Annotated in this window: 200 protein-coding genes and 1 tRNA gene (1 of these 201 running past the window's edge); 87 read left to right on the forward strand and 114 right to left on the reverse strand. The window is 52.8% G+C overall.

Annotated elements, in window-relative coordinates; all coding sequences use genetic code 11:
* The 6 genes from DFR47_RS04905 to DFR47_RS04930 form a co-directional block, all read left to right on the forward strand.
* Nucleotides 1-610, forward strand: the 3' portion of a protein-coding gene (locus tag DFR47_RS04905) for an ABC transporter permease (RefSeq protein WP_113943307.1). The gene continues 338 nt to the left of window position 1, outside the view; 610 of the gene's 948 nt are visible here — the last part of the coding sequence; the start codon falls outside the window, past its left edge; it ends in the stop codon at nucleotides 608-610.
* Nucleotides 607-1,467, forward strand: coding sequence for a nickel transporter permease (gene nikC / locus DFR47_RS04910; protein ID WP_113943308.1), 861 nt, complete (start codon nucleotides 607-609; stop codon nucleotides 1,465-1,467). Before DFR47_RS04905 ends, nikC begins: the two co-directional genes overlap by 4 nt.
* 19 nt (nucleotides 1,468-1,486) lie before the next feature.
* A complete protein-coding gene (locus DFR47_RS04915) occupies nucleotides 1,487-3,289 on the forward strand; it encodes a gamma-glutamyltransferase family protein (RefSeq protein ID WP_113943309.1) in 1,803 nt (600 codons plus the stop codon).
* 17 nt (nucleotides 3,290-3,306) lie between these two features.
* On the forward strand, nucleotides 3,307-4,161 hold the full coding sequence (locus DFR47_RS04920; RefSeq protein WP_162930278.1) for a sulfite exporter TauE/SafE family protein: 855 nt from the start codon (nucleotides 3,307-3,309) through the stop codon (nucleotides 4,159-4,161).
* Nucleotides 4,162-4,176: 15 nt separating this feature from the next.
* Nucleotides 4,177-6,018 (forward strand): ABC transporter ATP-binding protein, encoded by a 1,842-nt coding sequence (locus DFR47_RS04925; protein ID WP_113943311.1) that lies wholly within the window; start codon nucleotides 4,177-4,179, stop codon nucleotides 6,016-6,018.
* Between the two features lie 129 nt (nucleotides 6,019-6,147).
* Complete coding sequence (locus tag DFR47_RS04930) at nucleotides 6,148-6,954, forward strand: arginase family protein (protein WP_113943312.1); 807 nt, start codon at nucleotides 6,148-6,150, stop codon at nucleotides 6,952-6,954.
* Between the two features lie 55 nt (nucleotides 6,955-7,009).
* Here the strand turns inward: DFR47_RS04930 and DFR47_RS04935 are convergent, their stop codons facing one another.
* The 10 genes from DFR47_RS04935 to DFR47_RS04980 all read right to left on the reverse strand — a co-directional run bounded on the left by DFR47_RS04935 (nucleotide 7,010) and on the right by DFR47_RS04980 (nucleotide 17,354).
* Nucleotides 7,010-8,287, reverse strand: a complete 1,278-nt coding sequence (locus tag DFR47_RS04935; protein ID WP_113943313.1) for an acyl-CoA thioesterase/bile acid-CoA:amino acid N-acyltransferase family protein — start codon at nucleotides 8,285-8,287, stop codon at nucleotides 7,010-7,012.
* Nucleotides 8,288-8,298: 11 nt separating this feature from the next.
* Entirely contained in the window at nucleotides 8,299-9,867 is a 1,569-nt protein-coding gene (locus tag DFR47_RS04940) for an ABC transporter substrate-binding protein (protein WP_113943314.1), read from the reverse strand.
* A complete protein-coding gene (locus DFR47_RS04945) occupies nucleotides 9,864-10,910 on the reverse strand; it encodes an ABC transporter ATP-binding protein (RefSeq protein ID WP_113943315.1) in 1,047 nt (348 codons plus the stop codon). Before DFR47_RS04945 ends, DFR47_RS04940 begins: the two co-directional genes overlap by 4 nt.
* A complete protein-coding gene (locus DFR47_RS04950) occupies nucleotides 10,907-11,899 on the reverse strand; it encodes an ABC transporter ATP-binding protein (RefSeq protein ID WP_113943316.1) in 993 nt (330 codons plus the stop codon). The genes DFR47_RS04945 and DFR47_RS04950 overlap by 4 nt, the downstream gene beginning before the upstream one ends.
* Nucleotides 11,896-12,795 carry an ABC transporter permease gene (locus tag DFR47_RS04955; protein ID WP_210207263.1) on the reverse strand — a complete coding sequence of 300 codons (900 nt, stop codon included), beginning with the start codon at nucleotides 12,793-12,795 and terminating at the stop codon, nucleotides 11,896-11,898. Before DFR47_RS04955 ends, DFR47_RS04950 begins: the two co-directional genes overlap by 4 nt.
* Entirely contained in the window at nucleotides 12,792-13,772 is a 981-nt protein-coding gene (locus tag DFR47_RS04960) for an ABC transporter permease (protein WP_113943317.1), read from the reverse strand. Before DFR47_RS04960 ends, DFR47_RS04955 begins: the two co-directional genes overlap by 4 nt.
* Entirely contained in the window at nucleotides 13,769-15,226 is a 1,458-nt protein-coding gene (locus tag DFR47_RS04965; RefSeq protein WP_113943318.1) for an NAD(P)-binding domain-containing protein, read from the reverse strand. Before DFR47_RS04965 ends, DFR47_RS04960 begins: the two co-directional genes overlap by 4 nt.
* A gap of 2 nt (nucleotides 15,227-15,228) precedes the next feature.
* Entirely contained in the window at nucleotides 15,229-16,215 is a 987-nt protein-coding gene (locus DFR47_RS04970; protein ID WP_113943319.1) for a LysR family transcriptional regulator, read from the reverse strand.
* 63 nt (nucleotides 16,216-16,278) lie between these two features.
* The gene (locus tag DFR47_RS04975; protein ID WP_113943320.1) at nucleotides 16,279-16,851 is read right to left on the reverse strand and encodes a peroxidase-related enzyme; all 573 of its coding nucleotides are present in this window, start codon (nucleotides 16,849-16,851) and stop codon (nucleotides 16,279-16,281) included.
* Nucleotides 16,851-17,354, reverse strand: coding sequence for a hypothetical protein (locus DFR47_RS04980; RefSeq protein WP_147245495.1), 504 nt, complete (start codon nucleotides 17,352-17,354; stop codon nucleotides 16,851-16,853). Before DFR47_RS04980 ends, DFR47_RS04975 begins: the two co-directional genes overlap by 1 nt.
* A 415-nt stretch (nucleotides 17,355-17,769) precedes the next feature.
* Here DFR47_RS04980 and DFR47_RS04985 point away from each other — a divergent pair, with 415 nt between their 5' ends.
* The 11 genes from DFR47_RS04985 to DFR47_RS05035 all read left to right on the forward strand — a co-directional run bounded on the left by DFR47_RS04985 (nucleotide 17,770) and on the right by DFR47_RS05035 (nucleotide 30,145).
* Nucleotides 17,770-18,873 carry a PLP-dependent cysteine synthase family protein gene (locus DFR47_RS04985; protein ID WP_113943322.1) on the forward strand — a complete coding sequence of 368 codons (1,104 nt, stop codon included), beginning with the start codon at nucleotides 17,770-17,772 and terminating at the stop codon, nucleotides 18,871-18,873.
* Nucleotides 18,874-19,343: 470 nt separating this feature from the next.
* Complete coding sequence (locus DFR47_RS04990) at nucleotides 19,344-20,393, forward strand: LacI family DNA-binding transcriptional regulator (RefSeq protein WP_113943916.1); 1,050 nt, start codon at nucleotides 19,344-19,346, stop codon at nucleotides 20,391-20,393.
* Between the two features lie 5 nt (nucleotides 20,394-20,398).
* On the forward strand, nucleotides 20,399-21,415 hold the full coding sequence (locus DFR47_RS04995) for an ABC transporter substrate-binding protein (protein WP_113943917.1): 1,017 nt from the start codon (nucleotides 20,399-20,401) through the stop codon (nucleotides 21,413-21,415).
* Between the two features lie 110 nt (nucleotides 21,416-21,525).
* On the forward strand, nucleotides 21,526-22,353 hold the full coding sequence (locus DFR47_RS05000; protein ID WP_022709509.1) for an ABC transporter permease: 828 nt from the start codon (nucleotides 21,526-21,528) through the stop codon (nucleotides 22,351-22,353).
* Entirely contained in the window at nucleotides 22,350-23,147 is a 798-nt protein-coding gene (locus DFR47_RS05005; protein WP_113943323.1) for an ABC transporter permease, read from the forward strand. The genes DFR47_RS05000 and DFR47_RS05005 overlap by 4 nt, the downstream gene beginning before the upstream one ends.
* Nucleotides 23,140-24,162, forward strand: a complete 1,023-nt coding sequence (locus DFR47_RS05010; RefSeq protein ID WP_113943324.1) for an ABC transporter ATP-binding protein — start codon at nucleotides 23,140-23,142, stop codon at nucleotides 24,160-24,162. The genes DFR47_RS05005 and DFR47_RS05010 overlap by 8 nt, the downstream gene beginning before the upstream one ends.
* An 8-nt stretch (nucleotides 24,163-24,170) precedes the next feature.
* Entirely contained in the window at nucleotides 24,171-25,097 is a 927-nt protein-coding gene (locus tag DFR47_RS05015) for a nucleoside hydrolase (RefSeq protein WP_113943325.1), read from the forward strand.
* Nucleotides 25,094-26,875 carry an adenine deaminase gene (locus tag DFR47_RS05020; RefSeq protein ID WP_113943326.1) on the forward strand — a complete coding sequence of 594 codons (1,782 nt, stop codon included), beginning with the start codon at nucleotides 25,094-25,096 and terminating at the stop codon, nucleotides 26,873-26,875. The genes DFR47_RS05015 and DFR47_RS05020 overlap by 4 nt, the downstream gene beginning before the upstream one ends.
* A 5-nt stretch (nucleotides 26,876-26,880) precedes the next feature.
* A complete protein-coding gene (locus DFR47_RS05025) occupies nucleotides 26,881-28,062 on the forward strand; it encodes an amidohydrolase (protein ID WP_113943327.1) in 1,182 nt (393 codons plus the stop codon).
* Nucleotides 28,049-28,732: a phosphoribosyltransferase gene (locus DFR47_RS05030; protein WP_113943918.1), complete on the forward strand. Its 684-nt coding sequence runs from the start codon at nucleotides 28,049-28,051 to the stop codon at nucleotides 28,730-28,732. The genes DFR47_RS05025 and DFR47_RS05030 overlap by 14 nt, the downstream gene beginning before the upstream one ends.
* Before the next feature lie 84 nt (nucleotides 28,733-28,816).
* Entirely contained in the window at nucleotides 28,817-30,145 is a 1,329-nt protein-coding gene (locus DFR47_RS05035) for a hypothetical protein (protein ID WP_113943328.1), read from the forward strand.
* Nucleotides 30,146-30,177: 32 nt separating this feature from the next.
* Here DFR47_RS05035 and DFR47_RS05040 read toward each other — a convergent pair whose 3' ends face one another.
* Entirely contained in the window at nucleotides 30,178-30,798 is a 621-nt protein-coding gene (locus DFR47_RS05040; RefSeq protein ID WP_113943329.1) for a TetR family transcriptional regulator C-terminal domain-containing protein, read from the reverse strand.
* Nucleotides 30,799-31,242: 444 nt separating this feature from the next.
* Between DFR47_RS05040 and DFR47_RS05045 the strand changes: the two genes are divergently transcribed.
* The 5 genes from DFR47_RS05045 (at nucleotide 31,243) to DFR47_RS05065 (ending at nucleotide 36,655) form a co-directional block, all read left to right on the forward strand.
* Nucleotides 31,243-32,016, forward strand: coding sequence for an ABC transporter ATP-binding protein (locus DFR47_RS05045; RefSeq protein ID WP_113943330.1), 774 nt, complete (start codon nucleotides 31,243-31,245; stop codon nucleotides 32,014-32,016).
* A 38-nt stretch (nucleotides 32,017-32,054) separates the two neighbouring features.
* Complete coding sequence (locus DFR47_RS05050) at nucleotides 32,055-32,849, forward strand: transporter substrate-binding domain-containing protein (RefSeq protein WP_113943331.1); 795 nt, start codon at nucleotides 32,055-32,057, stop codon at nucleotides 32,847-32,849.
* 89 nt (nucleotides 32,850-32,938) lie between these two features.
* Nucleotides 32,939-33,670: an ABC transporter permease gene (locus DFR47_RS05055; protein WP_113943332.1), complete on the forward strand. Its 732-nt coding sequence runs from the start codon at nucleotides 32,939-32,941 to the stop codon at nucleotides 33,668-33,670.
* 1 nt (nucleotide 33,671) lies between these two features.
* Entirely contained in the window at nucleotides 33,672-34,484 is an 813-nt protein-coding gene (locus DFR47_RS05060) for an ABC transporter permease subunit (protein WP_113943333.1), read from the forward strand.
* 116 nt (nucleotides 34,485-34,600) lie between these two features.
* Nucleotides 34,601-36,655 carry an oxidoreductase gene (locus tag DFR47_RS05065; protein WP_281011580.1) on the forward strand — a complete coding sequence of 685 codons (2,055 nt, stop codon included), beginning with the start codon at nucleotides 34,601-34,603 and terminating at the stop codon, nucleotides 36,653-36,655.
* Between the two features lie 142 nt (nucleotides 36,656-36,797).
* Here DFR47_RS05065 and DFR47_RS05070 read toward each other — a convergent pair whose 3' ends face one another.
* Entirely contained in the window at nucleotides 36,798-37,586 is a 789-nt protein-coding gene (locus tag DFR47_RS05070) for an IclR family transcriptional regulator (protein ID WP_245416460.1), read from the reverse strand.
* Between the two features lie 109 nt (nucleotides 37,587-37,695).
* Between DFR47_RS05070 and DFR47_RS05075 the strand changes: the two genes are divergently transcribed.
* A complete protein-coding gene (locus DFR47_RS05075) occupies nucleotides 37,696-39,153 on the forward strand; it encodes an NAD-dependent succinate-semialdehyde dehydrogenase (protein ID WP_113943920.1) in 1,458 nt (485 codons plus the stop codon).
* 206 nt (nucleotides 39,154-39,359) lie between these two features.
* Here the strand turns inward: DFR47_RS05075 and DFR47_RS05080 are convergent, their stop codons facing one another.
* The 6 genes from DFR47_RS05080 to DFR47_RS05105 all read right to left on the reverse strand — a co-directional run bounded on the left by DFR47_RS05080 (nucleotide 39,360) and on the right by DFR47_RS05105 (nucleotide 44,896).
* Nucleotides 39,360-40,724, reverse strand: coding sequence for an aminotransferase family protein (locus tag DFR47_RS05080; RefSeq protein WP_113943921.1), 1,365 nt, complete (start codon nucleotides 40,722-40,724; stop codon nucleotides 39,360-39,362).
* Nucleotides 40,725-40,764: 40 nt separating this feature from the next.
* Nucleotides 40,765-41,511 (reverse strand): amino acid ABC transporter ATP-binding protein, encoded by a 747-nt coding sequence (locus DFR47_RS05085; RefSeq protein WP_113943335.1) that lies wholly within the window; start codon nucleotides 41,509-41,511, stop codon nucleotides 40,765-40,767.
* 35 nt (nucleotides 41,512-41,546) lie between these two features.
* A complete protein-coding gene (locus DFR47_RS05090) occupies nucleotides 41,547-42,206 on the reverse strand; it encodes an amino acid ABC transporter permease (protein ID WP_113943336.1) in 660 nt (219 codons plus the stop codon).
* A 12-nt stretch (nucleotides 42,207-42,218) separates the two neighbouring features.
* Nucleotides 42,219-42,866 carry an amino acid ABC transporter permease gene (locus DFR47_RS05095; protein ID WP_113943922.1) on the reverse strand — a complete coding sequence of 216 codons (648 nt, stop codon included), beginning with the start codon at nucleotides 42,864-42,866 and terminating at the stop codon, nucleotides 42,219-42,221.
* A gap of 179 nt (nucleotides 42,867-43,045) precedes the next feature.
* A complete protein-coding gene (locus tag DFR47_RS05100; protein ID WP_113943337.1) occupies nucleotides 43,046-43,834 on the reverse strand; it encodes a transporter substrate-binding domain-containing protein in 789 nt (262 codons plus the stop codon).
* A 294-nt stretch (nucleotides 43,835-44,128) separates the two neighbouring features.
* Nucleotides 44,129-44,896, reverse strand: coding sequence for a lysine/arginine/ornithine ABC transporter substrate-binding protein (locus DFR47_RS05105; RefSeq protein WP_113943338.1), 768 nt, complete (start codon nucleotides 44,894-44,896; stop codon nucleotides 44,129-44,131).
* 447 nt (nucleotides 44,897-45,343) lie between these two features.
* On the opposite strand from DFR47_RS05105, the gene DFR47_RS05110 reads away from it, so the two are divergent.
* Nucleotides 45,344-46,651 carry an aspartate aminotransferase family protein gene (locus DFR47_RS05110; protein WP_113943339.1) on the forward strand — a complete coding sequence of 436 codons (1,308 nt, stop codon included), beginning with the start codon at nucleotides 45,344-45,346 and terminating at the stop codon, nucleotides 46,649-46,651.
* A gap of 53 nt (nucleotides 46,652-46,704) precedes the next feature.
* The gene (locus tag DFR47_RS05115; protein ID WP_113943340.1) at nucleotides 46,705-47,391 is read left to right on the forward strand and encodes a GntR family transcriptional regulator; all 687 of its coding nucleotides are present in this window, start codon (nucleotides 46,705-46,707) and stop codon (nucleotides 47,389-47,391) included.
* Here the strand turns inward: DFR47_RS05115 and DFR47_RS05120 are convergent, their stop codons facing one another.
* From DFR47_RS05120 to DFR47_RS05140, 5 genes are read right to left on the reverse strand one after another with little or no spacing between them, the layout of a single operon-like run.
* Nucleotides 47,392-47,889: a GNAT family N-acetyltransferase gene (locus DFR47_RS05120; protein ID WP_113943341.1), complete on the reverse strand. Its 498-nt coding sequence runs from the start codon at nucleotides 47,887-47,889 to the stop codon at nucleotides 47,392-47,394.
* 24 nt (nucleotides 47,890-47,913) lie between these two features.
* Nucleotides 47,914-49,092: a thiolase family protein gene (locus tag DFR47_RS05125; RefSeq protein ID WP_113943342.1), complete on the reverse strand. Its 1,179-nt coding sequence runs from the start codon at nucleotides 49,090-49,092 to the stop codon at nucleotides 47,914-47,916.
* Between the two features lie 6 nt (nucleotides 49,093-49,098).
* A complete protein-coding gene (locus DFR47_RS05130; protein ID WP_374788330.1) occupies nucleotides 49,099-50,388 on the reverse strand; it encodes an ArgE/DapE family deacylase in 1,290 nt (429 codons plus the stop codon).
* A gap of 8 nt (nucleotides 50,389-50,396) precedes the next feature.
* Nucleotides 50,397-51,056 carry a 3-oxoacid CoA-transferase subunit B gene (locus DFR47_RS05135; RefSeq protein ID WP_237120788.1) on the reverse strand — a complete coding sequence of 220 codons (660 nt, stop codon included), beginning with the start codon at nucleotides 51,054-51,056 and terminating at the stop codon, nucleotides 50,397-50,399.
* On the reverse strand, nucleotides 51,037-51,729 hold the full coding sequence (locus DFR47_RS05140; protein ID WP_170137447.1) for a CoA transferase subunit A: 693 nt from the start codon (nucleotides 51,727-51,729) through the stop codon (nucleotides 51,037-51,039). Before DFR47_RS05140 ends, DFR47_RS05135 begins: the two co-directional genes overlap by 20 nt.
* Before the next feature lie 148 nt (nucleotides 51,730-51,877).
* On the opposite strand from DFR47_RS05140, the gene DFR47_RS05145 reads away from it, so the two are divergent.
* The 11 genes from DFR47_RS05145 to DFR47_RS05195 all read left to right on the forward strand — a co-directional run bounded on the left by DFR47_RS05145 (nucleotide 51,878) and on the right by DFR47_RS05195 (nucleotide 63,937).
* Nucleotides 51,878-52,834 carry a LysR family transcriptional regulator gene (locus tag DFR47_RS05145; RefSeq protein ID WP_245416461.1) on the forward strand — a complete coding sequence of 319 codons (957 nt, stop codon included), beginning with the start codon at nucleotides 51,878-51,880 and terminating at the stop codon, nucleotides 52,832-52,834.
* Nucleotides 52,835-52,968: 134 nt separating this feature from the next.
* Nucleotides 52,969-53,042 (forward strand) — tRNA-Cys (locus DFR47_RS05150).
* Between the two features lie 67 nt (nucleotides 53,043-53,109).
* The gene (locus DFR47_RS05155; protein WP_113943344.1) at nucleotides 53,110-53,787 is read left to right on the forward strand and encodes an MOSC domain-containing protein; all 678 of its coding nucleotides are present in this window, start codon (nucleotides 53,110-53,112) and stop codon (nucleotides 53,785-53,787) included.
* Between the two features lie 59 nt (nucleotides 53,788-53,846).
* Nucleotides 53,847-55,283: a MocR-like pyridoxine biosynthesis transcription factor PdxR gene (pdxR, locus tag DFR47_RS05160; protein WP_113943345.1), complete on the forward strand. Its 1,437-nt coding sequence runs from the start codon at nucleotides 53,847-53,849 to the stop codon at nucleotides 55,281-55,283.
* 182 nt (nucleotides 55,284-55,465) lie between these two features.
* Nucleotides 55,466-56,359, forward strand: coding sequence for a MurR/RpiR family transcriptional regulator (locus DFR47_RS05165; protein ID WP_113943346.1), 894 nt, complete (start codon nucleotides 55,466-55,468; stop codon nucleotides 56,357-56,359).
* Nucleotides 56,340-58,217 (forward strand): dipeptide ABC transporter ATP-binding protein, encoded by a 1,878-nt coding sequence (locus DFR47_RS05170; protein ID WP_113943347.1) that lies wholly within the window; start codon nucleotides 56,340-56,342, stop codon nucleotides 58,215-58,217. Before DFR47_RS05165 ends, DFR47_RS05170 begins: the two co-directional genes overlap by 20 nt.
* 19 nt (nucleotides 58,218-58,236) lie before the next feature.
* Nucleotides 58,237-59,766: a glutathione ABC transporter substrate-binding protein gene (locus DFR47_RS05175; protein ID WP_113943348.1), complete on the forward strand. Its 1,530-nt coding sequence runs from the start codon at nucleotides 58,237-58,239 to the stop codon at nucleotides 59,764-59,766.
* 64 nt (nucleotides 59,767-59,830) lie between these two features.
* Nucleotides 59,831-60,751, forward strand: coding sequence for a glutathione ABC transporter permease GsiC (gene gsiC / locus DFR47_RS05180; protein ID WP_113943349.1), 921 nt, complete (start codon nucleotides 59,831-59,833; stop codon nucleotides 60,749-60,751).
* A complete protein-coding gene (locus DFR47_RS05185) occupies nucleotides 60,748-61,632 on the forward strand; it encodes an ABC transporter permease subunit (protein WP_113943350.1) in 885 nt (294 codons plus the stop codon). The genes gsiC and DFR47_RS05185 overlap by 4 nt, the downstream gene beginning before the upstream one ends.
* A gap of 65 nt (nucleotides 61,633-61,697) precedes the next feature.
* A complete protein-coding gene (locus DFR47_RS05190; RefSeq protein WP_113943351.1) occupies nucleotides 61,698-62,639 on the forward strand; it encodes an isoaspartyl peptidase/L-asparaginase family protein in 942 nt (313 codons plus the stop codon).
* Between the two features lie 218 nt (nucleotides 62,640-62,857).
* The gene (locus tag DFR47_RS05195; protein WP_170137448.1) at nucleotides 62,858-63,937 is read left to right on the forward strand and encodes an SbmA/BacA-like family transporter; all 1,080 of its coding nucleotides are present in this window, start codon (nucleotides 62,858-62,860) and stop codon (nucleotides 63,935-63,937) included.
* Between the two features lie 91 nt (nucleotides 63,938-64,028).
* Here DFR47_RS05195 and DFR47_RS05200 read toward each other — a convergent pair whose 3' ends face one another.
* The 4 genes from DFR47_RS05200 to DFR47_RS05220 form a co-directional block, all read right to left on the reverse strand.
* On the reverse strand, nucleotides 64,029-67,775 hold the full coding sequence (locus DFR47_RS05200; RefSeq protein ID WP_113943353.1) for a TonB-dependent receptor: 3,747 nt from the start codon (nucleotides 67,773-67,775) through the stop codon (nucleotides 64,029-64,031).
* Nucleotides 67,776-67,779: 4 nt separating this feature from the next.
* Nucleotides 67,780-75,927, reverse strand: coding sequence for a DUF7507 domain-containing protein (locus DFR47_RS05205; RefSeq protein WP_113943354.1), 8,148 nt, complete (start codon nucleotides 75,925-75,927; stop codon nucleotides 67,780-67,782).
* A 703-nt stretch (nucleotides 75,928-76,630) separates the two neighbouring features.
* Nucleotides 76,631-77,863: a peptidase T gene (gene pepT / locus DFR47_RS05215; RefSeq protein ID WP_113943356.1), complete on the reverse strand. Its 1,233-nt coding sequence runs from the start codon at nucleotides 77,861-77,863 to the stop codon at nucleotides 76,631-76,633.
* 113 nt (nucleotides 77,864-77,976) lie between these two features.
* Nucleotides 77,977-79,575, reverse strand: coding sequence for an ABC transporter substrate-binding protein (locus DFR47_RS05220; RefSeq protein WP_113943357.1), 1,599 nt, complete (start codon nucleotides 79,573-79,575; stop codon nucleotides 77,977-77,979).
* A gap of 181 nt (nucleotides 79,576-79,756) precedes the next feature.
* Here DFR47_RS05220 and DFR47_RS05225 point away from each other — a divergent pair, with 181 nt between their 5' ends.
* The 14 genes from DFR47_RS05225 to DFR47_RS05290 all read left to right on the forward strand — a co-directional run bounded on the left by DFR47_RS05225 (nucleotide 79,757) and on the right by DFR47_RS05290 (nucleotide 94,278).
* The gene (locus tag DFR47_RS05225; protein ID WP_113943358.1) at nucleotides 79,757-80,668 is read left to right on the forward strand and encodes a LysR family transcriptional regulator; all 912 of its coding nucleotides are present in this window, start codon (nucleotides 79,757-79,759) and stop codon (nucleotides 80,666-80,668) included.
* 100 nt (nucleotides 80,669-80,768) lie between these two features.
* Nucleotides 80,769-81,440 (forward strand): DsbA family oxidoreductase, encoded by a 672-nt coding sequence (locus tag DFR47_RS05230; protein ID WP_113943359.1) that lies wholly within the window; start codon nucleotides 80,769-80,771, stop codon nucleotides 81,438-81,440.
* 45 nt (nucleotides 81,441-81,485) lie between these two features.
* Nucleotides 81,486-82,517 carry a cyclase family protein gene (locus DFR47_RS05235; RefSeq protein WP_113943360.1) on the forward strand — a complete coding sequence of 344 codons (1,032 nt, stop codon included), beginning with the start codon at nucleotides 81,486-81,488 and terminating at the stop codon, nucleotides 82,515-82,517.
* Nucleotides 82,518-82,664: 147 nt separating this feature from the next.
* Complete coding sequence (locus tag DFR47_RS05240) at nucleotides 82,665-83,258, forward strand: DUF922 domain-containing Zn-dependent protease (protein WP_113943361.1); 594 nt, start codon at nucleotides 82,665-82,667, stop codon at nucleotides 83,256-83,258.
* A 451-nt stretch (nucleotides 83,259-83,709) separates the two neighbouring features.
* Complete coding sequence (locus DFR47_RS05245; RefSeq protein ID WP_113943362.1) at nucleotides 83,710-83,961, forward strand: hypothetical protein; 252 nt, start codon at nucleotides 83,710-83,712, stop codon at nucleotides 83,959-83,961.
* A 63-nt stretch (nucleotides 83,962-84,024) separates the two neighbouring features.
* Complete coding sequence (locus tag DFR47_RS05250) at nucleotides 84,025-84,747, forward strand: ABC transporter permease (RefSeq protein WP_113943363.1); 723 nt, start codon at nucleotides 84,025-84,027, stop codon at nucleotides 84,745-84,747.
* Nucleotides 84,744-85,499 (forward strand): ABC transporter permease, encoded by a 756-nt coding sequence (locus DFR47_RS05255; protein WP_113943364.1) that lies wholly within the window; start codon nucleotides 84,744-84,746, stop codon nucleotides 85,497-85,499. The genes DFR47_RS05250 and DFR47_RS05255 overlap by 4 nt, the downstream gene beginning before the upstream one ends.
* Nucleotides 85,496-86,290 carry an ABC transporter ATP-binding protein gene (locus DFR47_RS05260; protein ID WP_113943365.1) on the forward strand — a complete coding sequence of 265 codons (795 nt, stop codon included), beginning with the start codon at nucleotides 85,496-85,498 and terminating at the stop codon, nucleotides 86,288-86,290. The genes DFR47_RS05255 and DFR47_RS05260 overlap by 4 nt, the downstream gene beginning before the upstream one ends.
* Before the next feature lie 136 nt (nucleotides 86,291-86,426).
* Nucleotides 86,427-87,290: a transporter substrate-binding domain-containing protein gene (locus DFR47_RS05265; protein WP_113943366.1), complete on the forward strand. Its 864-nt coding sequence runs from the start codon at nucleotides 86,427-86,429 to the stop codon at nucleotides 87,288-87,290.
* 178 nt (nucleotides 87,291-87,468) lie between these two features.
* Nucleotides 87,469-89,775, forward strand: a complete 2,307-nt coding sequence (locus DFR47_RS05270) for a TonB-dependent hemoglobin/transferrin/lactoferrin family receptor (protein ID WP_113943367.1) — start codon at nucleotides 87,469-87,471, stop codon at nucleotides 89,773-89,775.
* Nucleotides 89,776-89,794: 19 nt separating this feature from the next.
* Complete coding sequence (locus DFR47_RS05275; protein WP_113943368.1) at nucleotides 89,795-91,516, forward strand: ABC transporter ATP-binding protein/permease; 1,722 nt, start codon at nucleotides 89,795-89,797, stop codon at nucleotides 91,514-91,516.
* A gap of 24 nt (nucleotides 91,517-91,540) precedes the next feature.
* Nucleotides 91,541-92,257: a hypothetical protein gene (locus DFR47_RS05280; RefSeq protein ID WP_113943369.1), complete on the forward strand. Its 717-nt coding sequence runs from the start codon at nucleotides 91,541-91,543 to the stop codon at nucleotides 92,255-92,257.
* A complete protein-coding gene (locus DFR47_RS05285; RefSeq protein ID WP_113943370.1) occupies nucleotides 92,254-93,111 on the forward strand; it encodes a ChaN family lipoprotein in 858 nt (285 codons plus the stop codon). The genes DFR47_RS05280 and DFR47_RS05285 overlap by 4 nt, the downstream gene beginning before the upstream one ends.
* Before the next feature lie 273 nt (nucleotides 93,112-93,384).
* Nucleotides 93,385-94,278 carry a DMT family transporter gene (locus DFR47_RS05290; RefSeq protein ID WP_113943371.1) on the forward strand — a complete coding sequence of 298 codons (894 nt, stop codon included), beginning with the start codon at nucleotides 93,385-93,387 and terminating at the stop codon, nucleotides 94,276-94,278.
* Between the two features lie 9 nt (nucleotides 94,279-94,287).
* On the opposite strand, the gene msuE is transcribed toward DFR47_RS05290, so the two are convergent.
* From msuE to DFR47_RS05305, 3 genes are read right to left on the reverse strand one after another with little or no spacing between them, the layout of a single operon-like run.
* Nucleotides 94,288-94,848 (reverse strand): FMN reductase, encoded by a 561-nt coding sequence (msuE, locus tag DFR47_RS05295; protein WP_113943372.1) that lies wholly within the window; start codon nucleotides 94,846-94,848, stop codon nucleotides 94,288-94,290.
* A complete protein-coding gene (locus DFR47_RS05300; protein WP_113943925.1) occupies nucleotides 94,845-95,519 on the reverse strand; it encodes a glutathione S-transferase family protein in 675 nt (224 codons plus the stop codon). Before DFR47_RS05300 ends, msuE begins: the two co-directional genes overlap by 4 nt.
* Nucleotide 95,520: 1 nt before the next feature.
* Nucleotides 95,521-95,907 (reverse strand): ArsR/SmtB family transcription factor, encoded by a 387-nt coding sequence (locus DFR47_RS05305; RefSeq protein ID WP_113943373.1) that lies wholly within the window; start codon nucleotides 95,905-95,907, stop codon nucleotides 95,521-95,523.
* A gap of 255 nt (nucleotides 95,908-96,162) precedes the next feature.
* Here DFR47_RS05305 and DFR47_RS05310 point away from each other — a divergent pair, with 255 nt between their 5' ends.
* From DFR47_RS05310 to DFR47_RS05325, 4 genes are read left to right on the forward strand one after another with little or no spacing between them, the layout of a single operon-like run.
* Complete coding sequence (locus DFR47_RS05310) at nucleotides 96,163-96,999, forward strand: ABC transporter substrate-binding protein (protein WP_113943374.1); 837 nt, start codon at nucleotides 96,163-96,165, stop codon at nucleotides 96,997-96,999.
* A gap of 39 nt (nucleotides 97,000-97,038) precedes the next feature.
* Nucleotides 97,039-98,169 (forward strand): LLM class flavin-dependent oxidoreductase, encoded by a 1,131-nt coding sequence (locus DFR47_RS05315; protein WP_113943375.1) that lies wholly within the window; start codon nucleotides 97,039-97,041, stop codon nucleotides 98,167-98,169.
* 2 nt (nucleotides 98,170-98,171) lie between these two features.
* On the forward strand, nucleotides 98,172-100,001 hold the full coding sequence (locus DFR47_RS05320) for a TRAP transporter large permease (protein ID WP_113943376.1): 1,830 nt from the start codon (nucleotides 98,172-98,174) through the stop codon (nucleotides 99,999-100,001).
* A gap of 26 nt (nucleotides 100,002-100,027) precedes the next feature.
* Entirely contained in the window at nucleotides 100,028-101,026 is a 999-nt protein-coding gene (locus DFR47_RS05325) for a TRAP transporter substrate-binding protein (protein ID WP_113943377.1), read from the forward strand.
* Between the two features lie 49 nt (nucleotides 101,027-101,075).
* On the opposite strand, the gene DFR47_RS05330 is transcribed toward DFR47_RS05325, so the two are convergent.
* Nucleotides 101,076-102,266, reverse strand: a complete 1,191-nt coding sequence (locus DFR47_RS05330) for a M24 family metallopeptidase (RefSeq protein WP_113943378.1) — start codon at nucleotides 102,264-102,266, stop codon at nucleotides 101,076-101,078.
* Nucleotides 102,267-102,440: 174 nt separating this feature from the next.
* On the opposite strand from DFR47_RS05330, the gene DFR47_RS05335 reads away from it, so the two are divergent.
* Together DFR47_RS05335 and DFR47_RS05340 are read left to right on the forward strand one after the other, a co-directional pair.
* Nucleotides 102,441-103,103 carry a flavin reductase family protein gene (locus tag DFR47_RS05335; protein WP_113943379.1) on the forward strand — a complete coding sequence of 221 codons (663 nt, stop codon included), beginning with the start codon at nucleotides 102,441-102,443 and terminating at the stop codon, nucleotides 103,101-103,103.
* Nucleotides 103,104-103,137: 34 nt separating this feature from the next.
* Nucleotides 103,138-103,836 carry an aspartate/glutamate racemase family protein gene (locus DFR47_RS05340; RefSeq protein ID WP_113943380.1) on the forward strand — a complete coding sequence of 233 codons (699 nt, stop codon included), beginning with the start codon at nucleotides 103,138-103,140 and terminating at the stop codon, nucleotides 103,834-103,836.
* A 163-nt stretch (nucleotides 103,837-103,999) separates the two neighbouring features.
* Here DFR47_RS05340 and DFR47_RS05345 read toward each other — a convergent pair whose 3' ends face one another.
* The 16 genes from DFR47_RS05345 to DFR47_RS05420 form a co-directional block, all read right to left on the reverse strand.
* Nucleotides 104,000-104,983 carry an ABC transporter ATP-binding protein gene (locus DFR47_RS05345; protein WP_113943381.1) on the reverse strand — a complete coding sequence of 328 codons (984 nt, stop codon included), beginning with the start codon at nucleotides 104,981-104,983 and terminating at the stop codon, nucleotides 104,000-104,002.
* The gene (locus tag DFR47_RS05350) at nucleotides 104,983-105,975 is read right to left on the reverse strand and encodes an ABC transporter ATP-binding protein (protein WP_113943382.1); all 993 of its coding nucleotides are present in this window, start codon (nucleotides 105,973-105,975) and stop codon (nucleotides 104,983-104,985) included. Before DFR47_RS05350 ends, DFR47_RS05345 begins: the two co-directional genes overlap by 1 nt.
* Before the next feature lies 1 nt (nucleotide 105,976).
* Nucleotides 105,977-107,491, reverse strand: a complete 1,515-nt coding sequence (locus DFR47_RS05355) for an amidohydrolase family protein (protein WP_113943383.1) — start codon at nucleotides 107,489-107,491, stop codon at nucleotides 105,977-105,979.
* Nucleotides 107,488-108,681, reverse strand: a complete 1,194-nt coding sequence (locus tag DFR47_RS05360) for an amidohydrolase family protein (RefSeq protein WP_113943384.1) — start codon at nucleotides 108,679-108,681, stop codon at nucleotides 107,488-107,490. Before DFR47_RS05360 ends, DFR47_RS05355 begins: the two co-directional genes overlap by 4 nt.
* A 5-nt stretch (nucleotides 108,682-108,686) precedes the next feature.
* On the reverse strand, nucleotides 108,687-109,634 hold the full coding sequence (locus DFR47_RS05365; RefSeq protein ID WP_113943385.1) for an ABC transporter permease: 948 nt from the start codon (nucleotides 109,632-109,634) through the stop codon (nucleotides 108,687-108,689).
* 10 nt (nucleotides 109,635-109,644) lie between these two features.
* On the reverse strand, nucleotides 109,645-110,616 hold the full coding sequence (locus DFR47_RS05370) for an ABC transporter permease (protein WP_113943386.1): 972 nt from the start codon (nucleotides 110,614-110,616) through the stop codon (nucleotides 109,645-109,647).
* A 115-nt stretch (nucleotides 110,617-110,731) separates the two neighbouring features.
* On the reverse strand, nucleotides 110,732-112,303 hold the full coding sequence (locus DFR47_RS05375; RefSeq protein ID WP_113943387.1) for an ABC transporter substrate-binding protein: 1,572 nt from the start codon (nucleotides 112,301-112,303) through the stop codon (nucleotides 110,732-110,734).
* Between the two features lie 238 nt (nucleotides 112,304-112,541).
* Nucleotides 112,542-114,119, reverse strand: a complete 1,578-nt coding sequence (locus DFR47_RS05380; RefSeq protein ID WP_113943388.1) for an ABC transporter substrate-binding protein — start codon at nucleotides 114,117-114,119, stop codon at nucleotides 112,542-112,544.
* Between the two features lie 187 nt (nucleotides 114,120-114,306).
* Nucleotides 114,307-114,993, reverse strand: coding sequence for a GntR family transcriptional regulator (locus DFR47_RS05385; protein WP_113943389.1), 687 nt, complete (start codon nucleotides 114,991-114,993; stop codon nucleotides 114,307-114,309).
* A 316-nt stretch (nucleotides 114,994-115,309) separates the two neighbouring features.
* Nucleotides 115,310-116,344 carry an ABC transporter substrate-binding protein gene (locus tag DFR47_RS05390; RefSeq protein WP_113943926.1) on the reverse strand — a complete coding sequence of 345 codons (1,035 nt, stop codon included), beginning with the start codon at nucleotides 116,342-116,344 and terminating at the stop codon, nucleotides 115,310-115,312.
* A 66-nt stretch (nucleotides 116,345-116,410) separates the two neighbouring features.
* Nucleotides 116,411-117,538 (reverse strand): NAD(P)/FAD-dependent oxidoreductase, encoded by a 1,128-nt coding sequence (locus DFR47_RS05395; protein WP_113943390.1) that lies wholly within the window; start codon nucleotides 117,536-117,538, stop codon nucleotides 116,411-116,413.
* Entirely contained in the window at nucleotides 117,535-118,956 is a 1,422-nt protein-coding gene (locus DFR47_RS05400) for an FAD/NAD(P)-dependent oxidoreductase (RefSeq protein WP_113943391.1), read from the reverse strand. Before DFR47_RS05400 ends, DFR47_RS05395 begins: the two co-directional genes overlap by 4 nt.
* A 2-nt stretch (nucleotides 118,957-118,958) precedes the next feature.
* Nucleotides 118,959-119,285, reverse strand: a complete 327-nt coding sequence (locus DFR47_RS05405) for a (2Fe-2S)-binding protein (RefSeq protein WP_245416462.1) — start codon at nucleotides 119,283-119,285, stop codon at nucleotides 118,959-118,961.
* A 5-nt stretch (nucleotides 119,286-119,290) separates the two neighbouring features.
* Nucleotides 119,291-120,085 (reverse strand): ABC transporter permease, encoded by a 795-nt coding sequence (locus DFR47_RS05410; protein WP_113943392.1) that lies wholly within the window; start codon nucleotides 120,083-120,085, stop codon nucleotides 119,291-119,293.
* A gap of 4 nt (nucleotides 120,086-120,089) precedes the next feature.
* On the reverse strand, nucleotides 120,090-120,971 hold the full coding sequence (locus tag DFR47_RS05415) for an ABC transporter permease (RefSeq protein WP_113943393.1): 882 nt from the start codon (nucleotides 120,969-120,971) through the stop codon (nucleotides 120,090-120,092).
* A 2-nt stretch (nucleotides 120,972-120,973) separates the two neighbouring features.
* Complete coding sequence (locus DFR47_RS05420; protein WP_113943394.1) at nucleotides 120,974-122,023, reverse strand: ABC transporter ATP-binding protein; 1,050 nt, start codon at nucleotides 122,021-122,023, stop codon at nucleotides 120,974-120,976.
* 273 nt (nucleotides 122,024-122,296) lie between these two features.
* On the opposite strand from DFR47_RS05420, the gene DFR47_RS05425 reads away from it, so the two are divergent.
* Entirely contained in the window at nucleotides 122,297-123,112 is an 816-nt protein-coding gene (locus DFR47_RS05425) for an IclR family transcriptional regulator (RefSeq protein ID WP_113943395.1), read from the forward strand.
* Between the two features lie 7 nt (nucleotides 123,113-123,119).
* Here the strand turns inward: DFR47_RS05425 and DFR47_RS05430 are convergent, their stop codons facing one another.
* Complete coding sequence (locus DFR47_RS05430) at nucleotides 123,120-124,031, reverse strand: LysR substrate-binding domain-containing protein (protein WP_113943396.1); 912 nt, start codon at nucleotides 124,029-124,031, stop codon at nucleotides 123,120-123,122.
* 241 nt (nucleotides 124,032-124,272) lie between these two features.
* On the opposite strand from DFR47_RS05430, the gene DFR47_RS05435 reads away from it, so the two are divergent.
* From DFR47_RS05435 to DFR47_RS05445, 3 genes are all read left to right on the forward strand, one after another.
* Entirely contained in the window at nucleotides 124,273-125,067 is a 795-nt protein-coding gene (locus DFR47_RS05435; RefSeq protein ID WP_113943397.1) for a transporter substrate-binding domain-containing protein, read from the forward strand.
* A gap of 133 nt (nucleotides 125,068-125,200) precedes the next feature.
* Entirely contained in the window at nucleotides 125,201-126,712 is a 1,512-nt protein-coding gene (locus DFR47_RS05440) for a M81 family metallopeptidase (RefSeq protein WP_170137449.1), read from the forward strand.
* A gap of 147 nt (nucleotides 126,713-126,859) precedes the next feature.
* A complete protein-coding gene (locus tag DFR47_RS05445; protein ID WP_113943399.1) occupies nucleotides 126,860-128,623 on the forward strand; it encodes a LysR family transcriptional regulator in 1,764 nt (587 codons plus the stop codon).
* Here the strand turns inward: DFR47_RS05445 and DFR47_RS05450 are convergent.
* The 8 genes from DFR47_RS05450 to bioB form a co-directional block, all read right to left on the reverse strand.
* Nucleotides 128,608-129,696: an acyl-CoA dehydrogenase family protein gene (locus DFR47_RS05450; protein WP_113943400.1), complete on the reverse strand. Its 1,089-nt coding sequence runs from the start codon at nucleotides 129,694-129,696 to the stop codon at nucleotides 128,608-128,610. The genes DFR47_RS05445 and DFR47_RS05450 overlap by 16 nt on opposite strands.
* A gap of 11 nt (nucleotides 129,697-129,707) precedes the next feature.
* Nucleotides 129,708-130,883 carry an acyl-CoA dehydrogenase family protein gene (locus tag DFR47_RS05455; RefSeq protein WP_113943401.1) on the reverse strand — a complete coding sequence of 392 codons (1,176 nt, stop codon included), beginning with the start codon at nucleotides 130,881-130,883 and terminating at the stop codon, nucleotides 129,708-129,710.
* A gap of 32 nt (nucleotides 130,884-130,915) precedes the next feature.
* The gene (locus DFR47_RS05460; RefSeq protein WP_210207265.1) at nucleotides 130,916-132,109 is read right to left on the reverse strand and encodes a CaiB/BaiF CoA transferase family protein; all 1,194 of its coding nucleotides are present in this window, start codon (nucleotides 132,107-132,109) and stop codon (nucleotides 130,916-130,918) included.
* A 91-nt stretch (nucleotides 132,110-132,200) separates the two neighbouring features.
* Nucleotides 132,201-133,151 (reverse strand): beta-ketoacyl-ACP synthase III, encoded by a 951-nt coding sequence (locus tag DFR47_RS05465; RefSeq protein WP_113943402.1) that lies wholly within the window; start codon nucleotides 133,149-133,151, stop codon nucleotides 132,201-132,203.
* The gene (locus DFR47_RS05470; protein ID WP_113943403.1) at nucleotides 133,148-134,422 is read right to left on the reverse strand and encodes an adenosylmethionine--8-amino-7-oxononanoate transaminase; all 1,275 of its coding nucleotides are present in this window, start codon (nucleotides 134,420-134,422) and stop codon (nucleotides 133,148-133,150) included. Before DFR47_RS05470 ends, DFR47_RS05465 begins: the two co-directional genes overlap by 4 nt.
* Nucleotides 134,419-135,054 carry a dethiobiotin synthase gene (gene bioD / locus DFR47_RS05475; RefSeq protein ID WP_113943404.1) on the reverse strand — a complete coding sequence of 212 codons (636 nt, stop codon included), beginning with the start codon at nucleotides 135,052-135,054 and terminating at the stop codon, nucleotides 134,419-134,421. Before bioD ends, DFR47_RS05470 begins: the two co-directional genes overlap by 4 nt.
* Nucleotides 135,047-136,162 carry an 8-amino-7-oxononanoate synthase gene (locus DFR47_RS05480; protein ID WP_113943405.1) on the reverse strand — a complete coding sequence of 372 codons (1,116 nt, stop codon included), beginning with the start codon at nucleotides 136,160-136,162 and terminating at the stop codon, nucleotides 135,047-135,049. The genes bioD and DFR47_RS05480 overlap by 8 nt, the downstream gene beginning before the upstream one ends.
* Nucleotides 136,156-137,160, reverse strand: a complete 1,005-nt coding sequence (gene bioB, locus DFR47_RS05485; protein WP_113943406.1) for a biotin synthase BioB — start codon at nucleotides 137,158-137,160, stop codon at nucleotides 136,156-136,158. Before bioB ends, DFR47_RS05480 begins: the two co-directional genes overlap by 7 nt.
* Before the next feature lie 273 nt (nucleotides 137,161-137,433).
* Between bioB and DFR47_RS05490 the strand changes: the two genes are divergently transcribed.
* Nucleotides 137,434-138,219 (forward strand): hypothetical protein, encoded by a 786-nt coding sequence (locus tag DFR47_RS05490; RefSeq protein WP_113943407.1) that lies wholly within the window; start codon nucleotides 137,434-137,436, stop codon nucleotides 138,217-138,219.
* A 20-nt stretch (nucleotides 138,220-138,239) separates the two neighbouring features.
* Nucleotides 138,240-139,898, forward strand: coding sequence for an alpha/beta hydrolase (locus DFR47_RS05495; protein WP_113943408.1), 1,659 nt, complete (start codon nucleotides 138,240-138,242; stop codon nucleotides 139,896-139,898).
* Between the two features lie 95 nt (nucleotides 139,899-139,993).
* On the opposite strand, the gene lpdA is transcribed toward DFR47_RS05495, so the two are convergent.
* From lpdA to DFR47_RS05585, 18 genes are all read right to left on the reverse strand, one after another.
* The gene (gene lpdA / locus DFR47_RS05500) at nucleotides 139,994-141,391 is read right to left on the reverse strand and encodes a dihydrolipoyl dehydrogenase (RefSeq protein ID WP_113943409.1); all 1,398 of its coding nucleotides are present in this window, start codon (nucleotides 141,389-141,391) and stop codon (nucleotides 139,994-139,996) included.
* Nucleotide 141,392: 1 nt separating this feature from the next.
* Nucleotides 141,393-142,646, reverse strand: a complete 1,254-nt coding sequence (locus tag DFR47_RS05505) for a dihydrolipoamide acetyltransferase family protein (protein WP_113943410.1) — start codon at nucleotides 142,644-142,646, stop codon at nucleotides 141,393-141,395.
* Nucleotides 142,647-143,660, reverse strand: a complete 1,014-nt coding sequence (locus tag DFR47_RS05510; RefSeq protein ID WP_113943411.1) for an alpha-ketoacid dehydrogenase subunit beta — start codon at nucleotides 143,658-143,660, stop codon at nucleotides 142,647-142,649. It abuts the gene before it with no gap.
* A 2-nt stretch (nucleotides 143,661-143,662) separates the two neighbouring features.
* Complete coding sequence (locus DFR47_RS05515) at nucleotides 143,663-144,892, reverse strand: thiamine pyrophosphate-dependent enzyme (protein WP_113943412.1); 1,230 nt, start codon at nucleotides 144,890-144,892, stop codon at nucleotides 143,663-143,665.
* A gap of 102 nt (nucleotides 144,893-144,994) precedes the next feature.
* Entirely contained in the window at nucleotides 144,995-146,380 is a 1,386-nt protein-coding gene (locus tag DFR47_RS05520) for an amidase (RefSeq protein ID WP_113943929.1), read from the reverse strand.
* Between the two features lie 88 nt (nucleotides 146,381-146,468).
* A complete protein-coding gene (locus DFR47_RS05525; protein ID WP_113943413.1) occupies nucleotides 146,469-147,293 on the reverse strand; it encodes an ATP-binding cassette domain-containing protein in 825 nt (274 codons plus the stop codon).
* Nucleotides 147,290-148,306 (reverse strand): ABC transporter ATP-binding protein, encoded by a 1,017-nt coding sequence (locus tag DFR47_RS05530; protein WP_113943414.1) that lies wholly within the window; start codon nucleotides 148,304-148,306, stop codon nucleotides 147,290-147,292. The genes DFR47_RS05525 and DFR47_RS05530 overlap by 4 nt, the downstream gene beginning before the upstream one ends.
* Nucleotides 148,303-149,163 (reverse strand): ABC transporter permease, encoded by an 861-nt coding sequence (locus DFR47_RS05535; RefSeq protein ID WP_374788343.1) that lies wholly within the window; start codon nucleotides 149,161-149,163, stop codon nucleotides 148,303-148,305. The genes DFR47_RS05530 and DFR47_RS05535 overlap by 4 nt, the downstream gene beginning before the upstream one ends.
* A 2-nt stretch (nucleotides 149,164-149,165) precedes the next feature.
* The gene (locus DFR47_RS05540) at nucleotides 149,166-150,119 is read right to left on the reverse strand and encodes an ABC transporter permease (protein ID WP_113943416.1); all 954 of its coding nucleotides are present in this window, start codon (nucleotides 150,117-150,119) and stop codon (nucleotides 149,166-149,168) included.
* A 39-nt stretch (nucleotides 150,120-150,158) separates the two neighbouring features.
* Nucleotides 150,159-151,625, reverse strand: a complete 1,467-nt coding sequence (locus DFR47_RS05545; protein WP_113943930.1) for an ABC transporter substrate-binding protein — start codon at nucleotides 151,623-151,625, stop codon at nucleotides 150,159-150,161.
* Between the two features lie 247 nt (nucleotides 151,626-151,872).
* Complete coding sequence (locus tag DFR47_RS05550; RefSeq protein ID WP_113943931.1) at nucleotides 151,873-152,625, reverse strand: glucose 1-dehydrogenase; 753 nt, start codon at nucleotides 152,623-152,625, stop codon at nucleotides 151,873-151,875.
* 32 nt (nucleotides 152,626-152,657) lie between these two features.
* Nucleotides 152,658-154,121, reverse strand: coding sequence for an aldehyde dehydrogenase family protein (locus tag DFR47_RS05555; RefSeq protein WP_113943417.1), 1,464 nt, complete (start codon nucleotides 154,119-154,121; stop codon nucleotides 152,658-152,660).
* 1 nt (nucleotide 154,122) lies between these two features.
* Nucleotides 154,123-154,812, reverse strand: coding sequence for a GntR family transcriptional regulator (locus DFR47_RS05560; RefSeq protein ID WP_113943418.1), 690 nt, complete (start codon nucleotides 154,810-154,812; stop codon nucleotides 154,123-154,125).
* Nucleotides 154,813-154,993: 181 nt separating this feature from the next.
* Nucleotides 154,994-155,767 (reverse strand): enoyl-CoA hydratase, encoded by a 774-nt coding sequence (locus DFR47_RS05565; RefSeq protein WP_113943419.1) that lies wholly within the window; start codon nucleotides 155,765-155,767, stop codon nucleotides 154,994-154,996.
* 2 nt (nucleotides 155,768-155,769) lie between these two features.
* Nucleotides 155,770-156,663, reverse strand: a complete 894-nt coding sequence (gene mmsB, locus DFR47_RS05570) for a 3-hydroxyisobutyrate dehydrogenase (RefSeq protein ID WP_113943420.1) — start codon at nucleotides 156,661-156,663, stop codon at nucleotides 155,770-155,772.
* Nucleotides 156,660-157,808 carry an isobutyryl-CoA dehydrogenase gene (locus DFR47_RS05575; RefSeq protein WP_113943421.1) on the reverse strand — a complete coding sequence of 383 codons (1,149 nt, stop codon included), beginning with the start codon at nucleotides 157,806-157,808 and terminating at the stop codon, nucleotides 156,660-156,662. The genes mmsB and DFR47_RS05575 overlap by 4 nt, the downstream gene beginning before the upstream one ends.
* Nucleotides 157,798-159,573: an AMP-binding protein gene (locus DFR47_RS05580; RefSeq protein ID WP_113943422.1), complete on the reverse strand. Its 1,776-nt coding sequence runs from the start codon at nucleotides 159,571-159,573 to the stop codon at nucleotides 157,798-157,800. Before DFR47_RS05580 ends, DFR47_RS05575 begins: the two co-directional genes overlap by 11 nt.
* A gap of 60 nt (nucleotides 159,574-159,633) precedes the next feature.
* Nucleotides 159,634-160,824 carry an acetyl-CoA C-acyltransferase gene (locus DFR47_RS05585; protein ID WP_113943423.1) on the reverse strand — a complete coding sequence of 397 codons (1,191 nt, stop codon included), beginning with the start codon at nucleotides 160,822-160,824 and terminating at the stop codon, nucleotides 159,634-159,636.
* Between the two features lie 133 nt (nucleotides 160,825-160,957).
* On the opposite strand from DFR47_RS05585, the gene DFR47_RS05590 reads away from it, so the two are divergent.
* On the forward strand, nucleotides 160,958-161,944 hold the full coding sequence (locus DFR47_RS05590) for an AraC family transcriptional regulator (RefSeq protein ID WP_113943424.1): 987 nt from the start codon (nucleotides 160,958-160,960) through the stop codon (nucleotides 161,942-161,944).
* A 1-nt stretch (nucleotide 161,945) separates the two neighbouring features.
* Here DFR47_RS05590 and DFR47_RS05595 read toward each other — a convergent pair whose 3' ends face one another.
* From DFR47_RS05595 to DFR47_RS05625, 7 genes are all read right to left on the reverse strand, one after another.
* Nucleotides 161,946-162,713, reverse strand: coding sequence for a phosphatase PAP2 family protein (locus tag DFR47_RS05595; RefSeq protein WP_113943425.1), 768 nt, complete (start codon nucleotides 162,711-162,713; stop codon nucleotides 161,946-161,948).
* Between the two features lie 66 nt (nucleotides 162,714-162,779).
* Nucleotides 162,780-163,769 carry a DUF535 family protein gene (locus DFR47_RS05600; RefSeq protein ID WP_113943426.1) on the reverse strand — a complete coding sequence of 330 codons (990 nt, stop codon included), beginning with the start codon at nucleotides 163,767-163,769 and terminating at the stop codon, nucleotides 162,780-162,782.
* A gap of 210 nt (nucleotides 163,770-163,979) precedes the next feature.
* Nucleotides 163,980-165,164 carry an ATP-binding protein gene (locus DFR47_RS05605; protein WP_113943427.1) on the reverse strand — a complete coding sequence of 395 codons (1,185 nt, stop codon included), beginning with the start codon at nucleotides 165,162-165,164 and terminating at the stop codon, nucleotides 163,980-163,982.
* Nucleotides 165,161-165,859: a response regulator transcription factor gene (locus DFR47_RS05610; protein ID WP_113943428.1), complete on the reverse strand. Its 699-nt coding sequence runs from the start codon at nucleotides 165,857-165,859 to the stop codon at nucleotides 165,161-165,163. The genes DFR47_RS05605 and DFR47_RS05610 overlap by 4 nt, the downstream gene beginning before the upstream one ends.
* 318 nt (nucleotides 165,860-166,177) lie before the next feature.
* Entirely contained in the window at nucleotides 166,178-166,993 is an 816-nt protein-coding gene (locus DFR47_RS05615) for a hypothetical protein (RefSeq protein ID WP_113943429.1), read from the reverse strand.
* 166 nt (nucleotides 166,994-167,159) lie between these two features.
* Entirely contained in the window at nucleotides 167,160-168,077 is a 918-nt protein-coding gene (locus tag DFR47_RS05620) for a hypothetical protein (RefSeq protein WP_113943430.1), read from the reverse strand.
* 80 nt (nucleotides 168,078-168,157) lie between these two features.
* Complete coding sequence (locus tag DFR47_RS05625) at nucleotides 168,158-168,976, reverse strand: sugar phosphate isomerase/epimerase family protein (RefSeq protein WP_113943932.1); 819 nt, start codon at nucleotides 168,974-168,976, stop codon at nucleotides 168,158-168,160.
* Nucleotides 168,977-169,362: 386 nt separating this feature from the next.
* Between DFR47_RS05625 and DFR47_RS05635 the strand changes: the two genes are divergently transcribed.
* The 8 genes from DFR47_RS05635 to DFR47_RS05670 all read left to right on the forward strand — a co-directional run bounded on the left by DFR47_RS05635 (nucleotide 169,363) and on the right by DFR47_RS05670 (nucleotide 178,349).
* Nucleotides 169,363-170,997: an ABC transporter substrate-binding protein gene (locus DFR47_RS05635; RefSeq protein WP_113943933.1), complete on the forward strand. Its 1,635-nt coding sequence runs from the start codon at nucleotides 169,363-169,365 to the stop codon at nucleotides 170,995-170,997.
* Nucleotides 170,998-171,095: 98 nt separating this feature from the next.
* The gene (locus DFR47_RS05640; RefSeq protein ID WP_113943934.1) at nucleotides 171,096-172,130 is read left to right on the forward strand and encodes an ABC transporter ATP-binding protein; all 1,035 of its coding nucleotides are present in this window, start codon (nucleotides 171,096-171,098) and stop codon (nucleotides 172,128-172,130) included.
* Nucleotides 172,127-173,146 (forward strand): ABC transporter ATP-binding protein, encoded by a 1,020-nt coding sequence (locus DFR47_RS05645; RefSeq protein WP_113943432.1) that lies wholly within the window; start codon nucleotides 172,127-172,129, stop codon nucleotides 173,144-173,146. The genes DFR47_RS05640 and DFR47_RS05645 overlap by 4 nt, the downstream gene beginning before the upstream one ends.
* Before the next feature lie 12 nt (nucleotides 173,147-173,158).
* Nucleotides 173,159-174,088, forward strand: a complete 930-nt coding sequence (locus tag DFR47_RS05650) for an ABC transporter permease (protein WP_113943433.1) — start codon at nucleotides 173,159-173,161, stop codon at nucleotides 174,086-174,088.
* Nucleotides 174,089-174,100: 12 nt separating this feature from the next.
* Entirely contained in the window at nucleotides 174,101-174,976 is an 876-nt protein-coding gene (locus DFR47_RS05655) for an ABC transporter permease (protein ID WP_113943434.1), read from the forward strand.
* 14 nt (nucleotides 174,977-174,990) lie between these two features.
* A complete protein-coding gene (locus DFR47_RS05660) occupies nucleotides 174,991-175,707 on the forward strand; it encodes a glycerophosphodiester phosphodiesterase family protein (RefSeq protein WP_113943435.1) in 717 nt (238 codons plus the stop codon).
* A gap of 159 nt (nucleotides 175,708-175,866) precedes the next feature.
* Complete coding sequence (locus DFR47_RS05665) at nucleotides 175,867-176,691, forward strand: bifunctional allantoicase/(S)-ureidoglycine aminohydrolase (RefSeq protein ID WP_113943436.1); 825 nt, start codon at nucleotides 175,867-175,869, stop codon at nucleotides 176,689-176,691.
* A 260-nt stretch (nucleotides 176,692-176,951) separates the two neighbouring features.
* On the forward strand, nucleotides 176,952-178,349 hold the full coding sequence (locus DFR47_RS05670) for an alanine/glycine:cation symporter family protein (protein ID WP_113943437.1): 1,398 nt from the start codon (nucleotides 176,952-176,954) through the stop codon (nucleotides 178,347-178,349).
* A gap of 114 nt (nucleotides 178,350-178,463) precedes the next feature.
* Here DFR47_RS05670 and DFR47_RS05675 read toward each other — a convergent pair whose 3' ends face one another.
* From DFR47_RS05675 to DFR47_RS05705, 7 genes are all read right to left on the reverse strand, one after another.
* A complete protein-coding gene (locus DFR47_RS05675; protein ID WP_113943438.1) occupies nucleotides 178,464-179,543 on the reverse strand; it encodes an ABC transporter ATP-binding protein in 1,080 nt (359 codons plus the stop codon).
* The gene (locus DFR47_RS05680) at nucleotides 179,540-180,520 is read right to left on the reverse strand and encodes an ABC transporter ATP-binding protein (RefSeq protein WP_113943439.1); all 981 of its coding nucleotides are present in this window, start codon (nucleotides 180,518-180,520) and stop codon (nucleotides 179,540-179,542) included. The genes DFR47_RS05675 and DFR47_RS05680 overlap by 4 nt, the downstream gene beginning before the upstream one ends.
* Before the next feature lie 88 nt (nucleotides 180,521-180,608).
* Nucleotides 180,609-182,045 (reverse strand): amidohydrolase family protein, encoded by a 1,437-nt coding sequence (locus DFR47_RS05685; protein WP_113943440.1) that lies wholly within the window; start codon nucleotides 182,043-182,045, stop codon nucleotides 180,609-180,611.
* Nucleotides 182,046-182,121: 76 nt separating this feature from the next.
* Complete coding sequence (locus DFR47_RS05690) at nucleotides 182,122-183,714, reverse strand: ABC transporter substrate-binding protein (protein WP_113943441.1); 1,593 nt, start codon at nucleotides 183,712-183,714, stop codon at nucleotides 182,122-182,124.
* A 58-nt stretch (nucleotides 183,715-183,772) separates the two neighbouring features.
* Nucleotides 183,773-184,675: an ABC transporter permease gene (locus DFR47_RS05695; RefSeq protein WP_210207266.1), complete on the reverse strand. Its 903-nt coding sequence runs from the start codon at nucleotides 184,673-184,675 to the stop codon at nucleotides 183,773-183,775.
* Complete coding sequence (locus tag DFR47_RS05700; RefSeq protein ID WP_113943443.1) at nucleotides 184,672-185,613, reverse strand: ABC transporter permease; 942 nt, start codon at nucleotides 185,611-185,613, stop codon at nucleotides 184,672-184,674. Before DFR47_RS05700 ends, DFR47_RS05695 begins: the two co-directional genes overlap by 4 nt.
* Nucleotides 185,614-185,668: 55 nt before the next feature.
* On the reverse strand, nucleotides 185,669-187,294 hold the full coding sequence (locus DFR47_RS05705; protein ID WP_113943444.1) for an amidohydrolase: 1,626 nt from the start codon (nucleotides 187,292-187,294) through the stop codon (nucleotides 185,669-185,671).
* A 963-nt stretch (nucleotides 187,295-188,257) separates the two neighbouring features.
* Here DFR47_RS05705 and ccoN point away from each other — a divergent pair.
* From ccoN to ccoS, 8 genes are all read left to right on the forward strand, one after another.
* The gene (ccoN, locus tag DFR47_RS05710) at nucleotides 188,258-189,898 is read left to right on the forward strand and encodes a cytochrome-c oxidase, cbb3-type subunit I (RefSeq protein WP_113943445.1); all 1,641 of its coding nucleotides are present in this window, start codon (nucleotides 188,258-188,260) and stop codon (nucleotides 189,896-189,898) included.
* Nucleotides 189,899-189,912: 14 nt separating this feature from the next.
* Entirely contained in the window at nucleotides 189,913-190,644 is a 732-nt protein-coding gene (gene ccoO / locus DFR47_RS05715) for a cytochrome-c oxidase, cbb3-type subunit II (RefSeq protein WP_113943446.1), read from the forward strand.
* Between the two features lie 11 nt (nucleotides 190,645-190,655).
* Entirely contained in the window at nucleotides 190,656-190,814 is a 159-nt protein-coding gene (locus DFR47_RS05720) for a cbb3-type cytochrome c oxidase subunit 3 (RefSeq protein ID WP_113943447.1), read from the forward strand.
* Entirely contained in the window at nucleotides 190,807-191,670 is an 864-nt protein-coding gene (gene ccoP / locus DFR47_RS05725) for a cytochrome-c oxidase, cbb3-type subunit III (RefSeq protein ID WP_113943448.1), read from the forward strand. The genes DFR47_RS05720 and ccoP overlap by 8 nt, the downstream gene beginning before the upstream one ends.
* 307 nt (nucleotides 191,671-191,977) lie before the next feature.
* Nucleotides 191,978-193,534, forward strand: coding sequence for a cytochrome c oxidase accessory protein CcoG (ccoG, locus tag DFR47_RS05730; RefSeq protein ID WP_113943449.1), 1,557 nt, complete (start codon nucleotides 191,978-191,980; stop codon nucleotides 193,532-193,534).
* A gap of 121 nt (nucleotides 193,535-193,655) precedes the next feature.
* Complete coding sequence (locus DFR47_RS05735; RefSeq protein WP_113943450.1) at nucleotides 193,656-194,204, forward strand: FixH family protein; 549 nt, start codon at nucleotides 193,656-193,658, stop codon at nucleotides 194,202-194,204.
* The gene (locus DFR47_RS05740; RefSeq protein ID WP_113943451.1) at nucleotides 194,201-196,447 is read left to right on the forward strand and encodes a cation-translocating P-type ATPase; all 2,247 of its coding nucleotides are present in this window, start codon (nucleotides 194,201-194,203) and stop codon (nucleotides 196,445-196,447) included. Before DFR47_RS05735 ends, DFR47_RS05740 begins: the two co-directional genes overlap by 4 nt.
* A 4-nt stretch (nucleotides 196,448-196,451) precedes the next feature.
* Nucleotides 196,452-196,619, forward strand: coding sequence for a cbb3-type cytochrome oxidase assembly protein CcoS (ccoS, locus tag DFR47_RS05745; RefSeq protein WP_113943452.1), 168 nt, complete (start codon nucleotides 196,452-196,454; stop codon nucleotides 196,617-196,619).
* Nucleotides 196,620-196,678: 59 nt separating this feature from the next.
* Here the strand turns inward: ccoS and phnN are convergent, their stop codons facing one another.
* The 14 genes from phnN to phnG all read right to left on the reverse strand — a co-directional run bounded on the left by phnN (nucleotide 196,679) and on the right by phnG (nucleotide 208,558).
* Entirely contained in the window at nucleotides 196,679-197,230 is a 552-nt protein-coding gene (phnN, locus tag DFR47_RS05750; protein ID WP_245416463.1) for a phosphonate metabolism protein/1,5-bisphosphokinase (PRPP-forming) PhnN, read from the reverse strand.
* Between the two features lie 30 nt (nucleotides 197,231-197,260).
* On the reverse strand, nucleotides 197,261-198,415 hold the full coding sequence (locus DFR47_RS05755) for an alpha-D-ribose 1-methylphosphonate 5-triphosphate diphosphatase (protein ID WP_113943454.1): 1,155 nt from the start codon (nucleotides 198,413-198,415) through the stop codon (nucleotides 197,261-197,263).
* 114 nt (nucleotides 198,416-198,529) lie between these two features.
* Nucleotides 198,530-199,885 carry a phosphonate ABC transporter, permease protein PhnE gene (gene phnE, locus DFR47_RS05760; RefSeq protein WP_113943455.1) on the reverse strand — a complete coding sequence of 452 codons (1,356 nt, stop codon included), beginning with the start codon at nucleotides 199,883-199,885 and terminating at the stop codon, nucleotides 198,530-198,532.
* Nucleotides 199,886-199,888: 3 nt separating this feature from the next.
* Nucleotides 199,889-200,854, reverse strand: coding sequence for a phosphonate ABC transporter, permease protein PhnE (gene phnE, locus DFR47_RS05765; protein ID WP_113943456.1), 966 nt, complete (start codon nucleotides 200,852-200,854; stop codon nucleotides 199,889-199,891).
* Nucleotides 200,855-200,923: 69 nt separating this feature from the next.
* Nucleotides 200,924-201,841, reverse strand: coding sequence for a phosphonate ABC transporter substrate-binding protein (gene phnD / locus DFR47_RS05770; protein WP_113943457.1), 918 nt, complete (start codon nucleotides 201,839-201,841; stop codon nucleotides 200,924-200,926).
* A 46-nt stretch (nucleotides 201,842-201,887) separates the two neighbouring features.
* Nucleotides 201,888-202,736 carry a phosphonate ABC transporter ATP-binding protein gene (gene phnC / locus DFR47_RS05775; protein ID WP_113943458.1) on the reverse strand — a complete coding sequence of 283 codons (849 nt, stop codon included), beginning with the start codon at nucleotides 202,734-202,736 and terminating at the stop codon, nucleotides 201,888-201,890.
* A gap of 163 nt (nucleotides 202,737-202,899) precedes the next feature.
* Entirely contained in the window at nucleotides 202,900-203,514 is a 615-nt protein-coding gene (locus tag DFR47_RS05780) for an LbetaH domain-containing protein (protein ID WP_113943459.1), read from the reverse strand.
* The gene (gene phnL, locus DFR47_RS05785; protein ID WP_113943460.1) at nucleotides 203,511-204,230 is read right to left on the reverse strand and encodes a phosphonate C-P lyase system protein PhnL; all 720 of its coding nucleotides are present in this window, start codon (nucleotides 204,228-204,230) and stop codon (nucleotides 203,511-203,513) included. Before phnL ends, DFR47_RS05780 begins: the two co-directional genes overlap by 4 nt.
* Nucleotides 204,231-204,232: 2 nt before the next feature.
* Nucleotides 204,233-205,021 (reverse strand): phosphonate C-P lyase system protein PhnK, encoded by a 789-nt coding sequence (phnK, locus tag DFR47_RS05790; protein ID WP_022710285.1) that lies wholly within the window; start codon nucleotides 205,019-205,021, stop codon nucleotides 204,233-204,235.
* Nucleotides 205,018-205,926: an alpha-D-ribose 1-methylphosphonate 5-phosphate C-P-lyase PhnJ gene (locus tag DFR47_RS05795; RefSeq protein ID WP_113943461.1), complete on the reverse strand. Its 909-nt coding sequence runs from the start codon at nucleotides 205,924-205,926 to the stop codon at nucleotides 205,018-205,020. Before DFR47_RS05795 ends, phnK begins: the two co-directional genes overlap by 4 nt.
* A 3-nt stretch (nucleotides 205,927-205,929) precedes the next feature.
* On the reverse strand, nucleotides 205,930-206,343 hold the full coding sequence (fosX, locus tag DFR47_RS05800) for a FosX/FosE/FosI family fosfomycin resistance hydrolase (RefSeq protein WP_113943462.1): 414 nt from the start codon (nucleotides 206,341-206,343) through the stop codon (nucleotides 205,930-205,932).
* On the reverse strand, nucleotides 206,340-207,455 hold the full coding sequence (locus DFR47_RS05805) for a carbon-phosphorus lyase complex subunit (protein WP_113943463.1): 1,116 nt from the start codon (nucleotides 207,453-207,455) through the stop codon (nucleotides 206,340-206,342). The genes fosX and DFR47_RS05805 overlap by 4 nt, the downstream gene beginning before the upstream one ends.
* Before the next feature lie 3 nt (nucleotides 207,456-207,458).
* Nucleotides 207,459-208,070 (reverse strand): phosphonate C-P lyase system protein PhnH, encoded by a 612-nt coding sequence (phnH, locus tag DFR47_RS05810; RefSeq protein ID WP_113943464.1) that lies wholly within the window; start codon nucleotides 208,068-208,070, stop codon nucleotides 207,459-207,461.
* A complete protein-coding gene (gene phnG / locus DFR47_RS05815) occupies nucleotides 208,070-208,558 on the reverse strand; it encodes a phosphonate C-P lyase system protein PhnG (protein WP_113943465.1) in 489 nt (162 codons plus the stop codon). The genes phnH and phnG overlap by 1 nt, the downstream gene beginning before the upstream one ends.
* 111 nt (nucleotides 208,559-208,669) lie before the next feature.
* Between phnG and phnF the strand changes: the two genes are divergently transcribed.
* Nucleotides 208,670-209,428: a phosphonate metabolism transcriptional regulator PhnF gene (gene phnF / locus DFR47_RS05820; protein WP_113943466.1), complete on the forward strand. Its 759-nt coding sequence runs from the start codon at nucleotides 208,670-208,672 to the stop codon at nucleotides 209,426-209,428.
* Here the strand turns inward: phnF and DFR47_RS05825 are convergent.
* Nucleotides 209,425-210,645 (reverse strand): multidrug effflux MFS transporter, encoded by a 1,221-nt coding sequence (locus tag DFR47_RS05825; RefSeq protein WP_113943467.1) that lies wholly within the window; start codon nucleotides 210,643-210,645, stop codon nucleotides 209,425-209,427. The two genes, phnF and DFR47_RS05825, sit on opposite strands and share 4 nt — an antisense overlap.
* A 107-nt stretch (nucleotides 210,646-210,752) precedes the next feature.
* Between DFR47_RS05825 and DFR47_RS05830 the strand changes: the two genes are divergently transcribed.
* The gene (locus DFR47_RS05830) at nucleotides 210,753-211,652 is read left to right on the forward strand and encodes a LysR family transcriptional regulator (RefSeq protein WP_113943468.1); all 900 of its coding nucleotides are present in this window, start codon (nucleotides 210,753-210,755) and stop codon (nucleotides 211,650-211,652) included.
* Here the strand turns inward: DFR47_RS05830 and DFR47_RS05835 are convergent.
* From DFR47_RS05835 to ppaT, 6 genes are read right to left on the reverse strand one after another with little or no spacing between them, the layout of a single operon-like run.
* Complete coding sequence (locus DFR47_RS05835) at nucleotides 211,627-212,400, reverse strand: ABC transporter ATP-binding protein (RefSeq protein ID WP_113943469.1); 774 nt, start codon at nucleotides 212,398-212,400, stop codon at nucleotides 211,627-211,629. The two genes, DFR47_RS05830 and DFR47_RS05835, sit on opposite strands and share 26 nt — an antisense overlap.
* Nucleotides 212,397-213,191, reverse strand: a complete 795-nt coding sequence (locus tag DFR47_RS05840; protein ID WP_113943470.1) for an ABC transporter ATP-binding protein — start codon at nucleotides 213,189-213,191, stop codon at nucleotides 212,397-212,399. Before DFR47_RS05840 ends, DFR47_RS05835 begins: the two co-directional genes overlap by 4 nt.
* The gene (locus DFR47_RS05845; RefSeq protein WP_113943471.1) at nucleotides 213,184-214,014 is read right to left on the reverse strand and encodes an ABC transporter permease; all 831 of its coding nucleotides are present in this window, start codon (nucleotides 214,012-214,014) and stop codon (nucleotides 213,184-213,186) included. The genes DFR47_RS05840 and DFR47_RS05845 overlap by 8 nt, the downstream gene beginning before the upstream one ends.
* Complete coding sequence (locus tag DFR47_RS05850; RefSeq protein WP_113943472.1) at nucleotides 214,011-214,988, reverse strand: ABC transporter permease; 978 nt, start codon at nucleotides 214,986-214,988, stop codon at nucleotides 214,011-214,013. The genes DFR47_RS05845 and DFR47_RS05850 overlap by 4 nt, the downstream gene beginning before the upstream one ends.
* Nucleotides 214,989-216,638: an ABC transporter substrate-binding protein gene (locus DFR47_RS05855; RefSeq protein WP_113943473.1), complete on the reverse strand. Its 1,650-nt coding sequence runs from the start codon at nucleotides 216,636-216,638 to the stop codon at nucleotides 214,989-214,991. It abuts the gene before it with no gap.
* 24 nt (nucleotides 216,639-216,662) lie between these two features.
* The gene (ppaT, locus tag DFR47_RS05860) at nucleotides 216,663-217,772 is read right to left on the reverse strand and encodes a pyridoxamine--pyruvate transaminase (protein ID WP_245416464.1); all 1,110 of its coding nucleotides are present in this window, start codon (nucleotides 217,770-217,772) and stop codon (nucleotides 216,663-216,665) included.
* Nucleotides 217,773-218,044: 272 nt separating this feature from the next.
* On the opposite strand from ppaT, the gene DFR47_RS05865 reads away from it, so the two are divergent.
* The 4 genes from DFR47_RS05865 (at nucleotide 218,045) to DFR47_RS05880 (ending at nucleotide 223,876) form a co-directional block, all read left to right on the forward strand.
* On the forward strand, nucleotides 218,045-218,593 hold the full coding sequence (locus tag DFR47_RS05865; RefSeq protein ID WP_147245498.1) for an RNA polymerase sigma factor: 549 nt from the start codon (nucleotides 218,045-218,047) through the stop codon (nucleotides 218,591-218,593).
* Nucleotides 218,594-218,692: 99 nt separating this feature from the next.
* Entirely contained in the window at nucleotides 218,693-219,664 is a 972-nt protein-coding gene (locus DFR47_RS05870) for a FecR family protein (RefSeq protein ID WP_113943475.1), read from the forward strand.
* A gap of 114 nt (nucleotides 219,665-219,778) precedes the next feature.
* On the forward strand, nucleotides 219,779-222,571 hold the full coding sequence (locus DFR47_RS05875) for a TonB-dependent receptor (protein WP_170137450.1): 2,793 nt from the start codon (nucleotides 219,779-219,781) through the stop codon (nucleotides 222,569-222,571).
* A gap of 324 nt (nucleotides 222,572-222,895) precedes the next feature.
* The gene (locus DFR47_RS05880; RefSeq protein WP_113943936.1) at nucleotides 222,896-223,876 is read left to right on the forward strand and encodes a purine-nucleoside phosphorylase; all 981 of its coding nucleotides are present in this window, start codon (nucleotides 222,896-222,898) and stop codon (nucleotides 223,874-223,876) included.
* 60 nt (nucleotides 223,877-223,936) lie between these two features.
* Here DFR47_RS05880 and aptA read toward each other — a convergent pair whose 3' ends face one another.
* Nucleotides 223,937-225,268: an omega-aminotransferase AptA gene (aptA, locus tag DFR47_RS05885; protein WP_113943477.1), complete on the reverse strand. Its 1,332-nt coding sequence runs from the start codon at nucleotides 225,266-225,268 to the stop codon at nucleotides 223,937-223,939.
* 193 nt (nucleotides 225,269-225,461) lie between these two features.
* Here aptA and DFR47_RS05890 point away from each other — a divergent pair, with 193 nt between their 5' ends.
* Together DFR47_RS05890 and DFR47_RS05895 are read left to right on the forward strand one after the other, a co-directional pair.
* On the forward strand, nucleotides 225,462-226,016 hold the full coding sequence (locus DFR47_RS05890) for a cupin domain-containing protein (RefSeq protein ID WP_113943478.1): 555 nt from the start codon (nucleotides 225,462-225,464) through the stop codon (nucleotides 226,014-226,016).
* Nucleotides 226,017-226,154: 138 nt separating this feature from the next.
* Nucleotides 226,155-226,520: a winged helix-turn-helix domain-containing protein gene (locus tag DFR47_RS05895; RefSeq protein ID WP_113943479.1), complete on the forward strand. Its 366-nt coding sequence runs from the start codon at nucleotides 226,155-226,157 to the stop codon at nucleotides 226,518-226,520.
* Here DFR47_RS05895 and DFR47_RS05900 read toward each other — a convergent pair whose 3' ends face one another.
* From DFR47_RS05900 to DFR47_RS05915, 4 genes are all read right to left on the reverse strand, one after another.
* The gene (locus DFR47_RS05900; RefSeq protein WP_113943480.1) at nucleotides 226,521-226,943 is read right to left on the reverse strand and encodes a DoxX family protein; all 423 of its coding nucleotides are present in this window, start codon (nucleotides 226,941-226,943) and stop codon (nucleotides 226,521-226,523) included.
* Between the two features lie 117 nt (nucleotides 226,944-227,060).
* Complete coding sequence (locus DFR47_RS05905; protein WP_113943481.1) at nucleotides 227,061-227,693, reverse strand: TetR/AcrR family transcriptional regulator; 633 nt, start codon at nucleotides 227,691-227,693, stop codon at nucleotides 227,061-227,063.
* Nucleotides 227,690-228,601, reverse strand: coding sequence for a DMT family transporter (locus DFR47_RS05910; protein WP_113943482.1), 912 nt, complete (start codon nucleotides 228,599-228,601; stop codon nucleotides 227,690-227,692). Before DFR47_RS05910 ends, DFR47_RS05905 begins: the two co-directional genes overlap by 4 nt.
* 190 nt (nucleotides 228,602-228,791) lie before the next feature.
* The gene (locus DFR47_RS05915) at nucleotides 228,792-230,531 is read right to left on the reverse strand and encodes an ABC transporter ATP-binding protein (protein WP_113943937.1); all 1,740 of its coding nucleotides are present in this window, start codon (nucleotides 230,529-230,531) and stop codon (nucleotides 228,792-228,794) included.
* Between the last annotated feature and the right edge of the window lie 155 nt (nucleotides 230,532-230,686).

Below are 230,686 nucleotides of genomic sequence, written 5' to 3' on the forward strand. Positions count from 1 at the left end.
GGTGCCGGCAGGGATCATATCTGCCGTGCGCAAAGGCACACTGACCGATTATTCGATCAATGTTGCCGCACTCTCCGGCCTGTCTATTCCGAATTTCTGGCTTGGTATTCTGCTTATTCTGGTGGTGTCCGTTCAATGGCAGTTACTGCCATCATCCGGCTACACATCCCCGCTTGAAGATCTGGGACAGAATATCCGCACCATGATTATGCCGGCCTTTGTGCTGGGTACCGGTCTTGCCGGTGTGCTGATGCGCCATACCCGTTCTGCGATGCTTGGCGTACTGCGCTCCGACTATGTACGCACGGCGCGCGCCAAAGGCCTCAATGAAAAGACGGTTATCCTGCGCCACGCGCTGCGTAACGCCCTCGTTCCGATCATCACACTGACCACTTTGCTGTTTGGTGAATTGCTCGCCGGTGCGGTTCTGACAGAACAGATTTTCACCATTCCGGGCTTTGGCAAGCTGATCGTTGATGCGGTTTTCACCCGTGACTATGCCGTTGTGCAGGGCGTGGTGTTGTGTACAGCGGTTGGCTTCATCCTGATGAATCTCCTCGCCGACATTCTCTATATTATCGTCAATCCGAGACTGAGGGATGCAACATGAGTGCGCTCGCAATTCCGGCTAAAAAACAACCCAACCGCACATTACAAAAGTTCCTCTCGAACAGAGCCGCTGTTCTGGGCGCCATTCTGGTTGGCTTCTTTGCCCTTCTCGCTATTCTGGCGCCGCTCATTGCCGGTTATGATCCGTTGCAGACCAGCTTTACAGCGATCCGCAAACCGCCTTCAGCTCTGCATTGGTTGGGCACAGATGAGTTGGGACGCGACCTGTTCTCCCGCATGGCCTATGGTGCACGCACATCGCTGATGGCGGGTGTTGTCTCCGTCTTCATCGCCATGCTGGTCGGTGTGCCTTTCGGTATTATCGCAGGTTATTTCGGTGGCTGGGCAGATAGCATTATCTCCCGTCTGATTGACGCCATGCTTGCAATTCCGTTTCTGATTATGGCAATTGCACTGGCGGCTTTTCTCGGCGCCAGCCTCACCAATGCGATGATCGCCATCGGCTTGTCTGCCGCACCGGTCTTTGCCCGCCTGACCCGTGGTCAGGTACTCTCCATCCGTAATGAAGAATATATCGAGGCTGCTCAGGTTCTGGGTCTGCGTCATCCGCGCATTATCCTGCGCTATATTCTGCCAAATGCCATGTCACCGATTATCGTTCAGGCTACACTGACCATTGCAGCGGCAATTATTGCCGAAGCCAGTCTGTCCTTTCTCGGTCTTGGCCAGCAGCCGCCGAACCCGTCATGGGGTTCCATGCTGAACACAGCGAAAAACTTCATCTCACAAGCGCCATGGATGTCCGTATGGCCGGGAGCCGCAATCTTCCTCGTGGTTCTGGGTTTCAATCTGCTTGGCGATGGTCTGCGCGACGCTATTGATCCGCGCGAATATTAATAATTTTGAGGAAATTCCGATGAGTATGTTTACAACCCGCCCTGAAATTCTCGGCACTTTCGGTGTCATTACTTCCACCCACTGGCTGGCCTCTTCTGCCGGTATGGCGCTGCTTGAGCGCGGCGGCAATGCCTTTGACGCGGCTGTCGCGGCAGGCTTTGTGCTGCAGATTGTCGAGCCGCATCTGGTCGGCCCTGCCGGTGAAGTGCCGATTATTTTTCACTCCGCCAAAACCGGCAAAACCGAAGTGGTTTGCGGTCAGGGCGTAACTCCGGATGCAGCAACAATCGAGCGCTATCGTCAGGAAGGGCTGGATATGGTTCCGGGTTCGGGCCTGCTCGCAACCGTGGTTCCGGGCGCGTTTGATGCATGGATGCTGATGCTGCGCGATCAGGGCAGCATGAGTTTGCGTGATGCACTCGAACCGGCAATCTATTATGCCCGCACCGGCCATCCGATGCTGCCGCGCGTTGCCAATACCATCCGCGATCAGGCTGAGTTCTTTAAAAAAGAATGGCCGACATCCTACGCCACATGGGCGCGCAACGGCAACCTGCCGCAGGCGCATGAATTGTTCGTCAATGAAGCGCTGGCTAATACTTATCAGCGTCTGGTAGATGAAGCTGAAGCCAAAGGCGGCAGCCGTGAAGACATTATCGACCATGCACGTGACGGCTTCTACCGTGGTTTTGTAGCACAAGCGATTGAGGATTTCTGCCGGAACACAGAAGCAATGGATACCAGCGGCAAACGCCATAAAGGTATTCTGACAGCTGATGACATGGCGCGCTGGAGTGCCACTTACGAAGAACCGCTCACCTATGATTATCACGGCTGGACAGTTTCCAAGACCGGCCCGTGGGGTCAGGGTCCTGCGTTCCTGCAAACCCTCGCCTTACTGAAAAATACTGATATTGCGGCGATGGGGCCGGATAGTGCGGAATTTGTCCACACCACTATTGAAGCCATGAAACTGGCCTATGCAGATCGTGAAATCTATTATGGCGATCCGAATTTTGTTGAGGTGCCGATGGAGCATCTGCTGTCGGAAGAGTATAATGCACAGCGTCGCGACATGATCGGCACCACAGCCTCCCATGAGCTGCGTCCGGGACTTGTTGCCGGTTATGAATCCCAGCATGCCCGTGGTGTCGCCCAGTTCCGTTATGCTGACACCAACGCAGATCTGGCACCGGGTGCCGGTGAGCCGACCATGGCGCACCTGCGTACAGAAAAGCGTGGCGATACCGTGCATGTCGATGTGATCGACCGTTGGGGCAATATGGTTTCTGCCACGCCTTCCGGCGGTTGGTTGCAGTCCTCTCCGGTTATTCCGGAACTCGGCTTCCAGCTCAATACCCGTGCACAGATGTTCTGGCTTGAACCTGATCTGCCAACCAGCCTCGCACCGCGCAAACGTCCGCGCACCACACTTACCCCGTCACTCGCCAGCTATCAGGGCAAGCCGCGTCTTGTGTTTGGTACGCCGGGCGGTGACCAGCAGGACCAGTGGCAGCTGTTACTCTTCCTGCGTCGTGTCCATCATGGCCTGAACCTGCAGGAAGGCATTGATCTACCGCTGTTCCACACCATGCATTTCCCGTCATCATTCTATCCGCGTGAAGCGATTCCGGGTCGCCTTGTGATTGAAAAAACCATCGGCGAAACTGTCATCAATGAGCTGAAAACACGCGGCCATGATGTCGAAATCGTTGATGCATGGACAGTCGGTCGTCTGACCGCAGCAGAGCGCGAAGATAACGGATTGCTACGTGCAGCCGCAACGCCGCGTCTGATGCAAGCCTATGCGATCGGTCGCTAACTCGGGGAAGCTTCACAGTGATAATGGGTATTGAAATACAGCAGCTGCTTTGGCTTGCTCTGGCGATGCTGGCAGCCGGTGGGATCACCGGCCTGCTCGCAGGCCTGTTTGGCGTCGGCGGCGGCACCGTCGCGGTTCCGGTGCTCTATGAGCTGTTCCGGATTATGGGCGTTCCTTATGATGTGCTGATGCCGCTGAGCATCGGCACCTCTCTCGCGATCATCATTCCGACCTCGATCCGCTCTTATAATGCACACCGCGCCCGCGGCATGGTTGATACCAGCCTGTTGAAACTCTGGGCGGTGCCGGTGGTTCTCGGTGTTGTGGCAGGTAGTGTTATTGCACGCTTTGCACCGGCAGAAGTGTTCAAGTTCATCTTCATTCTGGTGGCCGGTGTTTCCGCAATTCGCCTGTTGTTTGGTAAAGACAGCTGGAAAATTGCCGATCAGTTGCCGGGCAAAATGGTCATCCGTTTCATTGGTCTGGTTATTGGCGTCCTGTCATCGCTGATGGGTATCGGCGGCGGACAGCTTTCCAACCTGTTCATGACCTTCTACAACCGGCCGATCCATCAGGCTGTTGCCACCTCATCGGGCTTGGGCATCCTGATCTCTGTACCGGGTGCGCTGGGCTATATTTATGCAGGCTGGCCGCGTGCCGCCGAGTTTCCGGAAATCGCTGCCCTCCAGCCACCGCTGGCGCTCGGCTATGTTTCGCTGCTCGGTTTTCTGCTGGTTATTCCGACCAGTATTTTCGCCGCCCCGATCGGTGTGAAACTGGCGCACAGCCTGTCCAAGCGCAAGCTTGAAGTCTCTTTCGGTATCTTCCTGCTACTGATTTGTCTGCGTTTTCTGGTCAGTGTCTTTTATTGATAGAAAGGTTTAAACATGCAAGAAACTCTTCTGTCCGTAAAAGATCTCAAGGTTTCCTTCCGCACCGGCAATCAGTGGTCGCCGGTTGTTCATGGCATTTCTTTTGACATCAAAGCTGGTGAAACCGTAGCTATTGTCGGGGAATCCGGTTCCGGCAAGAGTGTTACTGCGCTCTCGCTGATGCGTTTGCTGCCGCCGCTCAACAGCAAAATTGAAGGCAATGCAGTCTTCAACGGCGCATCGCTTACGCAGATTGACGACAGCGCCATGCGTCATATCCGTGGCAATGAAATCGCTATGATTTTTCAGGAGCCGATGACCTCGCTCAATCCGAGCCTGACCATTGGTTTCCAGCTTGCGGAAGTGCTGATGACCCATCGCGGCATGTCCCGCGAGAAAGCCGAGGCCGAAGCGGTTCATCTGATGGAGCGTGTGCGGATTCCGTCTGCCGCAACACGTGTCAAAGATTATCCGCACCGGCTGTCCGGCGGGATGCGTCAGCGCGTGATGATTGCCATGGCGCTGGCCTGCAAACCAAAACTGCTGATCGCCGATGAACCGACCACGGCACTGGATGTGACCATTCAGGCGCAGATTCTTGATCTCATCAAAGAACTGCAAAAAGAAGAAGGCATGGCTGTACTCTTCATCACCCATGATATGGGTGTGGTGGCAGAAATCGCCGACCGTACCATCGTGATGCTGCACGGTAATATTGTTGAAACCGGTGACACAGCCGACATCTTTGCGGCACCGGAACATCCATATACCCGCGCTTTGTTGTCTGCGGTGCCGAAACTCGGCTCCATGAAAGAGGAAAGCGCTCCGCTGAAATTCCCTGAGATTGACCGCACAACCGGTTTTCCGGTCGAAGCTACAGAAGAAGATCATTCTTCTGCCAAACAGGAAACCAGTGCAGCAAAACCAAGAACCGTTCTCGAAGTTCGCAATCTGCGTAAATATTTCGATCTGCCAAAGAGCCTGTTCAGGCAGCCGGCAGGACGGGTTCATGCCGTTGAGAATGTCTCGTTCTCGATTAAAGCAGGTGAAACCCTGTCGCTCGTCGGAGAATCCGGTTGTGGTAAATCCACCACCGGCCGCTCGATCATTCGGCTGAATGAACCGACATCCGGTGAGATTCTGCTCAATGGCGAGAATATTCTTGGCATCAGCCAGACGCAGTTTCGCGACAAACGCCGTCAGATGCAGCTGATCTTTCAGGATCCTTTTGCCAGCCTCAACCCGCGTATGAAAATCGGTGACGCTGTTGCCGAGCCGATGATCGTGCATGGTTTGGCCAGTGCTTCACAGGCACGGGAAAGAGCCAGAGAATTGCTGAATCAGGTCGGGCTTAATCCGGCGATGTATGACCGCTATCCGCATGAATTCTCCGGCGGGCAGCGTCAGCGTATCTGTATTGCACGCACACTGGCACTTGATCCGCAGATCATTATTGCTGACGAGGCAGTGTCTGCGCTCGACGTTTCCATCAAGGCACAGGTTGTCAACCTGATGCTGGAACTGCAGGACAAGCTGGATCTGGCCTTCCTCTTCATCTCCCATGATATGGCTGTTGTGGAGCGGATCAGCCATCGCGTGGCAGTGATGTATCTGGGTGAAATTGTCGAAATCGGCGCACGGGAAAGCATTTTCAGCAACCCGCAGCACCCTTATACCAAGCGCCTGCTGTCAGCAGTGCCCGTGCCTGATCCTGCAACACGTGGCTCCAAGCCGAAGCTCAAAGTCAGTGAGTTGAAAAGCCCTGTCCGCGCAATGGATTATCAGCCACCTGTCCGTCAAATGCTGGAAGTGGGCGCTGATCACTTTGTCCAGCAATGGGGAGACGAGTGGCGTTAATCCGCCTATAAACAAGCAACCGGCGCTCAAGCCGGTTGCTCTTAAAACACTCTGCAATAATAAATATTTATCCCGCTTCAAAAAACAGCTATCGGTCAAATCAAACAAGCATTGAAGGCGGGAGTTGTTATGGCCTATAATATTATTCTTTCACAGGGTCGCATTGCCGATCGCACAGAAGGTGCAATTCCGGGCGCGGCATTGACAGCAAAACTGGTAGAGAAACTCATCTCTGCCCCTGTGACAACAATCGGCACACCTTCCCCTGTTGTTACTGATGACTGGTCTGTCAGCCTGCCACAGGCGCGTGACACATTAAACGGCATCAGCGACGCTCTGGACGCCACGCTCAAAAACAGTCAGATACCGGTGCTCGTTGCCAATACCTGTTCTGCCAGTCTGGCAAGTCTGCCGGTTGTTGCGCGTGAACGTCCGGACAATGTTCTGCTCTGGATTGATGCGCACGGTGATTTCAATACGCCAGAGACCACCGGCTCCGGCTATCTCGGCGGCATGGTCGTTGCTGCCGCCAGCGGCTTATGGGACAGCGGTCATGGTGCCGGTTTGCGCCCTGAACAAGTTATCATCATCGGCGGCCGCGATATTGATGAAGAAGAAGCTGCAATGCTAGCAAAAGCCGGTGTCCGGATTATTGCCCCTGCGCAAACCACCCCTGAAACAGTTTTGCAGGCCATCGGCAATGCACCAATCTGGGTTCATGTGGATTGGGATGTGATGGAACCTGATTTCATTCCGGCAGCATATAAAGTGGCAGATGGTCTGATGCCGCAGCAGCTGCGTGATGTGTTCGCCGCGCTGCCGAAGGACAAGATTGCCGGTATCGAACTGGCCGAATTTGAAGCAGGCGATGATGCCGCTGCAAACAATGCAACACTTGCGGTTCTCGAAGAGATTATCACACCGCTGTTTAAGTAAAAAATAAAGGCGCAGTGTTATCCGACACTGCGCCTTTTCTTTTTTAATCGGCGTTTTAAGCCGTTGCTTGGCTCAAAAACTGCAACACAGCCTGCCATGATGCGGCATTGGCCTCAGCATTCACATCAGCTTCGCCGCCCATTGTCGTGAGATTGCCATTGACCGGATGTGCATGAACAATCTGTGTGGCCGGTACATATGGAAACAGGATGGAATGTCCCGCTTGCGGATGATTATACCATTCCACCGGAAAAGCATGATTGGCGGCCAGCAGGCTCGACTGCACCAGCAGTGAATAATAATCCGACGGCCATGCACCATCATCACCGCCGGAGATCAGCATTACCGGCCCGGCAATTTTTTCCACCGGAATACGCGCTTTGCGCATGGCTTCAGGATCAGCGAGTGCGGTGCGCATCGCAGCGCTGTTGCGGCGTGGCTGCGGCCCGTCATCATAAGGTTTCCAGCTCGCAAAGCGGTTATTGTCCCAGATATGGGTGAGCGGCTTGCCCTGATACAGCCAACAAGGCCCGTCACGACCCAAGGCAGGATCGGCAGCCGCCTGCCCGCCATGCACAAATGCACTCGGCACATAGCCGATCACCGCAGAGACTTTCTGCGGATAGGTAGCGCCCAATAACAGCACCAGCTCGCCGCCGCGTGACTGACCGCTGACCGCCACGAAATCATCTTTCGGCTTCACCGCATCGCGCAGCCAGTCCAGCCCTTTTTCAAAATATTCCAGCGGTGTGTTGGAAATATATTTTCGCAGACCTTCCGCACCGAAATAACCTAGTGCCAGCGCATGATAACCACGGGACGCATAGAGCGCCGCGCGCGGTTCATTCACACCACCGCCAGAACCATTCATGATCATCACTGCTGGTCGTGCTTCACTGCCTGCCGCGCGATAAAGCGTCCCGACAAGACCGTTCACCCGCACTTCCTCACGGGTCACGCCTTCTGCCATCAGAGTTTGCACCAGCAATGCATCACTGCTGTCATCATCAGAGCTTGCTGTAATTGTTGTTTCAAGCACCTGTGACAAATCCTGATGGAACAGCGGCAACATGCCCTGCCCGCCATGATTTTGCGACCAGATCAGCCCCATAGCTGAAATGCCCTGATAGGTACCAGACACAGGTGCATCACGGGTCAGATCAACCGCACCTTGTGCATCGGCCTCAAAAACCGCCTCACTCGTCCAGTCATGACCGGCACGGTTTGTCACGGTTTTAACCGTGACTTTGGCCTGTGGCTTAGCGCCGGATATCGTAATCCGGCGCTCCACATCAATCAGTGCTACGGCTGGTTCAACAGAGATTTGCAACATCGGCCAGTTCCTCAGTCAGCTTTGATTTTGCTGACCTGCATCGCAACGGTACGGTCACTGTTCCATGGCACAACTTTCAGATCATCGCGCGATGCCCAGATGTTTTTATAGTGGAACAGCGGCATAATACCGACATCACCCATTACGGTTTTCACCGCACCACGGATAATCTCTTCACGCTTGGCATTGTCGAATTCTGACGTTGCCTCAGCCAGAGCCTTGTCAAGATCGGCACTGCTGTAGTGACCCCAGTTGGATGCACCAACGCCTTTTTCCTTATTCGGCGTTGCCAGAATAGAGGTCATGGCATAGGTGCCTTCGCCGGTACCATTACCCCAGCCGATCATGGTCATGGCATATTCGTTTTTATTGGCGCTGCCGGAATAGACCGAAAAGGGTACGACTTCCACCTGAGTTTCCACGCCGATACGTGTCCAGAACTGAGCCAGAGCCTGCGCGGTTTCAGGGCCTTGCAGATAACGGTCGCTTGGCGCATGGATCGTCATTTTGAAACCATCCGGATAGCCTGCTTCTGTCAGCAGTTCCTTGGCTTTTTTGGCATCGAACGGAATATCTTTCGTATCCGTGTCATAACCGAATGTGCCTTCAGGCATCCACTGGTTCGCCACTGTTGCGCCGCCCTGCATAATGCGGCTCACCAGTGCTTCACGGTTGATCGCCAGTGTCAGCGCTTCACGCACTTTCTGGTTCAGCAACGGATTTTCCTTCAGCGGATTTCCGGCTTTGTCAGTCAGATATTTGGACGGCTGCGCGCTAAAGCTTGGCTGCATAATCAGCGCACGCAGCCCCGGATAGGCATAAACTTTAACGCCTTCCGACTTTTCCAGCTTGGAAATATCGGCAACCGATACTTTGTCGATCACATCCACATCTTTGGCCAGCAAGGCAGCAGTACGCGCTGCCGGATTGGCAATATATCGATAGGTAACCGTATCCCATTCAGGCTTATCGCCGGTATAGGTTTCGTTGCGCTTCATCAGCACGCGGTCACCCGGTGTATAGCCGACATAGCTATAGGCACCATTAGTAACCATGGCTTTGCCGCTGTTGTAATCTTCCGTGGTTGATTTCTCACCGACATGCTTGCTGACAATATAAAGGCTGGAAAGGCTGACCGGCAGCAGCGGATCAGGCACAGTGGTTTTGACCAGCAGATGATGGTCATCTTTGATCTCTACCTTATCAACCGTGCGGATAAAACCTTTGACGCTGGCAACACTGCCTGGCACATCACGGGCACGGTCATAGGAGAAAGCCACATCCGCAGCAGTTACCGGCTGACCATCTGACCAAACGGCATTGTCAAAAAGGGTAAATTCCCATGTCAGCGGGTCAATATTGCGCCATGTCTTGGCAACACCCGGCTGCATATTAATGGCGTCTTTGCCGGTCAGGCCGCTCCAGAAATGCTGGGCGACGGAATGGTCACCGGCATGGTTGTTCAGTTGCGGATCAATGGAAGACAACGGATCCGCAAAACCGATACGCAGTTCTTCTGCCATGGCACTGGCAGAAAACAGGCTGGTGGTCATAACAAGGGCAGCAAGTAAATTTTTCATGCGGTTAACTCCAATGGGGCGGCTTTATCAATGAATGAAGGGTTATCGTTGAGATGGCAGGCGCTTAAATGCTGCTCACCAACCTGCTTCAATGCAGGGCGTTCAAGGCGGCATTTGTCGAAAGCAAGCGGACAGCGCGGATGAAAATGACAGCCCTTCGGCGGATTAATCGGGCTTGGAATTTCCCCTTTAATCGCTGAATAGGCTTTGCCGCGCTGCGAGAGATCCGGCACTTCGGATAGCAGCATTTTCGTATAAGGATGGTTCGGGCGGGCAAAGAATTCCTTCGCCGGTGCATCCTCCACCACTCTGCCCAGATACATGATCAAGACGCGGTCGCAGACATGGCGCACCGCCCGCAGATCATGGCTGATAAACAAATAGGTCAGATCAAGCTCTTCACGCAGATCCATAAACAGGTTGAGGATTTGCGCCTGAATAGAAACGTCCAGTGCCGCAATGGATTCATCACAGACCAGAAAACGCGGATTAAGCGCCAGAGCACGGGCAATACTGATGCGCTGCCGCTGACCGCCCGAAAACTGGTGCGGAAAACGGGTGCGGATTGCCGGATCAAGCCCGACACGGCGCAGCTGCGCACTGACATACTCATCCAAGCCTGCGCGGTTTGTCAGGCCATGGATCAGCGGAGCCTCGCCCACAGCCTTATCAATACGCTTGCGCGGATTGAGACTGGCTTGCGGATCCTGAAAGATCATCTGCACATCAAGATGTGTTTTATTCTCGCGCGACGGTGCTTTATCATAGACCTTAACATCGCCGCTGCTTGGTGCCATCAAACCGGCTGCAATACGACCGAGCGTGGACTTGCCGGAGCCGGATTCTCCGACCAGACCGACAAATTCACCGGCGCGGATGGTCAGGTTCACACCATCCAGCGCATGCACAACAGGGCGCGGGCGTGACAGCCCCATACGCTCAGTTAAGGCAGAACCACCGCCACCAAAGCGCTTTTCAATATTCTGCATTTGCAGAACAATTGGTTGCTGCTCTGCGGAAATATCATGATTTTTACTGGTCATGGCCGCAGCTCCTGCATATTGCTATTCAGCGTAACCGGATGGAAGCAGCGATAGCGATGATCCTCTGTTCCGGTAAATTCCGGCTGCACCTGACAGGCATCTGTTGCCGAGCCGCAACGAGCGGCAAAAGCACAGCCTTTCGGCGGATGGAACATATTCGGTGCCAGCCCCGGAATTTGCTGCAAGCGAGTGCCCGGTTCCGCATTGCCGGGCAGGCTGCCGATCAATCCTGCGGTATATGGATGGCGTGGCTGATCAAGCACAGCACCGACATGACCGGTTTCGACAATACGTCCGGCATACATCACCGATAATGTGTCGGCGATACCGGCCACCACTGACAGGTCATGGGTAATCCAGATCAGCGCCATATTGGTGGCTTTGACCAGCCCCTGCACTTCCGCCAGAATTTGCGACTGGATCGACACATCCAAAGCCGTGGTCGGCTCATCAGCGATAATCAGATCCGGCTTATTGAGCATGGCGATTGCCAATGCCACGCGCTGACGCATACCGCCCGACAATTGATGCGGATAGGCATCCAGACGGCTTTCAGGACTTGGCACACCGGTTGCACCCAGCACATCACGGGCACGCTGACGGGCATCGGCATAGGAGATTTTCTCATGCGCCTGCAGTGCTTCAATCATCTGCTCGGAGATACGCAGCACCGGATTGAGCGTCATCATCGGGTCCTGAAACACCATTGCAATACGGTTGCCCTGCAAATGGCGCAGCTGTTTCTTGGACAGTTTGGTAATATCCTGTCCTTTGAACAGCACCTCACCGGACACAATCCGACCCGGCTGATCGATCAGCCCCAAAATCGAAAAACCTGTCACCGACTTACCGGAGCCGGATTCACCAACCAACCCCATAGTCTGCCCCGCACGCAATGTGAAAGACACATCCTCAACCGCATGAAGCACACCGGAATCGGTATAAAACCTCGTGCAGAGATTACGGACATCCAGCAGCAATTCACTCATGATAAAGCCCTCGGATTAAACACATCACGCAGGCGGTCGGCCACGAGGTTGATAGCCACGATCGAAATCAGCAAAGCCAGACCCGGAAAGAAACTGATCCAGTAATCACCCGACAGCATATACTGGAAACCATTGGACACTAGCAGGCCAAGCGAAGGCTCTGTCACCGGCACGCCAAGGCCGAGAAAGCTCAGCGTGGCTTCCAGCGTGATCGCACGGGCGATCTGCAATGTACCGATGACGATCAGCGGTGGCATGCAATTCGGCAGAATATGGCCAAGCAGAATTCTGAGCGGCGACAGGCCAAGCCCGCGGGCAGATTCCACATAGTCACGACGGCTTTCCACCAGCGCCTGACCTCGGGCAGTACGGGCATAATAGGCCCATTCCAGCAGCACCAGAGTGATCACCACATTGCCGACACCGCGGCCGAAGAAAGCCAGCATCAAGAGTGCCACAAGAATAGACGGCAGCGACATCACCAGATCGACCAGACGCATCAGCAGTGCATCGGTTTTGCCGCCTGCATAGGCCGCAACCAGCCCGAGCACGATGCCGATTACACCGGCAATGGTGGCTGAACCAATGCCGACAACCAAACTGGTACGCAGGCCGTAGAGAATAGCCGAGAACAGATCACGCCCCTGCCCGTCAGTCCCGAGCAGATAGGTGTAACCGTCCGTCATATTGGTTTCACCCGGTGCAAGACGTGCATCCATCACGTCAATCGCCATCATGTCATAAGGGTTTTGCGGTGCGATCAGCGGTGCGAAAATAGCGGCAGCGGCAATCAGCACACACAAAGCCAACCCGAAAACAGCAAGCGGCGAGCGCAGGAACATGCGGATATTTTCCGCGACTGGTGAGCGCGGTGGTTTGGTGAGAGACATGGTCATGCAGCCGCCTCCGTTCTGACGCGCGGATCAAGCACACGATACAGAATATCCACGATAAGATTGATCGTCACAAACAGCGTCACAACCACCATCAGATAGGCAACAACCACAGGGCGGTCGAGCGCATTGATACTGTCGAGGATAAGCTTACCGGCACCCGGCCATGAGAAAATACTCTCGGTTACCACTGCGAAAGCGACAGTCGAACCGAATTCGATACCAAGCACAGTGACCAGCGGGATCATGACATTGCGCAGGATATGACGGCGCACAACACGCAAAGGCGACAGGCCTTTGGCACGGGCAAAGCGCACATAATCCAGCGATTTCACTTCACGCACACCGGCATTGGTAAGGCGCACAACCAGCGAGACTTTAAACATCGCCAGATTGATTGCAGGCAGCAACATATGACGCAGACCATCAAGGGTCAGGAATGACCATTCCACACCGAAGAGACGTACGGTTGTGCCGCGCCCGCTGGCAGGCAACAGCCCGAGTGACACGCTGAAAGTCATAATCAGCAGCAGGCCAACCCAAAATGTCGGCAGGGAAAAGCCCAGAATACTGCCGGTGGTGATCAGCTTGGCAAACGGATTTTCCGGTTTAAGCCCAGCAAAAAGGCCGAGCGGAATGCCGATAAATACCGCAAAAATCATCGCCAATACGGCCAGTTCCAGCGTTGCCGGCAGGCGTTGCAGGATCAGCGTCACCGCAGGCGTATTATAGACAAAGCTATTGCCCAGATCGCCCTGTAAAGCACTTTTCAAAAACAACCAATATTGCTGCCAGACCGGCAGATCGAGGCCGAGGCGTTCAATCAGCTCTGCGCGGTCGACCTGCGTTGCATCGGGTGCCAGCAGAATATCTGCCGGATTGCCAATCATATGCAGGCCGAGAAACACGATGACCGACATAATCAGCAGAACGACCGCCGCCTGAGCTAATCGTTTGATGAGCCAGACAGTGAAATTCATACCAGCGCCTCAAGATCAGTCTGGTCATAATTATTCGCTTCAACCCATTCATCACCGAAAACTTCCGGCTCTGAATAGCTCTTGGCATTGGCAAAATGCTGGTCGATATCTTCATGATACAGCGTAGCAGCAATGCCCGTTGACAGACGGGCTGCGCCTTCACTGATCGACGGAATATCACCGGATACACCGCCATGAGACATCATGGCCGGATAGCAGAAACAATGAATACGGGACAGACCCTCTGCCTCCACGCCCGCTTTTGGCAGGAATTCAAAAGATGGTCCGAGATCCGGTGCCTCAGTCAATGAGCGATCCTCATTGCCGGTCAGCGGTGCCAGACGTTCTTCCCATGTGCGGGCTTTGCTGGCGATTTCCGACAGGAAGGCTTTCTGGCGCCAGTCAATCTGAAAACCGGTGGAAGCGATCAGGAAGTCGAATTGTCTGCGCCCCTGTGGCGTGGTGATCTCGATCTTGTCACCCTTCACAACGATGCTCTCAAGGGAAGCGCCCAGCTGAAAGAATGCATTGTTATGGCGGCTGACGCGCAGCACACTGGCACGCGGCGGCGGCACCTGTTCCGCACCGATATAGCTGTAAATTGCCAGTTTGGTGCGGCCGTCGAGATTTTGCATACCATAGACCGAGCCCGGATTACCCATGCCCTTACCGCGGTTAATCCGCGGAATATCCTTGCGGCGGATCAGCAGATCAACACGCGCCGCCCCCGCTTCCAGAGCCGTTGCCGCACTATCCATCGCCGATGCACCGGCACCGATGACGGCAACCCATTTACCCTTCAGCACGCTATAATCATTTTCATCTGACGAATGTGCCCAGAACTGCTTTGGCAGAGTGCGGATAATCTCCGGCACATAAGGCCCGCCGAGACCATCGCGTCCGGTTGCCAGTACCACGTGACGGGCACGGACAGTCTGGCTGCCTTGCGGGGTTTCCAGCTCCAGCACGGTGTGATCAGCTTCCGGCTTGATCAGTGTAATGCGATGATCATTGCGCAACTCAATATTGAGAACATCGCGATACCAACGCAGATAATCCATCCATTGCAGGCGCGGAATTTTATCGAGCGCATCCCAATCGGCCTCACCGAATTGTGCGGTGAACCATGCACGGAATGTCAGCGACGGAATGCCAATCGCCGGCCCTGTCAGGCTCTTTGGCGAGCGCAGGGTTTCCATGCGCGCTGTTGTTGCCCAAGGGCCTTCAAAACCATGAGGGCGCGCATCAAAAATGACCGTGCGGATACCAAGATGTTTCAACGATGCCGCAGCCGACAGGCCTGCCATGCCGCCACCGATAATGGCCACATCCAGCAGTGTTTCGCCACCGATCTGTTTCAGCGGCACCCATTCTTTGGCCGGTAATGTCAGATAATCCAGATCACGGGCAACGAGGCTGTTGAGTTCTTCAAGCGATGAGGGAAATTTTGTCATGGTCAGTCCTCCAGCAATGCAAGCTGGGTAATCAGCGATTGATGTTCATCAGGCGTGTGAAGTTTGAAACCCGGCACCAATAGATGGGCGGCCTGTTCCAGAGCGGTGATCAGTTCTGCTGCTGTCTCGCTTAGCTGCGTGGCATTGTGACTGATCACACCGAAACTATAAGGAATATCCAGCGCCAGCGGCAAAGTAACGATGCCGTCCAGCGGCGTACCGGCAGAGGTAACCGGCTCAACCACACCGACGGTTCCCGCAGGACCACCCGCACCGGCACGGATCAGCGCCAGTGCATTCATGGTTGAGTTGGTGCGGATAAGCCCGCCGGTCTCAATATGATTGTTTTTCAAGGTCTGGCGGATGCGGGCAGGCAGGCCGCGACGATTGGACATTTCCACCAAGGTGCGGCTTTTGATTGCCGAGAGCGGAATTGGCCCCTGCTCTTTCGCCAGCGGATCATCAGCCCGCACAGCCAGAACGCAGGGCGCACTGCCGAACCAGTGGGTTGTCTGATCGCGATGCTGCAATGGCAGACTGGTCGCGCCGATATCCGCATCGTTCGAGAGAACTGAACTGCGTACCCGTTCCGGCGTATCCGTCTGAATAGCAATACGCCTTGCACCCTCCGCTCCAACGGAATGGCTGAGCGATGCCCATGCATGCGGCACAAGACCAAAAGCCAGCGCCGAGATACAGGCAATGCGCACTGGCCGCGTCCTGAGATTGGCCACTTCCTGCGCGCGCTCCCAAACCTCAGCGACACCGGCCAATGCCCGCTCTACATCATCACGCAGCAACATGCCCTGCTGGGTCAGCGCCAGACGCTGCCCGACACGGACAAAAAGCTTCTGGCCGAGATCGCGTTCCAGATCCTGAATAATCCGGCTGACGGAAGGCTGGGACAATTGCAGCCGTTTGGCAGCGGCAGTGACGCTGCCTAAAGTTGCAACTTCCAGATAGGCTTCCAGCGCCTTTAAATTGCGCATAGTTTCTCCCTGCCAGCCTGTTCAGGCAGCATTAGTGGTCAGGCTCTACGGTGGTGAATTCAGTTATTTGACAGGATCGCCCAGCACATGCATCAGGCGGTTTGCCCAGCCGAACATGGCAGTAGACAGCACCAGATCAACTGCCTCTTCCTTGTTCAGCCCCTGCTCCTGCAACCGGCGAGCATCTTCTGCATTTGTCTGCGGCGGAAACTGCGACAGCTTCAGTGCAAAATCAAAAATCGCCTGATTTTTAGGATCCAATTTCGCCTTCTCGCCATCAAGGAACAGCTTGTCGGTTACGCTCTCATCACGGCTGAGCTGCGCATGACGCTGCGCATGCACGGCTGCACAATAGATGCAGCGATTGACCACCGATGCGCCCAATGCACCAAGCTCACGCTCTGCACGCCCCAGACCACCCTTGCCATACATCACTGTATTGAACAGCGGGGAGCGTACATTCAGGCTTTCCGGATCATGCGCCAGTACCAGCACATAATCGGATACTTTGGTGTTGGATGGTGTCACTTTCAGTGCATCCAGCTGTTCCGGTGTAGCTTCCGCCAGCACGACCGGCTTCACACGCGGACGCCATTCAGGAACAGTTTTTGTGAATTTGTGAATGATCTCGCTCATCAGTTCTGCCCCCCGTCAGCTTCAGCCAAAGATGCGAGGCCGGACGCCACGCGGATTTGATAGGCAAGAAAAGCATTCAGTTCGCACAGGCGCACAATATCAGCATCGGCAACGCCGGCCTGCTGCAAAACCGCGATATCATCTGCACTGACATCTTTGGTGTTGTTGGCAACCTTATCCATGAAAGCCACGACTTTTTGCTGCACAGCATCGGCAGGTACAAAGTTGTTCTGCGCAAGATCAGCATAGTCTGAACCGGCAGCAGCCTGACCATAAAGCGCGCCGAGGTAAGGATTATCATTTACTGCCGCGATACGGGCAGCAAAAGCTGCACGCAATGCATGCGGCCACGCGCCGGCATCCGCAGGCTTCAGCACCGCATCCTGCGCCTGACGTGTCATGACAAACACGTCCTGACGGGCAGCGAGCGCCTCAAAAGGCGGCACATCTTCAACATTACCGGCGAGCCAAAGACTCACGGCTTCCAAAGCAGATTGTTTCATTACGTTCCCCAGACATTGCTTCAGCACAAGCATTTCAATCAGGTAACAGACAGATCACACTGTCCGGCGAGATATAGTTACTTTACGGATGAAGTATTGCCGTTTATTCATTTTTCAAATAACCTGTCACCGTCAGTTAAGGCTGTCAACCACCAAAATGGAAAACAGCTCATTTCATAAATTCCTCGAGGCACATATGCGGCTGGGGGAAACTGCACTGCTTTGCGGGTTTTCACTTTGCGCAAGATAAACAGTGCTTTAGTTTTACAGAGTTTACCCCAGCGTGGAGCAGGACGAAGGGTAAAACAATCCAAATCCGGTGTCAGGAATAAAAAATTTTTTTAAAAGCACACAAGAATGTGCAAAAATATACGGCAGTCAATTCAGTTGGTCTGTTTCAGACAGAGGGGAATATATGAGTCAGATTATTCAGTGCGGCCATACCGAAGAATGTCATATGGATTGGCGCCACCGCGCTATTGCAACCATTGAAGCGGATTTCAACCGCTCTGCTGATACGCATCTTATCCGCGTTGATCTGCCGAAATTCAACGGCATTACACTCTATCTTAAAGATGAATCCAGCCACCCGACCGGCAGCCTGAAACACCGTCTTGCCCGCTCGCTGTTTCTCTTCGCCATTTGTAACGGCAAGGTCGGCCCGCGCACGACAATCGTAGAGGCCTCCAGCGGTTCAACCGCGGTTTCCGAAGCCTATTTCGCTCGTATGCTCAACTTACCGTTTGTAGCAGTGATGCCACGCACCACATCGCCGGAGAAGATTGCAGCGATTGAATTTTACGGCGGACGTCCGCATCTCGTTGATGATCCGAAGAGCGTTTATGATGCCGCCCGTCAGGTGGCAGAAGATACCGGCGGCTATTATATGGACCAGTTCACCTATGCGGAACGCGCAACGGACTGGCGTGGCAACAACAATATTGCCGACTCCATTTTCAGCCAGATGCAGCGCGAAGAACATCCGAACCCGCGCTGGATTGTGACCGGTGCAGGCACCGGCGGCACCTCCGCAACACTCGGGCGCTATATCCGCTACCGTGCGCTGGACACCCGTCTTTGTGTAGCCGATCCGTCCGGTTCTATCTTCCATCAGCACTTCATGGATCGTTCTGTTACGGAAATTCCTTGCTGCACTTCGATGATCGAAGGCATTGGCCGCCCGCGCGTTGAGCCGTCTTTCATACCGGAAGTCGTGGATTGCATGGTCGCCGTGCCTGATGCAGCCAGCCTCGCTGCACAGCGCGTCATCGGTGAAATTCTTGGCCGCACCTGCGGCGGCTCTACCGGCACCAATATCTGGGCCTGTGCACATCTGATTTCCGATATGATCCGCCGAGGAGAAACCGGTTCAGTTGTGACCCTGCTCTGCGACCACGGCGATCGTTATCGTTCCACTTATCTCAATGACAGCTGGATTAAAGACAACGGTTTTGACATTGAACCGTACCTGCAAAAACTGCGCGCCTTCTTCCATCAGGGACAGCTGATGCCGGAGTAATTCAGCCAGAGCATTCTCACTGCCGTCAAGTTGAACTAACTTGACGGCAGTGAGAATGCGACCACTAAGGCCTAACATGAGCGCAAACCGCTCGAAACAGCCGCAGACTCACAGCACCACATTTCTGTGCGTTTGCTTTTTTTCCGGAGCGGGCGGCGTTTAATCACCCCCGAACACCTGCTCCGGACTTTTTAATCATCCGGTTTCATTGTTTTTTCCGCACGACGTTTTCCCCGTCAAAAGCACGCCATTCTTCGGTTCCACCACTTATCTGCCAGCAAAATTACCAGTCAAAACAAATTGCTGGCCACATCGCTCATATAGACCTCCCGCACTATTCCGCAAAAATCAGCGACAAGTCCTGATTGCATAAACTGTGTCTGAATCATGACAAGGTGATTATCCTGATTGACTCTCCGGCCGAGAATCCGTATCGGGAGTTGATTAATCGTTTAATCAAGATGGTTTCGATGTCCGACACCTTGCAACCTAAACAGACACCTAATCTGAGCGATGTCGCTAAAGCCCTAGGTGTGTCGGTTGCAACCGTGTCTAATGCCCTGTCCGGAAAAGGACGGGTTTCTGCCAGTCTCATTTCCCGCGTTAAAGAACAAGCCGCCCGCATGGGCTATGTCCCGAGCCATACAGGGCGGGCTTTGCGTACAGGGCGTAACAGCGTACTGGGTCTGGTTTTGCCGGATATTGCCAATCCCCTGTTTCCGCAAATCGCACAGGCGATTGAAGCAGCGGCAGCGGCAGCCGGATATGGTATTCTGATTGCGGATTCCCGCGGAAATGTCAGTCTTCAGACTGAGGCGATTAATCGTCTGATTGAATATGGTGTCGATGGTCTGGTGATCGTACCGCGCCTTGGCACCCGCATTGCGGATCTGGATATTCCTGTCGCGGTGATCGATAGCCCTTCAACGCCCGGCAATACGGTTGCGGCGGATCACTGGCAGGGCGGCGAACTGGTTGGCCAGCATCTGGTGTCCGGCGGACATCGTAAAGTGCTGCTGATCGGCAAAAATCCGGCCTCTATCGTACAGAATGACCGCTTGGGCGGTATTCGCGCAGGATTAGGCAAACAAACAGAAATTGATGTTCTGTGGATCGAACATCACGAGGCTGAATTCGGCAAAGGCGCCCATCTCGGCCTGAATGAGAAAATTGCATCCGGCACCACGGCCATTGCCGCCGTGTCTGATGTGCATGCCCTGCGTGCGATGACCGAGCTTTATCACAGCGGTTACCGTGTGCCGGATGATGTCAGTGTTATTGGTTTTGATGACCTGTTCTGGGCGTCAGGTATTACGCCTGCTCTTTCCACCGTGCGCATGGATTTGCCGCGTATCGGTGAAATTGCCATTGCCTCACTGGTGCAAGCTATTGAAGGCAAAAGTGAAAGCCGCAAAGGACCTGTGCCGACATTCGGCACATCCCGTGTACCAATGACGCTGATTGCCCGCCAAACATGCCGTTCTATTCTATCCTCATCCACTTCCGCAAAAGGACTTTAAAAGTGCTGAAGAAACTCATCGCCGCATCCACACTGGCGCTTCTGACCACAGCGTCTTATGCCGCTGACAAGACCCTGACCATTTCGGTTTACGCTTTTGCGCAGGATGATTTCAAAGAAATCCTCTACAAGCCTTTTGAAGAAAAATGCGGCTGTAAACTGGTTGTTGAAACCGGCAACAGCGTAGAGCGTCTTGCTAAAATGGAAGCCAATAAAGCCAATCCGGTTGTGGATATGGCTGTTGTATCCATGGCAGATGCGCTGCAGGCATCGCGTGCCGGTCTGATCGAAAAAATCGACACATCCAAGCTTTCCAACTTCGACAAGCTCTACGACATTGCCAAAGACCCGAACAAAGACGGCATGAGCGTTGGCTACACATTCTACGCAACCTCGATCGTCTACCGCACCGACAAGATGAAAATCGAATCCTGGGCAGACCTTCTGAAGCCTGAATATGCACCGCATATTGCTTTCCCGAATGTGACCACCAATCAGGGCCCGACAGCGCTTTACATGCTGGAAAAATCCCTCGGCCATAATGAAGCGGATCTGAAAAACGCGATTGCTGCGGTTGGTGAAAAGTCCGATGACATCGTGACTTTCTACGTCAAATCCTCGCAGCTCGTGCAGCTGATGCAGCAGGAAGAAATCTGGGCAGCACCAATCGGCCGTTTCTCCTGGGCGCCTTTCACCAAGCTTGACCTGCCGCTCGGCTGGGCAACACCGAAAGAAGGCCAGACCGGCGGCATGAATGTGATGGTCGTTGCCAAGGATTCCAAGAACCGTGATCTGGCTCTGGAATTCATGGACTTCTGGCTCTCTACAGAAATTCAGACCAAAATTGCTGAAAAGCTGGTCGACAGCCCTGCCAATAAGGAAGTTAAGGTTTCTGACGAAGTTGCCAATAACATTACCTATGGCGAAGAAACCGCTAAAAGCCTTCAGCTCATTCCGTCCGATGTCGTTCTCGACAACCGTGACACATGGCTAAAAGAATGGAACGCCAAAATCGGTCAGTAATCCGGCCACAATAACAACAGCTGCCCGTAACATCTTCAGTTCGCGGGCAGCTTTCTTTTTTGATCTATGCCCCCATCTCCGGTCAGGCCACCTGTCTTATAGGAAAGCTTATGTTCAACAACCGCACCGAAGCCATGTGGCTGGCCTTGCCGGCAGCGCTTTTCGCGGCACTTGTCTTCCTCGTCCCTGTTATTCTTCTGCTGTCTGAAGGTTTCAGATCGACAGAAGGATGGACAATTGCCCCATGGATTGATTTTTTCTCCGAGCCGATGAACCGCACCGTGTTCTGGCGTACCCTGCGGCTGGGACTGGAAGTAACCGTTGTCGCCGCGATTATCGGCTATGCCACCGCATGGGCGATTGTCGGTCTGCCTGCCAATTCCAAAGGCCGGATGATCGGTCTGATCATGCTGCCGATGATGATCTCACCTGTTGCCCGTACCTATGCGTGGATCGTTATTCTCGGCCGCACCGGTATTATCAATCAGGCCTTGCAGGCTGTGGGTTTAAGCGATGCGCCACTGCGTATTCTGTTCACTGAAACCGCGATCTTCATCGGTCTGCTGCAGCTGTTTCTGCCACTGATGGTGATCTCGCTGATCAGTGCGCTGGAAAACCTGCCGAAAGATGTGGTGCCTGCAGCCCGCGTGCTCGGTGCCAGCTGGTTTACCGTTTTCTGGAAAATCATTCTGCCGCTGACCAAAGAAGGTCTGGTTGTGGGTGGTACTCTGGTTTTCACCGGTTCGCTCACCGCCTATATCACACCGGCCATTCTCGGTGGCTCCAAGGTTTTGATGCTGGAAACACTGCTCTATCAGCATGTAACCGTATCCAATAATTTTGCTGCGGCCAGCGTTATCGCACTCATTCTCGTCGTGATGAGTTTCGCCGCTAATATTCTTCTGAAGCGTATTGCGACAGTGAAGGGCAAAAAATGAACTCGAATTTGCTTTCACGGCTGATTAATCCGGCCAATCTGGTTCTCTGGCTTGTCATTGTCTTTCTGATCGGCCCGTTCCTCATCATCGTTGCCGCTTCTTTCTCGGCCGGTGATACACTGGCGTTCCCGCCACAGGGCTTCTCGCTGAAATGGGTCTATAAGGTCTTTACTATCGAGAGCTTCCAGCAGAGCTTCATCACCTCCATGGCTCTGGCGGTCGGCGGCACTCTGGTGGCTTTGGCACTCGGTGTACCGGCAGCCTATGCGATGGCACGCTATGACATGCCGTTTTCTGAAACTGTGCGCACGATCGTATCCTCACCGATCATTGTGCCGGGTATTATCGTCGGTCTGGCACTGCTGCGTTATTTCGTGGTGCCGGTTGGTATGTCCATCACGCTGGCGCTGTTTTTGGCGCATACGGCACTGGTACTGCCTTACGCAGTGCGCGTGGTGTCTGCCAGCCTCAACAATCTGCGCTCTGATATGGAAGAAGCGGCTGTGCTGCTCGGCTGCTCACGTGCCGGTGCGTTCTTCCGCGTGGTGATGCCGAATATCAAAGGCGGTATTCTTTCCGCTTTCATTCTCGGTTTTGTCACCAGTTTCAATCAGGTACCGGTGTCGCTGTTCCTCTCAGGTCCCGGTGTGCGCACCCTGCCAATCGATATGCTGGGCTATATGGAAATTGTTTTTGACCCTTCCATCGCCGCCCTCTCCTCTCTGCTTGCTTTTCTGTCCATGGGCATTGTCCTTCTCGCAGAACGTTTCCTAGGATTCTCCCGCTATGTCTGATCAAGCCTTTCTTACTCTCGACCAGCTGACACTGCGTTACGGCAACACCACAGCCGTGGATAAGCTCAATCTCACAATCAACAAAGGTGAGTTGCTGGCGCTGCTCGGCCCTTCGGGCTGCGGTAAAACCACAACCATGCGTGCGATTGCAGGCCTGATGGACGTGGCAGGCGGTACTATCCGTCTTGACGACAAAGACATTACCCGCGTTGCCGCCAATAAGCGCGAAATCGGGCTGGTGTTTCAGTCCTATGCGCTGTTCCCGCATCTGACCGTGTTCGACAATGTTGCCTTTGGTCTCAAGCTCAAAGGCATCAAGGGTGATGAACTTCGTCAAAAAGTTGAAAGCGGCCTGAAATCTGTTGGTCTGGCCAAATTCGCTGACCGTAAGCCGCCGGAATTATCCGGTGGTCAACAGCAGCGTGTTGCCCTTGCCCGCTCGATGGTGATGGAACCGAAGGTGCTGCTGCTGGATGAGCCGCTGTCCAATCTGGATGCGCGTCTGCGCCTCGACATGCGTACTGAATTGCAACGCGTACAGCAGGAAACCGGCGTCACCATGGTCTTCGTGACCCATGATCAGGCAGAAGCGCTGGCGCTGGCCGACCGTATCGTGGTGATGCGTGCCGGTGCGATTGAACAGATCGGCACACCGGAAGAAATCTATAATCATCCGGCATCGCGCTTTGTGGCGGATTTTGTCGGCTTCGAGAATGTCTATGCGATCCGCGACGGCAAGCTCTATTCCGAAACTGCTGAAGTCCCACTCAATGCAGTGCTGCCGAAAGCTGCCGGTCTGGCGTTCCGCCCGAAGATCGTCACGCTTGGTACCGGCCCGCTCAAAGGTATTGTGCGCGGCGCCGCATTTGCCGGCAACACTCGTGAATATGTGCTGGAAACACCATTCGGCTCTGTCAAAGCGGATGTTGATGCCACATTGCCTGCCTATGCACTGGGCGATGAGGTTGCCTTTGATCTGCCAATTGATCAGGCGGCAATTCTGGAACGGGAGTAAATTGCAGCATGGGTGTCTGGATTGATACGGATATGGGCTTTGATGATATCGCCGCCATTCTGGTGGTGAAACATCTGGGTCTTGAAATCGACGGTGTGTCTCTGGTTTTCGGAAATACGGAACTTGGTCAGGTCTGCCGCAATGCGGCGGGCGCGACACAGGTTTTCGGCTGGAATTTTCCGATCTATCGCGGGCGGCACAAACCGGTTCTGGCGGAGATTGAAACTGCCGCCGGAATTCTCGGCGAAACCGGCATTCCGACACTCGGCCTGAACCTACCTGTCTGTGAAGATAATACACAGGGCTGTGCCTTCACCGCCCTGTGCAACTGGCTGGAAAATACCTGCGGTACCAAGCGCGTTCTTGCACTTGGCCCCCTCACCAATATTGCCGCGCTGGCACTGGCACGCCCCGATCTGGCAGCACAGATTGACGAGTTGGTCTGGATGGGCGGCGGCGTTGGCAAAGGCAATCACACGGCCTCGGCCGAGTTTAATGCTCTGGCCGATCCGGAAGCGCTGGCGATTGTGCTTGCCCATGAACTGCCGTTGAAAATGGTGGAACTCGATTTCTGCCGTAAAATTCTCGCTACGCCGGATGATGTGCATCCGATCCGTGCAGCCGGTGGTGCCAATGCCGCTTTGATTGCCGATATGACCGGCGGCTTCATCAATATTGCGATCTCGCGTGGCCGCACAGCCATGGCGCTCTATGATCCGGCGGCCGCTGTGGCTTTTGCCCGTCCTGATCTGGTGCGTTTTGACAGGGCGTTCATTGGTGCGGAACTTTGCGGCTCGATGACACGCGGCCGCACCGTGGTGGAAACACGCTCCAGCCATGCCACCTTCAACGCCGCCTATGCAGCTGACGGCGATGCGGAGGCTATTCTCGGCATTATTCTCGATACCCTCAGAACAGAAGCAGCCAAATCATGACACGTGCAGAACCCTTTGATCTGAGTTCTCCTGAACTGCGTCTTAGAGCAGCAGCTGCGGCACGCGGTGCGGAAGCTTTTGACTGCCTGATCATCAACGGTACTATCATTGATATGGTGACCGGCGAACATCGCCGTGCCGATATCGGCATCACCGGCGCTTTGATTGCCTCCGTTCATGCACCGGACAGCCGTAAGGATGCGATAAAAATCATTAATGCCAAAGGCGGTTATATCACGCCGGGCCTGATCGATACGCATATGCATATTGAAAGCTCGATGATCACCCCTGCCACCTACGCCAATGCTGTAGTCCCGCGTGGTGTGACAACCATTGTCTGGGATCCGCATGAATTCGGCAATGTGCATGGCGTAGTCGGTGTCGACTGGGCAATTGCAGCAACCCGTGATCTGCCACTGCGTACCATTATGCTGGCACCTTCCTGTGTGCCTTCCGCACCGGGGCTGGAACTGGCCGGTGCAGATTTTGATGCTGATGTACTGAATAACCTGCTGGCGCGGCCTGAAATCGGCGGTATTGCCGAGGTCATGACCATGCGCAATGTCATTGACGGCGAACCGCGCATGAGTGCCATTGTCCATGCGGGACTTGCAGCGGGCAAGCCAGTTTGCGGCCATGCACGCAGCCTCACCGGCCCTGATCTCGCGGCCTTTATGGCTGCGGGTGTGACCTCCGATCATGAACTGATTTCCGGCCAAGATCTGATGGAAAAACTGCGTGCCGGTCTGACTATTGAGATGCGCGGCTCCCACGATCATCTGTTGCCGGAATTTGTGCAGGAACTGAACCGCCTCAGCCATCTGCCGCAGACGGTCACACTCTGCACAGATGATGTGTTCCCTGATGATCTGCTCAATGCCGGTGGACTTGATGATGTGGTGCGCCGCTTGGTGCGCTACGGCATGAAACCGGAATGGGCATTGCAGGCAGCAACACTCAATGCATCACGCCGCTTTGGTCGTGATGACCTCGGCCTGATTGCAGCAGGCCGCCGTGCGGATATTGTGATCTTCGACAATCTGTCCGACTTCACTGCACAGACCGTGCTAACCAACGGTACCGTGGCAGCTGAAAACGGCACTCTCGCACACTCCCTCGCCAGCACCAGTGCCGGTGATTTCCTGCAGTCCATGAAGATCGGTGCTTTAAGCGCCGATGATTTCCGTATTCGCAGCGATGCCAAGCGCGTTGTGGTGGCAACCATTGACCGCCCGCGCTTTACCCAATGGGGACAAGCGGAGACAGAAGTCACCAAAGGCTTTGTAGTGCCGCCGCAAGGTGCAACCATGATTGCCGTTGCCCATCGCCATGGTCGTGCAGAGGCGAAACCGCGCGTTGGCTTTCTGCGCGAATGGGGCAGCTGGCGCGGTGCTTTCGCCACCACAGTTTCCCATGACAGCCATAATCTCACAGTCTTTGGTGGCAATGAAGACGATATGGCACTCGCAGCCAATGCGGTGACCGCTGCCGGTGGCGGCATGGCTGTTGCACTCAATGGTAAAGTCACCGCTCTGCTGCCATTGCCGGTCTCCGGTCTGGTGTCTGAGGCATCACTGGCCGATGTCGCCGCACAGTTTGCAGCTTTGCGCACAGCTATGGATGATGTGGTCGACTGGCAGCCGCCTTATCTCATTTTCAAAGCCTGTTTTGGTGCAACACTGGCCTGCAATGCCGGCCCGCACCAGACTGATCAGGGCATTGCCGATGTTAAAACCGGACAAGTGCTGGCCTCCCCTATTTTGCAAGTGACAGAGTAATACCCATGACTGATCCTATCCTCGACGATATTGCTTTTCTGACCGAGCTGCGCCGCGATCTGCATGCGCATCCTGAACTCGGTTTTGAAGAAGAGCGCACCTCGGATATTGTTGCCAAATTTCTGGAAGAGGCAGGTATCACCATTCATCGCGGTCTCGGCGGTACAGGTGTGGTTGGTACTTTGCAGATCGGTAACGGTACCCGTACCATTGGTCTGCGCGCAGATATGGATGCGCTGGCAATGCCGGAAATGGCGGATCGTCCTTATAAGTCAAAATTCGCCGGTAAAATGCATGCCTGCGGTCATGACGGCCACACCACACTTCTGCTCGGTGCAGCCCGTGCGCTGGCCAAAAGCCGTAACTTCTCCGGCACTGTGCATTTCATCTTCCAGCCTGCAGAAGAAGGTCGCGGTGGCGCCAAGCGCATGGTTGAAGAAGGACTGTTCAACCTGTTTCCGTGCGATGCGGTTTATGGCCTGCATAATATGCCGGGTCTTGATCCTGATGAAATCGCCGTGGTTGAAGGCCCGCAGCTCGCCTCTTCCGACAGCTGGCGCGTCACCTTCCGCGGCACCGGCACCCATGGTGCCAAGCCGCATCTCGGTAAAGATCCGGTCACGGCAGCCGCAACTTTCATCGCCTCATTGCAGACAATTATCGGCCGCGTGGTCGATCCGTTGCAACCGGCTGTCGTCAGCGCCTGCTCCTTGCAGGCCGGTGATCCGAAGGCGCTCAATGTTATTCCGGATGTCGTGGAAATCGGCGGCACCGCCCGTGCTTATACCCCGCATGTTCGTGACCAGCTTGAACAGGAAATTGGCCGCCTCGCACAGGGCACTGCGATGATGTATGGCATTGCTGCCGAGTATGAATTTATTCGTCGCATCCCGCCGGTCGTCAACAATGCCGATGCCACAGCCCGTGCATTGCGTGCCGCACAGGATGTGTTTGGCAGCAAAGTGCGCACCAGCTTCCCGCCTTCCACTGCGGGCGATGATTTTGCCTTCTTCGCCGGTGAAGCACCTGGTTGTTATGTCTGGCTCGGTAACGGCCCCGCTGTCGACGGTGCCCTGCACCACAATACGGCCTATGACTTCAATGACGATGCCATTGAACACGGCGTGCGTTTCTGGACACGTCTTGTGGAACAGGAATTGTCGGGAGAGCATGATGCAACCGCATGAATTCTGGCAAAAACTCTATGCGCCTGAAACCTTTGATATTCAGGGCGTGCATGAAACTTTCTTTCCGGCCACGCTGGATGACGGCCGGCAGCTGCAACTGCCGATCCGCCCGCTCTCGGATAAACAACATGCGCTGGCATCCCTGATCGTCAATCAGGCTGCCTTTGATGTGGTTGATGCCTTGTCCGATGATCTGGCCGCTAAGCTCAAAGCCTTTGAACCGGATGTGATTGTCGGCCTGCCAACACTGGGTCTGACCCTTGCCAGTGAAGTGGCGCGCAAACTCGGCCACAGCCGCTATGTGCCTTTGGGGACTTCGCGCAAATTCTGGTATGAGGAAGAACTGTCGGTTCCGCTGTCCTCCATCACCACACCGGATCAGATCAAACGGCTCTATATCGACCCGCGTATGCTACCGCTGCTCGACGGCCGCCGCATTGCTCTGGTGGATGATGTGATCTCCAGCGGCACGTCGATTGTGGCAGCGCTCAATCTGCTGAACTCCCGTGCACTCAAGCCGGTCGTAATCGGTGCGGCAATGCTGCAAACCCAGCGCTGGCGTGCACCGCTTGAGCAACTCGGCGCAGAATTTGCCGAGATGACACGCGGTTGCTTCACCACACCGATGCTGAAGCATGGTGAAAACGGCGGCTGGACAATCGCCGGATAATTTATCAAAAACCGGAGCATCCTCTTTGTCAGATGCTTCGGTTTTGTATAAGCAGAAAGCTCTCTTTGTCAGGGCATGTCTGCGATGAAACAATTCTGCTTCCCCTCTGTTTTCAATATTACGCTGTCTCTCGGCTTGTTGATGAGCCTGCCGCAACAGTCCGCAGCCGGAGAAATCATTCAGCAACTCACGCCTGAAACCGGCATCTCAGCACATATTGAAAAAAGCAGTGAGGGCTATGTGCTCATGCAGCCGGATGGCTCTAAACTGAGCATTCTGACAGCTGATTTTATGACAATGCCGGATGTCGACATCAGCCTGAAAACCGAAGACTATGATTATAACGGCTATCCGGATTTAGCGCTTGGTGTGCGCGAGGCCGGTAGCCTTGATATTGGTTCAGCGGTGTTTCTCTATGATCCCAAGGAGAAAATTTACAGCCCGCTGATTATTGAAGACGCACTCTCGGGTAAACTCAATTGCGGCGAGCTATGGAATATTGAGCGGCTGCCGGAGCGCAAGGCGATCAAAAGCAGTTGCAGCCTCGACGGCCATTATAGCCGCACCGACATATTGATGTTCGACGCGCATAAAAACCTGTGGCTGGAAGAACAATCCCGACCTGAAGAAGATATGTCCGGCTGGCCTTATCTGATCAAGCCGATGCGTATGGTGCGCTATGATCCGCAGGGCAATATCCTGCTTGAAACACCGCTGCCGGGTTTTGAGATGGAAGAGATGTGGGAGGTTCCGGTCAACCGGCTCGCGCTCTACAACCAACCGGATACGAAAAATGCAGCACAGCAGTTTCTGAAGCACGGTGATCAAGTCAGAAAACTGGCTTTTGCCGGTAATGACTGGATGAAAATTGCACTGCCTGCCACAGGTGCACAACAAGAATATTGGGTCTCGCTGAAAGAGGCCTATGATCTGCGAACATGGCTAGTCGAAAACAACGCCAAATCCCAGCCAGTGCAGCTCAGCCTCTTTGATTATAGTCAGGCTGAGACCGACCCTGATTACTACAAGCATCTTTTCACGCTGGTATTGCGCAATAATGGTTTGGAGAATATTCAGCTGAATTACAGTGAAGTGCATTTGCTGTTTACAGCAACGGACGGCAAACAGACCCTGCACAAGCTCTATGATATTTACAACACGACACTCGAACCGGACGAAAAGCACATGCTCGATGATAATCCGGTTGAGCAGCGTTCAGGCAATTATGTGATCTATCATGAGACTGCCGGTGATGAGACCTATCTGCCGTTTTTCCCGAAAGGGCTGGCGGAAGGCAGATATAAAATCCGCTCTGTACTGACCAGCAACTCGCTTACAGCACCGGTCTTCAGTGCCGATGAAATCGAAATGGACTATCCGCCTAAGCTGCCCGCCAGTCTGATTGCGCCCTGATCACGCAAGCAGAGCAATCATCAGGCCAAAACTCAAGTAAGCTTTACATTCATCAATGTTTCAAATGAATTAATGCCGAGATCGATCATCTGCTCAACGGTTTTACCACTTTCATCCAGACAGGCTTCAATCCACAAACCGTCAAGCACTGCATTGGCAACAATAGCCATTTTCTCGACCTCTTCAGTCGAGGGATTACGGCCTTCCGCAGCGAAGACTTCAGCAATCAGAGCTTCTGTGGCGCGGCGAAAGCTGAGATATTCCTCACTACGCAGAGATGCAATTACCGGATTAACCCCGATCTGGCTGATAAATGTCGCCCAGAGTGAAATCATCCGGTATTCCGAAGCCTGCCCGCCCAGAGCCACGCGTACAAACCGGTTGAGACGCTGATGCGGCGTTCCTTCTTTCGAAGCCAGAACTTCTAATGCCGCCTCGGTAATCAGTTCCATCGTTCTGCGATAGGCAGCAACAATCAGATTCGCTTTATTCTCAAAGTGATGCCGGATCAGACCGTTACTCACCCCTGCTTTGGCAGCCACGGCACGAACCGTCGTCGACTGAATGCCCAGCTCAGCAATACATTCCAGCGTTGCCTCAATCAGCTCCTGCCGGCGGTCTCCCTCCGGTGCATGCCTGTATAAACCCGACATTGTCTCCTGATACTCCTTGCTTGCTGCATCCGCTGCATAGGTGTGACAAAACACGACACTTTACCAGCTATTTTTCACAAATTATGCACTTGCATAGTACTATGCAAATGTATAGCCTCAAAAAATAAACAAAGATCGCCCTCCGCAAAAAAACACAACAAGACGGTGGCGACGGGGAACAATGAGGAACTTCTGACTAGAGCGCCGTGTGCCAGACTTGGCACACAAAGGTCGCTCTAACACTTTAAAATTAGAGCATAATTTTCCTTAAACTGATCCAGATTTAAGGAATTATGCTCTAGCCAATCACTCTGCCGATAATCAGCGATTACACCTCATAAGACCGGCCTTTTGTGCCGTTTTCATACGCTTTGCCTGACAGCAAGTGCGTAAATGCTGATTTTTACTCATCGAAGACCTCATAAAGACAAGGACGGACGGGAGATGTCCCAGACACAAAGCGCCATATCCATCAGCAATCTGCATAAGAAATACGGCGCGTTGGAAGTGCTGAAAGGTGTGTCGCTGGAAGCGCAAACCGGTGATGTGGTTGCCATTATCGGCGGCAGCGGCTCGGGAAAATCCACGTTGCTGCGCTGTATCAACATGCTGGAAATCCCGACCTCAGGCGATATCGCCATTCATGGCGAAACCATCAAAATGCGTCATAGCGCACAGGGACAGGTTCCGGCCAATCGTAAGCAGGTGCAGCGTATTCGTTCCCGTCTTGGCATGGTGTTTCAGAGTTTCAATCTCTGGCAGCATATGACTGTGCTGGAAAATGTGATCGAAGCGCCTGTGCATGTCCTTGGCATAGCCAAAGATCAGGCGATTGCAGAGGCCGAAACCATCCTGCGCCGTGTCGGTCTTTATGAAAAACGCCATACTTATCCGGGCTTTATGTCCGGCGGACAGCAGCAGCGTGCAGCCATTGCCCGCGCCGTGGCTATTCAGCCGCTCGCCATGCTGTTTGACGAGCCAACTTCAGCGTTGGATCCGGAGCTGGTAGGCGAAGTACTGGCCGTAATCACTGATCTCGCCCGCGAAAACCGCACCATGATCCTTGTCACCCACGAGATGAAATTTGCCCGCAAAGTTGCGTCCAAAGTGGTGTTTGTCCATGGCGGACTGATTGAAGAACAAGGCACACCGGAAGAGGTGTTTGGCAACCCGAAATCGGAACGGCTGCAGAAGTTCATCAGCACCGTTGATGCCTGAATACAAAGATAATTGCATAACAATAAAAGAGGGAACCAATGAAAAGCTTTAGCAAAAAAATCACCACCGCCGTTTTCGCCGGTCTGGCCATCACACTGGCCGCATCTCTGCCTTCGCAGGCACAGACGCTGAAAGTGGCCGTCGGTGCCGAACCTTATCCGCCAATGTATTATCCGGATGCGTCCGGCCAGTGGCATGGTTTTGAGGTCGATCTGGCAGGTCTGCTGTGCAAAACCGCCAATCTTGAATGCGAAACCACACCAATCGCATGGGACGGTATTATTCCGGCACTGACCAGCGGCAAGATTGATATGATTATGGGTTCCATGTCGATCACTGCGGAACGCCAGAAAAAGATCGACTTCTCCGACAAATATTACAGTATCCCGCCAATGATCATCGGCACCAAAGATATCAAGTTTGAGCCGAATGCCGAGGGTTTGGCTGACAAAACTGTCGGCGTACAGGTTTCGACCATTCATCAGAGCTATGTTGAAAAGCATTTTGTGCCTAAAGGTGCAACTTTGAAAGAATATCAGACACAGGACGAAGCCAATAATGATCTGGCGGCCGGTCGTCTGGATGCGGTTATGGCCGATGCAGGCGCAATGGCGGACTTCCTCAAAACAGATATCGGTCAGTCCTGCTGCGATGCAAAAGGCAACCCTGCGCCGGATATTGAAATTCTGGGACCAGGTGTCGGTATCGGCCTGCGCAAAGGTGATGACGCCCTGCGCGAAAAGATGAATACCGCGATCAAAACCATTCGTGAAAACGGCGAATATGAAGCCCTCGCCAAGAAATATTTCACCTACGACGTCTTCGGCGACTGAGATTGAAAACCGGAGCGGCTGCATTGCGCAACAGCCCTGCGCCGCTCCGGTCACAGTCCCAGAGTGAACTATTTCTAAAGGTCTGAAACATGGATATCACCGTCCCTTCGCTGATCAATTGGTATCTGCTTGCCTATTCACCACCCGGCTGGGGCGGTGTATTGCTGGCAGGGCTTGCCAATACATTGCAGATCGCTGTCGGCGGTTATGCTCTGGGTTTGTTTCTCGGCATTTTCGGTGCGATGGGAAAGCTCTATGGCGGACCGGTGCTCCGTGATCTTCTGGAGGTCTACACAACAGTTATCCGTGGTGTCCCCGAGCTGGTTCTCATCCTGATCCTCTATTATGCAGGCACGGAATTTCTCAACACTATGCTGGCGACCATGGGCTATGGCTCCGTTGATATCAGCGGACTTGTGGCAGGCATCATCGTCATCGGACTGGTACAAGGTGCCTATTCAACGGAAGTCATCCGCGGGGCTATCCAGTCTATCGCGCCGGGACAGATTGAAGCCGCACGCTCCTTCGGTATGCCACCGCTGAAAATTCTGCGCCGTATCACTTTGCCGGCCATGCTGCCTTTTGCCATTCCCGGCCTGTCCAATCTCTGGCTGATTGCAACCAAAGACACAGCCCTGCTCGCAGTTGTCGGCTTTACGGAACTGACACTGGCAACCAGACAGGCGGCTGGTGCAACCAAAGCCTATATGCTGTTTTTCCTGACTGCCGGTGCGCTCTATCTCGCCATTACCTTGCTCTCGACCATCGTTATTCGCCTCATCGAAAAACGTGCCCGTCGTGGCCTGCCGGAGGCTGTGTGACATGGAAAACAGTTTAACAGCCCCGTCCTTGTCCGGCACCGCAGCGGATAGCTGGTTCAAACCGCACCGCATCATCCTGCTATTGATTTTTGCTGCCATGATCATTGCAGCTTTGGTCTTTGGCGAATGGGACTGGGTGCCGCGCTATCTGCCGCGTCTCGCATCCGGTGTCGGTGTCACGCTGGCTATGCTGTTCAGCAGTGTCATTATCGGTTTCATGCTGGCTCTTCCGCTTGGCATTGTACAAGTGACCGGCCCGTGGTGGTTGAAAGCCCCTGCCGCAACCTTCTGCACAATCTTTCGCGGTACGCCGCTGCTGCTGCAATTATGGCTGCTCTATTATGGTCTGGGTTCGCTGTTTCCGATGATACCGGGCATCCGCTCATCCTTTCTCTGGCCATATCTGCGTGAAGCATGGCCTTATGGCGTCTTCGCACTGACTGTCTCTTTCGCGGCCTATGAAGGCGAAGTGATGCGCGGCGCCTTTGCCGGTGTACCATCGGGTGAGCTGCAGGCCGCCCGTGCCTTCGGCATGGGGCGCTTGAAAATGTTCCGCCGTATCTGGTTCCCGCGCGCTTTCTACCGCGCGTTGCCGACCCTGACCGGTGAAACTGTACTGCATCTCAAAGCCACGCCACTGGTTGCGACCATCACGGTGATTGATGTCTACGGCGTGATTACCAAAGTGCGGCAGGAGACGTTGCTGACCTATGAGCCGTTGCTCCTGCTGGCAAGCGTTTATCTGCTTCTGACTTTCATACTGGTTGCCGGACTGCGTTTCCTTGAAAGGCGCATTCCTGTGAAAGGTGTGTGACCCGCCAACCAGATCATTTTCACCTGACTGCCCCGCTAACTCATGAATTGCACTCCATACCGGCGAAGCTCCCCAAAGCTGCGCACAGCCGGACTATGCCTGAACCATGGATAAATATAATGCGTGATCCCCGTTACGATATTCTCTTTGAGCCGGTCAAAATCGGCCCTGTCACTACCCCGAACCGCTTTTATCAGGTGCCGCATTGCAGCGGCATGGGGCATCGTTACCCCGATGCTGACATCCACATGCGCGCCATGAAAGCAGAAGGCGGCTGGGGTGTGGTCTCGACACAGGAAACGGAAATTCATCCATCCTCCGATATTTCGCCATCCAATCAGGGGCGTATCTGGGATGATAAAGACATTCCGCGCTTGCAGGTTCTGACCGAGAAAATCCAGTCACATGGCAGCTTAGCTGCAATTCAGCTGGCGCATAATGGTATTCACACTGCCAACCGCCTGAGCCGTATTGCCCCTTATGCACCGTCGGATGCGATGGTTGACGTGGAAGATCCGGTGCAGGCACGCGGCATGGACAAAGCGGATATTGCCGAATTTCGCAAATGGCACCGTGATGCAGCACTGCGCGCCAAACGCGCGGGGTTCAATATTATCTATGTCTATGCCGGTCATGATATGACCCTGCTGCAGCACTTCATGCTGCAACGCTATAATACCCGCACCGATGAATATGGCGGCAGTTTTGAAAACCGCCTGCGGCTGTTCCGTGAAGTGCTGGCCGATACGCGTGATGCCGTGGGGGATACCTGTGCGATTGCCATTCGCTTTGCCGTAGAGGAATTTCTCGGCAAAGACGGTTTGCAGCATGACGGCGAAGGGCGTGACGTAGTTGCAGCACTCGCCGATGAACCGGATCTGTGGGACGTCAATCTCTCCAACTGGTCGAATGACAGCCAGACGGCACGTTTCTCGCAAGAAGGCTTTCAGGAAGATTTCGTATCCTTCGTTAAACCGCTAACCACCAAACCAGTTGTCGGCGTGGGGCGCTATACCTCGCCGGATGCCATGGTGCGTGTGGTGAAGAAAGGTATCTTCGACCTGATCGGTGCAGCACGCCCGTCAATTGCCGATCCTTTTCTGCCGCAAAAAATCAAAGAAGGCCGTATTGACGATATTCGTGAATGCATCGGCTGCAATATCTGTACCGCGAGCGACAATATCGTTGCGCCGCTACGCTGCACTCAGAACCCGACCACCGGTGAAGAATGGCGTAAGGGCTGGCATCCAGAGAAAATGCCTGCCTTTGATAACGCACCTTCTGTGCTGGTTGTCGGCGGCGGCCCTGCCGGTCTGGAAGCATCACGCGGGCTTGCCAAGCGTGGCGCAGACGTGATGCTTGCCGAAGCAGGACAGGAATGGGGTGGTCGCATTGCCCGCGAATGTCGTCTGCCGGGACTGGCTACCTATGGTCGTGTCCGCGACTGGCGTGTGGGGCAGTTGCAGCAAATGCCGAATGCCCAGATGTATCTGGACAGCCCGCTGTCAGCCGAAGATATTCTTTCTTACGGCATTCCGCATATTGCCCTCGCCACCGGCTCGAAATGGCGTGATGACGGTGTCGGTCGTGTTCACCGCAAGCCGCTGGAATTCCTCACCCAAGGCGCAACTGTTGGCGTGGAAGCCCTGCTCTCCTCCGGCGCAGCAGCGATCACCGCACAAGGGCCTATCGTGGTCTTTGATGATGACCGTTACTATATGGGCAGCGTGCTCGCAGAACTGGTCGCCAATGCCGGTCATAAGGTAGTGTTTGTCACCCCGACCCCGATTGTTGCACCATGGACGGAGCATACGCTGGAACAGAGACGTATTCAGAAACGTCTGATTGATCTCGGTGTGGACATCATTCCTCTGCATCAGCTGGCAGGGCGTACAGCCGATACGCTGACCATTGAGTGCGTCTATTCCGGCAGCACACGCGTGATCGAATGTTCAACTCTGGTGCCTGTCACATCCCGTATTGCGACAGATACACTCTGGCATCAGCTGATCGCCATCAAAGAGCAATGGGCAGATCACGGCATTGAAACGGTGCAGCGTATCGGTGACTGCCTAGCACCAGGCATTATTGCTGCGGCCAATCACGCTGGCCACAGCTATGCACGTGAACTTCTGAGCGCACCGGCAGCGAATATGGATATTTATCGCTAAGCTTCATGATTGCTACACATTCTACCAAGGCGTTAAGATGCTGATGCATCACGCCTTGAAAAAGTTCAATCGCCACTCGGGCTTAACCAAAACCCTATGAGTATGACTCATAGGGTTTTGGTATTCCCCCGATGCGTAGCAATCAGCTCAGATTGTTCGAACCAAGATTATGCGACAATGCCCGCGCATAGCGGATGACTGCTGTGCCCAGTTCCTGCTCTCTCACTTTATCCATCTGTAAAGCATTGATGCTGAAGGCAATGCCGCCAACGGCACGATTGCCGCTGAAATCATAAACCGGCGCACCAAAACAAAACATGCCCTCACGCACCTGCTGGTTATCCAGTGAATAGCCGCGCTCGCGGATGTCTTCCAGCTCACGCAATAAATCCGGCATGGTCTGAACTGTATGTTCAGTCAGTGCCTCCGGCAGGCCGTTGGCATAAATCTGCTCCACCGCTTCTTGCGGCATAGTGCTGAGAATGGCTTTACCAGTTGCCGTAAAAGCAGCGGGCAGACGCATACCGATGCGGAAAGTGATGCCAAGCGGCACCGAGCCATGCTGGGAAGCGATGTAAACCACATCCTGTCCATCGAGAATTGTCAGCGTTGCCGTCTCGTTTTTCAGATCATACTGCCCCTGCCAGAGCCGGAAAAACTCAGCCACCATATCTGACTTGTTGACGAAAGCATTCGCCCACAACATCACATGGCCGCCCATGACAAAGCCACTATTACGACGGTCGAGAATACCAAGATCGGCCAGCGTGTTGCAGAGACCATGCACCGAGCTTTTGGCCAACCCCAATTCACGGGCAAGGCCGCTGACAGTCAAGGGTTCATCACTCACAGCAATAATATCCAGAAGCTGCGCGGCCCGTTGTACAGCAGGTGCTGCAGGCTTATTTGCGGACATAGCTTCTTTGGTCATGAGGGGGCAGCCTTTTTCTTGACGTTGATCATTATCGCCAATATCATACAGTATATCGAACATCGTTCAATATACTGAACGAACAAAAATGAAAGATGGGAAGACAAAAATGTTGGAAATTATCAGGAAATCCGGCTGGCTGCGTGAAGCCAACCTGATCGGCGGTGAATGGGTGCAGGCTGACAGCGGCAAAACACTGGATGTGACCGATCCGGCCACCGGAAAAACCATCGGCACCATTCCGTTTGCCGGTAAAGCGGAGACTGCCCGTGCCATTGCTGCCGCATCTTCTGCATTTCCTGACTGGTCCGGCAAAACTGCTGCCGAGCGTTCAACCTTGCTACTGGAGCTTGCCCGTATCATCCGTGAAAATGCCGAACCGCTGGCGCAGATACTCACCCTTGAACAAGGAAAGCCACAGGCTGAGGCCAAGGGCGAAGTCGCGATCAGTGCCGCCTACATTCAATGGTTTGCGGAAGAAGCACGCCGTGTGAACGGTGAAATCATCCCTTCCCCGTGGAAAGACCGCCGTCTTCTCGTCACCCGTGAGCCGATTGGCGTGGTTGGTGCCATCACCCCGTGGAATTTCCCGTTGTCAATGATTGCCCGCAAACTCGGCGCTGCACTGGCTGCCGGTTGTACAATCGTTATCAAGCCTGCCGAGTTTACCCCTTATTGCGGTCTTGTATGGGGGCTGCTCGCAGAAAAAGCCGGTATTCCGGCCGGCGTGGTCAATATCCTCACTGGTAATGCCGCAGAAATCGGCGGCGAGCTGACCGCCAGTCCGGTGGTCAAAAAGATCACCTTTACCGGTTCCACCCGCGTCGGCAAGCTGCTCTATAACCAGTCCTCCGACACGATGAAACGCCTGTCGATGGAACTCGGCGGCAATGCACCTTTCATTGTCTTTGATGATGCTGATCTTGACCGCGCGGTGGAAGGTGCACTGGCTGCCAAATATCGCAATTCCGGCCAGACCTGCGTCTGCACCAACCGCTTCTACATTCAGGACGGTATTTATGAGGCTTTCGCCGAGAAATATGCCGCACGGGTGAAAACACTGAAAGTCGGCAATGGTTTTGATGCCGGTTCTGAACAAGGGCCACTGATTAATGAAGCGGCTGTTGAGAAGGTTGAACACCATGTCAGTGATGCCCTCGCCAAAGGCGCGCGCACATTGACCGGCGGTCAGCGCCATGCGCTGGGCTTCACCTTCTACGAGCCAACCGTTCTTGCAGATGCCACTGCGGATATGCTGGTTGCACGGGAAGAAACCTTCGGCCCGCTCTCCGTACTCTTCCGCTTCAAAGAAGAGCAAGAAGCCATCGCTGCCGCTAACGCCACGGAATTCGGCCTTGCTGCCTATATTTACACCCGCGATCTGGCACGCTCATTCCGTGTTTCTTCAGCGCTGGAATATGGCATGGTCGGTATTAATGAAGGCATCATCACCACAGAAGTCGCACCATTCGGCGGCATCAAAGAAAGCGGCATGGGGCGTGAAGGTTCTGTCCATGGTCTCGATGATTATCTGAATATGAAATATCTGAGCCTTGGCGGCCTCTGAGATCAAACGAAAACGGGGCAGAAAAACTGCCCCGTTTTTATTTATCTGCTTTTACAGCGGTTCCAGTTAAGGCTGAAACGTTGGACCCGCTGTAACTGTTTGTTTTTACGCACTATCCGACGCATCGCAGCAGGAAAAGAAATCAGTCCGGCGAACTGATTTCCCTGCGAAAGCGCTTCGCACTTTTGGCTCGCAAATGCTTTAGTTTAACGATTAACAGGCAAATCCAGCATCTGCGCCAGTTCTTCCAGACTGTCTTTGATAATCGACAGGATCAGATCAACTTCTTCAGCCGTGATAATCATCGGCGGACAGATCAGGAAATGATCCCCCTCAACACCGCCACGTGAACGACGGGAATAAATGATCAGTCCGCGCTTATAGGCAATTTCGACAATATGCTGGTAAGCGTTGAGACCGGCAGGCAATGGTTCCATTGTGTTCTTATCGGCAACAAATTCCGCAGCCAGCAACAAACCTTTACCGCGCACATCACCGATAAACGGAAAGATTTCCGCCAGATCAAGCAGCCCCTGCTTCAGCCGCTCACCCATAACAGTGGCATTGGTCAGAAGATCAAGCCGGTCAATCTCTTCCAGCACCGCCAAACCTGCCGCACAAGCCAGCGGGTTACCGGCATAGGTATAACCATGGGCAAAACCACCGGCACTCAGCACCGGCTGCACAATACGGTCTGATGCGATCATTGCACCGAGCGGCACATAACCTGCGCCCAGCCCTTTGGACATCGCAATAATATCCGGACGGCAATTCCAGTGATCGCCGCCGAGATATTTGCCCGTGCGCCCTGCACCGCTCATCACTTCGTCATGAATGAGCAGAATACCGTATTTGTCGCAAATCTCACGAATACGCCCGTAATAGCTGTCAGGGGCAACCAGCGCACCGGTTGAAGCGCCGCCGATCGGCTCCATGATAAAGGCCAGGACAGAATCCGCACCTTCCGCCAGAATTTTCTCCTCCAGCTGATCAGCATATTTCAGACCACGGTCTTCATAGGTCAGGTTATCGCGATCGAGATAGGCTGTCGGTGCGCCAATCTTCGGCATATCCGGCACCATCGGTGTGAAAGGTGCTGTCAGTGCATCATAACCGGTTACCGAAAGCGCTCCGAAAGTCGCGCCATGATAGGAAGGAAAACGTGAGATCACTTTCCAACGACTAGCCTGTTTGGTTGCCACTGCCCATTGCCGTGCGAGCTTGATTGCAGACTCAACCGCTTCCGAACCGCCGGAAACGAAGAACACTTTGTCCATACCTTCCGGCATACGGCGTACCAGCTGACGTGCCAGTTCTTCCGCCGGTTCATTCTCAAAATGCAGACGATAGATAAAAGTCGCCTTATCCATCTGTGCTTTCATTGCGGCCAGCACATTCGGATTGGAGTGACCGATATTAACTACCATCGCACCGCTGGAACCGTCGATCACACGACGACCGGATTCATCCCAGATATAAATTCCCTCCGCGTGGGTCGCCAAAGGACGTCTTGTGCGTGACTGGTAGAACAGGTGGGAAGGCTTAACGGCTTCGCTTTTGTCTGGCATCATGATCTGATCTTTCAAATAATTACCGAATAGGCCGACTGTTTCAGGCGGCGAGATGTTTGCGTAAAAACTGGCGGGTACGTTCCTGCTCCGGATTACGGAAAAGCTGCGACGGCGGCCCCTGCTCGACAACACGCCCGCCATCCATGAACAGCACAAAATCCGCAACCTCATCGGCAAAGCGCATTTCATGAGTCACAATCAGCATGGTCATATGTTCTGCTGCAAGCTGCTTCATCACCGCATTCACTTCATCCACCAGTTCCGGATCGAGCGCGGATGTGGCTTCGTCAAAGAGCATCACTTTCGGCTTCATCGCCAGCGCACGGGCAATCGCAACACGCTGTTTCTGACCACCGGAAAGACGAGACGGAAAAACATCGGCTTTGTCTGCAAGTCCGACTTTTGCCAGCAAATCCATTGCCAGATCGCGGGCTTCCGCTTTGCTCATACCTTTGAGCTTGATCGGTCCCAGCGTGATATTGCCCAGCACGCTCAAATGCGGAAACAGGTTAAAATGCTGAAACACCATGCCCATCTGCTGACGGATATGATTGATATGCCGCTCATAGGCCAGCCCCTGAATATCGCGGTTCACCCGCTCATTCTCCAGCCAGACCTCACCCTGATTGAGCGTTTCCAGCTGATTGATCGAGCGCAGCAATGTGCTTTTACCGGAGCCGGATGGCCCGATCAGCGCAAAGATTTTGCCTTTATCAACAGAGAGATCAATGCCTTTGAGAACTTCCAGCGCACCGTAGGATTTATGCGCATTGACCACACGCACCATCGACGCTTGTCCGGATTGTTGTATCCCCGATTTTATCATCGTGTCGTCTCCACACGCCGCTCGACAAGCGCGATAGCACCTTCAAGCACAAGATTTAGCAGATAATAGAGAACCGCCACGGCAATATAGAATTCGAACGGGCGGAAGGTGGAGGAAATGCCAAGCTGCGCTGCATTGACCAGTTCAGCAATACCAATGATCGAGACCAGTGAAGATTCCTTCAGCAGTGCAATCATATTGCTGGCAATCGGTGGCAGGGTTACGCGCACAGCCTGCGGCACCACAATATAGCGCAGGGTCTGAAAACGCCCGAAACCGATGCTGCGCGAACCTTCAGACTGGCCTTTATCGATACTGGCAATACCGGCACGCAGAATATCGGCATTATAAACCGCATAATGCAGCCCCAGACCAATGATCCCTGCCCAGAGTGCCGGAATATCAATGCCGATCTGTACCAGTCCGAAATAGATCAGAAACAGCTGCAGCAACAGTGGCGTGCCCATAAACAGCCACATGAAACCGGCAACCGGCACTTTGACGAACCAAGGCGCATAGAGCAGCAGCACTGCAAAAACCACACCGCCGCCAAAACTCAGCAGGCCAGCCAGAACCGTGATAACAACCGTCCACCATGCGCCTTGCAACAGCAACGGCATATAGGGGATGAGGACTGAGAAATCCAAACCTTCCATCTCTCTCCCCCTTTAAGCGATGACAAAACGCCGGTCGAGCCAACGCAGTACAATGGTGACAGTGATAATGATGACCATGTAGAAGAATGCAGCCACCGTGAAGATTTCAAACGGCTTGTAGGTCGCACTGATATAGCGCTGTGCCGTATAGGTCAGGTCGATTACCGAGATAGCCGAGACCAGCGCCGAGCCTTTGATCAGGGCTACGATATTCACCCCTAACGGGCGTATCATCAGACGCGCGGCCTGCGGCAGAATAATCAGCACCATTGTTCTGGCACGGCCAAAGCCGATACTGCGTGCAGCCTCGGTCTGACTGCGGTCAACCGCGACAATGGCACCACGCATGGATTCCGACATATAGGCGGCAATATTCAATCCCAACCCGATCCAGCCAGCGGTAAAAGGCGAGAGATTAATCCCGATCTGTGCGCCACCGAAATAGAGCAGAAACAACTGCACAAGGCAGGGCGTACCGCGAAAGAGGCTGATATAGGCAATAGCAGGAAAGCGCAGCATGGCACTCCGTGAAAGCCGCATCATCGTCAGCAGGCTGGCCAGTGCAAGCCCCAACACCAGAGCCAGCAATGAGACAAGAATTGTCACCCATGCGGCTTGTGCAAAATACGGGAAAGTTTTTTGGATCAGTGCGATATCCATCGTCACCTCCGGCATACGGCCTGACCATATTTCAGGTCAGGCAAGCAGGTTTTAGTGGCAGATTTTAGAGCATTTCCAGCAAAAGTGTGAAGCGGTTTTGCGCCGGATAATGCGTAAAAACAAATAGTTACGTCGGTCCAACGATTCAGTCTTAACTGGAACCGCTGTAATGGCCGATATCAACGAATATCCCGACCGATCCACTTGGTGGAAATCGTCTCATAAGTACCGTCAGTCATCATGTCATCCAGTGCCTTCTGCATCGCTGCTTTCAGCTCCGGGTTGTTCTTGCGAATGGCAATACCGATGCCGATCTTTGCGCCTTCAATATTGGCGATATCCAGCATACGAATCGGGTCGGATGTCTGTTTGATCACCGTCAGGAGTGCGATATAGTCGACGACCACTGCATCAACACGACCGGCCTTCAGCTCCATGATCAGTTCCGGCAAGCCTTTATAAGTACGGATTGTCCAGCCGCCCTGCTCGCGCGCCCATTTTTCATGGGTTTCGCCAAGAGTGACCCCGATCACTTTGTCCTTCAGATCATCCAGCCCTTTGGCCTCGGATTTATCGAGAACAAAAATGCCGCGACCGTCGTGATAATAAGGACCGACAAAATCAACTGCCTTCAGGCGGTCTTCCGTGATCGCCATAGAACCGATGATCGCATCATATTTCTTGGTCAGAAGACCCGGAATAATGCCGTCCCATGTTGTTGTAACTGCATTACCGTTCACGCCGAGACGACGGGCGATCTCGTTAGTGATATCCACATCGAAGCCGATCACTTCGTTCTTTTCATCCACCATGCTGAAAGGCGGATACTGACCGGACATGGCGGCGCTGAAAGTACCGTTTTCTTTAATCGTGGCCAGATCATCTGCCAGAACCGGCGATGCAGCACCACAGAAAAGTCCCGCAACAAATGCAGTACACAATGCTGCGCGTGAGATAGTATGAAACATGAAACCCCGCTCCCATTTTCCCTGAATTCTTGAGAATTCTTCTTCTTGATATTATGGTCGCGCAGATGGCATCATTATTCAAATAGATAGTTAGAATATTAAATATAAATTTCCTCAATGTGAAAAAGCATTCTATGGCGATACAATTTGACCGTTATCACAGGTCAAAAACGACAAAGGCGGTGCATGAACACCAATTCAGGCTCCATGTACCGCCCTGCCTCTTCAACTAATGTTCTAATTTTTTTCGCATTATCCAACGCAAAACCGCTTCACACTTTTGCTGGAAATGCTCTAACGCCCGAAAATGTCGATCGGGAAATATTTCTTGTTGATCTTGTCATAGGTGCCATCAGCACGAATAGCCGTAATCGCTTTATTGAGCGTCTCGCGCAGAGCATCATCACCCTTCCGCACTGCGATCCCCACACCATCACCGATCAGCCTGCGATCGGTCAGATCAGGCCCTGTCAGATCATAATTTTTTCCCTCAGGAGTTTGCAGAAAACCACCGAGTAATGCCAGAGCATCGGTAACAACCAGATCAACACGGCCGGACATCAGATCGGCATTGTGCTCTTCTGTGGAGGGATAGCTGCGAACCTCGGCATCGGGATAGGTTTCCGCCAGCCATTTGTCATAAACTGTACCGCTCTGCACGCCGATAGTTTTGCCGCGCAGACCACCTTTGGCGAAGTCGAATTCAGCACCTTTAGCGGCCATAAAACGCACCGGTGAACGGTAATAGCTGTCGGTAAAATCCACGACCTGACGACGCTCATCAGTAATTGTCATCGATGCAACAATGGCCGAATATTTCTTCGCATTCAGCCCCGGAATAAGCCCGTCCCACTCCTGTGTCACAATATTGCAATCGAGTTTCGCTTGCGTACACAACGCCTCGGCAATATCGACATCAAAGCCTACCGGCTTACCCGCATTATCAACATAGCTGAACGGCGGATAAGCCCCCTCGACCGCAATATTGATTTTTTCAGCCAGAGCCTGACCGGCGAACAAAGCGGTTCCCGCCGCCAGCAAAGTGATCAGTTTCAATTTCATGTTCCACCTCTCTTATCCGGTCGTTGCCGGTACCTGCAGACATGATTTTCCTTTGAAAAAGGCACAGCAAGATTGCTGCTGCGTAGCTTAGGCTCACAGACATTATTTCCGCATGATACTCATCGCGGATTTCAAAGAAATCATTGGCTGTCAGGCGAATATAATTGCCCCGTTCCGGCTCCGGTATCAGACACAGAACCGTATCTTTTTATTATCATGTTCCGTTAATCCGGCTCCTCAACCGGATCGTGAGACAGACTTTGTCCGGCCTCAGGAACATTTATAGCAAAACATAATGCCGCGTTTTATGGAAATAAATAACGTCAATGGCAGGAATTACCGTCGCAAATGTGCAGCGCACAGACGATTTCTCAAATGTACTGCTCTTGACAATATCTCAAAATACATAAAATGTGATCACAAAAATTACATTAATGGGATCATAAAATGACAATCACCACCACCGGCCATAATAGTTCTCTGGCAACTGCGCTTGACGAGGCACGGGAAAAATATACGCAAAAACGGCCGCGCAGTCAGCAACTGCACCAACAGGCTCTGGAGGTTTTGCCCGGCGGAAATACCCGCACAGTGCTGTCCTATGCGCCTTTCCCCACCGCTATGACCAGCGGTGAAGGTGCCTATTTGCGCGATGTTGACGGCCACGATTATCTCGACCTGTGCGGTGAATATACGGCCGGTCTTTTCGGCCATACAGAACAGCGCATTCATCAGGCGCTGCATCAGGCTATGGCACGGGGCATCAGTCTGGCGGCAGTCGGTGAGGCAGAACAGGAACTAGCACAGATTTTATGCGCCCGCTTTCCATCTGTTGATAAAATCCGTTTCACCAATAGCGGTACCGAAGCCAATCTGATTGCGCTGAGTATTGCCCGTGTTGCCACAGGCCGTACCGATATTATAGCTTTTCGTGGCGGTTATCACGGAAGCCTGCTCTATTTTCCGGTCAGCGGCAGCAGCCCGATTACCGCACCTTTTCCCGTTCGCCTGTGCAATTACAATGATACGGAAGGAACGGTTGCCGCGATCCGTGCAGCGGGTAACAAACTGGCCGCTGTTATTGTGGAACCGATGCTGGGCAGCGGCGGCTGTATTCCGGCGCAAAAAGAGTTCCTCACGGCCATTGCCCAAGCGGCACGGGAAACCGGTGCTTTACTGATTTTCGACGAGGTCATGACCTCACGCATGAGCGGCGGCGGCATGCAGCAGCGGCTGGATATCCGGCCTGACCTGACTACCCTCGGCAAATATATCGGCGGCGGCATGAGCTTCGGTGCTTTTGGCGGGACACGGGAAATCATGGATCTGTTTGCCTCCAAGGTCTCTCATGCAGGAACATTCAACAATAATGTCATGACCATGGCCGCAGGCATCACCGCAATGCGCGATATTTTCACAGCACAGGCGGCTGACACTCTGTATGAAAAAGGCGAAAACCTGCGCCATACGCTCAATCAGATTTGCCGGAATGCAGCTGTACCATTGCAGTTTGCAGGGCTGGGATCACTGGCCACACCGCATTTCCGTACAGGCGATATAACCGCCCCCTATCCGTCAGATGCGCGGGAAGAAGCACTGAAAGAATTGTTCTTCTTTGATATGCTTGATGCCGGCATCTATATTGCCCGTCGCGGCATGACAGCGCTGAGCCTGCCGGTGACAGATGAGGATCTGGTACGCTTTACCAATGCTGTTGAAGAGTTTGTTGCATCCAGAGCGACTCTGATGCACTAAACATACCCAGATTGCTTCGGGAGAGATCCCGTAGCCTGAAACGGATGATAATCATGCCTGATAAGAACAAGACGCCTCAACCTGCCTCCGGCCTGCTGGAAGAAGAAGCCTATCAGCGCATCAAACAGGCAATTATTGACGGTTCTTTTTCGCCTGCGGATAAATTATCCATTCGCGGGGTCTGTGCAACTTTATCGCTGAGCCCGATGCCGGTGCGGGCAGCACTGCGCCGCCTCATCAATGAGCGTGCGCTTGATGCCACGGCTTCAGGCACCGCACTGGTGCCGCGCCTCACCCGTCAGGAATTTCAGGAACTCACGCAAATGCGGTTACAGCTGGAGCCTCTGGCGCTTCGGCTGGCAGCCCCGCATCTGACGGCATCTGATTATGCAAAGCTTAATGCGCTTGTTGCCTCGCATGAGGCTGCCCGCCTTGCCGGTGATCCGGCAGGCGTACGTCAGGCAGATACGGATTTTATGCTGGCACTTTACCGTGCATCACGTTCGCAACTGCTTTTGAGCTTTATCGAAAGCCTCTGGTTGCGCCGCAGTCCGTTTTTCTGGGAAGCCCGCTGGGCTTTGCTCAGTGCCAGCACCAGCCGTGCCCCCCATCGGCACAGTGAAATCATTCATGCGCTGCAAGGCGGCGATATTGATGCCGCACAGGCTTTTCTGACAGACGAAATCCAGAGCGCCTGCCAGTTTCTTCTCGACGTCATGTCCTTCAAAGATGACACCTAATCAAGCATCGCAGAAAGCATCAAAAGCCGGACCAATCAGCTTATAAATATATTCGTCATCAGACCGGATAAAACCGTGATTGCTGTAGAAACGTGCACCGCCCTCGTTGCCCTCATCCACTGTCAACCGCAGATAGGCATAGCCCTCTTCGCGTCCGATGCGGCTGACATGGCGCAATAATTTTTCGCCGATCTTCGCATTACGGCAGGCTTCGTGGACATAAATATCCTGAATATACAGGCCAGGCTTGCCGAGCCACGTCGAGAACATCGGAAAATACAGGCACATACCGGCCATTTTTCCGCCTGTCTCTGCCAGCATAACCGTAAATTGCGGCTTATCACCGAAGCCATGTATTTCCAGATCCTGCAATGTGCTTTCACAACGCTCGCTGACACCGATGGACTGTGCCAGCAACTTCAGAGCAGCCAGAATTGCAGCGCAATCTTCACGCACAGCAAGGCGGAATGATAACTCACTCTTTTCTGTCTCAGCCATATTTTCTCCCGTTTTTACAGCACTTTAACCGGTGATTTCCAGCAGTGCTGCTGCACCCATGCCCCAGCCGACACACATGCTGACCACCGCATAACGGGCACCACGTCTTCTGCCTTCAAGCAGCGCATGGCCTACCATACGGGCACCGCTCATACCATAAGGATGGCCTATGGAAATCGCCCCGCCATTCACATTGAGCTTTTCCGGATCAATCCTCAGACGATCACGGCAATAGACAAGCTGGGAGGCAAAAGCTTCATTAATCTCCCACAGATCAATATCATCCATGGTCAGACCATGATGTTTCAGCAGTTGCGGTATAGCCAGTGCAGGGCCGATACCCATTTCTTCCGGTGCACAGCCAATTGTCTGCATACCGCGAAAAATTCCTAGCGGCGTCAGCCCCCGCGCGGCAGCAGCTTGTGCCGACATCAACACACAGGCCGATGCCCCGTCAGATAATTGCGACGAGTTACCGGCGGTGATTGTGGAATCCTCACTCAGCACCGGCGCCAGTGTTGCCAAGCGGTCAAGGCTGGTTTCAGGCCGGTTGCATTCATCCTGTTGCAGAGTAACGCTGACTTTACTCTCTTCTCCGCTCACCGCATCTTTCTGCAATTTCTCAGCCTGAACCGGCACAATCTCATCGGCAAACAGCCCTGATTTTTGCGCTGCGGCTGTGCGCTGCTGGCTGCTCAACGCATAAGCATCCTGAGCGTCGCGCGAAATATTATAGCGCCGTGCCACCAGATCAGCCGTGGCGATCATCGGCATGTAATAACCGTCACGGATCGCCGCGATGCGATAATGCGAGCCGTTCCATTTATCATTTTGCACCAGCGAGATACTGTCCATACCCGCCGCCATCGTCACATCATAATCGCCCTGCCGGATTTGCCCTGCCGCAACAGCAATGGCAGACAGGCCGGAAGCACATTGGCGATCAATCGTCGCCGCAGGCACATAATCCGGCAAACCCGCTGCAAAAATCACATGCCGCCCCGCATTGACCGCACTTGTGCCTTGGGTCAATGCGCAGCCAAGGGTGAAATCCTGTATTTCGCCACCTTCAAGACCGGCACGTTCAATCGCGGCCTTGACCGCATAGGCAGCCATCACCGGCCCCTGTGTGGCGTTGAAACCACCGCGATAGGCCTTACCGATCGGTGTACGGGCAGTGGAAACAATTACAGCATCACGCATAGTCAATCAAAGCTCCTCAACACCACACCAATCGGCAATAAACAGTGCCGTGGACTGCGTTATTCTGCGAACGGATTCCAGATCAACCCGCTCATTAAATCCGTGGATGGCCTCGGCCTTCGGCCCGTAGACCAATGCAGGCGTATCCGCATAAAGACCGAAGAAGCGCGCATCCGTCGTGGCGGTAATCGCCTCTTTTTCCAGTTCCTGTCCGGAGACAAATTTGTGCGCACGTCCAAGGGCATCCAGCGCCTCACGCGCCACAGGCCGCTTGTCCTCATCCAGCGAATAACCTTCCGCCGCAAAGCCGTTATAAACAATCTCCGGCGGGTTCTGCGCCAGAAAGGCATGGCTTTTTGCGGCTTCCGCAATAGCCTGTTCAATGCGCTGTTTCAGTTCATCAATGCTTTGTCCCGGAAACAGCCCCATGCGCACATCAAACACACACCATGCCGGAACCGAGCTTGCCCAGTCACCACCTTCAATCTTACCGATATTGAGGTTCAGCGCATGGTCGTGGCAGGCAAAATCATAATGACGGCATTGCGGTGCATTCATCTGTTTTTCAAGATCATGCAAAGCTGCGAAAAGCGGAATTGCGGCTTCAATCGCATTAGCACCACTGCCCGCATAGGCCACATGGGTCGGCAGACCTTTCAGACGGATCTGAAACCACAAAACGCCGACCTGCGATGAGACAATCTTCTCGGCAAATGGCTCAGGGATCAATGCTGCATCAGCGCGGTAGCCACGCTGCAAACAAGCGAGTGCGCCATTGCCTGTGCACTCTTCTTCCACCACCGACTGGAAAAACACATCGGCAGCAGGTTTCAGGCCGAGATGTTTCAATGCCTCAATGGCAAACAGGTTCGAGGCCAGACCGGCCTTCATATCACCGGCACCGCGGCCATACATCCAGCCATCATCAACATAGGCCTCAAAAGGCGGGCGCTTCCACATATCCAGCGGCCCGACGGGTACCACATCAATATGGCCGTTGAGAATAAGACTGCGGCCACGTCGGGTGCGGCTACGCAATGTGCCGACAACATTGACCGCATTATCATAGTTACCGATCACCGGTGAAAAGCCCGGCATACCGGCGATATCGTTGACATCAATTTCCCAGCGATCCACCTCATAACCGCCGACGGTTAGCTCCCGTGCCATAAAATCCTGTGCCGACTGCTCTTCCCCCCGCACAGACGGGTGCCCCACCAGTTCAGCAAGGAAAGCGATCTCACGGTCAAAAACCGCATCGACAGCATGGAGGACGGATGTTTCATTCACGCTCATGGTGTGCCTCAAAATACCGGTAGATCGTGATCAGGAATGGTGAAATCCGCCGCCGTTGCAGCTTTGAGTTCATCGAGACTGACACCATCTGCAATTTCAACCAGATGTAATGTGCCGTCACGCACATCAAACAATGCCATATCCGTGTAAATCCGGTTTACCCGTCCTTTAGCTGTCAGCGGCAAAGTGCATTGCGGCAGGATTTTCGGATTACCTTTGCGGTCAGTATGCATCATCACCACGGCAACCTGACGAGCTTTTTGCGCCAGTTCAATAGCGCCGCCCATGCCGGGAGAGAATTTTCCCGGAATGATCCAATTGGCAAGATCACCATTCGCAGCTACTTCAAAAGCGCCGAGCATGGTCAGATCCAACCGCCCTGAACGGACGATGGAAAAGCTCACCGCACTGTCAAAAAATGCCGTTCCCGCCACTCTGGAAACATAAGCACCACCGGCATCAATCAGATTACGGTCGGCCTCGTCATAGGAGCGGCTTGGCCCCACACCGGCTATCCCGTTTTCCGAATGCAGACACACAGGCATATCCGGTGCAACATATTGCAATACTTCTGTCGGCAAGCCGATACCTAAATTGACAGTCATACCTGACAAGATATCTTTGGCTGCACGGCGCAGCATCCGTTCTTTAGCGTCTGATGACATCATAGACCTCCGGCAATTCGCCCAATTCCGCCACATGATCCACAAAAGCACCGGACAGGTGCACAGCGTCCGGTGTAATCTGCCCGAACGGCACAACCTGTTCTGCCTCAACAATGGTTTTATCGGCCGCCATAGCCATCAGCGGATTGAAATTGCGCGCTGTTGCAGCAAAGAGCAGATTGCCGAAAGGGTCAGATTTTTCGGCATGGAGCAGTGCGAAATCCGCTTTCAAAGCCGTTTCCAGCACACCTGTCTCACTGCCGATTGTCACCTGCGGTTTGCCTTCCGCCAAAGGCGTACCGATACCAATATCCGTCACAAACCCCATCAGACCGGCACCGGCCACGCGGATACGTTCGGCGAGAATGCCCTGCGGTACAAATTCAACTGTGATACGGCCTTCATTCATCAGCCGCACGGCGGTGGGGTTCAGCCCGATATGGCTGGCAATAAGCTTTTCCACCTGCCCGTTTTCCAGTAGCCAATCGACCCCCATACCGGCTTCATTGGCATCATTTTTGATGATTGTCAGACCGCGTGCACCCTGTCGCACCAGCTCTTTAATCAGGCAAAACGGTGTTCCGGGCACGCCGAAACCACCCAGCATCACCACAGCGCCATCCCTGATTTCAGAGATCGCGTCCTCCATCAGACCGATTTTGTCGGGTAGTGTCATTCAGACCATCCAGTTATTGCTACAAAGGCGCGCAAACGCACCTTTGCCCCTCGCTCAAAAGCTTCAAAACGGCTTTCTTGACAAATCTTGACACTGCGACAACCATAGCGCAAACAGATAAACATAATCATCATCATTGATAGGATTAATGATGCGCACCTATGAAGAACGCTTTTTATGGCGGCTGGACTGGAACCTGTTGCGCACTTTCACCATCGTTGTGGAACAGGGCGGTATCACCCGTGCGGCAGAATTTCTGAACCTGAGCCAGCCCACCGTCAGCAGTGCGCTCAAACGCCTTGAAGACACGGTTGAAAAACGGTTGCTTGACCGCCGACCCGGCCATTTTGCTTTGACCACAGCAGGCGAAACGCTCTATCGCGAAAGCCACCTGCTCTTCGGCTCGATTTCGCGCATTCCGAGCCTGATGGCTGCCGCAGAAAATCTGGTCACCGGCCATATTTCCATTGCTATGACCAGCCATGTCACCTGCCCGCATTTTGATACGATCCTGCAGCAGTTCAGCCGGACTTATCCCGAAGCAACCTATTCGATTGCCGTGACCGAAAGTGCCGATGTTCTGAGCCGTATCCGGCAAAATCAGGCCACTTTCGGTGTGTGCCTGATGCGTGAGGATGATCCCTCATTGGAGGCGAGTATCCTCTATCGCGAGTTTTTCGGTCTGTTCTGCGGTATCAGTCATGAGCTGTTCGGCCGTACAAATATCAAACCGGAAGACCTCTCCGGCAAACAGTCAGTTTCCTTCCAGACGGAAATCGAAAACGGCCCGCTGTTTCTGGTGCGGCAATTGCGTGAACGGGTGCATCTACACTCCGAACCACGCGGTGTTTCTGCCAACCTGCCGGAAGTCAGCCGGATGATTATTCAGGGGCTGGGTATTGGTGCTCTGCCGGTACATATTGCCAGCCGTGAGGTTGATGCCGGTCTGCTCTGGGCTCTGCCACCGCAGGATGATCTGCCCGCGATTGATATTCATTTTGTCTATAATCCGCGCCGCAGTCTCAATCCGGCAGAGGCCGCGTTTATCCGCATGATGAGCGAAATGCTTCGCGATACATCGCTGGAAGAACGCACTTATCGCTGAGTTTGCACCTCATACCGGCCTAGTAAAATTATACAAACCGGATCATTCATTTGATCCGGTTCAGACCTATTCAGGAGACGGTTTCAACAAACATCCTCCCGGATTTTGCAACCTTAATGATACTCTTCAGATCAGGCCGAATGGCGGAGCGGTTACGCAGCGGATTGCAAATCCGTACAGCTTGGTTCAAATCCAAGGTCGGCCTCCATCTCTGACCAATACCGGAACGTATTGGTCAGAGATGGGTTTATATTGTATTTCAGAGAATTCAGCTCATGACAGTGATTGATACAATACTAACCGGTTCCATCGCCCCGCTGGGGCCGCGTGCCGCGCCCAGCGCGATTAACAAGCTGCCATCCACCGGCAAAAACTGGCTCGGCAGTGAAGGCTTTATCAAAGACGCACAAGGCGACCGCAAAAATCACGGCGGGCCGGAAAAAGCCGTTCATCATTATGCCTATGACCATTATGACGGCTGGAAACAGGAAATCGGTGAGCGCACTATTCTGAACCATGCCGGTGCATTTGGCGAAAATCTTTCCACCACCGGACTGACTGAAGAAACGGTGGCAATCGGCGATATTTTTCAGGCCGGTGACGCTGTCATTCAGGTCAGTCAGGGACGCCAGCCGTGCTGGAAACTGAATATCCGCTTTGACACCGGCGACATGGCTTTGCGCGTACAACGCAGCGGTCGCACCGGCTGGTATTACCGCGTTTTGCAAGAAGGCAATGTCCAAGCAGGTGATACATTACAACGGATCGAGCGCCCCTCACCTGAATGGACAATTCGCAAAGCATGGCATCTGCTCTATGTTGATACGATGAACCTTGCTGAATTGGCCGTGATGGCAGAGCTCGAACATCTGGCGCAAAACTGGCGGGATTACGCAATCAAACGTCTTGCCTCGCGCAAGGTCGAAGACTGGTCGCGCCGCCTGCAAGGCTGACCACTCTACAAAGCCTCCTTTTTGCACTAAACTCAGTTATTGTTAAAGTCAGGTCTGTGATGAGAAAAAGCACCGCACTTGCCCTGGAAGTTTCTGCCAGAGATCGGGAGCCGATTTTTCTGGCACTCGCCCGCTCCATTATCGGTGAGATTGAACGTGGCCGCCTGAAACCCGGTTCCCCTTTGCCCGGAACGCGTTCGCTCGCGCAAACGCTTAAACTCAACCGTAATACGGTAGATGCGGCCTATCATGAACTGACTATGCAGGGCTGGCTCGCAGCAGAACCATCGCGCGGCACTTTTGTGGCTCATGACCTGCCGGATGTCTCATCCCCGGACAAGAAGAACAATGCTGCGCACAAACAAATACCCGTCAACAGTAACAAGCCGCTGATTGCGCTGAAATTTTCTGATGGCGCACCGGATGCCCGCCTGTTACCGACCACTACATTTGCCCAAGCTTTCCGGCGGGCGCTGAACAGCGCCAATTTCACCTATGGCAGCTCCTACAGCGATCCGTCCGGCAGCCGGTCATTACGGGAAACGCTTTCATCCTATCTCAATGTTGAACGCGGACTGGTGGCCACGGAAAACGACATTATGATCACCAGAGGCAGCCAGATGGCTTTGTTTCTGGCGGCCAAAGCCATCACCATGCCCGGCACCAAAATCGCGGTCGAGCGCACTGGATATCCGCTGGCATGGTCAGCTTTCCGCGCCGCCGGTGCAGAAATTCTCGGTATTCCGGTCGATGAAGGCGGGCTGGACGTTGACGCGCTGGAAGAGCATGCAAAGCGCGATCCGTGGCTCAAAGCAGTTTATCTGACCCCGCATCACCAATATCCGACCACCGTTACACTCGGTGCTGCCCGCCGTTTGCGGCTGTTCGACATTGCCAGACGCTATGGCCTTGTGATTATTGAAGATGATTATGACAATGAATATCGCTATGACGGCCGTCCGGTTCTGCCGCTGATTGCCCGCACCAGCAAAGATCAGCCGGTGATTTATCTCGGCTCCCTGTCCAAAGTCCTCACTCCTGGCATCCGTGTCGGCTATGCCGTTGCACCGGCAGATATATTGCAGCGTATGATCCGCCATCGCGAGGCCATTGACCGGCAAGGAGATCTGCCGCTGGAGCTGGCTCTGAGTGATCTGCTGGCTGACGGCACGATTAAACGCCACGCCCGCAAAGCCCGCCGGATTTATCATGCAAGGCGGGATTTTCTGGCAGAGCAATTGCAAAATGTGCTCGGCCATGATGGTCAGTTTACATTACCCGCCGGTGGTCTGGCTATCTGGTTCCGGCTTAATCACGGGCTGGATGCGCAACAATGGGCTGAAAATGCAGCCCGGTGCGGCCTGTCCGTTTTACCCGGCACACATTTTGAGCTGGATAAAAGCAAAGCTCCTGCGGCGTTCCGTCTTGGTTTTGCCAGCCTGACAGAAGCCGAAATTGCACGGGCAGTTCAAATTCTCGCCCGTTCAAAGCCTTGAATTTATAGCTGCTTTTACTCTCTTATCAAAATGACAAGCCGCTGTTTCCTGAACCGGAACAGCGGCTTATTTTATTATTTGAGAGTGAAAAGATATTTTGTCACACAATATGAAAAAGATTTTCATATGGAATCATTTTTGATAAGATTTTTTTCGGGAGAGATTTGAGGGGGAAAGAATCGTTGAACCTGCCGGCGCTGATTGAAGCACAGTGGACACGTCTGACAATGAATCAGCAAAGGATTGCTGATTTTGTGCTGACCAATCCTTTTCCCGTTGCCACAATGGGTATTGAAGAGCTGGCTTCCGCGACCGAAACCTCAACGGCAACGATTACCCGTTTTGTCAAAGCACTTGGTCTCAACGGCTATACCGAATTCCGCAACCATGCTGTGCAAGGCTATCAGGCTCTGCTAAAGCCGGTCGAAAATGTCGACCGCGCGCGCCATAATCCGCCTAAGCGTGTTGTGGAAGATGCCTTTGCCAATGCGCTTGAACTGCTCAAAAACATCGCACAGCAGGCTGATAATCCGGTCTGGGAAAGCGCTGCCATGCGCATTCTCAATGCACAGCGGATTGCGTTTTTAGGCTTTGGTGTCAGTGGCAATCTTCTCCAGCTTTTTGCCGACAGGCTGCTGCCTTTCAGCCGTGCGCAGGTCATGCTCACCGGCGATTGCGGCATGGAACGTGTGGCTCTGAAAATTGCCGGTCTCGGCCCTGAAGACCTGCTGATTGCAATGGCGCTGCCTCGCTACTCGCAGGCCACTGTTGATTTTATGAAGATGGCACGCGGTCGTGGCACCTATTGTATCGCGATCACCGACGGCCCTCACTCGCCGCTATGCGCTCTCAGCCACGAACAGATTTTCATTCCGGCAGAACATCCGGTTCTGCATAGTTCCGGCATTGCGGCAATTGCCGCTTTTGAAACCATTCTCGCCATTCTGGCGGCTCATCATCAAAGCGTATCCGATGCTGTCGCACGGACACGCTTTCTCATGCCCTATTTTTATGCGGATGATAAAACTCATCCGCAGTCCAAGACGAGGACCACGGATGTCAGTGAAGCCGAGTAACCCGCAAGCAGCACCGGTTATCCGCGTTGATAATGTCAGCGTTGATTTCAAAGGTGACGAAAGCACATTCCGTGCGGTTAAGAGCCTGTCTTTCGAGATTAAGGCTGGTGAAACACTGGCTGTGGTCGGTGAATCCGGCTCGGGTAAATCCGTCACCTCGCTGGCCATTATGCGTCTGGTAGAAAGCGGCGGCGGTAAAATCGCAGAAGGCGGCATTCATTTTACCGGCAATGACGGTGTGACTACCGATCTCACCAAATACTCGCTAAAGGCGATGGAAAAGATCCGCGGCAATGATATAGCCATGATCTTTCAGGAGCCGATGACCTCGCTCAATCCGGTCTTCACCGTTGGTGAACAGATTGCCGAAGCCGTGCGTCTGCACCAGAATTGCTCCGCCGCAGAAGCCCGTGCTGAAGCGCTGCGTATGCTGGAAAAAGTCCGTATTCCTGATGCCGCCCGCCTGCTCGACCGCCACCCGCATCAGCTTTCCGGCGGTATGCGCCAGCGCGTTATGATTGCTATGGCGCTGTCCTGCAAACCGAAACTGCTGATCGCCGACGAGCCGACCACAGCGCTTGACGTGACCATTCAGGCACAAATTTTGCGCCTCATCCGCCTGCTGCAGGAAGAGATGGGCATGGCTGTGCTGTTCATCACCCATGATATGGGTGTCGTGGCAGAAGTGGCCGACCGCGTTCTCGTCATGCGCCACGGTGAAAAAGTCGAAGAAGGCACTGTTGAAGCAGTTTTCACATCACCGCAGCATCCTTATACCCGCGCTTTGCAGGCAGCGGTGCCGCGTCTTGGCGCACTCAATGGTGAAGATCTGCCGCGTCGTTTCCCGATGCTCAAGGCCGATCATGCCGACGGCAAGCCTGCTGAATTTGAAATCTCACCACCGCAGGATACCATTAAATCTGACGAGCCGGTGCTGAAAGTACGCGATCTTGTCACCCGCTTTGATATCCGCCGTGGCTTCTTCTCCAAACTGACCGGCCGTGTTCATGCTGTAGAGCAAGTCAATTTTGATCTGCGTCAGGGCGAAACACTGGCACTGGTGGGTGAATCCGGTTGCGGTAAGTCCACGACCGGCCGCACTTTGATGATGTTGCAGGAAGCGACTTCCGGCTCCGTACAATATCGCGGCAAAGATATCTTCAAACTGAGCGGCGCAGAAAAACTCGCCGTTCGCCGTAAAATTCAATATGTGTTTCAGGATCCGTTTGCCTCACTCGATCCACGCCTGACCGTTGGTTTTTCCATTGCCGAGCCGCTGATTACCCACGGCCTTGCCAAGGGTGATGAGATTGAAGCCCGTGTGATGCAATTGCTGCGCGACGTGGGCATGCAGCCGGAACACGCACGCCGTTATCCGCATCAGTTCTCCGGCGGCCAGCGTCAGCGTATCTGTATTGCCCGCGCTCTGGCTGGTGATCCGGATATTCTGATTACGGATGAGGCTGTGGCAGCGCTTGACGTTTCCATTCAGGCGCAGGTCATCAATCTGATGATGGAATTGCAGGAAAAACGCGGGTTGTCCTATATTTTCATCAGCCATGACATGGCAGTGGTTGAGCGCGTCTCGCACCGTGTTGCCGTGATGTATCTCGGACAGATCGTGGAAATCGGTCAGCGTCGTCAGATTTTTGAAAATCCGCAACATGCCTATACCCGCCGTCTGCTCTCTGCGGTGCCGATTGCCGATCCGGCACGACGCGACCGCAACAGACCGCTGATTGAAGGCGAAATCCCAAGTCCGGTGCGCAAGCCCGACGATATGCCTGTTGTCAAACCATTGGTTGAGGTGGAACCCGGCCATTTTGTAGCCCGCCACCCGATCGGCGATTTTAAGTAATATGTGTAAGGAGAGACATATGAAACTGAAGTCAATTCTGCTGTCAACCGCACTCGCTGCTGCTGTCATGCTGCCTGGCACTGTCTGGGCAAAGTCCCTCACCGTTGCCATTCCGAACAACCTGACAGGTCTGGATCCGACAAATATCAATGATACCTTGTCGCAGACTTCGATCCGCCTGATCTATCAGGGTCTGTTCGGCTTTGATAAAGATATGAAACTTGTTCCGCTTCTCGCTGAAAGCTATGAAGCCAATGACAATGCCACCGAATTCACGATTAAATTGCGTGAAGGTGTAAAGTTCCACGATGGTACTGACTTCAATGCAGCAGCGGTTAAAACCAATATTGACCGTCTTGCCAATCCTGACAACAAACTGTCCCGTCGCAGCCTTGTATCCATGGTCAAGGAAGTACAGGCCGTTGACGCAACAACTGTTAAGCTGATCCTCAAAGAGCCTTTCGGTGCGATGATCCCGTCTCTTGCCCATCCGGGTGCGATGATGATTTCGCCTGCCGCTCTGGAAAAATTCGGCAAAGACATTGACCGTAATCCTGTCGGCACCGGCCCGTTCAAGTTTAAACATTGGGGTGCGGACACACTGGAAGTCGTGAAAAACGACACCTACTGGAAAGAAGGCCTGCCGAAAGTTGACGGCGTGACCATTCGCTCCGTACCGGAATCCGGTGCCCGCTTTGCGATGTTGCAGACCGGCGAAGCCCAGTTCATTCCTTCTTTCCCGCCGGAGCTGATGGTTGTTGCGGAAAAGAACCCGAATGTAGAAGTAACCGCAAGCCCTTCGATCGTAGAATATTACGTTGCGCTCAACACCACCAAAAAACCTTTTGATGATGTGCGCGTTCGTCAGGCATTGAACTATGCTGTCGATAAGAAGACCTATTGTAAAATCGTTTACAATGATCTGTGCGAGCCGTCAGACTCTATCATTCCGAAAAATCTGGCTTTCCACATTACAGCCGGCAATTACGACTTTAACCTCGATAAAGCCAAAGAGCTGATGAAAGAAGCTGGTCTCGAAGCCGGTTTTGAAACTGAAATCTGGTCTGGCTCCAATACAGAAGCCATCCGCGCTGTTCAGTTCATCCAGCAGCAGCTGGCGCAGATCAATGTTAAGGTCAATGTAATGCCGCTTGAAGCCGGTGTTGCAGCGCAGAAAATCTGGTCTGTAGAAAAGCCAGAAGATGCAACCGTGCAGATGTATTACGGCGGCTGGTCGGCTTCGACCGGTGACGCTGACTGGGGTATTCGTCCGCTGCTTTACGGTCAAAGCTTCCCGCCTGCAATGTTCAACGTTGCATATTACAAAGATGCAAAAGTTGACGCTGCAATCGAGGGCGCGATCAGCACGGCAGATCCTGCAAAACGTGCAGAATTCTATGCGGAAGCACAGAAAGTTGCATGGGCTGGCGCACCTTGGATCTTCCTCGGTGAAAACCAGAATATTTCAGCTAAAAGCAAGACCCTCTCAGGCGTTTACATGCTGCCTGACCGTGGCTTCCTGCTTGAAGAAGCTGCTTTCTCTGAATAATCGTATCTGAAAGCGAGTGCTGACCGCTTTATGCGGTCAGCACAGTTTTTCAGAAAGGAAATCCATGTTTGCCTATCTGATCAAACGGCTGTTGGCCACTGTCCCCGTCATTTTGATGGTGATGGTCTGCGTTTTTGCCTTTGTGCATATGTTGCCCGGCGATCCTGCCCGTCTTGTTGCAGGTCCTGACGCCAGCCCGCAGGACGTTGCCGCCGTACGCTCCTCACTCGGCCTCGACAAACCGCTGCCTGAGCAGTTTGTCACTTACTTCAGCCGTGCAGTACAGGGCGACTTTGGCATCTCGCTGAAAACCCGCCGTACTGTTGCCGAAGAAATCGGCTCCCGACTGATGCCGACCGTATGGCTCACCGTATTCGCCATGCTCTGGTCCACGGCTCTCGGCCTGCTGATCGGTGTTATCTCCGCTGTCAAACGTGGCAAGTGGCCTGATTATGCTGGGATGATTATTGCGGTTTCGGGGATTTCCTTTCCGCCTTTCTGGCTCGGTCTTCTGCTTATCAACCTGTTTTCCGTTCATCTCGGCTGGTTCCCGACCGGCGGCTACGGCACCTGGCAGCATTTCATCATGCCGTCGTTTACGCTGGGGCTTGGTGTTGCGGCAATCATGGCACGTTTCACCCGCTCTTCCTTCATCGAAATTGCCCGTGAAGATTATGTCCGTACTGCGCGCGCCAAAGGCGTACCGGAACGCCGCGTGATCTGGAAACACTCGCTGCGCAATGCGCTGATCCCGATCATCACCATGGTCGGCCTGCAATTCGGATTCCTGCTCGGTGGTTCGATTGTGGTTGAGAGCGTGTTCTCATGGCCGGGCCTCGGCCGTCTGCTGGTCGATTCAGTTTCCTATCGTGACTATCCGGTCATTCAGGCGCTGATCCTGTTGTTCTCGCTGCAGTTCATTTTCATCAATATGCTGGTTGATGTGCTGTATGCCTTCGCAAATCCGGAGATCCGCTACAAATGAGTGCGACAACTGTTGTGGTGGAACCCACCGAAAAAATGCGCAAACCATTGGCCGAATTCTGGCGCCGCTTTAAAAAGCAAAAAGTGGCTGTGATTGCGCTTATCTTCATCATCACACTGGTGCTGATGGCCGTCTTCGCGCCGTTTGTTGCGCCTTATGATCCGACCATTCCGGATTATAATGCCGTACTGCAAGGCCCGAGTGCTGCCCATTGGGCAGGTACTGATACCTATGGTCGTGATATTTTCAGCCGCATCATCTGGGGCGCGCGGATTTCGCTGTCCGTCGGCTTCCTGTCGGTGACACTCGGTGCGCTTGCTGGCGTTTCGCTCGGTATTATCTCCGGCTATTATGGCCGCTGGATTGACTCTGCCGTGATGCGTCTGTGCGATCTGCTGCTGGCCTTTCCGGGTATCCTGCTGGCGATTGCTGTTATCGCTATTCTCGGACCTGGCATCACAAACGTGATCTATGCGGTTGCGATCTTCTCGATTCCGGTTTTTGCCCGTCTTGCCCGCGGTACAACTTTGCAGCTAAAGCGCACTGTCTATGTAGATGCATCCCGTGCCATCGGCGTTAAAGACCGCGTGATCATGCTGCGTCACATTCTGCCCGGCACTTTGCCGAATGTGATCGTCTACTTCTCCATGCGTATCGGCACATCCATTCTGACCGCTGCCTCCCTCTCCTTCATCGGTCTGGGCGCTCAGCCGCCAAGCCCTGAATGGGGTGCCATGCTGGCAGACGGACGCTCCTATATGGGCGTGGCCGACCATCTGACCTTGTTTCCGGGCATTGCGATTTTCGTGACTGTTCTGGGCTTCAACCTGTTTGGTGATGGTCTGCGTGACGCATTGGATCCGAAACTGCGCTCTGACTGATGCAACTACGCCGTCTCAACTGAGACGGTGTTCTCATGTCAGCCTTTCAATATCTGAGGAATATTATGTCTGAAACTACTCCTGTAATTGCACTCCACGGCGGTGCAGGCACAATCCTGAAATCCAATATGACACCGGAGCGTGAAGCCGCCTATCATGCAGGTCTTAAAGCCTGCCTCGAAGCCGGTCTGAAAATTCTTAACGAAGGTGGCAGCGCATTGGATGCAGCCACCGCTGCGGTTATGGCACTCGAAGATAATCCGCTGTTCAATGCCGGTCGCGGTGCGGTTTATACCACGGATGCCACCCATGAGATGGATGCTGCCGTGATGGACGGTGCAACCCGTGCCTGCGGTGCGATCACCGGTATCTGCGGCCCGCGCCATCCGGTGCTGGCAGCGCGCGCGGTGATGGAACGGACTGAGCATGTATTCCTCGCCGGTGAAGGCGCAAAACGCTTCTGCGAAAATGCCGGTCTGGAAATGATGGAACCGGAATGGTTCGGCACCCAGCAGCGTCTTGATGCGCTGAAAGCGGAAATGGAACGCCGCCGTCTCGGTCTTGCCGATGATGGTGATCCGGCACGTAAACACGGCACAGTCGGTGCGGTTGCACTCGACAAACACGGCCATATTGCTGCTGCCACATCCACCGGCGGCATGACTGCAAAAACACCGGGTCGCGTAGGTGACAGCCCTGTGATTGGTGCCGGTACTTGGGCTGACAATAAAACTGCAGCGATTTCCGCCACCGGTCACGGCGAATATTTCATCCGCTGGGCAGTCGGCCACGAAATTGATGCGCGTATGCGCTGGGCAGGCCAGAGCCTTGCACAGGCTGCAGGCGATGTGGTGCAGGAACTCGGTGAGCTCGGCGGCTCCGGTGGTCTGATAGCCATTGATGCCAAAGGCAATATCGAGTTGCCGTTCAACAGCCCTGGCATGTATCGCGCATGGTGTGGTGCAGACGGCGTGATCCATACCGGCATTTACGGCAAAGAAGACTGAGGTTTTCTTGTCTAAGAATGACACTGTAAATATGGAGTGTTAGAGCGACCTTTGTGCGCCCAAGAGGGCGCACGGCGCTCTCATCCCCCGCACAGTTTCTGTCCGGGGGATTTTTTGTAACTGCTTTTTTCAATGCTCCTCTGGAACAGTACAGAAAATTCTATTAGATTTAAGGTGCTCACAAAGCGACACATCAACAGCTGCAAGAGGTCATTCCGGTGCCTGCTCCTCATGACCCTCAGCAAGCCCCCCACCTGCCGGAAATCCCGTTTTTAAAACAGGTCGGCATTCTGCGCAGATTGCTGAACTCCTCTGATGAGTTCCTGAAACTTGCCGCACTCTCCGCAGGTTTGCTGTTTATTCTGCTGGCAACCGCTTACGGACAGGTCACACTCAATCAGTGGAATGTGCCGTTTTACAATGCTATCGAGCAGCGTAATGTGCCGGAATTTATCCGCCAATTGCAGGTTTTTGTCTTTATCGCTGCCGGATTGCTGATCCTCAATGTCGCGCAAAACTGGTTTCAGCAAACCCTGTCGGTGATGATGCGCAAAGCCATTGTCAAAAATCTTATTGATTGCTGGCTGCACGCTAACAAAGCGTCCAAACTCGATAAAACTGATTTCTATGCGCAAAATCCGGATCAGCGTATCCATCAGGATACCAGACAGCTCGCAGATTCCACCACAGGCCTGACAATCGGCTTTATTCAATCGACGATACTTCTGCTCAGCTTTGTCGGCATTTTATGGAATGTCTCGGAAGGCTTTGTGTTTCACTATAATGGCCATGATTTTTCTCTGCCGGGCTATATGGTTTGGGCAGCATTTCTCTATGTCGGCCTCGCTTCAGCACTGAGCAAGTGGGTCGGGCGCGGACTGGTCCGGCTCAATGCAGCGCGTGAGGCGCAAGAAGCCGAATTCCGCACGGCTCTGGTCACCATTGTCAGTGAGAACCACAATTACCCGACAGTGGATGACAGTGAGCGGAAAATCAGCTTTCTGCGCGGAAAATTTCAAAGCCTTTACCTCAGCGTCAAGAAGCTCATTCTGACAGAAACCAACCTCACATGGATTTCATCCGGCTTTGGCTGGATGGCGATTGTGGTGCCGATCTTAGCGGCCGCACCGATCTATTTTTCCGGTGGTCTGAATTTCGGCGGGCTGATGATGACCGTCGGTGCTTTCAATCAGGTCTATTCGGCTTTGCGTTGGTATGTGAATAATTATCAGGCCATTGCCGAATGGCGCGCCCATCTGCTGCGTATTACCGGCTTCCACACACTACTGGCAGACTAAACAAGCCAGCCCGTTCTGTAAAAGAAAATGCCCCGTATTGGTCAATACGGGGCATTCATATTTCACTACTCAGAGTACAGTCATCAGCAGATCAGAATTTACCGACCATATTGAGGAAGACGCCGCGATCATCCATTTTCAGATCGCGCAGATCGTCAGAGAAGCGGCCGAAATTATAGCCGACACCAACTTTAAAATTATTGCCGACATGGCGGTACACCGCAGTCAGAGCACCAAAATCTGTGGTATCGGCCTCCGGCATATGCATTACCCTGCCTTCAACCAGAACGTCCCATTCCTTCACAATATGCAGGTCGGCACGGACAATCCCCAAATGTGCGGAAGAACGCTGCCAGTAAGGCTGGAATGTTCCTGCATTATCGGCAATCCGGTATTTCACCTCACCGATGCGGAAACCATATTTACCGCCAACCGACAGCCACGGCACCAGATCATAGGTAAAATCTGCCGAGAGAATATGGCTGCGCTGCGCCGGTGCATAAACATCGCGTGTTGAACCACTGACAAGCTGGTTATTGCCCGGCATGTCATAGAGCCAAGAATATTTAAACAATGCGTTGAGACGGTCATTTTCAACAGGGCGATATGCATAGCCGATTGATGTTTCTACATAGTCCGTGTTCTGCATCGAGGTCAGCGAAGAATTGCTGTCGGAAATAACCGCATCAAAATTCGCCAAAGCACGCCAGTCTTCACTGGTTTTCCATGAAACGCCGCCAGCCAGCAAATAAGTATTCTGATCACGGGTGCCGTCTTCAGAATTTTCAATGCGGACTTCACCGCGCATCCGTGCGTCGATACCGGCTTCTTCGTCTTTATAACCAACGGCCAATGATGGCGCATAGCGGTCAAAATCTGAATTTTCCAGACCAGCTGAATTGAGTGTATTGTCATGAATACGACCGGATTCAAAACCGGCATTAACCGTCCAGACCGGATCCGGCGTATAGACAACACCATAGGTCTGGGTGAGCGAACGGCGCAGGCCGAACATATCGTAGCTGTTTTCCATATACGCGGATGCAACATCATCGATACGGCGCTTTACACCACCAACAATCGCGCCTTTATCACGACCGCTCAGATCATATGTGCGGTTGAGGTCAAAAGCACGATCCGGATCAAGGCGGTAGCCGATATAGTAATGATCATCCGCATTAGGATCATAGGTCAGACCTGCCAGACCACCGACGCCATGGGTACCATAGGAAAGCTCACCCGTGACACCGACTTTATCCGTCAGCTTGATCTCTGTACCCAGACCAATACGATCATTGCGGCTGATATCGCCGGAACGGCTCATCATTCCCTGACCGAAACCATAGAACAGATAATCATCGCTCAGGCGATAATCTGCACGCACACCGCCATCAAGGCGTGAACCGTCATAACCGCGCTTGCCGGATTTAATTGCAGTCGGTGACATCAGTTCGGTATAGGCAACGCCAAAAGACAGTTTCCAATACTGATCCAGCTCATAGCTGATGCTGGATTTGCCTTCGCGTTTGATCTGACCATCATCATCTTTAAAATCATCATAGGTCAGTTTCAGCTTTGTGCGCTCACGCAGTTCCAGATCGGCATGCAGTCCCCAAAGCTGCTTGTCGACCAGAACCTGATCGTAAAGCGAAGAGAAACCGGCCTCACGATTTTCGTAGTAACCGCCGAGAATACCCTTGGCACCATTATCGGTCAGGTCTTCCAGATCAACCTGACCACGCACGCGCCATGCCGTTGCTGTACGGTCACGGCTACCAGCAGGACCGGTATTGCTCATGGTCAGACCACCATCGGTGGATCGATTCAGGCCAAAACCCTCACCTTTCGAGACAGCAATTTCACCTTCCAGAAAGGTGGTTTCCGAATGGCGCAGCTGAATATCTGTACCGCCTGCCTGCTGATCCGCAGTACCTGTCGTTTCATTCATGCCGGTAACACCGACACGAACTTTTTCGTTCAGCCATTGCTGCGCACGGCCGCCATAGCTGAAGCCGTCCACATCCGTGGCAGATGGTTCAAACTCATATTGTGCAAGCAGATAGATTTTATTACCACCCAAAGCGCCGTTACGCACCGGATCATTGGTCGCCGTTGAAGATGACAACGGCCGTGTGAGAATGACCACGCCCTGCATATAATCAAAACGATAATCCTCACCGGCACGCAGCGTGCGGCGCTCGATCATACGGCCGGTAATCGAATCACGGACTTCAATCGTCAGTGTTTCCGAACCTTCGATGATGTCCTGACGCTTCATGAAATAGGCGGAACCGCCGGTGGCAAGGAATTCTTCGCGCTGCGGCAGCGTATCCGGTTGTGCACCATAGAGGGTCACTTCCGTGTTACGTTCACCGAAAGATGTGCTGGCTTCGGAACGATAAACCGCCTGACCACCATAGAGTGCACGCTCTGCACGCATGAATTCTGTACCCGTGATCTGAGTTTTGAAATTACCCCACATCACATGGCTGTCGCCGCGATCCAGACGCACATAGAATTTGCCATTTGTCGGCGCATCTTCAACCATAGTCGAGTCATCGCCATAGACCGGATAATAATCATCCGGATCGAGGCGGCGCAGCAAACGGCGCGGATCTTTGCTGCCGAAATTACGGAACAGCTGATCCAGATCATCCTCAGCCGTATCAGCGGCAGCGGTCAGCAGATATTCGCCTTTGATCTTGCCTTTCAGATAGAAAGCAAGGCGTCCCCGCGTATAGACGCTGTCATATTCGCCCGGACGCACGCTCTCAATATTCTTATCGCCTGTACGCTTACCAACGGTCAGATCGGCCAGCGCGACGTAGAACCATTCATTATCCGGAATATTGATATCACGGTTGAAATGCAGGCCGCTGTCTTTAGAAACGCCGTTCACCGATACATCAACATCATGATTGCCCGGCGGCAGAATGCGCTGCACCACAAAGGCCTGTTCACGGTCAACAGGAATGGCTTCCCCGAAAGCCTCTACCTGATGCTGCTGCGGGACATTACGACCATAAATCGTGACAGAGCCACCGCGCACAGGAATATTGCGCACAGCAGTACGATCTTCACCCATGCCCGGTGCAACAGCCGTTACCTTATTGTCGGATGAGAAGTCTTTTTCCGTCCGACTCATTGTCAGCGGAGCAGTTTCATCATAACGGCCTTTGGCATCATAGACACGCAGCACATAGGTAAAATCGCGCAGATCATCACCGCCAGGCATTTTCCAACCGGCTTTTGCATTGGTGCCAACCGGAACAACAGCCAGAGGTTTTTCCGTTTTCTTGCTGTCATTATCGTGGAAAATACGGATTTCCGAACGCTCTACGAAACCCGGATAGTTGGTCGTTGCCAGAAACTCGACCGTCTCACCGGCACGGTAACTGCGACGCACCGGCATGGTGGAGATGTTCAGCATCGGTGTGCTTTCCAGACCATCATATTTGATCTGGATATCAACCGCATGCAGATCAACATCCGTTTTACGCTGACGATCGGCCTGCTTAACCGGCTTATCGTTTTTCTTCGCGGTAGCCAGTGCTGTGCTTTCGCCGACAGTTTCACCATCAACGCTGATAGCAAAAGGAATATTGCCGCTGTCGCTTAAAGATTCACGCTCGGTATTTTCACCGACTTCCAGACTGCGCACAGTCTGGTCATCCAGCTTTTTACCCCGCACGGAATGCAGCTCTGTCTTGCGGTTTTCAGCAGAATTTGCAGCCAAAGCGGGCAATGCTGCCATGGTCAGAGTGACCATGGCGCTGCCTGCAAGCAAGCTCAGACGACGGATATTACGGTGTTTCATGGATGGAATAATGTCCGTCATAGCTTCATTTCCCCACTTCTGAGCGGGTTTCAATTTCGAGCTGGTAATGCTCACCGTCTTTGCGCCAGCGTTCTGTAATCAGATCACGCAGGTGCTTGATCCGCTGCTTGGCGAGTTCCGGCTTGGTGTTTGCATCGACATAGCTCAGACGCAGAACCGATGGCTCCTTGCGCAATACGACGATCAGGCTGCTGATATTGTCAGCCCAGCGGCGCTTGAGTTCTGTGCTGTTTGCTTCAAACGCATCACCCTTCACATCAAGGCGAACGACACGGCCGATGGCAGCACCAAAGTTGAGCTTGGTCATTTTACCGGCTGTGAGGCGGACAACACGCGGGTTCTCCGTTGTCAGACGGTAGCCGCTCGGCAATGTGCGCGGGTCGAGCTTCATGATGAAGTTGGAACCGATACGCTGATCCGGCAGAGCCGCACAGGCAACATGGAAACGGCCATGTTCATCGGTTGTCACCAGCCAGCCTTTGGCGGTGGCAATCCGCACACCAGCAAGACCCGGCTCGCCTTCATCCTGATAACCGTTGCGGTTCTTGTCATCAAAGACCTTGCCGACAATATCACCGCAGTCGAACACAGGTTCCGCAACAATCTCGACAACCGCTTTTGCATCTTTGGCAATCGGTGTGCCGGTCTTGTCGGTGACCGAAGCCACGTTGGTGTGTTTACCTGGTCCCGCTGTGCTCAGTGCCAGCAGATCGACGCGGATTTCCAGCGTGGATTTTGGTCCCAGCGGCAGATTGTCAAAGCGGATCTGACGACCATTGACCACAGGCACAAACGGCTTACCATCCAGCGTTGCGGAATCTTCCACATAGCGGAAACCAGCAGGCATTGTGTCGATGACATTGACCGGACCGGCATTGCTGGTCGAGCTGTTTTCAACGCGGATGATGTAAGGCACACGCTCACCACGTTTGATCTGACGCAGCATTGCCTGTTTGGTAATGGTAACATCATTCGGCTCGGTTGCGGGTAAAGCAAACTCATCAGGATATGGTTTGGATTCATATTCCTTACCATTACGAATATTGCTCTTTGCTGTAGCGCTGTTCGTTACCTTCCCATTTCCAGCAGCGGCATCAATATCTTCCTGCGTCAGTACATATGTAGCTTTAAACTCCTGAAATTCTTGTGGTTTTAGTGTTACCGGAGCAGGTGTAAACGCAGACAGCTTGCCGGTCGCAGGCTTATTGTTAAAAACAGGTCCCTGATCAAATGGTGTTACATTGAACAGGACTGCATTACCGGTATTTGTAATGGTAAATGTATATTCAATTTTTTCACCGACCTCCGGATAACCATTACCGTTTTCATCAAGCCATCTACCTTTTTTAATGATTTCCAGCTCCGGCACCGGTGGTACAACCGGCACAATCAATTCTTCATCCGTATGAATATCCGGCCCCGACAAATCTGTGGTGGTTTTTGGCCCTGAACCGTCGTCATAGGTACCGGTCGCCGTTGCCTGATTAACAACCTGCTCATTGTCGATATCTGCAAGCGTAATGGCATAGACGGCTGTGAATATTTTCGATTCATTCGGTGCCAGATCACCTGCGTCGAACGATGACGGATTGATGCCCGGCAGCGGGTCTTCAACCTTCACATCGGTCAGTTCCATGTTACCGGTATTGGTGACGGTAAATGTATAGGTGATCTCCTGACCTTCTTCCGCAGGTTCTGTCAGGGCAGAGACAGCCGATTTCACAACCGCGATCGCAGGCACCTGATCCAGAGGCACAACAATCTCGTTGGACTCAACCGGCGGCACAGTCTCAGGCACTTTGGTGTTCGGATCGGTATAAATACCGGTCACACTGGCCTTGTTTTTAACTTCACCCTTCTGGATGTCAGACTGCTTGATTGCATAGGTCGCTGTCAGTGTGACTGCATTGGCAGCACCCGGGAGCAATGTCGCAATTCTCGTTTCTGGCATATCCAGATCTTGCAGCAGGTCTGTGACAACCACATCTGTCAGCGTGACGTTACCGGTATTGGTCACCACAAAACTATAGGTGATCAGATCGCCTGGCACCGGCGGCGTACTCAGCGCATGGGTTTCCGATTTGACAATGCTCAGGCCGGTCACTTTATCGAACGTCTGTTCTGTCGGCGTGTCATTATCAATATCTGTACCGGAAACATCCGTCACATCATCCGGCTTACCACCGACACTGCTACCGATAACCTTAGCGCTATTGGCAAAGAAACCTTGATCAATATCGTCCTGTGTCAGGGCATAGGTTGCGGTGAAGGCATCCGTATTCGCTGCCCCTGCTTCAAGCGGACCAGTCCAGCCGGACATGTTGTGAACAACAACACCTGCGACCTGATCTTCAATGCGGATTTTCTCAATCGTCACATTGCCGGTATTGCGGATTTCAAAACCGAAAGTGATGACATCACCTACCTGCGGCGGTGTGCTCAGAGCCGCATCCGTAATGGTCTTGATCAGACGGATCTGCGGATCACGGGGCAGGTCTGTGACCGACGGATCATCATTCTCAAACTCTGTGCCGCTGGTGTCTTTGACCACGTCAGTCGGAGTAACAACAGATGTACCGGTTGTTTCAGCAATATTGGTGACCTTACCGGCATCAATATCCGCTGCTTTCAGGGCATAGGTGCCGTGAACGGTAATTTCTGTATCCGCGAGGCTGTTGGCTGGTGTTTTTGCCGGAAGTGTAACCGTTTTCAGGCGTGCTTCATCATCGGCATTCAGCTCGAAGTCCGGCAGCTCATCCGTCAGGATGATATTGTTCAGTGCCACGTTACCGGTGTTACGGATCACCATTGTATAGGTAATCTTTTCACCGACTTTCGGTGGCGATGACAGGCCGGAAACATCGCCGGTCTTCTTCAGCGCAATCGCAGGTTTCTGCGGCAGCGGTGTCACCACTTCATTGGAATCGACCGGTGGCTGTGGTTTTTCAGGATCGTTAAAATCGATCTTGGCAATATTGCGTGCTTCACCGGCATCAATATCACTCTGTTTCAGCGGTGCAGTCACCGTGAAATCAACCGTGGCATCCGGTGCAAGGCTGGCTACCGACGCCGGAGTGATTACCGCATCAGCGAAATCATCACCAAGAACCAGATTGCTCAGCGTAACGTTACCGGTGTTTTTCGCGGTCACTGTCCATGTCAGCATATCGCCGACGCGCGGGTTTTCAGGCGCAGTTCCTGCCAGAACTTTTGTCAGCTCCAGTTTCGGGTTGCGGAATAGCTGAACTTTAAATTCAGACTCAATGTTGGGTACCGGCGTCTTGTCCGGCCCTGTAGTACCGCCTGCGGTTGCAATATTATGCACCTGCGCCGCATCAATATCCTTCAGAGCAACGGTATAAGTTGCATAGACCGTTTCAATATCGCCCGGCTGCATAGTGCCCAGAGAAAAGGCACCGGCTGGATCGGCAGTCACCCCTGCAAGCTGATCCGTGATTGTTACATCATTGAGGATCGTATTACCGATATTCTGGACCGTGAACTTATAACGGATCACCTCACCAACGACGCTTGGTTGCTGAGGAACATAATTCTCAGTTTCCTTCAGCAGCGTCAGGCCCGGCTTGCTCAGATTTGCAACAACATCTTCTGCAGTCGCACTTACCTTATCCGCATCACCTTTGGTGCTCCATTCACCGGTGGCGGTTGCTTTATTCGGCACTTTGCCGCTGTCCAGATCAGCCTGCGTCAGGAAATAATGCGCTTTAAATGTTGTGCTGTCAGATTTCTTCGGGTCAAGACGACTGATAACGGTGGCAGCATCAAGCCCTTCCAGACCAACGAGTTCGTCTGTCAGCTTGATATTAAACAGAGGCGTGTTGCCGGTATTGGTAACAGTAAAGCTGTACTTAACTTCATCATTAACCTGAGCAACACCGTCTTTCGGCGTGTAGTCATGTGTTTTTTTCAGTTCAATTTTTGGATTGAATTTCGGAGTAACATGCGCCGAGGTCTCTTTTTTGACTTCCTGTTTCGAATATTCACCGTTAGCAACAACATGTGCCGCATTGATATGCGCTGTTACCGGTATCGCCAACGGCACAACCGGACGCACAATAACAGTCATCAGAACAGTGCCCGAATTACCGGAAGCATTGCCACTTAAAGAATTGGCGCCGAGCTTGCCGTTTGAAAGCACAACCTCATTATCAACACCATTAAAATTTTGAGTTATATTCCCAAAAGTCGCTTCAATGGCTTTGATAGTATATTCACCTTCGGCAGGTTTTGTGCTTGTCGTATAGGTACCAAAGCTCCGGCCGGTCTTGCCCAAAACGTCCTTCAACTCAATATTAAAAAGCGGTTCAAGGCTCGGGTTTGTAATGATCAGCGTGTAAGGAATTTCATAGCTGCCATCATCCAGATAGGTGATGGTTCCAGCTGCTTTTGTCAGATCAATACGTGGTTCCGGGATAAGCGTGAAATCTTGATTTGTGCCATGAACTGCTGCTTTACCACCAGTAATTACGATATTTTCAATCAGGTTATGACCGACTGCGCGCGAAATAGCATCACTCTGTCCCGGCAAAGCCTTACCGTCCTGCAGGTGACTTTCATTTACTGACGCATAAGAAACACGATAAGTACCGGGTGGCAGATCTCCGAAATTATAGAGGCCGCCAGCTGTAGTCTGCGCTTTCTTTCGAATAACTGCATTATCGTGTGTAGCGATACCTTCCAGTGTCAACCAGACATCTTCAATGCCGCTATCCTGGCCATCATCCATAATGCTATTATTATTGAAGTCACGATAAATCTTACCGCTGATGCTACTTCCGTAAACAGTCTTAACTGTACCTGTTGAAGTGTTATCACCAAGCTTATCGTCATACTCGAAAGAGTCAGTATGCACAGTTGCTGTATTGGACGCAGCCTCAGCTTTAATGTCTGTAATTTTTGTAAAAAGTGTAACTTTTACGACTTCACCGGTATTGAGGTCGCCCAGTTTACAACTTACTTCACGATCATTTTCTTTACCGCTACAAATGCGGCCAGCCCCTGCCGGACTAATAACCGGCACATGTGTAAGCACCATACCGCTTGGCAATGTATCCTGCAGGGTTACATTTTCTGCGACATCAAGCCCTTCACCATCCTTATTAGTGACGGTAATTGTCCATGAAAACTCCTGCCGTAAATCGACGGTGTCTACATTCGGCACTTTGGTAACGGAAATATCTGAGCGTACACGTACAGTGGTATCTTCTATCGCGTAGTTATTACTTACAATGCTTTCATAGCCCGCACGCGTTTCATCCGAAGCGACATAAACACTGTTTTCATATACGCCGCGTTTAATCGCCTTCAATTTATAAGTGAAGGAAACTTTTTCCCGCGATTTCAAACGAGGTACAGTATAGACGATTTTACCGCCGGGCAGATCCGGAACGTGTGTAATTTCAGGCGTAAGCTCTGCTATTCCCGTATCAATGCGGGGATTTACAAAGCCGTTATCAGGCAGTGTATCCGTGATTGTCACATTCGTTGCATCAGACGGACCGCGATTTTCTACCGTTATCGTATAAAGAGCATCAGTACCGGTTTCGACCGGATCCTGATCATCTGATTTAGTAACGACAAGATCCAATTCAGGCGGCAAAATACCAACATCAAGGCTGGCACTATTATTTGTTGTATTCGCCTCCGGCGTTGATGTTGTAATCTCAACATTATTTGTGATTATCGTGCCAACAAGCTTAGTCGTCGGAATAACATTTACCGAAACATTTTCAACCGAGCCGTTGTGCAGAGTTCCCAGCTCACAAATAATTTTATTATTGTTAGCATCTGTAATGCTGTCTTGTTCTGGCGCAACGCAGGAACCAACCGTCGGAACAGCAGAAACGAAAATCAATCCGTCAGGAAGCGTATCGGTAACAACTACATCCTGAGCATCACTAAGACCGTTAATCGCTCTTGCAGTCAGCACATATTTCATCAACTGACCAGCATGTGCGCCGTTCTGTGCTGAGGCACTGGATTTTTCTACAGTAATATCTGTAACGGCTTCTACATTATAATCAGCAGAGCTGATATTATTATGGGTATTATTATCCGGCGTTGTTACTGAGAAGACTGTAGCAGTATTCGTTTTTTTACCTTCTGAGCCCGGATAAACGGTTACTTCCACAACAGGGCAATTTTGTGTACCTATTGTTTCGCATACAGGCAAGGATGGAATATTACAGTCTAAATCACCTGAATAGCCGGCTCCCGGAACTGCAGTACAGCCCAGCTTTGTGCCACCTGCGTTAATAATATTATAAGAAATTTTTGCCGGTGAACCACCGTTTTCATCAACGATCTGCTGAAATGCGTCCTTCAATTTTACATCAAGAGCTGCAGCTGGCCCCGCATTCTTTACTTTCAATCTGAATGTAATCGACTCACCGGATTTTACAGACTTGAGTACTTCTTCTCCGCCGACAACGGTTTTCTCAAGACTGACATCAGCCCAGTTATCCTTATCAGCGCTGGTTATTTCACCGGTTGATGCTGTGTTGTTTTTGATATCAGCATCCTGATTTTTATAATCAGGAAAAGACACCAGCATGGTATTAACAAGTTTACCAGCGGTCTCCACTTTAGTAGTAAGCACAATATTATCAGTGTGTTCACTCACTTCGAGTGGGTTCTTTGGTGTGTACTTACTGGTTGTACACACAATTTCAGTTGCCCCTTTGATCGGCACATCAGGACACACCCAGCCATCAGCCGCAATTTTAGTGACGGTCAAACCGGCAGGTAAAAAATCTGTAATTGTAAGAGGCCCTGAGAACCCGATATTCCCTTCATTGGAGGCGCTCAAACGAAAATCATATTCATTACCAACAGTAACAAGTTTACGATCCGGAGAGGTTTTTTTCGCCACCAGATCAACTTTAGGCTTAGCCACAATCACCGGCGTATCACTTGCTACGTTATTACCGTCAAAACCCTCACTCTCACTTTCGGATGAAATTTCGGCACTGTTTGTTACCGGCTTTCCGAGTTCTGTAGGCTTTATAGCTTCTGTTGTAATAATAATCGGCGTTCTAAACTCAGCGCCTTCAGTCGCACTGAACTCACACTTAACTAGTTGTGCAGCATGATCACATCGCCAGCCAACGCCATTCGTCAATTCAATAAACTTATAATTATCTGGCAGTTGGTCTGTAATCACAGCCTGCACTGGCGATGTTCCCGCATAATCAGGTGTCAGCGTAAAACTGACTTTCTGACCGGTCAGAACAGGGCTGGCTGACTGGCGTGTCTTCGTCAGACTGACATCGGTGCCTGCAAGCACCTGCAAATTCGCTTCTGCAAGATTGTTGTCATGAACCGGATCTTTTGTCTCACCAAGCGGCGCAACCTCTGCCGTAAACTTGATCGTGGATATATCTTCAGCAGTCACCTGCGAAAAGAAATCCAGCGCAATGGTCGTATTTGGTTCAATTGGACCATCAATTTCACAATTGATGTAATCTTCAAAGATTGCGCATCCGGTAGGTACAGTAATTTTCCGTGATATGCCAAACGGCAATGGCAAAGTAACTTTGGCGCCCCCTGATGGGTAAGGCCCATTATTAGTCAGAACTGCTGTAAATTTGGTCTGAGCACCGGCCTGAACTTGCGCATTATCCAGCTCAAGGTTCACCGCAAGATCGGCACCTTTTTCAACAGTCGTTCTTACGATACGCGAAGGCCCCGGGGCGGCCATAACTGCCCCCAGCTCAATCACGCCTTCACGTAGCGGACGCAGCTTAACGCTTACATTTTTAGCTTGCTGCAACGACAATTCAGGTACTTCACAAGTCACCGCGAGCGGCTCTGCCAGCGATTGTCCCGTTAAAGGATCCGGCAACGGGCTGCAGTTTTCCGGCCCATCCACACCCTGATAAATCGTATCTTTCGGAAGCGTAAAAGTAATGCTCGTAGCAGGCGTCAGCTGATGCTCATTATTTTCAATTCTGAAAACATATGACAAATCCTGGCCTGCAACGACCACTGCATTGCCAGCATTATTAATATTCAGCGTCCAGCCACCGGTCGCCTGAGCGGATGCATGATCTGCAAAAAACGGCAGAGACAGCGCAACAAAGCCTGCGACCTGTGCAAATCGCGACATGGTTTTCAATGTAGGGAATTTCATTAGCGGGCACTCGCCTCACAAGAAGAGAGCCAGAATGAAGACAACAGATTCACGGTCGCGGGTGAAGCCACCCGCGACTGAATGGAAACGCTCATCAGCATTTCGCCCCTTAAATTTTCAATTACAGAAAAGCCACGATCTTTAGATTTCGGCGCAAAGCTTGTGCGCGGCAAAAAAGAAGAGACTCTGATTCGCCATGCTGATAGGCCATTTTCAAAAATTAAAAAACCGTTAAAAACAAAATTCTGTGACCAAATATACAAATTCTTAAGAATTTGATATTTTTATCATAATTTCAGATGAAAATTAGCACTCTCTATAATCCTATGAATTTATTCAATTATTTAAAAGTTAAAATTTGATCAAATAGAAAAATAGACTGTTTATGAAAATAACAATCCAACGATGTCATTAACATCGCTCCCGTCTAAATAAAGATAGAATATATTTGTTTAAATTATTTATGAATTTTAAATTTTAAGAAATTTCAAGAAATTTTTCCAATTTTTCAAATAAAAGTTATATTTGATCATCCTATAAATCCAAATGCTGAAATCATTCACGATCGGACTTAAAAAATACTCAAACATTTTGACGGCACCGCACACAATGCGGCTACTCAGCAAAATTAAAATGTCGCTAAAAGAACAGGCGCGGACATAATCCGCGCCTGCACCATTCATAATCGTATTTGCGGGTCTAATCAGCGTTTAGCTGCTGCGCGTTTGAGAATCTCAATTACCATCTCTGATGCCTTATTCAGTGAAGCCACTGGCAGAAACTCATAGATCGAATGGAAGTTGTGTGCACCGCAGAACAGGTTCGGGCAAGGCAGACCTTTTTCTGACAGAACTGCACCATCATAGCCGCCACGCATCGGGATGGCATAGGACTCGACACCAATAGCTTTCATCGCTTCCAGAGCCAGCTCAACCGGATAGAAATTATCGCCCTTCAACCCTTCGGCAGCATTGCGATACATCGGACGATATTCAACCGACACTGTGCCCTCACCATGCAACTGGTTAAAGCTTGCAGCGAGTATATCAATGAAATTACGGCGTTTATCATAACCCTCTACCGTAAAATCGCGGATATCAACCACGATTTTGGCCGATGCCACGCTACCCTGAATGCCCTTGACCCAGTAATAGCCTTCACGATTTTCCGTATGTTCCGGCCGCTCACCGGCAGGCAACATACCAACATATTGCTGGGCATAGAGAATGGCATTGCGCAACTTGCCCTTGGCCGACATCGGATGGGCTGGCTGACCACGGAAAGTGATGTGAAACTCACCGGCATTCCAGTTTTCATAGACGATTTCGCCCACTGCACAACAATCCAGCGTATAGGCAAAATCCGCATTGAGGCTCGACACATCCAGTGCTTTCGCACCAAGCAGACCAATTTCCTCATCCGGTACAAAAACGACTTTAACCTCGCCATGTTCAATCTGCGGGTTATCCTGCAACACCTGCATGGCATGCATCACTTCAGCAATCGCTGATTTATTATCCGCCCCCAGCAGGCTGGTGCCGTCAGTGACGATAATACGGTCACCTTCATAATTTTTCAGCTCCGGAAATTCCTCAACACGCATCACGATATCAAGCGCTTTATTGAGGACGATATCCCCGCCCTGATACTCCACCACATGCGCCTTGGTATCCGTGGTATATTCACCACTGGTATCCATATGGGCGACCCACGCGATCACCGGCGCCTGACGGCTGGCATCTTTGATATTGGACGGCAATGTACCAACCACGATGGAATGATCTCTCATTTCCACGGACAGTCCCAGATCGCGCAGCTCTCCTGCCAAAAGATTAGCAAGTTCGGTCTGGCCGCTGCTGGACGGGAGTTTTCCCGCATCGGATACGGCTGTGGTATTAATACGGGTATAGTTCAGAAAGCGTTCAACAATATCCATCGGATTCTTTCAACTCAACTTACTGGTTCATTTCATCTTGCAGAAATGGCGCCGGTGACGGCGCCATTGATTTTGAAACAAGTGCTCACCAAAAACGGGTAAGATCGTGTCGCTTATTCTTCGATATCAACATCTTCAAAGAGATAACCGCCAAAAGGATCAACACGGAAATCTTTGACTTTTTTGCTGACCGGCTGTTCCATCACCTGATGGGCAATCGTCAGCCAAGGCGCCTGTTCTTTAAAGACCACCTGAGCCTGTTCATAAAGCTTGGTGCGTTCTGCCTGATCAGTTGTCAGCTTAGCCGCCTGAATAAGCTTTTCGAAATCCGCATTACACCAGTTGGCACGGTTACTGCTGCCAACCGCTTCACAGCCCAACAGCGCTGCAAGGAAGTTATCCGGATCAGCCATACCACCGGTCCAGCCAAGCATCACCGCGCCGTCATGGTCTTTTTCGAGCGAGCGCTTGAGATATTCGCTCCAGTCATAGGAGACGATCTCAGCCTTCACGCCAACCTTCGCCAGATCAGCCTGCATCAGCTCTGCTGCACGGCGGGCATTCGGCATGTAAGGACGCTGCACAGGCATTGCCCAGATCTTCATAGAAAGATCCTTGACACCGGCTTCATCCAGAAGCTTGCGCGATGCTTCAATATCATAGGCGTCGTCTTTGACGTCTTTATTATAACCCCAAACGCCCGGAGGCATTGCGTTGACCGCAACCATACCGGTTGAGCCAAACACGGCATCAATGATCGCAGGTTTGTTGATCGCCATGTTCAGCGCTTTACGCACGCGTACATCGTCGAATGGTGCAACGACAGTATTATAGGCCATGAAAGCAATATTCAGACCTTCTTTGCGCTGCACTTCAAGCGAAGGATCGGCTTTCATCTCATCAATATCCGCAGGGTTCGGATAAGCGATGATATGGCATTCACCCGCTTTCAGCTTCTGAAAACGTACCGATGCATCCGGCGTGATTGCGAAAATCAGATTGTCGATTTTCTGCTTACCACCCCAATAGTCAGGATTGGCCTGAAAACGCACAGCGCTGTTTGCCTGATAATCTACATATTGATACGGGCCGGTACCAACCGGCAACTGGCTCAGCTGATCAACCTTACCTTCCGCTACCAGCTGGTCTGCATATTCCTTGGACTGGATGACAGCAAAGGTCAGCGACAGCGAAGCAATCATGGTTGCTTCCGGACGGTTCAGCACGAATTTAACCGTATGATCGTCGATCTTCTGAATTTCTTTAATCAATGACGGGAAAGAATAAGCACCATATTGCGGCCAGGTTCCTTTACCGTAAAACGGGTTTTCTTTATTACCCTGACGATCAAAGCTGAAAATCACGTCATCCGCGTTGAATTCACGGGTCGGTGTGAAATAGCTGGTCGTCTGGAACTTCACGCCTTTACGCAGGTGGAAAGTATATTCTTTACCGTCTGCTGAAATCTCCCAGCTTGTCGCCAGACCCGGCTCCAGCTCTGTCGAGCCGCGCTTGATCTTGATCAGACCATTAGACACGTTACGCGCCGAAGCATCATATGTTGCACCTGATGTGGTGGTTGCCGCATCAAAATTGTCCGGCGCTGCTTCCGAACAATAGATCAGTGTTTTGGCTGAAGCCTGCGCCGAAGCCAGCCCGCCAAGCACCAATGCAAGCGCAGTGGCTGAAAGGGCCTTTGTATAAATATTCATATGGTATTCCCCAATTCCATCCGGCACCTGAGCAGATCAGGTGATTCCGTAGGGTAATAGTGGAACGATCTCTGTTTGAGTTCCATTGATTATTTTATATGAAACAACAATGATCCCAATTAATAACGGGCATACCAGCCAGAACTCATTTGTCCAAAGCAAAACCGGAACCTCCGCCCTCATGGATACATTCAACACGATGCGCACCTTTCGCCGTATTGTCGAGCTTGGCGGGCTGGCGAAAGCTGCAGAAGATTTGGGCATCTCTCCCGCGGGTCTCAGCAAACAATTACGGGCACTGGAAGCGCATCTCGATACGGTACTTATTCAGCGCACCACACGCAGCATGAGCCTGACAGAAACCGGCCGTACCTATTATGCCGATTGCTGCCGGATATTAGACGAGCTGGAAATGCTGGAGCGCTCAATCAAACAACAATCCCAACGGGTGAGCGGCAAATTACGTGTTAATACGCCTTTGTCTTTTGCACTGAGTACGCTCTCCCCGCTACTGGCCGAATTTCTGAAACAATATCCGGATTTGCAACTGGATTTGGTGATGGAAGACCGGCTGGTTGACGCCGTTGCCTATGGTTTTGATGTCTCCATAAGACTACGCAATACGCTGGAAGATTCCACGCTGATTGCCCGCCGCCTTGCTTCTCTCGAGCAGAAACTCTGTGCCGCGCCGGTCTATCTTGAGAAATACGGCACACCGGAAACAGCCGCCGATCTCCATCGCCATAAAATACTGAATTACAGTCTGGCACATACGCAAGGCGTTACCAACGACAGCGAAGCGCAGGAGCCGGACAGCAACGCTCTGTCGCCTAATGGTGATCATAGTCAGGTCAATAATAGTCTGATGCTGCGTGATCTGCTGATTGCCGGATTGGGGATCGGCGCCTTACCATCTTTCCTGGCAGACCCCGCCATTCGTGATGGCAAATTACAGCGCATCCTGCCTGCTCTCGTGAATGAACCGCGTCATATTTATGCAGTCTATCCGACCAGCCGCCATTTGCAGCCCAAGGTCAAAGCCTTTGTTGACTTTCTCAGTCAGCATCTGCCACGGGCTTTGCAGGTGGGCTGAGCACGCATTCTTAACCTGCAGTAAAAACTGTCTGCACCGCTACGTGCTTATTCCGCTGCGGTGAGACCGGTAATGTGATGTTCAACGAAAGGACATCACAATGACACTCCAAGCAAACACCCTCACCTCCCCGCTGATTATTGATTTCTATCATGATGCCGTATGCGGCTGGTGCTATGTTATGTCACCACGCCTGCGTCAGGTTGCTGGTGAACTCGGTATTCAGGTACGTCACCATACATTTGTGTTGCAGGATTCCCGCGAACAGATGGTGCAGGTATTCGGCTCTATGGAACGTGCCAAGAGCGAAATTCTTGGTCACTGGAAGGCCTGTGCCGAACAAGACGATGCACAGCGCATCAATATTGAAGGCATGCGCGCCCAAAGTTTCGAATATCCGAACGGACTGGCTTCGGCACTCGCCTGTCAGGCTGCCCATATGCTTGGCGGACACACAGCCCATTGGGATTATTTCGACGCAGTACAGCGTGCCCATCTCACCGAAAACCGCAATATCAGTGATGCCGTGGTGCTCACAGATATTGCTGCATCTCTGGGTTTCGACCGCGACGCTTTCACCACCGCTATGACCAGTGAAGATGCAGCACAACGCGTACAAGCAGACCGCATGCAGGCCATGCAGCTTGGTATCCGCTCAATTCCCACTCTGATTGTCAGCTCTGCGGACAAAACAACCGACCCGATCCGTTTGCAAACCACGCCTGCCGAACTGCTGAAAAGTCGTTTGCAGGACATGATGCAAGCCGCCTGAACACTTCCTCCCCTCCCGAACACTATATTTCCCAAAGGAACCACCATGCCTGTAAATTTCTCCGGCCGCTTGCTCGGCCTGCTGATGCTCGGCACTGCCAGCCTCTCCGCAAGTTTTTCCCCTGCTCTCGCGGACACCGCAGCCAAACCGGCTGTTGCTGCCAGCGGACAGGAAGTCGGTATCAGCCCGTGGGGGCCGGAAGATGAAATCGGCCGCCTCAATCTGATTACCCCCGCTTCACGTGCGGCCATTCTCTCCCGTATCGAGGGCAGTAAAGTCTATGATCTGGCGACAGATTATTATCTGGGCATGCCGAGCTGGCAGGATGCCGGTGACCCGCATTATCAATTCTGGATGACCCATACGCCGCGCGGCACCGAGATTGACGACCCGATGGGTGTCGGCAAAGATATGAACACGACCCGCAGCTATACCGGCACGGCTTTCTCCATGTATAGCCATACCGGCACACATATTGATGCACTCAACCATTTCGGTATTCACGGCAAAATCTGGAACGGTTTCAAAGCTGATGAACATCTGGGCGATCGTGGCTGGAACCGCACCGGCATTGAAAAATTCCCGCCGCTGATTGCCCGTGGCGTGATGATTGACGTGGCTGCCGCCAAAGGCGTGGATATGTTGCCGGATCAATACCGCATCACACCGCAGGATCTCAAAGATGCGCTGGCCAAACAGAAAACCACACTTCAGGAAGGCGATATCGTTCTGATCCGTACCGGCCGCATGAAACTCTTTAATGATCCGAAAGCTTATATGGCTGCACCTCCGGGAATGGGGCTGGATGCAGCACGTTATCTGGTTGAAGAAGGCGGCGCGATGATTGTCGGTGCGGATAATCTGAGCTTTGAAACCTTCCCGTCAGAAGTCGCGGATGATTATGTACCGCTACATACCTATCTGCTGGCACAGCAGGGCGCACCGATTATTGAGCTGATTGCTCTGGATGAACTCTCAAAAGATAAAGTCTATGAATTTGCCTTTATCGGTGGGCCTCTGAAAATCCGTGGGGGTGATGCGGCACCACTGCGTCCGGTTGCGATCCCTGTACGATAATTCAAATAGCTCAATACAACAGCATCATCCGGCAGGTCCGAAAAACCTGCCGGATTGGTGATTCCCCTGCCGGTCAAAATGCTTTAAGTGTTGCAGACAGCCGGTTCCGGCAATCCTATTTAGTGTCGGTCAAACCGGAAATTATTGATGTCAATAAAAAGCATTTTCTATACGCTGCTCGCAGGCAGCACGCTCTGGGCAGGTCACGCACAGGCCGAGGTCATTGAAAAAATTGAGACTTATGCGATTTCCGGCACCTCAGGCCCAGCACTTTATGCTGCCATTGGCGAAAAAGGCCCGCTGATCGGCAAGAATATCCGCACCATTGCCCATACCAATTTCACGCTGCTCTGGTCGCGCAAGTATAAAACCGACGACGGCAATTGCACATTGGTGTCCGCCAAGCCCAAACTAACCATCACTTATACATTGCCGAAACCGGCACAAAAGCTGCCGCTGCAAACCGCAGCACTCTGGTCAACTTTCTATGATGGCATTGAAAAACATGAACATATTCATGGTGATTACATCAAAGAGATGGTGCAGAAGATTGAAACGGCAACCGTCGGCATGTCTGTTGCCAAAGACCCGAAATGCGTAAAATTCAAAACAGAACTGAACAAAGTACTCTCAGAACTGTTTCAGGAACAACGCCAGCGCGGCCGCGATTTTGACCGCCTGGAAATGTCACAGGGCGGCAATGTCCATCAATTGATCTTGGGGCTGGTCAACAGCCGCTGAAAGAGCACACCTCCTGTGTATAAGTCCTGAGTGCGACTCCGAAAGTCGTATCCAGAACATAGATTTATTACCGCAAAACCACACTTAAATGCACAAAACGGCATATTATTAGCTCAAATTGGCAGAATGATATGCCTTTTTGAGCATTATTGTGCCTGTACTCTGCCATTTCGTCACTGTAGTTATCTGCGCGGCAGAAAGTGGAGGTTGTCTGCAACGGAGGATATGTCCTGCCCCTGACAGGTCTTTGCATACACACTATCAACATCAAACTATGTTGAATGTGAGCATATTATGCAAAACAGCACTTGTATGCGGAGCCAAGGAATTTTATCAGAACGCAATAATAAGTTGTATTACCGGTTGAGGTTCCCAGCCTGACGGGTAAATCCGCGCGAAAGCGCTATAATAGCAGACACCCTGTGGAGCGCAGGGGCAAACGGAGCAGGCAATGAAAAATCATTCTGATATCTGGGATATCGTGGAAGAGAAAAGCCCTGCTTATTTTGACTTCAGCGACATCATCGGTGCCTGTTGTGTACAGGATACACGACTGCCTTCATGGAAAATGGCCGGACAAATGGTTGCGCGGGCTGATATGCCTGCTGCCCGTGCCGGTCAGACCAAGCGCTCCGGCGCAACAATTTTCATCCGTCCTGCAACGGACGATGCTCAGCCAGCCTTGCCCCGTCAACTGCATTAAAGGCTGGCTACAGGATATGACTATGACTTTCTCTCTTTTATTCTCCAACAGGCCAAGGACATTATGAAGCAACTCAGCTTTTTTGAAATCCTCAGCTTCGGGCCTGACGGCTGGGGGCATGTTCTGCTCACCGGTGCCTTGATGAGTGTTGCCCTTGCTGTGACCGGCTTTTTGCTCGGCGCTGTCATCGGTGTGTTCGGCGCATGGGCTAAAATCTCCGGCGGACGTGTAACCCGTACCATTGCGGACGGCTATACAACGGTCATCCGTGGCATTCCCGATCTGCTGATCATCTATCTGTTTTATTTCGGTGGCAGTGCCGCGATTACCGCAATCGGCAAATTGTTCGGTGCTGAGGGTTTCCTCGGCTTTCCGGGCTTCCTCGCCGGTATGCTGGCCATCGCTATTTCATGTGGCGCGCATCATACGGAAGTTTTCCGTGGTGCGTTTAAAGCCGTTGCCAAAGGCGAGCTGGAAGCAGCAACAGCCTGCGGCATGGGTCGCTGGATGAAGTTCCGCCGTATTATTGCGCCTCTGTCACTGCGTCATGCTTTGCCGGGTCTGGGCAATGTGTGGCAGGTCTCCTTGAAAGAATCCGCTCTGGTGTCTGTCACCGGTGTTGTGGAACTGCTGCGTCAGGCACAGATCGGTGCCGGTTCTACCGGTCTGCCGTTCAACTTCTTCCTGATCGCCGGTGCTCTCTATCTGCTGATTTCGTCTATTTCCGGCGGCATTCTGCAATCTGCTGAGCGCTATTTCTCGCGCGGTGTGAGGAGAGCCCAATGAGTTTTGAGTTTTTCGCTGAATCTTTCATGGCGATGCTGGCAGGTTTGCCGCTGACCCTGAAACTGGCAGCAACTGCCATTGCGCTGGGTGCCTGTCTTGCGCTGATCATCGCGATGATGCGTCTGTCCGGCAATATCGTGCTGGACTGGATTGCACGCATTTATGTGTTTGTGTTCCGCGGCACGCCGCTGCTGGTGCAGATCTTCATCATTTATTATGGCCTCAGCCAGTTTCCGGCAGTGCGCTATTCCTTCCTGTGGCCGATCCTGCGTGAGCCTTACTGGTGTGCAGTGATTGCCCTGACGATGAACACTGCGGCCTATGCCGGTGAGATCATCCGTGGCGGTCTGCTGTCCGTGCCCCATGGCCAGATTGAAGCTGCCAAAGCCTCCGGCATGTCGCGCTTCACCACCTTCCGCCGTATTGTGATGCCGCTGGCTATCCGTCAGGCGCTGCCTGCTTACGGCAATGAAATGATCTCTATGGTTAAAGCCACATCGCTGGCCTCGATCATTACACTGATGGAAGTAACCGGTATTGCAGCCAAGCTGATTGCCGAAAGCTACCGCGCCATTGAAGTCTTCATTGTTGCAGGTGCGATCTATCTTGCCATCAACTTCATTCTGACCCGTCTTCTGCTGCTGGCTGAATATCGTCTGACCCCGTATCTGCGTCAGCCTGTTCCTGTCAGCGTCTCTGCCAGCACTTCAAATTCTGGCGGCCAAGTTCCTACAGAAGGAAAATCCTCGTGAGCACCACAGTATCCGCATCCAAGCCGGTCGCGCTGAAAGTTGAAGACCTGCGCAAAAACTTCGGTCAGGTCGAAGTACTGAAAGGTATTTCACTCGAAGCCCGCGAAGGCGAAGTGATTTCCATTCTCGGTTCTTCCGGTTCCGGCAAATCCACACTGCTGCGCTGCATCAACCTGCTGGAAATTCCGACCTCCGGTAAAGTCACCATTTCCGGTGAAACCATCAAAATGGCGCAGAATTCCAAGGGCGAAAGCTACCCGACCGACAAAAAACAGGTCTCGCGCATTCGTTCGGAACTCGGCATGGTCTTCCAGAGCTTTAACCTCTGGTCCCATAAAACCATTCTGGAAAATGTGATCGAAGCACCTATCTATGTACAGGGGCGCAACCGCGCTGAAGTCATTGAAGAGGCCGAAGCATTGCTGGCAAAAGTTGGTATTGCCGACAAGCGCAACTATTATCCGTCGCATATGTCCGGCGGTCAGCAGCAGCGTGCAGCCATTGCCCGCGCGCTGGCGATGAAGCCAAAGGTTATGCTGTTTGACGAACCGACTTCCGCGCTTGATCCGGAGCTGGTTGGCGAAGTTCTGCGCGTGATGCGCGGTCTTGCCGAAGAAGGCCGTACCATGCTCGTCGTAACTCACGAAATGGGCTTTGCCCGCGATGTGTCCAACCGCGTTGTCTTTGTGCATCAGGGTCAGGTTGAAGAAGACGGTGCGCCGTCTGAAGTCTTCACCAATTCCAAATCAGAGCGTTTCCGCAAATTCATCAGCCACGATAATGCGGCTTAAAAGCATTTCCAGCAAAAATGCGAAGCAGTTTTGCGTAGGATAGTGCGTAACGACAAAGATACAGAGCGGCTCAAAAGTTCAATCCTGAATGGAGCCGCTCTAAATGAACAAGAATAATTGTAAACAGGGTGCTTCTATGAAAATCAGCCTCATCACCAAATCGCTTCTTGCTTCTGCAATGCTGCTCGGTGCCGTATCGGCCAGTGTCACTGCACAGGCTGAAGAAAAGAAATGGACCAAAGTAACCATCGCAACTGAAGGTGCTTACCGTCCGTACAACTTCACCAAAGCTGACGGCACACTCGACGGTTATGAAATCGAGCTGAGCAAATATCTCTGCGACCACATGAAAGTGGAATGCACGATTGTTGCAACACCGTTCGACAGCATGATCCCTGCGCTGAACGCCGGTAAATTCGATGCGATCATGGCTGGTCTGACTGCCACTGCTAAGCGCGAAGAAACCATTGATTTCTCGGTTTCCTACGGCCTGACACCACAGACTTTCGCGACGCTGAAAGACAGCCCGTATGCGAAACTGCCACATACCGGTGAAACCGCGTTTCTTGCAAACGACGACGAAGCTACCAAGAAGCTGATCAGCGAATTCGCAACTTCGATCGAAGGCCGCACCGTTGGCGTACAGACCGCTTCGCTCGGCCTGACACTGCTCAACACCTATTTCAAAGATTCCGCTGATATCCGCGAATATAAAACCACTGAACAGCATGATCTGGATCTGAAGTCCGGTCGCGTTGATCTGGTTGTTGCTTCGCTCGCTTATCTCGCCGACGCTGCTAAAAAACCAGGTAACGAAGACATGGTTCTGACCGGTCCTTACTTCAAAGGTGGCGTATTGGGTCGTGGTGTTGCTGTAGGTCTGCGTAAGAACGAACCTGAGCTGCAGAAGAAGTTCAGCGAAGCGATTGAAGCTGCAAAAGCTGACGGCACAATCAAGAAGCTGTCCGAAAAATGGTTCGGTTTCGACGTAACTCCGTAAGTTACTGATAAAATTGAAATAATTAAAATGTGGCTGCGATTTTCGTGGCCACATTTTTTTATGCCTGTTGTCCGCAAGAAGCCCGCTTGACAGATTGTCGCACGTAGATTATCGCAAGAGAATAAACATGAGTCAATGAGTCATATTAAAACTTCTTTTCAGGCGGGCGGCTTCAGACATGAACAGACATTCTCCGATAGCAACCGGACTAACGCTTATCTTGCTCAGCACATCCGCTCTTGCGCTCGCGCAGGCTGCACAGGCGCAGGTGCCGGCCCAGCAGCCAGCAGCGGATAAAAATACGCAGCAGACTGCTCCCCTCACCGAACAACAGCAAATTCAGTTAAGGCAGATCACAATTACTGCTGCGCGCACATCCGGCACGGTGCTTGACTTGCCCATGACTGTGAATGTTATTAGCGGTGCTGATCTGGAACGGCGTGTGGTGCGCGATATTCAGGATATGGTGCGCTATGAGCCGGGTGTCAGCGTTAACCGCCTCACATCCATGACCAATCCTTTTGGTCAGCTTTCCAGCTTCTCCATCCGTGGTGTCGGCGGCAACCGTGTGCAGATGCTGGTTGACGGTTCGCGTATTCAGGAACAGATCACCGACGGCAGCCGTGATTTTGTTGACCCGTTCAACATGAAAGCCGTTGAAATCATCCGCGGGCCAAACTCTGTACTTTCCGGTGCCGATGCACTGGGCGGCGTTGTTTCCTTCCGCACTATTGATCCTGAGGATATCCTCAAGGGCGACAGGGCATGGGGCGGAGAGATCAAGCTCGGCTATGATTCCTATGACAACAGCTTCCGCAAGCAGATTACCGGAGCAGCACAGGCCGGTGATTTCAAAGTACTCGGCTCCTTTGGCCATATCGGTTCTTCGGAAATCAAAAACCGCAAGGGCTATGCCGATGGCGCTATCTGGGGTTGTCCGCGCCAGAATATTCTTGCCTGTAACAAAGCATTTCCGGCAGATACCGATGCCTATAACGGCCTGATGAAACTGCAATGGAACCCGAACAGCGACAATCAGTTTATGCTGACAGGCGAATGGTTTGACCGCAAAACTTCCATTGATCAGGTTTATGACTCTTCATCTGCAATGATGGGCTATAAATCCAACAGCTGGGATCGCGAGTTGGAAATGCGCCGCTATCGCATTGCATTAGAACATGACTGGCAGGTCGATGCACCGTGGCTCGATGCAGTAAAATGGAAAGTCTCCTATTCACCGCAGAAGCGCGATACGCTGAGCAACCAGTTCCGCACCTATTCAAGCCGTAAAGAACAGCGCACTCAGATCCGCAATTACGGCGAAGAATTTATTGAAGCCGATCTGCAGCTGACCTCCTCCTTCAGCCTTGGTGCAACGGATCACACCCTGATCTATGGTTTTGACGGCGATCTGACCAAGACCACCTATGAAGGCACAGATATCACCCGCAATCTGACGACCGGCACCACGACCACCAGCATCAACAAAGGTTTCAACTTCCCCCGTGTTGATACAACACGCGCAGATTTTTACCTGCAGGATGAGATCAAACTGCTGGATGAGCGTCTGACTATTACACCGGGTTTGCGTCTTGCGACCTATTCGATCGACCCGACCAAAGATGACGACTATGTGTCGCTGCCGGGTTATGAACCTCATAAGATCGACAAGACCCGCCTGATCAAGCGTCTTAGCGGTACATACAAACTTGATGATACCTATTCGCTCTACGCCTCCTATGGTGAAGGCTTTAAAATGCCGACATCACAGCAGCTTTTCGTCTCTTCAGAATCTATCGGCTCCACCGGCATGGTTGAGACTATTCCGAACCCGAACCTGAAACCGGAATTTGTGCGCAGCTATGAAGCCGGTTTACGTGGTGAACTGGATCGCGGTTATTTCAGCTTCACCGGTTTCTATGCTGATTATAAAGACTTCATTCGCGGCTTCCAGCCGGTGCCGGGCACTGCCGAACGCTATACATCGGACAATGTTGACAGTGTGCAGATCTGGGGTTTTGAACTCGGCGGTGAATATGAGGTTTATGACAATCTCTTTGCCAATGCCGCCCTCTCCTATCAGCGCGGCAATCAGCGGCTCAATGCAGGTTCTGACAAGACTGCCTTTGACGGTGCCGTTCCGCTCACTGTCGTTACCGGTCTGCGTTATCTGATACCGGAATGGAAACTGGAAACCGAACTGGTCGGCACATTTGCCAAGGGCGTAACCCGCCGCGCTGATCCGGATGCCTATAAACCAGCCGGTTATGCCGTGTTTGATGTATATGGCAAATGGAAGCCAACCGAGATGATTGATGTCAATTTCGGTGTGCAGAATATTTTCGACAAGCGTTATTTCCCGAATACGCTGGCCGGCACTTATCTGAACACTCCTTCATCAAGCAGCGTCGCCAATCAAAACCCGCTGGAAATGCAGGTCGCTCCGGGGCGCACCTACAAACTCGGCGCGACAATGCGTTTCTGAGTAGCGGAGACTTCAGATTATGCATGTTCTGCGGCAAATATACCGTCTTGCCCGCCTGTGTATCGCGGGCAAAGGTGCCAAACTCAGCCTGCTTCTGCTGAGTTTGGTTATCGCTCTCGATCTGGCAGGCGTCTGGTTCTCTATCCGTATGATCAGCTGGACTGCCGATTTCTACAATGCACTTGAGAAAGTCGATACTGAAACCGTCATTACCCAGATCGGCCTGTTTGCTCTGATTGTCGGCAGTAATTCGCTGCGCAGCCTGATCGGCAGCTATTATCAAAAAATACTCGAAATTCGCTGGCGTGAAGTGCTGACCGGTAAGGCACTTGATCTGTGGTTCACCAACAAAGCCTATTGGCACCTGACACAGGGTGAATGCAGTCGGGACGTTGACAATCCGGATCAGCGTATTGCTGATGACTGCAAGCTGTTTGTGCGCGGTTTTCTGAGCGAAGGTATTGAACTGATCGGCCGTGTTGTCGGCCTGTTTTCCTATCTCGTTTTGCTATGGAGCCTCTCGACCTTTGCACTGAGTTTCACCTTACTGGGTTTCGACATCACCATTCCGCGCTATATGGTTTGGGCTGTCTTTATCTATGTCGGTCTGTCGACCATGCTGACCTTTGTGCTCGGCAAACCTTTGAAAAAGCTCTTTGAAGCTCAGCAAAAGCGTGAGGCGGATTTCCGCTACTCATTGGCAAGACTGCGTCAATCCACGGAAGAAATTGCTCTGCTGCGTGGCGAAAATGCAGAACGCGATCTGCTTGACCGCCGCTTTGAGAATGTTCGAGCCAATTGGCGTAATCTGATTATCCGTGAATTCTGGCTCGGTTGTTTTACCACGCCCTATCAGTTCACCATTTTGCGCATCCCGTTATTTGTTGCACTGCCGGCCTATCTGGCAAAAAGTGTAACACTTGGCGGATTGATGCAGGTTGCCGGTGCTTTCAGCAATGTGGCAACAACTCTGTCATGGTTCGTTTTCTATTATAAAAAACTGGCTGATCTCGCCGCCACAGCCGGACGTCTGGATGTCTTCCTCAATGCCGCACAGGACGCAGCACAACGTCGTATTGCCATTGAACATTCAGCTGATACGGATGAAATGCTGCATATCAAAGATTTGCACCTGACCACTCCGAATGGCCAGACATTGCTGCATCTCGATCAGCTTACCGTCAAAAAAGGGGAGACGGTCTGGCTACGCGCACCGTCCGGTTTTGGCAAGTCAACTTTCTATCGCGCGGTTGCTGGTTTCTGGCCGCATGGAACAGGCACGATCAGCACCAATTTGCATCATGCGCTGTTTCTGCCGCAAAAACCCTATTTTCCGCAAAACGATCTTTATGCTGCGGTGAGCTATCCGCATCCGGTGACGGATTTTGACAAGGCTGATTTGCAGCAAGCGATTAAAGATGTCGGCTTGGGTAACAGCTCCGCAATGTCGCTTGAACAAGAGGCACAAGGCCATCCGCTGATGATCTCCGGTCTGTCCGGCGGCGAGTTACAACGTCTGTCACTTGCCCGTGCATTGATCCAAAAACCGCAATGGCTGTTTCTTGATGAGGCAACCTCCTCGCTGGATAAACAGGCCGAAGCGCAGTTGCTGCAATTGCTTCGTACCCGTCTGCCGGAGACCGCCATCATCATCATTGCGCATTCCGCAATGGAAACCAGCATCAAACCACGCATTATCGATTTGAATATTCTCTCAGTACCTGCCAGTGCGGCAGCCTGACGGGCAGAACAGGACCTATACGCCATGCAAAACCGCCGCGAACAACTCAATATTGACCTTTTCACTCTGCTGCAAAAACTGCCGGACATCGGCAAGCTGATGGTCAATTCCAAAAATCTTGGCGCCACGCATGAGCGCATCGGCACCGTAGAGCGTGTATATTTTGCTAATGGCCGTATTGCTATCACTGGTGCCGAGCATCACAGCAGCCTTGATCCGTTTGCCGTTACTCAGATCATTATCGACCGGACCAGCATCATGCGTGATAAATGTTATCCGCGCATTGATATGCTGGATAAGGATGGTGAAGTCGTCGCCAGTGTAATTCGCTTTGACGGGATTGAACCTTTCGATGCCGCACTGGCAGAATTTGGTGCAGGCACGGCACTCGAAGAGAAGGTCAAAGACGAAACAGCAGCGGATCGCAAAGAAATCCGTGAGGATGATGGCGGCTTAAAGCCTTTTAAACAGGCTGAAACTGACAAAGCCGATATTCGTATTGAACTGGATCTGCCACATTTTCATCAGCAATGGCAGGGTGCTATGCCTGAAATCCGGTCAACGATGGGTTTTATCAATGTGATGGTCAGCGATTTCCACCTCCACCTCAAAGGCGACAGCGTTGATAGCTGGCAGCAACAGGAAACGCATGAAGGCACAAGCTATGCAGCCTATAATGCGGCACAAAAACCGCTGGGTCTCGTTGTTACCCTGCTGAAACAGGACGGTGTCGCAGCATGACCAAAAACACTGACACCGTATTTCACCCGCAAACCACATGGCTTGATCCGGCGCAAAAACAACTGACAGATTACCCCCAGCTGATGCGGGAACTGTCACAGCAGCAGATTGTGATGCTCGGGGAGTATCACGACCGCTATGATATTCACCGCTGGCAATTACAAGTCTGCAGCGGCCTGCTCGCACATCGTCAGGATATTGCAGTTGGCTTTGAGATGTTTCCGCGTCGATTACAGCCGGTACTGGATGCATGGATTGCCGGTGAGATGGATGAACCGCTGTTTCTGGAAAAAGCCGAATGGGGCACAGTTTGGGGTTTCGACAGCGCGCTTTACATGCCGATTTTCCGGTTCTGCCGCGAGGCGGGTGTACCGATGCTCGCACTTAACTGCCACCGACCGCTTGTTACCCGCGTCGGCAAAGAAGGCTGGGATGCCGTGCCTGTTGAAGAACGCGACGGCTTAACGCCTGCCAAAGATGCGACGATGGCTTATCGGGAATATCTCTTTGCCATAACCAATGGCGGGCCGCCATGGATGAAAGACAAGTCTGCTGCCTCACCGGAGTTTGACCGCTTTGTGCGGGCGCAACAGGTCTGGGACAGAGCGTTTGCCTGTAATATCGCCAATGCTCTGTACGATAATAAAGCCGGACTGATTATCGGCATTATCGGTCAAGGTCATCTCGAATATGGCCACGGCACACCGTTTCAGTTGCGGGATTTAGGCATCGAGAAACAGGCTGTATTGCTGACCTGCGACAAGCCGCTTGATGAAGCAAAATTAGTGCAGAATTACGCGAAGGCCGTCTATCGCCTGCCGCAAAATTTCACTCCGGCTCCTTCACAAGCCTGAGCGAGTGCAGGATGTTGCAATGCTTTAAGTCTGAACTCCTTGAGACAACGGAATATCATGCATTTGATCACTCTGCAGATCATCGCATAACCGCATGATCTGATCCGCAATACTGATGATCCCTGCCCTGTAATATGATTGGACGACAAAGCAATATCGCTATAAAAGCCTTTGTTATTCAGTAGAGCGCCGTGTGCCAGACTTGGCACACAAAGGTCGCTCTAACACTTTAAAATTATGCTCTAATTATCATCCTGCATATGGATCAGTCACATGCCTGTTTATGAACTCGCCGCACTCGGAGCCGCGACTTGCTGGGCGTTCACAGGTATTATTTCCGCTATTCCCGCAGGCCATGTCGGCGCACTGGCTTTTAACCGGGGCAGACAGGTTTTCGTCACCGGATTATTGCTGGTCTATGTGTTGATTTCAGGTACATGGCGCGATCTCAGCTGGGACAGTGCTGTGCCGCTGCTGCTCTCCGGCCTGATCGGGATTTTTGTCGGCGACTCTTTGCTGTTTACCGCTCTGAACCGTCTTGGCCCCCGCCGCTCCGGTATTCTGTTTGCCCTCAATGCGCCGATTGCCGCCGTACTTGGCTGGCTGCTGCTGGATGAAACATTATCGCCTATGGGTGTGCTTGGTATTGCCATCACCATTTCCGGTGTTTTGCTGGCCATTCTGTTCGGCAAGCGCCGAGCACAAATCCATGAATGGGAGAGCATTAAAGGCCCGCTCTGGATTGGTGTCGGGCTGGGGCTGGCAGCAGCGACCGGTCAGGCCATCGGCTCGATCATCGCACGCCCTGTAATGGCCAGCGGCATTGATCCGGCACTGGCCTCCCTACTGCGTGTGGGTATTGCCGCCTGTTGTCTGACTGTACTGACACAATTGCCGTTTCCGGCACTCAAACCGAAAAAACCTTTTACGTTAAAGATTGCGTTCCTCACCGCTTTGACCGGCTTTCTCTCGCTGGCACTCGGCATGACTTTGCTGCTCTTTGCACTTTCCGGTGGCAAAGTTGGTATTGTCTCCACCATCTCAGCCACAACACCGGTGATCATTCTGCCGCTGCTATGGCTGCGCACCGGTGAGCGCCCCGCCAATGGTGCGTGGCTCGGTGCACTGCTGGTCGTCGCCGGAATGGCGCTGATTATGCTGCGCTGAGTGTAATACTCACTCAGCCGCCAGTTGTTGGTAGCTATGACCGAAAACGACACGCACGGCTTCGGAAACCACCTGTGTAATACGGCTCTCAATCAGTGGATTGCTGAGTTTGCCATCGGTGAAATCGCGGTCTGAAACATAAATCGCTGTCGGTAGGGCAAAGGCTTCAAAGAAACCGAAGAGCGGGCGCAGCTGATGCTCGACAATCAGCGAATGGCGGTCACCGCCGCCGGTTGCCGCCAGAATAACCGGCTTGCCACGCAGTAATTTCGGATCAAGCAGATCGAAGAAATGTTTGAACAGCCCTGTATAGCTGCCTTTATAGGTTGGCGTGCCGACAACCAGCAGATCAGCCGCTGCGATTTCATCCACAATATCAGAAGCCTGCTTGTCGAGTTGTGACGGCCAGCGTGCAGCCGGAAAAGATGCCCCCAGATCGGCAATGTCATAGACGGATGATACACCGCCAAGGGATAGAGCTGCCTGTCCGGCAATATGTTCAACAAAGCCGCGGGTTTTAGACGGGCTGGTGAGGTTGCCGGAAAATCCGGTTATGCGGGGCGCATTCATAGTCTTTCCTCAGAATGTTCAGATGTGTCATGTGTCAGCGGGAGAGGCAAAGGAATGTCTCCCGTAAAAAACGGTACGCGGTAACCACGCTGTACAGCTTCACGCTGCGCAATCTTCAGATACCAGCGCCGCACGGCGGAATAATCATTGAGATTGATTTTATGGCGTTCAAAACGTGACACCCACGGCCAGACCGACATATCGGCAATGGAATAATCCCCTGCCAGATAGTCTTTGCCTGTGAGATGCAGCTCCAGCTTCTCGTAAAGCCGCTTGGTTTCCTGCGTGAAAAGCGCGGAGGCTGCCGGTGCCGCATCCGGATGATAGGTCAAAAAATAATGTGCATGGCCAAGTGTGGGCCCCAAACTACCAACCTGCCAGAATACCCACTCCAGCACCGCATAGCGCTCAGCGCCTGAGGTTGGCAAAAACCTGCCGGTTTTCTCCGCGAGATAGGTCAGAATGGCGCCAGATTCCAGCAATATCAGCCCGTTTGAATGATCTACAATCGCCGGAATTTTAGAACCCGCACTGATCTTTCGAAAGCTATCAGAGAACTGCTCGCCTTTGGTCAGATCAATTGCATGCGCCTGATAGGGCCAGCCAAACTCTTCCAGTGCAATGGAGGTTTTCAGCCCGTTAGGCGTTATCCATGTGTAGAGATCAATCATATCAGTCAAACATCAGATCAGGCATTAAATCGGGCATCACACCGGATGATGGGCGGTTGCCCCCATTACGTCCGGTCACATCTTCCAGCCCGTCAAAAATCTCCCGCAACCGCAGCACAATCTGCTCAACGCGCGGATCAGCCACGCTATAGATCATTGTCTTGCCGTCGCGCCTGCAGGCAATGGCACCCGCCTCACGCAGAATACTCAATTGTTGCGACAGGCTTGGTTGCGGAATACGCAGCTCGGCCTCCAGCTCACCAACCTGTGCTTCCTGCTCCATCAGATAGCAGACCAGCGCCAGCCGGTTTGCATTGGCAATCAGCTTGAGCAGGTCACTCGCTGTGGTGACGGAACGACATAAACGGGCTGCAACCGGCTTGGTCATTAAACCTCTCTTTATAACCAACGCGCAAACATTATATAAAAAAATATATTGATAACTAATATTAATCAATAGCTTATAATTTTAAGCGTTAAAAATTATGACCTGCACCCGCGCCAAAAACTAGAATAATCCGTTACAAATCCGCTCAAAATTAGAACAGCCCGCTTTGGCATTCATTTTACAAAAACGTAAATTGTATCTCAGCATCACAGGCAGAGAATTCCGGTTTCTGCCCGCCATCTGAAAGGGCAGTTTATGAAAATCGGTGTTCATCCCAGCAATCTGCATCTGCGTATCGCACAGGTCTGGCCTGATGCATTTGCCGCACTGGATGGTGAGTTTGTCACCTATCGTGAAGGGCGCGACACCGGCCGTCTGATTGCGGAAGGCAAGATTGATTTTGGCGGCACCGGCTCAACGCCACCGATTACTGCCGCACTGGACGGCTTGAAGGTAAAATATATTGCCGCCTCCGCTCCGCGCCCTGCCAATGGCGCAATATTGGTGCGCGCTGACAGCCCGATCAAAACCATACCTGATCTGAAGCACCGCCGTATCGGGCTGGTGGACGGCTCTTTCCAGACTTATTATCTGGCACGCAATCTCGAAGAAGCCGGTCTCAACCTTGCCGATATTGAACGTGTCGAGCCGGAGGTCAATGACGCCCTGCCAGCTCTGCTCGACGGTCGTGTTGATGCATGGATTGCCATGGCACCGCGTCTGGAAAATGCACTTGAGCGTGATGATATCCGTCTGCTCTCGCGTTGCGGCTCAACCATTCCTAACCGCTCCCTATTCTGGACGCTTGAAGATAGCGGGCTTGATGCCGAAACCCGCCTGAAAATTGCACAGGAGCTAGCACGTATCGGCAGCGAAATTACAGCCGATCCGCATCAGGCTGCCCGCAGGCTGGTGGAAAGCGGCGCAACGGAAGCCAGCCTGCAAGGTTGGGAGAAGGTGATTGCCTCACGCGATTTCACCGTCATTCAGGCTGACGACACCATTCTCACAGAACAGCAGACAGAAGCAGAGGTTCTGCATCGTCACGGGCACTTTGACCGTCTTGCGCAAATTTACCCGCAAGCTGCCTGATCGCACCCATCATCGAAATATAAGAATACGGACACTGATATGAATATTTTCTGGTATATGTGCGCACCTGACGGTGCCTATCCGTGGAAGCCTGAAGGTTCCCGCAAGGTTGATCTCGGCTACTACAAGCAGCTTGCCATGGCCTATGATCAGCTGGGTTATACCGGCGCACTCTTTGCCACCGGCGCCCATGACGTATGGGGCCTGGCCAATTCACTGTTGCCTTATACGGAACGGCTGAAATTCCTTGTCGCCATTCATCCGGGTCTGATTGCCCCGACCCTGCTTGCCAAAATGGCTGCAAGCTTTCAGGAATTTTCCAAAGGCCGCCTGCTGGTTAATATCGTATCGGGAGACGCCAAAATGCTTGGTGCCTATGGTATGAACATTCCCCATGATGAACGCTATGACATGGCAGATGAATATCTGACCATCTGGCACAAGCTGTTTGCCGGTGAGAGTGTGGATTATCAGGGCAAGTATTTCTCCACGACTGGCGCCAAACTGGCACTGCCAGTGGGGGATACGATTGCCCCACCGCCGCTCTGGTTTGGTGGTTCTTCCGATAAAGCGCTCGATGTTTCCGCCAAGCATACCGATACTTACCTGTCATGGGGTGAAACGCCGGAGCAAATCGGTGCGAAAATCGCCAAGGTTAAAGAACGTGCCAAACAATTCGGCCGCACCATGCAATATGGCATCCGCCTTTATGTGATTGTGCGCGATACTGACGCCAAAGCATGGGAGGCTGCCAATGATCTCTATGCCCAGATGGATGCCGCATCCATTGCCGCTAATCAGCGTTTCGTCTCCAATACGGATTCCGTTGGCCAGCAGCGGATGAGCGCTTTGCATGGCGGCGTTAAACCTGAAAATCTGCGCGATCTGGAGATTGCGCCGAACCTCTGGGCAGGTATTGGTCTTGTGCGTCCGGGGCCGGGTACTGCCATTGTTGGCTCACCGGATACGGTTATCCGTACACTGGAAGCCTATCGTGAAGCGGGCGTGGAAACATTCATCCTCTCCGGCATGCCGCTTTTGGAAGAAGCCTATCGTTTCGGGGAAACTGTGCTGCCACGCCTTGATGTTTCGACCGAAGTAACGCAAGCAAAGCATTATACATGGTCAACTCTGTTTGACCGCGACCTCTCCAAGCTCAAAACGGCCTGATGATGAGTACAGTGAAGACCTATCCCGCAATTGCAGCCACACCGGTTCAGTCACTTGCCAGAGCATTGTTGGCAGGTATTGAGGCCATGCTGGGAGCAATCTGCGCCACATTACTGGCTGCACTGCTGCTGATTGTGCTGACAACGGTTGTGCTGCGCTACGGTTTCAATACCGGTCTTCTCGGCTCGGAAGAGCTGGCGACATGGCTCTATGTTGCTCTGATTGCCTTCGGCGCACCGCTGGCCATCAATTCGGCATTGGCGATGCGGCTTGATCTGGTGACTTCGCGTTTGTCTCCTGCTGGTCAGCGTGTGACAGCTGTTTTTGCCGATGTTTTCACGCTGATGAGCGGGCTGATTTTAAGTTTCGGCAGCGCACGAATTGCCAGTTTGCTTGGCGGCATTTCTCCGACACTCGGCCTGCCGGAATGGATCCGCTTCGGCTTTCTAGGCCTCGGCGGGTTCTTTATTGTGCTTGTGCTGGGATTGCAGCGCATCAGTGAGAATAAAACCGCTGACGTCCTGATCGCCGGTATTATAGCAACCGCGCTCTATATTGCGGTCAGTCATAGCCATATTGATACGGATTTAAGCCCGAGTATTGTGCTGGGTCTGATCGCGCTGATTGGCTTGCTAGTTGCCGCGCCGCTGCCGCATGCTTTTCTCGCCGGTGCCTATATTGCCATTGCCTTTGGCAGTACCTTGCCGGAACCGGCTGTGGTTTCCTCCACTGTCACCGGCGTTTCCAAATTCCTGTTGCTAGCGATCCCGTTCTTTCTGCTGGCCGGAAGCCTGCTCACCGCCGCAGGCATTGCCCAGAAAATCGTGCATTGTGCCTCTTCTCTCGTTGGCCATCGCCGCGCCGGACTGGCACAGACCACGCTGCTGACAAGCGTGCTGTTTTCCGGTGCCTCCGGCTCCTCTGTCGCCAATGCAGCATTCAGCTCGGCAACCTTTCAACCGGAACTGGTGAAGCGCGGTTATCCGCCTGCACAGGCCGGTGCGATTATAGCGGCAACTTCCGTTTTGGATAATGTCATCCCGCCGTCGATTGCCTTTCTCATTCTCGCAGCCGCAACCAATCTCTCCGTTGGCGCTCTGCTGGTCGGCGGCTTCTTCGCCGGTGCTGTAATGGCGGTATGCCTTGCCGTAGCCATTCATCTGACAGTGAAAGAACAGGTTGCACAACCACGAGCCAGCGGACGGGAGCGCGTACAGGCAGCCATTAGCGCGATACCAGCTTTCGGCCTTGGTATTATCGTTGTGGTCGGTATCCGCATGGGTGTTGTCACCACCACAGAGGCCGCCGCCATTGCCGCCATCTATACACTGATCATGGCTGTGATCGGTAAAGTCGGCATCACTTCGCTCTATGATATTTTCAAGCAATCCGGCAAAGAGGCTTCCGCGATCGGCCTGCTGATCGGCACGGCCAGCCCCTTCGCATTTCTGCTGGCGGTCGATGATATTTCCGGCACGATTTCAGATCTGGTCAGTGGTTTCGGTGCCAATCCGGTTGTCATCCTGATCATCATCAATCTCGTCTTGCTGGTTGTCGGCCTTGTTCTGGATATCGGCGCCGCCATTCTGCTCTTCGGCCCGATCTTTCTGCCGATTGCGGTTGCCACCGGTATCGATCCGGTGATGTTCGGCGTGATCCTCGTAGTCAATCTGATGATCGGAGGGCTGACACCACCTGTCGGCATGCTGGTCTTTGTGGTCAGCGGCGTAACCCGCCTGCCCGCCACCGCCCTTTTCAAAGCCATGACACCCTACTTCATCGCTTTGCTGTTTTCTCTCGTCATTCTCGGCGCATGGGCTCTGCTCATCTGACCCGCCCGCATAAAGGATTATCCGCTATGATTACGCTTAACCGCCGCCATTTTCTGCGCACAGCCACGCTCGGCACTGCCACCGCTCTTGCCATGCCAGCCCTAATCCGCACGGCACAGGCCAAAACCGCCATCACGATTGCCTCGCTGTTCGGCGATGATAAGCCGGAAACCAAAATCTGGTTAAAAATCCGTGATCTCGTGGAAGCAAAACTGCCGGGACAATTCCGTTTCAATATCGTCAAAGACAGTGCTTTAGGTGGTGAAAAGGAAGTGGCTGAAGGCATCCGTCTCGGCTCCATTCAGGGCAGCCTTTCCACGGTTTCGGCTTTGTCCGGCTGGGTGCCTGAGCTGCAAATTCTCGACCTGCCATTCCTGTTCAAAGATGCTGACCATGTGCTGAAAACGGTGCAGGGAGAAACCGGCAATGATCTGAAAGAAAAGCTGAAGGCTCAGAATTTTATTGCCACCGGCTTTATCAATTATGGCGCACGGCATTTGCTGACCAAAGAAGCCGTGACCAAACCGGAACAGCTGAAAGGCAAGCGTATCCGCGTTATTCAAAGCCCGTTGCATACCAAACTCTGGAGCAATCTCGGCACCACGCCGGTGGGTATTCCGATCACCGAAACCTATAATGCACTGGAAACCGGCGTTGCCGATGCGATGGATCTGACAAAATCCGCCTATGCGAGCTTCAAGCTCTATGAGGTGGTGCCGTTTGTCACCGAAACCAGCCATATCTGGGCGTCAGGCGTGGTCTATTTCTCAGCAAGTTTCTGGAACGGCCTGAGTGCCGAACAGCAGCAGGTGCTGCAGGAAGCATCCCAGGAGGCCACCGCCTATTTCAATCAACTGATCGTTGATGATGAAGCCGCAGCGATCACCACCGCCAAAGAGCATGGTGCACAGGTTCTGCAGCCGGAGAACTATGACCAGTGGCAGGCTGGTGCAAAAACCGTATGGGACGATTTCGCACCGATTGTTGGCGGCATAGATCGCATTAATGCAATTAAAGCTCTCTAAGCTTTAAGCAAAAGAAAAGCCGCTCAGTTCTTGAGCGGCTTCTCAGTTTTCAACCGAATGGCTGCGTCATGCTGAATGACGGCTCGGTAAACCACTCCGCGCCCTGTTCCGTCATATAAAAATGATCTTCCAGACGGATACCAAACTGTTCCGGCACCACGATCATCGGCTCATTGGAAACGCACATACCTGCCTGCAGCACAGTCTGGTTGCCACGCACCAGATAAGGTGCCTCGTGAATGGTCATCCCGATGCCATGGCCGGTACGATGCGGCAGACCCGGCAATTGGTAGTCCGGCCCCAAGCCATGACGCTCCAGCACAGCACGGGCTGCATCATCCACGGAGCCGCAGGTTGCACCGATTTTAGCGGCTGCAAATGCTGCAAGCTGCGCCTCTTTTTCAATATCCCAGATACGCTGCTGCTCGGCAGTCGGTGTGCCGAAAATATAAGTACGTGTCAGATCAGAATTATAGCCCTGTACCAGACAGCCGGTATCGACCAGAACGACATCATTTTCAGCCAGCACATCATCCTGCGGTAATCCATGTGGAAAAGCCGTAGAGCGTCCAAATTGCACAGCGCAAAAAGTGCTGCCATTGCTGCCGATTGCCTTATGCGCTTCATGGATGAAATTGCGAACGGTGCTGGCTTTGATACCAACATGCAGAATACGGGCGGCACGGCGATGCACTTCCAGTGTCATCTGCATGGCCTGTTTCATGATCGCGATTTCTGTTGGTGATTTCACGCTGCGGCAGCCGTCAATAATCGCTGTCGCATCTGTCAGCTTCACACTCCCGGCGGCATTACAAATACCGCTTGCCATACCAAAGGGCAGCGCCGGATCGACGGCCAGTACGGAGCAATTCTCATCTTGCAGGATTTGTGCAACGAGATCGGACGGGCTTTCATGCTCTTCCCACAACCGCACACGTGCATCCATAATGCGCACAGCTTCCAGCGATCCTGCTTCAAAAGCCGGACAAATCAGATAAGGCTCCCCTTTGAGCGGCAGCACCATAGCTACCAGCCGCTCAATCATGCCCCAGCCAATACCGGTAAAATAATTCAGGCTCGTGCCCGCGCCAACAATCAGCGCACCAGCCCCGCTTGCTGCCATCAGGTTGCGGGCTTTCTCAAGCCGCGCCTGTCGCTCAGCAATTGTTATTGCCGGTGCAACATCTACCCAAGGGCGGATAGAAGCTAGTTCTGTTGCGTAATCAGAGCCACCAATCATCAGACGATCTTCCCGTTTCTTTTCAGATACATCCTCATATATCAGTCATTTTCAAGAAAACAGAGCAATTTTCTTTGCAAACAATGATGAATATTATTGGCAACATATTTGTAGACAATAATATGGATTTTTTCTAAATTGGTACGACTCCACAACAATAACGGGGGAACATGAATGGATTTTGATTTCACGCAAATGGAACCGCTCGACCGTTACCGGCTGCTGACAAACTTTGTCGGCCCGCGACCGATTGCTCTGGTTACAACCCGCGCGGAAAACGGGCAGGACAATGCTGCCCCTATGAGCTTTTTTAACGTCTTCTCCCATGATCCGGCAATTGTCATTCTTGGTATTCAGACAAGAGCAGACGGACGGGAAAAAGACACAGTCCTCAATATCCGCCGCACACAGGAATTTACGGTGAATATGGTGGATATGGCAATTTCCGATGCCATGCTGGTTTGCGGGATCGGCTTTGAACCCGATGTCGATGAAGTTGCTATGGCCGGACTGGCTTCAGAAGCCGGAACGCAGGTTTGCTCCCGCTGGCTGCCGCAATCGCCCTGCTCCATGGAATGTCGGGTAGAACGGCTGATTGAATATGAACGCCGCGTTATCGTGCTTGGCGAGGTGGTACATATGCATGTGCGCCGCGACTGTCTGGATGAGGCAGGCCGCTATGTCAATCCGGAGGTCTATCAGCCGATCGCCCACCTGCATGCCGATAATTACATCGCTTCCGATAACCAGTTTGTACTGAAATCGCCGGGTTTGGAGCAGTTTCAGGAAGAGCGTGAAGCGCTTTTCCGTAAGACAACTGCTGTTAACCAAAAATAATTTCAGGATCGTTTGACCAATAAAGGCTAAGCCCTTGCGCATTCTTCTTATCAATCCGAACTCCACCCAATCCATGACTGATCAGGCAGAACGCAGCGCCCGCAGCGCAGCCTTGCCAACCACAGTCATTGAAGCCATTAATCCAACGGATACACCGCGCAGTATTGAAGGCCATGCTGACGAAGCAATGGCTGTTCCGTCAATGCTGCAGCTTATCCGTGAGGGAGAGACAAAAGGCTTTGATGCCTATGTTGTCGCCTGTTTTGACGATCCGGGACTGGATGCTGCCCGTGAAGTTGCCGGTGGTCCGGTTTTCGGTATTTGTCAGGCTGCTGTGCAGGTTGCCATGACCATTTCCAAGCGTTTCTCCATCGTCACCACCCTGCCCCGCTCGGTGCCGATCATTGAAGATCTGGTGCAGGAATATGGTGCTACCCACCATTGCCGTCGTGTGCGTTCCATCGACATGCCGGTGCTCGCACTGGAAGAAAATGCCTGCCATACGGAAGATACACTGGTGCAGGAAATCGAACGCGCCAAACGCGAAGACCATGCAGAAGCGATTGTCCTCGGCTGTGCCGGTATGTCGGAACTGTGCGAACGGTTGGAACAGCGTTGCGGTCTGCCGGTGATCGACGGCGTAACCGCTGCCGTCAAACTGGCAGAAGCTTATGTCAGCGCCGGATATCGCACCTCCAAAGCCGGTGCCTATGATTATCCGCGTGTCAAATAACCACGCACACTACTGCTATTGAAAAGCCTCCGGCCAGCAATGTCCGGAGGCTTTTTTATTGCCCAAAAAACAAAAGACGACAGAGAGAACTCTGCCGCCTTTTGCCGGATGGGTGCCAAAGTTTTTTACACTTCGGCACGGAGGGTTCGTTGAACAATAAAACTCAGATTTCTCCGATGCGATGGCAGGCAACGCGGCTGCCATCATCATAAGCTTTCATTTCCGGCTTTGTTGCCGAGCAGCGGCTGTCCGCAAAGGCACAACGCGGATGGAATGTGCAACCCGAAGGTGGTTTCAGCGGACTTGGCACTTCACCGCCGCCAACCACACGATCACGATGCGGTTCAGCAATGTTCGGGATCGTCTCCAAAAGCAGACGCGTATAAGGATGCTTCGGATCAGCAAACAATGTTTCTGTATCTGCTTCCTCAACAATCCGTCCCAGATACATCACCGCGATGCGATCCGACATGTGACGGACAACGCTCATATCATGGCTGATGAACAGGAAGGTCAAACCAAGTTCGTCCTGCAGCCTGCGCATCAGATTGAGAATTTGCGCCTGCACGGAAACGTCCAAAGCCGAGGTCGGCTCATCGCAGACCAGAAACTCCGGTTCACCGGCAAGTGCACGGGCAATTGAAATACGCTGGCGCTGACCGCCGGAAAACTCATGCGGGAACTTCTTACCGTCCGATGGTGCAAGCCCAACGATTTTCAGCAGTTCTTCCACACGATCATTAATCTCGGTTTCAGTCTTACGCAGTTTCAATTCACGCAGCGGTTCAGCAATGATGCTGTGTACCCGCCAGCGCGGATTAAGACTCGCATAAGGATCCTGAAAGATCATATGCGCTGACAATGGCGCGCCGCTTTTTGATGGCGCAAAACGGATTTCACCATTGCTCGGACGGTAAAGACCGGTCACCAGACGCGCCACAGTGGACTTGCCGCAACCGGATTCACCAACGAGGCTCAGGCAACCGCCTTGCGGCACGCTAAAACTGATATCATTGACCGCATGCAGCAGCTGGCGCGGTTTGCGCTCGATCACACGGTTGAGCCAAGGAGCAGAAACATCAAAGCAAATGCTCAGATCTTTGACTTCAAGGGCAGCAGGTGTCTGTTTCATAGCAATATCACTCATCAGGCAGCTCCTGCATTGAGCCAGCAGGCGCTGACACCGGTACCATCCGCAGCCGGCATCAGATCTGGACGCTCGCTACGGCAACGGTCAAATGCTTTCACACAGCGCGGATTGAAAGCACAGCCGGTTGGAATGGCATCAAGACGCGGCATAGAGCCGTCAATCTGGTTCAGCCGTTCCACACGTTTGCCCAGCGCCGGAATGGAGCTCATCAGTCCGCGGGTATACATATGGCTCGGATTTTTCAGCACGGTTTCAACCGGTCCGTTTTCCACCAAACGTCCGGCATACATCACGGCCACGCGGTCAGCGGTTTCGGCAATCACGCCCATATCATGGGTGACCAGCATTACTGCTGTGCCATGTTCTTTACAAAGACGACGCAACAGCGAAGTAATCTGCGCCTGAATAGACACGTCCAGCGCGGTTGTCGGTTCATCAGCAATAATCAGCTTTGGTTCTGCGGCGAGTGCCAATGCAATCACAACACGCTGGCGCATACCGCCGGAGAACTGATGCGGATAATGATTGATGCGGTCTTCCGGTGCCGGAATCCCCACTTCTTTCAACAGTGAAATCGCGCGTTCTTGTGCTTGCGTACGGCTCAGCGGCAAATGCTGAGTGATGGTTTCAACCAGCTGCGATCCGATCGTGAAAAGCGGATTGAGCGATGTCAGCGGGTCCTGAAAAATCGCGCCGATTTCACGGCCACGGATTTTCTGCATTTCTTTATCGCTGAGATTATCAATGCGGCGGCCATTGAGCAAAACTTCACCACCGGCAATATGCCCCGGAGATTCAAGCAAGCCCTGCACAGCCAGACCGGTCATGGATTTACCCGCGCCGGATTCACCAACCACGCCGAGAATTTCTCCCGGCATGATGGACAGGCTGACATCTGACAATGCAGTCAGTGTGCCGCGGCGTCCCGGAAAATCAACCTGCAGATTTTTGACCTCAAGGGTCGGTTTTTGAGAAGAGGTTTCTGCCATATTATGCTTCCTCTCCGTGTTTTCCGGCCAGCGGATAGCTCGGCGGGAAAATCTCTGATACCGGCGGATTATTGTAGGAACGCTCAGGATATTTAGCGATCAGGCCATCATATTGCGCCTGTGCCTGTGCGCGTGCTGCCTGCATATCAATGCCTGCAACTTCACCATGGCGCATCGACAGACGACCATCCACAAACACAGCCTTGGTAACTTTACCGGAACCGCCGGTGACCAGCGTGGTGATCGGATCAATGCTTGGTGCCATGAATGTATCATCAAGGCCGAACACGGCGATATCAGCTTTAGCGCCTGACTGCAGGCGGCCAAGATCGTCGCGTCCCAGCGCTTTGGCACCGCCCAGTGTCGCTGCATCAAACAGATCAGCACAGCGGATGCTTTCCGGTGTACCATCATTGATACGGCAGGTAATCAACCCGATCAGCAGATTCATCAACATATCAGGCGGTGTGGTGTCGGTGCCCATAGCAATATTGATGCCGCGCTTTTTCACACTGGAGAACGACTTCAGTGTGCTGCCGCCACGGGATGAAACCAGCGGACAATGAATGATCGACACATTATTTTGCGCGTATAGTGTCAGATCTTCATCTGTAGCATTGGTGGCATGAGGAGCAATGATCCGGTCATTGAGCACACCAAGACTGTTGAGCCAGACCGGCGCAGTGGTGCCGTGAAGGCTACGCACGGTTTCCACTTCCATCTGACCCTGCGCCATATGCAAACGGATTTTACAATCCAGTTCACGTGCCACATCCTGCGTGCGCTTCAACAAATCAGCGGTACAGGTTTCCACACGATCCGGTGCCAGCATACCGCGCACCAGATCACCATGACGGCCATTCTGGCGGGTGATGTAATCCGCAGCATCCTTGAGACCGGCAAAGCCGCGCTCTTCGTTAAAGACCGGTACAATCTTCCCCGGTTTTTCCAGCATCATGCCACCGGAACGGTAAGCAGGGCTCAGATAAACACGCAGGCCGAGATCACCGGCTGCATCCGCTGCCGCATCAAATTCCGCAACGGTTTCGCCCCATTCGCGATAAAACAGCGAGGCAATCGGTGCTGCGGTGGTGATACCGTTTTGCAGCAGTTGAGCGAATGCAAAGCGTTTCTGGAATGCCAGTTCATCCTGACTGTACATTTCATAAGGGCCGCTATCGATATAGGATTTCGGCCAGACACGGCCTTTCGCCCAACCCGGATGGTGGTCAATACCGAGAATGGTCGTGTCGAGATCAGACAGCGCATCAAGGTCGATCAAACCCGGACTGATGAGCGCATTGCCCAGATCAATACGGCGTGAAACCTCACCGGCAAAATCATGACCGACAAACAACACGGTGCCGTCTTCGATCACCACTTCACCGTTTTTATACAGACGATGCTGGCCATCAATATGCCCCAGCACCCATTGTGCTGTGAGCAGTGTGCGCCCTTCAGGACGCGCACCCAGTTTCAGGCTTTCAAGTGCAGTGAATTGTGTCTTGTCAGTCATGGCATTTCCACCACAGCAGTACCGTTACGCGCAGTAACACGACCGCCTTTAATTACCAGCGGGCGTGGTGCCACATCAACAACGGCATGAGCCAGTGTCTGACCGGTGAGCAATGTCATGTCAGCCTTGCAACCAACATCCAGACCATAGCCTTCCAGCTGCATCACATCAGCACCGCCCTGCGAGCAGATATGCAGCACATGTTCCAGATCAACGTCACGGCGCAGGCCGTTTTTCATGCCGATCACTTTGGCACGGTCGATCATATCCGGCTGTCCCCACGGACCCCATGTGTCACGGATACCGTCACAACCAGCACCCATGCGGATACCCGCTTCTTTGAGGCGCAGCACAGATGGCACCGGAACAGAAGGTGCGCCGGTGGTGAGAATGGCCACATCAAGCTCGCGAAGCTGCTCAAGCAGGCTCGAAACACGCAGATAATCATTGGCACCCAGCGTGAAAGCGTGGCTGATTGCGACCTTACCCTGCATGCCATTGGCGCGGATACGTTCAAAGATCAGTTCCATGGTGAAAGCACCGAGCTCACCCAGTTCGTGCAGGTGAATATCAATCGGCTTGCCATGTTTCACTGCAAGCGCAAACAGCGCATCCAGCTGGCCTTTCGGATCACGGTCGATACCGCAAGGGTCGATACCGCCCAGCACTTCACAGCCCTGACGCAGCGCTTCATCCAGCAATTCCAGTGTACCCGGCATCACCATCAGACCGGATTGCGGGAAAGCAACGATTTCAATGTCGATCAGGTCTTTAAGTTTCTCGCGGGTTTCAAACACGCCTTCGAGAATTTTCAGACCATGGGTTGTATCAATATCCACATGGCTGCGGATATGGCTGGAACCATGCGCAATCAGGCCGATCGCATGGCGCATCGACTGGATATGCGGATCGAGACCAATTTCAAGACGCTTTTCACGTTCAAAATCAATACGCTCGCGTAAGCTCGCCTGCTTGCCGTTCACATGCCAGTCGAGACCCCAATTGGTTTTATCCAGATGGGTATGGGCATCAATCAGACCAGGGATAACAATATGTCCCTGACCGTCTTCAACAGCAACACCATCCGCACTGAGGTTTGTGCCATATTCAGCGATGCGACCCTGACGGATCAGAATATCTGTGGCTTGACCTGCATGAGGGCGCACATTGCGTAACAAAAGATCAGACATAATTTTTACCTCAGTTTAGGATTGAGAGCATCGCGCAACCAGTCACCAAGCACGTTCACGGCGACAACCAGCAGGCAAAGCTGCAAGACAGGGAAAACGGTAATCCACCATAGGCCGGAGAACAGGAACTGATTACCAAGACGGATCAGCGTGCCAAGGCTCGGCTGGCTCGGCGGCATACCGATACCAAGGAAGGAAAGCGTGGCTTCAGTGAGAATAGCCATACCGAAATTAAGCGTTGCGGCCACAAGGATCGGCGTCAGCGTATTCGGCAGAATATGGTACATCATAATGCGGCGAGACGGTACTTTCAGAAGACGTGCAGCCTGCACATATTCCTTGGAGCGCTCAACAATCGTCTGTGCACGCACAGTACGCGCATATTGCACCCAGCCCGACAAAGTGATGGCCAGCACCAGAACACCGGCAGCAGCATAATCACGGAAATCCGCAGGCAGCATTTGGCGCACCACGGCGCTGACCAGAATAGCGATCAGAATGGTCGGGATTGAGAGCAGTACATCACCGATACGCATCAGCAGATTGTCGATAATGCCCTGCATATAACCGGCGATCAGGCCAAAGCTCAGACCGATCACCAGCGACAGGAATACCGAGGCAACACCGATCAGAATGGAAATCCGCGAGCCATAAAGAATAGCCGAAAGGATATCGCGACCCTGCGTATCAGTCCCCAGCAGATATGGCCACTGACCATCTGCATTCCAGATCGGCGGCAGTTCGGAGTTCCACAGATCCAGCTGTGCCGGATCAAACGGATTTTGCGGAGCAATCAACGGCGCGGCAAAGGCGGTCACTATCATCAGTGTCAAAAGAACAGCTGAGACCATTGCCGGTTTATTACGGGTGAATGACCACCACAGATCACTGTCTTTCATTCGCTGCCAACGCGATTTTTGATTAGCAAGCGGGGCGTTTATATTGTCGGTCATGGATGCCCCTTTAGCGTGTGAGCGCGCGCAGGCGCGGATCAATCACAGCATAGGTGATATCAACCAGCGTATTCAGCGCAACAAAGATGAAAGAAACGATGCAGAGATAGGCTGCCATCACCGGAATATCGATGAAAGTTACCGCCTGAATAAACAGCATCCCCATACCTGGCCACTGGAACACGGTTTCGGTGATCAGCGCAAAGGCAATCAGAGAACCGATATTCATCGCAGTCATGGTAACAACCGGCATCAGGCAGTTGCGCAACGCATGGCGGAAGTAAATCCGGTAACGCGGAATACCACGGGCACGGGCAAATTTAACAAAGTCAGAACGGAGCGTTTCCAGCATTTCCGCACGCACTAGACGCATGATCAGCGTAATCTGATAAAGCGACAGCGCAATGGATGGCAGGATCAGCGCCATGCGGCCGGAATGGGTGAGAAATCCGGTTGACCACCAGCCAAGCTGCACCACATCGCCACGTCCGAATGCCGGCAACCAGCCAAGCGTGACGGAGAAGAGCAGGATCAGCAGAATACCAACCACAAAGCTTGGCAATGACACCCCGATAATTGAGGTGAACTGGAATAATTCAGTATACCATTTTCCGCGATGAATTGCGGTAATAACCCCCATCGGAATACCGATGATCAGGGACAGCAATGTGGCAACAATAACCAGTTCCATGGTGGCAGGAAAGCTCTCGGCAATCAGCCCCAGCACTTCCTGACCGTTACGGTAAGAAATACCGAAATTGCCCTGCACTGCGTCGCTGACAAAGCGCGCATATTGCGTGATGAAGCCGTCATTCAGACCTAACCTTTCACGCAAAGCATCGCGGTCGATCTGGCTCATCTGCTCATTGGCCATCAGTTCCACAGGATCGCCCGCAAAACGGAAAATCATGAAAGCCAGCAATGCCACAGCAAGCATAACCATTGCCGCATTTGCCAGTCGCTTGATAATAAATACAAGCATTCAGTTTTCTCTCCCAAGGGTAATCTGCACGTTACCGCACCTATTCACCACTCTTTTACTTCAGTCATCATCAGGCCGTGCCGCAACTTCTTCCCTTGCGGCACGGCCAAACTTGTTATTTTTTAAGGACTGTCAGCCAGTGACGCGGCTTGTTATCAGCCTGCTGCACCACGCTTTCCACCTTTTCGGTCAATACCCAGGCAATCGGCTGCTGATGCAGCGGCAGCTGGATGATTTCCTTTTTCACGATTTCCAGAGCTTTGGTCTGCAAGGCCAGACGCTTCTCGCGATCCATTTCTGTGGAAGCCTTGGTGACCAGTTCATCCAGCTCCGGATAGGACCAGCCGCCCCAGTTAAACACGCCGGCAACACCGGACTTGGTCTGAATGACCTGCATCAGAATGGAATAGCTGTCGAGCATCGGCTCATTCGCCCAGCCAAGCACATAGGCATCAGCCTGACCGGCTGTGCGTTTTGGTGCCTGAACAGCTGTCGGCCCGATATCCAGTGAAGGTTTGAAACCGGCACGGGTCAGCATGGAGATCATGCCGTTGCACAGTTCTTCTTCATTCAGATAGTTTTCATAGGTACAGACCAGCGTGAACGGGAAGCCCTCGGCACCATTTTCCTTCAACAGCGCTTTGGCTTTGTCCAGATCATAGCCGTAGAGCTCATCCAGCTCTTTGGTATAGCCCGGAATTTCCGGCGCAATAATCGTACCGGCATTGCGGGACTTATCACGCATGATGCGCTTTTTGATCAGATCCATATCCAGTGCATGCGCAACAGCCTGACGGACACCCAGCTTATTGAAATGGTTTTCCGCACCATTGTGCAGTTTTTCACGACGCTGGAAGCCGACAAACACAGTACGCAAATCCGTACGTTCGAGCAGGCGCAATCCCGGTGCAGCTGCCAGACGCGCCATATCCTGTGTCGGCGCAGAATCGGTATAATCCACATCACCGCCGAGAAGCGCAGCAACACGGGTTGCTGAAGAAATGATCGGGGTAAATTCAATCTTGTCGATATTATGCTGCGGCTTATCCCACCAGCCGTCAAATTTCAGCAAAACGGTTTTGCTGTCCGGTACGCGGCTTTCCAGCTTAAACGGCCCGGTGCCATTGGTATTATAGGTGGCATAACCTTCTTTCTGCCCGCCCACATCGGTCGGCAGCAGAGAATCATTATCAACCAGCCATTTTTCATCAAAAATGAAAATATTAGTCAGGTCATTGAGCAGCAACGGATAAGGACCGGTCAGCTCGATATCGATGGTATGATCGTCAACAATCTTCGCGGACTTATAGGCTGGCAGGTTACCGCGCAGCGGTGATGTCGGATGGCTCACACGGGTAAGCGAGGCCAACACGTCATTGGCAGTGAAATCTGCGCCATTATGGAATTTCACATCTTTACGCAGGTTAAAGCGCCATGTGTTGTCACCCACAACTTCCCAGCTGGTAGCCAGCGCAGGCTCGATCTTCAGATCGGCATTATAACGCACAAGGCCTTCGTAAACGTGATTGAGAAACGCAATCGTATAGCTGTCACCATAGGAATACGGATCAAGCGAATAAACATCATGCGCAGCTCCCCAGCGCAGTGTTTCAGCAGATGCAATATTGGCGGTATGGCTCAATGCGAAAGCCATCAGACCCGCAAGGATCGATTTTCTGAATTTCATGATTAAGTTCCCCAAAAACGATAACCGGCTCTTCACTCTTGTTGGTGCTTGTCCGTGCGAGGGAGTGTGTTGAATCCGGATTTAATTGTCAACTAAATTGTCGACATAATTACCGGCAAAATTTTAATCGCAGATACATTCTGTGATCTCAAGTATGAATTTCTGTAAGAAAAACAAAAAACAGCGCCTGTATGCGGAGCATACAGGCGCTGTCTGTTTTACAAGCAAAAACGAGTGGTTACTTGGTAATGCGTGTCAACCAATGACGCGGTTTATTGTCCGCACGAATGGTGACATCTTCCACCTTACCAGTCATAGCCCATGCCATTGGCTGCTGATGGAGCGGCACCATGATCACTTCGGATTTGACGATACCCAGTGCTTCCGATTCCAGTGCCAGACGTTTATCACGATCCATTTCCAGTGCCGCTTTTTCTGTCAGCGCATCCAGCTCCGGATAAGACCAGCCGCCGTAATTCGCGACACCGGCTGCACCTTTACGGGTAGAGAGAACCTGCACAAGAATAGAATAAGCATCCAGTGTCGGCTCGTTCGCCCAGCCGATCATAAACATATCGGATTTACCGCTGGAGCGTTTTGGTGCCTGCACAGCACGTGGTGCGATATCCAGCTTCGGTTTCAGACCGACGCGGCTCAACATTGTAACGATGACCGAGCACACATCTTCTTCATTCACACTCTCATCATTCATGCAGAGATAGGTGAATTCAGTTCCGACGGCGCCGGCTTCTTCCAGCAGTTTCTTGGACAGTTCCGGATCGTATTTTGTCGGAATATCCAGCTCTTTCGTATAGCCCGGAATTTCCGGCGCAACCACTGTACCCGCAGTATGGGTCATGCCGCGCATCACGCGTTTTGCCAGCAGATCACGGTCGATTGCATGATCAATCGCCTGACGCACACGAATATCATTGAAGAAATTATCGCGTCCGTCGTTCAGCTTTTCCTTACGGTTGAAAACCAGATTGATGGTGCGCAGATCAGGGCGTTGTTCAACGCGAATATTCGGCGTGCTTTCCAGACGCTTCACGTCCTGCAACGGTACACCATCCACCAGATCAATCTCACCGGAGAGCAATGCGGCCACGCGGGTTGCCGGTGAGGCAATCGGCGTAAACTCAATACGGTCGAGATTGTGCTTTGCATCATCCCACCAGCCGTCATGTTTCACCAAAATAGTTTTGCTGTCCGGCACACGGCTTTCGAGTTTGAACGGCCCCGTCCCATTGGTGTGGAAAGTGGTATAGCCCTCAACCTGACCGCCGACATCCGTTGGCATTTCAGAATTGTTCTTCACCAGCCAATCAGCATCGAACATGAAAATATTGGTCATGTCATTGAGGAACAGCGGGCTCGGCGACGAGACCTCAATATCAACAGTATAATCATCAACAGCCGTTGCACCAACGAACAGCGGAATATTACCGCGCAGCGGTGAAGACGGATGGCTGACACGCTTCATGGAAGCCACAACGTCTGCCGAGGTAAAGTCGGAACCGTCCTGAAACTTGACGCCTTCGCGCAGTTTGAAGCGCCAGACTTTATTATCAATCAGCTCCCAGCTGGTAGCCAGTGCAGGCTCAACAACGAATTCAGGCGTGTAGCGTACCAGACCTTCGTAAATATGGTTCAGAAATGCCAGATTGGATGTGCTGCCATAGGAATATGGATCCAGCGAGAAAATATCCCGCGCGCCGCCCCAGCGCAGCGTTTCCGCATAAGATGCAGTGCTGATGCCAGCTGCACCTATTGCCGTAACCGTGCAGAATAAGAGTTTTTTGAGTAATGAAGTCATGGTCGTCCCTCTCGCCGACTATGCAGCCGCCCTCCATCCTTGGAGCGGCAAAGTAAATTGCATATCAGAACGATGTTTTATGTAGCCATAATTGTCAACATATTTGTCATCAAATATTTTAAAGGGCACAAAAAACTCCGGTAAACCACAGGGCTTCCGGAGTTAAAACTTTAATCCTAAATGATAATCAGAGCAGCGCAGCACGCAGATTATAGGACTGGTCTTTATCGTCCTCCAGTTCCAGCTCGCACTCCACACGGTCGAGATGCTCAATCACTGCTTTGATCGCCACTTCCGTATCACCACGGGCAATATGTTCGACAATCGCCTGATGCTCGTCCGGCCCGCAATTATGCAAATGGCGCGAACGGTAAACGGCAGTAATCAGTGATGTACGTGAAATCAGGTCTTTGACAATACCGTAAAGGAAGGAGGAACCGGCAAGCTCTGCCAGCAACAAATGGAAACCACCGGACAGGCGGATAATATCTGTACGATTGCCCTGACGGTCGGCTGTACGCTCTTCTTCCACATGGGCATTGAGCCGCGCAACATGCTCTTTATTGATACGCTCGCACAGACGCTCAACCACACGATGTTCAATCGCACGACGGGCATAGAATACATCCCGCGCTTCTTCCACTGAAGGTTCAGAGACAAATGCGCCGCGATTGGCCTGAATTGTCACCAGCCCTTCGCGCTCCAGTGTCGCCAGCGCCTGACGGATACGCGCGCGGCTGACATCAAAAATTTCAGCCAGTTCTTCTTCCTTGAGGCGGGTGCCGGGCTTCAGTTTCCGCTCGGCAATAGAGAGCCATATCCTGTCAAATATCTGATTTGCCGGCGTAGCCTGCGCATTTTCTGCTTTGGACATGGAAGCTCCGTTAATCTCAACTCTCAATTATACATCAGGACATTTTCACATGCCTGTTTAAATATTTCCCGGGAAATGTCGACATGATTGTTCTGTATTTCAAGTCTGAATGTCTGTTTGTGCGTTGTAAAGATCAAATAGTCAAAATAAAAGCCCGTGATCAAAGATCACGGGCTTTCGCGACATTTCTGCCATTAGAGCGCCGTGTGCCATACTTGGCACACAAAGGTCGCTCTAACACTTAATATGAGAGCATAATTTCACCTTAAACTGATCCAAGTTTAAGGAATTATGCTCTAATAGCGGTAAGAGCGGCTTAACGCTCGATTGTGCGGTTCCAGCGGCTGTTCCATGCCTGACGGTTTTTGTTGACCGCATCCCAGTCCAGAACTTTTGCAGTTTCCATATAACCACGGAACGCTGTCAGCTTGGCATTGGCGTCTTCATTGCCCGCTTTCGCATTGATGTTAGACGGAATAATATTGCCATGATCCAGCGCGAGGCTCTGTGCATCGGCAGACAACAGATAATGTGCCAGCTTCTGGCTTAGCTCCGGTTCGCTGTTGTTAGCGATCACACACTGGGTCACAGCCAGCACAACAGAACCTTCTTTAGGCTGAGCATATTCCACCGGAATACCCTTGTCCTTCAGATTGTTCACTGCGGTTGGTGTCAGCGGGAAGATTGCAGCTTCACCGGTCTGCACCATTTCAGAAATCTTGGCGGAGCTTGGGATGAACTCGATCACATTCTTACCGATTGTGTCAGAGAATTTCTCAAAGCCCGGCTCGACATTGTTTTCATCGCCGCCCTGAATGCGGTTGAACATCAGGAAAGCATGCAGACCGAAGCTGGAAGCCGAAGCGGACTGGAAGACAACCGCATTGGCGAATTTAGGATCAGCCATATCCATCCATGAGGTTGGTGCTGCCCAGCCTTTTTCATCAAACAGCTTCTTGTTATAGGCAAGACCGGTCATGCCCATATCAACGCCGATTGCCATATCATCTTTCATACGGGCTGCCGGCTGAATTTCTTTCAGCACAGCATCGTCAGAAATCGGCTGGCACAGGCCGCCGCCGATAGCGCGGACCATTACACCGTCATCCAGCAACATAACATGCATCTGCGGGTTGTCTTTAGCAGCGGTGGCTTTGGCCAGAATGTCGGCCGAAGTTCCCGGAACGATCACCACTTTAACATTATTGGCTTTTTCAAAAGGCGGCAGAACATGCTCGGTATAGGCGCGCTCGAAATTACCGCCATTCATGCCGATATACAGCGTTTTTGTTTCTGCCTGCGCAGCACCGGATGTAACAGCCACAGCACCAAGTGCCAGAGCGGAAACCATAGTCAGTCGAAAATTCATTTTCATGCTACTCCCATTATGAAGACAAAGAACTGAATTTCAGGCAAATCAAGGCGCCTGAAAATCATGGAAACGGTCGATGCTGAAAGCCTCAACCGGAATTGAACTGCGGCCTTGGGTGATCAGATCGCACAGCACTGAACCCACCGCCGGTGCGGTCTGGAAACCGGCACCGCAAAAACCGAAAGCGTGAAACAAGCCGTTCACTTTAGAGCTGGCGCTGATCACCGGATTGCCGTCCGGCATCTCTGCCTCCGTGCCGGACCAGAAGCGGATAACATGCGCGTGCTGCAAATGCGGAAACAGTGCAATCGCCCGCTGCATCACCGATGAAGCTGCGGTCACAGAAGGCCGTGAATAATCCGGATTATCCAGCACGACACCGCGCCCGCCGCCCATAACATAATTACCGCGTGTTACCTGACGACCATAAAAACTGCCGCCCTCTTCGCCCATACTCATCGGCAGAAGATATGGCAGCGGCTCGGTCACCACCATTGACGGGTAGATTTTCTTGAGCGGAACGCTCTCGCCAAATTGCGTGGCAAACTGATCTGACCAGGCACCCGCCGTATTGACCAGCTGGCGGCAACGGATTTCCGTATCCTCACCCGCAAACAAAGCGAAACCATTACCAGTGGCAACCGCTTCATGCACCGGCATATGTTCCAGCACGGTTGCTCCCGCCACTTTGGCTGTACGGGCAAAAGCCGGAGATACCAGACGCGGATTGGCATGGCCATCATCATGACAGAGCGATGCCCCTGCGACATCGCCGGTCAGCCATGGAAAACGTGTTTTGACAGCTTTACCGCTGATCAGCTCGAGCTCAAGCCCATGCGGACGCACACGGGCGGCATAGGCTTCGAGTTTGGCAAAATCTTCTTCACTGCGTGCCAGTTTCAGATGCCCACTGCGCTGATATTCACCATCAATGCCGATCAGTTCCGGCAAACGCTCCCAGATTTCATGGGACAGTTCAGCCAGTGGTAATTGTTCAACACCGCGCCCCTGACGGCGCACACCGCCATAATTGACACCGCTGGCCTGCGCACCACAAAAACCTTTATCCAGCAGGATAACTGACAAACCGGCCTTGCGCATCGCCAAGGCCGCAGAACTGCCTACCAGACCACCGCCGATAATCGCTACATCTGCATCCAAATGTCTGGTCATGACACCACCTTGCCTGCTGGCTCATCAGCCTGCTGCATTGCGCCAAAGCCAAGCGGCACCGGCTTCACCGGCGCTTGTGCGCGCAGCCGACCGAGCTCAAGCGCATCAATATGCAATTGCGATGACAGAAGTTCTGTTGCTGCAGCAGTACACATCCGCCCCTGACAACGCCCCATACCGACACGGCTCAGCGCTTTCAGACGATTGATTTCGCGGATACTGCCGCCACTGATCGCATTGAGTGCCTCACCAACTGTGACCTCCTCGCAGCGGCACAGAGTGACATCAGGGCTGACAGTTTCAAACCAATCTCGCGGAAACGGAAAGGCTTTCTCCAGCAGATCACGCTCAAGGATAATCTTCTGGTGGGCTTTTTGCAGTGCCGTAATCCGCTTGCTATCTGTCGCCAGACCGCGCTTTTGCAGCAATGCCATTGCAGCCAGCTCACCGGAGATTTCCGCTGCATCAGCACCGGCAATACCACTGCCGTCACCGGCAAGATAAATGCCCTGTTCGCTGCTCTGCCCCTGCGCATCGCGCACCGGCAGCCATGCTCTGTCGTGGCTATTGAATTCAAAGGCGCAACCGGCGAGATCCGCCAATTGTGTTTCCGGACGCAATGCAAATCCATAGGCCAGTGCATCACAGGTCAGCGTTTTGACACCAGTCTTGCCCTGAATATGGTAGCGGATGCCCTCAACGTGATCTTTCCCGACAATATTATCAGGGCGCACATTATAGACGGTTTTCACACCGGCAAGGCGCAGCTGCATGGCATAGAACATACCCAATGCCACTATGCGTGGTGCATGCAATGCCAGCTGCGCCAGATGCAGTTTGGCTTTAAAGGGAGCCGTATCCAGTACCGCCACAACCTTGGCACCGGCTTTCATATATTGCCATGCCACCAGATAAAGCAGCGGCCCTGAGCCCATAAAAACCAGCTTGTTACCGATGGTCACGCCTTGTGCTTTCAAGGCTGTCTGTGATGCACCAAGTGTATAAACACCGGGTATTGTCCAGCCTGCAAAGGGCAGAACGCGATCGGTTGCGCCGCTCGCAACAATCAGCTCCGAGCATTCGATGCGGCGGTAGTTACCATTCGACATAACATCGAGAAACCGCGTGTCACCGCTTGGTGAAATATTCCACACCAGACTTTCCGGATGATAATCAATCGCCGGTCGCAGCGCTTCAAAGGTCTCATGCAGCGCTTTGGCTTTTGACGCTTCCGAACCATAGCGCTTGGCATAGGAGCGGCCGTCATCAATCAGTGGCTGGCGATAAATCTGCCCGCCAGCCCGCAAACCTTCATCCAGCACGAGCGGACGCAAACCGGCCTTCACCAGCACATCCGCTGCACGGATACCCGCAGGCCCCGCCCCGATAATCACCGGCTGTAAATCGGCTTTGGCCATCATCACACTCCGGCTTCTGCAAGCGTGGTTGTTACAAAGCGCATACCTTCCTGCAACGGCGTGGTGCAGGCACGGATACGCTGCCCCTCTTCTGTCATGACATAGCAATCCTGACAGGCACCGATCAGGCAGAAACCGGCACGGGTCTCACCGGTAAATTCCGTATGACGAACATGAGAACTCACCGCCATAATAGCAGTCAGCACCGTATCGCCGTGACGGCCGGTCTGAGCAACGCCGTTCAGTGAAAAGCCAACCGGCTTTTCGTCCTGACGGTAGCGGCGGTGAAACTGGCCGCCGCTGGAAGCGTTTAAAATCTGCGCGCTCACTCCGGTCAGCCTTTTCCGACCAGAATACGATCCAGACCAAACAGGCGATCAAGAATGATCATCGCAACTGTCGCCACAAGGATCATCAGTGCGGAGACCGCAGCCATCATCGGGTCAATCGATTCACTGGCATACATATACATGCGTACCGGTAGCGTGACTGTTGAAGGCGATGTCACGAAGATCGACATGGTCAGCTCGTCAAAGCTGTTGATGAAAGCCAGCAACCAGCCACCGCTCACACCCGGCAATAACAATGGCAGGGTGATACGCTTGAACACAGTCCATTCACCGGCACCCAGTGTGCGGGCAGCATTTTCCGCATTGCGATCCATGCTGCTTAATGAGGCCAGCACCAGACGCAGTGCATAAGGCGTGATGATAATCGCATGCGTTGCCACCAGCCAGAAGAATGAACCGCTCATGCCCATCAGCGAGAACAGACGCAAGAAAGCAACGCCGAGCACCAGATGCGGAATGATCAGCGGCGACAGAAACAATGCATTCAGTGCATCGCGCCCAGCGAAATCATAACGGGTAATTGCCAGCGCCGATGGCACGGCCAGAAGCGTCGAAATCGTCGCTGCAAGGAAGGCCAGTTTCAGACTGTTCCCGAAGGAAGTCATGAAATCATTATGCTGGAAAACCGCTTCAAACCAACGCAGTGACAGACCGTTCCACGGCATTGTCAGTGTGTTTTCCGGTGTGAAAGCAACGAGACAGACCACCACCATCGGCGCCAGCATGAAGATGACAACGAGGCTGTGAAAAATCAGAGCAACAGGACCATTTTTCTGCATGATATTAACCCAGCTTCCGTTTGGCCTGTCCCTCAATCATGCGGTTATAGGCAATCATGATGACAAGGTTAGCGACCAGAACAATGATGGCGATGGCAGCACCGAGCGGCCAGTTCAGCTCAATCATGAACTCGTCATAGACAACGGTTGCAGCCATTTTCAAACGACGACCACCAAGCAGACCCGGGATCGCAAAAGAACTGGCCGACAAGGCGAAGACAATCAGGCTGCCGGAGAGAATACCGAGCATGGCCTGCGGAAACACGATACGACGCAGCGCTGTAAAGCGGGACGCACCAAGGGTCAGTGCCGCGGCCTCAACCGTCGGATCAAGCTTCTGCAGCACTGTCCAGACCGGAATAACCATGAACGGCAGCATAATATGCACCAGACCGACGACAATCGCGGTTTCAGTATAGAGCAGCTGCACCGGCTCCAGCCCGACCATCGTCAGAGCGCCGTTAACGAAGCCGTTGCGGCCAAGGATCATGCTCCAGCCGAAGGTACGCACAACAACGGAAACCAGCAGCGGCCCAATAATCACCAGCAGGAAGATCGAGCGCCACGGCGCACGCATATTCGAGAGGATATAGGCTTCCGGCACACCGATCACCACAGCAATCACCGTGGTCAGCAAGGCCAGACGCAAAGTGCGCCAGAAAATCGACAGGTAATAATCATCCTGCAGAACCTGCATATAATTATGCAGCGTGAAGGTGTTTTCGATACCTGTGTCGTAATTATAGCTGTTGAACGACAGGATAACTGTCAGTGCCAGCGGCAGCAGCACCAGCCCGATGAAAAGCAGTGTCGCAGGCCCAGCCAGAAACAGCGGTGCGCGGCTGCGCTTTTCCTTGATTTTTGTGTCAGCAGTCGTTGCGCTCATGGTCAGGCCGCTCCGCCTGCAAGCATCCGGCAATCTTCATGCTGCCAGATCAGACCAACGGTTTCGCCCTCTGCCGGTGGCGGTGTACCGACATTCGGCAGAGACACGGACAATTGTCCGGCTGGCGTGGTTACAGTCACAAACCACTGACTGCCCATGAAATAACGGGTCGTTACAGTGCCATCAACATGACCGGCACCGGCATTGGTCAGGTTCAGCTTTTCCGGACGGATGAACAGCGAGACTTTCTTGCCGCTCACAGCCTGTTCCGGTGTAAAGCGCACTGTTGTATTTTCAATTGCCAGTACATTTCCGGCTTCAACCTGCGCATTCAGGAAATTGGATTTGCCGACAAAGTTGGAAATGAAATCATTACGCGGATGCTCATAGAGCTTATAAGGCGCATCCACCTGAGTGATATTGCCCTTCTCCATCACCACAATGCGATCACTGATCGACAGCGCTTCTGCCTGATCATGCGTTACCATGATGGTGGTGATACCAACCGCGCGCTGAATACGGCGTAGTTCAAACTGCATTTCTTCACGCAGTTGCGCATCAAGATTGGACAGCGGTTCATCAAGCAGCAGCACCGGCGGATTGATCACCAGCGCACGGGCAATCGCCACACGCTGGCGCTGACCACCGGACATTTCACGCGGATAGCGGTCTGCCAATGCAGAGAGATGCACGAGACCCAGTGTTTCTTTCACACGCTCGTCACGCTCTGCTTTCGGCACTTTACGCATTTCCAGACCGAAGCTGACATTCTGCGCAACAGTCATATGCGGAAACAATGCATAGCTCTGAAACACCACACCAAGCTGGCGCTGTGCAGGCGCTGTATAGGTAATATCACGGCCATCCAGTGTCACAGAACCGGCGCTTGGCGTTACCAGACCGGCAATCATCTGCAGCGTTGTGGTCTTGCCGCAACCTGAAGGGCCGAGCAGAGAGATAAACTCACCTTTTTCCACGGCCAGATCGAAATCTTTCACGGCTGTGAATTTTCCATAAATTTTGGAAACCTGTTTCAGGTTTAAAAAGCTCATGCATCTCTCCCTTAGAGCGGGTTTATCCAAGTTGAACCGCAGTGCCCGCATCAGGGTAAATATTGCGGGCGATCCGGCGGTTCACCGCTCTTTCAGCCGGCCTGTTTCATGGCAGCCCTGTGACAAAGACATGCAGACAGATTTCACTTAAAGCGGAATTCATCCGATAATTGACAGAAAATTTGCAAATTAGACAAATTCTATTTTCTATTTTGAAATATTTTATATAGTTTAATTCATAATACGGAATTATTGCATTTCAAGAGTCGGGCAATGAGTGAAAATACGAAATCCCCTGTGAATACCAGCCTCACTAAAGCGATCCAGATTTTGAAAGGTCTGGCTGAAAATTCACGGGACGGAATGCGGCTGATTGATCTCGCACGAGAGCTGGAGCTCAGCCAGCCCTCAGCACACCGCCTGCTCAAAAGCCTGATCAGCGAAGGTTTGGTCGAGCAAATCAGCGATACAAAATCCTATCGTTTGTCGCTTGATTTTTTCTGCATGGCAGCACAAACCCGCCAGCGCGACGGCATATTGGATTATGCCCGTCCGGCACTGTTGCGCCTCTCCGCAACCTTCAATGACACGGTATTTCTGCTGGTACGCCACGGCTTTGATGTGGTGTGCCTCGACCGTGTGGAAGGCCCATTTCCGATCCGCTCTTTCACCGGCGATATTGGCGGCAAGGTGCCGCTCGGCATCGGTCAGGGCAGCATCGCCATTCTCGCCTTTCTACCTGAAGAAGAGCGTGAGGCGATTATCCGTTTCAACATGCCGCGCATTCTCGACCGCGCAGCCATTGATGAGGTGGATTTGCGCATTATGATTGACGCTGTGCGCGAAACCGGCGCCGCCCATATGAATTTTGAGATGATTGAAGGCATGGCCGGACTGGGCGTGCCGGTACTTGATCAGAACGGAGTGGCGGTCGCAGCACTCAGTATCGGCACACTGGCCTCACGTCTGACAGAACAACGTCAACGTACCATTGCCGATCTTCTCAAAAAAGAGGCGGCCCTGATTTCCAGCAAGCTCAATCCCTTTGACGCAACATTGCGCTATCCAAGTCAGGCACTGTCACGATAAGAACAAGTTAATCGAGACAAAGCGCGGCGGAATCCTGTTGTTTTCGCCGCAATGCCACTTCCCGCAATAACCAGTCGAGAAAGTCTTTTGTTACCGGCTTTGAACGGAACAAGTCCTCCTGACAGACAAACTGGTAGGTTTCCTGCGGTTCAAAACTATGTTCTGACACCAGAAACATCTGACCGGTGCGCAATTCCTGTTCGACCAGCGCCTGATCAATCAGTGCCACGCCCTGCCCTTCTTTCACCGCTTCCAGAATAATATGCTGATCGTCAAAAATCAGATCCTGCTGGCTATGACCGAGCATCAGGCCGGATGTGGCAATCCAGCTTTGCCATTCAGACACAGAACGATAATGCAGCCGGTTGCTGCATAGCAATTCCGCCACGCTGTTATATTGATTACGGATTGATGCACCGCAGACCGGCACCAGCCTTTCCCGCAGCAATTGACGGGAGAACTTTCCGGTAACAGCACCCAGACGATAATCAATCACAATATCCGGCTGGCCGGATGCGGGAACATTGGTGTCGAGATGAGACAGATGCAGCTGCAAACCCGGATGCTGTGCCAAAAACTCGGAAATGCGCGGCGCGATAATTTTCATCGAAAAAAATGGCCCGACTTTGACACGCAAGATCTTCTGCGCTGTACGCGGACTGATATGCCGGATAGTGCCAGCCAGATCGTCGAATGCCCGCTGACAGGAGGTAAACAGCAGGGTGCCTTCCTGTGTCAATTCCACACCATGCTGTCTGCGGATAAACACCCGCAGTCCCAGATAATCCTCAAGCAACCGAATCTGATGGCTGATTGCGCCCTGCCCGACGCATAATTCATCAGCCGCTGCCGTCAGACTGCCGCCACGCGCTGCCGCCTCAAATGCCCGCAATGATTTCAGCCCTGGCAAATCGCGCATCTCTTCCCCCGCCTCATATTCAGCTATGAATTATTTCGATACCTTACGTCAATTCTTTCACATTGCATACGGTTATAAAATCCATCATGCTCCAATCACAAACACAACATGAAAATAAAATTATCGATTAATATCAATATTTTAATTGATAAAAAGTGCACTGCGCCAGTGTGAGGAAGCACGACGCATTCAGCTTTACAATCGTTCCGGATATTAAAAGAATATAATCGGGGGAACTCTCATGAAAGCTTTATCAATAACAGCGGCAGGCTGCATGCTGCTTAGCCTGTTAACGGCACCATCAATGGCTGCGGAAAAATTGCGCATCGGCACCGAAGGCGATTACAAGCCTTTCAACTATGTATCCGGCAGCGGTGAAATCAAAGGTTTCGACTATGACATCGGTCAGGCCGTCTGCGCGGAAATGAAAATTGAGTGTGAATGGAGCACCCATGAATGGTCAGGGATTATCCCTGCCCTGCAATCCGGCAAATTTGATGTCATGATTGCTTCCATGGCCATCAATGATGAGCGCAAAAAGCAAGTCGGCTTCAGCAAGCCTTATTATTTCAATGCGATGCATTTCATCGCCCGCAAAGATCTCGGTATTCAGGATGTCTCTAAGGCAGCTCTGGAAGGCAAAATCATCGGTACGCAGTCCGGCTCTGTAGCCGTTGAGACTCTCAGAGAATATTTCCCTGATAATGAAGTGAAACTCTATAATTCTCTCAGCGAAGCGTTCCTCGATATGGACAGCGGCCGTCTCGATATGGTGCTGGAAAGCCAGATGGCGCTGAGCGACTGGCTTGCACAGGACAGCGGCAATTGCTGTGAATTTGTCGGCAAGCCTTTCATTCTCGATGCAGCACAGGGCAATGCCATGGCAGTCCGCTTAGACAGCGGCGATCTGGCGGATCGCCTGAATACGGCGCTTGATGCAATTATGAAAAACGGCACTTACGACAAGATCCGTCAACAATATTTCGACTTCGACATTATGGCGCGTCCGGTCAATGCCAGCGCCTATTTAAAATAATCCCCGCCTCCCCCGAAGCCTGAAACAGCGTTCCGTTTACAGGCTCCATCCTTCTGTCCTGCCACAAACAACGGCAGGGCAGAACACCCGTTCGTCTGTCAAACGCATTGCCGTATAAATGAAAGATACCCCTATGAGCTTCAAAGTTGCCGTTCTTGAACTCAATCAGGAAACCAATACGTTTTCCAAACTGAAAACCACTTTGAAGGACTTCCATCTCTGCCATTATTTTAAAGGTCAGGAGATCGAAACCCATTGCCGTGGGACCAATTCCGAGATCGGCGGCTTTATCGAGTGTTGCGAGAGCTATGGCTGGCAGCCGGTCTATACGGTTGCTGCGCGCGCCGAACCTGGTGGTCTGGTTGAAAAGTCTATGATTGAGCATTTTCAGCGTGATGTGGCTGAAATGCTTGAAGGACACAAACCAGACGGCGTGTTCATTGTTTTTCATGGTGCCATGTGCTCGGAAAGCGCAGATGATGCCCAGATCGAATTGCTGCAATTCATCCGCAATATCGTTGGCCATGATATACCCATTGCCGGTACATTCGACCTGCACGCCAACAGCGCACCGGAAATGAGCGCACTACTGGATATTGCGGTTTCTTTCCGCACCTATCCGCATGTGGATATGGCCGAATGCGGCCGTAAGGCTGGTAAACTGCTTGAAGAAGCAATGCGTGGTCAGATCAGCCCTGCGATTGCCGTGCGTCAGCCGCCAATGCTCAATGGCTGCAATGACGGGCGTACCACCCATGCCTGTGCGATGACCGAAATTCTGGAGATCGCCGATCAGATCGCAACACAGGACGGCATTCTCGCCACCTCGATCAATGCCGGTTTTTATGATGCCGATGTATTCAATACCGGCCCTTCTGCTGTAATTTGCTATGACCGCAATAAGGTGAATGAAGCTCAGGCTGTCAGCCATGCCGAGCATTTGTGTCTCGAAATCTGGAACCGTCGCGAGGATGAAGACAGTCGTCTGCAAGCACCGGATATGCCGGAGGCTATTCGTGTACATTTTGCAAGTAACACCAAACAAGGCCCGCTGGTGATTGCCGATTTCTCCGACAATCCGGGCTGCGGCGCCTATAGCGATGCAACAACCGTGCTTAAGGGGTTATTGGAAACCAATGTCGGGCGCAGCACCTTCGGTGCTTTCTGTGACCCGCAGGCGGTTGAGGAACTGGCAGCGGCGGGTATCGGTGCACAATGCACGGTCAGCCTTGGCGGCAAGATTGACCCGAAAATCGGTGGCGGTGCGATTACTCTGACCGGTGAAGTGATCGCCATTTCAGACGGCAATATTACTTTCGAAGGCCCGATGTTTCAGGGACTACCTGCTTCGCTCGGCAAAAGTGTCTGTTTTCGTGTCGGCAATACCGACATGCTGATCTCATCAGAACGTCAGCAGATGCTGGATAAAAACCTGTTCCGCAGCGTTGGTATTGAGCCCGCGGACTATGATATTGTTGTGGTAAAATCCCAGCAGCATTTCCGCGCGGCTTTCGGGCCTATCGCATCAGCGATTATCGAAGTGGACGCCGATGGGTTGAGCACAGCCAATCTGAATGCCCGCGATTATAAAAAACTGCGCCGTCCGATCTATCCGCTGAATACGGAAACAACATTCCGCACCTGATCACTCCATATCACTTGATAACAAACCGGCCTTGCCTAGCAGAGCCGGTTTTGTTTTGTCTGCTTCAGTCTTGTTTTTAAGCTGGTCATTTGTATTGAGGAACAGCTATAGAAAACTGTCCTTTAAAAACATAAAGCTGCACAGACCATGGAACTTCGCTCCCTCGCCTATTTTGTTCTGGCCTGCCAGTATTATAATCATGCAGAAGCAGCCAAAGCCGAGCAGATTTCACCCTCCACACTCAGCACCGCAATTTCTGCGCTTGAGACCGAGTTAGGGCTGGAACTTTTCGTGCGCGGTCCAAAGGGACTTGTACCAAGCGAAGCAGGACGCTGGTTGTTTCAGCAAGCGGCCGCCACCTTGCAGGCGGTGGAAACCGCCTTCTCCGGAAAGGCCATTTCTACTGCGTTGAAAGTCAGCTCGCCGCTGCATTTCATGTTCGGAAAATTGTCCCGTGCGGCGACTGCGGCCGTACGTCCTTTCCGGCTTTCCCATCCTGAATATTACGCACAAGTGCATTTCCGTTCACCACTGATCAGCGCCTTCGACACCAGCAGCACTGAGAATACAGATATCCTATTGGGCTATGCTTCGCAAAATGGCAGCGAGCAGGAACAATTTCTGTTTGACGATGAATGGATTGCCGTTGCGGGCGGCCTTGTGCTCGATGAAGATCAGGCTCCGCTCAGTTCAGAAGATTTGCGCAATTACAGCCTGTGGCTGCCACCGTTATTGCCCGCTGAAGAGGCCCGTATCCGCGCCTATTGCCGCCAGCATGATCTGCCTGCGCCGGAGATGACATCGGAAGATGTAGGGATTTTCACCCGACTGAAACAGGCCAAACAGCCGGTACTTCTGCTGGCGCCGCATAGTTTGCTTGCCAGCGGCATCAGCCGCAATGATCTTGCTGTGCTGCAATTGGAAAACCCACTGCATAGCCCTGTCACAGCGAAAATCACTACGAAAGATGAAAAGCTGACTGTCGTCGCACAGGACTTTATCAAGCTGGTACGCGAAGAACTGAACCGGCAGACGGTGACGCTCTATAACCCGCCGGTGTCGCTGCGCGATATCCAGAGTATTCTGACACTCTATCATTGCCGTAATATGAGCGAAGCTGCCCGCAGGCTCAATCAGACCCAGCCTGCCCTGTCCGCACAATTGCGCAAAACAGAGCAACTGATGGGTACGGCACTGTTTGCCCGCCATTATAAAGGTCTGCATCCGCTGCCGACTGCAGTGCATAAAGCGCCTTTGCTGCAAAGCGTGCTCAATCTGGCTGATGCGATCCGTCAGGGTGCGCAGCAAATTGCGGTGATGGACGAACCGGTGATATCTTTCGGCCTCAGCCCGATGGTCTTGCTCAGCCCGATCAGCGCCACTGCCATAAGCAATGCTATGCGGGAATGGCAGTGCCTGTGCCCGCATGTGCTTTTGAAAGTGAGTGAGGCACCGACGCATAATCTGCAAGAACGTTTGAAGCAGGGAGAGTACTCCATTGCACTTATGGAGAGCACGGCACATCCTGAAAATGCTGCATTTTTAACCGATCTGGGGCCGCTGCAATATATTTCTGATATCGATGCAGAAGACGCGCCGCTGGCTTTGTCTGCTACCGGTGACAGTATCCGCAACGCTTTGATGCAAATGCCGGAAGCGGCCGAGTATCAACCGGCGCTGGAAACCCAGTCTTTACAATTATGTCTGGCACTCGCGGGCAACGGCTATAGCACAATTATCCCTGCGGCTCTGGCAGACAATATCAGCTCCGCGAAACCCTTATTACAGTATACTTTGCCGGATGCTCCGCATTTTTATCTGATTGCGGGCACCAGCGGCACCCGCAATCTCAATGAGCCGGAGCATATTCTGCTCGCTTGTTTACGCAAGGCGTTTCAGGCAGCCAACTGACGATAGGCTGACATATAGGATTCCGCCTGTCCGAAGCTGTGTTCATTCACCAGCAGGCGCTTGACCAGCGGGGAAATCGCACATTCCTCGGTCATACCAATACCGCCGTGAAGCTGAACGGCTTCCTGTGCGATATAACGGGCAGACCACAATGTCTGCACCCATGCGGCAAGGGTCAGAGCACGGGCATCTTCTGCACCATTATCCTGCGCTTCCGCTGCGGCTTCAACCAAGGCTTTTGCTTCATCCAGTGCCACGGACATATCCACGAGACGGAACTGAATAGTCTGGAAAGAGCCAAGCGCTTTGCCGAATTGCTTACGCATCCGCATATAATCCAGTGTCTGACGATAAAGATTATCCATCGCGCCAAGACTGTCTGCGGCAACGGCAATCAGAATATCTGCCGCGCAGGTCTCAATCCGTTGTTGCGCATCAGCACCTGATAGCAGCACCTGAATATTCTCCGGCGCAATATCTGCCGTGATTTCACTCATCATCCGGCCGTCAATCATTGATAATTGACGGAACTGTGCCTTTTCCGGAGAGACCAGACACAGAGCAACGCCACCGCCTTGCTGCACCAGACACAGCAGTTTTTCCGGCTCACGCGCACCAAAGACCTGAAGTTTTTTGAGTGCCAGACCATTGCCGGTCAGTTCCGGCAAGTTAGAAGACTTGATCCCCTGCGCAGCAGTCGCCAGCTGACCGGCAATGCCTAAGCGCACCTCACCTGTGAGGAAGGCTTTCAGCAATGGCTCAACATCCGGATTGCTCTTTTGTGCTTCACATAACAGGTTAGCTGCGAGTGCTGCACCGCAGGCAAAATCCACCGGCAAGGCAACGCTTCCCAGAGCTTGTGCCACCGCTGCCAGACCTTCAGCGCCCAGATCCGCACCGCCTAACGCTTCCGGCAGTGCAAGACCAATCAGCCCCATTTCCGCAATCTGCGGCCACAGATCCAGATCAGTCTGTGGCAAACCGTTTTCCGGTGTGTGATCGGCAGCAAAGCGGGTCACAAAATCCGTCAGCATCCGCAATTCGTCAGCTTTTTCTTCACGTGTTTTCTGCATATCCGCTCTCCTCACCTTAAACCCAAAACCTGCTTGGCAAGGATCATGCGCTGAATTTCATTTGACCCGCCCCAGATCGTCAGCTTACGCAAATTGAGCCATGCAGCAGCCGCACCGGCAGCCGCCGGATTTTCCGCATCCGCCTCACCATCAAGAAATGCTTCACTGTAAGGCAGCACCTGCGAGCTAAAAATATCCAGACGCAATTGAGCCAATGCCTGCGCAATTTCTGTACCGCGGATTTTGAGCTTCGAGGCTTCAGGGCCCGGATTTTCACCCGCTTCACTCTGCGACAGTAGTTTCAGCTCCATATGCTCCAGCGCCAGACGCTGAATTTCAATCCGCGTCATACGATCCTGCAACAGCGGATCATTCGCTACACCAAGACGTGCGGCATCTTCTTTCAATTCACCGAGAATACGCTTGGAACGCGCAGCACCGGACATGGAAAAACGCTCATATTCGAGCAGATATTTGCCATAGCCCCAGCCTTCACCTTCAGTACCGATCAGGTTTTCAACCGGCACACGCACATCATTGAAGAACACCTCGTTAAACTCGGCCTCACCATCCAATGTACGGATCGGGCGGACTGTAATGCCGGGAGTGCGCATATCAATCAGCAGAAAGGAAATGCCCTGCTGCGGACGTTCGCCTTTATGCGTCCGTACCAGACAGAAAATCCAGTCTGCCCATTGCGCCCATGTCGTCCAGATTTTCTGACCATTGACCACATAATGATCACCGTCACGCACGGCTGAAGTTGCCAGCGAAGCCAGATCGGAACCTGCCCCCGGTTCGGAATAGCCCTGACACCAGAATGTCCGGTTCTCGCGAATATCCGGCAGAAAGCGTGCCCGCTGTTCATCATTACCAAAGGAGTGAATAACAGGCCCTGCCATAGCAATGCCGAACTGACACGGATGCGGCGCACAAATCGCACCATATTCCTGCTCAAACAAATAGCGCTGTACCGGTGTCAGACCGGCGCCGCCCATCTCTTTGCTCCAGCCGATTGCATACCAGTTGCGCGCTGCCAGCACCTCCTGCCAACCGGTCAGATCTTCCTTGGTCAGGCGAATATTATGCCGTACCTTATAGGCCAGCGCTTCCGGCAGATTGGCGCGCAAATAAGCACGTGCATCTGCTGCGAATGCGCGGTCGGCATCCGTAATCTGTAGTCCCATTCTTGTACTCCGTCCCTTAAATCATCAAATGATCAGACAATACCGGCGCTTGTCAGCGCACTGATCTGTGTCTCATCCATATTCAGAAATTCCCGCAGAATATCCGCGCCGTCAGCGCCCAGCTCCGGTGCCTGCCGGATGTCACCGCGCGGCAAGCCGTCGAAATGCACTGGCTGTTCCGGCACGAGCAGCTTGCCCAATTGCGGATGTTCAACTTCATGCAGCAACTGGCGATGCTGCGCATGGGCACTTTGTGCGGCCTCATCCACCGCCCAGATTTCCGACACCGGCAAACCGGCTTTGCCGAGCTTCTCCACCACTTCGGCAGCAGTATAGTGTCGTGACCAATCCTCAATCTCAGCCTGCAAAGCATCACGGTTCTGACTGCGCAACTGATCGGAGGCAAAGCGCGGATCATCTGCCAGATACGGCTTGCCCAGTGCCTCTGCGAGACGGACAAACAGTGCCTTATTGGCCACAGCGAGAATGAAAGGCGCATCCGATGCAGCAAAAGCACCAAATGGCGCAGACAGCGGATGCTGATTGCCGAAGCGTGCAGGCCGGTTGCCGCTGCCCTGCCATCCGGCGAGCACCGTCGGCAGCAGGCTGAACAGTGCATCAAACATAGCCACATCAATCCGTGCACCCTGTCCGGTGACCGAGCGACGGTAAAGTGCAGCAGAAATCGCCTGCGCGGCATAAATGCCGGAAACAATATCACCGATGGAGTCGCCAACGAGCGTCGGTGCACCCGATGCCTCGCCGGTCACACTCATCATGCCGGACAACGCCTGCGCTACCACATCATAGCTCGGCATCGCGGCCATCGGCCCCTGCTGGCCAAAGCCGGAGACGGAGCAATAGACCAGATCAGGTTTCAGCGCCTGCAACTGTTCTGCACCGATCCCCAAACGATCTGCCACACCCGGGCGGAAGTTTTCCAGTACCACATCGGCTTTCAGTGCCAGTTCCTGTGCGATCTTCACAGCTTCCGGCTGGCGCAGATCGAGTTTCAGGCTGCGCTTATTGCGGTTAAACAGCTGGAAATTGATACTCTGATTGTTACGCACCGCGCCCATATAACGCTGATCGTCGCCCTGCGGCGGCTCAACTTTAATGATCTGCGCGCCCTGATCCGCCAGAATGGCAGAGCAAAACGGCCCTGCCAAAACGCGGGAAAAATCCAGCACCGTAATACCCGAAAAAGGCTTCTGCTGCTTCACCATTCCAATTCCTCCATACCGGAGACAAGAATAAGAAACCGCGCTACGCCTTGTGAAATAGTGATACGGCAATCAGGCTATAAAATTTACCGAATTATCCCGTGTAATTGAGCAGTGCCGCGCCACCAGTAAGCCCCGCCCCTGCCGCTGTCAGCAGGATCAGATCACCTTTGCGATAGGCACTCTGCTCCAGAGACAGGCTAAGCGGAATAGTCGCTGCCGATGAGTTGCCGTAATCCCTGATCGTGCGAGCAGTTATCGCATTCCTCAGTTGCAACTGCTCGCCCACCGCATCAAAAATTCGCGCATTGGCCTGATGCGGCACAAAATGATTAATCGCAGAGGGTTCAACATCTGCTTGTTGTAAAACTGTTTTGCCGCATTCCGCCATGGTCTTCACCGCCTGTGCAAACATGGTACGGCCATCGCGCATCGTCATCAATGTTTCACCTGCCGGAATGCCGATCAGATCATAATTGCTGCCATCACTGGTGAGAGTGGAGCTGACAAGTTTACAAAGTCCCTCTTGGGATGGCGCCAGCACAACGGCTCCGGCCGCATCGCCAAACATCACAGCCGATGCACGCTCCTGTCGGTTGATACGACGCGAGAGAATATTGGCCGCAACAATCAGCACTGCCCGCCCCTGTGTTCGCACCAATGCATCCCCTATCACCAGCGCATAAAGAAAACCGGAGCAGGCACCGGCAAGATCAACAGCACCGGCACCTGTCAGTCCTAATTTATGTGCCAGCAAAGGTGCGGAAGGCGGCAAAAGATGATCAGGCGTAGATGTTGCCAGTAGCACCATGCCGATTTCAGATCGCGCTATACCAGCATTTGCCAGCGCCATGCGTCCGGCCTCAGCTGCAAGCTCTGTCAGCGTTTCACCATCCTCAACCCAATAGCGGCTACGGATACCGGTGCGGCGTTCAATCCAGCCTGCTTCAAGTCCAAGCTCGGCTTCAATCTCTGCGTTGAGCACCTGACGTTTCGGCACGGCATGACCAAAACCGATGATGGAAGACGGATAAACCCCGCTCATAATTTGCCGCTTTGCAACAGGTCTGCCGCCTGATCAATCAGCTGATAAGAACGCTGCAATTCCTGTTCTGTCACGCAATAAGGCGGCATCAGATAGAGCACATTACCAAGGGGGCGGAGCAACACATCATGCGCACGGAAAAATGCCTTCAGCCGTAAAGCCACATTCGAGAGATAACCGCTGCTTTGCGCTTTAACATCCAGTGCTGTGATGGTTCCGCATTGCCGGACATTCTCAAAACGAGGATCATTTTTGAAACGCGCCAACTCACAGCTCTGCATCACCTGCAAATTCTGCACCCTTTGCAAAACCGGCTCATCACGCCAGATGTGCAAATTAGCCAAACCAGCCGCACAGGCAATCGGGTTCGCCGTATAGGAACTCGAATGATAGAAAGTCCGGCCGCGATCGGTCGAGAGATGTGCTTCGAATATTTCCGGCACACACAGTGTCACGGCCAGAGGCAATGCTCCGCCGGTAATACCCTTAGAGAGACACAGAATATCCGGTGTAATACCGGCCTGCTCACTGGCAAATAAAGTGCCGGTACGTCCCCAGCCGGTCATGACCTCATCGCAGATCAACAGAACCCCATGCGCCTCGGCAATAGCTTTTAATTGCCGTAACACAACAGCGGGATAGATTTTCATGCCGCCTGCGCCGAGCACCAGCGGTTCGACAATCAGGGCAGCTAAGTCCCTGCCACGGCAGAGCTGTTCAAACGCATCCAGCGTTTGCTGTTCGCGCCCCTCGACGGGAAACGGAATTGTCGCCACATCATAAAGCAGAGCACCATAGGCGGCATTGAACACGCCGCGCTCACCGGCAGACATAGTGCCGATTGTGTCCCCATGATAGCTGCCCGCCATCACCGCAATTTTGAAGCGTGGCTCACCACGATTATGGAAATAGCCCAGCGCCATTTTCAGCGCCACTTCCACGCAAGTTGAACCGCTGTCGGAATAGAACACATGCGACAGGCCATGCGGCACAATACGGATCAGTTCCTGCGCTAATTGCTCCGCCGGTTCATGACTATATTCCGCAAAAATGATCTGGTCATATTGTTCTGTTGCTTCACGAATTGCCTGCATGATCTGCGGTGTGCGATGACCATGGGTAATCACCCACCAGGACGAGATCAGATCAAGAATTTGACGCCCGTCCTCATCGATCAGATAGGCACCTTCCGTGCGGGTAATCTTTTTCGTAACCGGTTCCAGCAGGTGCTGGGTAAACGGATGCCAGACCGGCGATGAAGAATAGTTCATCGGGCACCTCCGGTGAAATCATCCAGATTGAAGTTCTCCGCAAATGCTTGCCTCAATGTCTGCGGGTTCAGATCATCCAATACCGGCAGACGACCAAGGCGGCGCACCTTACCCAATTCACAGAGGATCCCTTCACTGTCCTCATGCGCATGGCCGATAAAAGCCACGCCGAGCACCGGAATATTGCGGTTACGCAGTGCCTCCAATGACAAAAGACTATGATTGATTGTACCAAGCTGTGTACGGGCGCAGAGAATGAGTGGTTGCTGCCAGCGGGCGAAAAGATCAAGATAAGTCTGGGATCGTGTCAGCGGCACCATCAAACCACCAGCACCTTCCACCACCAGCGGTCGCTCGCAATGTGGGATATTTAATGCTGCGGGATCGATTTCCACCCCCTCCTGCTCAGCCGAGAAATGCGGCGAGGCAGGCAGTTGCAAGCGCCATTGCTCAGGAAAAACGGGACAATCCGGCGCCAGACGGCGCACGGTCTCACTGTCTGTCTCTTCCTCCAGACCGGATTGCACCGGTTTCCAATAACTGCCTTGCAGGGCTTGGGTCAGTGCTGCGCTGAAAATGGTTTTGCCGATACCGGTATCGGTGCCACTGACAATAAATACGGGATTATTCATAGGAATGTGCAATCTGTTTGAGCACTTCAGCCATACGGGTGATCTGTGCCTCATCAACATTTAACGTGATAGAAATACGCAGCCGCGCAGTACCGAGCGGCACTGTCGGCGGACGAATGGCGCGAATATCAAAGCCATGATTTTGCATGGCCTCAGCCATTGCCACGGCGTGTTGATTATCGCCGATCAGATAGGGAATGATCTGCGAACCGCTTGGCTGTAAATATTGCCCAGCAAGGCGAATGAGTGTGTGTAATTTCTCACGCCGCTGTGGTTCTGCCGCCAAAACCTTCAAACTACCGCGCACAATTGCGGCCTGCAAAGGCGCTGGCGCAGTTGAGAAAATAAAGCCCCTTGCCCGATTAATCAGTACATCAATTAAAGGTTTTGCCGCGCAAACCAACGCACCGGAAGCACCAAGTGCCTTGCCGCAAGTATGCAGGATCAGCACATTATCCCGCCCCGCCAGCTCAGCCGTTAATCCCCGCCCGTCAGCACCGAACACACCGGTCGCATGCGCCTCGTCAATGTAAAGGAAACAGCCATAGCGATCTGCCAAATCGCTCAGCTCTGCGAGCGGAGCAAAATCACCATCCATAGAATAGAGGCTCTCAACCACCAGCCAGAGTTTGCCGCTTTTCTCTGTCGCACGAAATTGCCGGATGGCCGCTTCAAATGTTGCAATATCATTGTGCGGCACGCTTTTGGTCTTCGCTTTACCTGCCTGCAAGCCTGCATGAATACTGGCATGGATCAGCGCATCATAAAGCACCAGATCGCCAGCTTGGGGGAGCGTTGCAAACACCGCCTGATTGGCATCGAAACCGCTGGCGAAGTACAAAACTTGCGGTGCTTTAAAAAAAGCAGCGGCCTCTGCCTCCAGTGCTTCATGCTCCGGATGATTGCCGCGCAACAGACGCGAGCCACCGGAACCGACCGGCACGCCACGCTCCAGCGCTTCACAGGCAATATTGCGCAAATAGTCCGAGACAGCCAATGCCAGATAATCATTGGAGGAGAAATCTGCACCACGCGCCACGTTGAGACCACGCAACCGCCCCTTGTTCTCAAGCCGTTGCAATATCGCATTGTAAGGCTGCATCAGCATGTGCAGCTTTCCTCAGCCACAGTCTCAGCCTGTATGCCCAAACGCTTCAACAAATCCGCATCGCGGTCATCACCGGCATTGGCGGCAGTGAGCAGAACATCACCGATGAAAATTGAATTGGCGCCGGCGAAGAAACACATCGCCTGCATTTCATCGCTCATATTACTGCGCCCTGCGGTGAGACGCACATGAGATGTCGGCATCATAATTCGCGCTAAGGCGATAATTCGGATGAAAGCGATGGAATCCACTGGCTTAGCATTGGCAAGTTTGGAGCCTTCAATCGGGATCAGCATATTGATCGGCACGCTTTGCGGCACTTCCTCAAGATTGGCCAGCGTCACCAGCATATTGACGCGATCCTGCTCACTCTCCCCCATGCCGAGAATACCGCCGGAGCAGACATTGATACCGGCCATCCGCACATTATCCAGCGTATCCAGCCGGTCTGCGAATGTACGGGTGGTGATGATCTGCGGGTAAAATTCCTCAGACGTATCAATATTATGGTTGTAATAATCGAGCCCCGCCGCACCAAGACACTGCGCCTGCGGTAATGACAACATGCCAAGCGTCATGCAGGTTTCCATGCCCATGGCTTTGACGCCCTGAACCATGGCAACGACCATATCCATGTCGCGCTCTTTCGGGCTGCGCCATGCCGCCCCCATGCAATAACGGGTGGCACCGGCAGCTTTTGCCTGCCGCGCCTCGGCCAGCACACGCTCCACCTCCATCAATTTGGACGCCTTCAGACCGGTCGGATTATGCACGGACTGATTGCAGTAGAAGCAATCCTCAGGGCAACCACCGGTTTTGATACTCAGCAATTTGCTCATCTGCAGGCGGTTCGGGTCAAAGTTCTGCCGATGGATAACATGTGCCTGAAACATCAGATCATTAAACGGCAGATCATAGATGCGGCGCGCTTCTTCAGCCGTCCACCGTAGTTCAGCGGCATTTTCCTGAAGTCCGGATAGCGTTGCGGACAGAGACATGAATTTTCCCCTCTCATATCACTCGCATAAATTATAGATAATTTTACGAGATTCGGAATTTTCACCACACTTAGAGCGCCAAAATTTATAAGTCCATATAAAAATATCTATAATTTTAAATCAATATGCATATTCATGGATAATTTTATCTATAATTTAAGCGTACAATGCGCCGCATCCATCAAAAAATTGTCAGGCGCATGATTTCCGCACCTGTTGACGGGATTTTTGTATTATGCAGGCTGTTCCGATCAGAACCGTAAGAGAGAACCTATGATGCCGGTACATTTCAGACGTTTTTCGTTGCCTATACTGGCACTGGCCATCACTGTTATCGCCATGCATCCGGCAACTGCCACTGTGCCGCCCGGCGGCACAGAATATCTCAATAAAGCCTTGCAAGGATTTATTGTCCGGCTGGAAAAAACCACAGAAACAAAATTGCCGCCACGCTTATCCAACACGGAAGATGCAAAGGTGCTCGAAGCCCTGTGGAATGTACCTGCAATCATTGGACAGGCGCCTTATAAAGCCACAGATCTGCCGGTTCTGATGGATATTATGCAGCAGCAGGCGCAGATCACAACGGCTTATACGCAATTCTCACCAGACCCGCAGAAACAGGCTGACACCAAGAGCAACAGTATCGCTTTTCAGGATGAAATCATCCGTTCGACTGCAGCAATGATCAGCTTTATCAGCGCGACACTCGAAGCAGCAGGTGATTACGCATCCTCTGCGCCAGCCGACAAAAACGGCAAAGCGCAAACGGATGCAATTCTGAAATTACGCCTTGGGCTTCAACAAGTTATCAATGGCTCCGCACTGATGCTGAGCAATCCTGACCTCAATGCCCATAATCAGGAAAGACTGGCTCAGGCACTTGCTGATAATGCGACGATCATTGCCGCTTCTATCTCCTTGCAAGATCGCACAATGCTAAGCAATATTGTGAAAGGTGCCAAACCGGTTTTGCGTGAGACTGCCCGCCAGTCCGCAGATCAGTTTATCGCCACCATGGGAAATAAAGACTGCTCCGGCCTCTGTGCATTGCATTAAAAAATAAGGGAAAATAGCTAATGAAGCCCCTCTGGCTGGAAAAATTCTGGAACTCCCTGTCTCTGATCGGCATGCTGCTCGGCACTTTATTTTTTGCAGCTTCGCTCACGCCTTCACTGGTGCCGCGCCCTTTTCTGATACAGGGCGTATTGTCCGGCGCGTGTTTCGCCATCGGCTATGGCATCGGTGTTTTTCTGTTCTGGCTATGGAATTATCTGCAACTGCCAAAGCTTAAAGGCCGCATTTCTCATGCAGTTAAAATTGCTGCAATGGCTGTCACAGTCATCACCGCTATGGTGTTCTTGTGGCATGCGGCAGACGGGCAGAACTCCATCCGCTCCCTGATGGAACTGGAAAAGGTTGAAAGCGCACACCCGTTTAAAACCGGCCTGATCGCACTGATCACTTTTATTATTCTGATTGCCCTTGCCCGCCTGTTTCAGCTGATCTACCGCATTTCCAGCCGTTGGCTCGATCGCTACATCCCGCCACGCCTGTCGCGCTTTACCGGCTTTCTGATTGCCGCCGTGATTTTCAGCATGGCAATTAACGGCGTGCTGTTCCGTTTTGGCCTGCATGTCATGGACTCTTCATATCGCAAAATTGATGCGCTGATGGAAGCAGAAGTGCCGCAACCGCAAGACCCGCTGAAAAGCGGCAGCGCTGCCTCGCTGGTAAAATGGGATGAACTCGGGCGCATGGGACGCAGCTATGTCAGCTCCGGACCTGATGCACAGCAGATCAGCAATTTCACCGGCCGTCCGGCACAAAATCCATTGCGTGTCTATGTGGGTTTACGCTCGGCTGAAACCGCTAAAGAACGCGCCAAACTTGCGCTTCAGGAGATGATCCGCGTCGGCGCATTCGAGCGTTCATTACTGCTGGTGACCATCCCGACCGGCACCGGCTGGGTTGATGAGATGGGCATTGATCCGGTGGAATATCTCCATGACGGCGATATTGCGAGTGTTGCCGTGCAATATTCCTACCTCGCAAGCTGGCTCTCCCTGCTCGTCGAGCCAGGCTATGGCAGCGAAACTGCTACCGCTTTGTTTGATGAAGTTTACGATTACTGGACAAAGCTGCCGAAAGACACGCGTCCGAAACTCTATCTCTACGGCTTGAGCCTTGGCGCGATGAACTCGCAGCTTTCATCCGAGCTGTTTCAGGTTCTCGGCGATCCGTATCAGGGCGCTTTGTGGAGCGGCCCGCCATTCACCAGCCGTTTGTGGCGCTCCATCACCAATAACCGCAATGAAGGTACGCCGGAATGGTTACCGGAATTTCGTGATGGTTCCTATGCGCGCTTTACCAACCAGAATAATGCTTTGAAGCTGCCAAACAGTCATTGGGGCCCGATGCGGATTGTCTATCTGCAATATGCCAGTGATCCGATTGTGTTCTTTGACCCGAAAGATTTCTACCGCGAGCCGGATTGGATGAAGGCACCGCGTGGCCCTGATGTGTCTCCGCAGCTGAAATGGTATCCGGTTGTCAGCATGCTGCAACTGGCCATTGATCTGATGATGGCCACCACCACGCCAATCGGGCATGGCCATGTCTATGCGCCGCAGCATTATATTGACGCATGGGTAGAAGTAACCAATGTGAACTGGTCACAGGCAGATATTGACCGCCTGAAAGACTATTTCATCGCCAAACTGCCTAAGCCGGAATAAACAAAAACGGTGGCTCTGAAATACAGAGCCACCGGTAATAAGAGCATAACTTTAAAGTGTTAGAGCGCCGTGTACCAAGTATGGCACACGGCGCTCTAACTATGCAGATTGCGGCCAAGCGCTGTGAAAGCCGCCTCCTGAAACGCCTCGCCGCGTGTCGGATGCGCGTGAATGGTCTGCGCCACATCTTCCAGCACTGCGCCCATTTCCAATGCCAGTGCAAAACCATTGACCAGCTCAGACACATCATGGCCGACCGCCTGTATGCCCAGCACCAGATGATTATCCGCACGTGCGGTAATACGGACAAAACCCGTCTCATCCTGCTGGGTCATGGCACGACCATTGGCCATAAACGGAAAGCTGCCGGTGACAATATCATAGCCTTGCAATTTAGCCTGATCCGGCAGCAGACCGACACTCACCACCTCAGGATCGCTGAAACAAACCGATGGGATAACCGGCTCTTCGAAAGCAGATTTCTGTCCGGCGAGATGTTCTGCCAGCATCGTTCCTTGCGCCATCGCCCGATGTGCCAGCATCGGTTCCCCCGTCACATCGCCGATAGCCCAGACATTGAGCATAGATGTTGCGCAATGCTTATCAATGCGGACAAAAGCACCGTTCATCGCCAGATCAAGCCGTTCCAGCCCGAAACCGCTGATGTTCGGACGACGCCCGACGGCGACTAAGAACTTATCGGCCTCGACAACCACCGGCGTACCGTTGCCGTGTTCATGAACAAGCAGTGACTGTCCGTCTGCATTGAGACCCCGCGCCTCACAGCGCGTCATCACCGTAACGCCCAGAGCCGTCAGCCGCTTGCGTACCGGCATTGTCAGCTCCGCATCCCACAGCGGCAGAATACGGTCAGCCGCCTCGATAATCGTCACCTGCGAGCCAAGTTTGGCAAAAGCCGTACTCAGCTCCAATCCGATATAACCGGCACCAATGACTGCCAGCCGTTTCGGCACCTGTTCCAGCGCCAGTGCATCTGTTGAGGAAATAACATTGCCGCCGAAAGGCAAGGCACCGATCTGCATCGGCAGAGAACCGGTTGCCAGAACCAAATGTTTGGTGCGGATACGGGTGACGCCGGCTTTGCTATGTACCACGACAGTTTTGCCGTCGATGATCTCCGCCGCCCCTTTCAGCACCGTGACCTTCTGCTTTTTCAACAGACCTTCAACGCCACTGGTCAGCCGCCGCACAATGGCACCTTTCCAATTAAGCGTCTTGCCCCAATCCAGTGATACATCGCCGGTGCGCAAACCAAATACAGAACCGGATTGCTGGTTCAGTGCATGGTGATATGTATCGGCCGCATGGATCAGTGCCTTGGAAGGAATACAACCGATATTCAGGCAGGTGCCGCCCAGTTGCTCTTTCTCAACCAATATCACCGGCAATCCAAGCTGTCCGGCACGGATGGCAGCGACATAACCGGCGGGCCCGCCACCAATAATCAGCACATGTGTTGCAATATCTTCCATCTCACACCTCAATGAAAAGTGTTGCGGGAACTTCAAGCAATTGCCTGATGCGGCGGATAAAAGCGGCGGCCTCATAACCATCGACCATCCGGTGATCGAAAGAGGATGACAGGTTCATCATCTTGCGCGGCACAAACTGGTTATCCTGCCATTGCGGTCGTATCGCGATGCGGTTCACCCCGATAATCGCAACTTCCGGCTGGTTGATCACCGGCGTTGTCACCAGTCCGCCAAGATCACCAAGACTGGTGACTGTGATTGTAGAGCCGGAGAGTTCTTCGCGTTTCGCAACGCCTTCGCGCGCGGCCACAGCAAGTCGTGTGATTTCTGCAGCCATTGCCCAGAGATCCATCACTTCCGCATGATGCAGCACCGGCACCATCAATCCGGTTGGCGTTTGTGTTGCCATCCCGATATGGGCAGCCTGATGGCGGGTCAGCACCTGTGCTTCCTCATCATAAAGTGCATTCATCTGCGGAAAGTCCCGCAATGCCACGACCAGCGCGCGGAGAATAAACGGCAAGACCGTCAGTTTGCCACGCCGCTCCGCATGGCTTGCATTGAGTGTACTGCGCAGAATTTCCAGATCAGTGACATCCACCTCTTCCACATAGGAAAAATGTGCAACTTCACGGGAGGATCTGGCCATGCGCTCAGCTATTTTACGGCGCAGTCCGGTGATTTTGATCTGCTCTGTACCATCACGCCGCTGATAGGTTGCATTCTGGGCACTGCCGCCGCTGGCTGTGAAATGGTCAAGATCATCACGGGTAATGCGTCCTGCGGGACCACTGCCTTTAACATGGGAGAGATCAATTCCCAGCTCCCGCGCCAATGCCCTGACCGCAGGGGATGCAAGCGGTTTGTCATGGGGAATGGCTGACAAAACGGACTGCACCTGCTGAACCGGTGCCGAAACCGGCATTTCCGGAATTGCTTTTGCTGGAATTGGCCTGTCAGGCGCGACGGGTGTCTGCATGGCCTGATGCGGGAATGCCTCATCAGCACCAGTACCTTCCACCTCAATCTCAACCAGCATCGCACCAACAGCCATCACGGTTCCGGCTTCGGGGCCTGTCTCCACAATTATGCCTGCCACCGGCGACGGCACTTCCACCGTTGCCTTGTCCGTCATAACAGCTGCCAGCACCTGATCTTCCGTGATGACATCACCAACTTTGACATGCCATTCGACAATTTCAGCCTCGGCAACGCCTTCGCCAATATCCGGCATTTTAATGATCTTTTTCACCATTTATGCCTCCATTACCTGCAAAAGTGCCCGTCCGACCCGTTCCGGCCCCGGGAAATAATCCCATTCATGAGCATGCGGATAAGGGGTATCCCAGCCGGTCACCCGCAGGATCGGCGCTTCAAGATGATAGAAACAACGCTCCTGCACCTCTGCCGCCAATTGCGTACCGAAACCGGAAAGACGGGTGGCTTCATGGACAATCACACAGCGTCCGGTTTTGGCGACAGATGCCGTAATTGTATCAATATCCAGCGGCACCAGTGAACGCAGATCAATCACTTCTGCATCAATGCCGGTTTCTGAAACCGCAGCCTCTGCCACATAAACCATCGTGCCATAGGCCAGCACTGTGACGGCTGAACCTTGCCTGCGGATTGCGGCCTTACCGATCGGAATGGAATAATAGCCTTCCGGTGTTTCACTCAGAGCATGTTTTGACCACGGCACCACCGGCTGATCATAGTGACCATTGAAAGGCCCGTTATACAGCCGTTTCGGCTCCAGAAAGATCACCGGATCATCATTTTCAATCGCCGAGATCAGCAGACCTTTGGCATCATACGGATTGGACGGAATAATCGTCTGTAGTCCGGCGACATGCGTAAACACCGCTTCGGGACTCTGACTATGGGTCTGCGCACCGAAAATACCGCCGCCGCAGGGCATGCGAATTACCATCGGTGCGGTGTAATCACCGGCAGAACGAAACCGCAGACGGGCAGCTTCTGAGACAATCTGGTCATAGGCCGGATAGACATAATCCGCGAACTGGATTTCCACGACAGGGCGCAAGCCATAAGCGCCCATACCGACAGCAACCCCGACAATGCCGGATTCCGAAATCGGCGTATCAAAACAACGCGCCGCACCATATTTACGCTGCAGCCCTTCAGTGCAGCGAAACACCCCGCCGAAAAAGCCGACATCCTGACCGAACACGACCACCTTGTCGTCACGCTCCATCATCACATCCATCGCTTCACGAATGGCTTCAATCATTGTCCGTTTTGGCATGATCAATACCCCATCTGCTGGCGCTGTTCGCGCAAATGTTGCGGCATATCTTTATAGACATCCTCAAACATCGTTGCCGGACTGGCTTTCGGCCCTTCGTGCAAAGTGCCAAATTTCAAAGCCTCACGGGCGGCATCATTGATTTCTGCATCAATACCGGCGAGCAGCTGGACATTGCGCTCCTCGCTCCATTCTCCCATGCGGATCAGATGCTGTTTCAACCGCTCTACCGGATCACCCAGCGGCCAGCTATGCTCTTCCTCCTTGGCACGATATTTACTCGGATCATCCGAGGTGGAATGGGGCGCTACACGATAGGTCACCCACTCAATCAGCGTCGGTCCGAGATTGCGCCGCGCACGTTCTGCCGCCCAGTTGGAAGCCGCATAAACCGCCAGATAATCATTGCCGTCGACCCGCAAAGCCGGAATAGCAAAACCATGGGCGCGAGAGGCAAAACTGATATTCTCACCACCTGCCACACTCTGCGGCGATGATATTGCCCATTGATTATTGACGATGTTCAGCACCACCGGCGGGCGATAGACCGAAGCAAAAACCAGTGCCGCATGAAAATCGCTCTCGGCCGTTGAGCCGTCACCGATCCATCCGGCAGCAATTTTGCTATCGCCGCGCATAGCCGAAGCCATTGCCCAGCCAACGGCCTGCACAAATTGTGTTCCCAGATTACCGGAAATAGAGAAAAACCCGGCCTCCGGCACAGAATAGAAAATCGGCAGCTGCCGCCCTTTCAGATGATCTTTCTCATTGGAAAGCACCTGACACATCATATCGGTCAGTGACCAGTCCTGTGCAATCAGCAAGCCCTGCTGGCGATAGGTCGGGAAGTTCATATCCCCTTTTTGCATCACCATCTGGAATGCACAGGCAATCGCTTCTTCACCGGTACATTGCATATAGAACGAGGTTTGCCCCTGCCGCTGCATCCGCATCATACGCCGGTCATAGGCACGGGTTTTCAGCATAGAGCGCAAGCCATGGCGCAATTGCTCCGGTGTCAGATCCGGTATCCATTCGCCTTTGGCTTCACCATTGTCATCCAGCACACGTACCAGATTATAGGCCAGATCATGCATTTCGTAAGGGTCAGCATCGACCGGCGGACGGCGCATTTCACCCGCACGCGCAAAGCGTAAATGCGGATTAGGCGGTAGAGCACTTTCTCCCCGTAAGGTGCCGGGTATATGTAATGAGAGTGGCGGATATGACATGGCTGCATTTCTCCATTGGCTGGAACCGATACTGCATGCTGTTTCTGCCGCCCTCCCCTGAACGGCAGAATGTATTCCGTTTGTCCCCGTAACTGCTATTCCCTATATTTTCGGCCAAGGCCGTTGCTGCGGACGCAACTGTTCATAGGCATGGGCAAGCTGCAACACGCCAAGATCATCAAAACGCTGACCGATAATCTGTAAGCCGATCGGCAAACCTTTTTCCGTATAACCGCAATTGACAGAGACAGCAGGTTGCTCCGACATATTCATGGCAACAGTGAAGGCAATATGCTCGAACGGGCGTTGCGGATCATTCAGAGGCGATGCCCATTCTGCCGGATAAGTCGGCATTGGCGCTGTCGGTGAAATAATAAAATCATAAGAACTGATTGCCGCCAGAGCCGCATTGCGCATGGCCTCGATCTGCGCGAAGCCCTGATAGACCTGCGCACCGTTCAAATCCTTGCCGCCTTCTGCCCACTGATAAATATAAGGCAGGATTTTGGCCTGATTATCCGGTGTCATTTTGGAAATATCGCCCCATGAGCGCACCCGCCAGAAATGATCCAGCCCGTCAATCATCTCACGAGTGAGATAGCTCGGCACTTCCTCAACAATTGCACCGGCATTGGCAAAGGCTTGCGCTGCGGCTTCTACCGCCGCTTTGACCTCAGGTTCAACGACAGAGCCAAAACCGGCATCCAGCCACAGACCGATACGCAGATCTTTGACATCGCGCTCGAGATTCATCCAGTCAATGCGGCTGTAAGGCAGGCTCATCGGATCGCGGCGATCCGGCTTGGACAGAACTGACATATAGAGCGCGGCATCCGCAACTGTCCGTGTCATCGGGCCTGCAACACGCCCGATGAAAGGCGGATCAATCGGGATACGACCAAAAGAGGGTTTAAGCCCCACTACACCGCACCAACCAGCAGGCAGGCGGATGGAACCGCCAATATCTGTACCGATATGCAAAGGACCATAACCGGCAGCAGCGGCCGTTCCTGCCCCCGCACTTGAACCACCGGGATTGGTTGCCAGATCCCACGGATTGCGCGCCAGCTCATGAAAACTCGACAGGCCAGACGACAACATGCCGAGATCAGGCATTGTCGTTTTACCCAAAATAATACCGCCGCTCTCACGGGAACGGGCAGCAGGCGGGGCATCTTTTGCCGCCGGATTAAGCGGAATGGCCGCACAGCCGAGCGGTACCGGCAGACCTTTCGTAGCGATATTCTCTTTGATCGTCAGCGGCACGCCATCAATCGGCCCGCGTTCTTCTTTCCGCTTCCAGCGGCCTTCCGACAAGGTTGCCGCAGCCAGTGCTGCCTCCGGCTCAAAAGCCCACATCGCATGAAGCTGCGGCTCGCAGCGCTCAATCCGGTCAATCACGGATTCTGCCACTTCCACCGGCGACAGCGTACCCGCCTTATAACCGGCAACCATTTCCACAGCGCTTAAATCAGCAAGCTCAGACATATTTGCTCCCATTTCCCTGTCTGACGCGAACCTCTTGACGGGCTTTGCTGGTCAGATGGACATTCAGTTTTTCATCATAATGCTATTGTCACGGTGCTTTCACCCGCATTTTACGGCGACCTGAAAATGGCTTAGGCACGGCATTCACCAGTGCTTGTGTGTAGGGATGTTGCGGGTTGTCAAAGACCTCATTGGTCGGCCCTTCCTCAACAATTCTGCCCAAGTGAATGACCGCAACCCGATCTGTAATCACCCGCATCACGCCCAGATCGTGGCTGATAAACAAGTAAGACAGTCCGAATTGCTCCTGCAAATCCATCATCAGATTGAGCACCTGCGCCTGAATGGACACATCAAGTGCCGACACCGGCTCATCAGCAACAATCAGTTTCGGACGCGTGATCAGGGCGCGGGCAATGGCGATACGCTGGCGCTGACCACCGGAAAATTCATGCGGATATTTATCCGCAGCGGATGCGGGCAGGCCAACCGCCTCCAGTACCTGACGGATACGCTCCTCGCGGCTTTCTGCCGTTGTGGCATCCTCCAGTGATACAACCGGTTCTGCCAGAATACGGCGCACAGAATGGCGCGGATCGAGCGAACCATAAGGATCCTGAAAAATCGCCTGAAACTCCTTGCGCGCGGCTTTCAGCTCTGCCCGCCCCAGACTGTAGATATCCTTACCATTGATGGTCACACTACCGGATTGCGGCTTTTCCAGCCCCATCACTGAACGTGCCAATGTGGATTTGCCGGAACCGGACTCGCCGACAATGCCGAGACTTTCACCCTGCTTCAGGCTGAGGCTGACACCATGCAGCACCCGCAAATTTTGCGGCTTGGAAAGCAAGGATTGTTTTGGCAGCGTATAATCACGCACCAGATCACGCACTTCCAGAAGAGCGATCATACCATCACCTCATCTGTCAGCGGATGAAAACAGGCGACCCGATGCGCCACGTCGAGAAAATCCGTATTGCCTAACGGCGGCACTGTTGCACGGCAATCCGCCTGTACAAAACGACAGCGGTCAGCAAAACCGCATTGCGGCAAACGACTGAACGGATCGGGCACCACACCGGCAATCGTGGTCAGACGCTGGCGTTTATCCGTGTTTTCCGGCTTTGGCCGCATTGTCAGACTATGGGGAGAGGCTGCAAAAAGCCCGCGCGCATAGGGATGCGCCATATGGCGGAAAACATCCTGCGTATCGCCGGTTTCAACCACGCGTCCTGCATACATCACTGCAATGCGATCTGTCATTTCCGAGACTACACCGAGATCATGGGTAATCAACAGCAGTGCCGTGCCGCTCTCATCAATCAGTTCATCCAGCAGATCAAGAATTTGTGCCTGCACGGTGACGTCCAGCGCCGTGGTCGGCTCGTCAGCGATCAGCAGTTCCGGCTCGCAGGCCAGTGCCATGGCGATCATCACGCGCTGGCGCTGACCACCGGATAATTGGTGCGGATAAAGCTCCAGATCAAAACGCGGGGCAGCAAGACCGACACGATCCAGCAATCGCCGTGCTGTCTTATCGGCATCGGCACGGTTTTCTCTCAGATGCAGTCGACGGCCTTCACTGATCTGTGCACCGATGGTTTTGATCGGATTCAGCGCCGTCATCGGCTCCTGAAAAATCATCGCCATCTGCCTGCCGCGCATCGTGCAATGGGCAGCCTCTGAGATCGTCGTCAGATCCTGCCCGTCAAAGCGCAGGGTTCCGCTTAAAGCCATACGATGCGGCAGCAGCCCCATGACAGCCAATGCAGTGATGGATTTGCCGGAGCCGGATTCCCCGACAATACCCAGACGCTCACCACGGTTTAATGTCAGCGTGATGCCGGACAGAATTTCGGCTTGCCTGCCTCCGGCTTGCAAATGCACGCCCAGATCACGGATTTCGAGAAGCGGTGTGGTCATCTCTCTCTCCTGACACGCGGGTCGAGTATATCACGCAAACCATCCCCCAACATATTCAACCCGAGAACAGCAAAGGTAATGGCCAGCCCCGGAAAAATCGCCAGATGCGGCGCATCATAAATATAAGTCTGCGCATCATTGAGCATCTTGCCCCAACTTGGCATTGGCGGCTGCGTACCAAGACCAACATAAGACAATCCCGCTTCAGCCACGATCGCCAAGGCAAACTGAATGGTCGCCTGCACGATCAGCACATGACCGATATTCGGCAGAATGTGATCCAGCGTAATCGCCACATCACCGCGCCCCGCACAGCGGGCGGCCAAGACATAATCGCGCTTCCACAGCCCCATCGACGCGCCACGGGTGATACGGGCGAAAACCGGAATATTGAAAATACCAATAGCGATCATCGCATTAACCGCACCGGGGCCAAATACGGCAGTGATAATCACTGCTGTCAGCAGTGCCGGAAAAGCAAAAGCCAGATCAGTCATGCGCATGACAAAACCGTCGATCATACCGCCGCGTGCAGCCGCATAGGCGCCAAGCGGCACGCCAAGCCCCATACCAACCGCAACAGCAATCAAAGCCACCGACAAAGAGTTGCGCGCACCGACCATAACCATCGACAGCACATCACGGCCAAGTGCATCGGTGCCCAGCCAATGCTGCATCGACGGCCCCTGCAATTTGCGCAGAATATTCATGCCTGTGGGGCTGTAAGGTGTCCAGACCAGTGACAGTACGGCCAGTCCGATCAGAAATCCGGTAATAATTGTCCCGATCAACAGGCTGCGGCTCAGTCCGAAAGACAGCAAGACCATACGGCTGCGACGGGAGAAGTTCTCTGCCATGCTCATGCCCGCACTCCTGTAGAGAGACGCGGATCAAGAAAGCCATAAGCCATATCCACCAAAAAGTTCACCGCAATCACACTGGCTGCCAGCAAAGTCACCAGCGACTGCACTGTGACCAGATCGCGCTGTGCAATTGACTGGAAAATCAAACGGCCAAGACCCGGCAGATTGAACACGTTTTCAATAATGATCGTACCGGCCAGCAGGAATGAGAATTGCAGACCCAAGATCGTCACCACAGGGATCAGGGCATTGGGCGTCGCATGTTTCCACAATGCTGCGTTGCGGCTCAGCCCCTTGGCGCGTGCTGTACGCACAAAATCTTCGCTCAGGGTTTCCAACACTGCGGAACGGGTAACACGCGCCAGAATGGCAGCCAGCGGCAAGGCCAGAGCCACGGCTGGCAGGAACAGCGAGCGGGTGCCTGCCCACAGACCATTTTCCCAACCGGCAAAACCGGAGGCCGGAAACCAGCCAAGTGTGAGGGCAAAAAACAGGATCAGCAGCAGACCGAGCCAGAAATTCGGGATCGCCACACCAATCTGTGCAACGCCCATCCCCACCACATCGGTTGCACTGCCGCGCTTTGAAGCGACGATCACACCAAGAGGAATGGCAATCACCACCGAGAGGATCATTGCCAGCACCGCCAGAGGTAAAGTCACCTGCAAGCGTGGCCCGATCAGCTCACTGATCGGCACAGAATAAGTATAGCTGGTGCCGAAATCACCAACCGGAAAGCCGGTAATCCAATTGAAATAACGAACAATCAGCGGAGCATCGAGACCGAGCTGTTTTTGCAAGGCCGCCAAAGTGTCCGGTTGCGCATTAATGCCGAGCATAATCGCTGCCGGATCGCCCGGAAGCACCTGCATAAGCAGGAAAACGATGACTGAGGCCGCCAGCGTCGTCAGGATCAGAGAGATCAGACGCCCTGTAAAATAACGCAGCAAATGCGGCCTCCTTCAATATTCATTTCAGCATCAACAGGATCAGTCTGCCCAATACACACTGGTCAGGTCATTGGCCGGAATGGTCTGATTTTTCCACATACCTTTGAGCTTCTTGTCCCAGACACCGATTTTCGGCAGGGCATAGAGAAACACATTCGGCTCATCTTCAGCGAGCTTGCGCTGCAACTGTCCAAGCAGTTCAAGCTGTTGCTTGTCGTCTGTCGCTTCTGCGAACTGCTTGTAGATCGCCTTATATTCAGGGCTGTTATAGTTGAAGTAGTATTTGTCCCGCGCATAGATATCGAGATCGCGGGTTTCCACATGAGCGATGATCGTCGCGTCGAAATCGCTGCGGGCAAAGACCTGATCCAGCCATTGTGCGAACTCAACCGGCACCAGCTTCACCTCAATGCCAACCTCTGCCAGCATTGCCGCAATCACCTCACCGCCACGGCGTGCATAGGCAGGCGGCGGCAGCATAATGGTGACGGAAGTCCCTGCAGGCACACCGGCTTCGGCCAGCAGCGCTTTAGCCTTCGCCACATCATAAGGATAGGTATCACTCAGATCGACATAGCCCGGTTCAGCCGGTGTGTAATGGGCACCGATGGTCTTAGCGAGACCGGTGGTGATCGCTTCCTGCACAACATTGCGGTCGATGGCATGGGCAAGCGCGCGGCGCACCCGCACATCATCAAACGGCTTGCGCGCATTGTTAAGCGACATAATCACCTTGCCAGCCGTCGAGCCGACTTCAACGCTAAGACGTTCATCGCTTTGCAGACGGCTGATCAGCTCCGGTGCCGGAAACTCCGGAAAAGCATCGACATCACCGGCCATAACCGCAGCGGCAGCCGCTGACGGATCACTGATAAAGCGGAAAGTCACAGCGGAGAGTTTCGCAGGCTCCCCCCAATAATCAGGATTGCGTTCGAACTCGATGCGATCGCCCTGCAGCCAACGCTTGAATTTAAACGGCCCTGTGCCAACCGGATTGGTCTTGTTGGTGGCAATCGTATCCGGAGCCATCATTACTGCATCGCCCCAGCCCATCCCGAACAGGAAAGTAGAGGACGGATGTTTCAGTGTTACAACGGCGGTTGCCGGATCAGGACATTCAGTCTTTTCAATCGGCGCGAACAGTGCCTTCTGAGCATTGGTGGAATCCGGAGCCATAGCGCGGTCATAAGTGAATTTCACCACGGAACAGTCGAATGCCGTGCCGTTATGAAACTTCACACCCTGACGCAGCTTGAATGTATAGCTCAGATTATCCGGAGAAATCGCCCAGCTTTCCGCGAGGTTCGGCTTAACTGCACCTTCTTCATCAATCCGCACCAGACCTTCATAAAGATTGTTATAGGTCAGCCGGCGGATGGAAGCCGCAGCATTTGCTGTCGGGTCCATACCCGGAGGTTCCAGCACCTCGCCGATTGCCAATGTATCTTTTGCCAACCCTGAACCGCTCGCCGCTACAACAGCAATCCCCGTCATTGCTGCCAGCATGAGCTGTCCGGTCAAATATTTATATCGCATTGCCTGTCCCCTTATTTATCACATCCTGATGATGCTCAGGAATTACCGGAATAGAGCTGGCCGACTTTAGAGCATTTCCTGCTTATCTTGAACCGTAGAAAACGCTCTATCTTTTTGTTTTTACGCGTATCTTATCTGAAAACTGCTTCACTCTTTCGGGATACGCTCTAACGAACCACTGATCATTCAAATAGTTATCACTATTCGATCAGTCATTTCAGATTGAACGCCCGCCATCCACATCCAATGCAACACCGGTAATCATACTGGCTGCCGGTGAGCACAGGAATGCAGCGCTTTCCGCCAGATCTTCCGGTTTCAGCAGGCGACCGAGCGGAATGGAAGCGCGGAATTTCTGACGGATTTCCTCCGTATCCTCACCCATAAATGTCGTGAGCAACGGGGTTTCACCCGCTACAGGATTGAGCGCATTGACGCGGATATTCTCCGGTGCCAGCTCAATTGCCAGCGCTTTAGTGGCAGATACAACCCAGCCCTTGGTGGCATTATACCATGTCAGATTAGGGCGCGGACGGGCAGCCCCTGTCGAAGCAATATTGAGAATAACGCCGCCGCCATTGTCTTTAAAATGCGGGATCAAAGCGCGGCTCATCAGGTAAATACCGCGGATATTCACCCCGACAATACGGTCAAATTCATCCGGCTGCACGTTTTCTGCCGGCTGTGGCTTATGGCCGATACCGGCATTATTGATGAGAATATCCACCCGCCCGAATTGCATAATTGCCTGCCGCACGGCTTCAGCCACGCCGCTTTCCGATGCAATATCGGCCTCAACCGCCAGAGCATGTGCGCCCAATTCACCGGCCACACGTTTTGCACCCGCAGCATCACGGTCGACCACCACAACATTTGCGCCTTCCCGCACAAATTTACGCGCCATAGCCTCGCCGAAACCAGAGCCTGCACCGGTAATAATCGCGGTTTTCTTATCGAGCGAACCAGTCATTGAATTATATTCTCCCATGCGAATTTTGCGGATCAGCCGTGATAGACAGAAATGGTTTTCAGCGTGGCAAAGCCATAAAGCGCCTCGAACCCTTTTTCACGACCATGGCCGGAGCGTTTCACCCCACCGAAAGGCAATTCAATACCGCCGCCTGCACCATAATTATTGATAAACACCTGTCCGGCCTGCACTGCATGCGCCATACGCAATTGCCGCGCACCGTCCTTTGTCCAGACACCGCAAACCAGTCCGTAAGGCGTGCTATTGGCGAGAGCCATGGCTTCCTCTTCCGTATCGAATGGCATGATCACCTGTACGGGGCCGAAAATTTCTTCCTGCACCAACCGGTGCTGCGGCGGCACATCACGCAACAAAGTCGGGCGCACATAGGCACCATTCTTCGGCGCATCAGCAGCCAGTTCACCTTGCGCAGCAATCTGCAAACCGTCTTGTTCTGCCAGTTTCAGATAGTCTTCAACAATGGCTTTCTGGCGGGTGGAAACAACGGGGCCCAGCGACAGATCAGCTTCTGCCGCACCAACTTTAAGAGCACGGTAGCGCGCACTCATACCGGCGATAACCTGTTCATAAACCTCGCGCTGCACCAGAATGCGTGAGGACGCAGAGCAGGTCTGCCCCGCATTCTGAATGCCTGCATTGACCAGAAACGGTAATGCGCGCTCAATATCCGCATCGGCGAACACGATCTGCGGGGATTTGCCGCCGAGTTCCAGTGTTACCGGCACAGCATTTTTAGCCGCTGCCGCCTGCACTGCCTCACCGGTACGCAAAGAACCGGTGAAAGAAATATGATTGATATCAGGATGCGAAGACAAAGCCGCTCCGGCCTCAACACCCAAACCGGTCACCACATTCAACGCACCGGCAGGCAGACCAGCCTCATGGACGATGCGGGCAAATTCGAGGATAGTCAGGCAGGCTTCTTCCGCCGGTTTCACCACAGCGGCATTGCCCATCGCCAGCGCCGCACCAAGGCTGCGGCCAAGGATCTGCATCGGATAATTCCACGGAATAATATGCCCTGTCACACCATGCGGTTCATAGACAGACAGCACTGTGAAACCGTTCTGATAAGGCAGCGTATCTCCATGCACCTTATCTGCGGAAGCACCGTAAAATTCCAGATAACGTGCCAGCGCCACCACATCAGCACGTGCCTGTGTCAAAGGTTTACCAACGTCACGCGCTTCCAGCACCGTCAAAAGATCAATCTCGCGCAATACCACATCCGAGATTTTATGAAGAATACGGCCGCGCTCAGTTGCGGTCAGCTTGCCCCATGCACCGGACAGAGCATGACGGGCAGAAGCTACAGCGAGATCGATATCGGCCTGCGTACCGCGGGCAATCAATGCCAGATCACTGCCATCCGACGGATTTTTCAGCGTCAGAACCTCGCCTTGCACGGCATCTTGCCACACACCATTGATCAGATTGCCGTAGCGACGCAGTCCGTTTTCTTGCTCCTGTGCCATGTCATTCTCTCCCGCAGGATGTTTCCTGCTCATCTTTATTTTGCATCTTCTGAAGGCTGTTGATGGTCTTGCGGATATGTTGCCGCGCCAAATCCTCAGCCCCTGCTCCGTCTTTTCGGATAATCGCCTCAACAATGAGACTATGCTCCTCAATTGCGTTTTTTGCCCGCTCTGCACTGAGTGCAAATGCTGGTGCAAAAACCTGCGAAGTCATGCGCAACAGAGGTACGAAATTCTCCAAAGAAACATTGCCACCTGCTGCCATCACAGCCAGATGAAAATCCACATTGGATTGCGTATAGGCTTTGGAATCCCAAGGCTCGATAATCGAGCGCTGATGCATGATCAGCTTTTCAAGGCCGGCAATCGCTGCAGCATCGGCGCGTTCTGCAGCAAAACGCGCAGCAACGCCGTCAATCACTTCGCGCACAGCATAGGCATCGAGCAGATGCGGCAGATCAACACTTGCCACACGCACACCGCGCCCCGGGAGATGAATAATCAGGCCATCGCGCTCGAGCATCCGTAATGCTTCGCGCAGCGGCGTGCGGCTGATACCGAATTCGGCGGCAATATGCTCCTGCCGCAAAATGGTGCCCGGCGCATATTGACCCGCATAGATGCTCTCACGAAGTGCTTGCGCAACTTCGTCCAGCAGCCTCGTTTGGCTGCTCCATTTATAGCTGGACAAGCCTGTGTTCCCTTATATTTTTTACTATGATTATCCAGGATACAAAATTGATCAAGCCCAAAAAGCTTCTCAGCCGATATTTGTTTTCAGAGGTATTTCCGGCAGCTGCAAGCATTTTCAGGGGCCACTCAAACCACTGAAAATGCTTGATTATTTAAACAAACGCCTCTCGAAAGTCAGGTCAGCGATGCAGAAAAAACGGATCGCGTTTTTCGATAAAGGCGCTCATGCCTTCTTTCTGATCGTGACTGGCGAAGCCCGAATGGAACAGGCGGCGCTCGAATTTCACCCCCTGAGTCAGCGTTGTTTCATAGGCCGCATTCACCGCCTCTTTCGCCATCATCGTCACCGGCAAGGATTTCTCTGCGATGGACGATGCCACACTCAATGCCTCATCGAGCAGTTGATCCACTGGCACAATACGCGAAACCAGACCACAGCGCTCGGCCTCTTCGGCGTCCATCATTCGTCCTGTCAGGCACATATCCATAGCCTTGGATTTGCCGACAAAACGGGTAAGTCGCTGTGAGCCGCCCATACCCGGAATAACACCGAGGCGGATTTCCGGCTGGCCAAAACGCGCAGTATCGGCAGCCAGAATAAAATCGCACATCATCGCCAGTTCACAACCACCACCCAGCGCATAGCCTGCAACGGCTGCGATAATTGGTTTGCGCACGGAGGTGAAGCGCTCCCATTCGCCGAACCAGTCTGCCGCGAACATGGTGCTGAAATCCTGCACCTGCATTTCTTTGATATCTGCACCGGCAGCAAAAGCTTTGGCCGAGCCGGTCAAAACAATACAGCCCACGGCAGGGTCTTTGTCTGCAGCTTCCGCCGCTGCAATCAGCTCTGCCGCAAGCTGCCGGTTTAATGCATTCAGCGCCTGCGGGCGGTTCAGCGTTATCAGCCGGACACGGCCATGCATTGCTGTCAGGATCGTTTCATAAGTCATAACTACCCCTCCTTGCCGCGCAACAGGCGGATAATACCGGAGAAATCCTCCCCGCCGGAGCCAAGTGCATTGAACAAATTATAGAGCTGTGCCGCCTCTGCTCCCAATGGTGTGGTTGCCCCCACCGATGCGGCAGCGGCCTGCGCCAGTTTCAAATCTTTCAGCATTAAGCTTGCGGCGAAGCCCGGCTGATAATCCCTGTTGGCAGGCGATGCAGGCACCGGCCCCGGCACCGGACAATTGGTTGTCAGCGCCCAGCACTGGCCGGACGAAGTGGAGGCAACATCAAACAAAGCCTGCTGGGACAGACCCAGTTTTTCACCCAAAGCAAAAGCCTCGCACACCCCGATCATGGAAATGCCGAGGATCATATTATTGCAGATTTTCGCCGCCTGCCCTGCGCCGGAATCACCGCAATGCACAATGCGTTTTCCCATCGCAGCCAGCACAGGTTCGGCTTTATCAAAAGCAGCTTTTTCACCACCGGCCATAAAGGTGAGCGTTGCTGCCGTTGCACCGACAACACCACCGGAAACCGGTGCATCAATGCTCAATAATTTATGCTCTGCCGCCATTTCATGTGCTTTGCGGGCACTGTCGACATCAATGGTCGAGCAATCAATCAGCAGAGTATCCTGTGCAACCAGTGCTGCCAGCTCGCGCCAGACGCTCAAAACATGCGAACCGGCGGGCAACATAGTGATAATCACACTCGCACCCTGCACAAGTTGCGCAACATTATCCGCTATCTGAACGCCGTTTGCTTTTGCTGCTTGTTTTGATGCCTCAACCAGATCAAAACCGCGCACATTAAATCCCGCTTTGACGAGATTGGCCACCATAGGCCCCCCCATATGACCGAGGCCGATAAAACCAATAGTCTTATTAGTATTCATTTATCCCTCCCGCTCAGCAGCTCACGAGCGATAATCACTCGCATGATCTCATTGGTGCCTTCCAAAATCTGATGAACACGCAGATCACGCACCAGTTTTTCCGCGCCATATTCGCTCAGATAACCGTAGCCGCCATGCAGCTGCAGCGCCTGATTAGCGACGTTAAATCCGGCGTCTGTGACAAAGCGTTTGGCCATAGCGCAAAGTTTCACCGCATCGGCATCATGACGATCGAGCGCACGGGCAGCACGGTGCAGAAATGTGCGCGCCACTTCCAGTTCTGTTGCCATATCGGCAAGACGGAATTGCAGTGCCTGAAACTGGTGCAGCTTGGAGCCGAAAGCCTTGCGCTCATCCATATAAGCCAACGCCTTGTCAAAGGCGGCCTGCGCACCGCCGAGCGAACAGGCGGCAATATTCAGCCGCCCGCCATCCAGTGCCGACATCGCAATTTTAAAGCCTATGCCTTCCTGACCAATCAGGTTTTCCACCGGTACGCGCACATTATCGAACATCACCGTGCGGGTCGGCTGGGCATTCCAGCCCATTTTCTTTTCATTGGCGCCAAAGGACAAACCTTCCGCGTCCTTCGGCACGATAAAGGCCGAGATGCCTTTGGCACCTGCCGCGCCGGTTCGTGCCATCACGATATAAATATCACTCGCACCGGCACCGGAAATAAACTGCTTCTGCCCCGTAATCAGATAATCATCGCCATCGCGCACGGCTTTGGTGCTGAGATTGGCGGCATCAGAACCGCAGGACGGTTCGGTCAGGCAATAGCTGGCGATCAGTTCCATAGGTGTCAGTTGCGGCAACCATTTTTGCCGTTGTGCCTCAGAGCCATAGGCATCAATCACCCATGCACACATATTATGGATCGACAGGAATGACGCGATCACCGGACAGCCTTGCGACAGCGCCTCAAAAATCAATGCCGCATCCATACGGGTCAGGCCGGAGCCACCTACATCGTCACGGATATAAATGCCGCCCATGCCCAATGCTGCTGCCTTACGCAGTACATTGACAGGGAAATGCTTTTGCTCATCCCATTCCAGAGCATGAGGTGCCAGTTCCTGCGCGGCAAAATCCGCAGCCATGGCGAAAATGCTACTCTGCTCCTCACTGAGTTCACCGGACATGGTTCTCTCCCTCATTCTGTGTGGTTCGGTTGCGCCCGACACTCAGTTCTGAAAATTCGGTTTCGCAAAATGCCACACCACGAAACACATCATCTTCAATACCCTCCCGCTCCAGCCGCCGCAGTTGCACGCGGCGGATTTTTCCGGAGATTGTCTTGGGCAATTCCCGCACAAATTCCAGCGAACGAATGCGCTTGAATGGTGCCAGACGCTCATTGGTATATTGCAAAACTGAAAGTGCGACCGCCCACGAAGGCTCCTCACCGGCACGCAACAGAATATAGGCTTTGGGAACAGACAGGCGGATCGGGTCATCTACCGGAATAACCGCCGCTTCGGTCACTGCATCATGTTCCAGCAACACGCTTTCCAGCTCAAACGGGCTAATACGATAATCAGAGGATTTAAACACATCATCGGCACGACCGACAAAATGCAAATAGCCGTCTTCATCCTGATAGGCGACATCACCGGTACGGTAGACACGACCATCGGTACCGTTGAGACTGCCGTCCGTTTCCTGATAGCCCTGCATCAGCCCTGCCGGATGCTTGTCACCCAACAGCAGACAGACTTCGCCTTCTTGTGCCGCATGGCCATCTGCATCAAGGATCACCACCTCATAGCCCGGCAACGGCCTGCCCATAGCGCCGCTTTTCACATTCTGCGCGGGACTATTTGCCACCTGTGCGGTGGTTTCCGTTTGGCCATAACCATCACGAATTGTCAGCCCCCATGCCTCACGCACCTGCTCAATAATTTCAGGATTGAGCGGTTCACCGGCACCCACCACTTCGCGCAGGCTCATTTTACAGGTTTTGAGGTCTTCCTGTATCAGCATACGCCAGACGGTCGGCGGAGCACACATCGTCGTCACCGCACAGCGCTGCATTTCTGCCAGCAACACCTTGGCGCTGAATGCAGGCTGATTGATAATCAGCACTGTTGCTCCGGCATTCCACGGTGCAAAAAGCGAACTCCATGCATGTTTCGCCCAGCCCGGAGAGGATACATTGAGGTGAATATCTGCCGGTTGCAGACCCACCCAATACATGGTGGAGAGCGAACCGACCGGATAGCTGCGATGGCTGTGACGCACCAGCTTCGGCTTGGCCGTCGTGCCGGAGGTGAAATAAAGCAGCATCGGATCATGTGGCTGCGTTTCACTATCCGGCTGAAATTCAGCGGACTGATTGAAGGCTTCGTTATAATCATGCCAGCTGCTTTGCTCTGCGACATGACCATTCGGCACCTGTATGCGCAGCACCTCATTTCCGGCCAGTCCCTCGCATTTCTGCAACTGGTCGCCGGTTGCGAGAATGGCGCGGGCATGGCCGCGCTTCAGCCGGTCGGACAATTCATCCGGTGTCAGCAAAGTGGTCGCGGGAATGACGATAATACCCAGCTTCATCGCGGCCAGCATAACCTCCCATAAGGCAGGGACATTGCCGAGCAGGACAAGCAGATGATCACCGCGCTTCAGACCCAGCACGCGCAGATAATTGGCAACCTGTGAAGAACGCTTGCTCAGTTCAGCAAAGCTCAGCCTCACATCAGTTTGGGAAACAGTATCGACAATCCATAAAGCGGTCTGATCACGGCTCAGCGGGTTCGTGGCAAGCTCGGCATCAAACCAATCCAGCGCCCAGTTAAAGGGCAGCGCCTCCGGCCAGACAAAACCAGCTTTTGCAGCCTGATAATCCTCGCGATACTGCAAAAGAAAATCACGTGCCTGCTTGAAATTCTCCGTACTCAGCTGCCTCATGCCATCCTCCCAAAAAGCATAAATCACTGTATCCGCGGTTTCATAAAACCGCGCTGATTATCAGGTGAAACGCTCCGCCCCTATGGCTGTTGCCTCACCGCCACCGATACAGATACTGGCAATGCCACGTTGCAGATTATGGGTTTGCAGTGCAGCCAGCAATGTCACCAGAATACGCGCGCCTGATGCGCCGATCGGATGGCCAAGCGCACAGGCGCCGCCATGAATATTCACCTTCTCCGCAGGCAGATTGAGTTCCTGCATCGCCGCCATTGTCACCACGGCAAAGGCCTCATTGATCTCGAAAAGATCAACATCATTCGCCGCCCAACCGGTTTTCTCATAGAGTTTGCGTATTGCCCCAATCGGCGCAGTGGCAAATAAACGCGGCTCATGGGCATAAGAGGTTTGCGCTGTGATGCGGGCAAGCGGTGTCAGCCCGCGTTTATCGGCCTGTGAAAGGCGCATCAGCACCAGTGCCGCCGCACCATCAGAAATCGAGCTGGAATTGGCTGCTGTAACGGTGCCGTCCTCACGAAAAGCAGGACGCAGAAACGGAATTTTCTCCGGCCGTGCCTTGGCAGGCTGTTCATCCATATCAATCAGATGGGCGGAGTTGCCGTTTCCGGTCACAACGGGCGCAATCTCCTGTGAAAAATAACCGCGCTCCAATGCCGTCTGCGCACGCTTCAGGGAGCGCAGTGCAAATTCATCCTGTGCGGTGCGGCTGAACTGAAAGGCCTCCGCACAATCCTCGGCAAAACTGCCCATCAAGCGGCCTTTCTCATAGGCATCTTCCAGCCCGTCGAGAAACATATGATCGGTAATTTTGCCATGCCCCATGCGATAACCGCCACGAGCCTTATCAAGCAGATAGGGCGCATTGGTCATGCTCTCCATGCCACCGGCTACGATAATATCCGCGCTGCCACCGGCCAGCATATCATGCGCCAGCATCACAGCTTTCATACCGGAACCGCACATTTTATTGATGGTCGTTGCTCCCGATGCCACGGGTATACCGGCAGCAATAGCGGCCTGACGTGCCGGTGCCTGTCCCTGCCCTGCAGACAGCACGCAGCCAAGCAAAGTCTCATCAATATCCGCTTGTGCAATACCCGCCCGCTCAACAGCCGCCTGAATAGCGGCGGCTCCCAGTTGCGGTGCCTGCAAGGTACTGAAACTGCCCTGAAACGCCCCTAAAGGCGTGCGTGCCATGCCGACAATAACCACCGGATCTGCCATCTGCACTTCCTCCCAAAACTGCAAACTCAGATGAAGAGCTTTGAGCCTAGCCCTAAGGTCTATGGTACAGAATGACAGTTTGGACTTTATTTTATGATTGGTTTTGCCATATCTTGTTTTTCAGGAGCAGGAGGAAATCATGATCGGCAGAGGCTTTGTTGATGATGCACTCGCAGCTTTGCAGCACTATGCGCCTGCAAAACTACCGCTTGTGCTGGCGACCGCCGGTATTGATCCCCGCGCTTTGCAACAGCCTGACTTCAAACTGGATGCAGCACATTACAGTCGTCTCTGGCTGGCCATTGCCGAAGAAATTCAATGTGAGTTTTTCCGTTTCGGCCAGCGCCCGATGCCACCCGGCAGCTTTGCCATGCTCTGCCATGCAGCACTGTCGAGCGACAATCTTGAACATGCCATCCGCCGTTCCCTACGCTTTTTTACCTTGCTGATTGGCGAACCAAGGGGGGAACTGATCCAGCGTGACGGGCTGGCTGTTATTGTGCTGCGCGAGGTCAGCCCTGCACGCCCTGCCTTTGCCTACCGCACCTTTTTTCTCATTCTTTACGGCGTGCTGTGCTGGCTGGTGAAACGGCGCCTGCCAATTCACGATATTGCTTTTCGCGGCGTGCCGCCTGTTGACCGGCCGGACTACCTGGATTTTTTCAGCACCAAAGTCCGTTTCTTCAACCAAGAAACCAGCCTTGCCTTTGATCCGGCCTTGTTGTCGCTAAAAATCCACCGCAGCAAAACAGCCCTGCGGCAGTTTCTGGCACAGGCACCGGCCAATATTCTGCTGCGCTATCGCTATGATCGCGGCAGTGCCTCAGCAATCCACAAATTGCTGCGTGAAACACCGCCTGCCAGTTGGCCGGATTTTGCACAGGCAGCGCAACACCTGCACATATCCGAGCCGACATTACGACGTCATCTGCGGGCAGACGGTATGAGCTATAGCAGTCTCAAGGAAGAACTGCGCCGCCAATATGCATTGAGCTGGTTGCAGGATACAGACAAGCCTGTTGGTCTGATTGCGGCTGAACTTGGCTATACGGAACCAAGTGCCTTTCACCGTGCGTTTAAAAAATGGACCGGCACCAGCCCCGCCGATTATCGTAGAAAATTATAAATCATCGCTGATGAAACAACTTGCAAACGGATTGTCCGATCTGCCCGACACAGTGGTCAATCCGCGCGCTATTACGCTGAAATACCGGCCATAACCCTGCCATTGTTAAAGCAACAAACATCCATGACAAAAGCACGTCGGATAAGAAATGCGCGCCCATCACAATGCGGTTCAGCGAGAAAACCAACACAAGAACTGCCGTCAAAACCAGAAACCGCACACGATAGACGCCCCCTAAAATCAAAGGGACAGACAACATAGCCATAGCACTTGCAGCCTCTCCGGAAGGAAATGAGCAACTGCTCTGACAACTATTAGCAATTTGCCAGGCCGGACTGAACAGCATCGCCCCGCCGAATTCCATGATTTCATTCGGCCGTGCACGACCAACCAGATATTTTAGCGAGTGCACAATGACCAAGGCGCCGACAGCATAGACCGAAATAATATAGAGTAACTTATGCGGTGCGGGCAGCCAGCGCTGTTTGTATAATGCCTGTATAATCACAGTGATCAGCAATACAGGAACAATTATAGCCGGTAATGTGCGATGCAAATCCCGCAATGCCAGTAAGTACCAGTTTTCATGCAACGGAAATTTGCCTGTATCGTCCGTAAACCAGCCGGAAACGATAAGGTCGGTGACAGGGACAATCATAAAAATAAAACTGATTATCGCCGCCAGTCGTGTCAGCGTGATCAGTCGCTCATTACGAAGCCTGCCGGAAGATCTGCGGACAAATGCCGGCACAATATGATTTAAATCCATAAAAACTCACGCACAAAAAAATACAATAAAAACAACACATAAAAATAAATCATAAGACTGCCTTTTTCATGAGAGTGCACCCTCTCCGCCAAGCATCAGTTGTCTGCCAGCCTGTAAAAACACAGTCTTGCAAAGATCCCGCCTCGCAGTCTTCAGGGGCAATCCGGCGCTCCGGAACGGTAATATATAGCCAAAGCGACCAGCCGGTTCACCGCCCCGTTCCGTCCAGTAGCGATCCAAATCGGACATCATCTTTTCACGACGCGCACTGTGCCTGAAATTTATGACATGACTGTCATTAGCCACGGCCAGCACATGAGTAGCACCACCAGCTTCTGCAATACCCTCGGCAACCAGCAGCAAGGCATCTTTCGGACGCACCCCAAAAAGATCACGGGTCGCGTCAATCACAGAGCGCTTTGCATCTTCGCTTTTTGCGCCCTGAAATCCGCCGATTGCTACAGTCACCTTGCCATTCTCATCCGTTGTAAACACAAAACTGAGCATCTGGAGAAATGCCTGATCACGTCGCCGGTACAGGGTGATTGTAAACCCTCCTTCATGACGCGCACCTGCATGATCTGACAGGGTAAGCGAGAGATCATAAAGTTCGCGCTTACCTTCAACCTCAGCGATTTTAAGTCGTTTGCCTGACCAGAGCTGCTGCAAATCCTCCTGCGCCATATATTGTCCGGCAAGAGCAAAATGATTTTGCAACCAATGCACACGCTCGCGCAGTGACGCTTTATGCAAAAAGAAATTGGGAATGGCTTTGCGGATCAGATCATCATGCGGCAGGCCAAGACGATGCTTGCGGGAAAAATCAGCTAAAAAACCATACCATCGCAAAGATGTTTGCGGATAAACCATCAGACGCAGCGTGAAAGCCGCAGCTTTTCGGAAACGTAACCGCAAGCCCATACCAAGCGCACGTTTCAGTACACATTGCCATGTAATCGGCTGAACCGGTGCAATCTGTAAGGGTAAGCCTTCAGAATGCACCTGTGCTCTGACAGATTGTTTTTTCACTTCCGGAATATTTGTATAGCAATTCACAGCATAATTCTCACTTTCGTGAGAGTTTGTGCGGCAGAAATGTCAAGATTTAACCGGAAAATTATGTGACCAAATGCAAGCTATATTGCCAGACAATAAACTATACAATTTTTTTGACCGGATTGTCTTCAATCTATAAAATACTCAACAATCCGAAGATATTTTATTCATCGATCAGAAGGCCGGTACTGCAGTTACACTCAAAAAGCATCAGCTTTCAGCAGTGGTTTTTGCAGGCAATTTTCGCGGAAAAATCATCATGACGGAGGCGCCACCTTCCGGAAGGTTTTCTTGTTCCAGTCTGCCGCCATGCGCGGTTACAATCGCGCGTACAATCGACAACCCCAGTCCTGAACCGCCACTCGCCCGTGAACGGGACGGCTCGCCGCGCCAGAAAACATCAATAGAATGTCCGGTAACATCCTGCGCGAAACCAGGACCGTGATCGACAATCCGCAGAAATGCTTCTTCTTTATTCAGATAGCCGCTTTCACAGCGCAGGTAGCCGCCTTCTGCCGCATAACGACAGGCATTTTCCATCACGGCCAGCATAGCCTGACGCAAACGCTGATTATCTGCCGGTATCATTGCTTTTTTCAGATCAGTTTCCAGCACCATACCGGCATCTTCCAGCAATGGCCGCGATGCCTGCAAAATCTGCTCGGCAGCTTGCGCTATATCGACCTTGCTCCGCTCGGTCACCAGTTTCTGACTGGCAGCCAGTGATAAGGTTCGCAGGTCATTGACCAGACGTGCCAGACCTTCAACTTGCGTCAGCAAGTCCTCAATACGGTCATCATCACGCGGGAAAACCTTATCAGCCATGCCCTGCAATGTGCCCTGCACAATTGTCAGTGGTGTGCGCAATTCATGGGCAACAGCCATTGTATTAAACCGTAGGCGACGCTCCATATTTTCCAGCTCTTCTGCCAGAGCATTAAACCGGTGTATCAGTTGCTGGACTTCGCTGGTACCTTTTCCGATATCCGGCACACGAACCGAAAAATCACCGTCACGCAAATTATTTACAACCCGCGTCAACTGCTCCAGCGGACTGCTGATTTTACGGGCGAGCCAAAATCCGATGATACTGCAGATGACAGCAGCGCCGAGACCGAATTTCACCACCAGCAAATAAAGCTCTGTCTCGCCATCCTCATAGAGCGGTTTCAGCTGATGAACCAGTGCCAGAAAATCCACCTCTTTCGGCAGCTCACCTTTATCAAGCATGTCGTAAGCCAGTCGCGCATTCGGCGTTAGCTGGCTCAGATATTCCTGCTCGTAGAGATTTTGCACCCAAAGCACACCAAAGAAAACAATGGTCATGCTCAACATCAGCAAAGCCGCAGTTATTAAGGCTGAAACCGTACTCAGAGACAGGCGTGAGATTTTCATCTTGGTTCTGCCAGACGATACCCGATACCACGAACGGCCGGGAACAGCCCTGACGGACCGCCAGAAGCTTCGATTTTGCGTCGTAAATTCGCTATATGTGTATCAATGGTGCGCACCAGCGCATCACTTTGCGGCAGACAGGCATCCAAAAGATCATTGCGCGGAAATGCATGAGTCGGTCTGCGGATCATATGCGCCAGAATTCGGAATTCGCTCAGCGTGAGCGGCAAAAGCTGCCTTTCATCCCCCGTATCGGTAAACGCCGCATGCGCGTCAAAATCCACCAGAATATTCTCAAACCGGATTGCAACATTGGCAGCATTATTGCGGGTACGGCGCAGCACGGCATTAACGCGCGCCACCACTTCCTGAGGATTAAACGGCTTGATCACGTAATCATCCGCACCAAGACGCAGACCTGACAAACGGTCGAGATCCTCCGCCAAAGCACTGACCATAATCACCGGAATATTGCTGTCGCGGCGGATACGCGCCAACACTTCAAAACCATCATATTTCGGCATTTTGACATCAAGCAAAATCAAATCAGGGGACAACATAGAATGATGCCGCAAGGCAATTTCACCGTCCGACGCACTCACTGTGCGAAAACCGTCGCGGATCAGATAGGCCTCAAGAATACTGGCAATAGCAGGCTCATCTTCAACAATCAGTATCAGACCTTTATCAAGCATTCTGCACCTCTAATGGCGGGGTTCGCACAAAGTCATATTCTCTGCATCCGACACGATCCATTGTCACCTGTCCGGAGAAACAGTTGCCAGTATAGGCTGATTGTCAAGATTGTGTGTAGGTGATGCCAAGCCTCAAAAGATGAGAGAGCGGTTACGGTTTATACTGAACCATTGAAACCGCTCCATCTCTTTGTTTTTTCGCATGATCCTAGACTGTCTAACTTGACTGTGAAATGCTCTGATGCAACGAAAAAAGCACGGAAATCATGATTTCAGTGCTTTCTTTGTATCTCATAAATCCGATGCGATAGAGAGTAATCAGACAGCCAATGCGTTATGAATAGCTTGTTTTTCATCTGCGGTCAGATCAAGACGATCAAGATTTTCATCCAGCAAAACCGGTACATCACAACCCTGTGGCAGTACTGCGAGTGCAGGTGTATCGTTCGCCTTGGTACCGGCTGCAACGCTCAGATAACACGGCTCTTCTTTTTTTGAAAAGCGGCTTGCACGCTTTTTCTTCTTACCTGCTTCATTGGTGTAGCTGTAAAACACGTTGCGAATACCGTAATTTTTCTGAATACCGGTCACAGTGACGGCAACAGGCTTAAGCGGTAGCGGCTTACGCATTTTCTTATTCAGTCCGCGTACTCTGATCATAGCCACGATCACAGCAATCGCACCACCAATCAGCAGAACCGTGAAAACCCCAAGAGTGAAGATACGATCCCAGAGCTTTTCGACGCCTAAATCCAGTGTCACCAGAGACGGGTCATCACCGGAACGGACGATTTCCACATCATAACCAGAACGGCTCGTGTCAAAAAACATGAAGCTGACACTCTCCTGAACGGATTTACCAGCACTATCCTTGAAAACAATATCGGCTTTACAATCAGTCATAATCAGCTGGCGGGTTTTGCACTCGCCTTTGCGCAAACTGGCATTTTCATCCACGATCGGATTTTGGCTGATTTTATAATCGCGCAGAATGCCCGGCCCCTGATACCAGAGCAGAAAAGCGCCAAGCGCCATACAAACCACCATAGCGAAAGAAAGCACGATACCGCCCGAGAGGCCGGAATTTTTAACCTGAATTGCACGACGCGGAAACGCCTGTTCAAGAGCCTGCATAGATATTTTCCTACTGTCTGATGCGAAATAGTTTGGCCGCTATAACGAAAAACATTTCCTGAAACCATCAAAACAGCTTCACAAAACACAAGTTGGCGTAACCAAATGTGTAAACGAACCTGATCTGCTTGTTGCCGATCCGGTTCAGAAAATGATGATAAAGACCTTATTGCCCTGCGTAAGCCGCCTTAATCTTCAGAACTTTCTGGATATCACCAAGCAACTTTAACGGCTCCTGCTCGGCAGGTGCCAGAGCAAAAGCCGGATCAAAGTTCAGATGAATTTCTGCAGGCGTTTTCGGTTTTGGCAAATCTGTAATGAACCGGCTGATCGCCTGTTTATCATCATTCCCAATCATATCGGCGGATAAACCGGCCACGAAAGCCAGCGCCATAGAGCGGTATTTTTCAACCTCCGGTTCCGGATCATGATCATACCCGATCAGCCCGACAAGGGTCATCATCACGTAATTGACGAAGAACCCCTGATCGTCGAGCTTTGCTGAGATTTCACGGAGTTTGATGTTGTCAACCGGCGGGGTTGGTTCATCCAAAGCATCAAATTTTGGCAATTCAGGCAATTCGGCACTGCCGGATAGCAGAACCTCGCCAATATGTTTGCCGTATAAACGAGCCTCACTCACATTCAGGATTTTGCTGTCTTTATCCCAGCGGTAAGCCACTTTGAGACTAAAGCCATCGTCTTTGAGCTTACTCAGATAACGCATCGCAGGAAGATTGCTCGGCCAGAAACCCACAGACTGAATATGTACCTCGCCCCACTCCGGTAAGGTCTGCGCCTTTTCATCCAGCGCAGCGCTGCTGATTTCCACTTTTTGCGCTGTCCAGTTCTGATACATACCAGCGTTGAATGTAACATTGGTCAGTGTACAGCCATCTGCACGATAGGTAATTTCTGCATCATTCAAAAGCGAGGACGCCTCGGAAAAAATTGCCGCACAAGGACCTTCCGCTTTAACCTCTGCCTGCTTTACCGGCTCTGCTGAACTTTGTTCTGCAAGGGCTGTGCCTGACCATAAAGGCAGCATGACACAAGCGGATAACAGCGGGCGTAAAACGGACATAAGCGGCTCCTAAAAATGCGATATCCCGCCGGTGTAACACCGGCGGGACGCAACAACAATTATTATTAAGTCGATGAAACTTACTGTCCCAGCCCTGTGGCTTCCAGATATTTCATCGATTTTTTAATGTCATTATGATCACGCACCTCCAAAATCAGGCGCGGATTGCTGTCATATTGCTTGAGTGCTGCAAAGACGGCTTTCCAGTTGACTGTACCGTCACCGGTTGCCCAATGGCGGTCTGCATAGCCATCCGCATCCTGCAAATGCACATGCTGCAAACGATTGGCTGCGGCGTGAACAAAATGGTCAACCGGTGCCGCACCGGTATTGCCATGAGCATAATGGGCATGGCCTGTATCGATAGAAACCGCCACGGCAGATGAATTGAAACTGTCAGCCAGTTTCAGGCGCTCAAACGGATTGATGTCTTCAATATTCTCGATCACAAAAGTCACGCCCATATTTTCTGCACGGCGGATAGCCGGTGCCAGAGTGAGATGGGTGTTCTCCGTAATTTCTTCACGGCCTTTAAAGCCGTCATCCAGATGGTTGTAAGACCATGTGGTGAATGGGCTGTGAATCACAACCTGATCGGCACCGAGGAATTCACAAACATCCAGCGCCTGATCGAGACGTTTCTGCACAACGGTACGCACATCCGGATCCGGCGTATCAATAGTAAAGCCCCAGAACGGGCCATGAATGCCCAAACGTCCCTGATGACCATCCAGCTGCTTCTTGATTTCTTCAGCCATCGGTTTCCAGTCGCCGATCAAAACATCAGCATTGATAAAGCTCTGGATTTCCAGATCACGCGGCTTTTCCAGATACCAGTCGCGATGAACCGGCATTTCCTCAACCAGCAGGGCAGCACCAATAATCGGCAGTTCAGACATTGTCTCGTCCTCGATAATAATCAGATAGCCACACTTGTTGAAGAATGGCGCCAAAATGCGATGCACAAAACGGTTTCAGATTATGCATCAGTCAACGGCACCGCAACTCTGCCGGTCGCCGCATGGGCGCGCTCTTGCCTGTCTTATATGTCAGGCATTTTACAGTCAGGCGCGCAGAGCTTCAAAATCAAAAAATTCATAAATAATTCATGCCGTTGCAACACAGAAAATCATCGTCAAGAGAACGTCACGAAAAGATAAAATCAGATTTATACCCCTGTCATACAGAGAGCCTATTCCGCTGCCAGCCCATGCTGATACCGGTTTTCTCCTCCTCTTCCGTCACCGGCCGGCATGACATTTCTGTCAACAACGGGAGACCTTTGATGGTTTCGATTAACCGGCGTAATGCACTCGGCCTGATCGGCTTCGGCGCAGCCTCTTTGACCCTGCCACGCTTTGCTATTGCGCAGAGCAATGACCGTCCTTCCATCACCATTGCGGTGCAGAAAGTATCCAATTCCAATACGCTGGATGTATTGCGCGAGCAGTCCAATGTGGGCGAACGCGTTTTCTTCTCGCAATTGTGGGAAGCGCTCATCGGTCTTGATTATATGAATAATCTCGTTCGTGCACCGGCACTGGCGACCGAGTGGAAGCGCATTGACGATCAGACTGTTGAACTGAAATTGCGTCCGGGCGTCAAATTCCACAACGGTGATGAAATGACCGCTGAAGATGTGGCTTTCACATTCAGTGCAGATCGTATGTTCGGCGATACCAAACCAAATACCGGCGAGACCCTGCGTGTTCTGGAAATGAACCCGACCAATCGCGAGAGTAAAGAACTGCCGCCGGAAGTGCCGGCCACAGCGCGCCGCAACTTCCCGTCGCTGCTCGGCGTTGAGATCGTTGACAAATATACCGTGCGCTTCAAAAACGGTACGCCGGATATCACACTGGAAGGCCGCATTTCCCGTTACGGCAGCCAGATCATGAACCGCCGCGCCTATGAGGAAGCCAGCAGCTATCTCGATTGGGCGCGTAAACCTGTGACCACCGGCCCTTATAAGATTGTTGAATTCAAGCCGGATAATTATCTGCAGCTTGAAGCCCATGATGAGTATTGGGGCGGTCGCCCGCCACTGAAAAGCATCCGCTTTGTTGAGGTGCCAGAAGTCGCTTCCCGTGTGAATGGTCTGCTCTCCGGTGAATATGATTTCGCTTGCGATATTCCGCCGGATCAGATCGAAACCATCGAGAAAAATCCGGAATTCGAAGTTCTCGGCGGCGCGGTGCTCAACCACCGTCTGACCGTGTTTGATAAAAACCATCCGCAGCTTGCCAATCCGCTGATCCGTCGCGCTTTCACCCATGCGATTGACCGTCAGGCTATCGTGGACAGCCTCTGGGCAGGCCGCACAGAAATTCCGGCCGGTCTGCAATGGGCCTATTATGATGACATGTTCATCAAGGACTGGACTGTACCGGAATATAATCCGGATCTCGCCCGCCAACTGCTCAAAGAAGCCGGTTATAAAGGCGATCCGATCCCTTATCGTCTGCTCAACAATTATTACACCAACCAGACCGCTACCGGTCAGATTCTGGTGGAGATGTGGCAGCAGGCCGGTCTCAATGTTGAGATCGAGATGAAGGAAAACTGGCAGCAGGTGCTGGAACAGACCCCGACCCGCGCTGTGCGTGACTGGTCGAACTCTGCGCCGTTCAATGATCCGGTTTCCTCCATTGTCAGCCAGCATGGCCCGAACGGCCAGCAGCAGCAGGTCGGCGAATGGACCAATAAGGAAATGAACGAGCTGTCCGGTTTCCTTGAAACCAGCATGGATCAGGGCAAGCGCCGTGAAGCCTTCAAGCGGATGCTGGAAATCTGCGAGCGTGAAGATCCGGCCTATACGCTGCTGCATCAGAACGCGACCTTCACCGCCAAACGTAAATCCGTGAAATGGAAAGCCGCACCGGCCTTCGCCATGGAATTCCGTAGCAACAACTGGGGCTAAGCCCTGTGAGCCATGCGGGTGTCACCATCCGCATGGCTTTTTTTGTTTCATTCTCTGCTTCGGCATCTGATGCCGTTATTTATGACAGGAGCGCGTCGATGGCTTTGGTCGAGATCGCCGATCTGAAAGTGGCTTTTGACGGCGTGCAGGTTTTGCACGGTATCAATCTGAAAATCGAAAAGGGCGAAGCCGTCGGGCTGGTCGGGGAATCCGGTTGCGGCAAATCCGTGACATGGCTGGCAGCACTCGGACTATTGCCGAAGAAAGCCACGATATCCGGTTCGGTGATGATCGACGATGCCAATCTGGTTGGTGCGCCACAGCGTAAACTGGAATCTGTGCGCGGATCACGCATTGCCATGATTTTTCAGGACCCGTCCTCTTCGCTCAATCCGGTAATCCGTGTCGGCAAGCAAATCGAAGAAGCGGTGAAACTGCATCGTGGCATTTCCGGTGCGGCTGCGCGCAAAGAAGCGCTGCGCCTGCTGGAACTGGTCGGTATTCCCGATGCTGCCCGCCGTCTTGATAATTTTCCGCATGAGTTTTCCGGCGGGCAGAACCAGCGTCTGATGATCGCCATGGCGCTTGCCGGTGAGCCGGATTTGCTGATTGCCGATGAGCCAACCACGGCGCTGGACGCCACTATTCAGGCGCAGGTGCTCGACCTGCTTGCCCGTATCCGTCAGGAAACCGGCATGGCAATTGTATTTATCAGCCATGATCTGGGTGCCGTGTCGCAAATCTGCGAACGTGTCTGCGTGATGTATGCCGGACGCATGATCGAGAAAAGCTCGACAGAAGCTCTGTTCGCGCAACCGCGTCATCCCTATACACGCGGGCTTTTTGATGCAATCCCGCGCATCGATGGTGGCCGCGAGCGTCTTATCCCAATTGAAGGCACGGTGCCGGAACCGGGAAAACTGCCGAAAGGCTGTGCCTTCTCTCCGCGCTGCAACCGTGCGGAAAACCGTTGCAAAAGCGATCTGCCACCTTTGACCGGCAATCAGGATGATCGTTATGTCGCCTGTTTCCGTCCTGTCGAAATACGCGACACTGTTATTCCTGCGGCACCGGTTGTGCCTGCTGTGTTTACAACTCCGGCTCCGGCAACACAGCAGCAGGTGCTGTCATGAACAAGCCGCTGCTCGAAGCTAAAAATCTAAGCAAAATCTATACGTCAAAACGCGGGTTGTTTGCCAAGCCCACAGAAGTCAAAGCCGTTGATGCGGTGAGCCTGTCCATACAAAAAGGCAAAACGCTGGGTATTGTCGGCGAAAGCGGTTCCGGCAAATCCACCACCGGTCGCTTGTTACTCGGGCTGGAGCGCCCGAGTACCGGTGATGTGCGTTTTGACGATGAGGTTCTGCCGCCTGCTCGTACCAATGAATGGCGGGCTTTGCGCAAACGCATGCAACTGGTTTATCAGGATCCGCTAGCCGCTCTCGACCGCCGCCTGACCATCGCCACACAGATTGAAGAACCGCTGCTGATCCATGGCATCGGTGATAAAGAAAGCCGTACGGCACGGGTTAAAGAGCTGATGCAATCGGTCGGCCTGATGCCGCATCATGCAGCGCGTTTTCCTCATGAGCTTTCCGGCGGACAGCGCCAGCGTGTGGTGATTGCCCGTGCCATTGCCTGCAATCCTGAACTGCTGGTTTGCGACGAGGCGGTCTCTGCATTGGATGTTTCCATTCAGGCACAGGTAGTCAATCTGCTACGCGACCTGCAGGAGAAAAACGGCATTGCCATGGTGTTTATTAGCCATGATCTGAAAGTGGTACGCAATATCAGTGACCGCGTGGCCGTGATGTATCTGGGGCGGATTGTTGAGGAAGCACCGTCCGATGTGATTTTTCAGGCACCCCAGCATCCTTATACGCAGGCACTGGTTTCCAGTATTCCGGTGCCCGGCACGCTCCTGAGCAATCGCATTATCCTGCAGGGCGAGCCGCCAAATCCGGCTGCCAGACCAAGCGGCTGTGCCTTTCACCCACGTTGCCGTTTCGCCTCGGAGCGCTGTCGCACCGATGTGCCGGAAACCTTGCACACCGGCAAAGAGCATAGTGTTGCCTGTCATCTCTATGACAAGGGGCAAACAAGCCATCTCTATGACGGCGTATCGCAACCCGTAGCATTAGCCGGATAACAGGACAGACTGATGATTTCCTTTTTCCTCACCCGTCTGTTGCGGGCTTTTATTACCGTCATGCTGGTTGTGACCTTTGCCTTTATCGTGCTGCGCATGTCCGGCGATCCGGCACAGATCATTCTCGGCCCCGATGCACCGCCGCAGGCGATTGAAGCCTTCCGCAAGGCATGGGGGCTGGATCAGCCGATCCTCGTGCAATATTTCAGCTATTTCGGGGCGATTTTTCAGGGTGATCTCGGTGTCTCTATGCGCGACGGCCAGAAAGCGATTGATCTGGTTGCCGAGCGTATTCCGGCCACGCTGATGCTGACTATTCCGACCTTGCTGCTTAATCTGGCAATCGGTATTCCTGCCGGTGTTTATGCGGCACTCCATCGCGACAGTATTATCGACCGGCTGGTGATGATGACCGCCATTATCGGCTTTACCTTGCCGAATTTTGTGCTCGGTCTGGTGCTGGTGCTGATCTTCTCCGTGACACTGAAATGGCTGCCATCGGGCGGTAGTGATACATGGATGCATGCCATTCTGCCGGTGCTCACCATGAGCATTGCCGGTGCAGCTATTCTCGCCCGCTTTGCCCGCAGTGCGATGATCGAAATTCTCGGCCAACCCTATATCCGCACCGCTAGTGCCAAGGGTGTGCGCTGGGGCGATGTGATCCGTAATCATGCATTGCCCAATGCAGCTATCCCGATTGTGACATTGGTCGGCTTCATGGTCGGCTCACTGGTGGCTGGCGCGGTGGTGATTGAATCCCTGTTCTCATGGCCGGGTGTCGGGCGCCTGTTGGTAGTTGCCGTCTCCAACCGCGATCTGGCAGTGGTGCAATGTATCCTGCTGCTCATTGCCTCCACCATGGTGCTGTCCAATCTTGTTGTTGACCTGCTCTATGGTTTTCTTGATCCGCGCCTGCGCGATAATCAGGCCAAAGCGTAAAGGAACCGGCTGATGTCTGAACTCTCAATCAGTGACAGTGCCGTTGTGCCGGCGGTGAATGCTCAAAAGCGGAAAAAGAAACGCATACCATTACTGGTGATGCTATCACTTGTCTGGTTTGCCGCGATGATCATCATCGCTATCGCAGCCGACTGGATCCGCCCCTATAGTATTACCGCCATGGATCTTAAAAGCCGCCTTGTGATGCCAGGTCATCCGCAACACTGGCTCGGTACAGATGAGGTCGGGCGCGATGTATTATCCCGTCTGATTGAATCGATCCGTGTCTCTCTGCTGATTGCTTTTGGTGCAACCATCATCTCCACCCTGCTCGGTACCACCGTCGGTTTTCTTGCTGCCAATTTCCGCAAGACCGTAGAACAAGTCGTGCTGACACTGGCAGATTTTCAGGCGGCACTGCCATTCCTGATCCTTGCCCTGTCCGTGCTGGCCTTCTTCGGTAATTCCATGATGCTGCTGGTTTGCCTGATGGGGCTTTACGGCTGGGAACGCTATGCACGTATCGCCCGTGGCCTGGCGATTTCCGCCAGTTCGCAGGGCTATGCCGCAGCAGTGACGCAGCTTGGAGCCAAGCAATCATGGGTCTATCTGCGCCATATTCTGCCGAATATCGCCTCGACGCTGATCGTCTCCATGACACTTACTTTCCCTGAAATCATTCTGCTGGAAAGCAGCCTGTCCTTCTTGGGTCTCGGCGTGCAACCACCGAAGTCCAGCCTCGGCAATATGGTCGGTTACGGGCGTGAATATCTGACCACCGCGCCATGGATCATGCTGGCACCGGCCTTTGTGATCATGTTCACCACGCTGTCGATTTCCATCCTTGGTGACTGGCTGCGCGACAAACTTGATCCGACCATTCGTTAAAAGGAATATCTGTAATGACACGTATTATCGGCCATCGCGGCGCGCGCAATCTCTGGCCTGAAAACTCCCTCTCCGGTTTTCGCAAAACCGCTGATCTCAATATTGCCGGCGTGGAATTTGATCTGCATCTGACCAATGCCGGTGAAGTGGTCGTGCTGCATGATCCGACACTGGAACGCACCACCAACGGTATCGGTGATGTCGCAGAGCTTTCCAAATATGCGCGTGTGAATACTTATTTGCGTGAAAGCATGGACGAACATATTCCGCTGTTTGAAGAGGTTTTGGAAATCTTCAAACCGACCGGCATGGAACTGCATGTGGAACTAAAAAACCGCGCCAATGGTGATCTCTATGACGGCCTCACCGATGCCGTTGTGCAAATCATCCGCGCACAGGGTATGGAAGACCAGTGTATTCTCACCGGCTTTACCCGTCAGGTATTAGAGCAAGTGAAAGATATTGCACCGGAAATGCGTCGCCTCGCCTCACTCAATACTTTCAGTGCCACTATTCTCGGCGGCTTGCAGGAAGCACTCGACTATTTCGACACCCATGCCGATATTCTCGCAGTAGAAAAAGCCTTACTCTCCCATAGCTGGGGCGAAATTATCGATCGAATTGCACCGGAACGTCTGGGCGTTTGGGTGCCGAATACCGAACCGGAACTGGCCTACTGGAAAAACACCCCGATCCGTCAGATCACCACAGACCGGCCTGATCTCGCCTGACCGCAGAGTAATTTCCCGTTTATTTACCGGATAAACGGGAAATTATATACAATATTGTCGACAATTTATAAATTTCAGTGATAATCCCGTTAAGCCCTATTGCAGAATTGCCGAAAACCGGCCTGACTGTTGCAGAGGAAAACGGAAACGGGAGATATTATGACTGACCGCACTTATTACGCGCCAACCGGCGGCGCACCCAAGCAGACACAATTGCTGAGCGACCGTGCCGTATTCACCGAAGCCTATGCGGTTATCCCTAAAGGTGTGATGATGGATATTGTCACGTCCTGTCTGCCATTCTGGGATAAGACACGGGTCTGGATTTTGTCGCGCCCGTTATCCGGCTTTGCCGAGAGCTTTGCGCAATATATCGTCGAACTGGAACCACAGGGCGGCAGCGACAAGCCTGAACCTGATCCGGATGCCGAAGCCGGTATTTTTGTGGTCGAAGGCAATATCGTCATTACGCTTGACGGCAAAGACCATGCCATGCGCGCAGGAAGTTATGCGTTTCTGCCACCGAAAAGCCTCTGGACTGTGCGCAATAAAAGCGATGCCACTGCCCGTTTCCACTGGATTCGCAAGAGTTTTGAATATGTGAATGGTCTGGATGTACCGGAAGCCTTCTTCAAGCATGAATCCGAAGTCGAGCCAGTTGCCATGCCGGACACTGACGGCAAATGGGCAACCACCCGCTTTGTTGACCCAAGCGATCTGCGCCACGATATGCATGTCAATATCGTCACTTTTGAACCGGGTGCCATCATTCCTTTTGCCGAGACCCATGTAATGGAACATGGCCTTTATGTGCTTGAAGGTAAAGCGGTTTATCGTCTCAATCAGGACTGGGTCGAGGTCGAGGCCGGTGACTATATGTGGCTGCGCGCTTTCTGTCCGCAAGCCTGCTATGCCGGTGGTCCGGGCAAGTTCCGCTACCTGCTCTACAAAGACGTCAACCGTCATGTAAAACTCAAAATCTGACCAGCTAAACAATCATTTTTCACACGACAGCCGCCGGTTTTACACAGACCGTGCGGCTGTATTTTTTGACAGGGCCGGATTTAATTGGCAAAAGCACCACTCTTCAGTCCTTGCTAAAGAACCAGAGCGGTTTACATTCATATTGAATGTAGTGCTCTCAGCAATGAGCTGAATATAAGTAAAAACGATTTATTAAGTCATATTTACCGCAAAACGACATCGTCACCTCAACGGAGGTGTGACCGGAGCGTATCATACAAATGACGACAATTATTGCCTTTATTAACACGATCCTCTGGGACTATGTCCTGATTTACGGATTGCTTGCTGTCGGGATTTACTTCTCGGTCAGACTTAAATTCATTCAGCTTCTGCATTTTCCTGAGTTCTTCCGCTCGGTTCTGCGTGCGCCGAAGCGTGATGACAGCGGGATTACCCCATTTCAGGCACTCTGTACCAGCCTTGCCTCCCGTGTCGGTACCGGCAATATCGCCGGTGTGGCGGTTGCGCTTTATCTCGGTGGTGCCGGCGCAATTTTCTGGATGTGGATTGTCGCTTTCGTCGGTATGGCAACAGCCTATTCTGAAAGCACTCTGGCACAGCTTTATAAAATCCGTGATGCGAATGGCCAGTTCCGTGGCGGCCCGGCCTATTATATTTCCAAAGGCCTGAAAGCCCCATGGATCGCTGTCATCTTTTCGGCCTGCCTGATCCTCGCCTTTGGCCTGGTGTTTAATGCTGTGCAAGCTAATGCCATTGCCGATGCCATGAACGGCTCCTTCGGCTTCTCCAAAATAGCGGTCGGCATTGTGATTGCGGCACTTGCCGGTATCGTCATCTTCGGCGGTATCCGCCAGATCGCCCGTGTGGCCGAACTGGTTGTGCCGTTTATGGCAGCCATTTATCTCGGCGTAGCGCTCTATGTGCTGATTGCCAATATTACCGAAGTTCCGGCTTTGCTTGCGCTGATTGTCAAAAGCGCCTTTGGTGTGGAAGCCGCGGCGGGCGGTATCGCCGGTGCGCTGATGAATGGTGTGAAACGCGGACTGTTCTCAAATGAAGCCGGTATGGGCTCTGCGCCGAATATCGCGGCCTCTGCTACGCCTAATCCGCACCATCCGTCCGCACAGGGTTTTGTGCAGGCGCTCGGTGTATTCATTGATACAATTCTGATCTGTACTGCAACAGCGATCATGATCCTGCTGTCGCACAAACTGGCACCCAATTCCGGTCTCACCGGCACGCTTCTGACACAGGAAGCCATGACTGTGCATATCGGCTGGTTCGGCAGCTATTTCATCAGTATTGCGATCTTCTTCTTCGCCTTCACCTCGATTATCGGCAATTACGCTTATGCGGAAAATGCCATGATTTATCTCGGAGCCGGTAAACGTTTGTGGATCTCACTACTGCGCTGCGGCACATTGCTGATGGTCGTCTGGGGTGCCTATGAAAGCATTCTCACCGTGTTCAACGCAGCCGATGCGGCTATGGGTCTGATGGCAACCATCAACCTGATTGCTATTGCACTGCTCTCTGGCACAGTTGTGAAAGTGACCAAGGATTATTTCGACCAGCAAAAATCCGGCACACCGCATTTCACGCTCAAGGACTATCCTGAGCTGAAAGGCAAAGTCGACGGCGAAATCTGGAAGTAACCACCAATCATAAAATAGGCCGCTTCAAACTGAAGCGGCCTGTTTTATTTAGCTGGCCTTTATTTTTACGCATTATCCAACGCAAAACCGCTTCACACTTTTGCTGGAAATGCTCTAGGCAGCCTGTTCTTTTTCAGCACGCTTCTTGGCGAAAAGCCCTAATCGTTGCTGCAATTTCTCCGCACCGGATGCGAAATGTGCCGCATGTTTGAAAGCATGTACCTGTGCTTCAAAATGGCAGGCAACCTGCTGACCGGTACCTAAATTCTTCAATTCAGGCACCTGCTGCTTGCACAAATCCTGTGCCAGCGGACAACGGGTGTGAAAACGGCAACCGGAAGGCGGATTGAGCGGGCTTGGCACATCACCACCCAGCACTTTCCATGAGCCGCGTGAGGCCGGATCAGGCTGCGGCGCGGCAGACAGCAAAGCCTGCGTATAAGGATGACGCGGATTATTATAAAGCTGATGCTTATCGGCAATCTCCACCACCTGCCCCAGATACATCACTGCCACACGGTCAGCCATATGTTTGACCACCGGCAGCCCGTGCGAGATAAACAGGTAGGACAGCCCCATTTCTTTCTGCAAATCTTTGAGCAGATTGACCACCTGCGCCTGAATGGACACATCGAGCGCCGAGACCGGCTCATCACAGACGATCAGTTTCGGCGACAGTGAAAGCGCTCGGGCAATACCGATACGCTGACGCTGCCCGCCGGAAAATTCATGCGGGTAGCGTGCAGCATGATACGGTGCCAGATCGACACGGCGCAGCAGTTCAATCACCCGCTCACGGCGCGAAGCATCCGTCCCGACCCCGTGTACCAGCATCGGCTCGGCAATCAGTTCACCCACAGTCATACGTGGATTGAGGCTGGCATAAGGGTCCTGAAACACCACCTGCATTTTGCGACGCAGATCACGCAGTTTGGTGCCGCTGGCATTGGTGACATCTTCGCCCTCGAACAGAACCCGACCGGCGGTCGGCTCCAGTAATCGCAGCGCCAGACGGGCAGTGGTGGATTTTCCGCAACCGCTTTCGCCCACAATTGCCAGTGTCTCACCCGGCATCAGCTTGAAAGAAACTTCGTCCACAGCACGGACTGTGCCGACCACTTTTTGCCGGATCAGACCTTTTTTGACAGGGAAATGTTTGGAAATGCCTTGCAGCTCCAGAAGGGGTTGTGTCATACGAAATCCTCCACCGGTGCTTTATGGCAGGCAACAAGATGATTGCTTTGGAGTTCATGCAGAGCAGGCAGGCTCACGGTGCATTCCTCATCGGAAAACGGACAGCGCGGATTGAACCGGCAACCGGATGGCAGGCGAAACGGTGGCGGCACAACACCGCTGATTGCCACCAGCCGGTCAACATCCTCATCCATACGCGGCATCGAGCCCATCAGACCAATGGTATAGGGATGCTGCGGGTCCTTAAAAATCGCATTAACAGAAGCGCGTTCCGCCACTTTACCGGCATACATCACCGCCACATCATCGGCGACTTGCGCCACCACACCCAGATCATGGGTAATGAGGATGATGGCCATGTTGGTTTCCTGCTGCAACTCACGCAGCAGATTGAGAATCTGCGCCTGAATGGTCACATCAAGTGCCGTTGTCGGCTCATCAGCGATCAGCAATACAGGTTTACAAACCAGTGCCATTGCAATCATCACACGCTGGCGCATACCACCGGACAGCTGATGCGGATACTCATCAAAACGGCGTTCCGGTGCAGGAATACGTACTTTGCGCAGCGCTTCAATCGCTTCCTCACGCATTTCCTTGTAAGATTTTTTATGATGCGCCTGTAGGGCCTCAACCAGCTGATAGCCGATTGTATGCACCGGATTGAGCGAAGTCATCGGCTCCTGAAAGATCATCGCAATGCGGTTGCCGCGCAGCTTGCGCATCTCATCGGGCGACAGTTTCAGGAGATCCTGCCCTTCGAAAATCACCTCACCGCCGGCATTCTTGCCCGGTGGCGGCACCAGTCCCATGACAGACAGCGACAGCATGGATTTACCGCAACCGCTCTCCCCCACAATACCCAGTGTCTTGCCGCGCTCAACCTTCAGAGAAATACCATCCACCGCACGGATAACACCGTTCGGGGTTTTAAATTCCGTGACGAGATTGCGGATTTCGAGAACCGGTTCTGTCATATAGTCTTCTCCAAGCCGGTCATATTTTCATATGACCGGAATATTGCTTTGGCTTGCTTACGCAAGGCCAGATTTTGGGTTGGCTTGCTCACGCAAGGCCGGAAAATGAATGCGGAGCGTAAGCAGTCACAGGGCGTTTCGCCCAGTCTTCCTGCGATGCCCGTTGAACTGTACGTTGCTGTGCGGCATGGAGATCTTCGGCGGCCTGTTCAAAATCAATCGTCAGGCATTGGCCTTTTTCGACCACCTTCTCGCCGCCGACATAGACCGTATCCACAGCGCGCTCGGCTGCGGCATAGATCATGCTGCGGATCGGGTCATAGCCCGGGCGCATCATCGGATGCGCGAGATTGACCAATACAAGATCGGCGTTACAGCCGGTTTCCAGACGCCCGATATCATCACGTCCGAGCAGATCAGCACCACCCACAGTCGCTGCGGTGAAAATCTCGCCGGAAGTAACGGTACGCGGGTTTTCAGCCATCATCCGCGCCACGTAGCCGACATGGCGCATCTCTTCGAGCATATTATGCGGATAGGTATCGGTGCCGATGCCAAGGCGCACACCGGCGCGCAGGTAACGGCCGAAATCTCGCATGGCTATACCACGGCGCATAAACACAGTCGGGCAATGGGCAACCGCTGTGCGGGTTTCCACCAGCAGATCAAGATCGCGGCGCGTATGCCAGCTGTTGCGCGGATAATCGTCGAGGAAAATCCCGTGGCTGACAATGCTGGTCTCGCCCAAAACATCAAGCTGCTCCAGCCATTGCACCGGCGAAACACCGTGACGACGGGTGATTTCATGAAACTCTACGGTCGATTGTGCGGCATGAATTTGCCACGGAATTTTGCGGCGCTGCGCTTCTGCATAGCTCTCTTTGATCAGGCCTTCGCTGCAAGTGTCAATCTGTGCCGGACACAGCATCGAGAACAGACGACCGGACGGGTGCGCCTCTGCGGCATCCACCATTTCCAGTGCCTGTGCCATGGCTTTTTCGCCAACGGCCTCATCCCATTCATATTCAACCACATGGCCGTTTTTGGTGTACCAGCGCGCCGTGCGGAACATAGGCGTGATACAGACGCGCAGACCGCTCTGCCCTGCCAGATCAATCCATGACGGATGTGCAACGGAGAGATCAGCCAGTGTTGTAACGCCGGATTTCAGCAGTTCCGCATAGGCAACTTTCCATGCAGCCTCTGCGCCTTCTGCATCCGGACGGATAATCGGCATGAATTCGTAAAGCGCGGAATTATACAGACCCGGAGAACCGAGTTCATCGAGAATGCTCTTGTTCAACGGTTCGCTTGCAGGATGGGAATGGATATTGACCAGACCCGGCATGACCATAAAGCCACGACCGTCCTGTTCTGTATCGGCTGCACCGGCATAGCCCGTACCGACATAGGTCAGTTTGCCGTTTTCAAAAGCGATATCGGCATTTTTTACATAGATATGGCTTTGGCTGTCCTTATCCCATGCAACGACAATATCCGCGTTTCTGATAACTGTTACACTCACCGCATCACTCCCCTGCGCCTGAATTCCCGATTTAAGATTGCGGCACTGCCTCCTCGCAATGCCGCAATCTTTGTTTTTAGCGTTTCAGAGAAATATCCAGACCTTTATAGATACCGGCACCATAGATACCGTGTGCCTTGGCACCTTCCACACGATCACCGGAAATCAGCCACATTGGCTCGGACGACAATGTGACCCAGACATTGGCCTCGGTCAGGTTACGCTGCAGAGTTGCCAGCGCCTCGTGACGCTCTTCCTTGCTGGTGGTGGTTGCCGCTTTACGGATCAGCTCATCCGTTGCCGGATCTTTCCAGTTCATGCGGTTTGGTGTCGGTGCCTGACGGCTTGGGAAATACAGACCAATCGCTTCAAGGGCAGTCAGCGCCGGATAGTTCATATAGAACGCATCAAATTCCTGCGTTGCCATCTTGCCCCAGCCGACAGTCGCATCCCAGAGCTGGATTTTCATGTCGATACCGACTTTGCGCAGATCAGCCTGCATGGCCTCACTCACAGTCGGATTGGTCGCATTGCGCAAACCATAGACAAGGAAAGTGGCTTTCTGACCGTCTTTTTCACGGATACCGTCGCCGCCCATTTTCCAGCCGGCTTCTTCCAGCATTTTATTGGCGCCGTCCTGATCAAAGGCAGGCGTCAGCTTGGCGGATTCCGGATCAAAATCAATGATCGCCGGATTAACGAGCGAGCGCATTTCCTTACCATGACCGAAATACACAGCCTGTGTAATCGCGGCTTTGTTGGTCGCCATATTCACAGCTTTACGGATCACCGGATCAGACACCACAGGCTTATCGATCTTGAAGCCCATGAACATGTCATAGATATAGTTTTCCTGCTTGGAAACGCTGATACCCGGCATGCTTTCCATTGTAGTCAGCGCAATTGGCGGCATGTAATAGGTCATATCCGCCTGACGTGCTTGAATAGCTGCCATCAATGTGTTGGCCTCAGGAATAATACGCCAGACAATCTCGTCGATCTGCGGGCTTGGATTTTTATAGAAGGACGGCCCCCATGTATAATGCGGGTTCTTCTTCAGCTTCAGTTCCTGACGTGGTTGCCAGCTGACCCAGCAATAAGGGCCGGTGCCGTTGAAGCCCTGCACACCGAAATTTTCACCAAGCTTTTCAACAGTCGCTTTGTCCACAACGGATGAGAACGGCATGGTCAGCTGCGGCAGAAGATCGGAATAAGGCTCTTCCAGCTGATAGATAACGGTGTAATCATCCTGAGCGGTTACACTCTTCACCTTACCGCCACGGAAAGCGGTTGGTGAGCGTTTTTCAGGATTTTGCCAGCGCTCAATCGTATAAACCACATCCGCAGCCGTCATCGGACGACCATCGCAGAACTTGACGTCTTTGCGCAGGTTAAATGTATAGGTTGTGCCATCGTCAGACACGGTCCAGCTGTCAGCCAGACCCGGCTTGATGGTTTTCATATCGAAATCGAGCGATACCAGCGTATCACCCAGCATCGACATGACTTCGACCATCGCCGTTGCGGTCGAACGGATCGGATCGTAATTATCCGCATCGATCACACGCAGGATCGACAAAGGCGCTTTGGTCTGAGCATAAGCTGCGCCGGTCATCACAGCTGTCGCTGCCACACCCGCAGTCAAAACGGAAGTCAGATATTTTTTCATTTTAGTCCTCCTGAAGAGGCGTCCGCTGTTCTGTGCAGTGGTCCGCCGCCAAAATGATTTATTTACGCAGTTTCGGATCAAGCGCGTCACGTAAGGAGTCCCCCAACACGTTAAACGCCAGAACGATAATGAAGATCATCAGGCTTGGCAGAACCGAGACATGCGGAGCGAAGAACAGGAAGTTACGTCCTTCCGATGCCATAGCACCGAGTTCTGCTGTCGGCGGCTGTGCGCCAAGCCCGATAAATGAAAGCGCTGCGCCGAGCAGGATCACCTGTCCGAAACGAAGCGTTACAAACACGAAGATTGATGACAGGCAGTTCGGCAGCACATATTTGAAAATGATGCGGCTGTCGGACATGCCGAGCGAATGCGCACTTTCAATATAATCCTGCTGCAACACCACAATCGCACCGCCGCGCACCACGCGCGCCATCAGCGGCACCGTCGCAATCGACAGCGCGATGATAACGGCAGTGAGACCCGGGCCAAAGATCGCGGCAATGGCCAAGCCGAACAAAATAGCCGGAAAGGACAACAACACATCCATGAAGCGCATCAGTAAACCGCTCCAGCGGGTGTAATAAGCGGCAACGAAACCGATAATTCCGCCAACAACACAACCGAAGAACACCGACACAAAGCCCATGAACAGAGTGGTGCGGATGCCATAAAGCAGACGCGTAATCATATCGCGTCCCTGCCCGTCAGTACCGAGCAGATAGCCTGCCTCACCCACCGGCTTCAGCATCATTCCAAGATTACCGCCATAGGGATCTTCCGGTGCCAGCCACGGGGCAAACAACCCGCAAAACAGGGTCAGCACCACAAGGCTCAAAGCGATCACCGAACCGGTATCGGACAACAGCATGCGTAAAACGCTGACACGCTTGAAAGCAATTTCCTGTTCCGCCGGTACAGCAGCCTGATCAGGCGTTGTTTTTGCAACACTGGTCATCATGCACCTCTCACGCGCGGATCAAGCACCGCATAGAGAATATCAACACCGAGATTGACGAGAATAAAGCCCAACGACATCACGATAATCGTACCCTGCGCCATTGGCAGATCGCTGGACAAAATAGCGCCAACAGCCAGACGGCCAATGCCAGGCCACGAGAACACGGTCTCTACAACCACAGCACCACCAAGCAGAAAGCCGATCTGCAAACCGATCAGCGTTACCACTGGCACCAGCGCATTGCGCAAAGCGTGACGGGTCACAACCAGACGTTCTTTCAAACCTTTGGCACGCGCAGTGCGGATATGATCCGCGCCCAGCACATCCAGTACGGATGTGCGGGTCATACGCGCTACAGGACCAACAAACACACCACCCAGCGTAATTGCAGGCAAAATGATGCTGGTGAAACCTTCCCATGTCCATAACGGCCCGAGGCGACCGGTAAACGGCAGGATCGGATATTTAAAACCGAACAGCCAGACCAGCACTAATCCTAAGAAAAACACAGGGATCGACACACCGGCAACGGACACAGCCATGATTGAGCGATCCAGCAGTGAGCCACGGTAATAAGCACCGACAGTACCGAGCAGAATACCCAGCGGAATTGCCCAGATCAGGGAAGCAACCATCAGCTCCAGTGTCGGGCCGATTGTAGCACCCAGTTCCTGCGAAACCGGCACATTGTTGATGATGGAGACGCCGAGATCGCCCTGCATCAGACGTCCGACATAATAGAAAAACTGCTTCCACAACGGCTGGTCAAGGCCGAGATCACGCCGGATGGCTTCAACCAGTTCCTGTGTTGCGGTTGGTCCTGCGCGCACCTGCGCTGGGTCAGTCGGCACCACCTGCATCAGCAAAAAGCCGAGCAGCAGCACACCGAACATGACCGGCAATGCAAGAAGCAGACGTTGTAACGTGTGCCGAAGCATGAAATTGCCTTTCTCTGCCAGCCTGAGACGCTTTCAGCAGCTCAGGCCAGATCAGTTATACCTGCCGCTCGAAAACGACTTTACCGTCAAGCACAGTCATATCGCAGACCACATCGGTGCGGATTTCTTCCTCATCACAAGTGAAGATATCTTTCGACAACACGGCAATATCCGCAGCCATACCGGCTACCAGTCGTCCGGTTTCCTGTTCCGCAAACTGCGTATAGGCACCGAAATGCGTGTAAGCGTGGATCGCTTCTTCCCGTGTCAGACGCTGATCACCCCCGATCACCGAGCCGATCTTGGTCTTACGGGTGATGAGCGTATAGATATTCTGGAACGGGTTGGTGGAGGTGACCGGCGCATCGGAAGACGCTGCCGGATGCAAACCGGCATCCATCCATTTACGCATCGGATAGGACTCATGGGCACGCTTTTCACCCAAATTAGCAACATACAAATCGCCGAATTCATAGATGAACATTGGCTGCGGTACCGGATCAATACCGGCTTTGGCCATACGCTCGATTTGGCCGTCGCTCAAAAAGCCGCAATGTTCAATGCGGTGACGGCGGTTTTTAATCGGCTGCTCTGCACTATCCGCATTTTCAATACCGGACAGCACCTGCTCAATCGCGGCATCACCAATCGCATGAATAGCTAATTGATAGCCCAGTTCATGATAATGTTTGAGGGATTTGTGCATCTCCTCATCCGAATAGCAGAAAATGCCGAAATTATTCGGATCGCCTGCCACATAAGGCTCGCTCATCGCAGCCGTCAGGCCACCGGCACTGCCATCCGAGAATACTTTCATCGCGCCATAGCGTAAGTTTCCGGTCTGACGTTTGGCACGGAAACCCTGTTCATAGGCCTGATCGCCAATACCGTCATGATTGCCATAGATACAAATCCATGTGCGGATTGGCAGATCTCCGCTTGCTGCCAGTTCCTCATAGGCATGCAGCTCTTCCATGCCATAGCCCATGCCCACAGCAGCATCCATCACGCTCGTGAAGCCCTGCGAGAGCATAAATTCCGCAGCACGGGTAATCGCGGCCTTCAGCTCTTCACGGCTCAACGGCGGAATTTTATCCGTGACCACGCGCATACCGGATTCTGCAAGCAGGCCGGATAATTTGCCATTGCGCTTTTCAATCAGGCCACCGGACGGGCTGGGCGTATCATGATGAATACCGGCGAGACGCATGGCTGCGCTATTGGCAATACCGACATGGCCACAGGTGCGGGTGATATAAACCGGATGATCCGGTGCAATAGCATCCAGTTCTTCGATGGTCGGATGACGCTGCTCTGTCAGTTCATAATGATCATAGCCGCCGCCGCAAACCCACTCGCCCGCAGGTTTCTGCGCCACAACATCAGTGATACGTTTGAAAATTTCTTCGAGACTGCGCACGCCAGATTCAGGTCGCAGATTAATCTCATTCATCGCAACCCCGAGCATCAGAAGATGCATATGGGCATCATTCAGTCCCGGAACGGCAACCCGCCCTTGCAGATCAATATGCCGTGTTGTGTCACCGGCCAGCGCCTTGATTTCTGCGGCTGTACCGGTGGCCAGAACCTTACCGTCAGCAATTGCAAGCGCCTCAACAAAGCCCTCATTCAGGCCGCAAAAAATCCGCCCGCCCGACAGGACGAGATCTGCATATTTCATATTCTGTCAATCTCCCAGCGCCCTGCCCCTTGCAAAGACAAGACATAATTCAGCGTTCCCTGCCGATAATTACTCTCGGAAAGGTTAGTGATAGAGCTGAGGAAAAGCCCCACTTACATGAGATCCGGCATACGAGATCCGGTGGCTTTCTATTCCCCTGTACTGTCCGTTAAGCGCCAGTCTAATTGACCGGCTGCTCCGTCAGCATTTCTTCTTATTTGTTACATCATGCTTGCAAAAAACTGGTACCAAAGCAAGAGCCCGCGACACAAATGTTGACAATTTTCCAGACGAAAATTGCATAGAGTCAGAGCATTTGTGCATAATACATATATGGGAAAGTGTGCCCGCCAGCACCGAAGAATCCGATTTTTGACGTCCTGCGCCAGTCTGTACTGTATATCTCAAAGGTGAGAATCATTCCAAAGTAATGACGTAAATTTTCCCACTCCGAAGAGGATTTACTCCCGAAACTGCACCGCCTCCGGCGCGATCAAGCCCCCTCAGCGACAATCAGCCCCACCCCTTCAGCCTCCTGTCCAAAGCCTGATGACAGGACTATTTATGCAGTAAAAACAATCGGCTCAGCCTCAGAAATTCTTTTATTTAAAGGTAGAGATTTTTATACAAAATTTTCAGAAATTACTGAAATTTCTGCATGACGGAATTTTCAAAAAACCATTAAATCATTGATTTACATTAAGATAATTACTGTTCTGAATATTAGAATTAAATATCTTTTGAATTAACAAAATCAACACTTGCACAGTGTTTTACCGCAGCCTTGCTCCTTCAACAAAAGTACAAAATCAGAGCTGGTTTTACTCCCCGCAGCACAGGGCTCTGTTTGATTTAAATCAATGACTATTTTCTGCCGTTTCATATAATGGATCCATATTGCTCGTATTGCGGCATTCCCGCAATGACCGGGCAAAACTTGTTGCGCGCGCGAGGGGAATCTTCATGAATTACGCTGCGGGAATTGTAATCTCGGGGGTGGGTGCTTTTCTGGCACTCTTAGCCGCGGGCTTTACACATGATCCATTATTCAGAAGCCATATGTGGGTTCTGTTCTTTACACTCGTTGTTTTCACAGTCCTGCTGCTGCGCAATGCAGATTACAGCCTGAAACCTGTGAAAGAAGACAACTCCGTTTATATGGATGGCCCGATCCGCTATGGTATCATTGCCACGGTATTCTGGGGTGTTGTCGGTTTCCTCGTCGGCGTTTTCATCGCTGCGCAGCTCGCTTTCCCTGATTTGAACCTCGGACCATGGCTAAATTTTGGCCGTGTCCGTCCGTTGCACACATCAGCTGTTATTTTTGCTTTCTGCGGTAACGCCCTGATCGCCACATCTTTCTATGTAGTTCAGCGCACATGCCGTGCGCGCCTTTTCGGCGGCGATCTGGCATGGTTCGTGTTCTGGGGCTACAACCTGTTCATCGTCATGGCCGGTACCGGCTATCTGCTGGGCATCACCCAGTCCCGTGAATATGCTGAGCCGGAATGGTATGTCGATATCTGGCTGACCATTGTCTGGGTTGCCTATCTGGTGATCTTCATGGGTACGCTGATGAAGCGTAAAGAACCGCACATTTATGTGGCCAACTGGTTCTACCTGTCCTTCATCATCACCGTTGCCATGCTGCACGTCATCAACAATCTGGCAATTCCGGTCTCCTTCCTCGGCGTGAAAAGCTATTCGGCTTTCTCCGGCGTGCAGGATGCGGTCACCCAGTGGTGGTACGGTCATAATGCCGTGGCTTTCTTCCTGACAGTGCCTTTCCTTGCGATGATGTACTACTTTGTACCAAAGCAGGTTGACCGTCCGGTTTATTCCTACCGTCTGTCGATCGTGCACTTCTGGTCGATTATCTTCCTGTATATCTGGGCTGGTCCTCACCACCTTCATTATACAGCTTTGCCTGACTGGGCGCAGACACTGGGTATGGTCTTCTCGATCGTGCTGTGGATGCCGTCATGGGGTGGTATGATCAACGGTCTGATGACGCTTTCCGGCGCATGGGACAAGATCCGTACTGATCCGGTCGTTCGTCTGATGGTTGCCGCGATTGCTTTCTACGGCATGGCAACATTCGAAGGCCCGCTGATGTCGATTAAGGCCGTTAACTCCCTGTCGCACTATACGGACTGGACCATTGGTCACGTTCATGCCGGTGCTCTGGGCTGGAATGGCATGATCACCTTTGCTGCCGTGTACTACCTTGTACCGCGTCTGTGGAACCGTGAACGTCTCTATTCCATCCGCATGGTCAACTGGCATTTCTGGCTCGCAACACTGGGTATCGTGCTTTACGCCGCTGCTATGTGGGTTGCCGGTATCCAGCAGGGTCTGATGTGGCGCGAATATGATGATCAGGGCTTCCTGGTTTACTCCTTCGCTGAAACTGTACTTGCCATGTTCCCTTACTATGTCATCCGTACACTTGGCGGCGTAATGTATCTGGCCGGTGGTCTGGTTATGGCCTGGAACGTCTACAAGACAATCAAAGGCGATCAGAGAAATGAAGCCCTTATTCCGGGCTCAACTCCGATCATTAAAACCGCCAATACCGGCCCGTATTTGAAACCGGCAGAATAAGGAGCAGGTGAGTTATGTCTATTCTCAAAAAACACTCGCTGATTGAAAAAAACGCTACTTTATTGCTGATCGGTTCACTTGTTGTGGTGACTGTCGGCGGTCTCGTGGAAATCGCTCCGCTGTTCTGGTTGCAAAACACCATTGAGAAGGTAGAGGGCATGCGCCCCTACTCTCCTCTGGAGCTGGCCGGTCGTAATATCTATGTGCGTGAAGGTTGCTATACCTGTCACTCCCAGATGATCCGTCCGTTCCGTGACGAGGTTGAGCGCTATGGTCATTACAGCCTTGCGGCTGAAAGCATGTATGACCATTCGTTCCAGTGGGGTTCCAAGCGTACCGGGCCTGATCTGGCTCGTGTCGGCGGCCGCTATTCCAATGAATGGCATGTGCAGCATCTGATTGAGCCACGCGCTGTCGTGCCTGAATCCGTGATGCCAAAATATGCCTTCCTGATGAATACACCGCTGAACGTGAACAGCATTGTTGATGATCTGAAGGCCAATGTGGCAGTCGGCGTGCCTTATACGCAGGAGATGCTGGATAATGCCATGGCGGATATCAAAGCGCAGGCTGATCCGGATGCGGATACCGCAGCTTTGCTCGCCCGCTACCCGAAAGCCAAAGTAGGCGATTTCGATGGCAATCCGAAGGTCATTAGCGAAATGGATGCGCTTGTTGCTTATCTGCAGATGCTGGGAACGTTGGTTGATTTCTCAACCTATGATCAGTCGCCTAAGTCACGTTAAGGAGGTTCAGCATGGATTATAATACCTTGCGCCACTTTGCCGACAGCTGGGGGCTGTTAGGCATGTTCCTTTTCTTCCTATTTGTTGTCTTCTACGCCTTCCGTCCAGGCAGCAAAGAAGTTGCCGATGCTGCGAAAGCCATTCCGTTCAAGGACGAAAACAATGAGTGAAAAGCAAATTGACGACGTAACAGGCGTTGAGACAACCGGCCACGAATGGGACGGCATCAAAGAACTCGACAACCCGATGCCACGTTGGTGGCTCTATGCTTACTACGCAACAATTGTCTGGGCGATTGCCTATACGATTGCTTATCCGGCATGGCCGCTGATCAACGGCGCAACGACCGGTGTGCTGGAATGGTCAAGCCGTGGTGATTTCTGGAAAGAAAACACACGAATTCAGGGTGAACGTCAGGAAACTCTGACTGCCATCAAGGAAAAATCGGTTCAGGAAATCATGGCTGACCCGCAGCTCAACCAGTTTGCAGTTGCCGGTGGTGCAGCCGCATTCCGTGTGAACTGCGTTCAGTGTCATGGTTCCGGTGCACAGGGTGCACCCGGTTATCCGAACCTGAATGATGATGACTGGCTGTGGGGCGGTTCGATTGACGAAATCCTGCAAACCATCCGTCACGGTGTCCGCGCCAAAGATGACGATGATACGCGCATCTCGGAAATGCCTGCTTACGGCGATATTCTGGAACCGCAGCAAATCCGCGAAGTTGCAGCCTATGTGACCAGCCTGACATCGACACCGCATGATGCCAAGCTCATCCCTGCCGGTCAGCAGATTTTTGCTGAAAACTGCGCAGCCTGCCACGGCGAAAATGCCAAGGGCAGCAAGGAGTTCGGCGCGCCGGATCTGACCGATGCGATTTGGCTCTATGGTTCGTCTGAAGCTGATATTGCCAAACAGGTCAGAAAACCTCAGCACGGTGTGATGCCGGCATGGGAAGTCCGTCTCGGCGATACCACTGTTAAGCAGCTGGCAATCTATGTTCACTCCCTCGGTGGTGGTGAGTAAGAAAAATCATTACCGGCCGGAGCCTGATGCACCGGCCGGCAATCAACCAAGCAGCCCGATTATTAAAATATCGGGCAGTTAATCAGAACGGTACTGCCAAAGTATAGTTTCCGCTCCGGCCGGTACCGCTCTGATTAATTATTAGCGCAGTTAATGATGAAGACGCCCCAAGCTTTCAAACTGCTCTAAAGCATTTCACAGTCAAGTTAGGCCAACTTGACATCCGTGATAATGCGACAACTAAAAAATTAGAGCGAACGCAGTGATCCAATCCGGACGTAAACCGCTCTAGCCCCCGGAGTATACCATGTCTGATACTGGTGAGTTTGAACGTATCGATGCACAGGCGGTTAATTCGTCTGGAAAACGCAGTCCTCTTTATGCTGCTCGCGTCAAGGTTTTCCCGAAGCGAGCGAGTGGTGATTTCCGCCGCTTCAAGTGGATTATCATGTTCATCACGCTGGGCATCTATTATCTCACGCCGTGGCTGCGCTGGGATCGTGGTCCCTATGCGCCGGATCAGGCCGTTCTGATTGATATCGCCCATCGCCGTTTCTACTTCTTCTTCATCGAAATCTGGCCGCAAGAATTCTATTACGTAGCCGGTATGCTGATTATGGCCGGTATCGGGCTGTTCCTCGTTACCAGTGTCGCGGGACGTGCATGGTGCGGCTATACCTGCCCGCAAACCGTCTGGGTTGATCTGTTTCTCGTTGTTGAACGCGCCGTCGAAGGCGACCGCAATGCCCGTATCAAACTCGACAACACTCCGATGAATGCCAACAAGCTGGCAAAACGGGTGACCAAGCATACGATCTGGCTCGCTATTGCCGTTATGACCGGTGGTGCGTGGATTTTCTACTTTGCTGACGCACCGACACTGGCAATGGAGTTTATCACCGGTCAGGCCGCGATGGTCGCCTATATCACTGTCGCTATTCTGACAGCCACGACCTATGTTTTCGGCGGTCTGATGCGCGAGCAGGTCTGTACCTATATGTGCCCGTGGCCACGCATTCAGGCCGCAATGCTTGATGAGAACTCGCTCACAGTAACCTATAATGACTGGCGCGGCGAACCACGGACACGCAACTCTAAAAAGGCCATTGCTGCCGGTGAGAGCGTTGGTGACTGCGTTGACTGCAATGCCTGTGTTGCCGTTTGTCCGATGGGGATTGATATCCGTGACGGGCAGCAGCTGGAATGCATTACCTGTGCGCTGTGTATTGATGCCTGTAACTCGGTTATGGACAAAATCGGCAAGCCACGCGGCCTGATTTCCTATTCCACATTGTCCGATTACGATGCCAATATGGCACTGGCCACCAATGACGGCACCGCTCCGATTGAGCCGACCCGCGTTTATGAAGCTAAAAACACCTTTAATGATAAGGTGCAGCAGCTGAAAATGTCCAAAGTGTTCCGTCCGCGCAGCCTGTTCTATTTCTCGATCTGGGCACTGATCGGTGTGGCACTGATTACAACGCTGCTGATGCGCGAGCGGATCGGCATTAACGTCTTGCAGGATCGTAATCCGCAATATGTGCTGCTGTCTGACGGTTCCATCCGTAATGGTTACACCGTTAAACTGCTCAACATGGTCAATGAACCACGCCAGTTTGAACTGATCGTCGACGGTCTGCCGCAGGCAGAGGTCAATGTGCCGGATCAGGCTGCTGACGGTTCGGGCAAGCATGTATTCAATGCCGAGCCGGATCGCCTGAAAACATTGAAAGTCTTTGTTGTGATGCCTAAAGATGCCATTGCAGCAGGCAGTACACCTTTCACTATGACGGTTCGTGACATTAACGGCACGGAATCGGCAACCTATAAAGCCACCTTCATTGCCCCTGAAAAGCGCTGAAGCATTTCCAAGCCAAAGCCGGAAACAGCTTTACTTGAAGGTAATGCGTAAAAATAAAGAGATAGAGCGGTTTCAACGTTTCAATATAAACTGAAGCCGCTCTGATTACGGAGACAAGCAGATGATCAAGCAAGATACATCGCCCCCTGCACAGGGTCGTGAATTTACCGGCTGGCATATGCTCGCTATTATGGTCGCCTTCTTTGGTGTCATCATCATTGTAAATCTTATCATGGCGACATCCGCGATCAGAAGCTGGTCCGGTCTTGTTGTGCAGAACTCCTATGTCGCCAGCCAGGAATTCAACGAGAAATCCATTATCGGTAAAGCGCATGCAGCGCTGAACTGGCAGGAACATCTGAATTATGAGAACGGTGTCGTCACCTATCATCTGACCGACATCAATGGTGAGCCGATCAAAGCGGTTGGTGCCACTGCCGTTTTCCGTCGTCCGGTGAATGAAAAAGAAGATCAGACCCTGAATATGCTGCCTGCCGGAGACAATATGCTCTCCGCAGAGGCGGAACTGAAAGACGGCAACTGGGTTGTTGAAGTCAACACCTATGCCAATCTTGAAGAACCCTATCGTCAGGTTCACCGTGTGAATATTACCAATGGTAAGTTTGTGGTCATTGATGATGACCACGTTGCGAAAGGAACAGCAAAATGAGTTGCTGCGGCTCCGGTATTCAATTTTCTGCTGCGGATTATCGTCCGGAGGAGTTGTTGCTGGCAAGCCGCATCCTCGGAGACGGTCAGCGTCAGCTTGATCTGGCCGTTCCTTCTGTTCATTGTGGGCTATGTATCCAGACCGTCGAAAGTGCGCTGAAAGCGCTGCCTGAGGTCAGCTATGCGCGTGTCAATTTGTCTTCCAAACGGGTTTCCATCCGCTGGCAGGACGGCATCGAACCACCACACGTGATTGATGCACTGCAGAAAGCCGGATATCCCGCTCATATTTTTGAACTCGGTGACGACAAAGATCCGCAGCTTTCCCGCCTGTTGATCGCGTTGGCGGTTGCCGGTTTTGCCTCCATGAATATCATGTTGTTTTCCGTATCGGTCTGGTCCGGTGCGGATGCAGCAACACGTGATATGTTCCACTGGCTGTCCGGGCTGATTGCACTGCCGACTTTGGTTTATTCCGGCCGTATTTTCTACATGTCCGCATGGAATGCGCTGAAACACGGTCGCAGTAATATGGATGTGCCGATTTCGCTGGCGATCACTTTGGCCTTTGGCATGAGTGTGTATGAAACGCTCAATTCCGGTCAGCACGCCTATTTCGATGCATCAGCGACCTTGCTATTCTTCCTGCTGATCGGCCGCACACTTGATCACGTGATGCGTGAACGCGCACGCTCTGCTGTTAAAGGTTTAAGCCAGCTGGCAGCACGCGGTGCTGTTGTGATCGGCGATGATAATCAGCATAATTTCATGCCGATTGCGGATATCCGCCCATCCATGCGCATTATTCTGGCCGTTGGTGAGCGTGTGCCGGTCGATGCTGTAGTTGAAAGCGGCCGCTCCGATCTCGACTGTTCCATTGCGACCGGTGAGAGTGTGCCGGTTCCGGTGACGCAAGGGTCGAAAATCCGTGCAGGCACCATGAACCTGACCGCGCCGCTGACGATAAAAGCCACCGCCTCTGCCGACAATTCTTTCCTTGCGGAAATGGTGCGCCTGATGGATGCCGCAGAAGGTGGTCGCGCCCGTTACCGTCAATTGGCAGACCGTGCTTCCGCGCTTTATGTACCGCTTGTGCATACCACTGCATTTCTGGCTTTTGTCGTCTGGTTCTACCTGACCGGTGACTGGTACAAGTCCACTTATGTCGCCATCACCACACTGATTATCACTTGCCCGTGCGCCTTGGCCTTGGCTGTGCCGATTGTGCAGGTTGTGGCCGCGCGTCGTCTGTTTGAAAACGGCATCATGGTCAAAGACGGCTCCGCTATGGAGCGCATGGCTGAAATTGACAGCGTGATGTTCGATAAGACCGGCACGCTAACCCTCGGTCAGCCACAGCTGATGGAACGCGGCGCTCTTGATCAAAATGCGCTTGAACTGGCCGCAGAACTGGCACTCTATTCCCGTCACCCGCTGTCGCGTGCATTGACCGCCTTCACCAATCCGGCAAAGAACATCCGCTTTGATCTGATTGAAGAAGTGAGCGGTGCCGGTATTGAAGCCCGTATGGGGCAGGATATTTATCGTCTTGGTCGTCGTGACTGGGCAGTTGCAGACAATGCACAAGACTCAGCGGGTACCGGCACAGAAACCGTTCTGACCCGCAATGGCAACCTGCTCGAGGCCTTCCGTTTTGAAGACAGCCCGCGTGATGATGCTGCCCGCTCTGTGCAGGCGCTGAAAGATGAAAAACTCAGCGTGGAAATTCTCTCCGGAGACAAAGAGCTGGCCGTCAAGACGCTGGCCCATCAGCTGGGTATTGAGAAATATCGCGCGGAAATTCTGCCTGCTCATAAATCGGAACTGGTGACCGAGCGTACCAATGAAGGCCACAAAGTGCTGATGGTTGGTGACGGGCTGAACGATGCACCGGCGCTGATGTCGGCTTATGTTTCCATGGCTCCGGCAACAGCCGCGGATATCGGTCGTAATGCTGCGGATTTCGTCTTCCTGCATGACAGTCTGACAGCCGTACCGCTTGCAGTGGCAATCTCCCGTGAGGCAGGCAAACTGATCCGTCAGAACTTTGCATTGTCACTGGTTTATAATATCATCGCCGTACCCATTGCGCTGTTCGGCTATGTTACACCGCTGATTGCAGCGCTTTCCATGTCGCTGTCTTCGATCCTCGTGGTCAGCAACGCCCTTCGCCTGAAAGCGGGCAAGAAGAAAGATCCAAAAGCGGTCTCTCCTCTCAGCCTGCTCAAGCGTCAAAAGGCCTGAGATTATGAATATCCTGATTTTCCTCATTCCCATCGCCCTGTTTCTGGGCGGTATGTGGCTCGCAGCATTTCTATGGTCACTGAAAAGCGGGCAATATGAGGATATGGATGGTGCCGCCAACCGGATTTTTCTGCCGGATGATGATGACAGACCGGCACAGGAAAAACCATAAATAAAAAGGCGATACCGCAAACGGTATCGCCTTTTTTTATTTTATCTGAATATGTCAGTTCAGGACTGGCAAGCTTTGAGACGTGCGGTGAATGCATCACCGGCATCCGACACCTCGCCGGAATTATCAATTGTCCAGAGCGGCAGATCACCGGCTTCCACCGGCTGCTGACGCTGTAAACGTGATGCAATTGATTCTGGCGTTTCGCGTCCGCGCGATGCAAGACGTTGTGCCAGCACTGCCGGACTTGCCGTAATATGGGCAATTGCCACACGGGGAAAACGCTCGGCCAATTGCGGTAAGACTTTACGTGACAGATTGGCAATCACCACGCCGCCATTTGCAAGCACACGTTCCACGGAAGCAGGCAGGCCATAATACAGACCATGCGCCTGCCAATGCATACAAAATTCTGACTGCTCAACCGCTTTCAGAAAATCGGCTTCTGACAATGTATCATGATCTTCCGTGTTGCCGTGAGCATCACGGGTTACCACGCGACGCACAAAGTGGTAATTGCCATCCTGCGGCAAATGCGTGCGTGCATAATCAATGATTGTGTCTTTGCCCGCACCGCTCGGCCCCACAACGGCAACAAAAATACCGGTCATTTCACTCATTCCGTCATTTACAAGCGCAGCTTACAGCACGCGCTGCCCTTCCCGCCACACTGAGCGTACCACCGGTATCGCATTTTGCATATGAACGCGAACCATATCAGCCCGTTTGCCCGATGCAAGTGTTCCGCGGTCTGCAAAACCGACAGCTTTCGCCGGATTGCGGGTAACCAGATTGATCGCCTGCGGCAGCGTATAACCATCAACCAATTGCGGCAGTGTATAAACCGCCTGTATCAGGCTGAAAGGAATATAGTCGGAGGACAGAATATCGAGATGACCGGCGGAAGCGAGATCACGCGCCGAGACATTGCCGGAATGGGATGAGCCGCGCACAATATTCGGTGCCCCCATCAAAACAGCCATACCGGCTTCTTTTGAGGCTTTAGCGGCTTCCAGCGTTGTCGGGAATTCTGCCACATGAATACCCTGTTCAATCGCTTCATCCACATGGGCAAGTGTCGCATCATCATGACTGGCCAGCGAAATACCTTTTGCCTGACAACGGGCAGCAATCTCTTTACGGAAACGATCGGAATTGGCGGCAGATTCTGCCAGGCGACGATCACAATAGGCCTCGAACTCCGCCTGTGTCATCTTCTGCTTACCCATATAATAGGTCTTATAGGCATCGAGACTGGCGAACTGACGCTGCCCCGGAGCGTGATCCATCAGCGAGGCAATTTTCACCTGAGGATTGTGCTCAAACAGTTCAAACGCATCAAGGCAATTCGGCGAAGACACTTCGCAGCGCAGATGCAAGTAATGGTCTGCACGCAGGCGGCTATTGTTCTGGCCATCAGCAATGGCATCAGCAAGCAGCACCATATCGTCAGAATTAATGTCGATATCGCCGTCCATACCAACGCGCAGGGCATCAAACACTGTAGTGATGCCGGAAGCAGCAATCTGTGCATCATGCGCCATCAGTGCCGCATCGGCATTCCAGCGGACTTTCGGGCGCGGTGCATAATGGTGTTCAAGATGATCGGTATGCAGTTCCACAACACCCGGCATCAGATAATCGCCGCCAAAATCTTCACCGCTTATGCCATTGCCAGCGCTGATATCAGCGATCTTTCCGTCACGGATCTGGATTGTACCGGTGATAACTTCATCCTCAAGGATGATGCGGGCATTTTTAAAAACGATATCGGAAGGGCGCGTGTCGCGTGTCATCGGAATTTTCCTGCTAACCAAAACTGTCCTGCATGATCGCTGTGATCATGCAGGACAGCTGTGGCCTACAGGAGTTTTGTGACAATCACACAACGCTGATTTGAAGTTTTTGTCTCATTTCTGTGAGACGCGGCGATCACCGGTCAAACGTGAGCGCAGCGCATTGGAAATGGCATCAAAGACAAACACCACGATCAAAATGAGGATCACCATATAGGCGACGTTTGCCCAGTTGGAGTTGGTGCGCATGGCTTCCCAAAGTTTCAGACCGATACCACCGGCACCCACCGCACCGATAATCGTTGCCGAGCGGGTATTGGACTCCCAGAAATACAGCATCTGACTGAGGAAGACCGGCATTACCTGCGGAATAACGCCATAACGCTGCACATTCGCCGGTGATGCACCAACCGATTTCACACCTTCACGCTGTTTATCGTCGATATTTTCCAGCGTTTCCGAATAGAGTTTACCCAGCGTACCAGTATCGGTGAAAAAGATCGCCGAAATACCAGCCAGCGGTCCCGGTCCGAAAGCACGGGTGAAGAACAGTGCCCAGATAAACATATCCACCGAGCGCAGGAAGTCGAACAGGCGCTTGGTAATCTGATTGGCGAAGAAGTTCGGTGTAATATTACGCGCGGCGATGAAAGCCAGCGGCAGCGCGAGCATACCGGCAAACAATGTACCGACAAAAGCCATGACAATCGTCTGCAGCATCTTGATCCAGACATCGCCGTGCTGCCATTCAGCATTGTTCCAGATATTATCAAAAGCCAGCGACAGATTGGACATTTCCGGTTTGATACGCTCACCGGAAACGATCAGTGATGTAACTTCACCAGCTGACTTACCCCAGAATGGCGAATTGGTATCGAACACAAAGTTCGGCCAGCCGAAGAAACGGCGATTAACGGTGATACGCTCCGGCATGATACGGGCTTCACCGGAGAAGCCGAAATCCACCTGCACTTCATCATTTTTCAGCACTGCCCATGACGGCAGCGGCTTATCATCAACAGGTCGGGCAGCATCAGCATCAATGCGCACATTCAGCACTTCGCCGCCATGCTCCACAACGACCGTATTACCACTGAGATGCAGCGCCTCAGAGCTGCCGAAAATCACACTGGTACGGCCATTGGCCTGCTGCACCCATTCCGGATCAGGATTCTTGCCCAGCACCGAAAAGCGCGGATAGGTTACTTTTGCCTCATCACCATTCATACGTATGGTCGGGCGCACTTCATAGGAGTACCACTGACGGGCAGTAATACCGGCACGATCCCACTGACCTTCCGACAGCACTGTGCCAATGGCAAAGAACCACCAGCTATAGGCCATATAGAGCACAATACCCAAACCGATCAGCGGCAATGTATAGCGCTTGGAAAACGGGCGGCGAAAGACCTGCGGATAACGGTTTTCGTAATCAGCAATCTGAGCGGCGTTTAAAGTCAAAGCTGTCATTTTTTACGCTCCGAACTGAAAGGCCTGAGCGCCGACAAGACGGCCGCGCAGCCATGCAGAGGTCTGATCCACCGCAATGATTGTAACGAGCAGCAGAAACACAATCGCCAGTGTTTTTGCCTGATGGCCATGACCGATTGACAGACGCAATGCCTCACCGATACCGCCGCCGCCAACCGCACCGATAATGGTGGATGCACGAACATTGATCTCGAAACGCAGGAAGGCATAGGACATGAAGTTCGGCATGACTTGCGGCACAATGCCGAAGCCGACACGCTCAAACCAGTTGGCACCGACGGCACGCAGGCCTTCTTCTGCCTTCATATCGGCATTCTCTACCACTTCGAAAAACAGCTTACCCAGAGCGCCGATCGTATGAATACCAACCGCAAAAATCGCAGGAATTGGCCCCAGCGAAAGAATGGCAGCGAAGAAACCGGCAATCACGATCTCAGGGAAAGCACGCAGAATTTCCATATAGCGGCGCACGAAGAAACGCAGTGCACGGCTGGTTGTCAGGTTTTTAGCTGCAAGGAAACACAGGATAAAACCAAAGAAAAAGCCGATCAAAGTTGCCATCATGGCAATATTGAGCGTCTCCAGCATCTTGTAGAAATATTCAGGAATATAAAAACCGCTGCCGAACAGATAGACGCGGCCTGCCTCATAATCATATTTCTGACTACCGTCGAAATAAGGTGACGGCAGATCAAACAGAGCCCGCCAAACTTCCCAGCCGTCACGCGGCACCATATCACCGACGAAATCGAAGAAATGCGGCAGACGCTCCCAGAATTTACCGGCATTGCTTTCATTGGCGAACCACAAAGATGCGGAGAGCGCCAGAAACAAGCCACCGATAATCAGCAGCGTATAGGTACGACGTCGGGAGGACAGCTCTCGCCAGTGCTGCTCAACCAAAGCGGCTTCACCGGACAGGGATGGCTTAGAAACAGAATGGGTCATCAGGCCCGCCTAAAAAAGAATAAAAAAATGCGGCCAGCATCATTCTTTGACACTGGCCGCAACTTAATCTTACTGACCGATCTGCGACTTACGTGCGTCGATAACCGGCTGGTAGAAATCTTTGTTCACTTCGATGTAGGACTTGAAATCGCCGCCCATTGTGGAAGCAAAGCACTCAGGATCGGTCTTTGGCAGATCCAGCATATAGGCTTTGAACTTGGCCTTCAGATCAGCATCAATGGCTGTGCGGATAACGATCGGGCCGTTCGGGATCAGCGGGGATTTCCAGACTTCTGTGAAGTCTTTCATATCGATCAGGCCTTTGTCGACCATCTTGCGCAGGTTACCGGATGTGTAACCTTCATCGAAGCTGCCAACGCCGGAGCCGAAAGTTGTACCGGCATCAAACTTGCCGTCTTTAACAGCCAGAACCAGATTTTCATGGCCGCCGCCAAAACCGGTTTCGTTGAAGTAATCTTTAACCGTCGCGCCGCTCAGATCTTTTGGCAGCGAAGTTACCGGAATGAGGTAGCCGGAAGTGGAATCCGGATCAGCAAAACCAAGCTTCTTGCCTTTCATATCGGCAATAGTCTTGATGCCGCTGTCCTTACGGGCAACCATGATCGAATAATAACCGGTCGAACCGTCAGTCTGTTCAGTGGTCAGGATCGGTTCAACAGCATCTTCTTTGGTCAGATAGATTTTGGCATAGCCGGAAGCGCCAAGCTCTGCATAATCTAGTGTGCCGCCGAGCAGACCCTGAATAACACCATCATAGTCAGCAGCAGGAAACAGTTTAACTTCCTTAACGCCGATTGCCTTTGGCAACTGGTCAATAATGCACTGGTAATTGCGCAGACGGTCGGCTTCGTTTTCGCCGCCGATAATACCAACGCGGAACACTTCAGGCTTATCTGCCTGCGCTGCGGTTGCGGTTGCCACTGCGGACAGCGCAACGGCGCCGAGCAAAAGCTTCTTGAAGGTCATGAACCATTCTCCTGTTAAACGATTATCGTTTGGTTTTGGATGAGTGTTATTGTGCGTCTGCAACGAGCTTTGCGACCTGTCGTGCCACTTGCGGGCTGACCGGAGGCTGCGGCTGTTCCAATGCTGTGGATGTCACCGCTTCCGAGAAGCTTTCATCATCAGCTTCGGCACCATAAATGCGGCGGGCTGCAGCCTGTGTCAGATCAGCAGGCGTACCATCGAACACAACGCGTCCGCCCTGCATACCGATAATCCGGTCGCAATAGGTGCGTGCTGTATCCAGCGTATGAAGATTGGTGATAACGGTCAGGCCTTCGCGCTGATTAATATCGCGCAATGCGCTCATCACGACCTGCGCATTGCGCGGATCAAGCGAGGCAATCGGCTCATCAGCAAGAATGACCTTCGGGCTTTGCATCAATGCACGGGCAATTGCCACGCGCTGCTGCTGACCACCGGAAAGTGTACCTGCCGGCTGCAAGGCGGTTTTGACAATATCCAGACGCTCAATATTGGCGATAGCCTGCGCACGCTCTTCGCGGGAGAAAATACCCATCAGGCTTTTGACCGTGGAGCGCTGATTTAGACGGCCAAGCAGCACATTGGTCAGCACATCAAGACGCGGCACCAGATTGAACTGCTGGAAAATCATTGCGCAATCACTGCGCCAACGACGTAATTCAGAGCCACGCAGACGCGATACATCCTGATCTTTGAAAACAATCGAACCGTCAGACGTATCAATCAGACGATTGATCATACGCAGCAGCGTGGATTTTCCCGCGCCCGATGCACCAATGATACCCACCATCTGGCCCTGCGGGATTTCCAGATTTACATCTGCAACCGCAGTATTACCGCCAAAACGACGGGTTACATTTTGAAGTTTAAGCATCAGCGCCCTCTATCAATTTCCATGCGAAATTAGGCGCGTGATATGAAACGAAAATGTAACTTATATTACATCTATATGAAAATTCTGAATCAGATTTTTGACAAAAAAGCCGCCGAAAATTCCGGCGGCTCTGTTCTGCTATTGGATTCAGCAGTTTGGCTAATCAACCGCCATGCTTTTCAAGAAAAGCTTCAATCTCAAGTTTACGAAAATCATCCAGTGCATCCCGCAGGCGCTGATGATCCCAGTCCCACCATGCCAGAGCTTCCAGACGCTCAACAATGCTGTCTGAAAAACGCTGACGAATGCGTTTGGCAGGCACGCCGCCAACAATCGTATAAGGCGCGACGTCTTTGGAAACGACCGCACCGGAACCGATGACCGCGCCATTGCCGATTTTAACACCAGGCAGAACGGTTACACCATGTCCCAGCCATGTATCATGACCAATGGTCACTTCATGAGCGCGGCGCCATTCAAAGAAATCCGCCTCCTGCTCGGCATCCGGCCAGTAATCATTGGCGCGATAGGTGAAGTGATGCAGTGTTGCGCGCCACATCGGGTGATTGGTGGCATTGATACGCACAGAGGCGGCAATATTCGCAAATTTACCGATCTTGGCGCACCAGACCATGCCGTCGCGCTCAATATAGGAATAGTCGCCCATTTCCGTTTCAGAAATACGACAACGGGTACCAATTTCCGTATAGCGACCGAATGTGCTGTCGGAAATTTCCGTATCCGGATGGATAAACGGCTGTTCTGACAATCTGGTCATGCATCTGCTCCCTGACGCACATAATCCGGAGCAAACTCGGTCACGTCAATGATACGGTCAGCCACGGCTTCACGCACATCTTCATCATGAAAAATGCCGAGCATCGCCACGCCTTCTGTTTTTTTGCGACGGATCAATTCCATAACAACTTCACGGTTTTTGGCATCGAGTGAGGCAGTTGGTTCATCGAGCAACAGAACCGGATGATCGGTGATGAAACCACGGGCAATATTCACACGCTGCTGCTCACCGCCGGAGAACGTGGCCGGCGGCAGATCCCACAGGCGCTGCGGCAGATTGAGCATGGCCAGCAATTCACGGACTTTATCCTGCGCCTGCTCGCGATCAACACCACGGGCAAATAACGGATCAGCCACCACATTCAGTGCGCTGACGCGTGGCACAGTGCGCAAAAACTGACTGACATAACCGATGGTATCACGACGTACAGCCATAACAGTGCGCGGATCAGCCGAGGCAATATCAATCTGCTTGCCGTGATGGCGCAGAATGATCTGGCCTTCGTCCACGGCATAATTGCCATAGACCATTTTCAGGATCGAGCTTTTACCGGCACCGGACGGGCCGCCAAGCACGGCACATTCACCGGCTTTCAGCGCAAAGAAAACATTATTCACCACCGGCAATTTAACACCGCCCTGCAAATGCATGGTGAAGCTCTTTGCCACTTCCGAGACAATAAGGGGCATAGTCATGATTAAACCTGCAAAATCGAGGAAACGAGCAGTTGCGTATAAGGAGCCTGCGGATCATCCAGCACGCGGTCGGTCAGACCGGCTTCAATAATATGACCGTCTTTCATCACCATCATGCGATGCGATAGCAGACGCGCTACAGCCAGATCGTGGGTCACAACAATCGCAGCCAGACCGAGATCAGCCACCAGACCGCGCAACAGATCGAGCAAACGTGCCTGCACGGATACGTCCAGACCACCGGTCGGCTCATCCATGAAAATCAGGCGCGGTGCAGTCACCAGATTGCGGGCGATCTGCAAACGCTGACGCATACCGCCGGAGAATGCACGCGGCTGATCATCAATACGGTCGGCAGAGATTTCCACACGACCAAGCCAGTCTGTCGCCGTTTCACGGATTTTACCGTAATGGCGATCACCGACAGCCATCAGACGCTCGCCGACATTGGCACCGGCGGAGACCGTCATACGCAAACCGTCAGAAGGGTTTTGGTGCACAAAGCCCCAGTCCGTACGCATCAAAAAGCGGCGTTCGGCCTCACTCATCCGGTACAGATCACGGAACTGGCCGTCACGCATCCGGTATTCGACAGCGCCGACAGAAGGCTGCAAGCGTGTGGCAAGACAGTTGAGCAATGTTGTCTTGCCCGAACCACTCTCGCCGACAATCGCCAGCACTTCACCCGGATACAGCTCAAAGGAAACATTGCTGCAACCAAGACGATTGCCGTAGAATTTCGACAATCCGTTTACACGCAGCAAAGGCGTATCATGATTTATATCGCTCATTGGGCTGCCTCCAGACCTGAGGACGCTTGTCCGATATCTTTGTTATTTGCAGAGAGATGACCAACATGGCCGTCGGCCTGTCGTGTTTCACAATAATCGGTGTCGGAGCAGACAAACATGCTGCCGCCCTTGTCATCCAGCACCACCTCGTCAAGATAGACGCCCTTGGCACCGCACATCGCGCAAGGCTGGGCAAATTTCTGCACCTCAAACGGGTGATCTTCGAAATCGAGGCTAACCACTTTGGTGTAAGGCGGCAGAGCGTAAATACGCTTCTCACGTCCTGCACCAAACAGCTGCAAGGCCGGTGACATATGCATTTTCGGATTGTCGAATTTCGGTGTCGGTGAAGGGTCCATCACATAACGGTCTTCGACTTTCACCGGATAGGCATAGGTCGTGGCGATATGGCCATGACGGGCAATATCTTCATAGAGTTTGACATGCATCAGGCCGTATTCTTCCAGTGCATGCATTTTGCGGGTCTCTGTCTCGCGTGGTTCCAGAAAACGCAACGGCTCAGGGATCGGTACCTGATAGACGAGGATCTGGCCTTCTTTGAGCGGTGCTTCTGGAATACGGTGACGGGTCTGGATGATGGTTGCATCTTCCGTGCGGGTCGTCACTTTAACCTGCGCGGTCTTTTCGAAGAATGCACGGATCGACACGGCATTGGTGGTATCATCCGCGCCCTGATCGATCACTTTCAGCGTGTCATCAGCGCCCAAAACCGCAGCGGTCACCTGCACACCACCGGTACCCCAGCCATAAGGCATCGGCATTTCACGGCTTGCAAAAGGCACCTGATAGCCCGGCACCGCAATGGCTTTAAGCAATGCACGGCGGATCATCCGCTTGGTCTGCTCATCAAGATAAGCAAAATTATAATTCGCTATAACAGTCATGGTTCAACCCTTTGCACCCTGTGCATAATGCTGCAGCCGCTGTTCAAGAGTGCCGGTATGCAACTCAAACAAATGGTTATCGTCATCATAGAAATAGAGGGACCGCCCTTCGCCCTCGATGCGCGGACGCGGCGGGCGCATCTCCAGTCCCAGCGCCATGATACGGGCGGCATAATCGTCGAAATCATCTTCCGCGATTTTGAACGCGATATGATTGTAGCTACGGGCAGGCAGCGCCTCGCCTTGCATCACCGCGATCCAGAGATCACCGATCAGAAAGAACTTTTCCTCGGAGAGTGAAAATTGCTGATCGCCGCTGGCATAGACTTCACGGGCATCGAAAACACCCGTGAGGATTTGCGTCATCCGCGCCAGATCCTTGGTGATGAAGGTGATATGAGAAAGACCTTCGATCATTCTGCGGCCTCGGCAAGATTGGCTTCCGCATTGCCATGCGCCTGTGCATATTCGGCACGCATACGGCGGATAAGATCAAGCTCAGCCTGAAAATCCACATAATGCGGCAATTTGAGATGCTCGACAAAGCCGGTCGACTGCACATTGTCGGAGTGGGAAATCACAAATTCCTCATCCTGTGCCGGTGCAGTAATGTCTTCTTCAAATTCTGCGGTGCGCAGCGCGCGGTCACAGAGCGACATCGACATCGCTTTGCGTTCGCTCTGACCGAAAACCAGACCATAGCCACGAGTGAATTGCGGCGGGCGCGTTGCAGAACCGGCAAACTGGTTGACCATCTGGCACTCAGTCACCTGTATACTGCCCAGCGACACCAGACCGCCAAGTTCCGGCACGTCCAGCTCAACTTCAACTTCACCGATGCGGATTTCACCCACGAACGGATGCGTGCGGCCATAACCGCGCTGTGTGGAGTAACCCAGCGCCAGCAGGAAGCCTTCATCGCCGCGTGCCAAAGCCTGCAAACGCAGATCGCGCTCCATCGGAAATGTCCACGGTTCGCGGGTCAGATCGCCCGGTACATGGCCTTCCGGCATCTCGCCATCCGGTTCGATCATGCCATTGGCACCGAGAATATCGGTCACACGCGGCATGTCTTCGTCGACTGTCTCATCATCGCGCTGCACACCTTGCGCCACAGGATGATCGCCGGACATTTCCGGATCCAGCAGACGGTGGGTGTAATCGAAAGTCGGTCCCAGAAGCTGGCCACCCGGCAGGTCTTTAAAGGTTGCGGAAATGCGACGCTCTGCCAGCATCTGCGCTGTGTCTAACGGCTCGGAATAGCCGAAGCGCGGCAAGGTGGTACGATAAGCACGCACCAGAAAAATCGCCTCGATCAGATCACCGCGCGACTGACGGATTGCCAGCGCTGCCAGCTCACGGTCATAAAGCGCGCCTTCGGCCATAGCGCGGTCAACGGCCAGACCCAGCTGCTCCACGATCTGCTCCAGCTGTAAGGCCGGTACTGAACGGTCACCACGGCGGCGGTCACCCAGCAACTGATGTGCATTCTGAATAGCGGCTTCACCGCCTTTAACTGCAACATACATGGTTCAATTTCCGTTTTTGATAAGTTTAGTACTGCGCGGCAGTGCGGCAACGGTTTTAGGTGCGGCAAAAACCAGATCCACACCACGCGGGAACAAGGCCGCATTCGCTGCCCATTGCTCACTGAAACGCACCGGCAAAGTGCTTGGCGCAAAATCACGGACATGCTCGATACCAGGCCCCTGAAGCTGCAGCGTCTGTGTGCCCGTAAAGCCGTCCAGCGCCATGATAATAGTGGCTGAACGATCAGGATATTCCGATGTGCCTTTGGCAAACACATCCAGCGGCGGCATCTGAGCAATATCGCTGACCAGCGCGAAATGCGCCTCACCAATTTCAGACACCAGCTCCAGACCGGTCTGGAACGAGAGCCATTCACGCACCGCGCTGCTTGCAGCCAAACGGCTGTCGAGCCAGACCTTGGTATCGTGATCAAACAGTGCCTGTGCAATAGCACCAAGCTCCGCTGTCAGCGGCAATGGCGGCTGTGTCTCCGCCGTCAGCGACTGGATGGTGCCCGGATTAGCCAGCGCATCCATCAATGCGCGAAAGCAGGTCTGCGCATCATAAACGGCATCAGCAAAACCGCCTTCAAAAGCCTGATTATCAAAAGCCATTAGTCGTCTCCCCGAACCATGGTGAAGAAGTCCACTTTCGTTGCCGCGGCTTCACGGCGACGCTGGGTGCTGCGCACATCAAGACGCTGTGCAATTTTCTGCAACAGATCACGTTCCACAGCCGCACGGCTCTGCGGCGCCTGCCACAAAGCATCAGCAATAGCTGCCAGACGCGCTTTTTCATGATCGCGGCCAAGCGCATAAGAATGACCAACAGAACCTTCCGAAGAAGCACCTGATGCCACGCGCACAGTCGCACGGGTCACGGTTGTCTCGCCCAGATTAAACGGTGCACCGCCGCCGCCAATCCGGCCACGCACCATCACCAGTCCGGTTTCAGGGCCGCGCAGTACATCGACCTGCGGCTGCTCTGATTGATTGCTCCAGAAGGAAGCCAGCTCCTGCAACTCCGCCTTTGCCAGCAAAGCAGCAACCTTACGTCGCTCGCCCTGCAAGTTATCGGGTAGATTTTCGGTTTCATTCTTCATTTGACACACCGCTCTAAATTGTCTATTTATCTATACAACTAGACATTAATTGTTGTCTTAAATGCTCTTGGTGACAAGCGCATGACAATCAGCGGGGCTGCGACAAAATAAATGGCAGAAACAACAAAAATCGCCCGCAACAGCGGCGTGGCTGTCTGGCGGCAAATTGCAGATGAGATTCGCAGGGAAATTAAACACGGCCATTTCAAGCGCGGCGAAAAACTGCCACCGGAAATGACACTGGCTGCCCGCTTTGGCGTCAACCGCCATACGGTGCGCAGCGCTATTGCGGCTTTAACACAGGAAGGCGTGTTACGGGCAGAGCAAGGGCGCGGGACTTTTATCGCCAATGCCAAGCGGCTGACCTACCCCATCAGCAAACGCACGCGCATGTCGACCAGCCTCGCCGAACAGATTACACAGCAGGAGCGGGTTATTCTCGCCCACAGGATTGAAAAGCCATCCGCTGAAGTTACCCATGCCCTGCAACTCAATGATGAGACTGCACAGGTGCATCATTTCGAGACATTATCCATTGCCGATGGCCAGCCGGTTTCCATGTCTGACAGCTGGTTTGATCAACAGCGCTTTCCGCAATTTGATGAATTTTACAAGGCTAGCGGTTCGGTTACACAGGCGCTGAAGCAATCGGGTATTGCTGATTATTTCCGCAAATCCACATTGATTTCCGCCCAGCATGCCAACGGACAGGATCTGCTGCATCTGAAGCTCACACCGGGTGCGATTGTGCTCACGGCTCAATCCCTCAATGTCGATACCAATGGCGTGCCGGTGGAATATTCAGCGACACGCTTTCCTGCTGATCGCATGGAATTCTCAATTGAGAGCATGTCGCTGAATGATGATTAGGCTTTAGGAGCAGCAACCTTTGCCTTGTAAATAAAGGCGTAGAATATCAGTGCTGCTGCCATACTCAGCCCCAGCGCATAGATCGGGAAAACCAGCGCTGAGCCACTGTGCAGCAGTGCCATGCCCTCTGTAAGCGCTGTGATCACCGCATAGTAGAACAGACCAAGTAAAGCACCTGCCGTGCCCAAAGCATCATGATAATGCTGCAATGCGCCATGCAGACAGGCGGTTGTCAGAAGGGTAAATCCGGCAAACAAAACCACGGAAAAACCGGTAAACAACACAAGATAAAGCTGTCCTGTTGTCAGCAGGCTCACGACCAGCAAACCGGCAGCGGCACAAGCCAGCAACAGAATACCTGCAATCATCACCGTCTGACTTGTATAGCCTGCCGTATTCAAACGGCGCATCACCATACCACCCCAGATACTGCCGGACACCACCAGCATACAAAGCGTGCCATAGGTAACGGGTGACAAGCCCTGCATATTAATCAGCAGAAACGGTGCCTCCGCATAGAAGCTGAAAATAATGCCGTTACCGATACCGATCAGCAGGCCTGTGCCGATCACCTGCGGATCACGCAGCATCCGTGCCAAAATCTGCATCAGGGATGATTTATGGTTCTGCTTTACCAGAGTTTCAGGAAAAGCCGCACAGACCAGCACCAGAGAGACAGCACCGAGCATCAGCAGCACCATGAAAGCGGTACGCCAGTCACCGAGCGTGACACTCAGACCGCCGATAAACGGCCCTGCTGCCGCGGAAACAGGAATGAGCATACCAATTGTTGTAAATACAACCACGCGACGCTCACCGCTGAATGCCTCACGGCAGACGGATTGAATCACCACCGAACAGCTGGCCGCACCGAAAGCCTGAATGAAACGTCCGCTATTGAGCACCCACAATGAGGATGCGGAAAGACAGATCAGGCAACCCAGCAGATACAATGCCAGTGTGATGATCATGGTTTTACGTCGCCCGATATGATCGGACACCTGCCCCCAGCATAAAACGCCAAGCGCGAAACCGGCAAAAAAGATGCTCAGTGTTGTTTGCGCCGCCGATGCGGAAATATTCAGACCCCGCGCCATATCGGTCAGAGAAGGCGTATAAATTGTTTCGCCGATTTGCGGCAGAGTAACCAGCAGCGCCAGAAGCAACAAAGCCGGTGTTTTACGGAGTGTCTCCGTTTGCGCAGCCAATGTGGTCATGGCGCATTCCTTTCTTTATTCAGAATTTGCGCCAGTTCTTAAAACAATCTAATAAGTAACATAAGCCTTGTTAAAATTACGATTTCATAACTAAAAGTTACGAATAGATGTCACCTAATTTTCGCGTTTCACCGCAGCAGATGCAAGTTTTTCTGGATATTGCCGAGGCTGGCAGCATTGCTGCTGCCGCCAAAAAGCTTGGGCTCACCGCTCCTGCCGTCAGCAAACAACTGGCAATGCTGGAGAACCAGCTGGAACTGGGGCTGATTGAACGCACCACACGACGTATGCAGCTGACACCGGCAGGCCGGATTTTCAAAGATTATGCGGCCGAGACATTACGCCTCCTGAGCGAACGGGAAAGCCGTTACCTTTCGGAAATGCGTGGCGAGCCATCCGGTACTTTACGTGTTGTTGCGGCACGTCCGCTGGCCACACAATTCCTGCTGCCGCATTTACACGAATTTACCAGCCGCTTTCCGCATATCACCCTTGATCTGGAGCTGGCTGAGCGCTTTCCGGATATTGAACAGGAAAATATTGATCTGATTTTCGGCATGACCATGCAAGGCACTGCCGGTCTGATCCAGCGCTCCATCGGCAAGACGGCCTATTGGCTCTGTGCCGCACCGTCCTATTTAGAGCGCCACGGTCACCCGCAACAACCGGACGATCTGAGCGAACATTATCTGATTGCCCATACAATGCGCCGCCATCCGAACAGACTGACATTCAGAGATCATCAGGAAGTGGCAATGCGCACAGTGCTGCGCCTCAATGATACATCAGCCATGCGGCAGGCTACCTGCCAAGGCACAGGCATTGTTTCCCTGCATCATTATATGGTTGAGGATATGATCCGCTCCGGCGAACTGATCCGCCTGCTGCCGGACTATGAATTACCGGCGGTGCCGGTGCATCTGTTCTACCGGAAAAGCGGACGCATTCTGCCTGCTCTGCGGCACTTCATTGATTTCGCCGTTAAGATTTGCAGAATTCAGTTATAAGTTTTGGTACAGCATCGACAAGTTCCCGCGTCGGCTCCGTTTGCGGGTTTTGCAGTACCTCATCCGGCACACCATGCTCAACAATCTCGCCCTCATGCAACACCAACATCCGCTCACAAAAAGCCCGTACCAATGCCAGATCATGCGAGATGAACAGATAAGCAATGCCATTTTCGCGCTGTAAATCGGCCAGCAGATTAAGGATTCTTGCACGCACGGATACGTCCAAAGCTGATACCGGTTCATCCATTACGATCAGATCAGGCTTGCACAACAGCGCACGGGCAATCGCCACACGCTGGCGCTGACCACCGGAGAGTTCACGCGGGTAGCGGTCAGCCATATCCGCTGTCAGGCCAACCCGTTGCAAGACTTCAGCAATTTGCTGGTTCGTGTGCTGCTGACTACCATGCAGAACCAAAGCTACCCGCAAAATCTGGCTGATCGTATGGCGCGGGTTAAAAGCCGCCAGAGAGTCCTGAAACACCATCTGGAATGCAGCCCGTTTTTCCCGCAGCGCGCTGCCCTGAAGAGCGGTAATATCGGTGCCGCTGAGAATGATCTTACCGCTATCCGGTTCGTTCAAACGCATAATCAGTCGTGCCAAAGTGCTTTTACCAGAACCGGAACGCCCGACCAGCGCCAGTGTCTCACCGGCATGAAGTGTGAGATTGATATTTTTCAAGCCTTTTGAAGGGTCTTTACCAAAGGCCTTATTGAGACCGGCAATCTGCAGAACCTCTTTCATAACACACCGTCAATCTCAGGCAGGTGCGGCTGCTTTTCCCAGTCCAGCCCGATATGAGTTGCCAGCAAAGCTTTGGTATAATCATGCTGCGGCGCGGTGATTACCTGTTCAACCGTGCCGAGCTCCACCAGTCTCCCGCGATAAAGCACGGCAATTCTATCGGCCAGTTGTGAAGCCAGCGCGATATCATGAGTCACAAACAGCATTGTCAACCCTTGCGCCCGCACCAGACCATCCAGCAATTGCGCCACATGATTTTGCACCACCGTATCCAGTGCACTGGTCGGCTCGTCAGCAATCAGCAATTGCGGCTCTGCAGCCAAAGCCGCGGCAATGGCAATACGCTGTTTTTGCCCGCCGGAGAATTCATGCGGATAGCTACGTAAGCGCTGCTGACTATCCGCAATCTGCACCTGCTGCATTAATTCTGCGGCTCTTTGGCGAGCTTCAGCCCAAGACGTTTTAAGATGCTTGACAATCACTTCCGCGATCTGGTCTCCCACCCGCATCATCGGATCAAGTGAGCCGTCAGGATCCTGAAACACCACACCAATATCACGACCGGCACGCGGCTCATGCGCTAAAGCAGAAAAGCGGATTGTACCGGCAGTTTTAGCATTTGCAGGCAAGAGACCGGCAATTGCCATGGCTAATGTAGTTTTACCGGAACCGCTCTCCCCAATCAGTGCCAGTCTTTCACCTTGCTTTAGCTCAAAACTGACCGGTTGCAACACCTGCTGCGCACCATAGCGAACCGTTAAGTCCTCTACGACAAGAAAGACCTCAGACATTGCTGCGCTCCCTCGCGGATGATGGGCGGCGCGTCAGCGCCTGTCCTGTGAGATGCACGGCAAGAACGGTGACCACCAAGGCCAGCCCGGGAATGATTGAGAGATAGGGAGCTGAGCGCAGCACGCTGCGCCCTTCTGCAATCATCGTGCCCCATGTCACGCTGTTCGGATCGCCAAAGCCCAAAAAGGCCAATGAGGCTTCAATCAGAATAGCCGCAGCGACCGAAACGGCTGCCAGCGATGCCGCAGGCCCAAAAGCATTGGGCAGAATTTCCCGAAAAGCAATGGAGAACGGCCCCTGCCCCAGCGTGCGGGCAGCGGCGACAAAATCGCGCTCGCGCAGAGACAGCACTTCAGCCCGTGTCACCCGCGCAGCCTGCGTCCAGCTACCAATGCTGATTGCAATAATCAGCGTCGGAATGCTTGGCCCCAGCACATTGATCATCGCCAGTGCCAGCAAAAAACCCGGCACAGTCTGAAACGCCTCAGTGATCCGCATCAGAACATTATCGGCAAAACCGCCGAGAAAACCAGCCAATGTGCCGATCAGACTACCGGCAATCAGCGCAGCGGCGGCGGAACTCAATGCCACCAGCAAAGTCGTGCGTGCGCCATGAAACAGCCCTGCCAGCACATCGCGCCCCAGCCGGTCCGTCCCGAGCCAATGGGCATAATTTGTGAATGGCCGGATTAGCGGTTCTCCGGCGATTGCCAGCGGATCACCGGCAAACAATAAAGGTGCAGACAGCGCCATTAGTCCTAGAAGTATCAGAAGACCAATACCGGCCTTACCCTGTCCGTCCAAATTCTGAAAAAATTTCATTGGCGCTGGCTCCGCACCCGCGGATCAAGCCGCGCATAGGCCAGATCAACCAGCAGATTGGCAATGATCACCGCGAAAGCACCAAACAAAATGACACCAAGCAACAAGGCTGTATCACGTTTGGCAACGGCCTCTGCAGCCAGACGACCAAAGCCCGGAATGGCAAAGACACTCTCGATCACCACACTGCCGCCGAGCATCACACCGGCCTGCAGACCTAACATTGTCACCACCGGTAAAACGGCATTACGGGCAATATGTCGCCAGATGATGCGGCGCGAAGAAATACCGCGTGCTTTCAGCGCCTGCACGAACATTTCCTGATGCAGATCAGCCATGCGATCCCGCATCAGCCTCAGATAGAGCGTGAGATAAACACTGGAAAGTGCCGTAACCGGCAGGATCAGATGACGGCTGATATCCGCTGCTCTGGCCAGCCCTGTTTTGCCGGATGCAATGGTTTCCAGCCCGCCGATTGGCAGCCAGCGCAATGTCACGCCGAAGATCACGATCAGCACCAAGCCCAGCCAGAAACCCGGCACGGCATAAAGTGCCAGTGACGTCAGCGATAACAACCGGTCGCGCCTGGAATGCGGTTTGGCACCGGCCACGATACCGAGCAGAGAACCGGCAAAAAATGCCAGAAACGTCGATACGCCCATCAGCAGTAATGTTGCCGGCAGCCGCTCCAGAATGACATCAAGCACCGGACGCTGAAAAGCCGAAGACCAGCCGAAATCACCGGAGAACAGCGCCGTGACATAGGCAAAGAACCGCTGCAACGGCCCCTGATCCAGCCCCCATGACTGACGCAAAGCTTCAAGCTGCTGCGCATCTGCCCCGCCCATCTGCGCCACATAAGCATCCACGGCATCGCCGGGGGCAGCTTCCAGAATAAGGAAGCTACCCACCAGAACAATACCCAGAACCGGAAGGATACTGGCAAGACGGCGGAGGAGAAACGGCACTGATATTTACTCTTGCAAACCGGTATTCGCCCAGCCGGAAACTGCCCAACGCGGATTATCCGAGACATTCTGCACGCGTTCGCTGGCAACCGTAATGAACGAGAAATCCGCAACATTGATCAGCGGCAGGTCTTCTGCCACCAGACGCTGCAAATCCTTATAGATACCTGCACGTAGCCCATCGTCCAAAGTCACTGCGCCCTTGGCAATCAGTACATCGACGGCCTCATTCTTATAGCCATATTGGTTGGTGAAAGGCGCACCGGCAGGCAAGCCGCTCTGGAACAGCACCGTTGTCGAGATTGCCGGATCAGAACGGTAGACCGGCGTTGCCACCGCGATATCAAAATCATGATCTGTGTAGACCGCTTTGAGGTGCGCCGGAGAATCATTGGCGACAATCACTGCATCAATGCCGATTTTCACCAAAGCCTGACGCAGATAATCGCCGAATTGCTTGGTTTCATTGAAGAATGGTGCAGGCAGCAGCTTCAGCTTCAAGCGGAAACCGTCAGCGCCCTTCTTATAACCGGCTTCGTCCAGCAGGCTTTCAGCCTTGGCAATATCAAATGCATATTGCTGCGTATCCGGCGCATAAAATACCGTATCAAAAGCCGGTACCGGCCCTGTCGCCGGTTTTGCATAGCCGAGGAAAATCGTCTTAACTACAAAGTCCTTATCAATCGCATGGGCGATAGCTTGGCGCACTTTCAGGTCAGCGAGTTCTTTGCGGCGATGATTAAGTTCGACACTCAGCTGATAAGTCAGCGCCTCATAACCATCGGCATAGACCTTCAACCCCGGCACTTTGGAAATTCGCTCCAGATCAGCCAGTGGCACAGCAGAGAAAGCAGCCAGCTGGATCTGATCGGCTTCCAGCGCATTACCCGCAGAAGCACGATCCGGCAGCACCTGATAGATGATCTCATCCAGTGCTGGTGCTGGCTTGTCCCAGTAGTTCTCATTGCGTTTCAGCAGATAATATTCACCCGGCTTATGATCGCCATAGACAAACGGCCCCGTACCTACCAGTTTCTCATTGGCCGGATTCTTGGCAATATCCGTGCCTTCATAAAGATGCTTCGGCAGCACTGAAGTCACTACCGGCAGGGCATTACGGATCAGCTGAAACGGTGTCGGCTCGGAGAAGCGGAAGACGGCAGTATGCTCGTCCGGTGTTTCAACGCTTTCCAGATTTTTGAAAACCGAGCGGCCGAGATTTTGCAGTTTCTTCCAAACCTCCAGCGCCGAGAATGCCACATCGGCAGAGGTGAACGGCTTGCCGTCATGCCATGTCACGCCTTCACGCAATTTGAATGTGGCAGACAAGCCATCTGCCGCACCTTCCCAACTGGTGGCCAGTAGCGGCTTCAAACCATCCGGCTGATCAACATTCACATAGGACTGCTCGGCCAGTTGCTCAATCACTTTGCTGGCAACAAAGAACACGCCATTGGAGGCGACAATTGCCGGATTAAGATTAGCCGGTTCGCTATCTGCCGCAACCACCAGACGACCGCCGCGATTGGGCACAACCGCTTCGCGGCGTGGCGATGTTGAACTTTGCGCCAAAGCAAAACGCGGCAGAACGTACAATGCTGCAAGACCGGCAGTTCCTGCCAGCAGCGCGCGTCGGTTAAGCGTCAATCTTGTCATAATAACCTGTCCCTCTGTAACCGCTTAAATCTTAAGCTTTTTCAATGCAGCGGCCAAAGCCTCAACCGCTTTTACTGCGAATTCCGGTTGCGCAGATGCCCCCATATGACCGATGCGCAAAACCTTGCCAGCTGTATCCTTGCGGCCAAGCGATACCAGCACATCATGGTCGCGCAGCATCAGATCACGCAAAGCCACATCGCTGATACCATTTGGCACTTTAAACACTGTCGCAGTCGGTGATACATAAGCTTCCTGACGCGGCCATAATTTCAACCCCAGCGCTTTGATACCTTCACGGGCGATTTGAGCTGTCTTGGCATGACGCGTCCAGACGCTGGAAGCGCCCTCCGCCAGATAAAGATCAAGCGCAGCATTGAGAGCATAAATTTCTGCAACCGACGGCGTTACCGGAAAAGCATTGCCAGCACGCCATGCCTCTTTCCAGTCCAGAAGACTCAGAAAAGATGCCCGTGGCGCATCCGGGTTAGAGGCCATTTTTTGCCATGCACGATCACTCACTGCCGCCAGCGTCAGCCCCGGTGTGCTGCCCAGACATTTGGACGGTGATGTAATGAAAATATCCGCATGCACAGTTTCAGGATGCACATCCATGCCGCCAAAAGATGAGACCGCATCAACAATCAGATAAGCGCCGTGACGTGCTGCAATCGCACCGATCTCCGCCAGAGGATTGAGCGTACCCGAGGGCGTATCGTGATGGCAAACTGCAATAATGCTGATGTCAGGGCGCTGTTTAATTGCGGCCTCTACAGCCTGCGGATCAATTATATCATCATAATCCACTGCCAGTTCAATAACTTCACGGCCATAGCGTGCTGCCCAAGGCCCGAAGCCCTTGCCATAAACGCCCGATACCAGATTAAGCACCACATCCTCACGGGCGATTAGACCCGCAGCAGCAGCCTCAATGCCGAGAATAGCCTCGCCCTGCATAATCACCGGCTGGTTACCGGTGCGCATGACCTGCGCCAGCTTCTCAATCACGCTTTGATAAAATGCCTGAAATGCATCCGTATAGTCATAGAAAACCGGCTGCCCCAATGCGCGCAGCACCTCCGGATAGGCAGGCACCGGACCGGTTGTGAGCATATAGGCAGGCACGTGAAGCATGGTGGCATTGACCTGTTGAAAAACAGCATCATAGGAGCGGTTTTGTGCTTCTCCAAGAGGGATAATTTTCCACGATCCGGATTTATTGAAATCTGATTTTCTTTTCCTGCGATTTACGGAAATACTCTGCTGCATAAATTTTATACGCATAGATATTCATCTCAGTCTGCATGCCTGATTTTCACCCGAATTTGTACCGGCAATTAACTTGATTATAAAAATCATATTTTATATAAGCGGCTTTGATCAGTATTTTTCATTTTCAGAGCGGCATGGATTTTTCGGACCCCGATGCGCCGCATAACAACGGCCAAAGCAAAATTGTAAAGCACGAAGATGCGGCACCGGACAGTGCCGGTCATTATCGTGAATTGCATAATTTTGCCCGCTCCAGAACCGGAGACACGGTATTGGCTGAAGATTTGGTGCAGGAAACCTATTTACGTGCTGTCAACAGCGACAGTTCCGAGCTGCGCAATATGCGCGCTTTCCTGTTTCGTATTCTCAACAATCTGGTGACCGATCATTTTCGCAAGTTACGCCGCACCCGTGAGCGTTTCAGCACAGCAGAAGTGCCGGATATTGCAGCGGATACCCAAAATGCCGAAGACCAGCTGATCGCGCGACAGCGCCTGAAAATCCTGCAGGAAGCGATTGATGAACTGCCGCCGCGCTGTCGCGAATGTTTCATTTTACGGCGTTTTGACGAGCTGTCTCATGCAGAAATTGCCACCCGCATGAATATTACCAGAAGTGCCGTAGAGAAACATCTTGCTGCCGCAACGGCACATTGTACAAGGCGGATGCGGGAGCGTGGATAATTATTTTTATAAATCAATGAGGAATTTGCCGTTCTCATTCGTCTACTCAACAGGAAGCCTATCAACATCACGATCACAGGGAATGAAACAGAACCTTTTATGAGAGACACAACAGAGCATCATATCCTTGAGCAAGCGGCTCTGTGGTTTGCCCGACAGGAAGACAATGCGCTTTCTGGCGCGGATCAGCGTGCCTTTGACGACTGGCTTGCCGCCAGCGCACGGCATCGTGCTGTCTATCATGAAGTATCCGGTATTTGGTATGAGACTGCGTTGCTGCCAAAACCGGCAATGCAGAATAATGTCATCCCGCTCCCTGCCAAAACTGCACCTCAGCGCCGTTCTGTTTTCACCCGATGGCAGTCCGTTGCCGCCGCTGGATTATTCGCAGCACTCGCACTTTCAGGCGCCTATCTTTATGATGTGCCGACCCGAATGCAGGCCGATATCTATACCGCCAAAGGACAAAGCGAGCGTGTTACCCTGCCCGATGGTTCTACTGCGGAGCTAAACACGGCTACCGCACTTGAAGTTCTCTACACGCCGCAAGAGCGCAGAATACGCCTGCTGAAAGGCGAAGCATTGTTCACCGTTGCCGCCGATAAAACCCGTCCGTTCCGTGTGGAAACCAATGAGGGGGAAGCCACAGCGCTCGGCACCATTTATGCTGTGCGTCAGGAACCGCAAAGCACTGAAGTGACCGTGCTGGAGAGTAAGGTCGCGATCAAAGGCAGTGCTGATCATGCACCGGCAACAGTGCTCAATGCAGATGAGACGGCACATTTCACCCGTAGTTCGGTCTCCTCAATCAGCACAATTGACGCCGATAGCGCAACCGCATGGCGGCGCGGCAAGCTGATGGTCACAGACCAGCCGCTTGGTGATGTTATCAATGAACTCAACCGCTACCATGCAGGGCTGATCCGCATCACCGATCCGGAAATCCGCGACCAGCGTGTGAGCGGCGTTTTTGATACGAAAAACACATCAACGGTTATCAATGATCTGGAAAGTGCCCTGAATATCCGCTCCACACGGCTCAGTAATTATCTGATTTTGCTGCATCGCTGAGTGCAGTAAAATATTTTCATAAAAAGATGATTATTTATATCCGGTTTTAAAGTGCTCGTTCGTCTACCGTTATGAATGTGCCTGTTGCACAGATTTACAGCGGAATTTGACAGTATGACCACGCGGATGAATGCCGGTTTGCGCCCTTCACAATTTCTGACAGCTTTACTGCTGAATTCGGCAGCCATTGCCGCTTTATCCGGTGGCGTTTTACTTTATGGCTCTGCCCCTGTTGCAGCCCAGCAAAGCGCCAGTTTCAGCTATGCCATTGCATCCGGCAATCTCACCACAGCGCTTAACCGCTTCGCCGACACCTCCCGCATCCGTCTTGTCTATGATGCGTCTGTTACCCGCGGGCTCTCCACCAACGGCGTCAAAGGCACCATGTCTGCAGAAGCCGCCCTCAGCCAGCTATTGTCAGGCAGCGGTATCAGCTATCATTTCACCTCGCCGACGTCTGTGACCCTCAATGCGCCTTCACCGGCAGCAACGGGCAATGCAGGCAGCGTGCCGGAAGGTGCAATCACCCTCAACACCATCACCATTGCCGGAAACAGCGCCATCGCTGCGGCGGATGCCACTTATTCCAGCCCCGGCTCGTCCACCTATCTGTCACAGGAAAAAATCGAGCTGTTTCGCGGTACATCTACCGGTGACTTTCTCAAAGGTCAGGCCGGTATTATGACCGGCGACAACCGCAATAGCGGTGCCATCGATATTAATATTCGCGGTATGCAGGGCTTTGGCCGTGTGCCGGTGGTGATTGATGGTGCACAGCAGCAAAACACTGTTTATCGCGGTTATTCCGGTGTGGCATCGCGCAACTATGTTGATCCGGATATGATAGGCGGCGTGGAGATTGTCAAAGGCCCTTCTGCCGGTGTCTATGGTGTGGGTGCCACCGGCGGTGTCGCTGTTATGCGCACCCTCACAGCTGATGACATCATCAAGGACGGGCAGGATACGGGCTGGCGGGTGCGCGGCAGCCTGATGAGCAACACCTCATCCCCACCGCCGGAAGGCACCACGGGCGGCCTCTATGGCGTGACCAAATCCTACATCACCGGTTGTAATACGACCTGCGTAATCCAGCCGATACCGGATGATGTTGCCAAAATGGATATGAGCAAATTTGGCAGCAAGACAGGTTTTGACCGTCCTGCGGTGCTGGAGCCAAGCTCCGGCTCCGGCAGTGTTGCCTTTGCCAAGCGCTGGGAGAATTTTGAACTCGTTGCTGCCTATACCCGCCGAAAGATCGGCAACTACCATGCAGGAACACGGGGTGAAACACCGCGGATCAAAAAGACCGTCAACCGCGTTGTGCGGCCTGGTCGTGGCGGACGGCCGGACACATGGATTGAGACAACATCCTTCGCGCTTGATGGTCTGAACCGCTACCGTGCAGGCGAAGAAGTGCTGAATACCTCGCAGGACAACACGTCTTATCTGCTCAAAGGCAAATTCATGCTGGAAGGCGGCCACACGCTTGATCTCGGTTATATGAAATATCAGAGCAAATTCGGTGAGCTGATGCCTTCTGTTATTATTCGCGGTGAAGGTGCAGTGCAGGCACCGCTCAGCGATGTGGATGTCGATACCTATACCGCGCGCTATAACTGGAAGCCGGATAATAATGATCTGATCAATCTCACCGCCAATCTCTGGCATACCAAAACCGAAACCGATATCCGCACGCCTTATGAGTTTTTCGGCGATGACTATACCCAAGGCTATTCGGATGTCGCCAAACGAACCGGCTTCGATCTTTCCAACGAGACCTTGTTCGATACGCGTTGGGGTGATGTAACACTGAATTACGGTGGCTCTTACACCTATGAGACGCTGGCGCCGTCAAAGCACCGCCCTAACACACCGGATGGCGGCACGCTGAATGCCCGTGACGGCTGGCGCAAAGAAACCAGCGGCTTCATTTCCGGTGAATGGAAACCGCTCGACTGGCTGAAATTTGACGGCACGCTGCGTTATACCAAAACCCATAGCTACGATAATGCCCTGACCCGTATTCCGACGAAAAATCCGGCAGATGCCTATTATCTGAACAATGAAGAAAAGAGTTCCGGCTTTGCGCCGATTGCTGCGGTGACGATCGAACCGCTGGACGGGCTGCAATTCTACACCCGCTACGCAGAGGCGATCCGCGCACCGAACCTGTTTGAAACAACATCAGGCTGGTCTTTTGATGCTTCACCGCTGCTGACACTCAAACCGGAACATGCCAAAAATTGGGAATTCGGCTCCAATCTCAAACTCGACAGCGTGTTTGACGGTGGTGATGAACTGCGCTTCAAAGTCGCTTATTTCAACAATCACATTGATAATTACCTCACCCGCACGATTGAAAATAAACCGGGTGAGAATATCGGCTCCACGACCATGCGTAATCTGGATTATGCAAAGTTCAAAGGCTATGAAATTTCAGCCCGCTATGACAATGGCTGGTTCTTCGGTGAGGCCTCCGGCATCTATTATACCGGAACCGAGTTCTGCACCACTGAACAAACCAACTCGCCATTGCGACCAAATTGTTTTGGCGGTGGTGTGCCGAGCGGCTATGCACAAATGCATCTGCCGCCAAAAAAATCCGGCTCGGTCACTCTGGGCACACGCTGGCTAGATGAGGCTCTGACTGTAGGTAGTCGTGTCACCTATACCGGAAAACGCGCTACTGAACTCGGCAATGCCACCAGCGGCGGCTATACCGCCGGTATCGAGTGGAGCCAATATACCTTGGTGGATATCTTCGCGAGCTATAAGATCAACGACGATACAACCTTTGATTTCAACATCGATAACCTCACCGATGTTTATTACATGGATGCGCTGACACTCGGCCTGATGCCCTCACCGGGGCGGACATTCCGCGCCAGTCTGACCGCAAAATTCTGATAAACACAGGCCAGAGAGCCAATCTCCGGCCTGTATAACCGGAATTCCGAGTTCCCATACGGAATGAAATGACGTAAAAGGCGCAAGATCAGTTTCTAACCAGCCGGCAAAACGGCAGAGCCTGATCTCTTTATGATCGCGCAATGCAACCTGTCTGCCATGAGACTGACTAGAGCGCCGTGTGCCAGACTTGCCACACAAAGGTCGCTCTAACACTCTAAAATTATGCTCTAGCGTCATATCATCAAAGGTATTCCAGAATTGCGCTCGCTTCTTCTTTCCGCTTCTGCCCTCACCGCTGTTACTTTTTCTGCCGCACTGACAATGCCTGTACAGGCTCAGGACGGCGCTAAAATCGCACCGAAAGTCATGGTCATCACCATGTTCGGTCAGGAAGCCAAGCCTTGGATTGAGGGCGAAAAATTCACCCAGCAGATCAAGCTGGCCGGTCTTAATCCTGAATATCCGAATGTTGACTGCACCGATGAAGGCCTGTGCCATACGACAACCGCCATGGGCTTTGCCAATGCGGCAAGCTCAGTATCGGCCATGGCGCTCAGCGAGAAATTCGATCTCTCCAAAACCTATTTTCTGATTGCCGGTATTGCCGGTGTTGATCCGAAACACGGCACACTCGGCTCCGCTCACTGGGCAAAATTTGCCGTTGATGCTGACCTCAACCACCGTATTGACCAGAGTGAAGTGCCTGATACATGGGAAACCGGTTCTTTTGCACTGGGTGCTGAAAACCCGACAGAAACAGCCAAATGGTCTGCCGGTACAGAAGTTTATGCTCTCAATGCCAAGCTGACCGACTATGCTTTCCGTGTGACCAAAGATGTGGAACTGCTGGATGGTGACGGCGCCAAAGCCTATCGCAAACATTACAAAGGCGATATTGCAACCGGCGCGCCGATTGTCAGCATCTGCGACACGCTTTCCAGCGACACCTACTGGCATGGCGTTAAAATGGCTCTGTTCATGGAAAAATGGGTTGAACTGCTCACCGATGGCAAAGCGACCTATTGCACCTCACAGATGGAAGACAATGCCACGCTGACCGCGCTGAAACGTGCATCCGAGGCCGGTAAACTGGATTTCGACCGTATTGCTCTGCTGCGTACCGCATCGAATTTCGACCGTCAGGGTGAAGATCAGACCGCTCTGGAATCGCTGAAATCAGAATCCGGCGGTTTCAAACTGGCCACGACCAATGCCTACCGCATCGGCAAAGCCTATACCCAGACTATTCTGACCGGCTGGGATAAATGGCAGGAAGCGCCGCAGACTGATAGCGCGAAATAATCGAACAAAAAAAAGCCCCCGAAGAGATCATCTTCGGGGGCTTTTTCATGTCTTATAAAATCACGATGCGCGGTTGATTGCATCACCAAGGATCGAGACGATCTTGGCGATTTCCTCTTTGCTGACAATCAGCGGTGGTGAAAGGGCAATCACATCGCCGGTCACACGGATCAGCAGCCCCTTCTTAAAGCAATCAACAAACACATCATAGGCGCGCGCGCCCACGGCACCGTCACGGGAGGACAATTCAATACCGGCCACCAGACCGAGTGTACGGATATCAATCACATTTTTCGCGGATTTCAGCGAATGCATGGCTTCCTGCCAGTCATCGGCAAGATCAGCCGCGCGGGTCAACAGCCCCTCTTCGGCATAAACATCCAGTGTTGCAATACCCGCAGCACAAGCCACCGGATGACCGGAATAGGTGTAGCCGTGGAACAGCTCAATCGCGCCTTCAGGCCCGTGCATCAGACCATCATAAATATGACGGCTGGCAAAAACAGCGCCCATCGGAATGGCACCGTTGGTCAGGCCCTTTGCGGTGGTGATCAGATCCGGCGTTACACCGAAATAATCTGACGCAAATGGCGCACCAAGACGACCGAAACCGGTGATCACTTCATCAAAAATCAGCAGAATACCGTGTTTTTTGGCAATAGCAGCAAGGCGATCCAGATAACCTTTTGGCGGCACCAGCACACCGGTTGAACCGGCCAGCGGCTCCACGATCACAGCGGCAATGGTTTCCGCACCATGCAGTGCAACCATGCGCTCCAGATCATCCGCCAACTCTGCGCCGTGTTCCGGCTGACCTTTGCTGAAAGCGTTCTTCTCAAGATCATGGGTATGACGCAGATGGTCTGCACCCGGCAGCAGCGGGAACACACGGCGGTTATTGACCAGACCACCCACAGAAATACCGCCAAAACCCACACCATGATAGCCGCGCTCACGGCCGATCACGCGGGTACGGGTGCCCTGACCAATCGCACGCTGATAGGCAATCGCAATTTTCAGAGCTGTATCAACGGATTCTGAACCGGAACCGGTGAAGAAAACGCGGTCGAGAATTTTGCCATCACCGCGCGGTGCAATTTCACCAAGACGGGTGGCAAAATCAAACGCAATATTGTGCCCCATCTGGAAGGTAGGCGCGAAATCCATGGTTGAAAGCTGCTTTTCCACGGCTGAGGAAATCTGCTTGCGACCATGACCGGCATTCACGCACCACAGACCGGCTGTACCATCCAGCACGGAATTACCGTCCACATCGGTATAATACATACCTTCTGCGGCTGCGAGCATACGCGGTGCCGCTTTAAACTGACGGTTCGCCGTAAACGGCATCCAGAAACTATCCAGTTTCGGACTATTGGATAAATCAGCCATAACTCACTCCTCAACGGCACAGTTTTTCAGCAATAAAAAACTGACCTCTCCCTGCTATATGACGTTAAGTTGGCCATGCTTCGGGGAGCGAAACAAGTCTATTTCTTTGTGGAATTATCCCCTTGATCTGATTAACAAAATAAGTAGATTGTTTAAAATATTTAACAACAATAACAGCACGGAGGATTGCCTTATGAGCAGTGAGATTGATATTGGCGGCCGCCTCCGCTTTATTCGTGAAAAATCCGGTCTGTCCCAGCGCGAACTGGCAAAGCGCACCGGCGTCACCAATGCCACCATTTCGCTGATTGAAGCTAACCAGACAAATCCTTCCGTTGGTGCTTTAAAACGCATTCTCGACGGCCTACCTATTGGTATGTCTGAGTTTTTTGCTTTGCAGCCGGATATGCCGCAAAAAGCATTTTATCAGTCGGAAGAGTTTGTCGAAATCGGCAAGGGTAAGATTTCATTCCGCCAATTGGGTGACAATCTGTTCGGGCGTGCTTTGCAAATTCTGAAAGAGCGCTATGAGCCGGGTGCAGATACCGGCAAAGTACCACTGGTGCATGAAGGGGAAGAAGGCGGTATTATTATTGCCGGTCGTCTGGAAGTCACAGTGGACAGCGAACGGCGAATTCTCGGCCCCGGTGACGGCTATTATTTTGAAAGCCGCCGTCCGCACCGCTTTCGCTGTGTGGGACCGGTTGCCTGCGATGTCATCAGCGCCTGTACACCGCCGACTTTCTAGAGCGTTGTGTGCCAGACTTGGCACTACACAAGGTCGCTCTAGCACTTTAAAATGAGAGCATAATTTTACCTTCAACTGATCCGAGTTTAAGGAATTATGCTCTAACATTCAGTTTGACGCTCATCAGGAGAACCGATCATGGCACATCAAGACACCAACCTACTGAAGCCGGTGCTGCGCATTGATTTTCCGGAGAAAGCACGATTGGGGCGCGGTAAAATCCAGCTCCTTGAGCATATCCGCGAAACCGGCTCAATCTCCGCAGCCGGTCGCGCTATGGATATGTCCTATCGCCGTGCATGGCAACTGGTTGATGCGCTGAACAGCATGTTCAGTGAGCCCTCTGTCACCTCGCAACGCGGTGGCAAACAAGGCGGCGGTGCAGTGCTCACGCCTTTCGGAGAAGAACTGATCCACCGGTTCCGTCAGATGGAAGCCACACTCACGGACGCTCTGCACGATGATCTCGCATGGCTGGACAGCAACCGCGCCAAGCAGGACTGATTATTTGCGCCGCAGCTGCGGTACAAGAACATGCAGAATGGCAACAATGATGAGCCCGCCGATCACGGACAGATGCTCAACCGCCACATGCATTTTCGCGATCGCTTCCGCACCCTCTGCCCGCCAGAACGCATGAGACACCGGAATGGTGGCCGCCGTGAAAACGCCCAATGCACCGGCACCGAGCCAGACAAGTGAGCCACCCCAGATCACCAGAGCAGAACCGATCAACTGCACAGCAATAGTCAGCGCGGCGAATAAAGCCGGAGCAGGCAGACCATTCGCAGCCATTTCCGCGATGGTTGCCGGAAAGTCGAACAGCTTGGCCAGACCGCTGAGCCAGAATGTAATGGTCAGCAAAATACGCGCTAAAAGCTGAATGACAGGCATCGACAGTAGCTGGCAAATCCAGTTCGGGTTCATGGTTTTCCTCCGCGCAACGCATCTCCGGCAACACGTGCTATGTGTTTTTCACACCGGAATGCGCCCGATCAATTGAACAAGTTGTTTCTGATTATTCAGCGCAAAACAGAAATGCGATTATGCATTGATGCGTGCCTGCCAGCCGTAAAGCAGGGTTTGTAATGCATCCTCCACAGCCTGGTGCTGCATGGCTTCATCCACATGCTGACCAAGCAGTGCCTGACTGAGCAGGTTTTCAACAATCATATCGTGAAAATGCGTCGCCATCACATGAGCATCACCCTGCCGCAGACTACCGTTTTCAATATGCGGCGCAATGGTTTTGGCAAAATAATGCCGTGCCATTTGCGGCCCCTTCTCGAACCATGTTTTGGCAATCGCCGGAAACCGGCCGGATTCCGCTATTACCAGTCGCTGAAACGCCACATGATGCTCCTGCATCAACACCGACAATAGCTGCCTGCCAAGCCGCTCCAGCCCGTCTTTGAGCGGTAGCTTTGACACATCAAGATCTTTGATACCGTGGGTGAAGGTCTCGCTCATTTGCGAGATAACCGCCATGAACAGACCTTCTTTATCGCCGAAATGATTATAGAGATTGGTCTTCGAGCCACCGGCCTGCCGCATAATTTCGTCAACCGACACACCTTCATAGCCGTGCTCCAGAAACAAAGCCGCAGCGATGGTTCTGATCTGCTCCCGCCGCTCGATGCCGCGGCGGGTAATCCGGACAGGCTTTATCTCATTCATTCAGCAGCCTCCGGCAGTTTCTCTGCCTTCTTGTCAGCACCGGTGATTTTATGGTGATGGGCAGGACGGAAAGACCGGCGATCCACCAACTGACCATAAAGCAGACTACCCAGTACCAGCATAATCCCACCGAGCTGCAACCAGCTTGGCACCATATTGTTGAATGTCGCATCCATAATGAAGGCTGTGACCGGAGCGAGCAAGAAGAATGGTGCAACGGCTGACGGGCCAGCACCTTCAATACCGCGGAACCATAAAGCAAAAGCCAGCGCGGTCAGGAACAAGGCGAGAATAACAAAGCCGGTAAAGTTGATAAGCGTAACAGAAGACGGAATATCCTGAAAAATCACCGCGAGAATTGCCAGTTCAACACCACCGACAACCAGCTGCCAGCCGGTAAAAGCAAGCAGTGAACACGGGCGTCCCCATTTATGAACATAGATACCACCCAGCGCCACGGACAATGCCGCGCCTAAGCCTGCCAGCACACCAATCATATCCATCTGCACGCCCCCGCGCAGCACAACAAGGCTGACGCCAACAGCACCAAGCAAGACGCTGAAAATCTTATGACCGGTCGGGATAACCTGCATCAAAGGCCATGCCAGAAGAATAGTGAAAAGCGGCCCCAGCGCCTGAATGGTTGCAGCCACCCCGCCGGGCAAGCGCAGTGCTGCTACAAAAATCAGGCCAAAGAACAGACCGGCATTCAGCGTGCCAAGCACAACAATTTTCCACCACCACTCACGCGGCAGCATGGTGCGGGCAAAAAGCAGCAGTGGAATACCGCCACCTAATGCGCGGACAGCACCGATAAAAACCGGATTATGCGGCAGCATATTGGATGAAACAATATAGGTGAAGCCCCACAGAATGGTAGCGAGTGCGGCGGCAAGTTTTGGATTCATAATGTGACCTGTCTTTCAATTTACCACGTCAATATCATACCATACGGTATCGTATCAATTGGTAATATCACTAAACACAGCGTTCACGTATGGAAGACAAATTCACAGAGTACATTGTGAAGCAATCAGGAATTTAGTGCACCGCGAGCAGGCAAAGACCGGCATATTACACAACGCCGGTACAATCGCTTCAGGCGTCTGCAACACTCCGGTTCTGCGCTTCCAGCAACTGACGATAAAGCCCCGACTTCGCCGCCAGCAATTGCTCATGGCTGCCCTCTTCAGCAACGCGTCCGTGCTGTACCACAACAATACGATCCGCATTGGTGATGGTGGCAAGACGGTGTGCAATCACCAGAGTGGTACGCCCGACCGACAGTTCAGCCAGTGACTGCTGAATGGCGCGCTCGGTTTCAGTATCCAGCGCAGAGGTTGCCTCGTCCAAAATCAGGATCGGCGGATTTTTCAGGAAAATACGCGCAATTGCCAGACGCTGCTTCTGCCCGCCGGAAAGTTTAACCCCGCGCTCACCGATAATCGTATCCAGCCCCGCTGGCAGACCGGCAACCACGTCACTCAGACGTGCCCGCTCCATCGCCTGCATAATCTCGGCATCACTCGCATCCAGACGACCATAAGCAATATTCTCACGGATCGTTCCTGCAAACAGAAACACGTCCTGACTGACAATGCCAATATTGCTGCGCAGAGACTTCAAAGTCATGTCGCGAATATCAATGCCGTCAATGCTAATTGCGCCCTCAGTGACCTCGTAGAAACGGGGCAGCAACGAACAGATTGTCGTTTTACCCGCACCGGACGGGCCGACAAAAGCAATGGTCTCACCCGCCTGAATATCCAGATTAAGCCCCTGCACAATCGCACGGTTATCCTGATAGCCAAATGACACCTGATCATAACGGATATTGCCCTGCAATTGCCCCACATCACGGGCATTGCTGCGATCCGCAATATCAGGGCGCGTGTCGAGAAATTCCAGATAGCGCTGGAAGCCGGCAATCCCTTTCGGATAGCTTTCGATCACAGAATTGATCTTATCAATCGGGCGGAAGAACACGCTTACCAGCAACAGAAAGCCGACAAAGCCACCGGCAGTCAGATCACCACGGATAACGAAATAAGCGCCGCACAGCATCACCACAACCTGAATGAAGCGCATCGACAGATAGCTCAGCGAGGTTGATGCGGCCATCACCTTATAGGCTTCAAGCTTGGTATTGCGATAATTCTGGTTATCTTCTGCAAACAGTGCACGTTCATGATCTTCGTTGGTGAAAGCCTGTACCACACGAATACCGCCGACATTCTCTTCAATACGCGCATTGAACGCCGCCACGCGGCCATAAAGTGCGCGCCATGTCGTGGTCATGCGGCCACCAAAGCGCAGGGTAACCCATGCGGTGACCGGCACAATCAGCACAGTAATCAGCGCCAGTGTTGAATGTTCCCAGAACATCAGCAGGAAAGCACCGATCAGTGTCATAATCGCAATGAACAGATCCTCAGGGCCGTGATGGGCGACCTCGCCGATCTCTTCCAGATCTTTGGTCATACGCGCCACAAGGTGACCGGTCTTTTGATTATCGAAATAACCGAAAGATAGTTTCTGCAAATGATCAAAGGCTTTGCGGCGCATCTCGGTCTCGATATTGATCCCGAGCATATGCCCCCAATAGGTCACAACCACCTGCAAACCGGCATTGAAAACATAAACGCACAGCAGACCAACAGCAGCGAGAGAAATCAGCCCCCACTCATTGGTCGGCAGCAACCGGTCGATGAACAATGTCACCGCAACCGGAAAAGCCAGTTCCAGAAGACCGGAAAGAACAGCACTGCAAAAATCTACGGCAAAGAGAAGCTTGTGCGGGCGATAATAGGCAAAAAACCGCTTTAATATATCCGTCATACTGTTTTCCCCCGCCATCCGTCCGTACAAATCTGATAGTTTCATTCAAGTTACAGGCGGTTGTAGTGCAAAAGCTTTATCTTGCAACAGAATAAATTACTGACGGACAGGAACACGGCCGGTATGATTTATCGGCAACACAGTATGATGTTAAC

Source organism: Pseudochrobactrum asaccharolyticum (assembly GCF_003314995.1).
Classification (GTDB): domain Bacteria; phylum Pseudomonadota; class Alphaproteobacteria; order Rhizobiales; family Rhizobiaceae; genus Pseudochrobactrum; species Pseudochrobactrum asaccharolyticum.

Excerpts from the sequence above, each read along its gene's own strand:
- nikC (WP_113943308.1), top strand. The coding sequence starts at position 607 with ATGAGTGCGCTCGCAATTCCGGCTAAAAAACAACCCAACCGCACATTA.
- DFR47_RS04915 (WP_113943309.1), top strand. The coding sequence starts at position 1,487 with ATGAGTATGTTTACAACCCGCCCTGAAATTCTCGGCACTTTCGGTGTC.
- DFR47_RS04925 (WP_113943311.1), top strand. The coding sequence starts at position 4,177 with ATGCAAGAAACTCTTCTGTCCGTAAAAGATCTCAAGGTTTCCTTCCGC.
- DFR47_RS04930 (WP_113943312.1), top strand. The coding sequence starts at position 6,148 with ATGGCCTATAATATTATTCTTTCACAGGGTCGCATTGCCGATCGCACA.
- DFR47_RS04935 (WP_113943313.1), bottom strand. The coding sequence starts at position 8,287 with ATGTTGCAAATCTCTGTTGAACCAGCCGTAGCACTGATTGATGTGGAG.
- DFR47_RS04940 (WP_113943314.1), bottom strand. The coding sequence starts at position 9,867 with ATGAAAAATTTACTTGCTGCCCTTGTTATGACCACCAGCCTGTTTTCT.
- DFR47_RS04945 (WP_113943315.1), bottom strand. The coding sequence starts at position 10,910 with ATGACCAGTAAAAATCATGATATTTCCGCAGAGCAGCAACCAATTGTT.
- DFR47_RS04950 (WP_113943316.1), bottom strand. The coding sequence starts at position 11,899 with ATGAGTGAATTGCTGCTGGATGTCCGTAATCTCTGCACGAGGTTTTAT.
- DFR47_RS04955 (WP_210207263.1), bottom strand. The coding sequence starts at position 12,795 with ATGACCATGTCTCTCACCAAACCACCGCGCTCACCAGTCGCGGAAAAT.
- DFR47_RS04960 (WP_113943317.1), bottom strand. The coding sequence starts at position 13,772 with ATGAATTTCACTGTCTGGCTCATCAAACGATTAGCTCAGGCGGCGGTC.
- DFR47_RS04965 (WP_113943318.1), bottom strand. The coding sequence starts at position 15,226 with ATGACAAAATTTCCCTCATCGCTTGAAGAACTCAACAGCCTCGTTGCC.
- DFR47_RS04970 (WP_113943319.1), bottom strand. The coding sequence starts at position 16,215 with ATGCGCAATTTAAAGGCGCTGGAAGCCTATCTGGAAGTTGCAACTTTA.
- DFR47_RS04975 (WP_113943320.1), bottom strand. The coding sequence starts at position 16,851 with ATGAGCGAGATCATTCACAAATTCACAAAAACTGTTCCTGAATGGCGT.
- DFR47_RS04980 (WP_147245495.1), bottom strand. The coding sequence starts at position 17,354 with ATGAAACAATCTGCTTTGGAAGCCGTGAGTCTTTGGCTCGCCGGTAAT.
- DFR47_RS04985 (WP_113943322.1), top strand. The coding sequence starts at position 17,770 with ATGAGTCAGATTATTCAGTGCGGCCATACCGAAGAATGTCATATGGAT.
- DFR47_RS04990 (WP_113943916.1), top strand. The coding sequence starts at position 19,344 with ATGTCCGACACCTTGCAACCTAAACAGACACCTAATCTGAGCGATGTC.
- DFR47_RS05000 (WP_022709509.1), top strand. The coding sequence starts at position 21,526 with ATGTTCAACAACCGCACCGAAGCCATGTGGCTGGCCTTGCCGGCAGCG.
- DFR47_RS05005 (WP_113943323.1), top strand. The coding sequence starts at position 22,350 with ATGAACTCGAATTTGCTTTCACGGCTGATTAATCCGGCCAATCTGGTT.
- DFR47_RS05010 (WP_113943324.1), top strand. The coding sequence starts at position 23,140 with ATGTCTGATCAAGCCTTTCTTACTCTCGACCAGCTGACACTGCGTTAC.
- DFR47_RS05015 (WP_113943325.1), top strand. The coding sequence starts at position 24,171 with ATGGGTGTCTGGATTGATACGGATATGGGCTTTGATGATATCGCCGCC.
- DFR47_RS05020 (WP_113943326.1), top strand. The coding sequence starts at position 25,094 with ATGACACGTGCAGAACCCTTTGATCTGAGTTCTCCTGAACTGCGTCTT.
- DFR47_RS05025 (WP_113943327.1), top strand. The coding sequence starts at position 26,881 with ATGACTGATCCTATCCTCGACGATATTGCTTTTCTGACCGAGCTGCGC.
- DFR47_RS05030 (WP_113943918.1), top strand. The coding sequence starts at position 28,049 with ATGCAACCGCATGAATTCTGGCAAAAACTCTATGCGCCTGAAACCTTT.
- DFR47_RS05035 (WP_113943328.1), top strand. The coding sequence starts at position 28,817 with ATGAAACAATTCTGCTTCCCCTCTGTTTTCAATATTACGCTGTCTCTC.
- DFR47_RS05040 (WP_113943329.1), bottom strand. The coding sequence starts at position 30,798 with ATGTCGGGTTTATACAGGCATGCACCGGAGGGAGACCGCCGGCAGGAG.
- DFR47_RS05045 (WP_113943330.1), top strand. The coding sequence starts at position 31,243 with ATGTCCCAGACACAAAGCGCCATATCCATCAGCAATCTGCATAAGAAA.
- DFR47_RS05050 (WP_113943331.1), top strand. The coding sequence starts at position 32,055 with ATGAAAAGCTTTAGCAAAAAAATCACCACCGCCGTTTTCGCCGGTCTG.
- DFR47_RS05055 (WP_113943332.1), top strand. The coding sequence starts at position 32,939 with ATGGATATCACCGTCCCTTCGCTGATCAATTGGTATCTGCTTGCCTAT.
- DFR47_RS05060 (WP_113943333.1), top strand. The coding sequence starts at position 33,672 with ATGGAAAACAGTTTAACAGCCCCGTCCTTGTCCGGCACCGCAGCGGAT.
- DFR47_RS05070 (WP_245416460.1), bottom strand. The coding sequence starts at position 37,586 with ATGACCAAAGAAGCTATGTCCGCAAATAAGCCTGCAGCACCTGCTGTA.
- DFR47_RS05075 (WP_113943920.1), top strand. The coding sequence starts at position 37,696 with ATGTTGGAAATTATCAGGAAATCCGGCTGGCTGCGTGAAGCCAACCTG.
- DFR47_RS05080 (WP_113943921.1), bottom strand. The coding sequence starts at position 40,724 with ATGATGCCAGACAAAAGCGAAGCCGTTAAGCCTTCCCACCTGTTCTAC.
- DFR47_RS05085 (WP_113943335.1), bottom strand. The coding sequence starts at position 41,511 with ATGGTGCGTGTGGTCAATGCGCATAAATCCTACGGTGCGCTGGAAGTT.
- DFR47_RS05090 (WP_113943336.1), bottom strand. The coding sequence starts at position 42,206 with ATGGAAGGTTTGGATTTCTCAGTCCTCATCCCCTATATGCCGTTGCTG.
- DFR47_RS05095 (WP_113943922.1), bottom strand. The coding sequence starts at position 42,866 with ATGGATATCGCACTGATCCAAAAAACTTTCCCGTATTTTGCACAAGCC.
- DFR47_RS05100 (WP_113943337.1), bottom strand. The coding sequence starts at position 43,834 with ATGTTTCATACTATCTCACGCGCAGCATTGTGTACTGCATTTGTTGCG.
- DFR47_RS05105 (WP_113943338.1), bottom strand. The coding sequence starts at position 44,896 with ATGAAATTGAAACTGATCACTTTGCTGGCGGCGGGAACCGCTTTGTTC.
- DFR47_RS05110 (WP_113943339.1), top strand. The coding sequence starts at position 45,344 with ATGACAATCACCACCACCGGCCATAATAGTTCTCTGGCAACTGCGCTT.
- DFR47_RS05115 (WP_113943340.1), top strand. The coding sequence starts at position 46,705 with ATGCCTGATAAGAACAAGACGCCTCAACCTGCCTCCGGCCTGCTGGAA.
- DFR47_RS05120 (WP_113943341.1), bottom strand. The coding sequence starts at position 47,889 with ATGGCTGAGACAGAAAAGAGTGAGTTATCATTCCGCCTTGCTGTGCGT.
- DFR47_RS05125 (WP_113943342.1), bottom strand. The coding sequence starts at position 49,092 with ATGCGTGATGCTGTAATTGTTTCCACTGCCCGTACACCGATCGGTAAG.
- DFR47_RS05130 (WP_374788330.1), bottom strand. The coding sequence starts at position 50,388 with ATGAGCGTGAATGAAACATCCGTCCTCCATGCTGTCGATGCGGTTTTT.
- DFR47_RS05135 (WP_237120788.1), bottom strand. The coding sequence starts at position 51,056 with ATGATGTCATCAGACGCTAAAGAACGGATGCTGCGCCGTGCAGCCAAA.
- DFR47_RS05140 (WP_170137447.1), bottom strand. The coding sequence starts at position 51,729 with ATGACACTACCCGACAAAATCGGTCTGATGGAGGACGCGATCTCTGAA.
- DFR47_RS05145 (WP_245416461.1), top strand. The coding sequence starts at position 51,878 with ATGATGCGCACCTATGAAGAACGCTTTTTATGGCGGCTGGACTGGAAC.
- DFR47_RS05155 (WP_113943344.1), top strand. The coding sequence starts at position 53,110 with ATGACAGTGATTGATACAATACTAACCGGTTCCATCGCCCCGCTGGGG.
- pdxR (WP_113943345.1), top strand. The coding sequence starts at position 53,847 with ATGAGAAAAAGCACCGCACTTGCCCTGGAAGTTTCTGCCAGAGATCGG.
- DFR47_RS05170 (WP_113943347.1), top strand. The coding sequence starts at position 56,340 with ATGTCAGTGAAGCCGAGTAACCCGCAAGCAGCACCGGTTATCCGCGTT.
- DFR47_RS05175 (WP_113943348.1), top strand. The coding sequence starts at position 58,237 with ATGAAACTGAAGTCAATTCTGCTGTCAACCGCACTCGCTGCTGCTGTC.
- gsiC (WP_113943349.1), top strand. The coding sequence starts at position 59,831 with ATGTTTGCCTATCTGATCAAACGGCTGTTGGCCACTGTCCCCGTCATT.
- DFR47_RS05185 (WP_113943350.1), top strand. The coding sequence starts at position 60,748 with ATGAGTGCGACAACTGTTGTGGTGGAACCCACCGAAAAAATGCGCAAA.
- DFR47_RS05190 (WP_113943351.1), top strand. The coding sequence starts at position 61,698 with ATGTCTGAAACTACTCCTGTAATTGCACTCCACGGCGGTGCAGGCACA.
- DFR47_RS05200 (WP_113943353.1), bottom strand. The coding sequence starts at position 67,775 with ATGACGGACATTATTCCATCCATGAAACACCGTAATATCCGTCGTCTG.
- DFR47_RS05205 (WP_113943354.1), bottom strand. The coding sequence starts at position 75,927 with ATGAAATTCCCTACATTGAAAACCATGTCGCGATTTGCACAGGTCGCA.
- pepT (WP_113943356.1), bottom strand. The coding sequence starts at position 77,863 with ATGGATATTGTTGAACGCTTTCTGAACTATACCCGTATTAATACCACA.
- DFR47_RS05220 (WP_113943357.1), bottom strand. The coding sequence starts at position 79,575 with ATGAATATTTATACAAAGGCCCTTTCAGCCACTGCGCTTGCATTGGTG.
- DFR47_RS05225 (WP_113943358.1), top strand. The coding sequence starts at position 79,757 with ATGGATACATTCAACACGATGCGCACCTTTCGCCGTATTGTCGAGCTT.
- DFR47_RS05230 (WP_113943359.1), top strand. The coding sequence starts at position 80,769 with ATGACACTCCAAGCAAACACCCTCACCTCCCCGCTGATTATTGATTTC.
- DFR47_RS05235 (WP_113943360.1), top strand. The coding sequence starts at position 81,486 with ATGCCTGTAAATTTCTCCGGCCGCTTGCTCGGCCTGCTGATGCTCGGC.
- DFR47_RS05240 (WP_113943361.1), top strand. The coding sequence starts at position 82,665 with ATGTCAATAAAAAGCATTTTCTATACGCTGCTCGCAGGCAGCACGCTC.
- DFR47_RS05245 (WP_113943362.1), top strand. The coding sequence starts at position 83,710 with ATGAAAAATCATTCTGATATCTGGGATATCGTGGAAGAGAAAAGCCCT.
- DFR47_RS05250 (WP_113943363.1), top strand. The coding sequence starts at position 84,025 with ATGAAGCAACTCAGCTTTTTTGAAATCCTCAGCTTCGGGCCTGACGGC.
- DFR47_RS05255 (WP_113943364.1), top strand. The coding sequence starts at position 84,744 with ATGAGTTTTGAGTTTTTCGCTGAATCTTTCATGGCGATGCTGGCAGGT.
- DFR47_RS05265 (WP_113943366.1), top strand. The coding sequence starts at position 86,427 with ATGAAAATCAGCCTCATCACCAAATCGCTTCTTGCTTCTGCAATGCTG.
- DFR47_RS05270 (WP_113943367.1), top strand. The coding sequence starts at position 87,469 with ATGAACAGACATTCTCCGATAGCAACCGGACTAACGCTTATCTTGCTC.
- DFR47_RS05275 (WP_113943368.1), top strand. The coding sequence starts at position 89,795 with ATGCATGTTCTGCGGCAAATATACCGTCTTGCCCGCCTGTGTATCGCG.
- DFR47_RS05280 (WP_113943369.1), top strand. The coding sequence starts at position 91,541 with ATGCAAAACCGCCGCGAACAACTCAATATTGACCTTTTCACTCTGCTG.
- DFR47_RS05285 (WP_113943370.1), top strand. The coding sequence starts at position 92,254 with ATGACCAAAAACACTGACACCGTATTTCACCCGCAAACCACATGGCTT.
- DFR47_RS05290 (WP_113943371.1), top strand. The coding sequence starts at position 93,385 with ATGCCTGTTTATGAACTCGCCGCACTCGGAGCCGCGACTTGCTGGGCG.
- msuE (WP_113943372.1), bottom strand. The coding sequence starts at position 94,848 with ATGAATGCGCCCCGCATAACCGGATTTTCCGGCAACCTCACCAGCCCG.
- DFR47_RS05300 (WP_113943925.1), bottom strand. The coding sequence starts at position 95,519 with ATGATTGATCTCTACACATGGATAACGCCTAACGGGCTGAAAACCTCC.
- DFR47_RS05305 (WP_113943373.1), bottom strand. The coding sequence starts at position 95,907 with ATGACCAAGCCGGTTGCAGCCCGTTTATGTCGTTCCGTCACCACAGCG.
- DFR47_RS05310 (WP_113943374.1), top strand. The coding sequence starts at position 96,163 with ATGAAAATCGGTGTTCATCCCAGCAATCTGCATCTGCGTATCGCACAG.
- DFR47_RS05315 (WP_113943375.1), top strand. The coding sequence starts at position 97,039 with ATGAATATTTTCTGGTATATGTGCGCACCTGACGGTGCCTATCCGTGG.
- DFR47_RS05320 (WP_113943376.1), top strand. The coding sequence starts at position 98,172 with ATGAGTACAGTGAAGACCTATCCCGCAATTGCAGCCACACCGGTTCAG.
- DFR47_RS05325 (WP_113943377.1), top strand. The coding sequence starts at position 100,028 with ATGATTACGCTTAACCGCCGCCATTTTCTGCGCACAGCCACGCTCGGC.
- DFR47_RS05330 (WP_113943378.1), bottom strand. The coding sequence starts at position 102,266 with ATGATTGGTGGCTCTGATTACGCAACAGAACTAGCTTCTATCCGCCCT.
- DFR47_RS05335 (WP_113943379.1), top strand. The coding sequence starts at position 102,441 with ATGGATTTTGATTTCACGCAAATGGAACCGCTCGACCGTTACCGGCTG.
- DFR47_RS05345 (WP_113943381.1), bottom strand. The coding sequence starts at position 104,983 with ATGAGTGATATTGCTATGAAACAGACACCTGCTGCCCTTGAAGTCAAA.
- DFR47_RS05350 (WP_113943382.1), bottom strand. The coding sequence starts at position 105,975 with ATGGCAGAAACCTCTTCTCAAAAACCGACCCTTGAGGTCAAAAATCTG.
- DFR47_RS05355 (WP_113943383.1), bottom strand. The coding sequence starts at position 107,491 with ATGACTGACAAGACACAATTCACTGCACTTGAAAGCCTGAAACTGGGT.
- DFR47_RS05360 (WP_113943384.1), bottom strand. The coding sequence starts at position 108,681 with ATGTCTGATCTTTTGTTACGCAATGTGCGCCCTCATGCAGGTCAAGCC.
- DFR47_RS05365 (WP_113943385.1), bottom strand. The coding sequence starts at position 109,634 with ATGACCGACAATATAAACGCCCCGCTTGCTAATCAAAAATCGCGTTGG.
- DFR47_RS05370 (WP_113943386.1), bottom strand. The coding sequence starts at position 110,616 with ATGCTTGTATTTATTATCAAGCGACTGGCAAATGCGGCAATGGTTATG.
- DFR47_RS05375 (WP_113943387.1), bottom strand. The coding sequence starts at position 112,303 with ATGAAATTCAGAAAATCGATCCTTGCGGGTCTGATGGCTTTCGCATTG.
- DFR47_RS05380 (WP_113943388.1), bottom strand. The coding sequence starts at position 114,119 with ATGACTTCATTACTCAAAAAACTCTTATTCTGCACGGTTACGGCAATA.
- DFR47_RS05385 (WP_113943389.1), bottom strand. The coding sequence starts at position 114,993 with ATGTCCAAAGCAGAAAATGCGCAGGCTACGCCGGCAAATCAGATATTT.
- DFR47_RS05390 (WP_113943926.1), bottom strand. The coding sequence starts at position 116,344 with ATGGTTTCCGCTCTGGCACTTGGTGCTGTGGCTGTTACATCCGGTGCT.
- DFR47_RS05395 (WP_113943390.1), bottom strand. The coding sequence starts at position 117,538 with ATGACCAGACATTTGGATGCAGATGTAGCGATTATCGGCGGTGGTCTG.
- DFR47_RS05400 (WP_113943391.1), bottom strand. The coding sequence starts at position 118,956 with ATGGCCAAAGCCGATTTACAGCCGGTGATTATCGGGGCGGGGCCTGCG.
- DFR47_RS05410 (WP_113943392.1), bottom strand. The coding sequence starts at position 120,085 with ATGCAGAAAAATGGTCCTGTTGCTCTGATTTTTCACAGCCTCGTTGTC.
- DFR47_RS05415 (WP_113943393.1), bottom strand. The coding sequence starts at position 120,971 with ATGAGCGCAACGACTGCTGACACAAAAATCAAGGAAAAGCGCAGCCGC.
- DFR47_RS05420 (WP_113943394.1), bottom strand. The coding sequence starts at position 122,023 with ATGAGCTTTTTAAACCTGAAACAGGTTTCCAAAATTTATGGAAAATTC.
- DFR47_RS05425 (WP_113943395.1), top strand. The coding sequence starts at position 122,297 with ATGAGTGAAAATACGAAATCCCCTGTGAATACCAGCCTCACTAAAGCG.
- DFR47_RS05430 (WP_113943396.1), bottom strand. The coding sequence starts at position 124,031 with ATGCGCGATTTGCCAGGGCTGAAATCATTGCGGGCATTTGAGGCGGCA.
- DFR47_RS05435 (WP_113943397.1), top strand. The coding sequence starts at position 124,273 with ATGAAAGCTTTATCAATAACAGCGGCAGGCTGCATGCTGCTTAGCCTG.
- DFR47_RS05440 (WP_170137449.1), top strand. The coding sequence starts at position 125,201 with ATGAGCTTCAAAGTTGCCGTTCTTGAACTCAATCAGGAAACCAATACG.
- DFR47_RS05445 (WP_113943399.1), top strand. The coding sequence starts at position 126,860 with ATGGAACTTCGCTCCCTCGCCTATTTTGTTCTGGCCTGCCAGTATTAT.
- DFR47_RS05450 (WP_113943400.1), bottom strand. The coding sequence starts at position 129,696 with ATGCAGAAAACACGTGAAGAAAAAGCTGACGAATTGCGGATGCTGACG.
- DFR47_RS05455 (WP_113943401.1), bottom strand. The coding sequence starts at position 130,883 with ATGGGACTACAGATTACGGATGCCGACCGCGCATTCGCAGCAGATGCA.
- DFR47_RS05460 (WP_210207265.1), bottom strand. The coding sequence starts at position 132,109 with ATGGTGAAGCAGCAGAAGCCTTTTTCGGGTATTACGGTGCTGGATTTT.
- DFR47_RS05465 (WP_113943402.1), bottom strand. The coding sequence starts at position 133,151 with ATGAGCGGGGTTTATCCGTCTTCCATCATCGGTTTTGGTCATGCCGTG.
- DFR47_RS05470 (WP_113943403.1), bottom strand. The coding sequence starts at position 134,422 with ATGAACTATTCTTCATCGCCGGTCTGGCATCCGTTTACCCAGCACCTG.
- bioD (WP_113943404.1), bottom strand. The coding sequence starts at position 135,054 with ATGAATAATCCCGTATTTATTGTCAGTGGCACCGATACCGGTATCGGC.
- DFR47_RS05480 (WP_113943405.1), bottom strand. The coding sequence starts at position 136,162 with ATGCTGATGCAGCCTTACAATGCGATATTGCAACGGCTTGAGAACAAG.
- bioB (WP_113943406.1), bottom strand. The coding sequence starts at position 137,160 with ATGTCTCTGTCCGCAACGCTATCCGGACTTCAGGAAAATGCCGCTGAA.
- DFR47_RS05490 (WP_113943407.1), top strand. The coding sequence starts at position 137,434 with ATGATGCCGGTACATTTCAGACGTTTTTCGTTGCCTATACTGGCACTG.
- DFR47_RS05495 (WP_113943408.1), top strand. The coding sequence starts at position 138,240 with ATGAAGCCCCTCTGGCTGGAAAAATTCTGGAACTCCCTGTCTCTGATC.
- lpdA (WP_113943409.1), bottom strand. The coding sequence starts at position 141,391 with ATGGAAGATATTGCAACACATGTGCTGATTATTGGTGGCGGGCCCGCC.
- DFR47_RS05505 (WP_113943410.1), bottom strand. The coding sequence starts at position 142,646 with ATGGTGAAAAAGATCATTAAAATGCCGGATATTGGCGAAGGCGTTGCC.
- DFR47_RS05510 (WP_113943411.1), bottom strand. The coding sequence starts at position 143,660 with ATGCCAAAACGGACAATGATTGAAGCCATTCGTGAAGCGATGGATGTG.
- DFR47_RS05515 (WP_113943412.1), bottom strand. The coding sequence starts at position 144,892 with ATGTCATATCCGCCACTCTCATTACATATACCCGGCACCTTACGGGGA.
- DFR47_RS05520 (WP_113943929.1), bottom strand. The coding sequence starts at position 146,380 with ATGTCTGAGCTTGCTGATTTAAGCGCTGTGGAAATGGTTGCCGGTTAT.
- DFR47_RS05525 (WP_113943413.1), bottom strand. The coding sequence starts at position 147,293 with ATGATCGCTCTTCTGGAAGTGCGTGATCTGGTGCGTGATTATACGCTG.
- DFR47_RS05530 (WP_113943414.1), bottom strand. The coding sequence starts at position 148,306 with ATGACCACACCGCTTCTCGAAATCCGTGATCTGGGCGTGCATTTGCAA.
- DFR47_RS05535 (WP_374788343.1), bottom strand. The coding sequence starts at position 149,163 with ATGGCAGAGAACTTCTCCCGTCGCAGCCGTATGGTCTTGCTGTCTTTC.
- DFR47_RS05545 (WP_113943930.1), bottom strand. The coding sequence starts at position 151,625 with ATGCTGGCAGCAATGACGGGGATTGCTGTTGTAGCGGCGAGCGGTTCA.
- DFR47_RS05550 (WP_113943931.1), bottom strand. The coding sequence starts at position 152,625 with ATGACTGGTTCGCTCGATAAGAAAACCGCGATTATTACCGGTGCAGGC.
- DFR47_RS05555 (WP_113943417.1), bottom strand. The coding sequence starts at position 154,121 with ATGGCACAGGAGCAAGAAAACGGACTGCGTCGCTACGGCAATCTGATC.
- DFR47_RS05565 (WP_113943419.1), bottom strand. The coding sequence starts at position 155,767 with ATGACTTATGAAACGATCCTGACAGCAATGCATGGCCGTGTCCGGCTG.
- mmsB (WP_113943420.1), bottom strand. The coding sequence starts at position 156,663 with ATGAATACTAATAAGACTATTGGTTTTATCGGCCTCGGTCATATGGGG.
- DFR47_RS05575 (WP_113943421.1), bottom strand. The coding sequence starts at position 157,808 with ATGTCCGGTGAACTCAGTGAGGAGCAGAGTAGCATTTTCGCCATGGCT.
- DFR47_RS05580 (WP_113943422.1), bottom strand. The coding sequence starts at position 159,573 with ATGAGGCAGCTGAGTACGGAGAATTTCAAGCAGGCACGTGATTTTCTT.
- DFR47_RS05590 (WP_113943424.1), top strand. The coding sequence starts at position 160,958 with ATGATCGGCAGAGGCTTTGTTGATGATGCACTCGCAGCTTTGCAGCAC.
- DFR47_RS05595 (WP_113943425.1), bottom strand. The coding sequence starts at position 162,713 with ATGGATTTAAATCATATTGTGCCGGCATTTGTCCGCAGATCTTCCGGC.
- DFR47_RS05605 (WP_113943427.1), bottom strand. The coding sequence starts at position 165,164 with ATGAAAATCTCACGCCTGTCTCTGAGTACGGTTTCAGCCTTAATAACT.
- DFR47_RS05610 (WP_113943428.1), bottom strand. The coding sequence starts at position 165,859 with ATGCTTGATAAAGGTCTGATACTGATTGTTGAAGATGAGCCTGCTATT.
- DFR47_RS05615 (WP_113943429.1), bottom strand. The coding sequence starts at position 166,993 with ATGCAGGCTCTTGAACAGGCGTTTCCGCGTCGTGCAATTCAGGTTAAA.
- DFR47_RS05620 (WP_113943430.1), bottom strand. The coding sequence starts at position 168,077 with ATGTCCGTTTTACGCCCGCTGTTATCCGCTTGTGTCATGCTGCCTTTA.
- DFR47_RS05625 (WP_113943932.1), bottom strand. The coding sequence starts at position 168,976 with ATGTCTGAACTGCCGATTATTGGTGCTGCCCTGCTGGTTGAGGAAATG.
- DFR47_RS05635 (WP_113943933.1), top strand. The coding sequence starts at position 169,363 with ATGGTTTCGATTAACCGGCGTAATGCACTCGGCCTGATCGGCTTCGGC.
- DFR47_RS05640 (WP_113943934.1), top strand. The coding sequence starts at position 171,096 with ATGGCTTTGGTCGAGATCGCCGATCTGAAAGTGGCTTTTGACGGCGTG.
- DFR47_RS05645 (WP_113943432.1), top strand. The coding sequence starts at position 172,127 with ATGAACAAGCCGCTGCTCGAAGCTAAAAATCTAAGCAAAATCTATACG.
- DFR47_RS05650 (WP_113943433.1), top strand. The coding sequence starts at position 173,159 with ATGATTTCCTTTTTCCTCACCCGTCTGTTGCGGGCTTTTATTACCGTC.
- DFR47_RS05655 (WP_113943434.1), top strand. The coding sequence starts at position 174,101 with ATGTCTGAACTCTCAATCAGTGACAGTGCCGTTGTGCCGGCGGTGAAT.
- DFR47_RS05660 (WP_113943435.1), top strand. The coding sequence starts at position 174,991 with ATGACACGTATTATCGGCCATCGCGGCGCGCGCAATCTCTGGCCTGAA.
- DFR47_RS05665 (WP_113943436.1), top strand. The coding sequence starts at position 175,867 with ATGACTGACCGCACTTATTACGCGCCAACCGGCGGCGCACCCAAGCAG.
- DFR47_RS05670 (WP_113943437.1), top strand. The coding sequence starts at position 176,952 with ATGACGACAATTATTGCCTTTATTAACACGATCCTCTGGGACTATGTC.
- DFR47_RS05675 (WP_113943438.1), bottom strand. The coding sequence starts at position 179,543 with ATGACACAACCCCTTCTGGAGCTGCAAGGCATTTCCAAACATTTCCCT.
- DFR47_RS05680 (WP_113943439.1), bottom strand. The coding sequence starts at position 180,520 with ATGACAGAACCGGTTCTCGAAATCCGCAATCTCGTCACGGAATTTAAA.
- DFR47_RS05690 (WP_113943441.1), bottom strand. The coding sequence starts at position 183,714 with ATGAAAAAATATCTGACTTCCGTTTTGACTGCGGGTGTGGCAGCGACA.
- DFR47_RS05695 (WP_210207266.1), bottom strand. The coding sequence starts at position 184,675 with ATGATGACCAGTGTTGCAAAAACAACGCCTGATCAGGCTGCTGTACCG.
- DFR47_RS05700 (WP_113943443.1), bottom strand. The coding sequence starts at position 185,613 with ATGCTTCGGCACACGTTACAACGTCTGCTTCTTGCATTGCCGGTCATG.
- DFR47_RS05705 (WP_113943444.1), bottom strand. The coding sequence starts at position 187,294 with ATGAAATATGCAGATCTCGTCCTGTCGGGCGGGCGGATTTTTTGCGGC.
- ccoN (WP_113943445.1), top strand. The coding sequence starts at position 188,258 with ATGAATTACGCTGCGGGAATTGTAATCTCGGGGGTGGGTGCTTTTCTG.
- ccoO (WP_113943446.1), top strand. The coding sequence starts at position 189,913 with ATGTCTATTCTCAAAAAACACTCGCTGATTGAAAAAAACGCTACTTTA.
- DFR47_RS05720 (WP_113943447.1), top strand. The coding sequence starts at position 190,656 with ATGGATTATAATACCTTGCGCCACTTTGCCGACAGCTGGGGGCTGTTA.
- ccoP (WP_113943448.1), top strand. The coding sequence starts at position 190,807 with ATGAGTGAAAAGCAAATTGACGACGTAACAGGCGTTGAGACAACCGGC.
- ccoG (WP_113943449.1), top strand. The coding sequence starts at position 191,978 with ATGTCTGATACTGGTGAGTTTGAACGTATCGATGCACAGGCGGTTAAT.
- DFR47_RS05735 (WP_113943450.1), top strand. The coding sequence starts at position 193,656 with ATGATCAAGCAAGATACATCGCCCCCTGCACAGGGTCGTGAATTTACC.
- DFR47_RS05740 (WP_113943451.1), top strand. The coding sequence starts at position 194,201 with ATGAGTTGCTGCGGCTCCGGTATTCAATTTTCTGCTGCGGATTATCGT.
- ccoS (WP_113943452.1), top strand. The coding sequence starts at position 196,452 with ATGAATATCCTGATTTTCCTCATTCCCATCGCCCTGTTTCTGGGCGGT.
- phnN (WP_245416463.1), bottom strand. The coding sequence starts at position 197,230 with ATGACCGGTATTTTTGTTGCCGTTGTGGGGCCGAGCGGTGCGGGCAAA.
- DFR47_RS05755 (WP_113943454.1), bottom strand. The coding sequence starts at position 198,415 with ATGACACGCGACACGCGCCCTTCCGATATCGTTTTTAAAAATGCCCGC.
- phnE (WP_113943455.1), bottom strand. The coding sequence starts at position 199,885 with ATGACAGCTTTGACTTTAAACGCCGCTCAGATTGCTGATTACGAAAAC.
- phnE (WP_113943456.1), bottom strand. The coding sequence starts at position 200,854 with ATGACCCATTCTGTTTCTAAGCCATCCCTGTCCGGTGAAGCCGCTTTG.
- phnD (WP_113943457.1), bottom strand. The coding sequence starts at position 201,841 with ATGACCTTCAAGAAGCTTTTGCTCGGCGCCGTTGCGCTGTCCGCAGTG.
- phnC (WP_113943458.1), bottom strand. The coding sequence starts at position 202,736 with ATGCTTAAACTTCAAAATGTAACCCGTCGTTTTGGCGGTAATACTGCG.
- DFR47_RS05780 (WP_113943459.1), bottom strand. The coding sequence starts at position 203,514 with ATGACCAGATTGTCAGAACAGCCGTTTATCCATCCGGATACGGAAATT.
- phnL (WP_113943460.1), bottom strand. The coding sequence starts at position 204,230 with ATGACTATGCCCCTTATTGTCTCGGAAGTGGCAAAGAGCTTCACCATG.
- phnK (WP_022710285.1), bottom strand. The coding sequence starts at position 205,021 with ATGAGCGATATAAATCATGATACGCCTTTGCTGCGTGTAAACGGATTG.
- DFR47_RS05795 (WP_113943461.1), bottom strand. The coding sequence starts at position 205,926 with ATGACTGTTATAGCGAATTATAATTTTGCTTATCTTGATGAGCAGACC.
- fosX (WP_113943462.1), bottom strand. The coding sequence starts at position 206,343 with ATGATCGAAGGTCTTTCTCATATCACCTTCATCACCAAGGATCTGGCG.
- DFR47_RS05805 (WP_113943463.1), bottom strand. The coding sequence starts at position 207,455 with ATGTATGTTGCAGTTAAAGGCGGTGAAGCCGCTATTCAGAATGCACAT.
- phnH (WP_113943464.1), bottom strand. The coding sequence starts at position 208,070 with ATGGCTTTTGATAATCAGGCTTTTGAAGGCGGTTTTGCTGATGCCGTT.
- phnG (WP_113943465.1), bottom strand. The coding sequence starts at position 208,558 with ATGAAGAATGAAACCGAAAATCTACCCGATAACTTGCAGGGCGAGCGA.
- phnF (WP_113943466.1), top strand. The coding sequence starts at position 208,670 with ATGGCAGAAACAACAAAAATCGCCCGCAACAGCGGCGTGGCTGTCTGG.
- DFR47_RS05825 (WP_113943467.1), bottom strand. The coding sequence starts at position 210,645 with ATGACCACATTGGCTGCGCAAACGGAGACACTCCGTAAAACACCGGCT.
- DFR47_RS05830 (WP_113943468.1), top strand. The coding sequence starts at position 210,753 with ATGTCACCTAATTTTCGCGTTTCACCGCAGCAGATGCAAGTTTTTCTG.
- DFR47_RS05835 (WP_113943469.1), bottom strand. The coding sequence starts at position 212,400 with ATGAAAGAGGTTCTGCAGATTGCCGGTCTCAATAAGGCCTTTGGTAAA.
- DFR47_RS05840 (WP_113943470.1), bottom strand. The coding sequence starts at position 213,191 with ATGTCTGAGGTCTTTCTTGTCGTAGAGGACTTAACGGTTCGCTATGGT.
- DFR47_RS05845 (WP_113943471.1), bottom strand. The coding sequence starts at position 214,014 with ATGAAATTTTTTCAGAATTTGGACGGACAGGGTAAGGCCGGTATTGGT.
- DFR47_RS05855 (WP_113943473.1), bottom strand. The coding sequence starts at position 216,638 with ATGACAAGATTGACGCTTAACCGACGCGCGCTGCTGGCAGGAACTGCC.
- ppaT (WP_245416464.1), bottom strand. The coding sequence starts at position 217,772 with ATGCTTCACGTGCCTGCCTATATGCTCACAACCGGTCCGGTGCCTGCC.
- DFR47_RS05865 (WP_147245498.1), top strand. The coding sequence starts at position 218,045 with ATGGATTTTTCGGACCCCGATGCGCCGCATAACAACGGCCAAAGCAAA.
- DFR47_RS05870 (WP_113943475.1), top strand. The coding sequence starts at position 218,693 with ATGAGAGACACAACAGAGCATCATATCCTTGAGCAAGCGGCTCTGTGG.
- DFR47_RS05875 (WP_170137450.1), top strand. The coding sequence starts at position 219,779 with ATGACCACGCGGATGAATGCCGGTTTGCGCCCTTCACAATTTCTGACA.
- DFR47_RS05880 (WP_113943936.1), top strand. The coding sequence starts at position 222,896 with ATGCCTGTACAGGCTCAGGACGGCGCTAAAATCGCACCGAAAGTCATG.
- aptA (WP_113943477.1), bottom strand. The coding sequence starts at position 225,268 with ATGGCTGATTTATCCAATAGTCCGAAACTGGATAGTTTCTGGATGCCG.
- DFR47_RS05890 (WP_113943478.1), top strand. The coding sequence starts at position 225,462 with ATGAGCAGTGAGATTGATATTGGCGGCCGCCTCCGCTTTATTCGTGAA.
- DFR47_RS05895 (WP_113943479.1), top strand. The coding sequence starts at position 226,155 with ATGGCACATCAAGACACCAACCTACTGAAGCCGGTGCTGCGCATTGAT.
- DFR47_RS05900 (WP_113943480.1), bottom strand. The coding sequence starts at position 226,943 with ATGAACCCGAACTGGATTTGCCAGCTACTGTCGATGCCTGTCATTCAG.
- DFR47_RS05905 (WP_113943481.1), bottom strand. The coding sequence starts at position 227,693 with ATGAATGAGATAAAGCCTGTCCGGATTACCCGCCGCGGCATCGAGCGG.
- DFR47_RS05910 (WP_113943482.1), bottom strand. The coding sequence starts at position 228,601 with ATGAATCCAAAACTTGCCGCCGCACTCGCTACCATTCTGTGGGGCTTC.
- DFR47_RS05915 (WP_113943937.1), bottom strand. The coding sequence starts at position 230,531 with ATGACGGATATATTAAAGCGGTTTTTTGCCTATTATCGCCCGCACAAG.